Source organism: Pseudonocardia sp. HH130629-09 (assembly GCF_001294645.1).
GTDB lineage: Bacteria > Actinomycetota > Actinomycetes > Mycobacteriales > Pseudonocardiaceae > Pseudonocardia.
In genome coordinates this window covers 4,237,450-4,465,950 of the sequence record NZ_CP011868.1, presented here as the reverse complement: position 1 = coordinate 4,465,950, position 228,501 = coordinate 4,237,450, and the positions used below count along the sequence as shown (strand labels likewise).

Below are 228,501 nucleotides of genomic sequence, written 5' to 3'. Positions count from 1 at the left end.
GGGCGATCGCGGCGACCCGCCGGGCGGCCGGGTCACGGGCGACGGGCACACGGGCAGCCGGGACACCGTCGGACGGGACGGGCCGGGCGTCGGCCGACGGCGACGACTGCGCCGGGCGGGCGATGGCGGCCGGCAGGTTCGACCCGTCGTGCGCCGCCTACCAGGGGTACCTGGACCCGGGCACGTCCGCGGGCCGTGCGCCCACCAGCGGTGAGACGCAGATGCAGTACCTGTGCGAGCGGGGACTGGTTCCCCGTGGCGACTGCTGACCGGGTCCCCAGGCCGCCCCGGGGCGCCGTCGTCGCCACCCGGTCGCGGCTACCCTGGCGGAGCGTGAACCTCCTCCAGAAGGCGGCCCGGGCCGTCAACACCGTCGTCACGCCCCTCGCGCGCTCGGGCAGGTTCGGTCCGATGACCGAGATCAGCTACCGCGGACGCCGCTCCGGCACCGAGTTCCGGCTCCCCGTGGCCTTCCGGCCCGCGGGCGACGGCGGTGTCATCCGGGTCGAGCTGCCGGACCGGAAGAACTGGTGGCGCAACTTCACCGGCGAGGGCGCGCCACTGCGGGTCCGGGTGGACGGTGCGGAGCGGACCGGGCACGGGGTGGCGGTGCGGGACGGGCGGCAGGTCCGGGTGGACGTCCGGTTCGACACGGCCCGGCCCTGACCGCCGGTCTCCCGACAGGTTGTCTCATATCGCGACGCCGGAGTGTGTCCCACGCCACTACCGTCGGATCGGCCGTGACGATCACCCGGGCCCCGGGGCGTGACGGTTTCCGCGCCCGTCTCCGGTGACGCGGCCCGACCGACACGGGGGAAGCACATGGCCGAGCAGGTCCACCGGTTGATCTACCGCAGCCACAGCACCGTGCCCGGTGACCGTCGCGACGAGGTCCTGGCCGAGATCTTCGACGTGGCCCGGTCGAAGAACAAGAAGGCCGGTGTCACCGGGGCGCTGCTGATCTCCGACCACTGGTTCGTCCAGGCGCTGGAGGGCGACGAGGCGGTGGTGACCGGGCTGTTCGAGACGATCAGGGAGGACGACCGGCACACCGAGGTGTCGGTGGTGGAGTCGACGCCGGTGGCGGGCCGGGTGTTCTCCCGCTGGTCGATGGCCCGTATCTCGGCGAGCGGGCGGTCGGACATCCCGCTGCACGACGTCGACGGTCGCATCCGGCCCGCGGCGCCGGATCAGCCGGACCGCGAGCAGCAGGAGCTCCTCACCCGGATGCGGAACACGATCGGCGCGGACTCGGTCTGACCCGGCTCACCGCAGCGGGATGTCGACGCCCCGCTCGGACTCGGGGCGCGGGCCGTGGATCCGCCGCTCCTCCTCGGTGATCGCGACGTCGTTGATGCTGGCCTCGCGGCGCCGCATGAGCCCCTGCTCGTCGAACTCCCACAGCTCGTTGCCGTAGCTGCGCCACCACTGACCGTCGGCGTCGCGGGACTCGTACTGGAACCGGACGGCGATGCGGTTGTCGTCGAAGGCCCACAGGCTCTTGCGCAGCGCGTAGTCCTGCTCGCGCTCCCATTTCGCCCTCAGCAGCTCGACGATCTCCTCCCGGCCGGTGGCGAAGGTGTCCCGGTTGCGCCACACCGAGTCCGGTGTGTAGGCGCCCGCGACGCGCTCCGGGTCGCGGGTGTTCCAGGCGTCCTCGGCGGCCTGGACCTTCTGCCGTGCGGTCTCCGGGGTGAACGGCGGGTACGGCGGACGACCCTCGGTCATGGCTGCCTCCTCGGGGAATCGAGAACGTGCGTTCTCGACCGGTGCCGGTAAGGTAGGGAACGATCGTTCTCGATGTCAAGGAGGTCATCGGTGCCTGCGCCCGTCTCCGAGGAACAGGCCCGTCTCGACCGGGACGGTCTGCTGGACGCGGCCGAGCTCCTGTTCTACGAGCACGGCATCCGGGCCGTTGGGATGGACCGGGTCCGGTCGGCGTCGGGGCTGCCGCTCAAGCGGATCTACCGCGACTTCGCCACCAAGGAGGACCTCGTCGTGGCGGTGCTGCGGCGCCGTGACGAGCGCTGGCGTGGTGACCTGGCGGCGTACGTGACCCGGGTCGCGGAACCCCGTGCGCGGCTGCTGGCCGTCTTCGACTGGCTGGGGGAGTGGTTCGCCGGCCCCGGGTTCCGCGGCTGTGCGTGGATCAACGCCTACGGCGAGCTCGGCAGCGCCTCGGAGCCGGTCCTGCACGAGGTGCGTCGGCACAAGCAGCTGTTCCACCGGCAGCTCGGACAGTGGACGTCGGCGGCGGGGGTGGACCCCGTCGAGCCGGTCAGCCTGCTCGCGGAGGGGGCGATGGTGACCGCCGCGATCGGGGGGAGCCCGGAGCCGGCGCGACAGGCGCGGGCGGCGGTGGAGGCGATGCTGCCCTGATCGGCGTCACGGCGTCCACGCCGCCGCCATCACCACGGACAGCGGCTCCAGTGCCGCGACCAGCTCGTCGAGCTCGGCGGTGGACAGGGCCGCGTACGGCGGCGCGGCGAGCTCGTCGGTCACGGCCTCGACGCGCGCCTTGACCTCCCGGCCCGCGTCGGTGAGCCACCCGGCGTCGTCGACCAGGCCACGGTGCCGCAGTCCGGCCATGACCTCGGCCAGCCGGGCCCTCGGCAGGTGGTGCACACGCCCGAAGGTCTCCGGCGGGTGGATGCCCATGTCCAGCGCGGACAGGATGTGGGCCTCGGTGCCGCCGATCCGCTCGGCGAGCAGCGCGGTGACGTGCCCGTCGCCGCGGTGCTCGCGCAGGGTCGCGGCGGACTGCCACAGCCGGGTCAGCGGGTCGGTGGGCACAGGCAGGGTGCGCATCCCGGCGTACATCACCCGGCCCTCGGTGGGGGCGCCCGCCGCGGCCTCGGTGAGCAGGTCGGCGGCGCGGGTCGTCGCCGGGGAGCCGACCCGCTCCGCCCCGAGCAGCCGGTGCAGGGCCGACACGCTGCCCCGCCGCCACGCGGCGAAGGAGTCCTCCGGCGGGATCGTCGCCCAGGCGCTGGGGATGTGCCGCGCGGCCTCGCCCTCGGCGAAGCTGTAGAAGGCCGCGTGCACGACCTGGGCCGGGACCCGGCCGAGCGGGGCGGCCCGGCTCGCGAAGTAGCCGTCCCAGTAGGTGCGGTGGCCCAGCGCGGCCAGCTCCTCGTTCGGCTCGTCGGCGAAGTAGGTGACCAGGCAGATCGGTTCGAGCAGGTCGTGCATGCGGCGTGCGGTGTGTGCGGTCGACATGTCGGGTAGGACCCGCCGTACGCCCGGAACTGATCGCGGGCCGGTCACCCGGGGCGCGGGGGTGCCCGCCGATACCTCGCCCGGGTCACGTCCGTGGTCGTCGGCCCGCCCGGTCCACCCGCGCGTGCACGGCCCCGCCGTCGACGGTCACACCCGCCCCGAGCCCGTGCAGCGCCGCCACCGCCGCGGTGTTGTCCGCGGTCGTCTCCGCGACGACCGGGCCGTCGGCCCGGTCCACGAGCATCCGCAGCACCGCACCGCCGACTCCACGGCCCCGCCACGACCGGGCCAGCCAGATCCCGGCCTCCTCGCCGCCCCCGACCGGTTCCAGCCGCGCCGCCCCGGCCACGGCCCCGTCGACGACGACGGCCCAGGTCCGCTCCACCGGTTCCGCCGCCGCGACCGACCGCTCCCGGTGGAACGCGAGGAACGCCGCCCGCCGCCGGGGCGTCCAGCCGGGCGGGCCGGGCACCGGCGGCATCACCTCGAGTGGATCCGCCCCGTCCGCGGCCGCGTCGCACAGGGCCGCGAGCAGGGGTTCGTCGAGACGCCGCAGGTCCAGGTGCACCGGCCCAGGATCGCGGTCACCGACGCGGTGCGACACCGGTTTCCGGCAGCGCCGGGCCGGGGTCACCGCGACACCGATCGGCGGCGCCCGTGGGCTCCGTAACCCGGCTGCGGAGTGACACGCATCCTCGGCGTTACTCCGGACGGACCACGTCGTTGAGTCCCATGAGGGGTGCTCCCGGACGGCGACAGGCTGGTGCCAACGACTGTCCAGGCCTCGGACGTGCCGCCGTTCGGCGATCGATACACACCCGGCGGCCTCGCCCCGCGCGACGAACGGTCCAGTGCGGCCGCGCCGTACGGCCCATCGCCGCAGGTGGGCGGGGCATTTCCCGGGCGCCGGCCCGGTCGCCTCGGTGACCCCGGGGGCTAGAGACGCCCGTTCGCGCCCATCGTTGCGTCGCTGTGATCCATCCCACTTCCGTGGCGTCATCTGTAACGATCGGCGAGCTGTCGATCTTCCACGGAGAGTAGTTAAACGACACCTGACGGATAGCACTCTGTGTAGTTGATCAACGGCGAACGGTCGGTCGTCCGCACGAGAAACGGACATATGACGCCTCGAACGAGGGGGTGCTCTCGGTTCCGTGATCGGCGTCCGTACGTTCTGCGGCACCGGCCAGTGACGGAGTGTCAGTGTGACGGCCGGATCACCTCGCCACAGAAGGAGTGCCATGAACGCCCCCGAGACGACTCCCGCCCGTCGTAACGCCCGGCGGATCGCCACCGCCGGCGTCCTGTCCGTCCCGCTGGTCCTGGGTTCGGCCGGGATGGCCTTCGCCGGGGACTACGGCGACGGCGGCAAGCACCACGACAAGGGCCGCGACTGCGCGCCGTCCTCCGCCAGCCAGAAGGGCGGCCTGCTCGGCCTCGACGCCGCGGTCGACCCGCAGCTCAACGTCGGCGGCATCCTGAACCAGGGTGCGGTCTCCCAGCAGAACACCACGCTCGACCGGTCCAACTCCGGCATCGTGCAGAACGGCTGCGGTGCGGGCGACGCCGTGCAGGTCGACGACCTCGTCGGCCTGGGCCTGGACGTCAGCCCGTCGGCCAACATCGGCGGCATCCTCAACTCCGGCCCGGTGCAGCAGTCGACCACCACCGTCGACGACTCCAACAGCGGGATCCTGCAGTCCGGTGGCAAGCACGGCGGTGGCGGGCACGCCTCGCAGCGCGGCGGCCTGATCGACGTCGCGGCCACCGTCAACCCGTCGATCAACATCGGCGGCCTGCTGTCCGGCGGCCCGGTCTCCCAGTCCACCACCACGGTCGACCAGGGCAACTCGGGCATCGTCCAGGGCTGAGCTCCGCGGGACCCCCGCGAGGCGCGTACCGCCCGGGCCGCTTGACCCGGCCCGGGCGGTACGGCCGACCGGTCCCTCCGAGCGGAGCTCAGAAGTCCCGGCGGACCAGCATCCGCCACGCCCACCCGGCCGCGACCTCGGGTGGGGGCAGCGGCTCGCGTTCCAGCCAGCTGGCCGCGACGCCGAGCAGCGTCCAGGTCAGGCCGGCGGCGAACACGTCCAAAGGCATGCCGAACTCGTCCTCGGCGACGCCGAGCCGCAGCGTCGTGTCCGCGACGACCGCCTGCATCCGCCGCCGCATCCCGGCCGCGGCGTCCGGCGCCGCGGCCCCGGACAGCGCCTGCCGGTACAGCGGGGCGTGCTCGGCCAGATGGAGGAACCAGCGCAGCAGCGCGGCGGGCGGCTCGGGACCGATGTCGTCCATCGCGAGGTCCGACAGGCCCGCCCCGGCGTCGGAGGCCCGGGTGGCGAGCGCGTCGGCCAGCAGCATCTCCTTGTCGGTGTAGTGCTGGTAGAAGCTGCTGCGGTTCGCCGACGCGTGCTCCGCCACGTCGGCGATCGTGATCGACTCGAGTGAGCGCTCCCTGGCCAGCGCGAGCAGCGCGTCCTGAAGACGTCGTCGCGTGCGCACGGCCCGGGGATCCACGCTCACCATTCTGCCGAACGGGTGACACCCGGTTGCGAGGACCCGTCGTGTCGCCTCCCGGTCAGGGTGCCCGGTCGCACGGCGCCCCCCACATCCCGGCCCGTTGGTCCTGGGCGATCCGCTGCCCGGCCTCGAAGCCCTGCCGGTAGCGGCCCTGCCCCGGGTCCACCCAGCCCGCGACGAGCGCCGCATCGGTGTAGGACTGCTGCGTGCCGACCACCAGGTACGCCGGCCAGGCCGGGGCGTCGGGCGCCGGGGCGGGCAGTGTCGGGTCGGGCACCAGCGTGACCTCCTGGCCGTCGAGGAAGCCCTCGGCGAACCGCTGCGCGTCGGCCCGGGCGCACGCCGGCGTCGAGGTGGTGTCCACGCCGATCACTGTCACCGTCACCGGCCGCCCCGCGACGTCCACCACGACCGTCCCCGGGTCCACGACCCGCTGCACCCGCCCGAACAACGTCGGAGGGCCGGTGAGCGGGCCGAGCGCGGTGGGCCCGGGGTCGGCGGCCGCAACCGGTTCGTCGGCCATCCGGCCGATCGTCAGACCCCCGACGACGCCGAGGACGACCAGCACGAGCACGGCCAGCAGCGCGATCGTGCGGCGTGGTCCGGTGGACAGGGCGGACAGGTGCGTCCGGGCGCGGTGGCGTGGTTCGGGCAACATGTCTGGAGTTCGTACCGAATCGGGCGTCCGGTTGCCTGTCGGGCGGGATCACCGGCATCCGGCGGTGGTCCAGGCCGCGGAGCAGCCGGTACCGGCGGCGGCCGGACCGGCCACCCCCGGCCCGGCCAGGGTGAGGACGAGAACGGCCCCGGCCAGCAGCAGGCGGGGCCCGGCGGGGCGGGTGCGGCGGCGCGGCACGGTCATGCCGGTCCTCTCGCCGGAGGGCGGGCCGGTGTTGCGCCGTCCGGACCACCGTCATCAGGATTGTCGATCGCCGGGCACGCCGCGGCGCCGCTGCGGCGCGCTGCTACCTTCGGCGCCTCCGTCCGTCCGGGAGGCCATCCGTGATCACCGTCCGGGAGCTGGGACCCGACGCCTGGGAGACCTGGCGCGACCTGCGCCTCGCCGCGCTGGCCGAGGCCCCCGAGGCGTTCCACAGCAGGCTCGCCGACTGGCTGGGCGCGGGGGAGCGGGAGTGGCGCGACCGGCTCGCCGCGCCCGGCCGCTACCTGGTGGTCGACGTCGACGGCCGCCCCGCGGGGCAGGTCGTGGCCGTCCCGCCGGACGGCGAGGGTGTCGCCGACCTCATCGCCCTGTGGGTCGCCCCGCACGCGCGCGGCGGCGGAGCCGCGACCGCCCTCGTCGACGCCGTGCTCGACCGCGCAGCCGGGTGGGGCGCGCGGACGCTGGCCCTGCACGTGGTGATCGGCAACGACCGCGCCGCGGCCTTCTACCGGCGGCTCGGCTTCGTCGACCGGGGCGTCGTGGACCGACCCGACGGCATCAGCGAGACGCGGATGGACCGGCCCGTCGGGCGCCCGGCGTCCCGGTGCTGACGGTCCGTCCGGCGACGCCCTCCGACGACCCCGCCCTCACCCGGATCGACGCCCTGACCTGGACCGCGCAGGTCAGCCCCGCCCCGCCGCGGCCCGAGCCGTTCCTGGAACGGACCCCGGTCGGGGAGGTGCTCGTCGCCGACGACGACGGCGTCGTGGCCGGGTACGTGATCGTCGGGACCGCACCGCCCGCCGTCCCGGCGCACGACCACGTCCGCCACGTCGACGGCCTCGCGGTGCATCCCGGGCACGCCGGCCGCGGTGTAGGCCGTGCCCTGGTCGACGCCGCGGTGGCCCGGGCCCGTGACACCGGAGGGCGCAAGCTCACGCTGCGGGTGCTGGGCCCGAACACCCGGGCGCGGGCGCTGTACCGGCGCTGCGGTTTCGTCGAGGAGGGCGTGCTGCGCGGCGAGTTCGTCGTCGACGGGACGCCCGTCGACGACGTCCTGATGGCACGGCACCTCGACCCGGCGCCGCCCTGACCGGCGACGGCCCGGAACTGTCGGGGGCCGGTCGTAGCGTCGTCGCCATGACCACCGCGCCGTCGTCGCCCCCGGCCTCGCCCCCCGTCCCGGCCCGGGTGGCCGCCGCGCTGCGTGCCTCCTGGGGGCGTGACACCTGTGACGTCGCGGACGTGGCGACCTGGTCGCCGGGCCGCCCGTCGCGGGGCCAGTGCGGGGCGACGGCGCTCGTCCTGCACGACCTGTTCGGCGGTGACCTGCTGCTGGCCGAGGTGTGGCACGCCGACGGCCGGCTGCAGGGCTACCACTGGTGGAACCGGCTGCCCGGCGGCGCCGAGGTGGACCTCACCCGGGACCAGTTCGGTCCGGGCGAGACGGTCCACCCACCCCGGGTGGTCGTCCGGCCGGACGACCCGCCGCGACGGTGCCGCGCGCAGTACGAGCTGCTCCGCCGCCGGGTGCTCGACCTGCTGGGCGGCCCGGGGTGAGCCGGCCGGCCTCAGCGGCGGCCGCGGCGCACGGCGTCGGCGAGGGTGCCCAGCAGGTCGTCGGTGGTGTCCCAGGACATGCAGGCGTCGGTCACCGAGCGGCCCCGGACCATGTCCGGCCCCAGCTCCTGGCGGCCCGCCTCCAGGAAGCTCTCCATCATCAGGCCGGTGACGGCGCGCTCCCCGCCCGCGATGCGCTCGGCCAGGTCCGCGACGACGGTGGCCTGCCGCACGTGGTCCTTGCCGCTGTTGCCGTGGCTGGCGTCGACCACGACGCGCTCCGGCAGCCCCGCCGCGCGCAGCCCGTCGGCGGTGGCGGTCACGTCGGCGGCGGAGTAGTTCGGCACCGCCCCACCGCGCAGGATGACATGGGTGTCCGGGTTGCCCGTGGTGGTGACCAGGCCGGCGAGCCCGTCCGCGTTGACCCCCATGAACACGTGCGACGCCGCGGCCGCGCGCATCCCGTCGATCGCCGCGCGGATGTCCCCGTCGGTGGCGTTCTTGATCCCGACCGGCATCGACAGGCCGCTGACCAGCTGGCGGTGGACCTGGCTCTCCGCGGTGCGGGCGCCGATCGAGCCCCAGGTGACCACGTCGGCGATGTACTGCGGGGTGATCGGGTCGAGGAACTCGCAGCCGACCGGCATCCCGAGCGCCGAGATGTCGAGCAGCAGCTTGCGGGCGGTGCGCAGGCCGCGGTTCACGTCGAAGGTGCCGTCCAGGCCCGGGTCGTTGATCAGGCCCTTCCAGCCGACGGTCGTGCGTGGCTTCTCGAAGTAGGTGCGCATCACGATGCACAGCTCGCCGGACAGCTCCTCGGCGCGGGTGGCGAGGCGGCGGGCGTAGTCCAGGGCGGCGTCCGGGTCGTGCACCGAGCACGGCCCGACGACGACGAGCAACCGGTCGTCGTGGCCGTCGAGGACGTCGGTGACCGCGGCGCGACCGCGGGTGACGGTGTCGGCGACCCGGGGATCGCAGGGCAGGTCGTGACGCAGCAGCGCCGGCGAGATCAGCGGGCTGATCCGCTCGATGCGCCGGTCGTCGGTCGGGGCGACCTGCAGAGGGGTGGTGCTCGCACTCATCGGAGATGATGGTCCTTACCCGGCGGACCGCCCCGGATCACCTCGACCGAGCCGGTCCGACATGCCGGCTCGAGGGGATGGAGGTCAGCGCGCTACGGCACCTGCCAGCCCATCCCGGGCCGGCCGGCGAAACCAGTAGTACGCGTTCAGCACGCCACGACCGTACCCCACGTCTGCGGCAGGCGTGGTACCACCGGCACATGCGGATCGCCCTCGCCCAGATCGTGTCCACCCCGGATCCGGAGGAGAACCTCGCCGAGGTGGAACGCCGCACCCGTGCCGCCGCCGACGCCGGCGCGCAGCTCGTGCTGTTCCCCGAGGCCACGATGTGCTGCTTCGGGGTCCCGCTCGGCCCGGTGGCGCAGCCGCTGGACGGGCCCTGGGCCACCCGGGTCCGCGAGGTCGCCCGTACGGCCGGGACCACCGTCGTCGCGGGGATGTTCACGCCGTCCGGGGACGGCCGGGTACGCAACACGCTGCTCGCGACCGGCGGCGGCGTCGACACCCACTACGACAAGATCCACATGTTCGACGCGTTCGGGTTCGCCGAGTCCGACACCGTCGAGCCCGGGAACGATGTGGTCGTGGTCGGGGTGGGCGGGGACGATCCGGTCACGGTCGGCCTGTCCACCTGCTACGACGTGCGCTTCCCCGGGCTGTACCAGCGCCTCGCCGACGACGGCGCCACCGTGCTGCTGGTCCCCGCCTCCTGGGGCACGGGCCCGGGCAAGCGTGAGCAGTGGGAGCTGCTCGTGCGGGCCCGTGCGGTGGACACCGGCTCGTTCGTCGTGGCGTGCGACCAGGCCGACCCGACCACGGTCGGCCGCGAGCACGGCAAGGCCCCGACCGGGATCGGGTACAGCCTGGTCGCCGGCCCGCGCGGCGAGGTCGTCGACGCGCTCGGTGCCGAGCCCGGGCTGCTCGTGGTCGACGTGGACCCGGCGGAGGCCGCGACCGTCCGCGAGCAGATCCGGGTGTTGGCCAACCGGCGGTTCTGAGCCGCGCCCGTCCGCGTCCGGTGGCTCGGCGGTCGGGCGCCGCGTCGGGGTGCTGCGCCGGGGGGCGTCGCGGTGGGGGAGCGGTACGTGGCCCGGCCCGGCCGTGGGTTCAGCCGCCGGCGGTGCTGAGACGGTCGGAGATCTGTGCGGCGAGGTCGACGTCCTTCGCGGTCAGTCCGCCCTCGGAGTGCGTCGACAGCCGGAAGGTCAGCGTGGCGTAGCGGATGTCGATGTCGGGGTGGTGGTCGGCGGCCTCGGCGTCCTCGGCGACCCGGTCCACCACCGCGATCGCGGACTCGAAGTCGGGCAGGGTGGCGGTGCGGACGATCGAGTCGCCGTCGCGGTCCCAACCGGGCAGCTTCTGCAGGGCGTCGGCGATCTCGGCGTCGGTCAGCGTCGGGGTGGGCATCGGCCCATCGTGGCGCAGACGGTGCACTCCGTCGCGATGGAGGGGTTTCCGGATCGTCCCGGAGCGCTCAGCCGTCGCGGCGGGTCAGGGCGAACACCACGACCCCCGCCCCGGCGACGGCGAAGCCGGCCGCCCGCACCGTGGTCGCCCACAGCGCCGACGGGTCGGCGGGCACCGCGAGGATCCCGGCCAGGACCTCGTGCCAGAGTCCGGACGGCAGGACCGGCGCGACCGGCTCCCACAGCACCGTCGCCAGCGGAGCGACGGTCAGCGCGGCCAGACCGGTCGCGACGACCCCGGCGGGCCGCCGGACCAGCGCCGACATCGCCAGCAGGAGCATCCCGAGCCCGCACAGCTGCGCGGCGGCCCAGCCGGTGAGCACCACCGCGCGGAGCAGGGTGTCCCCCACCCCGAACGGGCCCGCGCCCAGGGCGAGCCCGCCGCCGACCAGGGCGGAGACGACCGTCGTCGTCGCGGCGAGCAGCGAGGTCACCGCGACCGCGGCGGCCTTGAGCCCGAGCAGCCGTCCCGGGCCGACGGGGGAGAGCCGCAAAGCGTCGAGGGTGCCGCGGGCCCGCTCCGCGGCGAACGCGTCGGCCGCCACGAACACGACGGGCATCCCGAGCGCGAACGCCGCAGGCTCGGACAGCGCGACCGTCAGGGTCCCGAGCGCGAAGGACAGCCGGCCGTTGTCGGTGGCCAGCGCGATCGTCGCCAGCAGTGGGACGAGCGCCGCCGACGCGAGGACGACCGCGGTGCGCGGACGGAGCAGTGCGAGTTCCAGCTCCGAGCGGAGCAGCCGGCCGAAGGGGGCCGCGGTGGGGCGGCTCGCCGGGCGACCGGTCCTCGGCCCGGAGCGTGGGCGGGGGGAGCCGGCGGACCGCGGCCGTGCCGGTGCCTGCGAGTAGGCCGCCCCGTGGGGGACGACCGCCCGGGCCCCGGTCGTCGCCGGGGAGCCGCCGACCCGGTCGCGCGGCGCGGGAGCGACCGCCGGGTCGCCCGGGACGGCGCCGGGGGAGCCGTGGGGTGCGGCGGCCCAGTCGTCGCCGGGGCGGGCGTCCGGGGCGCCCCAGGTGTGCTCGGGACGCACGATCGCGCTCACCGCCCCGCCCCGAACCCGGCACCCGTCGGGGCCGGTTCCTCGGTGAGCCGGGCGAAGAACTCCTCCAGCCGGGCCGCGGGCCGCGTCACCCCGTGCACGGCGACACCCGCGTGCACCAGCGTCGCGACGACGTCCGGCGTGGCGGGCCCGGCCGGCACGAACACCCGGTCCCGGGTTCCCTGCTCGGCGTCGATGCCCCGGGCCAGCAGGGCCGCGACGGCGCGCTCGCCGTCCGGCGTCGTCACCACCAGCGCCGACGGGCCCGAGTCGACCAGCTCGTCGAGCGGGCCCGCGCACAGCAGCCGCCCGGCCCGGAGCACCGCGACGTGGCTGCAGGTCGCCTCGATCTCCCCGAGCAGGTGCGAGCTGACGATCACCGTCGCGCCCGCGGCGTTCATCTCCGCGATCAGCCGGCGCACCTCCCGGGTGCCCGCCGGGTCGAGCCCGTCGGTCGGCTCGTCGAGGACGACGAGGCGCCGCCGGGTCAGCAGCGGCACCGCCAGCCCGAGGCGGCGGCGCATCCCGGAGGAGTACTCGCCGGCGCGGCGGTCGGCCGCCTCGGCGAGCCCGACCCGGCGCAGCACGGCGTCGACGGCGGCCGGGATCCGCGCCGAGTCCAGCAGCGGCTCGGCGGCCGCGGCCCGCAGCAGGTTCTGCCGACCGGTGCGGTGCGGGTGCAGCGCGGGCGCGTCGACCAGGGCGCCGACGTGCGGCAACACCTCCGACGCGCGGTGCGGCAGCCGCCGTCCGAGCAGCTCGACCTCGCCGTCGCTGGGGGCGAGGAGCCCGAGCAGCATCCGCATCAGCGTCGTCTTGCCCGCCCCGTTGGGGCCGAGCAGCCCGAGGACCGCGCCCATCGGCACATCCAGGTCCACCCCGTCGACCGCGCGCACCGCGCCGAAACCGCGGGACAGGCCGATCGCGCGCACCGCCGGTGGGCGCGGCGCCGAGGGCGGCTCGGGAGGGTCGAGGGGAGCGGACGTCGGGTACACGGCACCCAGCGTGACCGTGCGGCGGCGCGAGCGGGCCGTTTTCGCCGAGTTCGGCCACTCCGGCCGGGTGCGGGGCCGGCGATCGGCCGCCCCGGGCGGCTGCGGGACCGGCTGCGAGGATCGACGGCGTGCCGGTGCTGAGCCTGGACCATCACGCGGACGGACCGCCCCGACTCGTCGCGGGGGTGCTGCGCGAATCGGCCCCGTCGGCCCGCGCGGTCGCGCGGGTGGGAGCCCGGTTCACCGCGCCGTCGGCGCTGCTCGTGGCCGGGGACGAGGTCCGGGTCGCGCTGCCCGGCGGGTTCCTCGCCTGCCGGACACGGATCACCCGCGCCGGCGCCGGTGGGGTGTGGTCGGAGCTGGCGGGGGGTCCCGCGGCGGTGCTGCGGCACTCGACCCTGGTCGTGGCCGCCGCCGGGGGTGGCAGCCATGTCCGCGACGAGCTCACCTGGCAGCCGCCCCTCGGTGTGCTCGGCCGGATCTCCGACCCGGTGCTGCGCCGGTTCGGTGCGCGCCTGCTCCGGGCCCGCCGCGAGGTGCTCGCCGAGCGGGTCGCGGAGCTGGGCCGGGCCGGGGTGGTCGTCGGGGCGGCGATCGTCCGGGACGGCAGGCTGCTCGTCGCCCAGCGTTCCTACCCGGCCGAACTGGCCGGCCGCTGGGAGCTGCCCGGCGGCGGCGTCGAGGACGGCGAGAGTGGGCCCCGGGCCCTGGTCAGGGAGTGCGCCGAGGAGCTGGGTGCGCGGGTGGTGGTCGGGGAGCGGCTGGGCACCGACCTGCCGCTCGGGCGACGTGTGCTGCAGATCCACACCGCCCGGCTGGAGCCCGGCTCCCCGGAGCCGGAGGCCCGCGAGCACCGGGCGCTGCGCTGGGTGGGGCGCCGCGAGGTGGCGACCCTGGGCTGGCTCGACGCCGACCGGGCCGTCGTCGCCGAGCTGGTGGAGCTGCTGCGGACCTGATGCGCGGTCCCCGGTGCCGGAACGACGATCACCGCCGGATCCGGTGGAACCGATCCGGGTCGGGCGTCGTCCAAGCCACATGAACCGGAACGCCGCCGCGCCCCTCCCGTCCGCCCTCCCGACCGCTGCGCACGGGGCGGTCCGCCGCTCCCGGACCGCGCGTGGCGCCGACCCGCTCGCCCGACTGTTCGCCGCGCAGGACGGCCTGGTCACCCGGGCCCAGGCGCTCGCCCACGGCCTGTCCACCGACCAGGTCGACCGCAGGCTGGCCGCCCGGCGCTGGATCCCCGTGCACCCCCGTGTCTACCGGCACGCCGCCCACCGGCCGAGCGAGCGGTCCCGGGTCCGAGCCGCCGTGCTCTGGGCGGGGGAGGACGCCGTGCTGACCGGGGCAGCCGCGGCCTGGTGGTGGGGGCTGCTGCCCGGTGCTCCGGCGGTCGTCACGGTCACCGTGCCGCGCCGGCGGGCGCCGCGCTCGCGTGCGGGGGTCCTCGTCCGGCGCCGCGACCTGGACCCGCTCGACGTCACCACCCACGACGGGGTCGTCGTCGCCCGGCCGGCGGCCGCGGTGCTGGACGGTGCGGCCGACCCGGCGGTGCCCGGGGACGCGCTGCTCGACCACGTCCTCGGCACGGGCTCGGTCGGTGTGGCCGAGCTGGTCGAGGCGCACTCGCGCAACCTCGGGGCGCACGGCTCGGGCGTGGTCGGCCGGATGCTGGCCGGGGCGTCGCGCCGGATCGCCGTCCGTGCCCGGCACGGGCTGCGGGCGTTGCTCGCCGCCCGGGGGGTGCAGGCCTGGCGCACCGACGTCACCGTGGCCGGGGTACTGCTCGACCTCGCGTTCCCCGCGGCCCGGCTGGCCGTCGAGGTGCACGACCCGGTCGACGCCGGAACGGGCGCCGACGGCTGCGGATCCGCGTGGCGCCGGGCCGTGCTGCGCCGGCACGGGTGGCGGACACTCGTCGTCGAACCGGCTGAGCTCCGGTGCCCCGAGGAGCTCCTGGCGCGCCTCCACGAGGCCGTCACCGGGCACCCGGCCGGCCCCGGCGGTGCCGCGGGGCGGGCCGCGGGGTGAACGACCGGCGAACCCCATCACACACAGGGTCGTCGGGCCGCCCGGACGACTGTGATTCCGGCCATGTCGGGTCCGGGTGCCGGACACGTCGTCACGGCCCACGGGGTGGTCACGAAGGCCGGCCCGGGGCCCGGGCGCACGAAGGCCCGGACCTGCCGGACCACGTCGACCGACCTTCCGACGCATTACCTGACCGGCGGTGCGCACGCAACCCGGACCGCGACGTCGTCGCAGGTCAGCGGGTCATACGTCCGTTCAGTAGATACGCGCGATCTTGATCGCGCGCGTGAGTGCCTTGCCGCTCAGATCGTCGGCACCCGCCTTGCGCAACCGCAGCGCGACGACCGGACAGCTCTTGCACCGCTTCGGCTTGGACCGGCAGCACTTCTTCTTGACCTTGCCCATGATGAGGTCAGGCTAACCTGCGCCCGGGGCGTGGTGAAGGACTTGCAGCGGATACCGTTGAGGTGTGACCATCCCTCGTTCCGCCTCGGCCCTCGATGCCCGTTCCTCGATCGAGAGCGACGCCGTCCCCGATCGGGCCGGCCGACCCGAGCTGCGCAACGTCGCGATCGTCGCGCACGTCGACCACGGCAAGACCACGCTCGTGGACGCGATGCTCCGCCAGTCCGGCGCCTTCGCCGAGCGCGCCGAGCTCGTCGACCGGGTCATGGACTCCAACGACCTTGAGCGCGAGAAGGGCATCACCATTCTCGCCAAGCACACGGCGGTGAACTGGCACGGCACGACGATCAACGTCGTCGACACCCCCGGCCACGCCGACTTCGGCGGTGAGGTCGAGCGCGGCCTGTCCATGGTCGACGGCGTGGTGCTGCTCGTCGACGCCTCCGAGGGGCCGCTGCCGCAGACCCGGTTCGTGCTCCGCAAGACCCTGACCGCCGGCCTGCCCGTCATGCTCGTGGTCAACAAGACCGACCGCGGCGACGCCCGGATCGCCGAGGTCGTCGACGAGTCCCTCGAGCTGCTGCTGGAGCTGGCCGACGAGCTCGAGCTCGACGAGTCGGTCACCTCGCACCTGCTCGACCTCCCGGTCGTCTACGCCTCCGGCCGCGCGGGCAAGGCCTCCCGGATCCGGCCCGCCGACGGCGAGCTCCCGGACTCCGACGACCTCGAGCCGCTCATCGAGACCCTGCTCGACGTCGTCCCGCCGCCCGCCGACGACGTCGACGCCCCGCTGCAGGCCCACGTCACCAACCTCGACGCCTCCAGCTTCCTCGGCCGTATCGCGCTCTGCCGCGTCCGCGCCGGTGTGCTGCGCCGCGGCCAGCAGGTCGCGTGGTGCCGCGAGGACGGCACCACCCCCCGCGTCAAGATCACCGAGCTGCTGCGCACCGAGGCACTGACCCGCGTCCCCGCCGACGAGGCACGCGCCGGTGACCTGGTCGCCGTCGCGGGCATCGCCGACGTCACCATCGGTGACACACTCGCCGACCCGGAGAACCCGGTCGCGCTGCCGCGCATCCACGTCGACGAGCCCGCCATCTCGATGACGATCGGCACCAACACCTCGCCGCTGGCCGGCCGCGACCCGCACCCGGGCAAGAAGCTGACCGCCCGCCTGGTCAAGGGTCGGCTCGACGCCGAGCTGGTCGGCAACGTGTCCATCCGCGTTCTGCCGACCGAGCGCCCCGACGCCTGGGAGGTCCAGGGCCGTGGCGAACTTGCGCTGGCGATCCTGGTCGAGACCATGCGTCGCGAGGGCTTCGAGTTGACCGTCGGACGCCCGCAGGTGGTCACCAAGACCATCGACGGCAAGCTGCACGAGCCGTTCGAGCAGCTGTCGGTCGACGTGCCCGACGACAGCCTCGGCGCCGTCACCCAGCTGCTCGCCGCCCGCAAGGGCGAGATGGGCGACATGGTGCACGGCGACGGCCGGGTCCGGATGGAGTTCCGCGTCCCGTCCCGCGGCCTGATCGGCTTCCGCACCGAGTTCCTGACGATCACCCGCGGCGCTGGCATCGCCAGCCACGTCTTCGACGGCTACGGCCCCTGGGTCGGCGAGATCCGCACCCGGAACAAGGGCTCGCTGATCTCGGACCGTTCCGGGCCCGTCACCCCCTACGCGATCGACCAGCTCGCCGACCGCGGCACGCTGTTCGTCGGGCCGACCACGCTGGTCTACGGCGGGATGGTCGTCGGGGAGTACACCCGCAACGAGGACCTCGAGGTCAACATCACCCGTGAGAAGAAGCTGACCAACATCCGCTCGTCGACCTCCGACGTGCTGGTCAAGCTCATCCCGCCGACGATCCTGAGCCTCGAGCAGTCGCTGGAGTTCTGCGCGACCGACGAGTGCGTCGAGATCACCCCGGAGAACGTCCGGATCCGCAAGATCGAGCTGGACCCGAACCTGCGGGCCCGTGCCCGGTCCCGCGCGAAGGCCGCGGCCAACGCCACGAAGTGAGCCGTACGGCCCGTGCGCTGCGGTGTCGCGTATCGGTGAGCAGAGCAAAGCCTCACCGACGCACAGTCCCGCCGCGTATCGGTGAGCAGAGCGGAGACGCCCGCCGGACCCCGTCCGGCGGGCGTGCCCGCCCCGGTGGGGATACTGCGGACGTGAGAGCACGTCGACGCTTCCCGGCGCTCCCGGCGCTCCTGCTGGTCGCCCTGCTGGCGCTGACGGGCTGCGCGGCGGACCCGCAGCCGGCACCCCCGCCGGAGACGAACCGCCCGACCGAGCCGGTCACCGCCCCCACCCGGCTGGTGGTCGGCGTCGACGATCTCGGACCCGGGTTCAACCCGCACCTGCGGTCGGACCAGTCGGCGGTCACCACGGCGATCGCGTCGATGACGCTGCCGTCGGTGTTCCGGCCCGACGACCGCGGCGTCCCGCAGCTCGACACGACCGTCGCCACGTCCGCGACGGTCACCTCGCAGAGCCCGTTCACCGTCAGCTACGAGCTCAACCGCGACGCCGGATGGTCCACCGGCGCCCCGATCGCCGCCGAGGACTTCGTCTACCTCTGGCAGCAGATGCGCAGCCGGCCCAACACGATCGGCGCCGCGGGCTACCGCGAGATCACCGACGTGCGCTCGCGTGCCGCGGGCAAGGCCGTCGACGTCGTGTTCCGCGAGCCCTACCCGCACTGGCGGGAGCTGTTCACCAACCTGCTCCCCGCGCACCTGCTCAAGGACGCGCCGGGCGGCTGGACGGCCCCGTTCGCGGGCGGCGTGCCCGCCTCGGGGGGCCCGTTCCGGCTGATGCAGGTCGACCGTCTCCGCGGCGAGGTCCTGCTCGCCCGCAGCGATCCGTACTGGGCGACCGCCGCGGTCGTCGACGAGATCATCCTGCGCCGCATCCCGGCGAACTCCCTGCCGACGGCGCTGGAGAGCCAGGGCGTCGACCTCGCCCTGCCCGACGCCCGGCCGGAGATCACCCAGGCCCTCGACGTCCTGACCCGGGGGCCCAAGCCGCCGACGGTGCAGCGCGGGCCGCGCCCGGCCGTCGAACAGCTGGAGTTCCGCACCACCGACGGCCCGCTGGCCGACCCCCGGGTCCGCGAGGGCATCGCGGCGCTGCTGGACCGCGACGCGATCCGCGAGCGCGTCAACCCCGACGCCGTGGCCGTGAACGCCTTCGGCGCCGCGCCGTCGGACCCCGGCTACGCGCCGACCGCCCCCGCCGGTGCCCCCGGCCGGCCCGATGCGGCCGCGGCCGCGGCCGCGTTCACCGAGGCGGGCTACGTCCGTGGTCAGGACGGCCGGTGGACCCTCGGCGGGCGCCCGCTCGGCGTGGTCATCGGCGCCGGGGCCGAGCGGACAGAGGACGTGGACGTCGCCCGCGTCGTGGCCGAGCAGCTCAAGGCCGGTGGCATCGGCGCCACGATCGTCGCCCCGTCGGCACCGGACCTGCTGACCGACCCGAGCGTCGCCCCGACGACACCGACCCCGACCACCACTCCCGCCCCGGGCGCGGGCCCGGTCCCCGGCGGCAGCGCCGCACCGGTCACCACGCCCCCGGCGGCCCCGACCACGACGACCGCCTCCCCGACGACGTCCGGTTCCCCCGACTCCGGGACCCCGGTTGCCGTCGACGTGCTCGTCGCCCCCCGTGCCGCCTACGGGGCGATCGGGCCGCGACTGGACTCCGACTACGGCTGCCCCGCGGACGCGGTGCCCGGCGAGCTGCCGGGGGTGGCCTGCTTCCCCGCGCTGCAGCCGCTGCTCGACGAGCTGCTGGTCGCCGACAGTCCGGACCCGGCCGTTGTCGCCGAGGCCGAGCGGGTGCTGTGGCGCCAGCTGCCCGCGCTGCCGCTGTACCAGGCGCAGGGTCTGGTCATCAGCAACCAGCAGACCGACGCGGCCACCCGGGTCACCCCCGGGCCGATCGCGACCGGCCCGATGTCGGGCGCCCGGACCTGGGCCGAGCCGGAGGGCTCGGGCGAGCGCCCGACCGGCGACGACGATCCGAACTGACACCGACGGACGCGTCCGTTCGGACGCACTCCGCTGCTGCACGGTGACGGCGAGTGGTACGTAAGTACCAACTGTGTTTCGGCATGCATCGAGGGCTGTGCGACGCAACGGTCCCGTTGTTACTGTCCGGGTCGGCTGCGAGCCCGTTACGTCGTTCAATGGTCACCGTTCCGCCACGATCGGCGTCGGAATCGCTGCTGGAGGGCCGCGATTCCTAGCGTGCCTCCCGACGGGCCCGGCACACATCCGGTGGTCCGTCGCGTCCCGGACGGGTGCGACAACGGCGTGCACCCACGACATCTCGAGAGGCACGGCAGATGAGGGGAAGAAGGGCGGCCGCCTCGGCCATCGCCCTGACCGCGGTCGTGGGGCTCGTCCTCACCGGCTGCAGCCAGCAGAGCAACACGGGGGGCAGCGGCAACACCGCCGCCGGGTTCGAGGAGACCCCTGACCAGCCGGAGGTGCCCGGCAAGCCGGGCGGCACGTTCCGGCTGGCGATCACCGAGCCGACCGCGATCGACCCGTACAACACCCAGGAGTCCGAGGGCACCCTCGTGAACCGGGCGCTGTTCACGGGCCTGATCCGGGTCAAGCCCAACGGTGACGTCTACGACGGCGTGGCCTCCAAGTGGACACCCAACCAGAACTGCACGCAGTGGGTGTTCGACCTCAAGCCGGACCAGAAGTTCTCCAACGGCGAGGCGCTGAACTCCACCTCGTTCAAGCGGGGCTGGGAGCGCACCGCGGCCAAGGCCTCGGCGTCGGAGGTCTCGTACCACCTGGACGAGGTCCAGGGTTACGACCAGATCCAGGCCGGGACCGCCAACGCGCTGTCCGGCGTGGACGCGACGAACCCGAACCAGCTCAAGGTCACGCTGTCCAAGCCCGACTGCGAGTTCGAGCTGCGGACCTACCACCCGGCGCTGAGCCCGGTCCTCTCGACCGCGGGCGCGGCGGACAACAAGAGCTACAACGACCTGCCGGTCGGCAACGGCCCGTTCAAGATGGACGGCCCCTGGCAGCACGACCGCGGCATCCGGCTGGTCCGCAACGACGCCTACACCGCGGGGACCAAGGCGAACCTCGACGCCGTCGAGATCACCATCGTCCCGTCCGGTGAGGGCGGCGGCGTGACCGCCGAGTACAACGGCTTCCAGAACGGCCAGTTCGACTGGGCGCGCATGCCCACCCCGGTCCTGAACCAGGCCAAGTCGACCTACGAGCCCCAGGGCAAGTGGCTGAACAAGAAGACCAACGGCAACAACTACCTGCTGGTCTCGGTCACCACCAAGCCGCTGAACAGCGCGGACGCCCGCAAGGCCGTCTCGATGGCGATCGACCGCAACGCGATCGTGCAGGGCGTGCTGCAGAACTCGACCTCGCCGGCAGACGCGCTCATCCCGCCGAACTTCCCGGACGCCTACACCCCGGGCGTCTGCACCGCGTGCACCTACAACCCGGACGAGGCGAAGCGGCTCGCGCAGCAGGCCGGTCTCACCCCCGGCACCGAGGTGAAACTGCAGTACAACACCGGTGCCGGTCACGAGGAGTGGACCGCGGCGGTCAAGCAGCAGCTCGAGCAGAACCTCGGGCTGAAGGTCACCTACACCGGTGTGCCGTTCCGTGACCTGCTCGACAACGAGCAGCAGCCCGAGGCCTCCGGCCTCTGGCGCGCGGCGTGGAGCGCGGACTACCCGACCCCGGGCAACTACCTGTTCCCGCTGCTGGCCACCCAGTCGATCGGTGCCACCTCGCCGAGCGAGCCGGCCCAGGGCGACAACCGCGGCCGCTACTCCAAGCCGGAGTTCGACACGCTGCTCGCGCAGGCCGCGCAGACCCAGGACGAGGCGGCCCGCAACGACCTCTACAAGCGGGCCGAGAAGATCGCCATCGGCGACGACCTCGCGCTGATCCCGCTCTGGTTCCGCCAGCAGTCCCGCCTGGTCAACACCGAGAAGTTCGGCAACGTGAACATGGACTTCTCCGAGGACCCGACGTTCGACACGATCACCCTCAAGTGACGTCCCGCTGACGCGGCCCGCGTCCCGGTGACCCCGGGACGCGGGCCGTCGTGCGGCGTTCCCACCACACGAAAGTCCGTGCTTCCATGGGCAGATTCATCCTTCGACGGCTGCTCCAGGGGATCCTGGTCGTCGTCGTCACCGCGTTCCTGATCTTCATCGCGACGTTCTCGCTCGGCGACCCCTTCGCCTCCACCGGGGAGAAGGTCGTCCCGCCCGAGGTCGCCGCGATCAACCGCGCCAAGTTCGGTCTCGACCAGCCGCTGCCGGTCCAGTTCGTGAACTACCTCGGCAACATGGTCACCGGCGACTTCGGCCTCGACTTCGACCAGCGGCGCCCGGTCTCCCAGCTGCTCGCCGAGACCGTCCCGAACACGATCCTGCTCGCCGTCGTCGCGCTACTGTTCCTCGTCCTGTTCGGGGTGACGGCCGGGGTGATCGCCGCGGTGCGCCGCTACTCGTTCTGGGACGTGTTCGTCACCGTCGTCTCCACCATCGGCATCGGTGTCCCGGTGTTCGTCGTCGCGATCTTCCTGGTCGCGAATGTCTCCGGGGTCGGGCCGTTCCCGCCGGTACCGCGCAGCTTCCTCGAGGAGGTGCCCTGGTACTGGGACGTGATCCTGCCCGCGTTCACCCTCGCGATCATCGAGTCGGCGTTCGTCGCCCGGCTGATGCGGGGGTCGATGCTGGAGGTCCTGCAGGCCGACTACGTCCGCACCGCACGCGCCAAGGGGCTGTCCGAGCGGACGGTCATCGGCAGGCACGCCATGCGGACGTCGCTGCTGCCCGTCGTCACGTTCGTCGGGCTCACCCTGGGCACCTACATCGGCGGCGCGATCGTCACCGAGACGGTGTTCCAGTACAACGGCGCCGGATTCCTGCTGGCCCGCGCGATCACGAACAACAACGCGCCGGTCATCATGGCGGTGGTCGTCTACAGCGTGGTGGCCTACGTGCTGCTCTCCATGCTCGTCGACATCCTCTACGCCTACCTCGACCCGCGCATCCGCCTGAGCTGACTGAGTGAGGCGATCCCTCGCATGAACCCACCACCCACCCCCGGCGCGCCGGCCACCGATCCGGCCGCCGCGCTCGGACTGCCGGGCGGCGACCCCGCCGAGGCCGTCACACCGGCGCCCGACGGTTCCCGTCGCGCGCGGTCCAACGGCCAGTTCGCCGAGATCTGGCGGCGCTACCGCCGGAACAAGCTCGCGATGGCCGGGCTGATCATCGTCGCGTTCGAGATCGTCATGGCGATCATCTCGCCGTTCTCGACGCCCTACGACCCGTTCGAGCAGAACCTGCTCAACACGCTGCAGCCGCCGTCGTCGGCGCACTTCTTCGGCACCGACGTCCTCGGCCGCGACCTGTACTCCGGGATCATCTACGGCGTCCGGCTGGCGATGATCGTCGGTCTGTCCGTGGTCTTCTTCTCCCTCGTCCTCGGCCTGACGCTCGGTGCGCTCGCCGGGTTCAAGGGCGGCGCCTGGGACGCGGTGATCGCCCGGATCATCGACATCTTCCTCGCGTTCCCGCCGCTGGTGGGCGCACTGGTGATCGTCCGTGCGGTCGGCGGCGGGACGCTGCCGGTCGTCATCGCACTCGTCGCACTGGGCTGGATGACGACCGCCCGGCTGATGCGCGGCCAGGTGCTGGCCCTGCGGGAGGCCGAGTACGTCGAGGCGGCCCGCTCGATCGGGGCGGGCACCCGGCGGATCCTGACCCGGCACATCCTGCCCAACGCCGTGGCGCCGGTGCTCGTGTACTCGTTCACCTCGATCGGCGTGGTCGTCGTCGCGATGGCGACCCTGTCCTACCTCGGTGTCGGCGTCCCGCCGGACGTCCCCGAGTGGGGCCGGTTGATCTCGCAGGCGTCCCAGTACCTGTCGGTGCCGGGCAAGAGCTTCCTGTGGATCTTCCCGTCCGCCGCCATCGCGATCACCACGCTGGGCTTCGCGTTCGTGGCCGACGGCCTGCGCGACGCCCTCGACCCCAAGCTGCGCGGGAGGAACTGACCCGTGACCGAGAACCGAAGCGAGCACATGCTCGAGGTCCGCGACCTGCGGGTGCACTTCTCCACCGACGCCGGTGTGGTCAAGGCCGTCGACGGCGTCAGCTGGCACGTCGACCGGGGCGAGACCCTGGCGATCGTCGGCGAGTCCGGCTCCGGCAAGTCGGTGTCGGCGATGAGTCTGATGGGCCTCGTCCCGACCCCGCCGGCGACGTTCCCCAGCGGTGAGGTGCTGCTGGAGGGCCGCTCCCTGCTGACGATGTCGGAGTCCGAGCAGCGCAAGCTGCGCGGCAAGGACATCGCGATGATCTTCCAGGACCCGCTGACCGCGCTGAACCCGGTCTACAAGGTGGGCGACCAGATCGCCGAGATGATCCGGGCACACGACCGGCAGGCCGGCAAGGTCACCGCCCGCCGCCGCGCCGTCGACCTGCTCGGCGAGGTCGGCATCCCCAACCCGGCCGCGCGGGCGTCGCAGTACCCGCACGAGTTCTCCGGCGGGATGCGCCAGCGCGCGATGATCGCGATGGCGCTCGCGAACGACCCGAAGGTCCTGCTGGCCGACGAGCCGACCACCGCGCTCGACGTCACCGTGCAGGCCCAGATCATGAACCTGCTCGAGAAGCTCCAGGAGCAGCGCGAGACGGCGATCGTCCTGATCACCCACGACCTGGGCCTGGTCGCGGCGCACGCCGACCGGATCATGGTCATGTACGCGGGCAGGGTCGTCGAGACCGGGACCAACGACGAGATCTTCGCCGAGCCGCGGCACGCCTACACATACGGGCTGCTGTCGTCGCTGGCGCGGATGGACCAGGCCCGGCCGGAGAAGCTGGAGCCGATCCCCGGGCAGCCGCCGAACCTCGCGCACGTCCCGTCGGGCTGCGCGTTCCACCCGCGCTGCCGGTTCGCCACGTCGTCCTGCGCGGAGAAGACCCCGGAGCTGGTCCAGCTCACCGACCGGCCCGGTCACCTGCACGCCTGCCTGCACCCCGACGAGGTCGGCGAGGCCGCCGCCACGCCGCGCGAGCCGGTCGTGCCGGGGTCCGAGGCGCACGTCGCGGAGACGGCGACCGGCGAGCCGATGCTGCGCACCGCGGGGCTGACCAAGTCGTTCCCGATCCGCTCCGGCGTGCTGTTCCAACGCACCGTCGGTGTGGTGCAGGCTGTCGACGGCATCGACCTGGAGATCCCCGAGGGGCAGACGCTGTCGCTGGTCGGCGAGTCCGGCTGCGGCAAGTCGACCGCGGCCCGGGCGATCCTGCGGCTGCACGAGCCCACCGCCGGCAGCGTGCACATCAACGGCCGCGACGTGACCGCGCTCGGGCAGTCCGAGCTGCGCTCGGCCCGGGAGGACATGCAGATCGTCTTCCAGGACCCGTACGCGTCGCTGAACCCGCGCATGACGGTTCGGTCGATCCTGTCGGAGAAGTACGAGCTGCTCGGAGGCGAGCTCACCGACTCCACGATCCCGGAGCTGCTCGAGACCGTAGGGCTCTCGGCCGAGTACGCCGAGCGCTACCCGCACGAGTTCTCCGGCGGGCAGCGCCAGCGCGTCGGCATCGCACGGGCGATCGCGCTCAACCCGAAGTTCGTGGTGCTCGACGAGCCCGTCTCGGCCCTGGACGTGTCCATCCAGGCCCAGGTGCTCAACCTGCTCGAGCAGCTGCAGCGCGACTTCGGGCTGACCTATCTGTTCATCGCTCACGACCTGTCGGTGGTGCGCCACATCTCCGACCGCGTCGCGGTGATGTACCTGGGCAACGTCGTCGAGGTCGCCGACCGCGACGACCTGTTCGACCGGCCGCAGCACCCCTACACCCAGGCGCTGATCTCGGCGGTGCCCGTCCCGGACCCGGAGGTCGAGCGGTCCCGCGAGCGGATCGTGCTGACCGGGGACGTGCCCAACCCGGCCGACCCGCCGTCGGGCTGCCGGTTCCGCACCCGGTGCTGGAAGCACCTGGAGCTGTCCGACGCCGACAAGGCGCGCTGCATCGACGAGAAGCCGGTCCTGGAGATCGCGTCCGGCCCGGGGCACCGGGTGGCCTGCCACTTCGCCGAGGAGCGCGCGCTCCTGCGGACCTGACCGAGCACGACCCGTCCGAGCAGGACCCCACTGCCACGACACGCCACCCGGTGCGAAACTGGGTGGCGTGTCGCTGGTTCTGGGGATCGAGACGTCGTGCGACGAGACCGGTGCCGGTCTCGTCCGGGACGGGGTGCTGCTCGGCGAGGGGCTGGCGTCGTCGGCGGACGAGCACGCCCGCTTCGGCGGTGTGGTCCCGGAGGTCGCGGCCCGCGCCCACGTGAGCGCGGTTACCCCGATGGTGCGCGCAGCCGTCGAGGCGGCCGGGGTGTCGCTGTCCGACGTCGATGCCGTCGCGGTCACCGCGGGGCCGGGGCTCTCGCCCGCGCTGCACGTCGGCGTCGCGGCGGCCAAGGCGTACGCGACGGCGCTGGACGTGCCGCTCTACGGGGTGCACCATCTGGCCGGGCACGCCGCCGTCGACGTCCTGGAGCACGGGCCGCTGCCCGACCGCTGCGTCTGCCTGATCGTCTCCGGCGGGCACACCTCGCTGCTGGCGCTGGGCGACCTGGCCCGCGAACCCGTCGAGCATCTCGGCGACACCGTCGACGACGCGGCGGGGGAGGCCTTCGACAAGGTCGCCCGGCTGCTGGGCCTGCCCTATCCCGGCGGTCCGTCCGTCTCGAAGGCCGCACTCGACGGCGACCCGGCCGCGATCGCGTTCCCGCGCCCGATGACCGGCCCGCGCGACGCCGCGTTCGGATTCTCCTTCTCCGGGCTCAAGACCGCCGTGGCCCGGCACGTCGAGGCGGCCCAGGACGCGGGCCGCGCCGTCCCGGTCCCGGACGTGGCCGCGTCGTTCCAGATGGCCGTCGTCGACGTCCTGGTCCGCAAGGCGCTGCGGGCGTGCGCCGAGCGCGGCGCGGACACCCTGCTCATGGTCGGCGGGGTCGCGGCGAACCGGGTGCTGCGCACCGAGATGGAGCGTGCCTGTGCCGCCGCCGGGATCACCCTGCGGGTACCCGCGCCCCGGCTGTGCACCGACAACGGCGCGATGATCGCGGCCCTGGGCGATCTGCTGGTCCGCGACGGCGTCGCACCCGCGGGGCTGGCCGGGACCGCCGTCCCGACCGTCCCGCTGACCCGCGCGACGATCATGTTCCCCCCGGCGACGGGGGAGGCGGCGGAGTACCCGCTGCCCGTCGTGCCCCACGCCGCGGCGGGGCCGATCATCGACCCGTAGGCTCCCCGGGTGCCTGCTCGTCGCCTCCTGCTCGTCCACGCCCACCCGGACGACGAGACCCTGACCACCGGCGGGACCATCGCCCGCTACACCGCCGACCCCGACTGCGAGGTCACCGTGGTGACCTGCACCCTCGGTGAGGAGGGCGAGGTGATCGGACCGGAGCTGGCCGAGCTCGCCCCGGAACGCGGTGACCAGCTCGGCGGTTACCGCATCCGCGAGCTCGACGCGGCGCTGGCCGCCCTCGGCGGGCCCCGGCACCGCTGGCTCGGTGGCCCCGGGCGCTGGCGCGACTCCGGCATGGTGCTGGCCGGGCACGGGACCCGCGCAGCGCTGCCGCCGCAGCTGCACGCGCGGGCGTTCGCCGCCCCGGAGCCGTTCGGCACCCAGCTCGCGCAGCTGCTGGAGATCATCGACGAGGTCCGCCCGCAGGTGCTGGTCTCCTACGCCTCCGACGGCAGCTACGGCCACCCCGACCACGTCCGCGCGCACGAGCTGGCCGTCGCCGCCGCCGGGGCGCGCCCGGACGTCGTCGCCAAGCTGTACTTCGCGGTCCGGTCGAGCGCGCTGCTCGACGCCGGGCTCGCCGAGCTGCACTCCGCCCTCGGCGGGGACCCGGACCGCACCGGGCTGCGCTGGCCGGAGCCCGACGAGCACCCTGGCCACGACGTCGGCGCCGTCACGACCCGGGTCGACGTCGACGCCCACGACGATGCACGCGTCGCCGCGATGCGGGCCCACGCCACCCAGATCGACGTCCGCAGCGGCGACAGCTGGGTCGCGTTCGCGATGAGCAACGGCATCGTGCAGCCGCTGCTGGGGGTCGAGGAGTACGTGCTCGCCGGTGCGCCGCCCGGCACGACGGAGTCGGACCTGTTCGAGGGGGTCGACGGATGAGCGACGTGACGAGGCTCCCGCTCGCGCTGGTACTGCTGGTCATCTCGGTGCTGCTGGTGGCCTTCGAGCTGATGTTCCAGATGCTCTACATCGGGCCGGTCCCGGTGCCGCTGGGCACGCTGATCGTGGTCGTCTCGCTGCCGTGGCTGATCCACACCACGGCCACCGAGATCCTCCCCACCCCGGCCGGTGCCGCCGCCCCGCTGGTCGTGTGGTTCGCGGCGGTGCTCGTGCTCGGCTTCTTCGGACCTGGCGGGGACCTCCTGCTCCCGGTGAACTGGGAGTCGCTGCTGCTGCTCGTCGCCGGCGCCGTGACCGGTGTCGTGTCGTTCCGCAGGGCGCTCGACCGGCTGGCGGACGGCCGCGACCGTAGGGTCAGCTGATGACGATCTCCGACGACGACCTGGTGCGGGTCCTGCGCCCGTTCGTGCGGGCGACCCGGCCGGTGCTCGACGGGCTGCGCGAGTCCGACCCGTTCGGCCTGCGCGCCCGGGTGACGCCCGGCTCGGACCGTGCGGCGGACACGAGCGACGAGGAACGCTCGTTGGCCGACAAGATCCTCGACGCGCTGGCGTCGGTGAAGGTCCCCGGCACCTCGGCCTGGGTGGCGATGGACGTCCCCGCCCGCAGCGACTGGTGGGTCTACCGGGTTGGCCGGTTCACGACGCTGATCGCCGCGATCCCGGGCCTCGGCGGGGCGCTGGCGCGCACCCTGCCGGTGTCCGACGCCGTCGGCGCGGCCGGGGAGGGGCTGCTGCTCGTCGCGATCGCGGGCGAGCACGGCGTGCGCTCGGAGGACCGGCTCGTCGAGCTGCTGGCGTCGGTGCTGTTCCAGCGTGAGCTCGACCTCGCCGCCCGGGAGCTCACCGCGGCCGAGGACGCCGCGGCCGACGCCCGCGCCGAGGAACTCACCGGTGACCTCGCCGGCGACGGCGGCAAGCGGGCCACGCTCAAGCGCGTGGGCAGCGCCGTCTGGCGCCTCGGACGGGCCCTGTGGGGTGTGGAGGACGAGCTCGACAAACGTCCGCACGGCCGCTTCTACCACCAGTGGCTCGGGCTGCTGCCGGTCGTCGGCGTCGTCGGAAAGTACCTGGGGGAGTGGTCGGGGCTCAAGCGTGCCGCCAAGCAGGCCCGCGCCTGGCTGCTCGACCGCGGGTTCGCCTGACCTCGTGATCCTCCGGTCAGGCAGGTTCCGGGGGAACCAGGTAGTGGTAGCGGTGGTGGTCGGTCCAGCCGGTGCCGCGGTAGAGGGCGAGCGCGGCCGTGTTGTCGTCGGCGACGTCGAGCATCCCGTGCCGCGCACCGTGCGCCGCGCCCCAGGCCAGAGCCTGTCCGGTGAGCCGGGACGCGAGCCCGCCCCGCCGCGCGGCCGGGACGACCCACAGGCGTGACACGTAGACGTGGTCGTCGACGACAGCGGCCCGCACCGACGCGACCGGCGTCCCGTCGGCGTCGGCGAGCGTGCCGAATCCGACCTCGGCGGGGTCCGTGCTCGACGCTCTGCTCTGCTCACCGGGACGCAACACCCCGGCGGACGCTCCGGTCAGCACCGCCCACGCGGGCGCGTCGGGCGCGGGTTCCGGCTCGCCCTGCGCGGCCCACCAGTCGGGTCCGGGCGTCGCGGGCCACCGCGGTGCCGGGGCGTCGGACGCGGCGCGCGTGACCAGCACGCTGCAGGTCCCGGGGTCCTCGTCCCGTATCCAGCCCGCCTCGGTCACCCGGTTCGACCAGGGCGCGTCCACCGGGGCCTGCACCACCGGGACGATGCCGTGCCGCCCGGCGAACTCCCGCACCCGTTCCAGGGCGCGTTCCACCGGCATCCACGGGTCCCCGAGCGCGAGCGCGGAGTTCGCCCGCCGGGTCCAGCCGCCCGCCGCGCGCAGCAGCCAGCCGCCCAGCTCCTCGACGACCGGCGCCGGCCAGGCCGCCGCCCGCACGCGTTCCAGCCGGTTCACCGCCGCACGCGACGCCCGCCGGGCCGGGGCGGGTGGCACCTCCCGGACGGCGACGACGGCGTCGCGCCGCACGTGGACCTGCCCCGACCGGGTGTGGACGACGACGGCGTCGGGCCCGTCGGGCTCCAGCTCACCGACCGCGTCGGTCAGTCCGGGGCCCGTTGCGTCCTCCGGCGCGATGCGGTGGCGCAGGGCCACTCGCCGTCCTGCCAGCTCGTCGAGCATGAAGCCGACCACCTCACTCCTGCCCCGCCGGGGGCCGCGGGTTAACCTGCGAGCGTCCCAGTTTGACCGGACACCCCACCACCACATGATCGCCGGGTGTCCGCTGCTCCGAGTGGAGGACCACCGAAGTGACCTACGTGATCGCCGAACCCTGCGTCGACCTGCTCGACAAGGCGTGTATCGAGGAATGCCCGGTGGACTGCATCTACGAGGGTGGACGGATGCTCTACATCCACCCCGACGAGTGCGTCGACTGCGGTGCGTGCGAGCCGGTCTGCCCGGTCGAGGCCATCTACTACGAGGACGACGTCCCCGACCAGTGGGCCGCCTACACCAAGGCCAATGTGGACTTCTTCGACGAACTGGGCTCGCCCGGCGGCGCGTCGAAGCTCGGCAAGGTCGACCGTGACGTGGAGCCGGCCAAGAGCCTGCCCCCGCAGGAACACGACGAGTGAGCAGGCTCGACCTCCCCGACTTCCCGTGGGACTCGCTGACCGGCGCGCGCGAGCGCGCGGCGGCGCACCCCGACGGCATCGTCGACCTGTCGGTCGGCACCCCGGTGGACCCGGTCCCCGGGGTGCTGCGGGAGGCGTTGGCCGGGCCGGCCGCCGCCGAGCCCGGCTACCCGACGACGCACGGCCCGGCGTCGCTGCGTGAGGCGGTCGTCGCCTCGTTGCAGCGGCGCTTCGGCGTGCCCGGGGTCGACCCGGCCGCGGTGGTACCCACGATCGGCTCGAAGGAGCTGGTCGCCTGGTTGCCGACGCTGCTGGGACTCGGCGCTGGCGACACCGTCGTCATCCCGGAGCTCGCGTACCCGACCTACGAGGTCGGGGCCCGGTTGGCGGGCGCCGAGCACGTCCGTTCCGACGGCCTCACCGCCGCCGGTCCGGCACGGATCCGGCTGGTCTGGCTGAACTCGCCGTCGAACCCGACCGGCCGGGTCCTGCCGGTCGAGCACCTGCGCAAGGTCGTGACCTGGGCGCGGGAGCGGGGCGCGGTCGTCGCCTCCGACGAGTGCTACCTCGGTCTGCCCGGCGACGCCGAGCCGGCGCCGCGCTCGGTGCTGCACCCCGACGTCTGCGACGGCGACACCACCGGCCTGCTGGCGGTCCACTCGCTGTCGAAGGTGTCGAACCTGGCCGGGTACCGCGCCGGGTTCGTCGCCGGGGACCCGGCGCTGGTGTCGGGGCTGCTGGAGGTCCGCAAGCACGCGGGCATGATCGTGCCGCGTCCGGTGCAGGCTGCGCTGGAGGCGGCCGTCTCCGACGACGCGCACGTCGCCGAGCAGGCCGCCCGCTACGACGCCCGTCGCACCCGCCTGCGGGCCGGGCTGGAGAAGGCCGGGCTCACGATCGAGCACTCGCAGGCCGGGCTCTACCTGTGGGCGAGCGCGGACGAGCCGTGCCGCGACACCGTGGACCGGCTCGCCGGTCTGGGGATCCTCGTCGCTCCCGGCGAGTTCTACGGGCCCGCGGGCTCCCGGCACGTCCGGGTGGGGCTGACCGCGCCGGACGAGCGCATCGACGCCGCCGTGGATCGGCTCGGGACCGCCTGAACCCCCGACTGTCGTTGCGATAGGCAAGGACTCGGGAGAGGATCGGCGGATCAGTCACGACGCCGGTGCAGCGATCCGGCAGGCGAAGGAGCCGTCGAATGCAGGCACCGCGTCCCGGCAACCCCGGTGGCGCCGACCCGTCCGCGTCGTCCGGTCCCGGCACGCCCTCCGGGCCGGCCGCGCATCGCGACCCGGGTCCGGGGTCGGGGCGACCGGCCGGGAGGCATCCGGCCGTGCGACCGGCACTGGTCCTGTTCGGGGTGCTCGCGCTCGCGGTGAACCTGCGGGCCGGGCTCGCCGGGTACCCGCCGCTGCTGGAGACCGCGCGCGCCGACCTCGGGATCGGGGCGGGTGCGGCGGGTCTGGTCCAGGCCGGTGCGGTGCTGATGATGTCGGCGGGTTCGTTCGGCGCGGCCGCCGTCGCCACCCGGGTCGGCCGTGAACGGCTGCTCGGGGTCGCCGTGGCGACGATCGGGGTGGGCAGCCTGCTGCGGTCGGTGGCGGCACTGCCCGCCCTGGTCGGCGGGTCGGTGCTGGTCGGGCTCGGCATCGGGGTGTCCGGGGTGCTGCTCACCGGGGTCGTGAAGGAGCACCTGGCCGAGCGGGCCGGCGCGGTGACCGGCGCCTACGTCGTCTCGATGATGATCGGCGCGACGGTCGCCTCCGCCGTCGCGGTGCCGCTGGCCGTCGCGCTGGGCGGTTGGTCCTTCTCGCTCGCGGTGTGGGCGGTGCCCGCGGTGCTCGCCGTCGCGGTGTGGGCACCGGTGGCGAGCCGGATCGGTCGTGCCCGTCCGGACACCCCGGACGCGCGGGGCAGGACCGACGACGGCCCGTCGGTCGCCGAGGAGGTCCGGGTCCGCCACGACCCGTTCGCCCGCCGCATCGCCTGCTACCTGGCGGGCTCGTCGACGATCTTCTACGGCTGGCTGACCTGGCTGTCACCGTTCTACGAGTCCCAGGGCTGGTCACCGCAGGCGGCAGGGCTCCTCCTCGCGGTGTGGAGCATCGCGCAGATCCCGGCGGCCCTGCTGTTCCCGGCCGCGGCCGAGCGACGACGCCGGTGGCGGTTCTGGGCGGCCCTGACCGTGCTCAGCTCCGCCGCGGGGACGCTTGGGGTGCTGCTCGCCCCCGCGCCGGGTTCACCGCTGCCGTGGCTGTGGGCGGTCCTGATCGGCATCGGGGTCGGCGCGGGGTTCCCGCTGGGGCTGACGGTGATCGCCTGGCGGACGCCGACCCCGGCCCGCAGCGCCGCCGTCAGCGGGTTCGGCCTCGGGATCGGCTACTTCTCCGCCGGGATCGGGCCGCTGGTGATGGGGGTGGTCATCGACGCCGCCGGGTTCCCGCCCGCGATCGGGCTGCTCCTGATCGGTGCCGTGCTGCAGGGCGCCGCGGTGGTCCGGATCGGGGACCGCCCGCGCTGAGCGGTCGGCTCAGAGGACCTCGGCCTGCTCGGCCAGGTGCTCCCACGCGGCCCACCACTGCTCGCGCAGTGCCTCGGCGCGGGCCCGTTCGCGCTCGACCAGCCGGCCGCCGACGAAGACCTCGTGGGCGTCGGGTCCGGGGCCCAGCTCGTCGAGCAGGGCGCGGATGCGGTGCTCGGCGACGCAGGCGTCCTGGTGGTCACCCAGGACCTCCTGCAACCCGGCCGCGGCCTTGAGCATCCGCCGGACCTGACGGGCGTCCTCGGTGCGGGACCCGTCCTCGTCGCGCATCGCCGGCTCGACGAGCTCACCGGTGTAGCGCAACCGCTTGGTGCGGATCCGCAGGTCGTGCAAGGTCATGTCCGGCGGGTTCGGCCCGGCGCGACGCACCGCCTTGACGAGCTTGCGGGTCTCGGCCCGGACCAGCTCGATCAGCTCGGGTCGGGCGACCTCCGCCGGCGGCTCCGGCAGCGGCGCCGAGACGGCCTCGACCAGCGAGCGACGCAGTGCGGCGTTCCGGTCGGAGTCGAGCTCGTCCAGCATCTCGGCGCGGGCACCGACCCGCTCGGCCTCCAGCACCGCGACCAGCCGCTCACCGGCGGCCAGCTCGGCCGGGGGCAGCGTGGACACCTCGCCGCGCAGGTGGTCGATCATCACGTCGAGGTCGCGCACCGGGCCGAGCGCTCGGCCGAGCCGGCCGAGCTCGGCCCGCAGCAGGTCCGCCCAGATGTGGTCGAGCAGGGGGCGGGCGGCCTTGAGCGCCGCCCGCATCCGCCGCACTGAGACCCGCATCTGGTGCAGGTCCTCGATGTCGGAGCCGTCGCGCACACCGGGCTCGTGTCGCAGCATCGCGCGCAGCCGCTTGTCCAGCAGCGCACGGACGTGTGCCACCGCCGGGTCCTGCGGCCCCGCGGTCAGCGGCTCGCCGAGGTCCGCGGCGCCGTAGAGGTCGTTACCCGGAGGCTGCGCAGCCCCGTCCGTACCCACCATGTCCCTGCCGTCCTGCTCCTGTGGGTGTTCCGCCGTGAACCGCTGCAGGGCCGTCAGTTGGCGTGCAGCGCGGCGTTGAGGGCGATGCCGTCGCCGGTGCGGGCCAGCACCTCGACCGCGCCGGACACCGAGTTGCGACGCAGCAGCAGCCCGTTCCGGCCGGACAGCTCGCGTGCCGCGGTGGTGCTGCCGTCGGGCAGCGTGACCTTGGTGCCCGCGGTGAGGTAGAGGCCGGCCTCGACCACGCAGTCGTCGCCGAGGGAGATGCCCAGGCCGGCGTTCGCGCCGAGCAGGCAGCGGCGGCCGATCGAGATGACCTCCTTGCCACCCCCGGACAGCGTCCCCATGATCGAGGCACCGCCGCCGACGTCCGAGCCGTCCCCGACGACGACCCCGGCCGAGATCCGGCCCTCGACCATCGACGCGCCGAGGGTGCCGGCGTTGAAGTTGACGAAGCCCTCGTGCATGACGGTCGTGCCCTCGGCCAGGTGCGCGCCGAGGCGGACGCGGTCGGCGTCACCGATCCGAACGCCGGCGGGGATCACGTAGTCGATCATCCGCGGGAACTTGTCGACGTGGGTGACGGTCACCGGTCCGCGGCCGCGCAGCTTCGCCCGGGTGAGCTCGAACCCGGGGAGCGGGCACGGGCCGTGGTTGGTCCAGACGACGTTGGCGAGCAGCCCGAACTGGCCGTCGAGGTTCACCTGGTGGGGCTGGACGAGGCGGTGGCTGAGCAGGTGCAGCCGCAGGTAGACGTCGGCGGCGTCGGCCGGTGCGTCGGCGAGCGAGCCGATCTCGTTGCGCACGATCTCGGTGCGGACCCCACGCAGCTCGTCCGTCCCGACGAGGGGATGCAGCTCGGCACCGTCGTCGGACGCGTGCCCGCCCAGCACCGGAGCCGGGTACCAGACGTCGAGGACGGTGCCGTCGGTCGTGACCGTGGCCAGGCCGGTTCCGGAAGCGCCTTCGCGGCGGTACTCGGTGCTCACGGGCCCCGAACCTACCGTCCCGCCGTCGCCCACGGCACGCCGCGGTGGGTGCGCCGGGACACGTCGGCATGATCGGCCGCCCGCACCGCGAGCAGCACCGCGGCGGCCTGCAGGTAGCGGAGCACCGCGGCCGGCGCGAACGGCGGCGGTGGTGGGTCCGGGAGCCGCCCGCACGCCCGGCACCGGGCCTGCAGCACCATCCAGTGCTCGACCGTCGGCGGTGGCGGCGCGGTGCGGAACTGCGCGACCCGCACCTCCCACACACTGCGCCGCCGCATCGCGTCGCGCAGTGGCCGATCCCGGTGGAACGTCTCCGGCGGGCGCGCGCAGCCGTACCGGTCGCCCCACCACTCACCGGGCAGCGGATCGAGGATCACGTCCAGATGCGACGGGAACCGGCGGTCCGCCCCGTCACGCAGGTCACCCGGCGGGTCCTCCATCGGCGGCACCCGCCGGTTCTCCGCGTCCACGACGACCATCCGCAGCCCCGCGACCGCCAGGATCGCCGCCAGCGTGTCCAGCGCCGGCGCGAGCGACCGGCTCTCGATCCGGGCGATGGCGCGACGGCGCCAGCCCCGTCCGCTCCGCGAGCTCCCGCTGTGACAGGTCCGCGCTGCGCCGCACCCGCCGGACGAGTCCGGACAGATCCGGCACGACGACGTCGACCGGCGCCGGCGGCGGCTCCTCGGGCAACCGGTCGCCCTCGATGATGTCCATGCCCCGACCCTGCGCCCACGCGCCCGGGATGCACCGATGACCTGCGAACCTGTGGACAACTCGCCAGCTTGTGGACAATCGGCCCGTCAGCGGTGCCGGCAACGGTCGACGCGACGCCCGCGGCCCGAGCGGCCGTGCCGACGGTGGTCGTCCGTGCGTCGCTTTGCTCTGCTCACCGATACGCAGCGGGGCGCCCCGGGGACGCCCCTGGAGGCGGCCGGAGACCATTCGGAACCCCGGTCGTGCCCGGCGACGGCAGGGGCGTGCGAAGCGCTCGTAGGCCCGTGCTGCGTATCGGTGAGCAGAGCAAAGCGACGACCGAGGAGCCCTCCCCGGCGGTGCGGCGGCGGGCCAAGGCACCGACCCGGCGACGCGCGGGACCGGTCCGGGGCTCCTGGGTGCGGGCGGGTCGCGGGTGAGAGCTGTCCTGGCGGAGGGCTGTCCTGGTGGGTCGGTAGCGTCGGGCCGGTGACGACGACGCTGCCCGCGCTGGACCTCACGTCCGACCCGGTGACCCTGACCGCTGCGATGGTCGACATCGCCAGTGTGTCCGGGGACGAGCGGCGGCTCGCCGACGCGCTCGAGGCCGCGCTGCGGTCCCAGACGCCGCAGCTGGAGGTGCTGCGGTCCGGTGACGCGGTGCTCGCGCGCACGAACCTGGGGCGCCCGCACCGCGTGCTGCTGGCCGGGCACATCGACACGGTGCCGATCGCGGACAACGTGCCGTCGCGCCGCGCCGACGGGATCGTGCACGGCTGCGGCACCTCGGACATGAAGTCCGGTGACGCGGTGTTCGCGCACCTCGCGGCCACGCTGGCCGCGCCGCGGCACGACCTCACCCTGATCTTCTACGACTGTGAGGAGATCGAGGCGGAGCGCAACGGGCTCGGCCGCATCGAGCGCGAGCACCGGGACTGGCTCGACGCCGACCTCGCGATCCTCGGCGAGCCCACCGACGGTGCGCTCGAGGCCGGCTGCCAGGGCACCCTGCGCATCGAGCTGCGGACCGCGGGGCGGCGCTCGCACTCGGCGCGCTCGTGGCTGGGGGACAACGCGATCCACCGGGCCGCGGAGATCCTGTCGCGGCTGGCGGCCTACCGGCCGCGGTGGGTGAACATCGACGGCTGCGAGTACCGCGAGGGCCTGCAGGCGGTGCGGATCGGCGGCGGGGTCGCGGGCAACGTCGTCCCCGACGAGTGCGTCGTCACGGTGAACTTCCGGTTCGCCCCGGACCGGTCCGCCGAGCAGGCCGTCGCGCACGTCCGGGAGGTGTTCGACGGGTTCCCGCTCGTCGTGACCGACCTCTCGCCGGGGGCGCTGCCGGGTCTGTCCGCACCGGCGGCCGCGGAGTTCGTCGCCGCGACCGGGGCGGTGCCGCGGGCGAAGTACGGCTGGACAGACGTCTCGCGCTTCGCCGCGCTGGGCATCCCGGCGGTCAACTATGGGCCCGGCGACCCGAACCTCGCCCACACCCGCGAGGAGCACGTCGCCGAGGACGCGATTACCGCCTGCACCGCGGTGCTGCGCCGCTACCTCGCGGGCGACTCCGCCTGATCGGAGCTTGCCTGATCGGAGCCCGCCTGGCCGGAGCCCGCCTGGCCGGACACTGTCTGACCGAAGGCGCCGGACGGCCTGCACCGGACGGGCCCGCACTGGGCGACACCGCGCCGACACTGCCGCCGACACCCCGTCGGGCCGGCCGACACCGCCCACGACCCCACCGGCGCGGCCCGGTCGTCGCGGCCCGAATACCGTGATCACCATGGCCGACGAGAACGCCGATCCCCGGACGCTGCACGAGAAGCAGCCCGAGAAGCAGCGAGGCCCGGTGGTGCTGCGCGGCGAACGCAGCATCGAGCCGACCACCACCGACCAGCGGCTGCTCGACTCGCGCGGCCCGGCGGACTGGGTGCACACCGACCCATGGCGGGTGCTGCGCATTCAGGCCGAGTTCGTCGAGGGGTTCGGGATGCTCGCCGAGCTCCCGCGCGCGGCGACCGTGTTCGGCTCGGCCCGCACGAAGGTCGGCTCCCCGGAGTACGAGCTGGGTCGCGAGCTCGGGGCGCGGCTCGCCGGAGCCGGGTTCGCCGTGATCACCGGCGGCGGTCCGGGCGCGATGGAGGCCGCGAACCGAGGCGCCTCCGAGGCGGGCGGGCTCTCGGTCGGGCTCGGCATCGAGCTGCCGTTCGAGCAGGGCCTGAACCCGTGGGTCGACCTCGGGATCAACTTCCGCTACTTCTTCGCCCGCAAGACGATGTTCGTGAAGTACTCGCAGGCGTTCGTCTGTCTGCCCGGCGGGTTCGGCACGCTCGACGAGCTGTTCGAGGCGCTCGTCCTCATCCAGACCAAGAAGGTCACCAAGTTCCCGGTCGTCCTGCTCGGCAGCGACTACTGGGGCGGTCTCTACGACTGGATCGCCAGGACCGTCCTGGTCGACGGCAAGATCAGCGAGAAGGACCTGGACCTGCTGCACGTCACCGACGACATCGACGACGCCGTCGACGTGGTCAACGAGGCCTACCACGCCTGGGAGGAGACGCACTGATGGCCGGTCCGGAGCCCGGGTTCGCCGTCTGCGTCTACTGCGCCAGCTCCGACGGCGTCGCCCCGCACTACCTCGACCTCGCTCGCGAGGTCGGCCGCGCCGTCGCCGCCCGCGGCTGGACGCTCGTCTCCGGTGGGGGCCGCAAGTCGATGATGGGCGCGGTCGCGGCCGGCGCGCGGAACGGCGGCGGTCGCACCGTCGGGGTCATCCCGCGGTCCATGGTCGAGCGCGAGTGGGCCGACCACGACAGCGACGAGCTGCTCGTCGTCGAGAGCATGCGTGAGCGCAAGCAGCAGATGGAGGACCGCGCCGACGCGTTCCTCGCACTCCCCGGAGGCATCGGGACCTGCGAGGAGCTGTTCGAGGTCTGGACGGCCGGGACGCTCGGCCTGCACGGCAAACCGGTCGTGCTGCTCGACCCCGACGGCCACTGGGACGGCCTCGTCGAGTGGGTCGCCGGGCTCGTCGACCGCGGGTTCGCCTCGCGGGCCCCGATCGAGCGGCTGCGGCAGGTCCGCGGTGACGACGCCGCCCCGGCCGACCCCGCGGGGCTGACCGGCGTGGCGCTCGACGAGTGCGCCCGTCCGCTCGTCTGAGCCCGTGACCCTCGCCGCCCGGCTCGCCGCCCGCAAGGACGGCCGTCGCGTCGCCGTCGTCCTGCCCGCCCTGGACGAGGAGGCGACGGTCGGTCCGCTCGTCGCGGGGCTGACCCGGCTGTGCGAGGGCGACCCCCCGCTGGTCGACGACCTCGTCGTCCTCGACTCCGGCAGCACCGACCGCACCGCGGAACGCGCCGCCGCGGCCGGGGCTCGGGTGCTCGGCCGGGAACGGGCGGTGCCCGGTGTCCCGGTGCTGCCGGGCAAGGGCGAGGCGATGTGGCGAGCCGTGGTCGCGCTGGGGAACGGGCCACGCCCCGCCGACCTGGTCTGTTTCGTCGACGCCGACCTCGTCGACCCGCACCCCGAGCTCGTCGAACGGCTCCTCGCCCCGCTGCTCACCCGGCCCGGGACCGCGCTGGTCAAGGGCTACCACCGGCGGCCGCTGACCGGCCCCGGCGGCTCCGTGGGCCCCGGCGGCAGCGACGACGCGGGCGGGCACGAGGGCGGCCGTGTCACCGAGCTGCTCGCCCGCCCCCTGCTCGCCGCGCTCCGGCCCGGGCTGCGGCACGTCCGCCAGCCCATCGGCGGTGAGTACGCCGCGACCCGGGAGCTGCTCGACCGGCTCCCGTTCGCGACCGGCTACGGCGTCGACATCGGCCTGCTGCTCGACACCGACGCCGACACCGTCGTCGGCGGGACCGCGGCCATCGCACAGGCCGACCTGGGCGTGCGCCGGCACCGCAACCGTCCGCTGCACGAGCTCGGCCGCACCTCCCGCGAGGTCCTCGCCACGGCCCTGTCCCGGTGCGGGGTCGACGACTCCGGTGCCGGCCTGACCGCGTTCCTCCCCGACGACGTCTGCTCCGACGACGCCCGTCCCGGCCACGGCGTGGAGACGGGATGGCGCGCCGAGACCCGTCCGCTGCGTCAGGTGGACCGGCCCCCACCAGGGCGGGTGCGCGACGGAGGGTCCGCCGAGCCGGTGGTCGCGCCCGCCGCCCGCGTGGGGTGGGACCCGTCGTCGGACCGGCGTGATGTGATGGCGGCATGGGGATCGCCCTCGCGTACGTGATCGTCCTGGCCGGCGTCGCCGCGCTGGTCTTCGTGTTGGCGGCCGCGGTCTTCGGCCGTGGGGAGGAACTCGCCCCGCTCGCCCCGGACGCGACGCCCACCCGGCTGCCCGCCCGCGAGGTGCGCGGCGCCGACGTCCGTGACCTGCGTTTCCAGCAGGTGCTGCGCGGATATCGGATGGCCGAGGTGGACTGGGTACTCGACCGGCTGGCCGGCGAGCTGGACCGGGTCCGGTCCGACCGGCACGAGCTCGCCGACCGGGTGGCCCGGTTGGAGGCGACGATCGCGCGGATGCGCGCCGAGGAGGACCCCGGTGACGGGCAACGACAGCAGTGGTGACCGCGGGACCGCAGGCGGGGTCGGCGACCGGACCCCGGGGGTGCGGCCGGCCGGCGGCGGCCGGGTGGAGCTGACCGTCCCGGTCGACGTCAACGTCCCCGCCGACGTCCTGTGGCAGGTCGTGTCCGACCTCGAGGGCCAGTCGGACTGGATGCTCGGCACCACCGTCGAGATCACCGCGGGCGACGGCCGCTCGGTCGGCACCGAGCTGCGCGCGGTCACCGGGGTCGGGCCGCTCGGCGTCGCCGACACGATGCGGGTCACCGAGTGGACCGAACTGCCCGCGGGGACGACGGGGGAGCGGCGGATCGTCGTGACCCACACCGGCACCGTGATCCGCGGCGACGGCGTGTTCGTCGTCGTCGAGCTCGGCCCGGCCCGGTCGCGGTTCCTGTGGACCGAGCTGCTCGACCTGCCGCTGGGGGCACTCGGCCGGTTCGGCTGGCCGCTGGTGCGTCCCGCGTTCCGGGCCGGGGTCGTGCACTCGCTGCGGCGGATGGCCGAGGCGACCGAGGACCGCTACCGGGCGGGCCGGTGACCCGATGACGACGCCGGCGACCACGCCCCCCGACGACCGCGGCCGATGCGACTGGGCGCTCTCGGCCCCCGACTACGTCGCCTACCACGACGACGAGTGGGGCCGGCCCGTCCACGACACCGCGGCGTGGTTCGAGCGCCTCACCCTGGAGGGCTTCCAGTCCGGCCTGTCCTGGATCGTCGTGCTGCGCAAGCGCCTCGCGTTCCGGGAGGTCTTCGCCGGCTTCGACCCGGAGACCGTCGCCCGCTTCGGCGACGACGACGTGGCCCGCCTGCTCGGCGACGCCCGGATCGTGCGCAACCGGCAGAAGATCGAGGCCACCGTGGCCAACGCGCGCGCCGTGCTCGACATGGCCGACGCGGGCGACGACCTCGGCGCGTTCCTCGCGTCCTACGCACCGGACCCGGCCGCGCACCCGCGTCCGGCGACGCTGTCCGAGGTCCCCGGCTCCACCCGGGAGTCCACGGCGCTGTCGAAGGCACTCAAGAAGCGCGGCTTCCGGTTCGTCGGCCCCACCACCTGTTACGCACTCATGCAGGCGACCGGTCTGGTCGACGACCACGTCGCGTACTGCTGGCGGGCCGGGGCCGTCCCGGAGGGCCCGCGGGGTACCGGACCGGGGTCGTCGTAGGGTCGCCGGGCCGTTGCGCTGCGTGAACGCCGCGGGTATCGCTCCCGAGCCGTGATCGCCTCGGTTGCACCTCGACGCCGGTGATGAGGGACAATGTGGTCTCACGGGTCGGCGCGCGCCCCGAGCGCGCACCCGGGGAAACGACAGTTGTGGATGTTGACGGAGGACGGACGAATGGCCGCGATGAAGCCCCGCACCGGCGACGGGCCCATGGAAGTCACCAAGGAGGGCCGGGGCATCGTCATGCGCGTCCCGCTCGAGGGTGGCGGGCGTCTCGTCGTCGAGATGACCCCGGACGAGGCCACCGACCTCAGTGAGGCGCTGAAGTCGACCGTCGGCTGACGGTGGACGGCACGGACACGACGCGGCGGGACCGGGGGACCGGCCCCGCCGTCGTCGTCTCCGGGGTCCCGGTGACGGGCCTCAGGCCACCGACTCGTAGATCTCCAGCGTCCGCCGGGCCATCTCGGCCCAGGCGAACTCGGCGACCGCGCGCTCCCGGCCCCGCTCGCCCATCGTCGCGGCCCGGTGCGGGTCCGCGACCAGCGCGTTGACCCCGTCGGCCAGCGCCGCCTCGAACGCGGCGGTGTCGGCCGGGTCGTAGTGCGCGAGCAGGCCGGTCACACCGTCGTCGACGACCTCCGGGATCCCGCCGACGTCGGAGGCGACCACGGCCGTGCCGCAGGCCATCGCCTCCAGGTTCACGATGCCCAGCGGCTCGTAGACCGAGGGACACACGAACACCGTCGCCGCCGACAACAGCTGGCGGACCTCGGCGGTGGCGAGCATCCGCTGGATCCACACGACGCCGTCGCGCGAGGCGGACAGCTTCGCCACCGCCCGCTCGGTCTCGGCCGCGATCTCCTGGGTGTCCGGGGCGCCCGCGCACAGCACGACCTGCGCCGACGGGTCGAACCGGTGCGCCGCCGCGACCAGGTGCCCGAGGCCCTTCTGCCGGGTGATCCGCCCGACGAACACCACCAGCGGCCGGTCCGGGTCGACGCCGTGCGCGAGCAGCGCGTCGCGCGCCGGGTCGGGTGCGTAGAACTGCGTGTCGATGCCGTTGTGCACCACGTGCACCAGCTCCGGGTCGATCGCCGGGTAGGCGTTCAGCACGTCGCGGCGCATGCCGTGCGAGACCGCGATGACGGCGTCCGCCGCCTCGTAGGCGGTCCGCTCCACCCACGACGACAGCCGGTATCCGCCGCCGAGCTGTTCGGCCTTCCACGGCCGCAGCGGCTCCAGCGAGTGCGCCGTGACCACGTGCGGGCGACCGTGCAGCAGGCCGCCGATGTGGCCGGCCATGTTGGCGTACCAGGTGTGGGAGTGCAGCATGTCGCAGCGCTCCAGCTCGGCGGCCATCGACAGGTCCACACCGAGCGTGGTCAGCGCGGCGTTCGCTCCGTCCGGCAGCGGCGGCGCGGAGTGTGCGCGGGCGTCGGCCGGGGCGTAGCTGCCCGGCTCGGCGAAGCAGTGCACGTCGACGTCGACGAGCTCCCGCAGGGCGGGGACGAGATGTCCCACGTGGACTCCGGCACCGCCGTAGACGGCGGGCGGGTATTCACGGGTGAGAAGGCCGACGCGCACGGGCCGGGACGCTACCGGGGCGCCCGGACGCCGCGCGAGGAGTTCGTGCGCCCGATCCGGTCCGGTCGTGCCCGGGGTCGCGTACGGCGCACGGCGCGGCCGGACGTATGGCCCCACCACCGAGCGGCCACTAGTGTCCACGCCATGCGACCGACCGCGCCCGGACGTCTTCCCGGCAGGGTTCTCGGCATCGTGCTCGCGGGCGGTGAGGGGAAGCGGCTCTGGCCGCTCACCGCGGACCGCGCCAAACCGGCGGTGCCGTTCGGTGGCAACTACCGGCTCATCGACTTCGTGCTGTCCAACCTCGTGAACTGCGGGATGGACCGACTGTGCGTGCTGACCCAGTACAAGTCGCACTCGCTGGACCGGCACATCTCGACGACGTGGCGGTTGTCGTCGGTGCTCGACCAGTACATCACCACCGTCCCGGCCCAGCAGCGGCTCGGCCGGCGGTGGTACACCGGCTCGGCGGACGCGATCTTCCAGAGCCTCAACCTGGTCTACGACGACCAGCCCGAGTACATCGCCGTGTTCGGCGCCGACCACGTCTACCGGATGGATCCGGCGCAGATGATCGCCCAGCACGCCGAGTCCGGCGCTGGCGTCACCGTCGCGGGGATCCGGGTGCCGCGTGCCGAGGCGAAGGCCTTCGGCTGCATTGCCTCCGACGAGTCCGGTCGCATCACCGAGTTCCTCGAGAAGCCGTCCGACCCGCCGCACGTGCCCGACGACCCGGACGTCACGTTTGCCTCGATGGGCAACTACGTGTTCACCACCGAGGCCCTGCTCGACGCGCTGAAGGCCGACGCGGCGAACGCCGACTCCGACCACGACATGGGCGGGGACATCATCCCGGCGCTGGTCGCCAAGGGTGACGCGCACGTCTACGACTTCGCCGACAACGTCGTGCCCGGTGCCACCGAACGGGACGCCGGCTACTGGCGTGACGTCGGGACCATCGACGCCTACTACGACGCGCACACCGACCTCGTCTCGGTGCACCCGATCTTCAACCTCTACAACCAGCGCTGGCCGATCCGCACCGCGGTGCCCGCACTGCCGCCGGCGAAGTTCGTCGAGGGCGGCATCGCGCAGGACTCGATCGTCGGCGCGGGCACGATCATCTCCGGGGCGATCGTGCGCCGGTCGGTGATCAGCCCGAACGTGTCGGTGTCGGGCGGCGCGGAGGTCTCGGACTCGGTCGTGCTGCCAGGCGCCCGCATCGGCCGAGGCGCGGTGGTGCGGCGGGCGATCCTCGACAAGAACGTCGTCGTCCCCGACGGTGCCCTGATCGGGGTCGACCTGAACCTGGACCGCAGCCGCTACACGGTCTCCAACGGCGGCGTCGTGGTCCTGGGCAAGGGCGTCTCCGCCCACTGAGGCGGCTCCCAGCGGTGTTGATGCCGCGTTCGCTCCGCTCACCTACGGACCGCGCAGAGCATCCCGTCCGCGACCGGCAGCAGCGCCGACAGCAGGCGCTCGTCGTCGCGGACCAGGGCGGCGGTCTCGCGCAGCGCGGCCGTGCCCGGACCGTGCTCGGCGACCCGGCCGCCGTCGAGCACCCCCTCCAGCACGAGCACCCCGCCGGGGCGCAGCAGCCGGATCGCCTCGGCCAGGTAGCCGGGGTACTCGGCCGGGACGGCGTCGGCGACGACGAGGTCGTAGCCGCCGTCGGTCAGCCGCGGCAGCACCTCCAGCGCCATCCCGTTGATCAGCCTGGCCGGCCCCGGCCCGTACCCGGCGGCGAGGAAGGTCCGCCGGGCCGAGCGCTGCAGCTCCGGGTCGACGTCGATGGTGGTCAGCGTCCCGTCACCGGCCATGCCGCGCAGCAGGTACAGCCCGCTCACCCCGGCCCCGGTCCCGATCTCCACCACGGCCCGCGCGGAGATCGTCGCGGCCAGCACCGACAGTGCCGCCCCGCCCGCCGCGGAGATGGGGTGCGCGCCCGCCGCCGTGCCCAGTGCGCGGGCCTCGCCGCACGCGTCGTCCTCGGCGAGGTAGCCATCGGCGTACGCGGCCGCCCCCGCGGGTGTGCTCATGGAACAAGATTATCGCCGGACGATTTCACAGACTTCTCTCAGACGGGTTTCACATCCTCCTCATGGGTGGCAGGCAGGCTGTGCTGCAACGAACGAAGCTTCGCGGCCGATCGACTCCACGACACGGTCGCGACTCACGGAGGTGCCCCGCCCCGATGTCCGCCCCTCGCGCAACCGACGACGCCCCGTTCCGGGACGCCGCCGCCGGTACCCGCCCCGGTGAGGGTGCCGACTGGACCCCGCCCACCTGGGACGAGGTCGTCCGGGAGCACGCCGACCGCGTCTACCGCCTCGCCTACCGCCTGTCCGGCAACCAGCACGACGCCGAGGACCTCACCCAGGAGACGTTCATCCGGGTGTTCCGGTCCCTGGCGTCCTACAAGCCGGGGACCTTCGAGGGCTGGCTGCACCGCATCACCACGAACCTGTTCCTCGACATGGTCCGCCGCCGCGCCCGGCTGCGGATGGAGGGCCTGCCCGAGGACACCGACCGCCTGCCGGGCGGTGGCCCCGAGCCCGAGACCGTCTTCGCGATCAACCACCTCGACCCGCACCTGCAGGCCGCGCTGGACGAGCTCCCCCCGGACTTCCGGGTCGCCGTCGTCCTGTGCGACGTCGAAGGCCTGTCCTACGAGGAGATCGGCGCGACCCTCGGGGTGAAGCTCGGCACCGTCCGCAGCCGTATCCACCGGGGCCGGACCGCGCTGCGGGCGTCGCTGGAGCGGCACCGTGCGGCGGCTGCGGAGGAGCAGCCGGTGGCATCCGACCGTGGTCCGGTGGCAGAGTTGGTGCCGTGACCGAGCGACGGCGTTTCCAGGTCATCCCCCCGGACTGGGGGGAGACGCATCTGACGCTCGAGGCGGTCGTCGCCTTCGTGGACGACGAGTTGGCCGCCGGTCCGCACGACCGTGCCGCCCGCCACCTCGAGCGCTGCCCCGACTGCGCGGTGGAGGTCGCCGAGCAGCGGCGGGCCCGCACCGCGCTGCGAGCGGCCGACGCCCCCACGCTCCCGCCGTCGCTGATGTCGGCGCTGCGCGCCATCCCGCAGGACACCGAGCTGCCCCCGCCGCCGGCGGGCCTGTCGCTCACCCCGGACGGCCAGCTCGTGTCCGTGCTGCGCCCGGCAGCGGTCGAGGGCGACCACGGCCGTCGCGCCAGCCGGTCGCGACGCGTACGCCTGGGCACCGGCGCCGCAGTGTCCGGGCTGGCGCTCGGCGCACTCGCGCTCGGTCTGCCCCCCACCACGACCGGCACACCGACCGCGCCGACCGTGCCCGGCCCGGGTGCCGCGGCCGTCGCCCGGTTCGCGGCCACCCCGGTGCCCGCCTCGTCGCGGCGGACGGCCGTCCCGGCGGTCAGCACCACGGCGGGCTCGACCGGCGCGTCGCCGTCGCCGACGACCTCGGCCACCCCGACCGGCGACGCCGGCATCTCCCCGACGCCCTGACCCGTCACCGATACACCGACTTCACCGCCCGCGGGGCAGGCTGTACGGGTGTACTGGGTGGACGCCGTGCCGGCTGATCGATCGTCGGGAGCAGTCTCCCCGGGCCCCGGGGTGACCCGGTGAGCGACGACCGCGGCGCACGCCCGGACGGCGCGGCCGACCCGGAGGTGCCCGGCTCCGCCCCGCCGCGACTGCGCCCCCGCCCGCTGGACCGTCCCGCGACCGACCCCGGCGAACGGGCGGCGTTCGGCCGCCCGGACGGCGTCGACAGCTCGTTCGCGCCGCCGTCGTCGCACCTCGGGTCGAACGGGTCGCTGCCGAGCGCGCCCCCGCCGACCGCTGCCGTCGCCCGCGCGTTCGGTCGGCCGGACCGCACACCCGACGGCGAGCCCGCCGGCGGCCTGCAACGCCCGCCCGGTGCGTCGGGCGACGCGCTGCGCGGGGGTGAGCAGAGCGCCGAGCAGGACCCGTTCTGGCCCGGCGGCTCGTCCGGCGACCCGTGGCGCGACCCGGGCACGCCGGTCGTCGCCGCCCCGCCCCCCGGTGACGGCGACGCCCCCGCGGAGGGTCCTCGCCCCGACGGTCCCCGCCTCAGCGTCCGTGAGGTCCTGTTCGGCAGGCGGGTGCAGCCGCGCGCGCTGGCGCTGCTCGGCGTCCTCGCCCTGCTCGTCGGCGCGGCGGGCGGACTGGTCGGGTACTGGACCGCGACCGCGGCGGGTGCCCTGACCAGCCCCGGAGCGGTGCTGAGCGCGACCGAGCCGGCCCGTGAACGACCGCCCGGCTCGGTGTCGGAGGTCGCCTCGCGGGTGCTGCCCGCGGTCGTCTCGTTGGAGGTGACCGTCGGCAACCAGGCGGGCAACGGCTCCGGCGTCGTGATCGACCCCGCGGGCTACGTACTCACCAACGACCACGTCGTCGCGCCCGCCACCGGGCCGGGCCAGGGCACCATCGAGGCCCTGTTCTCCGACGGGTCCCGGGTCCCGGCCACCGTGGTCGGGGCGGACCCGATGACCGACCTCGCGGTGGTCAAGGTGCCCGTCGCGAACCCGACGGTCGCCGCGATCGGCCGCTCCGGCGAGCTCGCCGTCGGCGACGCGGTGATCGCGATCGGGTCGCCGTTCGGCCTGGCCGGCACGGTGACGACCGGGATCGTGTCGGCCGTCGACCGCCCGGTGCGGCTCGACCCGGAGGGCAGCGCGGGCGACGCGGTGATCGACGCGGTGCAGACCGACGCCGCGATCAACCCCGGCAACTCCGGCGGCCCGCTGGTGGACGCGACCGGCGCCGTCGTCGGCATCAACACGGCGATCCGCAGCGCGGACAGCGCCCAGTCCGGCGGGCAGGGCGGCTCGATCGGCCTCGGCTTCGCCATCCCGATCGACGACGCCCGCGCCATCGCCGAGGAGCTCATCCGCACCGGCCGCGTCGCGCACGCCGACCTCGGTGTCAACTCCCGCTCGGTCACCGACGGCGCCACCGACGGCGCCCAGGTGCAGAACGTCGTCGCCGGGGGACCGGCGGCCGCGGCCGGGATCGCCGACGGCGACGTCGTCGTCGACGTCGCCGGGCGCCCCATCGCCAGTGCCGACGAGCTCGTCGTCGCCGTCCGCGAACACTCACCCGGCGAGCAGGTCCCGGTCCGCCTCGTCCGTCAGGGACGACCGCTCACCGTGACCGTGACGCTCGGGCAGCGCTAGGGTGTGTCTCCCAAATAGGCGGACCGGGGTGCGCGATGCTTGATCGGTGCCGCGCACCGCTGTCCTGACTGATGCCCAGTGGGCCCGTCTGGCGCCGCTGTTGCCCTCCTCCGAGGGTCGTCGCGGGCGCCCGTTCCGCGATGACCGCCGGGTGCTCGAGGGGATCATCTACCGGTATCGGTGCGGGCTTCCCTGGCGCGACGTCCCAGCCGAGTTCGGGCCGTGGCAGACGTTGTGGAAGCGGCACCGCCGCTACAGCGGCGACGGCACCTGGGACCACATCCTGGCTGCTCTTCTGGTCGAGGCCGACGCCGCCGAGGTGCTCGGGTGGGCGGTCAGCGTGGACTCCACGATCATCCGTGCCCACCAGCACGCCGCGACCCTCAAGCGCGACACAGGGGGCCGGATCGAACTACACGAATCTGCTCGCCGAACCAGCAGATCACGCGCTGGGACGGTCCCGCGGAGGGCTGTCGACGAAGATCCACCAGCTCGTTGACGGGCACGGCCGCCCGCTGGTGGTCCTCCTCGGCCCCGGCCAGGGCGGCGACTCGCCAATGTTTCCGCACCTGATGGCGCACCTGAGCATCGCCCGACCGGGCCCGGGACGACCCCGGACCCGGCCCGAACGCGTGCGCGCGGACAAGGCCTACTCCTCACGCGCGATCCGCCGGCACCTGCGCGAGCGCCGGATCATCGCTGTCATTCCGGAGCCCTCTGACCAGCAGGGACACCGCAAACGACGCGGCTCACGCGGCGGCCGACCGCCCGCATTCGATCCGGTCGACTACCGAAACCGCAACGTCGTCGAGCGCGGATTCTGCCACGTCAAGCAGTGGCGCGGGCTGGCCACCCGTTACGACAAGCTCGCCCTGACCTTCCGCGGCGGCGCCGTCCTGAAGGCAATCGTCACCTGGCTCCGGGACTGTTTCAAGATCGGTGTTTTCGGCCCGACACGCCGGGCTGAGGTCCGGCGAGATGGGCACGGACAGTGATGACATCGGACCTTGTGGATCCAAGCGAGGGTGACCCGAAGCCTGCTCGGCAGGCGTCGGCGGAGCGGGCCGCTGCGGCGGCGATGGTGGCCGAGGCGAAGGCGCGCGGGCTGGCGTTGACCGGCCCGGACGGCCTGTTGAAGCTCTTTACCAAGAATGTTCTGGAAACGGCGCTGAACGAGGAGATGACCGAGCACCTCGGGCACGACAAGAACCGGGCCGACCCCGGCCGGGAATCCACCAACGTGCGGAACGGGTCCCGCTCGAAGACGGTTCTCTCGGATGCCGCGGGTGACGTGGAGATCGACGTTCCGAGAGACAGGGCCAGCACTTTCGAGCCGCAGATCGTGAAGAAGCGTCAGCGGCGCCTCACAGATGTCGACGAGGTCGTACTGTCGCTGTATGCGAAAGGGATGACGACCGGGGAGGTTTCCGCACATTTCGCTGACATCTATGGGGCGTCAGTATCGAAGGAGACGGTCTCGCGGATCACCGACAAGGTCGTCGCCGAGATGAATGACTGGGTTGGTCGGCCGTTGGATTCGGTGTACGCCGCGGTGTTCATCGACGCTGTCCACGTCAAGGTCCGGGACGGGCAGGTCGCCAACCGGCCGGTCTACGCAGCCATCGGCGTCACCGTGGACGGCTGCAAGGACGTGCTGGGGCTGTGGATGGGCGTCGGCAGTGAGGGCGCGAAGTTCTGGATGAGCGTGCTGGTCGACCTGAAGAACCGCGGCGTGCGTGACGTGCTGTTCCTGGTCTGCGACGGCCTCAAAGGACTCCCGGAGGTCGTGGCCAACGTGTGGCCGCAAACCATTGTCCAAACCTGCGTCGTGCACCTGATCCGAAACACTTTCCGGCTGGTGGGTCGACAGGACTGGGACGCGGTGAAGCGCGACATCAAACCAATCTATGCCGCGCCCAACCCGAATGCAGCACTTATCGCTATGGATGAGCTCGACGAGAAATGGGGCCGTAAGTACGCGGCGATGATCCGGCTATGGCGCAACGCGTGGGAAGAGTTCGTGCCGTTCTTGGACTACGACGTCGAGATTCGAAGGGTGATCTGCTCTACGAATGCGATCGAATCGCTTAACGCCCGCTACCGGCGCGCGGTGCGGGCGCGTGGTCATTTCCCCACTGAGCAGGCTGCGATGAAATGCTTGTATCTTGTGACTCGCAGCCTGGACCCGACCGGGACGGGCCGCACGAGGTGGACGATGCGTTGGAAGCCCGTGATCAACGCGTTCGCCATCACGTTCGGTGACCGCTGGCCGGGAGCCGAGACCTACTGAGCAACGACGCCGAAACACCGATCACGAGACAGGCCCCTGGCTGGGCATTGGGAGACACACCCTAGTACCCGTACGCTGGCGTCGTGTTCGAGAACATCGGCATGCCGGAGATCCTCGTCCTGGTCGTGGCGGGGCTCTTCATCCTGGGCCCGGAACGGCTGCCCGAGGCGGCGGCCTGGGTCGGTCGCGCGGTCCGGCAGGTCAAGGAGTTCGCGAGCGGCGCCCAGAACCACCTGAAGAAGGAGCTGGGCCCGGAGTTCGACCAGATCCAGCAGCCGCTCAACGACCTGCGCAGCCTGCGCTCGCTCAACCCGCGGACCGCGATCACCCGGAGCCTGTTCTCCGACGACGTCGCCACCCCGCCGGTCAAGCCCAACGGGTTCGCCCCGGGAGCGGGTGCCGGCGCCGCCGGGGCCGCCGCCCTGGGCGGGGCAGCGGCGAGCACCCCGGCCCCGGTCCGTCCGCCGCAGCCGCCGCTGGCCGCCGACGAGCGCCCCCCGGTGGACCCGGACGCGACCTGACCCCGGCCCCTCCGTACGACGGCGGCGCCGCACCCCGGCCGGGTGCGGCGCCGCCGTCGTGGAGGGGGCCGGTTCAGCCCAGCAGCGGCGGCCGGCGCAGGTGGTGCGTGGTCGCGCGCTGGTAGGCGTGCGCGGCGGCGAGCACCGTGGCGTCGGCCTGCCGCGGTCCGACGACCTGCAGACCCACCGGCAGACCGGCGGAGGTGAAGCCGCACGGCACCGAGGTCGCGGGCTGCTGGGTCATGTTGAACGGGTAGGTGAACGGCGTCCACGACGTCCAGCGCGGGTCGTGCCAGCCCTCGGGGACCTCCCGGCCGCCCTCGAACGCGGTGATCGGCAGGGTCGGGGTGAGCAGCAGGTCGTACTCGGAGTGGAAGGCGCCCATCAGCGTCCCCAGCTCGTTGCGCACGGCCATCGCGCCCAGGTAGTCCAGCGCCGAGACCCGGGCCCCCTGCTCGGCGATCTCCACCAGCGCCGGGTCCATGGCCTTCCTGGCCTCGGCGCCGATGGGCTCCAGGGACTTCGCGGCGGCGGCGAACCAGAGCGTGTGGAACGGCTCGATCGGGTCGGCGAAACCGGGGTCGGCGTTCTCGACGGTCGCACCGAGCTCACGGGCGAACACCGCGACCGCCTCGGCGACGAGCGCCGCCACCTCCGGGTCGACGTCGACGAACCCGAGAGTGGGGGAGAACGCGATCCGCAGACCCGCCGCGCCGCCGGCGAGCCGCTCGACGGCCGACTCACGGGGCACGTCGAACACCCACGGGTCCCGGGTGTCGGGCTGGGCGACGACGTCGTACAGCAGCGCGGCGTCCTCGACGGTGCGGGTCATCGGGCCGACGTGGGCCAGGGTCCCGAACGCCGAGCCCGGGTAGTGCGCGATGCGGCCGTAGGTGGGCTTGTGCGCGACGGTCCCGGTGAACGCGGCCGGGATGCGGACCGAGCCACCTGCGTCGGTGCCCAGCGACAGCGGTCCCATCCCCAGCCCGACGGCCGACGCCGAGCCGCCGGACGAGCCGCCGGCCGTCCTCGTCGGGTCCCACGGGTTGGTGGTGACGCCGGTCAGCGGCGAGTCGGTCACGCCCTTCCACGCCAGCTCCGGCGTGGTGTTCTTCCCGATCAGCACCGCACCCGCGGCGCGGACCCTGGCCACCGGCGGGCCGTCGACCTCGAACGGCCCGTCCGGCGACGTCGTCGTCGAGCCGCGGCGGGTGGGCCAGCCGATCGTCAGGAGCATGTCCTTGATCGAGGTGGGGACGCCGTCGAGTGGCCCGACCGGCTCCCCGGCCTGCCAGCGCGCCTCCGAGTCCTTCGCCTGCGACAGCGCCGACTCGGGGTCGACCAGGCAGAACGCGTTCACCGCGCCGTCGTGCGCCTCGATCCGCTCCAGCGCGTCTCGGGTGGCCTGCACGGGCGAGATCTCGCCGCTGCGGTAGCCCGCCAGCAGCTCGGTCGCGCTGAGGTCTGCAGTCGTCACAGCAGTCACACCTTTCCTGCGGATGAGCTCACGTACCCGCGCTCGGGGTCCACCACGTTGCGCAGCTCCCGGCCGTCCCGGAAGCGCGCGAGGTTGTCGGCGAACAGCTCGACGAGCATGTCCTCCCAGCCGACGACGTCGCCGGACATGTGCGGGGAGAGCAGCACGTGCTCCATCGCCCACAGCGGCGAGGTCGCGGGCAGCGGCTCGACCTCGAACACGTCCAGCGCCGCGCCGGCGAGCCGCCCGGTCGCGAGCGCGTCGGTCAGGTCGTCCTGCACGACGAGCGCGCCCCGGCCCACGTTGACGACCCGGGCCCGCTCGGGCAGCAGGGCGATCGTCCCGGAGTGCAGCATCCCGCGGGTCGCGTCGGTCAGCGGGGCGGCGAGCACCAGGTGGTCGGTGTCGGGCAGCAGGCCGGGCAGCTCCTCGAAGGCGTGCACACCGTCCGCGGCGCGCCGGCCGACCAGCCGCAGCCGCATCCCGACCGCACCCAGCAGGTCGGCGACGGCGCGTCCGATCGGCCCGCTCCCGACGACCGTCGCGACCTTCCCGGCGACGGTCTCGGTCTCGCGGTGGCGCCAGGTCCGCTCCCGCTGCAGCGCGAGCGAGCGGGCGGTGTCCTTGGCGAACGCGATCACCGCGCCGAGCACGAACTCGGCGATCGGCCGGTCGAACACCCCGCGGGAGTTCGTCAGCGTCGCACCCGAGGCGAGCAGGGCGGGGAACGCGACCCGGTCGACGCCGGCGCTGGCGGTGTGGACCCAGCGCAGCGCGGAGGTGTCGGTGGCGTCCCAGACGTCCTTGACGGCGTCGGACGTGAAGTCCCACGTGAGCAGCACGTCGCTGCCGGGCAGTGCGGCGGCGAGCCCGTCGGCGTCGGCGGCGAAGCGGAGACGTGCGTCACCGGCGTGGCGCTCGAGACCGGGCGGGGTCTCCCCGCCGTGCAGCACGGCGACGGTGATCGGGTCCTGACCAGCGGAAACCGGCAACGGGAGATCCTGTCGGTAGGGAGGTCGGGCGGCGTTGACACGCTAGGAAGCGCACCTACGATTGTCAACAATCCGCGTATCGGACAGGGGGATCGGATGACGAAGCTGATCAGGATCGAGCTCGCGAAGCGGGGCGTCGCCTGCACCGCGGCGCTGCTGGAGACCGAGGCGCCCCGCACCGCCGCGGCGGTCTGGGAGGCGCTGGCCGACGGCCCGCAGGGCGGCGACGCACAGCACGCCAAGTACGCCCGCAACGAGGTCTACACGATCGTCCCGCGATTCGGCCCGCGGATCGGGCAGGAGAACCCGACGGTGACCCCCATCCCGGGCGACGTCTGCTACTTTGACTTCCACGGCGGGATGCTCGACAGCGCGTTCAAGGACGACCAGGGCATCGACGCCGCCGAGGGCGGGATCGACCTCGCGATCTTCTACGGGCGCAACAACCTGCTGCTCAACGGCGACGTCGGCTGGGTGCCGGGCAACGTGTTCGCCACCATCGTCGACGGGCTCAACGCGATGGCGACCGCCTGTCACGACGTGTGGCGCGCGGGCAGCGTGGGGGAGCGGCTCGTCTACTCACGGGCGTCGTGACCCTTGCGGCGACCCTGGTCTCTGTAGGATTGTCGACAACATGAGCACGGTCGGATTCCTCTACCCGGGCTTCTCCGCCGAGGACGACTACCCGCGCGCCGAGAAGCTGCTGGCCGACGGCAGCCGGCTCGCCCTCGTCCACACCGAGATGGCCACCGACGCCCACCGCGAGGACGCGCTGCTCGCCATCGGCGGCGACGAGGTCCTCGCCGAGGGGGCACGCCGGGTCGCCGCGGAGGCGGGCCCGCTGGACGCGGTCGTCTGGGCCTGCACCTCGGGGTCGTTCATCTTCGGCCCCGACGGTGCCGCCCGGCAGGTCGCGGCGCTGGAACAGGTGTCGGGTGTGCCGACGTCGAGCACGTCGTTCGCCTTCGTCGACGCCTGTCGACGGCTCGGAATCGGCTCGGTGGCGGTCGGGGCGACCTACCCGCCCGACGTCGCCGGCGCCTTCGTGCACTTCCTGACCCATCACGACATCTCCGTGCACACGCTGTCCGCCCGCGACATCATCACCGCCGCCGAGGTCGGGACGCTGCCGCCGGAGTCGGTGCTGGAGTTCGCCGCCGCGGTGGCCTCGGACGCGCCCGGCGCCGACGCGGTGCTGCTGCCCGACACCGCGCTGCACACCGTGGACGTGCTCGACGCGCTGGAGGCGCGGGTGGGCAGGCCGGTGCTGACCGCGAACCAGGTGAGCATCTGGCAGGGCCTGCGCCTGGCCGGGGCCGACATCGACCGTCCCGGCCTGGGGACACTGTTCCGGAGGGGGTGGAGTCGTGGGCCTGGACGTCTCTGAGCTCGAGCCGGTGAGCCGGCGCTCCACCGCGGAGATCGTCGCCGACCGGATCCGTGCCGCGATCATGCGCGGCACGTTCGCGCCGGGCACCCAGCTCGGCGAGGTGGACCTCGCGAACCGGCTCGGGGTGAGCCGCGGCCCGCTGCGGGAGGCGATGCAGCGGCTGGTCGCCGAGGGGCTGCTGCGCAGTGAACGCCATCGCGGCCTGTTCGTGCGCGAGCTCGGTCCCGACGACGTCCGCGACGTCTACCTGGCGCGCACCGCCGTCGAGCGGGCCGCGGCGCTGAAGGTGCTGGAGGGTGACCGGGCCGCCGCCGTCGTCGCGCTGGAGATCCCGCTCGGGGTGATGGCCGCCGCGGCCGAGGCGGGCGACGCCGTCGCGCTCGCCGACGCCGACCACGACTTCCACGCCGCGCTCGTCGCCGCCTCGGGGAGCCCGCGGCTGCGCCGGATGACCGAGGGGCTCCTCGTCGAGACGCGGATGTGTCTCGCCGCGTTCCAGCAGACCGCCCCGCCCGCCCGCGCGCTGCTCGCCGAGCACGAACTGCTGCGCGACGCCCTGCGCGACGGCCGCACCGAGCTGCTGCTCGACCGGCTGGCCGCGCACATGGACGACGCCGTCAGCCGGATCCTCGCCGCGATGCCCGGCGCGGCCTGAGCGCACCTGTGAACCGCACCGCCGGACACCCCGGGGACTAGTTCGCATACGTAACATGTCGGCACGTGGTGGGCGTCCTCGAGGGTTTCCTGGTCATCGGCGTCGTCGTGGCCGTCGGATACGTCCTCGGCCGCGGACGCCTGCTCGGTGACCAGGGCTCGAAGGTCCTCGCCCGCACCGCCTTCTTCGTCGCGACGCCCGCGCTGCTGTTCACCACCCTCAGCCACTCCGACGTCGGTGCCGTGCTGTCCTCGGGGCTGGTCGTCACCGCGGTCACCAGCACCGTGGCCTGCCTGCTCTTCGTGCCGCTCGCGCTGCTCCGTCGGCGCCCGGCCGGCGAGGTCGTCGTCGGGTCGATGGCGTCCGGCTACGTCAACGCGGGCAACCTCGGCATCCCGATCGCGACCTACGTGCTCGGCGACTCCGCCGCCGTCGCCCCCGTGCTGCTGTTCCAGCTCGCGATCCTGACCCCGCTGTTCACGACCCTGATGGACGTCCTGCCCGGCGACGGCCGCGGCGAGCGGCCCGGGTGGGTCCGGGTCGCGTTCGCCCCGCTGCGCAACCCGATCGCGATCGCCACCGCCGCCGGGCTGACCGTCTCCGCGACGGGCGTCGTCCTGCCGGAGCCGGTGACCGCCCCGATCGAGCTGCTCGCCGACCTCGCGGTGCCCGCCATGCTGCTCGCGTTCGGCATATCCCTGCACGGCGCCCGCCGCCCCGGGACGGGGGAGACCGCGGTCTCGGTGTGGACCGCCGTCGCGATCAAGAATGTGGCGCACCCGGTGATCGCCTGGGCCTTCGCCGCGGTGGTGCTCGGCCTGACCGGCCCGGCGCTGCTCGCCGCGGTGGTGCTGGCCGCGCTGCCCACCGCGCAGAACGTCTTCGGCTACGCCGTGCGGTACGACCGCGCCGTCCCGCTGGCCCGCGACGTGGCGCTGGCCTCGACGGTCGTCGCCGTCCCGGTGCTGCTGGTGATCGCCGCCCTGCTGGCCTGACCAGGGCTTTCCTCGTCGCCACGTCCGGGATGAGGGGGTTCTTCGCTCGTCCCTTTGCTCTGCTCACCGATACGCAGCACCGGCCCCGCGCCGGTGCCGGGCGGCCTCACAGCCGGCCGGCCACCCGCGTCGCGCCGCCGACGACGGCTGTCCGCCCGCGACGCGGGCCCGTCCGGGATCGCAGCGCCGGGTCGCCCCGGGTGCCTGATGCGTATCGGTGAGCAGAGCAAAGGCGGGCCCGGGCGACCCTTGCCCGGACCCACCCACCCGTGTTTCCCTAGGATTGTCGACAACTCGACAACCTGAGACGCACCACCCTCGACGCACCAGGAGCTGCGAACCCATGGCACAGCTGTCCCCGCTGCTCAAGCAGGCCACCCCGGTCCAGGCCGCCCGCGGTGAGGGCGTCTACCTGTACGACACCGATGGGCGCCGCCACCTCGACTTCACCGCCGGCATCGGCGTCACCTCCACCGGGCACTGCCACCCGAGGGTCGTCGCGGCGGCGCAGGAGCAGGTGGCCACGCTGATCCACGGTCAGTACACGACCGTGATGCACCAGCCACTGCTGGCGCTGGTCGAGCGGATGGGCGAGGTGCTCCCCGAGGGCATCGACTCGGTGTTCTTCACCAACTCCGGTTCCGAGGCCGTCGAGGCGTCGGTGCGGCTGGCCCGCCAGGCCACCGGCCGGCAGCTGATCGTCGCGTTCGACGGCGGCTTCCACGGCCGCACCATGGGTGCCGCGGCGCTCACCACCTCCGGGGCGAAGATCCGGGCCGGGATCGGCCCGATGATGGGTGGGGTCGCGTTCGCACCCTTCCCCTACGCCTACCGCTACGGCTGGTCCGAGGAGCAGGCCGTCGCGTTCGCCCTGTCCGAGCTCGACCGCCAGCTGGCGAGCACCGCGCCGGCGTCCGACGTCGCCGCGTTCATCGTCGAACCGGTGCTCGGCGAGGGCGGCTACGTCCCGACCCCGCCCGCGTTCCTCCAGGGCCTGCGCGAGCGCGCCGACCGGCACGGCATCCTGCTGATCGCCGACGAGGTCCAGACCGGCTACGGCCGCACCGGGAAGTTCTGGGGCCACCAGCACGCCGAGGGTCTCGTCCCGGACATCATCGTCACCGCCAAGGGGCTCGCGTCCGGCTTCCCGCTCTCGGCCATCGCCGCGCCCAAGGCGCTCATGGCTCAGGCCTTGCCCGGCTCGCAGGGCGGCACCTACGGCGGCAACGCCGTCGCCTGCGCCGCCGCACTCGCGACCCTCGAGGTCGTGCAGGGCGAGGGGCTGGTCGAGAACTCCCGGGTGCAGGGCGAGAAGCTCCTCGCCGGGGTCCGGGACGCCGCGCAGGGGATCGCCGCCATCGGCGACGTCCGCGGCCGCGGACTCATGATCGGCATCGAGTTCGTCGACGCGGACGGCAAGCCCGACGGCGCCACCGCCGCGAAGGTGCACGCCGCGGCCGCCGCGCAGGGGCTGCTGCTGCTGACCTGCGGTGTGTACGGCAACGTCGTCCGGATGATCCCGGCGCTGGTCGTGACCTCAGAGCAGGTCGACGAGGGCCTGGCGCTCTGGACCAAGGCGCTGAACGACGCGCTGTCCTGAGACCCGCCCCGGGGGACGGACGAGGGCCCGCACACCGGTCGGGTGTGCGGGGCCTCGTGGTGTCGGAGGGTGTGCGGGTCAGCGCCCGACGGGGGAGATGTTCAGGCTCATCCCGGCCAGGCCGCGGGCCTTCACGGTCAGCTTCTCCGCGATCGCGTCGAGGGCCTGCGCCGCCGCCGACTCCGGCTTCCCGAGCACGATCGGGGTGCCGGCGTCGCCGCCCTCGCGCAGCGCGACGTCGAGCGGGATCTGACCCAGCAGCGGCACCGTGGTGCCGACCGTGCGGCTCAGCGAGTCCGCGACGGTCTGCCCGCCGCCCGAACCGAAGATCTCGTTGCGCGAGCCGTCGGGCATCTCCATCCAGGACATGTTCTCCACGACCCCGGCCAGGCGCTGGCGGGTCTGGGTGGAGATCGACCCGGCCCGCTCGGCGACCTCGGCAGCGGCCTGCTGCGGGGTGGTGACGACCAGCAGCTCGGCGTTCGGCACGAGCTGGGCGGTCGAGATGGCGACGTCGCCGGTGCCCGGGGGCAGGTCGAGCAGTAGCACGTCCAGGTCGCCCCAGAACACGTCGGCCAGGAACTGCTGCAGCGCGCGGTGCAGCATCGGGCCGCGCCAGACGACGGGGGTGTTGCCGTCGGTGAACATGCCGATCGAGATGACCTTCACGCCGTGCGACTGCGGCGGCATGATCATGTTCTCGATCTTGGTGGGCCGGTCCGCGGCGCCGATCATGCGCGGGACCGAGTGGCCGTAGATGTCGGCGTCGACCACACCGACCTTCAGCCCGCGCCGTGCCATGGCCGCGGCCAGGTTGACGGTGACCGAGGACTTGCCGACGCCGCCCTTGCCGGACGCCACGCAGAACACGCGGGTCAGCGAGCCGGGCTGGGCGAAGGGGATCACGGGTTCGTCGGCGTCGCCGCGCAGCGAACGACGCAGCTGGGTGCGCTGCTCGTCGCTCATGACGTCGAGCTCGACCTCGACCCGCTCGACGCCGGGGACCTTCGACACGGCCTCGGTGACCCGGGAGGTGATCGTCTCCCGCATCGGGCAGCCCGCGACGGTCAGGTAGACCCCGACGTGGGCGAGGCCGTCGGCGGAGACGTCGACGCTCTTGACCATCCCCAGCTCGGTGATCGGCTTGTGGATCTCCGGGTCCTCGACGGTGCCGAGGGCGGCGCGCACGGCCTCGACGACGGTGCTGGTGCTGCTGGTGACGGACATGAGCTCCTACGACCTCTTTCCTCTCGCGTCACCCCATGCTACGTGGGCTGTTCCGGGGTCTCCGGGTCACCGGCGGTGTCACGCGGCACCTCCGCGCTGACGGGGCGGTCCGGGTGTCTCTAGCATTCTTGCGATGGACGACACGACCGGCACCCCGACGCGCGAGCACCCGGTGCGCCGGCGCGTGGTCCCGACTCCGGCCGAGCTCGCGTCGTGGCGCAGCTTCCTGCGTGCGCACGCCGGCATCACGCGACGGCTCGAGGCCGAGCTGGAGAGCGAGCAGCAGCTCTCCCTGGCCGCCTACGACGTGCTCGTCCAGCTGTCCGAGGCCCCCGACCACCGGCTGCGGATGACCGAGCTGGCCGACGCCGTGCTGCTCTCGCGTTCCGGGGTGACCCGGCTCGTCGACCGCCTGGAGCGGGTCGGGCTCGTCGCCAGGGCCAAGGTCGCCGACGACGGCCGCGGGGTCACCGCCCGGCTCACCGACACCGGCTACGAGCGCCTGCGCACCGCCGCGGTCACCCACCTGCGCGGAGTCCGCGCGCACTTCGTGGAGCGGCTCGACGCCGAGGACCTCGCCGCGCTCGAGCGCATCATGGGCCGCCTGATCCCCTGAGCGCTCAGCGTTTCTTCTTGCGGGCACCCGGCTCGACCGGGGGCTCCTCGCCGCGGCTGCGTGCCAGGGCGTCGTCGAGCCGGTCACCCAGCTTCTCCAGCTCACCGCGCAGGTAGTCCCGGCTCGCGGTCTCCCCGACGGCCAGCCGCAGCGCTGCCAGCTCCCGGGCGAGGAACTCGGTGTCGGCCTTCGTCCGCTCGGCACGCCTGCGGTCCTCGTCCAGCGCGATCCGGTCCCGGTCGTCCTGCCGGTTCTGGGCCAGCAGGATCAGCGGTGCGGCGTACGCGGCCTGGGTGGAGAACGCCAGGTTGAGCAGGATGAACGGGTACGGGTCCCACCGGCCCGCCCAGGCGAACCCGTTGAGCGCGATCCACACGGTGACGATCACCGTCTGGATGGCGAGGAAGCGGCCCGTCCCGAGGAACCGGGCGATCCGCTCGGAGAACCGGGCGAATCCGTCCGGATCCACCTCGAACCGCCGGCGCCCGACGTGCGGCTGGTCCAGCCGCCGACCGATCCCCGGCTCAGCCACCGTGCACCTCCCCGTCGCGCGAGCGGCCGTTGCCGCCGTTCGCGGTAGCGGCCAGCGGGCCGCCGTGCACCTCACCCGGGGCGAGGTCGCGGTCGCGCCAGCCCTGCGGCAGCAGGTGGTCCAGCACGTCGTCGACGGTGACCGCGCCCAGCAGGTGGTCCTCGGCGTCGACGACCGGGCCCGCCACCAGGTTGTAGCTGGCGAAGTAGCGGGTCACCTCGCCGAGCCCCGCCTCGGGGCCCAGCTGCGGCAGGTCGGCGTCGACCATGCCCGCGACCAGCTCGAACGGCGCCGCCCGCAGCAGCTGCTGGGCGTGCACGCAGCCGAGGTAGCGCCCGGTCGGGGTCGCCGTCGGCGGACGGACGACGAACACCATCGAGGCCAGGGCCGGTGGCACCTCCGGGTTGCGCACCCGGGCGAGTGCCTCCGCGACGGTCACGTCCGGCGCCAGGGTGATCGGCTCCGGGGTCATCAGGCCGCCCGCGGTGTCCCACTCGTAGCGCATCAGGCGGCGCACGGGTTCGGACTCGTCGGGCTCCATGAGCTCCAGCAGCCGACCGGCCTCGTCGTCGTCGAGCTCGCCGAGCAGGTCCGCCGCGTCGTCCGGGCTCATCGCCTCCAGGACGTCGGCGGCGCGGTCGTCGTCGAGGTAGCCGAGCAGCCCGCGCTGGTCGGACTCGGACAGCTCCTCGAACACGTCGGCGAGCCGCTCGTCGTCCAGGGCGTCGACGACGTGCCGCTGCCGGTCGTCGGGCAGCCGCGACAGCGCCGCGGCGACGTCGGCCGGGCGCATCGAGTCGAACACCGCGAGCAGCCGGTCCGCACCCTGCGCGGCGGCGACGTCCAGCCCGGACACGGCCTCCCAGCCGTACACCTCGACCCGTGGCCTGCGCGCCAGCCGGGTCCGCCGGAACCGCAGCGCCACCTTGGTGATCACCCAGTCCCGGGTCCGGCTCGGCTCGATCGCGACGTCGACCACCGAGCCCTCGGTCCCGTTCTCGCGCACCGTCGCGGGGGAGTTCAGCAGCTGGCCGAGCACCCGGGTCTCGTTGGGGCGCTGGTCGAACGAGCGCAGGCTCACCGAGCCGCTGGCCAGCGTCACCGCGGTCGGGGCGATGTCGGCGACCCGCAGCATCGGCACGAAGATGCTGCGGCGCGCGGACAGGTCCACGACCAGGCCCAGCACCCGCGGCGGATGGCTGTCCACGCGCAGCGACACCACGACGTCGCGGACCTTGCCGATCCGCTCGCCGTCCGGGCCGTAGACGGCCAGGCCGGCCATCCGCGCGACGAACACCCGTACCGAGGCCATGGCGCCGAGACTAGGACCCCCGGCGGTCCCGCGGCCGCCCCGGCCGTGTGACTAGGCTCGCCCGCCGTGAACGACCCGCAGCACGATCCCGGCCGGGACCCCGAACCCCTCCGCTACGACATCGTCGACGTGTTCACCGACCGTCCGTACGCCGGCAACCCGCTGGCCGTCGTCCACGGCGCCGAGGCGCTGTCCACGGCCCGGATGCAGGCCATCGCGCGGGAGTTCAACCTGTCGGAGACGACGTTCCCGCTGGCCCCGACCGGCGACGCCGAGGGCGGCGCGGACTACCGGGTGCGGATCTTCACCCCGCTCGCCGAGCTCCCCTTCGCCGGGCACCCCAGTGTCGGCACCGCCTGGGTGCTGGCCCGCGACGGCGTCATCGGCGAGGGCGACCGTGTGCAGGAGTGCGGCGCCGGGCTGCTGCCGGTGCGGGTCGACGGGACCGGCGCCCGGGTGTGGGGCGGCACGCCGTCGGTCGGCGCCGAGCTGGACGCCGTCCGCCTCGCCGCCGTGCTCGGCCTCGGCCCCGACGACGTCGACGGCGCCGCCGTGCCGGGTGTGGCCGGTGCCGGGACCGACTTCGCGATCCTGCTCGTCGTCGCCGGTGCGGTCGCCCGCGCGGTGCCCGACCCCGCGGCGCTGGCCGCCGCGGTCGCCGGCAGCGGCGCGACCGGGGTGCTCGTCGCCGCCGTCGACGCCACCGCCGAGCGGGTCCACGCCCGCATGTTCGGCATCGGGATCGGGGTGCCCGAGGACCCGGCGACGGGCTCGGCCGCCGTCGCGCTCGGGATCTTCCTCGCCGACCGCGGTCTGGTCACCGACGACGGCGAGCACTCCTTCGTCGTGACCCAGGGGGTGGAGATGGACCGCCCGTCCACCCTCTACGCCGGCGTCCGCACCGAGGGCGGGCGGGCCGTCGGCAGCTGGGTCGGCGGGACCGTCGTCGCGGTGGCCAGGGGCTCCCTGACCCCACCTCCCGAACAGGGGTGACCGACGGGTAACCACCGCCACCGGCGGGTGAGAAACCAATCACCTGCACGGGGCGCCGCGGCCGTCGTCGTGCCAGCATCAGTCCCCAGCCCGAGCGCCCGGGTCGTGACGACGTCGTCGCCGCGATCCGGGCGAGGACGAACTCGACGAGGAGCCCGCCTGTGAGCACCACCCTCCGCGCCCGCCGGTCCTGCCTGGCCGTGCCCGGATCGAGCCAGAAGTTCATCGACAAGGCGCGCACGCTGAACTCCGACCAGGTCTTCCTCGACCTGGAGGACGCCTGTGCCCCGCTGGCCAAGCCCGGTGCGCGGAAGACGATCGTGGAGGCCCTCAACGAGGGCGGCTGGGGCGAGAAGATCCGCGTCGTCCGGGTCAACGACTGGACCACCGAGTGGACCTACCGCGACGTGATCGAGGTCGTCGAGGGCGCGGGCGCGAACCTCGACGCGATCATGCTGCCGAAGGTGCAGACCCCCCAGCAGGTCGTCGCGCTGGACCTGCTGCTCACCCAGATCGAGAAGACGAACGGTCTCGAGGTCGGGAAGATCGGCATCGAGGCGCAGATCGAGAACGCGCTGGGCCTGACGAACGTCAACGCGATCGCCACCGCGTCCCCGCGCGTCGAGACGATCATCTTCGGTCCGGCCGACTTCATGGCCTCCATCAACATGAAGTCGCTGGTCGTCGGGGAGCAGCCCCCCGGCTACGACGTGGGCGACGCCTACCACCACATCCTCATGTCGATCCTGATGGCGGCCCGCGCGCACGACAAGCAGGCCATCGACGGGCCGTACCTGCAGATCAAGGACGTGGACGGGTTCCGTCGGGTCGCCGGCCGCTCGGCCGCGCTGGGCTTCGACGGCAAGTGGGTGCTGCACCCCGGCCAGATCGACGCCGCCAACGAGACCTTCTCCCCGGCGCAGAGCGACTACGACCACGCCGAGAACATCCTCGACGCCTACGAGTACTTCACCTCCGAGGCCGGCGGCAAGCGCGGTGCGGCGATGATCGGCGACGAGATGATCGACGAGGCCAGCCGCAAGATGGCACTGGTCATCTCGGGCAAGGGGCGCGCGGCGGGCATGACCCGCACCGACAAGTGGACGCCGCCGGAGTCCTGAGGGCCCGGCCCCGCCGACCGACGACGCTCACCGAGGAGTAACCAGCATGGCCCGGCTCGCCCAGACCGCCGGTCTGACCGACATCCAGACCGAGATCCTGTCCACCGTCCGCTCCTTCGTGGACAAGGAGATCATCCCGCACGCGACCGCCCTGGAGCACGCGGACACCTACCCGCAGGACATCGTCGACGGGATGAAGGAGATGGGGCTGTTCGGCCTCATGATCCCGGAGGAGTACGGCGGTCTCGGTGAGTCGCTGCTCACCTACGCCCTGGTGGTCGAGGAGATCGCCCGCGGCTGGATGAGCGTCTCCGGCGTGATCAACACCCACTTCATCGTGGCGTACATGCTCCGCCAGCACGGCACGCAGGCGCAGAAGGAGAAGTACCTGCCGAAGATGGCCACGGGGGAGACCCGCGGCTCGTTCTCCATGTCCGAGCCCGACCTGGGCTCCGACGTGGCGGCGATCAAGACCAAGGCCGTGCAGGACGGCGACGAGTACGTCATCGACGGCGCCAAGATGTGGCTGACCAACGGTGGCACGTCGAACCTGACCGCGGTGCTGGTGAGGACCGACGAGGGCGCCGAGCGCCCGCACCAGAACCTCACCACCTTCCTCGTCGAGAAGCCCACCGGCTACGGCGAGGTCGCCCCCGGCCTGGTCGTCCCCGGCAAGATCGACAAGATGGGCTACAAGGGGGTCGACACCACCGAGCTGGTGTTCAAGGGCCACCGGATCTCCGGTGACCAGATCCTCGGCGGGGAGCGCGGCAAGGGCTTCGCGCACATGATGGACGGCGTCGAGGTCGGCCGGGTGAACGTCGCCGCCCGCGCCTGCGGCATCGCGATCCGGGCCTTCGAGCTCGGTGTCGAGTACGCCCAGCAGCGCTCCACCTTCGGCAAGCCGATCGTGCAGCACCAGGCCATCGCGTTCAAGATCGCCGAGATGGCGACCAAGGTCGAGGCCGCGCACCTGATGATGGTCAACGCCGCACGTCTGAAGGACCGCGGCGAGCGCAACGACGTCGAGGCCGGCATGGCCAAGATGCTCGCCTCGGAGTACTGCAAGGAGGTCACCGAGGAGGCGTTCCGCATCCACGGCGGCTACGGCTACTCCAAGGAGTACGAGATCGAGCGCCTCATGCGCGAGGCGCCGTTCCTGCTCATCGGCGAGGGCACCTCGGAGATCCAGAAGACGATCATCTCCCGGGGGCTGCTGCGCGACTACAAGCTGCGCTGACCGCACCCGCGTCCACGGCCCCGTACCCCGTCCCGGGGGTGCGGTGCCGTGTCGTCCGGTCGGTGGGGTGTGACCTGCGGCTCCGGGACTAGTCTTCGGGGCACGTCGCGGTCCGGTCGAACGTTGCACCGACGACGAGACAGGACATCTTCCACGAGGAGCACGCCATGACCAATCCCTTCGGCGGCCAGACTCGTCCGGCTCCGGGCCTGCCGCAGCTGCCCACTCCGCCGACCGGGTGGCCGGTGGGTTCCTACGCCACCTACGAGGAGGCGCAGCGGGCAGTCGACCACCTCGCCGACTCCGACTTCCCGGTCGCCGACGTGACGATCGTCGGCGTCGACCTGATGCTCGTCGAGCGGGTCATCGCCCGCCTGACCTGGGGCCGGGTACTCGCCTCCGGCGCGGCGCAGGGTGCCTGGCTGGGTCTGTTCGTCGGGCTCCTGCTGTTCATGTTCTCCCCGGACGGCAACTTCCTGCCCATCGTCGTCGGCCTGGTGTCCGGCGCGGTGTTCTTCATGGCCTTCGCCGCGGTCAGCTACAGCGCGAGCAAGGGCCGCCGGGACTTCCAGTCCGCCAGCCAGATGGTGGCGGGCCGCTACGACGTCCTGTGCGAGCCGCGCAACGCCGAGCGGGCCCGCGAGATGCTGGCCAAGCTGGCGATGGGCAGCCCCGGCGGGGGTTTCTGACCGGCTCCTGCGCCCGTACGACCCCACGGCCGTCATCACCCGACCGGGTGGCGACGGCCGTCGTGCGTCGGCGGTCGGACATCTGTTCCCACACGCCGCATCGCCTCCTATAGTTCGCGCGTCGGACATATCGGAGGGGCGCGATGACACAGGTGTCAGGCGGACCGGCGGAGCGCGAGCTCCCGCCGGCGGCGGTGGACGACGAGGTGCTCCTCGCCGAACAGCGGGCGTGGACCCCGTGGAAGATCGCGGTGTGGGTGGGGATCGCCCTGCTGGGCGGTCTGGCGTGGGTGATGCTCGCGCTGGTCCGCGGGGAGACGGTCAACGCGATCTGGTTCGTGTTCGCCGCGGTGAGCACCTATGCGATCGCGTACCGGTTCTACTCCCGCTACATCGAGAACAGGCTGCTGCGTCCGGACGACCGGCGCGCAACCCCGGCCGAGTACAAGGAGAACGGACAGGACTTCCTGCCGACCGACCGGCGGGTCCTCTACGGCCACCACTTCGCCGCGATCGCCGGTGCCGGTCCGCTGGTCGGCCCGGTCCTCGCCGCGCAGATGGGGTACCTGCCCGGCACGATCTGGATCATCGTCGGGGTCATCGTCGCCGGTGCGGTCCAGGACTACCTGGTGCTGTTCTTCTCGATGCGCCGCGGCGGGCGCTCGCTGGGCCAGATGGCCCGCGAGGAGCTCGGCCGGGTCGGCGGCATCGCCGCGTTGATCGCGACCCTCGCCATCATGATCATCCTGATCGCGGTGCTCACCCTGGTCGTCGTCAACGCCCTCGGTGAGAGCCCCTGGGGCGTATTCTCGGTCGCGCTGACCATCCCGATCGCCCTGTTCATGGGCGTCTACCTGCGCTTCCTGCGACCGGGGAAGGTCTCCGAGGTCTCCTGGATCGGCTTCGCGCTGCTGATCGGCGCGATCGTCGCCGGCGGCTGGGTCGCCGAGACCGGCTGGGGCCAGGCACTGTTCACCCTGGACCGCACCACCATCGCCTGGGGCGTGATCATCTACGGCTTCGTGGCCGCGGTGCTCCCGGTCTGGCTGCTGCTCGCCCCGCGCGACTACCTGTCGACGTTCATGAAGATCGGCACGATCGTGCTGCTCGCCGTGGCGATCATCGTCGTCCGCCCGGAGCTGGCCGCGCCGGCGTTCAGCGAGTTCGCCGGCCGCGACGACGGGCCGGTCGTCGCCGGGTCGCTGTTCCCGTTCCTGTTCGTGACGATCGCCTGCGGCGCGCTGTCGGGCTTCCACGCCCTGATCTCCTCGGGGACCAGCCCGAAGCTGGTCGAGAAGGAGCGCCAGACCCGCCTGATCGGCTACGGCGGCATGCTCATGGAGTCCTTCGTGGCGATCATGGCGCTGGTCGCGGCGCTGTCGATCGACCGCGGGCTCTACTTCGCGATGAACTCGCCCGCGTCGCTGACGCTCGGGACGGTCGAGGGCGCTGCCGCGTTCGTGAACCAGCTCGGGCTGATGGGCGTCAACGTGACCCCCGACCAGCTCGCGACGACCGCGGCCCTGGTCGGCGAGGAGTCCGTCGTCTCGCGCACGGGTGGCGCCCCGACCCTCGCGGTCGGCCTGGCGAACATCATGGCGCAGTTCATCGGCGGGCCGGCGATGATGAGCTTCTGGTACCACTTCGCGATCATGTTCGAGGCGCTGTTCATCCTCACCGCCGTCGACGCGGGCACCCGGGTGGCGCGCTTCATGCTGCAGGACGCCATCGGCACCGTGGTCCCGCGGTTCGCCGACACCTCGTGGAAGCCGGCCGCCTGGATCTGCACCGCGCTGATGGTCGGCGGCTGGGGCGCGATCCTGGTGATGGGTGTGACCGACCCGCTCGGCGGGATCAACACGCTCTTCCCGCTGTTCGGCATCGCGAACCAGCTGCTGGCGGCGATCGCGCTCGCGGTCTGTCTGGCCATCGCGGCCCGGCGGGGGCGCGTGCGCTACCTGTGGATCATCGTCGTCCCACTGGCGTTCGCCGCCGTCGTGACGGTCACGGCGTCGATGTACAAGATCTTCTCCCCGGACCCCAAGATCGGGTACTGGGCGCAGCACTTCGCGTTCCGGGGGGCCATCGCGTCCGGGGAGACGAGCTTCGGCACCGCGGGCACCCCGCAGGCGATGGCGGCGGTCGTCCGCAACACCTTCGTGCAGGGCACGCTGTCGATCCTCTTCGTGACGCTCGCGCTCGTCGTGATCGTCGCCGCGGCCCTGGCCGCCTGGAGGTCGATCGCGATGGGCGGCCGCCCGGACAACGAGGACGAGCCGGTGCCCTCGCGGCTCTACGCCCCGGCAGGGATCATCGCGACCCCGGCGGAGAAGGAGCTGGAGAAGGAGTGGACCGAGGCGGTCGGGACCCCGGCCCGGTCGGGGCACTGACCGTGACGGCCAGGACGCTCACCCGGCTGCGGGCGCTGCACGACTGGTGGCGTGGGGTGATCGGGGCGGACCTGTACGACCGCTACCTCGACCACCACCGTCGCAGCGGGCACCACCACCCGCCGATGAGCGAGCGGGAGTACTGGCGGGCCCGCACTGCGTACCAGGAGAGCAACCCGCAGGGGCGTTGCTGCTGAGGTGGCGCCATTCCGGCCGGTCCCGTTGCGCCGCACGGGTGGCCGGGCATCCACGTTCGGCCCAGCGCGCCCTCCCGGCTGGGTGTCACACCCCACCGGGGAGGGCGCGTCGGGTTCCGGACTCGGGTCGGTGCGGGCAGGATCAGGCCCCGTGAGCGGCGAGGCGTGGCAGGAGAGCGACCAGATCCGCCCGGCCACGGTGCACCGTGCCTACGGGCGGGGCGCCGCGGGCTACGACGCCTTCGTCGCGACCCTGCCCGGCTACCGTACCCACCTGCGGGTGTCGGCGTCGCGGATGGGGCTGGGCGACGGCCACGGTTTGCGGCTGCTCGACGTCGGCTGCGGTACCGGGGTGTCCACCGAGGCGCTGTTGACCAGCGTCGGGGGTGCCGAGGTGGTCGCGGTCGACGCGTCCGCGGAGATGCTCGCCGTCGCCCGGCGGAAGAACTGGTCGCCCCGGGTGACGTTCGTGCACTCCCGGCTGGAGACCCTCGCCGAGGCCGGTGTCGAGGGCCCGTTCGACGGGATCCTCGCGTCCTTCCTGGTGTCCAACCTGCCCGACGCCGAACACGGCCTACGCCGACTGCTGAGCCTGCTCGCCCCCGGCGCCCCGATGGCGGTGCACGACTACGCCGTCAGCGGCCGGAGCCGGATGCGGTGGACCGCGGCGAACTGGACCTGGATGCTCCCGATGGCCTCGCTGCGCTGGGGGGCCGCGGATCTCGCGCGCTACCGGGCCCGGCGGGTCGCGACGGCCGGTGGGCCCGAGCAGATGGTGCACCGGATGGAGCGCGCCGGGTTCGGCGACGTGCGCGTCCAGACCGTCGGCGGGGTCCAGCAGCACCTCGTGCACACGTTCCTGGGGCGGCGCCTCGACGAGCCCGACGTGGTGGGGGAGCGGCAGGAACGCCGCGCCCGCGGTTCGGCCATCGCCGCGGCCGGGTGGCGGCCGCGGCGGGACGAGCCCGTCCCCGCCCACCGGGACACGACCGGGCCCGTCGACGAGGGTGGCCCCGAGGACCCCGGCTACGCCGAGACGCTCCCGGACCAGGTGCTCGACGGCGGCGACGCCGACCGGGACGACACCGGCGACGGGCCGGACGACCAGGACCGGGGTGGGTCGGGCGCCCACGACGACCCCACCTCCGACGAGGACCCGGACACCCGTCCGCGTGGGCACGGCGTCGCCCGGGCGCTGCGGTACGGGCTGCCGGGCTCCCGGCCCGACTCCTCCGGCCCCGGCGCGGGACCCGGCCCCGCTGCCGCAGGACCCGACTCCGCAGGACCCGACTCCGCAGGACCCGACTCCGCAGGGCCCGGCTCCGCGGACCCCGGCGCGGCCGGATCCGACCCCGCTGCCGCGGGACCCGGCCCTGGAGAGCCCGACCCCGGTGCCACGGGCCCCCGGCGTCCGACACCCGGCCCTCGTCCGCACCGCCCGGTCGGACTCCGCCGCCCCGGCCCCCCGCGGCCGCGCCCCGGCGAGGCGCCCCCGCCCGCCGAGGACGACGAGCCGCCGACCCCGCCGACGGGTACCCGCCAGGTCTGACCGGCGGGCTCCCCGGCCCAGGGCCGGCCCGGTCTACAGCCAGCCGTTGCGGCGGAAGTTGCGGTACAGCAGCCCGCACAGCGTCGCGATGACGAGCAGGACCATCGGGTAACCGAAGTCCCAGTGCAGCTCGGGCATCGAGTCGAAGTTCATGCCGTAGACACCGGCGATCATCGTCGGCACCGAGATCAGGCCCGCGTAGGCGGTGATCTTCCGCATGTCGTTGTTCTGCCGCATGCTGATCTTCGCGAGGACCGCGTCGACCAGGGTGGTCAGCAGCTCGTTGAAGCCCGCCACCTGCTCGGCGACGCCCCCGAGGTGGTCGTCGACGTCGCGGAAGTAGGACCGCACGTCGTGCGGGACCAGGGCGCTGTAGCCCTCGGCGAGCTTGCGCATCGGCCCGACCAGCGGCATCACGGCGCGGCGCAGGTCGAGGATCTCGCGCTTCATGACGTAGATCTGCTCGGGGTTCATCGTCGAGCGCGGGGAGAACACCTCGGCCTCGACGGCGTCGATGTCGTCCTCGATCTGCCGGCAGACCTCGATGTAGGAGTCCACGACGTGGTCGGCGATCGCGTGCAGCACCGCGGCCGGGCCGAGGGACAGCTGCTCGGGGTCGTCCTCCAGGCGTCGGCGCACCTCGCGCAGGCCGGTGTGGCGGCCGTGCCGGACGGTCACGACGAAGTCGCGCCCGAGGAACGCCATGACCTCGCCGGTCTCGACGATCTCGTTCGACGTCGTCGGGTCGGCGTGCCCGACGTAGCGGACGGTCTTGAGCACCATGAACAGTGTGTCGTCGTAGCGCTCGAGCTTGGGGCGGTTGTGCGCGTGCACCGCGTCCTCGACGGCGAGCTCGTGCAGCCCGTAGGTCTCGGCGATGCCGGAGATCTGCTCCTCGTCGGGCTCGTGCAGCCCGATCCAGACGAAGCCCTCGCCGCGCTCGCGCACCTCGGCGATGGCCTCGTCGTGGGTCCAGCGGCCGGGGAGCCGGTGGCCGTCGAGGTAGACGCCGCAGTCGACGACGTAGGCGGACAGGGGGACACGCAGCCGGACGGGCGGGCTCGCGGCGGCCCGCGCCGCGGCGCGCTCGGCACGCCGGGACGGGCGGATGGTGGGGCGCAGCTGGGAGAGCGAGGGCATCACGAGGTCCACCTCCGGGCGTGCCGGCGCGGCTCAGGGGACGAGCGGCACCGGGTGACGGTGCGACCGCGCAGGGCGGCCGCCGGGCCGGAACTCGCCTCCCGCCGGGATCAGCGCCGGACGTACCTCGGGGCCGTGCGCAGCGGGAGGCGGCACCTACTGCTCGCCGGTGTCTGGGACGCGGACACCGCACTCACCTCCCTGCTGTTCGGCGGACCGTCCTGTGTCTCGTCCGTGCGCCGGCCGACGTCACCGTGATGTGACATCCCCGACCGCGCACGTGTGAGCCGGACCGCCCTTCCTCGCGCGGGCCACCGGATAGATTACTCCCGCAACGAATCGACGGCGTGATGGGAGCGTGAACGGTGCAGTTCGGGCGCTACTACGAGGAGTTCGAGGTCGGTGCCGTCTACAAGCACTGGCCCGGCAAGACGGTCACCGAGTACGACGACCACCTGTTCTGCCTCCTCACCATGAACCACCACCCGCTGCACATGGATGCGCACTACGCGGAGGAGACGACCGACTTCGGCAAGAACGTCGTGGTCGGCAACTACATCTACTCGCTGCTGCTGGGCATGTCGGTGCCGGACGTGTCGGGCAAGGCGATCGCGAACCTCGAGGTCGAGTCGCTCAAGCACACGAAGCCGACCTTCCACGGCGACACGATCTACGGCGAGACCGAGGTCCTCGACAAGACCCCGTCGAAGTCCAAGGACGACCGCGGCGTGGTGTACGTCGAGACCCGCGGCTACAAGCAGGACGGCACCGTCGTCTGCACCTTCCGCCGCAAGGTCATGGTGCCGAAGCGGTCCTACGGCGACAGCCGCGGCGGCGAGCAGCCCGGCCGTCCCACGCCGCAGGTCTGACCCGACGGCCGCACCTCGGCGGACCGGCCCCCGACTCCCACCGGAGCGGGGGCCGTCGTGTGTCACCCACACGCATACCGTTGGGGCGGTCGGGCACCCGCCGTGGTGGTCAGGCCCGGGGCAGACAGTCCCAGCCGCCGAGGGTCTCGGTGAGGCCCTCGACGACGGCCAGCGCCGCGTAGCCCGCCCGGTCGACGAACCGGGCGTCGGTGGCGTCGTCGCCGGCCCGCGGCGCACCCGCGTCCGCCGCGAGGGCGCAGACGTAGTCGGCGATCCGGTACGGGCCTCGGAACACCACCCCGGCGAGCCGGCCGGGGACCACCGTCAGACCGGTCTCCTCGGCGAGCTCGCGGACCACCGCGTCGTGCTCGCTCTCGCCGGCCTCGACCCGCCCACCGGGGACCGACCACAGCCCCCGACCAGGCTGGTTGGCCCGGCGGACGAGCAGCAATCGTCCGTCCGGGTCGAACACGATTCCACCCACGCAGGCGACGTGTCGGCTACTGTCGGTCATCCGAAACGACGGTACGCTGCTCGGGTGCCGGTACCGGGGCCAGCCGGCCCTCCGGTACCAATGACATGTCTGTGTGTCCGACACACCGAGAAACGGGTGGGCAGGGAACGTGAAGAAGATCCTGATCCTGGTTGCGGTGGCGCTGGGGATCTTCCTGGTGATCACCAATCCCAATGGTGCAGCCGGTTCGGTCACCAACGTCGGCAACATCCTCTACGACGCCGCGCAGTCCGTCTCGGTGTTCGTCACCAACCTGATCTGAGCCCGTGCTCGCGCCCCGGGAGATCGACGAGTACCTGCTCCCCACGGAGCGGCGCGTCATCCGTGTGCGCCAGCACTGGGCGGTGATGGTCAAGCACATCTGGCAGACCGCGCTGTTCATCATCGTGGTCGTCGGGATCGAGCAGCTGCTCGACCGCCCCGGGACCGACCCGGTCCTGGACGTCGTCGTCGACAACCTGACGTTCTACCTGGTCGTCGTCGCGGTCCTGCGCTACACGGCGCTGTCGATCCTCTGGTGGATCGAGCGGATCGTGATCACCGACAAGCGGGTGATGATCGCCCAGGGGATCATCGTGCACAACGTCGGCATGATGCCCCTGGGCAAGGTCACCGACCTCACGTTCCAGCGTTCGCTGTCCGGGCGCATGCTCGGCTACGGGACGATGGTCGTCGAGTCCGCGGGGCAGATCCAGGCGCTCAACCGCATCGACTACATGCCGCGGCCCGAGGAGATCTACGAGGCGCTCTCCGAGCTGGTCTTCGGGGAGAAGGGCAAGACCCGCGCGACGGGCATGCTCGCCAAACCACGCTGGCGGCGTTGACCCGCGTGTCCGTCGCGGGATCCGCGCGGCGCTAGTGTCGGTCACGTGTCCGTCATCGACCTGCACGCCCACTCCACAGCGTCCGACGGCACCGACTCCCCGGCCGGGCTGGTCCGGGCGGCCGGCGCCGCGGGGCTCGACGTCGTCGCGATCACCGACCACGACACCACCGGTGGGTGGGCCGACGCGGCAGCGGCGCTCACACCGGGGCTCGCGCTGGTGCGCGGCGCGGAGTTCTCCTGCCTGAGCCCGACCGGCCGCACGGGCGAGCCGCGCTGCTCGGTGCACCTGCTGGGCTACCTGTTCGACCCCGAGCACGCCGCGATCGTCGCGGAGCAGGAGCGGCTGCGGGCCGAGCGCGTGCAGCGCCTGGAGACGATGATCGGGCGGATGGCCGCCGACGGGTACCCGGTCGACGTCGACACCGTGTTCGCGCACCTGCCCGAGGGTGGCAGCGCGGGCCGGCCGCACCTGGCCCGCGCGCTCGTCGCGGCCGGCGTCGTCGGGTCGGTCGACGAGGCCTTCGCCGAGCTGCTGCACAACGACGGCCCCTACTACGTGCCGCGTGCCGACACCCGGGTCGAGACGGCCGTCGAGATGATCGTCGCGGCCGGCGGGGTCGCGGTGTTCGCGCACGCGCTGGCCCGCACGCGTGGTGTGGTCGTGGAGCCGTCGGTGCTCGTCGACCTGATCGGCTGGGGGCTGGGCGGGATCGAGGTCGACCACCCGAACCACGCCCCGGTCGACCGCGAGCTGCTGCGCGGGATCGTCGCCGAGCACGGCCTGCTCGCGACCGGCTCCAGCGACTACCACGGCACCAACAAGACGACCCCGCTCGCGCAGGAGACGACCGACCCGGAGGTCTACGCGGCCCTGACCGAACGGGCCACCGGCGTCCCCGTGCTGCACGGCTGATCCGGCGCCACCGCGTGACGGTGGGGCGCCGGGAGTGAGCGACGGTCGGTGACCGTCCGGGAGTACCGTGGCGCCCATGGCCCGGACCACCGCTCCCGCCACCGGGGCCCCGGACGGTCAGCTCGGTCTGGACCTGCTCGACCCCGGCTTCGGTGCGACCGCACTGCACCGGGTCACCCCGGCCCGGCTCGACACCTGGGACGCCTGCCCGCGCCGCTACCGGATGCTGCACGTCGACCGCCCGGCCCCGTCGCGGGGCGGCGGGTTCGCCCACACCACGCTCGGTGCGGTGGTGCACCTGGCGCTGCGCTCGCTGGCGGCCCTGCCCGTCGAGCGGCGCACCCCGGAGCAGGCCGCGGCACTGGTGGACCGGCACTGGACCGGTGAGGGGTTCGCCGACGACGCCCAGGCCGCCCGGTACCGCGAGCGTGCCCGGGACTGGCTGGCCGCCGTCGTCGACGGCCCGGTCGGGAGGGACGAGCCGCTCGCGGTCGAACGGTGGGTACAGGCCCCCGCCGGGCCGCTGCTGGTCGAGGGCCGGGTCGACCGGATCGACGGTCGTGACGGCGAGGCCGTCGTCGTCGACTTCAAGACCGGGCGCCGGGTGCCGACCGCGGCCGACGCCGCCGCGTCCCGCCAGCTCGCGCTCTACGCCGTCGCCGCCGCCTCGGTGTTCCGCCGCCCCTGCCGCACCGTCGAGCTGCACCACGTGCCGACCGGAACCGTGGCCGTACACACCCACGACGAAGCCTCCCTCGAACGGCACGTGGCCGCGGCCGCCGGATCCGCCGACGCCACCGCCGGGGCGACGACCGCGCTGGCCGACGGCGGCGACGCCGACACGCTCTTCCCGGTCCGCACCGGCGCGCACTGCGGGACCTGCGCGGTCCGTCGCCACTGCGCCCCCGGTCGCGCCGCCGTGCCGGAGCCGCGACCGTGGGCCCTGCTCGCCCCGTGACCGCTGACCCGCAGTTCCCCGGCCCCCCGCGGCACGGCCGACCCCCGATCCCGCCACGCCCGCCGGGCGCGCCCGCCCCGTACCGGGCCGGGCCGTCGCACGGGCGCCCGCACCCCGGCCCCGACGGCTACGGCCCCCGCCCGCCGGTCCCGCCGTCCGGCCCGCCCCGCAGGCGCGGTGACGTCGGATCCCCGGCCGGTCCACGCCCCACCGGGGCCCTGCCCGCGTCCCGTCGTGTGCCGCGCCGCGGTCTGCCCTCCGGTGCGGCCGAGCCGCCCCGCGACGACGAGCGCCCCGCCGCCCGCCCGCCCGGCCGGCGGGCCGACCGCCGCCGCGCCGAGGAGAACGCACGTGGGGCACGCCGCCGTGCCCCCGGACCCGACGTCGACGGGGCAGGCGCCCGGCTGCTGCGCGGCCTGGCCGGGGTGCTCGCCGGCGGGCTCGTGGTGCTCGCGGTCGGGCTGGTCGTCGTGGAGTGGGCGGCCGGGAGCAGCGGGGTACCCGGCCCCGGGACCGGCGCGATCGTCGCGCACGCGGGGGCGGCGGCCGTCGCCGTCGTGGGCCAGGTCGTCGCGGACCGGCGGCGCAATAGCACCGGGCTGCTCGCCGCGCTCGGGGTGATCGTGACGGCGTCGCTGGTGCTCGGGCTCGGCTGGTTCCTGTAGGGGAGCGCGGTCGCCCAGACTCAGCCGGCGGGCCCCAGCACGACGAGCTCGCTGCCGCGCAGCTCGACCAGCAGCGCGCCCTGGGCGGCGAGCAGCACCGGTCCGGCCACCGGGCCGCGGTCCACCGGCAGGGTCCGGGCGACGACGCCGGTGGCCGGGTCGACATCGGCGATCCCGCCGGGGACGGGCACGAGCAGCCGGTCGCCGTAGCGGGTGCCGGGGCCGAGGGTGCCGGGCAGGCTCCAGCGCGGCTGGAGGCTGCGGGTGTCCAGCGCGACGGTCGCCCCGCCGGTCCACCAGTAGCGGTTCCGGTCGTCGGCGGTGGTGCGGGCGACGCCGTCGGCGGGGGCGGCGACCGTCGCACCCGCGTCGACCGGGAACTCCCCGATGCCGCGTCCGCCCCCGTCGTAGAGGGCCAGGCGGGGGACGCCCGGCAGCAGGACGGCGACGCGCTCGGACGACGCGGCGATCACCTGCGCGCCGTCGGTCCCGATGACCGACGACGAGTCGAACGCGGGCCGGTCGCCCTCGGTGCGGCTGGGACGCAGCACCGTCAACCGCTCGGAGGGCTCACCGGGACAGCGCTCCAGGATCACGGCGCGGTCCTCGGCGGCGGCGAAGGAGCGGAACGAGCACCCCGACCGCGGCTGCGAGCCGGGCTCCTCCAGCGCGCGCACCGTGCCGTACTCGGCGGTGCGGACCAGGTCGGAGCGGAAGGTCTCGACGTAGTCCTGGCCGGTCGCGAGCACCGGGTCCTGGCCGATCAACCGGGTGCCGGGCCGGGCGTCGAGGGTTCTGGCCGGTCCCCGCGCGCCGGAGTCGGGCTGGACCGTGGAGAGCTCCGAGCAGTACTCGTCGTTGCGGTAGAGCGCGAGCACGCGACCGTCGGCGAACCCGGTGGTGCACAGCGGGAGGTCGCGTTCGTAGCTCCAGCGCTCGGCGCCGGTGCGCGCGTCGCGTCCGGAGACCCGCGATCCCTCGGCGACGACGACGCCGTCCCCGACCGCCAGCGGCACCGGGGTGTCCGGGCTGGCCGCCCGCCACAGCTCGGTGAACCCGGCCGGGACCGGGCCGACCGGTGGTGGCGGGGTGGGTGCGGTCGCGGCCGTCACCGACTCGGTGTGCGCGGCCGGGCTCTGCACCGCGTAGAGCACCGCGACCCCGGCCAGCAGCAGCACCAGCACCGCGGCGACCAGTCGGTCGCCGCGGTGTCGTCGTTCGGCGGGGATGCCCGGGAGCGGGAGCCGGTCCCGCAGGGGGCGGCCGCGCAGCACGCGTGGTGTCAGCTGGCGGCCGCGTCGGCCCCGTCGGCGGACTCGCCGCCACCGGGTCCGCGCCGCGACCCGCCGCGGCGGCGGCGACGGCGCGGTGTGGCCGCCCCGCCCTCGGTCGACGCGCCGGCGTCCGGCCCGTTCTGCGGGGCGCCCTCGGTGGAGCCCGCGGCGGCGGCACCCTCGGCGGTGGCCGAGGCACCCGCCTCGACCGCGACGCCGCCCCGGGTCCGGGAACGGGAGCGGTTGCGCCGCGGGCGGCGACCGCCCTCGTCGCCGTCGCCGTTGCGGCCGGCCTCGCGGCTGCCACCGTCACGGCCACCACCGTCACGACCGCCACCGTCGCGACGGCTGCCGCGCGGCTTGCGGGCGCCCTGGTGGTCGCCGTCGGAGTCGATGTACTCGGCGTCGAGCCCGGCGCGGGTGCGCGCCGACAGCGGGAGCCGCCCGGACGCCGTCGTCGGGATGTCGAGGTCGGTGAACAGGTGGTCCGAGGTCGAGTAGGTCTCGACCGGCTCGTCGATGCCCAGCGACAGGTCGTCGGAGATCATCTTCCAGCGCGGGGTCTCGTCCCAGTCCACCAGCGTGACCGCGACGCCCTCGCGTCCGGCGCGGCCGGTGCGGCCGATCCGGTGCACGTAGGTCTTGGCGTCCTCGGGGCACTGGTAGTTGATGACGTGCGTGACGCCGCTGACGTCGATGCCGCGGGCCGCGACGTCGGTCGCGACCAGCACGTCGACCTTCTCCGCGCGGAACGCGCGCAGTGCCTGCTCGCGAGCGCCCTGGCCGAGGTCACCGTGCACCGCCGCGGCGGCGAAGCCGCGCTCGGCGAGGTCGTCGGCGACGCGCTGGGCGGTCCGCTTGGTCCGGGTGAAGATCATGGTCAGGCCGCGGTCCTTGGCCTGTAGGGCCCGGGTGACCAGCTCGACCTTGTCCATCGCGTGCGCGCGGTAGACCAGCTGCTTGGTCCGCTCGTGGATGGAGCCCTGGTCGGCCTCCTCCGCGCGGATGTGCGTCGGGCGGGTCAGGAACGCCCGCGAGAGCTGCACGATCGGGCCCGGCATGGTCGCCGAGAACAGCATCGTGTGCCGCTCCTCGGGGAGCATGCGCAGGATCCGCTCGACGTCGGGCAGGAAGCCCAGGTCCAGCATCTCGTCGGCCTCGTCCAGGACGAGTGCCTTGACCCGGCCGAGGACCAGGTGGCGCTGCTCGGCGAGGTCGAGCAGCCGGCCCGGGGTGCCGACGATGACGTCGACGCCCTTGCGCAGGGCCTCCAGCTGCGGCTCGTAGGCCCTGCCGCCGTAGATGGCGACGACGCGCACGCCCAGGTTCTTGCCCGCGGCGGCGATGTCCCGGGCGACCTGCACGCACAGCTCGCGGGTCGGGACGACGACGAGCGCCTGCGGGACGTCCTTGGTGCGGTCGGCGGCCTCGCCCTCGGCGGTGGCGGCGGGGCGCTCACCGGGCGGGGTGATCCGCTGCAGCAGCGGGACGCCGAAGCCCAGCGTCTTGCCGGTGCCGGTGCGTGCCTGGCCGATGACGTCCTCGCCGGCGAGCGCCAGCGGGAGGGTGAGCTCCTGGATCGCGAACGTGCGTACGATGTCGTTCTCCGCGAGCGCGGAGACGATCTCGGGCCGGACGCCGAGCTCGGCGAAGGTCGGGGGGAGCTTCTCGCCGCCGGGGTTGGTCACGCCGAGCGGGGTCTCGCTGGGGGTGATGCCGGTGGGCAGGAAGCCCGGGTCGGCCTCGGGGGTGTCGGTGCTGTCGCTTCGGGACAGTGTGATCGCCTCTCTCCGCGCACAGGAGCCGTGGCGTGGCTCGTCGACCGGCCCCGGGCCGTCGGGACGGTCCGGGCGGGAGAGCAGCCGAGGCGCTGCGCGCACCAGTACGGGTGCGGGTCCCGGTGAGACGTGCTCGGCCGGGTCGGCCGCTCGTCCCGTTACCCGGTCCCCGCGCGGTGGGCGCGTCCCCGTGGAGTCCCATGAGCCCGAAATCCGGTGACGCGCTGACCGCATGGTACCCGCCACGGCGCCCGAACACGACGGCGCGGCCGTCGCCGGTGGGGTGAGTTGCCTCGCGCCGTGGTCGCGACGGCCGTCGCTGGCCGCCCGGCCGGCCGGTACGGCCCGGTTAGGGTGGCGTCCATGACCACTGGAGGCGACGCGCCGACGGCCGCGACCGTGGAGCTGCTCGGCGTGCTGGCCTACGGCGAGCTGTCGGCGTTCGACCGGCTCGCCGAGGACGCCCGGGCCGCGTCGACGCTGGCCGGCCGCGCGCAGCTGTCGATGATGGCGGCCGCCGAGATCGGCCACTTCCGCCTGATCGAGGACCACCTGGGCCGCAGCGGGATCACCGTCGCGGACGCGATGGCGCCGTTCGTCGCGCTGATCGACAGCTACCACGCCTCGACCGCCCCGCGCAGCTGGCTGGAGTCGCTGGTCAAGGCCTACCTCGGCGACGGGCTGGGCGCCGACTTCTACCGTGAGGTCGCGGGCTGGGTGGACCCCGGCACCGGCGACCTGGTGCAGAGGGTGCTCGCCGACACCGGGCACTCCGCCTTCGCCGAGCGCGAGGTGCAGGCCGCCTGCGCGGTCAACCCGGCCCAGCGCGACCGGCTGGCGCTCTGGGGGCGGCGGCTGCTCGGCGAGGCGGTCACCCACGCCCAGCGGGTCGTCGCCGAACGCGACGAGCTGGCCGAGTTCATCGTGCTGGGGTCGGGGGAGAAGGGCGGTGTCGCCGGGCTCATCCGCACGGTGCAGACCGCGCACGGCCGCCGGATGGGCAGGCTCGGGCTGTCCTGAGCCGCGGCCGGCGATGCCCGGGCCGATCTCGACTAGCCTGGCGCCGGCAAGAGTCGGAAGTGACGGATCGGGAGGACCACCGGTGAAGGTCAAGATCGGCATCGCGGAGACTCCGCGGGAGCTCGTGGTGTCCAGCGACCGCACGCCGGACGAGGTGGCCCAGCTCGTGAGCGGGGCGATGAAGTCCGACGACGGGCTGCTGGACCTCACCGACGACGAGGGCCGTCGCTACGTCGTGCCGGTCGCGCGCATCTCCTACGTGGAGATCAGCCCGGCCGAGGAGCGCCGGGTGGGGTTCGGCCTCAGCGGCTGAGCGCCACGGAGCCGTCCGGGCCCGGTCCCGTCCGCGGGGCCGGGCCCGACGCGTGTCCGGGGGAGGGGTGCCGGTCAGTCGGTCTCCGGCGGGGGCGGCCCGTCCAGCGCGAACGGCGGCCTGCCGGTGCCGGTGATCCGGAACCGGTCCCACACGTCCGGCTCGGACAGCGTGCCGACGGCCGTGTGCCCGGGCGTCCGGACCTCGGCGGTGCCGCCGCGGCTGCCCAGCAGCGCGGTGAGACGGGGGTGCGCGGCGACCCGGCCCGCCCAGTGCAGCCTGCCGTCGAAGGGCTCGTGCCGGGCGTCGAGGAGCACCTCGACCTCGACCGTCTCCTCGCCCAGCACCAGGGTGGCGGGGCCGCGGTAGCCCTCGTCGTGATCGTGATCGTGATCGTGGTCGGCGCTCACCGGTCCTGCACCGAGCCCTCGTGCACCTGTGGCTCGGGGACCAGTCGCAGGATGTCGGCGGTCGCGGTGGGGGAGTCGAGCCCGGCGACGCTGGCGATCCCGCCCCAGATCAGCGCGGACAGGTAGTTGGTGAGCGCGTCACGGCTCATCGTCCGGCGCTCCAGCCACCACTCGCCCGCGGTCTGGACCATCCCGATGATCCCGTGCGCCCACGCCTCGGCGCCGCCGGAGTCGCGGCCCTGGGCGCGCAGCCGCTCCCCGAACAGCGTGGTCAGCAGGGCGCCGATCTGGCCGCGCACGTCCTGCGCGATCTCGGCGCCCGGCACCGGCTCGGCCGGGTTCGCGACGACGAACCGGTACAGCTGGGGCTCCTCCTCGATCATCCCGAGGTAGGCGTCGATGACGGCGGCGACGTGCTCGATCGGCTCGGCGTCGATCGCCAGCACCGGGTAGATCCGCTGCATCAGCATGTCCGCGGCGTGCTCGCTGACGGCGCGCTGCAGGTCGGCGCGGTCGGCGAAGTGCCGGTAGAGCACCGGCTTGGTGATGCCGGCCGCGCCGGCGATCTGGGCGACCGAGACCCCGGCACCGTGTTCGCGGATCGCGTCGACGGCGGCGGTGACCATCTCGGTCCGCCGTTCCTCCCGTCGGCGGCTGCGCGCATCGGGCTTGACATCCCTCGGCTCCTGGGGCACGTTACCAGTGGTAACTGTTACTGGCGGTAACAGCAAGGGTTCCGGGTGTGGAACCCGCCACCGCAGGCCCCTCGTCAGGAAGGCGCGACCGATGAGCGCTCCCGCTCGGACCGGCAGCAAGGCCCACCTCGCGGACCGCGAGGACACCGCTCGGCGGCTGCTGAAGAGCTCGGTGACGACCTCTTACGACCCCTCGATCGACATCGACTGGGACGCCCCGCTGGTCGAGGGCAGGTACGGCATCGTCCCCGAGCGCGTGTCGCTCTACGGCACGCCGCTGTGGGACGGCCTCACCGAGGAGCAGCGGATCACGCTGTCGGTGCACGAGTTCTGCAGCGTCGCCCGGATCGGGCTGTGGTTCGAGATGATCCTCATGCAGATGCTGCTGCGTTACGCCTACGATCGCGACCCCCGTCGCGCGCACATCCAGTACGCGCTGGTCGAGATCGCCGACGAGTGCCGGCACTCGATGATGTTCGCCAAGGCCACCGAGCGCTACGGCGTGCCGGACTACGCCCCCCGCCGGCTCACCCACGAGCAGGGCCGGCTGATGAAGACCATCGGCACCGGCCCGGCGATGTTCGCCGGCACCCTGTTCGTCGAGGAGATCCTCGACCAGCTCCAGCGCGAGGGGATGCGGGACGAGCGTGTCCAGCCGCTGTCCCGGATGATCAACAAGATCCACGTGACCGAGGAGGCCCGGCACGTCCGCTACGCCCGGGAGGAGCTCCAGCGGATCATGCCGAGGACCAATCGCGCGGAACGTGTCTGGGCCCGCTACCTCACCGCGCGGATCGCGTTCGTCGTGGCCCGCAACCTCATCCATCCCGAGGTCTACCGCAGCGTCGGGATCGCCCCGGCGGTCGGGCGGAAGGCGGCGCTGGCCAACCCGCACCACCGCGAGATGCTGCGCTGGTCCTCGCGCAAGCTCGTGCCGTTCCTGCGCGAGCAGGGGATCGTCGGCGGCCCGACGGAGACCCTGTGGAAGCGCGCCCACCTGATCTGAGGAGGCATCCCGCGATGAGCACACGGATCGTCACCCGCGACGGGACCGGCCTGTTCGCCAGGGTCTCGGGTCCGGAGTCGGCACCGGTCACGGTGCTGCTCGCCCACGGCTGGACGCTCGACGAGCGCTGCTGGGCCCCGGTCGCCGACGCCCTCGCCGTCGGCGCGCCCGGTGCCGGCCCCGCCCCGCGGGTGATCCGCTACGACCACCGCGCGCACGGCCGCTCGGACGACACCCCCGACGAGCTCAAGACCCTCGACGTCCTCGCCGACGACATGGCCGAGGTGATCACCCGGCTCGCCCCGAGCGGCCCGCTGGTCATCGCGGGGCACTCGATGGGCGGGATGACGGCGATGGCGCTGGCCCAGCGCCATCCCGACCTCGTCGCCTCCCGGGTCCCCGGCGTCGCCCTCGTCGCGACCGCGAGTGGCGGCCTCGGTGCGGCGGCGACGCTGGGGATGACCGGGCTGCCGGCGAAGCTCTTCCTGGCCGGCAAGGACAAGGTGACCGTCAGTCCGCTGTGGACGGAGCGCCGGTCGCTGTCGACCCACCCGACCCTGCTGCGGGCCGGTCTGCAGCCGCTGCTGCTCGGCACCCGGCCGGACCGGCTCGCCGTCCGCGCGACCTGCGAGGCGATCGCCGACTGCCGTCCGACGACGATCTCCGGCTTCACCCCGACCCTCACCACCCACGAGCGCGACGAGGCGCTGGCGGCGTTCTCCTCGCTGCAGGTGGAGATCCTGGTGGGGACCCGGGACCGGCTCACGCCGCCGCGGTTCGCCCGACGGATCCACCGCAGCCTGCCTCGCGCCGAGCTGACCGTGTTCCCCGGCGCCGGGCACATGCTCCCGGTCGAGCGGGTCGGCGGCGTCACCGGCCGGATCGCCGCGCTGGTGCGCCGGGCCGCGGCGGAGCAGGTGGCCTGAGCCGCCCGCCCGCCCGCCCTGCCGTCGGTGGCGGGGCGTCAGATCTGGTCGAGGCCCTGCTTCGGGAACCCGGCGATGCCGCGCCACGCCAGCGACGCCATGAGCGCCACCGCCTCGTCGCGCGGGACCCGCTGGTCGGAGTCCAGCCAGAACTGGGCGCCGACCTGGCTCAGCCCGACGAGCCCGACGGCGAGCAGCCGCGCGCGGTCCTGGTCCAGCCCGGCGTCGGCGGTGACCGCGCCGGCGACCGCGTCGATGCAGCGGTCCAGCGCGCTCTCCACCAGCGCCGCGGCCTCCGGGTCCCCCCGCAGGTCGGACTCGAACACCAGGCGGTAGGCCTTGCCCTCGCCGGCGACGAAGTCGAAGTATGCCGCGACGGCGGCCTGCACCCGCTCCTTGTTGTGCTCGGTCCGCTCGATCGCGTTGGAGACCCGCTCGACGAGCTCCTCGGCGTAGGTCGTGAGCAGCGCCTGGTACAGCTCCAGCTTCCCGGGGAAGTGCTGGTACAGCACGGGCTTGGAGACGCCCGCCCGCTCGGCGATGTCGTCCATCGCGGCGGCGTGGTAGCCCTGGTCGGCGAACACGTCGCGGGCGGCCAGCAGCAGCTGGGCGCGACGCGCGCCGCGGGACAGTCGTGCGCCCCGTGGCGTGGCGGTTCCGGTCATGGGCCCCCTACCTCTCACCGTCGTGGGATAACCCTACTAGCAGGTAACCGCGTTGACGAACGATCCGTGAACGGGTGTCGCCGCAGAAGGGTGACAACCTCTCACGATCGGCGGTGCGGTCCCCGTACGGCGAGCCCGAGCGCACCCAGGACCGGCACGGCGGCCACCACGACCGCGGGTGTCCCCAGCACGGCGAGGACCACGCCGGCGACGGCGAGCACCACGGCCGCACGGACGTACGAGCGGGCCCGGGCCCGCGCTCGGCGGGCGATCAGCAGGGCGGCGGCCACCTCGGTGGGACCGCCACGGGCGCAGATCCTCTCCGACCCGTGCGCGGGCGCGACGACCGGGTCCGGACGCGCGTCCGGAGCGTCGTCCGGGTGCTCGGTGGCCCCGGCCCCTGTGCCGGTCCCGGTGCCCTCGGCGGTGGGCCAGGGGACCAGCTCCACCGCCAGGTCGGCGGCGGCCAGCGCGGCCTCGTCGGTGGTCGGGTCGCCCGCCACCGCGACCGTGCGGCCCCGCACCCGCAGCCCGGCGACGGCCGCGGCCCGTGCCGTCGGGTCCAGCCCCGGGCGGACGGCGTCGGGGTCGGCCGGGTCGAGACCGGCCGCCGCGGCGAGGGCGCGGGCGGCGCCGTCGTCGTCGGGGGTGAGCAGGACCGGTGTGACCCCGGACGCCACCAGCTCCGACACCCCCGGCCGGGCCTCGGGGTGCGGCGCCCGGGGCAGCGCGAGCACGGCGTGGGCGCACCCGTCCCAGGCGACGACCAGGACCGCCCGGCCCTCGGCGACCGCCCGCTCCCGCTCCACCGACAACGGCGGTGGCACCCGGATCCCGTGCTCGGCCAGCCAGTCCGGGCTGCCGAGCAGCACCGCGTGCGCGACGACCGTCGCGGTCGTGCCGCCGTCCTCCGGGCCGGGGTCCCGCAGCTCGGCCACCAGGCCGGACACCCCGAGGCCGGGCTGCTCGTCGGCCTCGGCGACGTCGGGCACCGGGCCGTCGACGGCCGCGGCCAGCGCCCGCGCCGCCGCGCGCAGGTCCGAGCCGGGCCGCGCACTCGCGGCGACCGCCGCGGCCAGTCGCAGCACCAGCACCGGATCCTCGCCTCGCCCCGCGTGCACGGTGACCGTCCCGGGGGCGGTGCCGGTCAGCACGTCCGGCCCGGCCAGCGCGACGGTGTCCACCCGGCCCGCGAGCCCCGGGCCGCCGGCGGACCCGGTCCAGCCCACCGGATCACGACGGGCGGGCCACGGCGCCGGCAGCCGCACCGCGTCGCCGCCCGCCCGGTCCGCGGCCCGCAGCGCCGCCGGCAGCGCGGCCAGCAGCGGCAGCGGGCAGGCCCCGACCAGGACCGCGATACCGGCCGGGACCGCGGCCGGCCACGGGGTGCCGGTGCCCGCCGCGAACGCGGTCACCGCGACCGCGATCAGCGCGGCGGGCGGGGTGAGCAGGGCACTCCACCGGTCCGCGACGGTGCGCAGGCCCGCGCGGACCTCGTCGGCGTCCGCCCGGGTGTCCCCGCCGTGCGGGCCGGGTGGGCGCCCGGTGCGCTGCACCGCCGCCGCGACGACGGTCAGCACCGCGGCGACCCCGGGAAGCAGGACGGGCCCTGCGAGCAGGTCGGTCGGGACCGGGACCGGGACCGGGCCCGCGGGCGAGACCGCCGCGACGGCCTGCACCGCCGCCGACCACCCCAGCGCGGCGAGCACGGCCGCCGCGACGCCGGTCTCGGCGGTCACCGTGCCCTCCTGCAGGCCGCGGGCGGCGACGCGCAGGCCGGGGCCCCCCGTCGTCGCGACGACGGCGAGGGCGACCAGCAGGGCCACCGCCGCGCAGTGCGGGGCCCACGCCGCGCCGGCCAGTGCCGGGCCGGCGAGCGGCAGCAGCAGGGCGAGCAGGGCCGCCACCGCCCGCGCGGCGTCCCGCAGGACCGGACGCAACCGCCGTCAGCTCCCCGGCGCGGTCGGGAGCGTGAACTCGCACGACCGCAGCACACCGCCGGAGCGGTAGTCGAGGAACAGTCGGTAGCTGCCCGGAGCGGGGACCGACACCGCGAACGCCACCCCGGGCCCGGAGCGGTCGGTGGCGGCCGCGCCGGTGATCTCGGGGCGGACGGGGAACCGGGCCAGGTCGCCCTGGCGGACCGCGGTCATCCTGCCGAACGCGCCGCCGTCGACGGGCTCGAGGTCGGTGACCGGGGTGCCGTCGCGCCCGACGGTCGCGAACAGCCGGGACTCCCCGCCGGGGACCAGGGCGCCGTCGAGGCGGACCTGCTGGTCGCTGCCCCCGCAGAGCCCCGCCCGGTTCTCGGCCGGGAAGGTGAAGGCGCCGTAGGTACCGGGGACGTGCAGGTCGGCCCCGAGGTCGAGGTGCGGGCCGCCGGTCGGGGTGAACCCGGCGTAGAGCCGCCAGACGCCCTGGCCGGGGAACCGCACGGGTGCCCGCCACACGCCGTCGGGACCCTGGGTGGCGCGCAGCCGTTGGTAGCCGGCGACGTCGCGGCGCAGCACGGCGACGTCCATGACCCCCGAGCCGTCGGAGGGGGTGTCGAACCGGGTCACCGGGGCGCCGTCGGAGCCGGTCACGGTGAAGGCGACCTCGGTCGGCTCGCGCCACGGGTAGACGATCCCGACCGGGGTCAGGGTGTAGCCGGCCGCGGTGGTGAGCACACCTCCCACGCCGGTCGTCGCGTCCCCGGTGGCCAGACCGGCGGCGAGGACACCGCCGTCGCCGCGCACGTCACCGGGGTCGGCGTCGCCCGGTGCACCGGCGGTCGGGGTCTCCGGGGCGCCGCCCACCCCGCTGCCCACCGCGCCGCCCGCCGTCCAGGCCGCGGTGAACACCAGCACCGACGCGGCGCCGAACCCGGCGAGCCGGGCCGCGGCCGATCCGCCGATCCGCCCCATGCCCACCTCCTCCGTCGCGTCGTCCACGGGGTACAACGTCCGGGGGGTCGTCACGTTGCGCTCCGTGGAGCGCCGGACGCGGACGGTGATCACAGCGAGACGGGCGTCACCCGGCACGGCGAGTGACGTGCGCGACACGTCATGCTGGTCGAATGGTCGCCGCCCCGTCGATGTCCGTTCACTCGCCCGTCACCGTGCCCGCCCCGGTGCCGGCGCCGGGTGTCGGGACGTCCCCGGGTGCCTCGGCGGAACGCCCGCCGTGGCCGGGCCGCGCGGTCACCTCCGGCGGGGTCACCCTGCACGTGCGCGAGACCCCCGGCTCCGCCGACGCCGATGCCGTCTACGTCCACGGTCTCACCGGGTCGGCCACGAACTGGACCGACCTCGCCGGGCTCCTCGCGCCGCGGGCCGCCGGCCTGTCGGTCGACCTGCCCGGGTTCGGGCTGTCCGAGCCGACCGCCGTCGCCGACTTCGGGCCGGACGGCATGGCGGACGCGCTCCTGTGCTGGCTGGCCGGGCGCGACCGTCCGGTGCACCTGGTCGGCAACTCCCTCGGCGGCGTGATCGCGACGACGGTGGCGGCCCGCCGTCCCGAGCTCGTCCGCAGCCTCACCCTGGTCTCGCCCGCGGTACCGGACCGGCGCCCCGACCCGCGACGGCTGTCGGACCCGCGGATGGCGCTGGCCATGGTGCCGCTGCTCGGGCGCGGCGCGCGCCGCGCGCTGGCGCAGGAGCCGCTGCGTGCCCGGGCCGAGCGGATCGTGAAGGTCTGCTTCGCCGACCCGCAGCGCGGCTCCACCCGCCGGCTCGAGGAGCTGATCTCCGAGCACGAGCACCGCGCGACGCTGCCCTGGGCCGGCGCGGCGACCGACGGCGCCACCCGCGGTCTCCTCGGGCTGTGGGCCGGGCGCGAGATCTGGCGCCGGATGGCCCGGGTGCGGGTGCCGTCGCTGGTGGTGTGGGGGGAGCAGGACCGCATCGTGTCCCCGCGGCTGGCCGCGCGGACGGCCGCCACGCTGCCCGGGGCGCGGCTGCTGGTGCTGCCCCGCGCCGGGCACGTCGCGCAGATCGAGCGACCCGCGGCGGTGGCCGACGCCGTCGCCGCGCTGTGGGACGCGGTGCCGGTCGGAGCCGGTGCGGGAAGATGACGCGCACGTGGCGCGTTGAGACGCCCTGAGACCCGCACGCAACCCGCGAGGAGTGGACGAGATGGCGCTACCGCCACTGGTGGAGCCGGCAGCCGAGCTCACCAAGGAGGAGGTGGAGCGGTACAGCCGCCACCTCATCATTCCCGACGTCGGGATGGACGGGCAGAAGCGCCTGAAGAACGCGAAGGTGCTGGTCGTCGGCGCGGGCGGCCTCGGCTCGCCCGCTCTGCTGTACCTGGCCGCCGCCGGTGTCGGGACCCTCGGCATCGTCGAGTTCGACGTCGTCGACGAGTCGAACCTGCAGCGTCAGGTCATCCACGGGCAGTCCGACGTGGGCCGCCCGAAGGCCGAGTCGGCCCGCGACTCGATCCGCGAGGTCAACCCCTTCGTCGACGTCCGCCTGCACAACGAGCGCCTCACCAGCGAGAACGTGCTGGACGTCTTCCGGGACTACGACCTGATCCTGGACGGCACCGACAACTTCGCCACCCGGTACCTGGTGAACGACGCCGCGGTGCTGCTCGGCAAGCCCTACGTCTGGGGCTCGATCTTCCGATTCGAGGGCCAGGCCTCGGTCTTCTGGGAGGACGCCCCGAACGGGCAGGGCCTCAACTACCGCGACCTCTACCCCGAGCCGCCGCCGCCCGGGATGGTCCCGTCCTGCGCCGAGGGCGGCGTGCTGGGCGTGCTCTGCGCCTCGATCGGCTCGATCATGGTCAACGAGGCGATCAAGCTGCTCACCGGCATCGGTGAGCCGCTGCTCGGCCGCCTGGTGATCTACGACGCGCTGGAGACCACCTGGCGTCAGGTGAAGATCCGCAAGGACCCGGAGACGCCGAAGATCACCGAGCTGATCGACTACGACGCGTTCTGCGGCACCGTGACGCAGGAGGCCCAGGACGCGGCCGCCGGCAGCACGATCACCGTCGGCGAGCTCAAGCAGATGATCGACGCGGGCAAGGACTTCCAGCTCATCGACGTCCGCGAGCCGCACGAGTACGAGATCGTGCGGATCCCGGGCTCGGTCCTGATCCCGAAGGACCGGATCCTGTCCGGTGCCGCGCTCTCGGAGATCGCCCAGGACAAGCCGGTCGTGCTGCACTGCAAGTCCGGTGGCCGGTCCGCCGAGGCCCTCGCCGCGCTGCAGAAGGCCGGGTTCCGCGACGCCGTCCACGTCGGCGGCGGGGTGCTGTCCTGGGTCAAGCAGATCGACCCGTCGCAGCCCACCTACTGACCACGGTCCGACCCGCTCCGCACTACACCGACGGCCGCCGTCACCGGTACACCCGGGACGGCGGCCGTCGTGGTTCCCGATGTGGCACAGGGTGACCGCTCATCGATCGCGCGCGACCGTCCGAGTGAACATGACCCGTTCGACCCTGCTGTTCGCCCGTTGGGCGAAACATTCCCACCGATCGCCGCGACATGGGGATGCACGCGATCGCCAGGATCGGGAGGACGCTCGGTGGACCACTCGTTGCGCACATGCGCCCTACAGGGGTGCGACGCACCGTTGGAGCCCACCGGAGACGTGTCCGGAGACCGCCCACAGCGGCGCTACTGCTCGGCCGCTCACCGGCTGGCGGCCCGCCAGGCCCGCCGGGCCGCGGCGCAGGCGGCGGGGGACCAGCAGCTCGCCGAGACGCTGCCGTGGCTGCGCGAGCCCGAGGCCGTCGAGGTCGACGAGCCCGCAGTGCCCGCCCAGCGGACGGCGACCCGGCTCGTCGCGGCGCGCCCGGCCGCGTCGTCGGGCCCGGACCGCCCCGGACCGTTGCGGGTCCCGCGCAGCCCGCTGCGGCACCGGCGCACGCTGGCCCTGATCGGCGCGACGGCCGTGCTCCTCGGCGGATACGCGCTGGCGACCTCGCCGTCGGTGACCGGGACCCCGGCGCCGCAGGACCGCACGGCCGACCAGTGGGCCGGGCAGGCCCGGATCGCGCTGGCGGCCCTCGACGACAAGCTCGGGACGCTCAACGCGAGCGAACGGACCTGGCAGGCGTCCGTGCACGAGACGGAGCGCACCCCGGTCGCGGTCGCCAAGCTGCAGCAGCAGCGCGACACCCTGCTCCAGCAGCGTGCCGCCCTGCAGTCCCAGCTGCAGGTCTACAGCTCCCGGCAGGACGCCGTGGACGCGCTGGCCGCCGCCGAGCAGCAGCTCGCCGAGATGGACCGGATCGTCGCCGCCCTGCCGCCCGCCACCCGTCGGACCCCCGATCAGATGGCCGCGGCCACGTCGCTCGAGGAGCAGCGTGACCTGCGTGCCCGCAACCGCGACGCCTGTGCGGAGCGGCTGGCCGCCATCGACGACGGCATCGACCGGGCCCGCACCGCCCCCCTGCCCGGCGACGGCGACGAGACCGAGAAGGTCTCCGACGACGTGCTGGCCCTCGCCCGCGGTGATGACCCCGCGCCCCCGGAGCCGTCCGGCGTGCGCCGTAACCCCGAGGTCCTGGCCGGTGGCCGGGAGACCGGCGGGGACCGCGAGCGCGCCGACGTCGGTACCGCCGGGCCGCCCGACCCGCGGGGCCCGTTGGACGAGACCCGGCCGCGCGCCGAGGGGCCGGAGGGTGCTTCGGCCCGTGGCCCGGGCAGCGCAGCCGGCCGGGACGCGGGGCCGGGGGAGAAGCTGGGCGGTGCCGTGTCCCGTGCCGCCGACGGCGTCGCCAACCTGGCCGGCGGCGCGCCGAGCCCCGGGGACGGCGCTGGTTCGGGCGCTGGTTCCGGTGCCGGTTCCGACGCGGGGAAGAAGGCGAACCGGGCCGAGGTCGCACCGGCGTCGTCCGACGGGCCGGTGAAGAAGCTCGGCGACGGCGTCGGCGCCGCCGCACGGGGTGTCGGGGACGCCGCCGAGTCGGTGGGCAAGGGCGTCGACGACGTCGCGAGCGGGCTGACCGGGAAGGGGTCCGGCGGCCCCGGGGCAGGCGCTCGCTCCGGCGGCGACTCCGCTTCCAGCTCCTCCGACGACGCCCCCCCGCCCGTCCACCCCCGCTCCGCGGGAGGAACCCGCCGCGCCCGCGGCCGCCTCGCCGGAGACCACCCTGCGCGCGCCCGTGCTCAGCGCTCCCTCGTCGGTCGCGCCGTCGGAGGGGGCCGGCACGGAGCGGTCCGGCTCGGGGGCGCAGGGGTCCGGCGGCTCCGGCGGCTCCGGCGGCATCGTCACCGCCGTGGCCGGGTCCTACGTCGAGTCCGCCCTGGGACCGGAGGCGGCCGCGCCGGTGCTGGCGGAGGCCGACCGGCAGGCGGCCGAGCAGATGGCCGAGCGCACCGGGTCCTCCGGTTCGCGCTCCGGGGGCGGGTCGGAGGGGGCCGGCTCCAGCCAGTCCTCGCGCAGCTCCTCGGGCAGCTCGTCTGACAGTTCCTCGGACGGTTCCGGCTCGCGGTCGTCCCGGTCGTCGGACTCGGGCTCGTCGGGGTCCCGGTCGTCGGACTCCGGGTCCTCGGGGTCGCGGTCGTCCGGCTCGTCCTCGTCGGACTCGGGGTCGTGGGACTTGTCGTCGGATTCGGGTTCGTCGGATTCGGGTTCGTCGCGTGGGGAGTCCTCGCGGAGCAGCGGCTCGGACGACTCCCGCTCCTCCTCGTCGTCCTCGTCGTCCTCGTCGTCCTCGTCGTCCTCGGGCTCGGGATCCAGCTCGGACTCGGACTCCGGCTCGGACTCCGGCTCGGACTCCGGGTCGGGTTCCGGCGGCGGCAGCTCCTGGTAGTGGGGTGTCTCCAGTGGCCGGCTCCGCACGGAGCCGGCCACGCTGGTCGTGGGTGCGGGAGCCCCGATCGGCCCGCCGTTCACCCGATCGGTCGTGGCGCGACGCGCGGTTCGGGCGTGGCGTGACGAACGTGAGCCGGTGGCGCGGGTACCGTCCCCGCTGTGACCGCTGCCCGCACGCTCGCCACCGCGCCGGCCGCGAGCATCCTGCCCGAGCACGTCCGCACCGCCTTCGGGGTGCGTGAGACGTCCCCCCGTCCCGTCGTGTGGGCGGGCCAGCGGGCCTGGCAGTGCGGGGAGGTGCTGCTGCGGCCGGTGTCCGACCACGTCGTCGCCGCCTGGTCGGCGACGGTCCTGGAGAACCTCGAGGTCGACGGTGTCCGCCTCGCCCGCCCCGTCCGCAGCTCGGACGGCCGGTGGGTCGTGGGCGGCTGGGCCGCGTCCCGGCACGTGCCCGGCGTCCCCGAGCCCCGGCACGACGAGGTCGTCGCCGCCTCGCTGCGCCTGCACGCCGCCACCGCGACCGTGCTGCGCCCGCGCCTGCTCGACGACCGCGACGACCTGTTGTCCCGGTCTGCCGCCGCCGCGTTCGGCGAGCGCCGGCTGGATCTGCACCCCGAGACCGGCGGCCGGCTGTTCGCCGAGCTCGCCGCGCACCGCCGCACGATCCGGCTGACGCCGCAGGTCGTGCACGGCGAGCTGTTCGGCGCCATGTTGTTCGACCCGACGGGGCGGCCCGCGGTACTCGACCTCGTGCCGTTCTGGCGGCCCGCGGAGTGGGCGGCGGCGGTCGTCGTCGTCGACGCGGTGGCCTGGGGCGGCGCCGACGAGGAGCTGGTCGAGCGCTGGTCGGAGCTGCCCGAGTGGCCGCAGTCGCTGCTGCGCGCGGTGCTCTACCGGCTGGCCCTGCACGCCCAGCACCCGGACGCGACGGCCGAGTCGCTGGCCGGGATCGAGCGGGTCGCGAGCCTGGTCAGCCGCCGGCTCTGAGGTGTCCGCTCCCGGCACGCTGCTGCTCACCGGAGCCGCGGGGAACATGGGGACGCTGCTGCGTGCCCGGCTGGCCCGCGACGGCCGGACCCTGCGCCTGTTCGACACCGCGGAGCTGCAGGCCGGACCCGGCGAGCAGGTCCGCACCGGCTCGGTGACCGACCGGGACGCGGTCGCGGCCGCGACCGACGGGGCCGACGCCGTCGTCCATCTCGCCGGGATCAGCGGTGAGGCGGGCTGGGACGACATCCTCGCCGTCAACGTCGAGGGGACCCGCACCGTGCTCGACGCGGCGGTCGCCGCGGGGGTGCGAACCGTCGTGCTCGCCTCCAGCAACCACGCCGTGGGCTTCCGCACCCGCGACGACGGCGTCCCGCTGCCGGCGACCGTCGGGCACGCCCCGGACACCTACTACGGCTGGTCCAAGCACGCGATGGAGGGGCTGGGCAGGCTCTACCACGAGCGGTTCGGCCTGACCGTGGTCTCCGCGCGGATCGGCAGCTGCTTCCCGCGGCCGTCGAACGCCCGGATGCTCGCGACCTGGCTGTCCCCGGACGACGCCGCCCGCCTGGTCGAGGCGGCGGTCGACCCGGGCACCCGAGGGCACCACGTCGTGTGGGGCGTGTCGGCCAACACCCGTCGCTGGTGGTCGCTCGAGGAGGGCGCCGCGATCGGTTACCACCCGCGCGACGACGCCGAGGTCCACGCCGCGGACCTGCTCGACGGCCCCTCGCCGGACCCGGCCGACCCGGTGCACCACCGGGTGGGCGGCGCGTTCTGCGATGCCCCGCTCCGCGTCCCGATGCGCTGAGGCGGCTCACAGCCGTCGCGGCTCCCGTGTGAGATAAGCGTTGCGGGGGTGTCACGTGGGGCCACCCGTCGGAAACTGGGGCTCCCTAGCGTCGTCGACGACGTGACCGCCGGCGATCAGGAGACCGATCCGTGACCACCACCTCCACCCCGGGGCGCCGCATCGGCGGCCGTTGGATCGACCACTGGGACCCCGAGGACGAGGGGTTCTGGCAGCGGACCGGCTCGGCCATCGCCCGTCGCAACCTCTGGCAGTCGATCTTCTCCGAGCACATCGGCTTCTCGATCTGGACGATCTGGTCGGTCCTCGTGCTGTTCATGGGGCCGGAGTACGGGTTCAGCGCGGCGCAGAAGTTCTTCCTGGTCGCGGTGCCGACGCTGGTCGGGTCGATCCTGCGGCTGCCCTACACCTTCGCCGTCGCCCGCTTCGGCGGCCGCAACTGGACGATCTTCGCGGCGTCGCTGCTGATCGTGCCCACGATCCTGGCGATGGTGGTGCTGGAGCCGGGCGTGTCGTACACGACGCTGCTGGTCGTCGCCGCGGTCGCCGGTGTCGGCGGCGGGAACTTCGCGTCCTCGATGGCGAACATCAACGCGTTCTTCCCGGAGAAGGAGAAGGGCTGGGCGCTGGGCCTCAACGCGGGCGGCGGAAACCTCGGCGTGCCGGTCGCGCAGCTGCTCGGCCTGCTCGTCATCGCCACCCTCGGTGCGGGCTACCCGCGGGTGCTGCTGGCGATCTACCTGCCGTTCATCGTCATCTCGGCGTTCCTCGCCTGGAAGCGGATGGACAACATCGCCGCGATGTCCAACGACACCGGCGCCTTCACCGAGGCCTGCCGCGACCGCCAGACCTGGATCATGTCGTTCCTCTACATCGGGACGTTCGGGTCGTTCATCGGCTACTCGTTCGCCTTCGGCCTGGTCCTGCAGAACCAGTTCGACCGGACCCCGCTGCAGGCCGCCGCGGTCACCTTCATCGGCCCGCTCATCGGGTCGCTGATCCGGCCCTACGGCGGCAAGCTCGCCGACCGGTTCGGCGGCGCCATGGTCACCCTGTGGAACTTCGTCGGCATGGCCGTCGCCACCCTGGTGATCATCTTCGCCTCGGGGATCGAGTCGCTGACGCTGTTCACGATCGGCTTCATCGCCCTGTTCACGCTTTCCGGTGTCGGCAACGGGTCGACCTACAAGATGATCCCGGCGATCTTCACCGGCCGGGCCCGCGTCGCGATCGCCGGGGGCGCGGACCGTGAGACCTCCTTCAACACCGCGCGACGGCTGTCCGGCGCCGTCATCGGCATCGCCGGCGCGGTCGGCGCGCTGAGCGGGCTGTTCATCAACCTCGCCTTCCGCCAGTCGTTCATGACGGTCCAGTCCGGCACGCCCGCGTTCTGGAGCTTCCTGGTCTTCTACGTCCTGTGCATCGGCGTCACCTGGGCCGTCTACCTGCGGTCGCGCCCGGCCCTGGTCGGGAGCACCGACGCCGCCGCGATGGCCCGGGTCTGAACCGTGGGTCCGGACGACCGGACCGCCACCCACTGTCCGTACTGCGCCTTGCAGTGCGGACAGTGGGTCGGCCCGTCCGGCGAGGTCGACGCCCGTGAGTTCCCGACCAACGCCGGGGGCATGTGCCAGAAGGGCTGGACCTCCGGCGCTCTGCTCACCCATCCGCAACGCCTGACGTCGCCGCTGGTCAGAGCCTCGCGCGACACCGGGTTCGTCGAGACCGGCTGGGACGACGCCCTGGCCGGCGTCGCCGCGAGGCTCGCCGCGCTGCGTGCCGAGCACGGGCCGGACTCGGTCGCGGTGTTCGGTGCGGGCGGGCTGACCAACGAGAAGGCCTACCTGCTCGGCGAGTTCGCCCGGGTCGCGCTGGGCACCAGCCAGATCGACTACAACGGCCGGTTCTGCATGTCCTCGGCCGCCGCCGCGGGCAACCGGGCCTTCGGCGTCGACCGTGGGCTGCCGTTCCCGGTCACCGACCTCGACGACGCCGAGCTGGTCGTCCTCGCCGGGGCGAACGTCGCCGAGACCATGCCGCCGCTGATGTCGCACCTGACCGCGGCGCGACTGGTCGTCGTCGACCCGCGGCGCACCCCGACCGCGGAGCGCGCGCTCGCCTCCGGCGGGCTGCACCTGGCGCCGCGCCCGGGAACCGACCTGGTCCTGGCACTGGGGATGCTGCACGCCGCCGTCGTCGACGGACACCTCGATCTGTCCTACGTGGATGAACGCACGACCGGCTTCGACGACGTCTGGGCGATCGCCTCGCAGTGGTGGCCCGAGCGCGCGGAGCGGGTCTGCGGGGTCGCCGCCACCGACATGCGCACCGTCGTGCGGTGGCTCGCGGAGTCCACCCGGCGCTACGTGCTCACCGCGCGTGGTGCCGAGCAGCATGCGCACGGCGTCGACACCGTCGCGGCGTGGATCAACCTGTCGCTGGCGCTCGGCCTGCCCGGCCGCCCCGGCTCCGGGTTCGGGACGATCACCGGGCAGGGCAACGGCCAGGGCGGGCGCGAGCACGGCCAGAAGTCCGACCAGCTGCCCGGCTACCGGCACATCACCGACCCGGCCGCCCGCGCGCACGTCGCGCAGGTGTGGGGGGTGCCGGAGACCGCGATCCCCGGGCCCGGCCGCAGCGCCGTCGAGCTCCTCGACGCCCTCGGCCGACCCGGCGGTCCGCGTGCGCTGCTGGTGTTCGGCTCGAACGTGCTCGTCTCCGCGCCCGACGCCCGCGCCGTCGCCGAGCGGCTCGACGCGCTGGACCTGCTCGTCGTCGCCGACGTGCTGCCCGGTGAGACCGCGATGCGCGCCGACGTCCTGCTCCCGGTCGCCCAGTGGGCCGAGGAGGAGGGGACCATGACCAACCTGGAGGGACGGGTGCTGCGCCGCCGTCGCGCGCTCGCCCCGCCGCCCGGGGTGCGCACCGACCTGGAGGTGATCGCCGGGCTGGCCGCGGCCCTCGACGCGCCGGGGGAGTTCCCCGCCGACCCGCGGACCGTGTTCGACGAGCTGCGGCGCGCCTCGGCCGGTGGGATCGCCGACTACGCGGGCGTGTCCTACGACCGGCTCGACGCGGGCGAGGCGCTGCACTGGCCGGTCCCCGCCGACGACCATCCCGGCACCCCGCGTCTGTTCACAGAGCGTTTCGGCCACCCCGACGGACGTGCCCGGATGCCGCCGGTCGACCACGTCGAACCGGACGAGGGCGTCGACGACGGTTTCCCGCTGACCGTGACGACCGGCCGGGTGCTGGTGCACTACCAGTCCGGCGCGCAGACCCGCCGGGTCGCCGAGCTCGCGGAGGTGTCGCCGGAGGTGTTCGTCGAGGTGCACCCGGACACCGCCGCCCGGCACGGTCTCGGCGACGGCGACCTGGCCGACGTCGTGTCCCGCCGCGGTACGACGACGGCGCGCGTCCGCTGCGTCGCCACGCTGCGCCCGGACACGGTGTTCCTGCCCTTCCACTTCGGCGGCGTGGGGGCGGCGAACAACGTCACCAACCCGGCCCTGGACCCGGTGAGCCGGATGCCGGAGTTCAAGGTGGCCGCGGTGCGGCTGGAACCCGCCGGGACCAGGCGGGACACCACCGCCGGAGCCGCCGACACCGCCGGAGTCGCTGACACCGCCGGAGTCGCGACCGACGGCCTGGCCTCGGCGCTCACGGGCGCTGGGGCCGCCGCCCGACCGAGCCGGTCCGCGCGCTGATCCGTCGTTCGCGCGCGTCCGGACGCGCGCGAACCGGGGATCACCGCGCGAGCCGTGGATCACCCACGGCGGGTGATCCCCGGGGTGGCCGGACCCCTGGCGGCCGCGGCACCCGGCACGGGCTCCGCCGCACCTCGCACGCCCTCGGCCCGCCTCGTCGGTCCCGGCACGGGCGCCGAGGTGGGCGGGACCCGTGCGGGTCCCGGCTCACGGTCTGCGCCCGCCGAGAATGAGGACCTCGTAACGCCCGTGCAATGGCGGGCGTTCCCCTCGTAACCCCCCGTTCCTACCGTCGATGACATGAGCAGGCGCGTGGTGGTGATCGGGCACGGCATGGTGGGTGCCCGTTTCGTGGAGGAGGTCCGCCGGCGCGACCCCGCCGGCGAGCGGGTGTCGCTCACCGTCCTCGGCGCGGAGTCCCGCCCTGCGTACAACCGGGTGCTGCTGTCCACCGTGCTCGCCGGCGGGCTGCGACCCGCCATGGTCGCGCTCCCGGTCGTCGACGGCGTCGACCTGCACACCGGTGTCGCGGCGACCGGGATCGACCGGGCCGCGCGCGTCGTCCACGCCGCCGACGGCACCACCCACCCCTACGACGAACTGGTCCTCGCCACCGGCTGCCGGGCCTGGCTCCCGCCGGTCGACGGCCTCGCCGACGCGGTCGACCGTGACGTGCCCACTCGCGGTGTGAGTCTGTTCCGCGATCTCGACGACTGCGAGCGCATCCTCGACGCGGCGGTGCCGGGCGCGCGGATCGCCGTCGTCGGTGGCGGGCTGCTCGGGGTCGAGGCCGCCCGCGGGCTCGCGGGCCGCGGCGTCGCCGTCACCCTGGTGCACCCGCGCACCCACCTGATGGAGCGCCAGCTCGACCCGGGCGCCGGCGACGTGCTCGCGACCGCGTTGCGCGGGCTCGGCGTCGACGTCCGCTGCGGGGTCGGGGCCAAGGCCTGGGATTCCGACACCGGCCTGGACTGCGACGACGGCTCCCGGGTCGCCGCGGACCACGTCGTCGTCGCCGCCGGGGTGCGCGCGAACACCGGGCTGGCCGCCGACGCCGGGCTCGCGGTCGACCGCGGGATCCTCGTCGACGACCGCCTCGCCACCGACGACGGCCGGGTGCACGCCGTCGGCGACTGTGCCCAGCACGCCGGCGCCCCGGGCGGGCTCGTGCAGTCCGGCTGGGAGCAGGCCGCCGTCCTCGCCGACCTGCTCACCGGCACCGACCCCGCCGCGCGCTACCGCGGCACCCGCCCGGTCACCCGGCTCAAGGCCCGCGGCATCGACCTCGCCGCCCTCGGCGACCCCACTGCGGGCGACGAGGAGCTGCGCGTCTCCGACCCACGCCGCGGCCGCTACGGCGTCCTCGCGCTGCGCGACGACCGCGTCGTCGGGGCCGTCCTCATGGGACTCCCCGACGCCGCGGCAATGATCACCGAGCTGTACGACTCCGGCGCCCCGGCCCCCGAGGACCGGCTCGCGCTGCTGCTCGGCCGGGCCCTGCCGGGGGAGGCGTCCTCCGCCACCGACCCCGTCCGGATGCCGGGCACCGCCGTGGTCTGCCGCTGCAACAGCGTCACCAAGAACACCCTGGTCAGCGCCTGGCGCGCGGGCGCCCACGACGTCGATGCGCTCTCGCGGCGCACCCGGGCCGCCACCGGCTGCGGGAGCTGCCGCGACGTCGTCTGCGGGATCCGGGACTGGCTGGCCGACATCGACCCGCCGCAGGAGAGTGCGGCATGAAGGAGCAGAGCATGAGTCGTCTGGTCGTCGTCGGGAACGGCATGGTCGGCCACCGTCTGGTCGCCGCCGTACGGGACCGTGACACGGCGGGGGACTGGGAGATCACCGTCCTCGGCGAGGAGACCCGCCGCGCCTACGACCGGGTCGCCCTGTCCTCCTACGTGGACGGCAAGTCGGAGGAGGAGCTGCGCCTCGACGACGACGACCTGCGCAGCGATCCGCTCGTCACCTACCACCTCGGCGACGCCGTGGCCTCGATCGACCGTGACGCCCGCCGCGTCACCACCGCGTCCGGCCGCACCCTGACCTACGACGCGCTGGTGCTCGCCACCGGCTCGTACCCGTTCGTCCCGCCGGTGCCCGGCAAGGATCTGCCCGGCTGCTTCGTCTACCGCACCCTCGACGACCTCGACGCGATCAAGGCGGCCGCCGCGGCGGCAGCCGACGACCCGGCTCGCAAGGGGCGGCCGTCGGCGATCGTCGTCGGCGGCGGGCTGCTCGGCCTGGAGGCGGCCCGCGCGATGCGGCTGCTCGGGCTGTCGCCGCAGGTCGTCGAGATCGCGCCGCGGCTGATGCCGGTCCAGGTCGACGAGGGCGGCGGCGCGCTGCTCGAGCGGCTGGTCACCGCCCAGGGCATCGCCGTGCGGACCGGGGTGTCGCTGTCCGCGGTGTCCGCCGACCGCGGCCGGCTCGTCGGAGCGCTGTCCGACGGCGTCGAGCTCGACGCCGACCTCGTCGTCTTCTCCGCGGGCATCCGCGCCTCCGACCAGCTCGCCCGCGACTGCCGCCTGCCGGTCGGCGAACGCGGCGGGGTCTGGGTCGACGACCGCTGCCGCACCTCCGACGACGCCGTGTGGGCGATCGGCGAGTGCGCCGCCCTGGAGGGCCGCACCTACGGCCTGGTCGCGCCCGGCTACGCGATGGCCGAGGTCGTCGCGGACCGGCTGCTCGGCGGGCAGGCCCGGATGACGCCCGAGGAGCTGGACATGTCCACCCAGCTCAAGCTGCTCGGCGTCGACGTCGCGAGCTTCGGCGACGCGCACGCCACGACCGAGGACGCGCTGGAGATCGTCGTCAACGACCCGGTCGAGGGCACCTACTCCAAGCTGGTCGTGTCCGACGACGCGTCCACACTGCTCGGCGGGGTCCTGGTCGGCGACGCCTCGCGCTACGGCTCGCTCCGTCCGCTGGTCGGATCCCGGCTGCCCGACGACCCGGTCACCCTCATCTCGAAGGGCGGGGCCGAGCCCGACGCGTCGGCGCTGCCGGACTCCGCACAGATCTGCTCGTGCAACGCCGTCACCAAGGGCACGCTGTGTGCGGCGATCGCCGACGGCGCGCACACCGTGCCGGAGCTGAAGGCGTGCACCCGCGCGGGCACCACCTGCGGCTCGTGCGTCCCGGCGCTGGCCCGGATCCTGGAGCAGCAGGGCGTCGAGGTCTCGAAGGCCCTGTGCGAGCACTTCGACCACTCCCGCGCGGAGCTGTTCGAGATCGTCGCCGGGGCCGGCATCCGGTCGTTCTCCGACCTGGTAGCCCGCTTCGGCCGCGGCTCGGGCTGCGACATCTGCAAGCCGGTGGTCGGGTCCATCCTCGCGTCGCTCTACAACGAGCACGTCCTCGACGGTGAGCGCGCGACGCTGCAGGACACCAACGACCACTTCCTCGCCAACATGCAGCGCAACGGCACCTACTCGGTGGTCCCGCGGATCGCCGGTGGCGAGGTGACCCCGAGGGCCTGATCGTGATCGGCGAGGTCGCCCGCGACTTCGGGCTCTACACCAAGATCACCGGCGGGCAGCGGATCGACATGTTCGGCGCCCGCGTCGAGGACCTCCCCGCGATCTGGCGACGCCTGGTCGACGCCGGGTTCGAGTCCGGACACGCCTACGGTAAGTCGCTGCGCACCGTGAAGTCCTGCGTCGGCACGACGTGGTGCCGCTACGGCGTGCAGGACTCGGTGGGCCTCGCCGTCGAGCTGGAGCTGCGCTACCGCGGGCTGCGCAGCCCGCACAAGCTCAAGTCCGGCGTCTCCGGCTGTGCGCGCGAGTGCGCCGAGGCCCGCTCCAAGGACTTCGGCGTGATCGCCACCGAGCACGGCTGGAACCTCTACGTCGGCGGCAACGGCGGCTTCACCCCGCGTCACGCCGAGCTGCTCGTCTCCGACGTCGACACCGAGACGCTCGTGCGCACCATCGACCGGTTCCTGATGTTCTACGTCCGCACCGCCGAGCGGCTGCAGCGCACCGCGCCGTGGATCGAGGCGATGGAGGGTGGGCTGGACCACCTGCGCGCGGTGATCGTCGACGACTCGCTCGGCATCTGTGCCGAGCTCGACGCCGCGATGGCCCGCCACGTCGACTCCTACGCCGACGAGTGGGCCGGCGTCCTGGCCGACCCGCAGAAGCTGGAGCGGTTCGTGTCCTTCGTCAACGCGCCCGACACCCCCGACCCCACCGTCCGCTTCGTCGAGGAGCGGGGACAGAACGTCCCCGCCCCCGGCCGTCCCGACGAGCCCGTCCTGATCGGCCTCCCGGAGGTGTCCTCCCGATGAGCACCCAGCTCGACGCGTCCACCACCACCAGCACCGGCACCGGCGCGACCACGACCGCCGCGCCCGCCCCGGCCGGGACCGAGCCCACCGGCTGGCTCACGGTCTGCCCGGTCGAGCGACTGCAGCCCGGCCGGGGGGTCGCCGCACTCGTCGGCGACACCCAGGTCGCGTTGTTCCGTCTCGCCGACGGCTCGGTGTACGCACTGGGCAACATCGACCCGTTCACCGGGGCCGCGGTCGTCTCCCGCGGCATCGTCGGCGACCGCGGCGGCGAGCCGACCGTCGCCTCGCCGCTGTACAAGCAGGTCTTCGCCCTGCGCGACGGCCGCTGCCTCGCGGGTGCCGACGAGGGCGACGCTGTGAGCCTGCCCGCGTTCGTGGTCCGGGTGATGGGCGACGCGCTGCAGGTCGGGCTACGGTGAACGCGCCTTCCCGTACCGTCGTGCCCACCACCACCCGCGACGCTCCCGGCGACCTCCGCGCGTCCTCCGCGCCGGCCGGCCGGGATATCGGAGGAACGGAGAACCGGTGACCCGATCCGCCGCACGAGACGTCGCCGCCGCGCCCGACGCGGCGGCGGTGCCACCGCTGGCCGGGTTCACCGTCGGGATCACCGCGGCCCGGCGCGCCGAGGAGCTGGCCACGATGCTGGAGCGCCGCGGCGCCACCATCCAGCACGGGCCCGCGCTGCGCATCGTGGCCCTCGCCGACGACGCCGACCTGGAGAACCGCACCCGCGAGCTCGTCGCGGCACCACCGGACATCACCGTCGCGACCACCGGGATCGGCTACCGCGGCTGGATCGAGGCCGCCGACGGCTGGGGGCTGGGCGAGGAGCTGCTCGCCGCGCTCGGCCGGTCGGAGATGCTGGCCCGCGGGCCCAAGGCGCGCGGCGCGATCCGCGCCTCGGGCCTGGTCGACGCCTGGTCCCCGGAGTCGGAGTCCACCGCCGAGGTGCTGGAGCACCTGCTCGACCGCGGCGTCGAGGGGACCCGGATCGCGGTGCAGCTGCACGGCGAGCCGCTGCCCGACGTCGTCGACGCGCTGGAGATGGCGGGCGCCGAGGTCGTGACGGTGCCGGTCTACCGGTGGGCACCGCCGCTGGACCTCGCCCCGCTGGACCGGCTGATCGACACCACCCTGGCCGGCGGGATCGACGTCCTGGCGTTCACCAGCGCCCCCGCCGCGGCCGGGATCCTCGCCCGTGCCGGGGAGCGGGGTCTGCGCGAGGACCTCCTCACCGCGCTGCGCGGCCCCGTGCTGGCGCTGTGCGTCGGCCCGGTCACCGCGGCACCGCTGGAGGCGCTCGACGTGCCGACCGTGCAGCCGCAGCGCTCCCGGCTCGGCGCGATGGTGCGGACCTGTGAGTCCGTCGCCCCGGCCCGTGCCCGCAGGCTCCCGGTCGGAGGCCACCAGCTGGAGCTGCGCGGACACGCGGTGCTCGTCGACGGCAGGTTCCGCCCGCTCCCGCCGACGCCCATGGCGCTGCTGCGGCTGCTCGCCAGGCGGCCCGGCCGGGTCGTGTCCCGCGCCGAGCTGCTCGCCGCGCAGCCCGGTGGGGCGGGCGACGAGCACGCCGTCGAGAACGCCATCGCCCGGCTCCGCGCCGCACTCGGTGTCCCCGGCCTGGTGCAGACCGTGGTGCGCCGCGGCTACCGGCTCGCACTGGAACCCGAGCACGGCGCGCACTGCGCCGAGGACCCGGAGGTGACCCGGTGACCGGGCTCCCGCTGCTGCTCGTCGCGCACGGGTCGCGCTCCGACGCCGCCGACGCGGTGATCCGGTCGCTCGCCGAGGCCGTCGCCGCACGCGGCCCGCAGGTCGAGATCTGCTACGTCGACGTCCGCGGTCCGAAGGTCGTCGACGCCGTGATCGGGCTGCAGGACCGCGGCCACGACGGCGCCGTCGTCGTCCCCGCGTTCCTCGCCGCCGGCTACCACGTGCGTACCGACCTGCCCGCCCAGCTCGCCGAGGCCGGCGCCGACCCGGCCCGGTTCGCGGTGACCCGCTCCATGGGGCCCGACCCGCTGCTCGCCGCCGCGGCCCTGGGCAGGCTGCGCACGGCCGGCTACCGCGACGGCGACGCCGTCGTCCTCGCCGCGGCCGGCTCGTCGGACCCGTCCGCGGTCGCCCAGGTGCACGCGAGTGCCGGGATGCTCGCCCGCCGGGTCGGCCGTCCCGTCCCGGTCGGGTTCGCCGCCACCGGCAGCCCGTCGGTGGCGGAGCTGGTCACCCGGCTGCACGAAGCAGGGGAGCGGCGGGTCGCGGTCGCGTCCTGGCTGCTGGCACCCGGGGTCTTCCAGACACGGCTGCTCGGATCGGGCGCCGACGTCGTCGCCGACCCGCTCGGCGTGCACGACGACGTGGTCGCCGCCGTCCTCAAGCGCTACGCCGCCGGGGCCGCCGCGGTGCTCGCCGCCTGACCGTGCCCCGGCCCGACCCGAACCTGGTCGCCCGGCTGCGGGCGGCGGGCTGCGTGTTCGCCGAGGACGAGGCGGCGCTGCTCGGCGCCGCGGCCGACGGCCCGGAGCGGGAGGCACTCGTACGGCGTCGCATCGCCGGTGGACCGCTGGAACACGTCCTGGGCCGGGTGGACTTCGACGGGCTGAGGGTGCGGATCACCCCCGGGGTGTTCGTGCCGCGCCGTCGCAGCGAGGCACTGGTGCACGCGGCCGTCGCCGCGCTGCCGGACCTCGCTCCCGGGCACCGCCCGCTGGTGGTCGACCTCTGCTGCGGCTGCGGTGCGCTGGGCCTCGCCGTCGCCCGCCGGGCCGCAGCCGACCGTCATGTCGCCGACAGTCGCGCCGTCGACCCCCGCGCCGTCGATCTCCACGCGGCCGACGCCGACCCGGTCGCCACCGCGTGTGCCGCGGCGAACCTGGCCGGGATCGGGACGGTGCACACGGGCGACCTGTTCGCCGCGCTCCCCGGCCGGCTGCGGGGCCGGGTCGACGTACTCGTCGCGAACACCCCCTACGTGCCCAGCGGCGTGATCGCGTCGATGCCCCCGGAGGCCCGCGACCACGAGCCCCGCGCCGCGCTCGACGGCGGCGCCGACGGCCTCGGCCCGGCCCGCCGCGTCGCCGCCGGGGCGGCGGAGTGGCTCGCTCAGGGCGGAACGCTGCTCATCGAGACCGGCACCGCACAGGCGCCGGTGCTGGCGGAGGTGTTCACCGCGCACGGGCTCACCGCCCGGATCGGCACCGACGACGACCGCGGCGCGACCTGGGTGCAGGGCCGTGCTCCCCGCTGACCGGGGCGTCCCGGTCGGCGACGACGGGTCACCCGGTGGTGATCACCAGGCGCCCGGGCCCGTCGGCGGTCCAGGCCCGCTCGACGTCGGCCAGCTCCGCCGTCCGCACCGGCACGTCGAGACCCTCGGTGACGACGGCGTCCAGCAGCCGCGGCAGCTCGGCGAGCAGCAGCGCCGGGTCGATGCTCCCGCCGCCGCTGCCGGTGACCTCGATCCGGCGGGCGCGCAGGATCGCCGCGTCCAGCTCGACGGTCCGTCCGGCGAGCGAGCCGATCTGCACGTTGCGCACCGCCCGCCCGCCGTGCTGCAGGCTGCCCGAGCGCAGTGCGTCGAACGCCGCGACGGCGACCGGGCCCCACAGGTAGTCGAGGACGACGTCGGGCCCGCCGTCGAGCGCGGCCACGAGTGCGGCCGTCGTCGCGGCGGGGTCCTCGCCGATCCGGACGCCGACGACGCGGTCGTCGGCGCAGACCCGCTCCAGCGCGGCGGGGTCGCGCCCGGCCGCGACCACCCGGCCGGCGCCGTGGTGCAGCGCGATCCGCACCGCCGGCGAGCCGGAGTTGCCGGTCGCACCCAGGACCAGCGTGCGTTCGGCGATCGTCCCGTACGGGTCGGGGCAGCCACCGGTGTAGACGCGGCGGCCGTCGAGCTCGGCGATCCCGTCGACGCCGGCGACGAACGGCAGCCGATCCTCCGCGGAGTAGTGGCTGCCCGCGGCGACCGAGCGCACCAGCTGGTGCACCCCGGCGGCGAGCATGCGCACCTCGACCGTCCCGGCGACCGGATCGGCATCCGGGAAGTCGGCGTACGCGGGCGGGGTGGTGAACGACGTGACGACAGCAGCCTTCATGGGACACCTCTGTTGAACATTGTTCAAATCCAGGTGAGCTAGACTCCTCTGAACACTGTTCAACGTCAAGGGGGGCCGTTGGCGCTACACCGCGAGGCCATAGTCGACGCGGGGTTCGAGCTGCTCGCCGACGGAGGGCTCGACGCGATCACCGCCCGCGCGCTGGCGGCTAGGCTCGGGGTGCGTGCGGGCGCGCTCTACTACCACCTGCCGGACATGGCGGCGCTGCGCGACGAGATGGCGACGCGTGTCGTGCGGCGGGTGCTGCAGCGCGTCGGGGAGGCGGCCGGGTCGGACTGGGCGACAGTGTTGCGGACCGCGGCGGCCGGCACCCGGGACACGCTGCTGGGCTACCGGGACGGGGCGATGCTCGTCGCCGGCACCCGCCTGCTCGACGACGAGGCGCTGCGCTCCCTGGAGGTGCCGCTGGCCGCGCTCGTCGCCGCGGGGTTCACCCCGCTCGACGCCCAGCGCGCGCTGGCCACGGTGAACGCCTACGTCGTCGGGTTCGTGATCGAGGAGGAGGAGCGCCGGGACCCGGTCCGCGGCGCCGCGTACACCGCCGAGCACCGCCGGGCCCGGCTCGACCCGGACGCGCAGCCGCTCAGCCACGCCCTGAGCGACGAGGTCGTCGCACTGCCGGAGGAGGCCTTCACCTGGGGGGTGGAGGCGATCGTCGCCGGGATCGGCGCGCGCCGTGGCGGCTGAGGCCGGTCAGCGCCTGCGGTGCTCACGGGGCAGCCGGCCGTCGACCATCACGATCCCCTCGGCCCGCAGCCGGGCCGCCTGCTCGGCGGCGAGGTGCGGGGCCGAGCGCCCGTCGGAGCGCAGCACCCGGTGCCACGGCAGGTCGTGGCCGTCCTCGGCGAGGATCCGGCCGACCAGACGCGCCGAGCGGATCCCGGCGAGCTCGGCCACCTCGCCGTAGCCGAGGGTCTGCCCGGGCGGGATCGACCGGACGACCTCGCGCACCCGCTCCAGGATCTCCTCGTCCACGCCTGCAGTCTGACGCTGTCGGTGCCCCGTGGTCTCATCGCCCCATGAGCCGAACAGCCACCGAGCAGGCGTCGCCGCGCCTGGTGCGTGCGGACCCCCGGCCCGCTCCCGCGCGGGAGTGGACCGGCGCCGCCGCGCGGGTGCTCGCGCACGAGCGTGGCGCGCTGCGGGTGCTGGGCGGGCCGGGCACGGGCAAGACGAGCCTGCTGCTCGACGCGGTGGTCCGGCGCATCCGGGCCGGTGAGCCGCCCGGGTCGGTGCTCCTGCTGGTCGGCAGCCGCCGCGCCGCGGAGGAGCTGCGGGGCCGGCTGACGTCGCTGCTCACCGCGGGCGGCGAGCTCGCCGGGGACTTCGGGGTGCGCACCACCCGCGAGCTGCTGGTGCGGACCGTGCACTCCTACGCGTTCGGGGTGCTGCGGCTGCACGCCGCGCGCCACGAGGACCCGCCGCCGCGGCTGCTGGCCTCGGCGGAACAGGACGTGGTGGTCCGCGAGCTGCTCGCCGGGGAGATCGACGGCTGGAACGACACCGTCCCCGGCTCGGGCTGGCCGGAGCGGCTCGACCCGGCCCTCGGACTGCCCGGGTTCGCCGCGGAGCTGCGGGAGCTGCTGCTGCGGGCGGCCGAGCGAGGGCTGGGTCCGCGGGAGCTGGCCGAGCTGGGGCGCGAGCACGGGCGCGAGGAGTGGGTCGCCGCGGCCCGGTTCTTCCGCACCTACGAGGAGGTCACGTTGCTGCGCGGGGCGGCCGGGCGGGGCGCCCCGCGGGCCACGGCGCCGGCGTTGGACTCGGCCGAGCTCGTCGCCGCGGCGCTGGACACCCTGGCCGCGGACCCGGACCTGCGTGAGCAGGAGCGGCGCCGGGTGCGCCACCTCCTGGTGGACGACGCGCAGGACCTCGACCCGCAGCAGATGGAGCTCGTCGCTGCGCTGGCCGAGCACGCCGGTTCCACACTGCTCGCGGGCGACCCCGACCAGGCGGTCCTGACCTTCCGCGGCGCCGACCCACAGGGCCTGACCGTGCTCGACGCGCCCACCGAGGTCCTCACCGTCGACCGCCGCCAGCGGCCCGGGGTGCGGGCGGCGGGCCTGCGGGTGGCGGAGAAGCTGCCGGGCGCCGGGGTGACCCGGACCCGGCGCGGCCCGGAGCAGGACGACGGGGCCCCCGAGGCTCCGGACGGCCCGGACGCGGCCGGGGTGGGTGAGGCCCTGCAGGTCCGGGTGTTCGGGTCGCCGTCCGCGGAGGCCGGCTGGATCGCCGACCGGCTGCGGCGCGCGCACCTCGTCGACGGGGTGCCGTGGGCGGACATGGCGGTGCTGTCGCGGTCCGCGCGGCGCACCTTGCCCGCGCTGCGCCGGGCGCTGGCCGCGGCCGGGGTCCCGCTGGCCGCACCACCGGACGAGGTGCCGCTGCCGCGCCAGCCCGCCGTCGTGCCGCTGCTGCTGGTGCTGCGCGCGGCCTGGCGGCCGTCCGCGATCGACGCCGACCTCGCGACCGCCCTGCCCACCTCACCGCTGGGCGGCGGTGACCCCATGCGGATGCGACGGCTGCGCCGCGGCCTGCTGCGGATGCACGCCGCCGCGGGGCACGACGTCCGGACCTTCGCCGACGACGATCGCGTCGAGGCGGGTGAGGTCGACCCGGCCGCGGCGAGCAGCGATCCGCTGCTGGTCGAGATGCTGCGCGACGCGGTCGCGGGCCGGCCCGACCCGCTGCCGATGCTCTCGCCCGCCGAGGCGGCACCGATGCGCGACGTGGGCCGCCTGCTCGACACCGCCGCCCGCTCGATCGGTGCGGGTGACCAGGTCGAGGAGACGCTGTGGAAGGTGTGGCGGCGAACCGGTCTGGCGAAGCGCTGGAGCGAGGCGAGCGCCCGTGGGGGCCCGGGCGGCGCGGCCGCCGACCGGGACCTCGACGCGGTGCTGGCCCTGTTCGACGCGGCCGCCCGCTACACCGACCGGCTGCCCGGTGCCGACGTCGGCGGGTTCCTGGAGTACCTGCTCGACCAGCAGCTGCCGGGGGAGACCCTGGCCCCGCAGGCCCCCCGGGGCGGCGCGGTCGAGCTGCTCACCACGCACGGCGCCCGGGGCCGGGAGTGGACGGTCGTCGCGGTGCCCGGGGTGCAGGAGGGTCTGTGGCCCGACGTACGGCTGCGCGGCAGCCTGCTCGGCCACGAACGGCTCGTCGACCTCGTCGGCGGGGTCGCCGCCCCCGACGACGCGGTCTCCCGCACGGCGCCGCTGCTCGCCGAGGAGCGCCGGCTGTTCTACGTCGCCTGCACCCGTGCCCGGACGACGCTGCTGGTCAGCGCCGTGCAGGGGGAGGACGAGCAGCCCTCCCGGTTCCTCGACGAGCTCGACCCCCGCCCCGCCGACGCCGCCGAGGCCCGCCCGGTGCACCGGCCCGAGCGGTCCCTGGTGCTGGCCGAGCTGGTCGGGGAGCTGCGTCGCGCCGTCACCGAGCCCGACCACGGCGACCCGGGGCGCGCCGCGCGTCGTCGCCGGGCGGCGACCCAGCTGGCCCGGCTCGCCGCGGACGGTGTCCCCGGGGCCCATCCCGACGACTGGTACGGCGTCGCCGAGTTGTCCGACGGCGCCCCGCTGCGTGCCGAGGGCGAGCTCGTCCCGATCTCCCCCTCCGACGTCGAGACGATCGCCGGCTGTCCCCTGCGGTGGGTGCTGTCCCGGCACGGCGGCGACGAGACCGGCGCGCTGTCGGCGGTCACCGGGTCCCTGGTGCACGCACTGGTCCAGGCCCGTGCCGCCGGGGCCGACCCGGCGGAGCTGGAGGACGCATTGCGGTCGGCGTGGCGGCGACTCGACACCGGGGCCCCGTGGTTCGGGCGTCGCGAGCTGGTCCGGGTGCGCGAGATGCTCGCCGCTTTCGACGACTGGGTGCGCCGCAGCCGTGCCGAGGGGCTGGAGCTGGTGGCCGTCGAGCAACCGGTGCAGCTGGACCTGGACGCCGGGGACGACAGCGAGGGCGACGACCCGGGAGCGCCGGTCGGCGGCACCGACTTCGGTGGCGAGACGCCGGACGGCCCCGCACTGCTGCCGGTCGACACCGACGGCGGTCCGGGGCGCGGCGGCGGTGCCGCGCGGGCGGCGCGCCGGGTCCGGCTGCGCGGTCGGGTCGACCGGCTCGAACGCGACGACCAGGGGCGTCCGGTCGTCGTCGACGTCAAGACGGGGAAGACGGCCACCTCGGCGAAGGCCACCGCCGAGCACCACCAGCTGGCCGTCTACCAGCTCGCGGCCTCGCTCGGCGCGTTCGACGAGCTCGTCGGGGCAGGGGTGGAGCCGGGCGGGGCGCGGCTGCTGTTCCTGGCCGACCGCAAGGCGAACGGCGAGGCCAAGGAGCCGCAGCAGGCGGCGCTGCGCCCGGAGGAGATGGGGCACTGGCGGGACGTGCTGATGACCTGTGCCGAGGACTCGGCAGGGGCGGTGTTCGTCGCCCGCGCCGGGCCGGACTGCGACCGCTGCCCGGTCCGTACGAGCTGCCCCGCGGTCGAGACGGGCCGCACGGTGGTGGACGGGTGAGCGGGCCCGGCCCCACCGAGCGGACGCCCCGTCCGTCAGGGCCGGTGGTCAGGTCACGCGCGCCGGTCGGGCCCGGCGATCGGCGACGCGGTCGATGACCAGCGCCGCACCCAGCCCGAGCGCGACCGCTGCGCAGAACCCGCCGACGGTGTCGGTGGCGTAGTGCGCCCCGAGTCGCACCATGCCCGCGCCGACGGTGCCTCCGGCCAGCAGCGCCGCCGCGGCCAGGGTGGCGACGGCAGGTCCGGTGCGGGCCACCGGCAGCAGCCCCACCAGCAGCAGGGCGACGACGAGCCCGATCGAGACCGCACCGCCGGTGTGACCGGAGGGGAATGCGTAGCCGTCCGCGGTGGCGGTGCCCGATGGTGCGCCCGATCGGTGGTTTGAGCACCGTCGTCGCGATGCCGGTCAGGCCGGGGCCGACGACGGCCAGCACGGCCAGCCGCGGTCGTCGCAGTTAAAGGACCAGCCCGGCGAGCAGCAGCGCGAACAGCACGACCGTCGGCGGGGAGCCGAAGGTGACCGCGTCCGCGAGCAGCGAGCCCGAGCGGTGTCCCAGCCGTCCACCACGGCGTCGGCGTCCCGGTCGATCCGCCCGGCGGTCGCGTCGCCGCGGTAGGCCAGGACCGCGAAGACGGCGACGGCCGCCGCCACGATCAGTGGCGCCGGCCGTCGCAACGGTCCCAGCAGGGACGGGTCGTCGGGAGTGGGGCACCTGGCCCAGGTTAGCCCGCGCTGGCGAGCCCCAGGGCGCTCGCCAGCCGTCGCAGGTCGCCCTCCGGCTCCGCCATCCCGGGGGTGATCACCTGGGCGCAGACGTGGTCGGCGCCGGCGTCGAGGTGCTCGTTCAGGCGGGCCGCGACCTGCTCCGGCGTGCCGTGCGCGACGAGTGCGTCGATCAGGGCGTCGCTGCCGCCCTCGTCCAGGTCGGACTCGGCCCAGCCGAGCCGCCTGAGGTTGTTGCGGTAGTTGACCAGCCTGAGGTAGGGCTCCTCGACGGCCGGACGCCCCAGGGCCCGTGCGGCCTCCGGGTCGTCGTCGAGCACCACGTTGTGCTGCGGCGCGATCAGCCCCTCGGCGCCGTAGCGCTCGCGCGTGGCGCGGGTGTGCTCGGGAGTGGTCAGGTACGGGTGCGTCCCGGCGGACCGGTCGCGGGCCAGGTCCAGCATCTTCGGTCCCAGCGCCGCGAGTGCGCGACCCTCCACCGGGACGCCGAGCTCGTCGAGCCGGTCCACGTAGGCGACCAGCGCAGCGTAGGGGCGGGTGTAGTCGCCGACTGCCTCCGGGTGCCCGACGCCGATCCCGAGCAGGAAGCGGCCCGGGTGCCTCTTCTCGATGCGGTGGTAGGACTCCGCGGCCTCGTCGGCGGGGGTTGCCCAGATGTTCACGATGCCGGTGGCCACCGCGAGCGCCGTCGTCGCGTCCAGCAGTGACTCGGCCAGGGCGAGGTCCCCGGGAGGGGAGCCGCCGATCCAGACCGCGGTGAACCCGAGCGTCTCGATCTCGGCGGCGAGCCCGGGGGACAACCCGGTCTCGTGCCGCGCGACGCCGTACCGGCCGAGGGAGACAGTCATGTCTGCTACTACCGCCGCGCAGGCCGGATCATTCCCGGTCCTACGATGACGACCCGCGCACCGCGCGCAGTGCGCACCGTGCTTGCGAACGTGATCGAGAGGCTGGAACAGCAGTGATCGACCTCAAGGCGGCCCGGCAGGACCCGGACTCCTTCCGCACGGCGCTGTCCCGTCGCGGCGCGTCCGCGGACTTCGACGCCCTGCTGGAGGTCGACGCCCGCTGGCGCGGGGCCACCGACCGCGTCGGCAGCCTGCGCGCCGCGGCCAAGCAGCGCCCCAAGGGCAGGCCGACCCCGGAGCAGGTCGAGCGGTTCAAGCTGGAGAAGGAGGAGCTGCGCGCCGCCGAGGACGAGCTTGCCGCCGCCGACGTCGAGCGCTCCGAGCTCCTCGCCCGCATCCCGAACCTGCCCGACCCGACCGCCGCCGACGGCATGGCGGAGGAGGACGCGGTCACCGTCCGCACCTGGGGCGAGCCGCCGGTCTTCGACTTCACCCCGCGCGACCACCTGGACCTGGCCTCGTCGACCGGCCGGGTCGACATGGCACGCGGTGCGCGGCTGTCGGGCTCACGGTTCGCCTACCGGTTCGGGGACGTCGCGCGGCTCGAGATGGCCCTGTTCCGCTACGTCATGGACAAGCTCGCCGGCGAGGGATTCGTCCCGGTGCTCGGCCCGGTCCTGGCGAACGAGCGGGCGATGTACGGCACCGGCTTCCTGCCGACCGAGGCGTCGAACCTCTACGAGCTGGAGAAGGACGGCCTCTACCTCACCGGAACCTCCGAGGTCGCGCTCGCCGGGATCCACATGGACGAGATCGTCGACCTCGACATGCTCCCCGCCCGCTACGTCGCGTTCTCGACGAACTTCCGCCGTGAGGCGGGCGCCGCGGGCAAGGACACCAAGGGCATGTTCCGGGTGCACCAGTTCGACAAGGTCGAGATGTACGTCTACTGCCTGCCGGAGAACTCCCGGGACGTGCACGAGGAGCTGCTCGCCCACGAGGAGTCGATCGTGCAGGAGCTGGGGCTGCCGTACCGGGTGCAGAACATCGCCGTCGGCGACCTCGGCAACCCGGCCGCGAAGAAGTACGACATCGAGGCCTGGTTCCCGGTCCAGGAGCGCTACCGCGAGATCACCTCGTGCTCGAACACCACCGACTACCAGGCGCGACGCCTGAACGTCCGGTTCCGCCGCGGGGCCGGTGCGCCGACCGAGAACGTGCACACGCTCAACGGGACCGGCGCCACCGCCCGCGCCATGCTCGCGATCATGGAGAACTTCCAGGACGCGAACGGGACGGTCACCGTGCCGGAGGTGCTGCGGGCCCACGGCGCCCCCGCCACGGTCGGCACCCCGCCGGTCTGATCGCCGTACCGCAGACGGGGTGACGCGCGCGACCTCCTGACGGAGCAACCGAACGGGGTCCCGTGCGTCCTGCTTGCGTGGAGAAACCGGGGAGTGGTGTGTCGCGGGGCGGGGAACGCCCGGACACGTCGCAGCACACCGCCGTCGGTGGTGGGCGCCCCCTCGGGCCCGACGTCCGTCGGTCGTCCGCTGTGCCGTTCCCCGATCCGTCTCCCGAGCCGTGGCCGACCGGACGACGGGCCCGGGCGCGCCGCGCGGTCGTGACCTCCGGCGCCGAGATTGTCGAGGCGACCCGCGGGCCGTCCGCCGCCGCCCGGGACGCCGTACCGCGGCCCGTGTCCCCGGTGCCGCGGGCCCGCGGGCCCGTCCGCGCCGACGGCACCGTCGCGGCCGCGAGCGTCGGGGACGGAGCGGAGCGCACCGTGGAGACCCGCGCCGTCGCCGCGCGCCGGTCGACGGGCAGGCACCTCGCCCCGGACGCCGTGCCCGGTCCGCGCCGCGGGCCCCGGCCGCCCACCGCAGCCACGTCTGAGATCGGTGGCACCGCAGCCAGGCCGATCCCGGCGCGGACCTCTGCCGAGCCGACTCCCGCCGCGCAGATCCCCGCCGCGCAGATCCCTACAGCGCAGATCCCCACAGCGTCGGCGCCGACTCCACCGGCGTCGCCCCCCGTGCTGCGGACCTCGATGGCACGGGTTCCCGCAGCCCCGGAGCCGATCACCACCACGTCCCGCCTCCGCCCCACCGAACGCGGAGCCCGAGCCACCGCGGCCCGGGCCGGACGCCCGGACCGAGCCGGGCCCCCCGACAGAGCCGGACGCCCGGACCGCGCCGTCACCGGCCTGCGCCGCCGGATCGCGCACGGCGCCGGGGCGATGGCGCTGGTGCTCGTCACCGCCGCCGGGCTGACCTGGACCGTGCTCGTCCCGCCGGACGGCACGGCCGGTGCCGACCCGGCGACGTCCGCGCTGGACAACCAGCTGCCGCCCCCGCCGCCCCCACCTCCGCCGCAGCAGTGGCGTCAGGTCGGCGGCGACGAGTTCGACGGCTCCCGCGTCGACCGCTCCACCTGGACCGTCTACAACTCGCCCGGCGGGTTCGGCAACGGCCTGCGCCGCCCGTCCGCGGTCGGCGTCGGCGACGGCCTGCTCACCGTCACCGCTCGCCCCCGGGCCGCGGGCGGCGGTGTCTCCGGCGGCGTCGCGATGCACGACGGACAGCTCTACGGCCGCTGGGAGTTCCGCGCGCGCACCGACGTCGGCACCGGGTACAGCCCCGCGATCCTGCTCTGGCCGGACTCCGAGCGGTTCCCCGACGACGGGGAGCTCGACATGATGGAGATCCCGTTCGGCGACCGGCACGCGGCCACCGCCTTCGTCCACTACGGCGCGCAGAACCACATCCTGTCGACCGCCAGCCCCGGCGACTTCACCCAGTGGCACACCTTCGCGCTGGACTGGCTGCCCGACCGGATCACCTGGTACGTCGACGGGGTGAAGAAGTGGGAGGTCACCGACCGCCGCGCGATCCCCACCACTCCGATGCACCTGGCCGTCCAGCTCGACCAGGGCCCGGCCTCCGGGTGGATCCCCGCTCCGGACGCGTCCACCCCCGACGAGGTGCGGCTGCAGGTCGACTGGGCCCGCGTGTTCGCACCCGTCGACGACGCCGGGTAGCGCCCGAGACCGAACCGGGACGACGGCGGGGGCCGGGCACCGCTGTCGGTGGGGCCGGGTAGAACGGTCCCCGTGGACCCCACCCCCGCCGAGCTGGCACGCGCGCTCGGTCTGCACCCACCGACCGAGGAGCAGGCCGCGGTCATCGCCGCGCCCGCCGGGCCCGCGCTCGTCGTCGCCGGGGCGGGGGCCGGCAAGACCGAGACGATGGCGGCCCGCGTCGTCTGGCTCGTCGCGACCGGCCGGGTGCTGCCCGAGCAGGTCCTCGGGCTGACCTTCACGCGCAAGGCCGCGCAGCAGCTGGGCACCCGCGTCCGGTCCCGGCTGCGCCGCCTCGCCGGGGCCCGACTGCTCGACGACCTGGACCCGTCGGGCGCCCGGCGCGCCGCGCTGCTGGCGGGCGAGCCGACCGTCGCCACCTACCACGCCTACGCCGGGCGCCTGGTCGGCGAGCACGCGCTGCGGCTGCCCGCCGAGCCCGCCGCCCGGCTGCTCGGCCCGACCGCGGCCTGGCAGCTGGCCCACCGCGTCGTCTCCACCTGGGCCGCGGACCTGGAGATCGACCGGGTACCTGCGACCGTCACCGGCTACCTGCTCTCCCTTGCCGGGGAGCTGGGGGAGCACCTCGTCGAGCCGGACCAGGTGCGGCGCCTCGCCGAGCGGATGCTGCCGGTGCTGCAGCACGCCCAGCCCGGTAAGCGGCAGCGCGCCGAACCCTCGGCCGGGTACAAGGCCCGCATCGCCGCGCAGCGGATGCGTTGCGAGCTGCTGCCGCTGGTCGAGGAGTTCGCCCGGCGCAAGCAGGCCGAACAGGCCATGGACTTCGCCGACCAGATGGCCCTCGCGGCCCGCATCGCCGAGGCCGACCCGGAGGTCGGTCGGATCGAGCGTGCCCAGTATCGGGCCGTGCTGCTCGACGAGTACCAGGACACCGGGCACGCCCAGCGGGTGCTGCTCCGCGCGCTGTTCGGCGTGCCACCGGGGCTCGCCCCGGAGCCCGGCGACGACCCGGAGTACCGCTCGGTCACCGCGGTCGGCGACCCCTGCCAGTCGATCTACGGCTGGCGCGGCGCGAGTGCCGGGAACCTGGCGCGCTTCCGCACCGACTTCCCCGCCGCGGGCGGCGACCCCGCCCCCGTGCACGGCCTGCTCACCAGCTTCCGGAACCCGGCCGAGGTGCTCGTGCTGGCCAACCGGGTCTCCGAGCCGCTGCGGACCGCGCCCGGCACCGTCCGGGTGGGGGAGCTGCGCCCGCTCGACGGTGCGGGCCCCGGCGACGTGCGGGCCGCCCTGCTGCCCGCCGTCGCGGAAGAGGTCGCCTGGACCGCCGACGGCATCGCCGAGCTCTGGCACGCCGGCCACGCCGACGGCACCCCGCCCACCGCCGCGGTGCTGGTCCGGCGCCGCTCCGACATGGACGCGCTGGCCGCCGCGCTGCGCGACCGGCGGGTCCCGGTGGAGGTCGTCGGGCTCGGGGGGCTGCTGTCCACCCCCGAGGTCCGCGACCTCGTCTCCGCGCTGCGTGTGGTGTCCGACCCGCTCGCCGGACCGGCCGCCGTACGGCTGCTGACCGGGCCCCGGTGGCGGCTCGGGATCGCCGACCTGGCCGCGCTGTGGCAGCGCGCCCGCGAGCTCGTCCCGCACCGCCCGGCGCGCCCCGGGCCGGCCTCGGCCGCCGACCTGGCGCTGGGGGCGCTGCCCGGTGAGCAGGCCGAGCAGGCCGGTCTCGTCGACGCACTCGACGACCCGGGCGGCCCGGAGCGCTACTCCCCGGCCGGGTTCGACCGGATCCGGCGCATCGGCCGCGAGCTCGCCCAGCTGCGCGCCCGCACCGCTGCCCCGCTGACCGACCTGGTCGCCGATGTGGAGCGGACCCTGCTCCTCGACGTCGAGACGGCGGCCCGTCCCGGCCCCACCGGCCGCGCACACCTCGACGCGTTCGCCGACGTCGTCGCCGACTTCGCCGCCGGCGCGGACGTGCCGTCGCTCCCGGGCCTGCTCGACTACCTGGAGACCGCCGAGCAGGCGGAGGAGGGCCTGACCCCCGGCGAGGTGGAGGTCGCCCCGGACCGGGTGCAGATCCTGACCGTGCACGCGGCCAAGGGGCTGGAGTGGGAGGTCGTCGCCGTCCCGCACCTGGTCTCCCAGGTCTTCCCCGGTCGCAAGATGTCCGGGTCCTGGCTGAAGGACCCGGCCGCGCTGCCGGTGCCGCTGCGCGGCGACGCCGACGACCTGCCCGGTCTGCACCTGCCGCCCCCGGGCGCCGACCGCAAGCAGGTCGAGACCGCGCTCGACGACCACGACGACGCCCTCGACGAGCGCCGCCTCGCCGAGGAGCGCCGGCTGTTCTACGTCGCGCTCACCCGGTCCGAACGGGTGCTGCTGGTGTCCGGGCACCGCTGGCCCGCGACGGGGGAGCGGCCGAAGGAGCCGTCGGTGTTCCTGACCGAGCTCGCCGAGATCCTGGAGGGCCCCGGCGGCTCCGAGGTCGGCGTGCTGGAACAGTGGGCACCCCCGCCCGAGGTCGACGCCGGCAACCCGGCGCTCGGCGTCGAACGGACCGCGCAGTGGCCGCCGGACCCGTTCGGCGACCGCGCCGACGACGTGCGCTCCGGGGCCGAGCTGATCCGCGCCGCGCTGCGCGCCCGGCGCCCGAAGCGGCCGCGCCGCGCCGCGCAGACCGACCAGCTCGCACTCGAGCTGCCCCCGGCACCCGACCCGGAGTCCGGGGCCGGCGTGGTCGACGCGGAGGTGGACCCCGAGGGCTGGGCCGCCGACGTCGACGTCCTGCTCGCGGAGCGGGCCGCGGCCGCCCAGCGGCCCACGGTGTCGCTACCCGGGCGGCTGTCGGTGAGCCGGCTCGTCGAGCTCGCCGACGACCCGGACGCGCTCGCCGTCCGCCTGCGCCGTCCGGTGCCGATGCCGCCCAACCCGCACGCCCGCCGCGGCACCGCCTTCCACGCCTTGCTGGAGCAGCGCTTCGGTGCGGAACGCCTGCTGGACATCGACGAGCTGCCCGGCGCCGCCGACGAGTCGGTGTCCTCGGAGGCCGACGCGACCGAGCTCGCCGAGCTGCAGGCGGCGTTCGAGGCGTCGGAGTGGGCGGACCGCCGGCCGGTCGAGGTCGAGGTGTCGTTCGAGACCGTGCTGGCCGGGGTCGCCGTGCGGGGCCGGATGGACGCGGTGTTCGCCGACCCCGACGGGGGCTGGACGGTCGTGGACTGGAAGACCGGCGGCCTGCCCGCCGAGGACCGCAGGCAGGCGGTCGGGGTGCAGCTGGCCGCGTACCGGCTGGCGTGGGCGGCGCTGCAGGACGTCGAGCCCGACCGGGTGCGGGCGGCGTTCCACTACGTCCGCGAGGGCGTCACCCTGCGCCCGGCGGACCTGCTCGACGCCCGCGCGCTGCACGACCTCGTCGCGGGAGTGCCGACGGCGGCCGTCGAGGCATAGATTCCGTCGATCGCAGACCGTCGGAGCATCGACGGCGCGACGGGATGGCTCCGCTGTCGGGGCGCGCTGTACCGGACGGGCACGGAGACACCGGTCCCGGAAGGAGTACAGGCGATGCAGGCGCGCAGGACGATCGGGACCGTGGTGGCCGCGGGGACGGCGATGGCCGTCCTCGCCGGCTGCGGTGCGGCGGGGACCGGACCCGGGACCCCGGCCGGCCCGGCGGCGGCCGGTGCCGGGTCGGCGGTGGCGGTGGCGGTGGGCACGGCACCGCGCCCGGCCGACGACGCCGACCTGGTCGACCGCAGTCACGGCCTGGTCGAGCCGGGCACGGTGCACGTGGACCGGTCGTTCGTCGACCGGACGCTGCCCGCCGGACGGCCCCAGGGGCCGGACGGGCCGGTGGCCGCCTCGAGCGGGTTCCGGGCGGCGGCGCCCGACCTCCGCTGCGAGCTCGTCGACCTGTACGTCACCGGCGACACGGTCACCGCGCGACTGGTGTTCCGCGGCCGCTTCACCGGCGAGTACCGGGGTGCGCGCGGTCGCGGGCAGGCGATCGACTTCGGTGCGATCGACATCCAGCACATCGGCCCGTCGGGTCGGATCGTCGAGGACTGGCACCTGGAGGACAACCTGACGTTCCTGCAGCAGGCCGGGATCGTGCGCGGCTGAGACCCGGCCGTGGCGCCCGGGCCCCGGACAGCGGAGAGCCCGCGCCCCCGGTGACGGGGACGCGGGCTCGGCGCGTGGGGGTGGTTCGGGTCGGTGTGGCTGTCAGTGTGCCTCGGCCTTGGCTATGCCGGCACCGGTCAGGGACCGGACCTCCATCTCGGCGTACTTGCTGCCGTCGTGGCGCTTCTGCCCGATGTAGGTACCGACCACACCGAGCAGGAACGACAGCGGGATCGAGACCAGACCCGGGTTCGCCAGCGGGAACCAGGCGAAGTTCACGTCCGGGAAGATCGAGGTCTCGGACCCCGAGACGACCGGCGAGAACACGATCAGCACCAGGGTGCTGATCAGTCCGCCGTAGATCGAGTACAGGCCGCCGGTCGTGTTGAACCGCTTCCAGAACAGCGAGTACAGGATCGTCGGCAGGTTCGCCGACGCCGCGACGGCGAAGGCCAGCGCGACGAGGAACGCCACGTTCTGGTCCTTGGCCAGGATGCCGCCGACGATCGCCACGATGCCGATCACGATCGCGGTGCGGCGGGCGACCCGGACCTGGGTGGCCTCGGTGTCCTCGACGTTCCCGCGCTTGATCACGTTGATGTAGACGTCGTGCGCGAACGACGCCGCCGCGGTGATCGTCAGACCGGCGACGACCGCCAGGATCGTCGCGAACGCGATCGCGGCGATGATCCCCAGCAGCACCGGGCCGCCCAGCGCGGCGGCCAGCAGCGGCGCCGCCGAGTTCACCTTGCCCGGCGCGTTGTTGATCGCCTCCGGCCCGACCAGTGCACCGGCGGCGAAGCCGATGACCAGCGTGAACAGGTAGAACAGGCCGATCAGCCAGATCGCGACCTCGACCGATCGGCGGGCCTCCTTGGCCGTGGGCACGGTGTAGAAGCGCATCAGCACGTGCGGCAGGCCCGCGGTGCCGAGCACCAGCGCGATGCCGAGCGAGATGAAGTCGATCTTCGAGGTCAGCGAGTTGCCGTACTGCTGGCCGGGGGCGAACAGGCCCTCGCCCTTGGGCGAGCCGTCCGCGGCGGCCTGCATGATCGCCGAGAAGTTGAAGCCGAACAGCGACAGCGCCCAGATCGTCATGACCAGCGCGCCCGTGATCAGCAGCACCGCTTTGATCATCTGCACCCAGGTGGTGCCGCGCATGCCTCCGATGAGCACGTAGGCGATCATCACGACGCCGACGACGGCGATCACGACACCCTGGGCGAAGGCGCCGGAGATGCCGAGCAGCAGCGAGACCAGCGCACCGGCGCCGGCCATCTGCGCGAGCAGGTAGAAGAACGACACCGCGAGCGTCGAGGTGGCCGCCGCGGCGCGGATCGGGCGCTGCCTCATCCGGAACGCCAGGACGTCGCCCATGGTGAAGCGGCCGGTGTTGCGCATCAGCTCCGCCACCAGCAGCAGCGCGACCAGCCACGCGACCAGGAACCCGATCGAGTAGAGGAAGCCGTCGTAGCCGTTGATCGCGATGGCACCCGCGATCCCCAGGAACGACGCCGCCGACAGGTAGTCACCGGCGATCGCGAACCCGTTCTGGGTGCCGGAGAAGCCGCCGCCCGCGGTGTAGAAGTCGGCCGCGGTCTTCTTCGCGTGCCGATTGTTGACGTAGAACACGATCCCCAGCGTCACGACGACGAACGCCAGGAAGATCGAGATGTTGAGGGCGGGGTTGCTGTCCGCCGTCGCCGCCAGGACTGTCGTGCTCATCGGGTCCCCTCGATCTCGCCGCGGAGCTTCGACGACAGTGGGTCGAGCACGCGGTCGGCGTAGCGGATGTAGACCACGGTGATCGCGAAGGTCGACACGAACTGCAGCAGCCCGAGGATCAGCCCCAGGTTGATGTTGCCGAGCACCGGGGTGGCCATGAAGTCCGTCGCGAAGCTCGCGAGCAGCACGTACAGCAGGTACCAGGCCAGGAACCCTGCGGTCACCGGGAACACGAACCCGCGCAGCCGCCTGCGCAGCTCCTGGAAGTCGGGGCTCGCCTGTGCGGCGGCCCAGTCGGGAGCGCCCGGCGTCGGATCGCCGGGCTGCTCGTCGGACTCGGTCGTACTCACGTATGCCTCCTTGCACAAGCCACGCACGGCCACGGGACCGGACCCAGGAAAGGGCCTTCGGGCCGTGTGCGGAACCCCACACGCACACTCCGGGCGACCCAAGATGCAAGCGGCCGACGACCGGACGATCGAGCGCGGCACCGGACGACGAGCGGTCTTGACGACGATGTCGCCGCTACGCTAAAGCGCTCACTCTCGATCGGCCAGATGGAGCCGTAGCATCGTAGCTTCCGCGTCCGACGGAGCGTGATCGCCCAGTGACACTGCGATCATGACGAGGAACGCGCAGGGCACCGACCACAGCGCCGGCTGGGCGAGCAGCATCCCCGCCGTCCCGCCGAGCCCGAGCGCGGCGCCCAGTGCCATCGAGCCGAGCGTCGCGAGGAGTCCGGCGACCATCCCGGCGTAGGCGCCCCGCGCGGTGAGCCCCTTCCACCACAGGCCCAGCACGAGCAGCGGGCAGAACGTCGACGCCGCGACGGTGAACGCCGAGGTCACCGCCGCGCTGACGTCGACGCGCACCATCAGCAGGGCCGCCGGGACCACGGCCGCCGACGCGGCCAGCGCGGTCAGCCGCAGCCGGCGCAGCCCCGAGGGCATGAGGTCGTGCGCGAGCGCGCCGGACAGTGCGAGGAGCAGCCCGAGCGAGGTGGCGAGGAACGCGGCGAAGGCGCCCGCGGTGAGCATCGCGGTCAGTGCCGCCGCGGTGCCGCCGCCGGTGACCCGCCCGGGCAGCGTGACGATCGCGGTGTCGGTGCCCTGCGAGAGGTACAGCTCGGGGGTGAGCACCGTGCCGAGGAGCCCGTAGACGATCGGGAACAGGTAGAACGCTCCGAGCATCGCGACGGTGATCGCCGCGGTCCGCCGGGCCCCGCGCCCGTCCGGGCTGGTGTGGAACCGCACGATGATGTGCGGCAGCCCCATCGTCCCCAGCGCCGTCGCGACCAGCACCGACCAGGTCGTCAGCAGCGGGGAGGTGTCGGCGGTGCCGAGCAGCGGCAGCGCCCACTCGGCGCCGCCGGGCACGGGCAGCGCCGCGTGGTCGCCGCCCAGTTCGGGCACCGCGGCGCCGTTGGGGAAGACCCAGACGGAGTCGGCGGCGGCGTGGTGCGGGCCGGGGGCGAGCGGGACCGGTGCCCCGTCGACGACCACGACGGTCGGCTCGGTCAGCACCAGCTCGGTGTCGAGCCGGAAGTCGACCGGGGTCGCGGCGGTGAACCGGGTGAACTCCGGCGGTGCGGCCATGTCGGCCCGCAGCGCCGGGCCCGCCAGCAGCAGCAGCCAGATCGCGGGTCCGGCGAACAGCAGCAGCTTGAGCGCGAACTGGAACGCCTGCACGTAGGTGGCCGCGCGCATCCCGCCCAGCGCCAGGGTCAGCCCGACGGCGAGCCCGGACACCACGACCCCGACCCAGTAGTCGACGCCGGAGACCAGCGTCAGCAGCTGTCCGGCCGCGACGATCTGCGGCACCAGGTAGAGGACCGCGATCACCACGACGACCACCGCGCAGAACCGGCGCAGCGACCGCGACCCGAGGCGGGCCTCGGCGAACCCGGGCACGGTCAGTGCGCCGGAGCGGCGCATCGGCGCGGCGACCAGCGCGAGCATCAGCAGATAGCCCGCGGCGAACCCGACCGGGTACCAGAGCGCCCCGGTGCCCTCCTTGATCACCAGCCCGGCGACGCCGAGGAACGAGGCCGCCGACAGGTACTCCCCGGAGACCGCGGCCGCGTTGAGCATCGGCGAGGTCCGCCGGGACGCGACGAGGAAGTCCGAGGTGGTCCGCATCGCCGCGACGCCCCGTGCCCCGATCAGCACCGTGACCAGCAGCAGGACGACGACCGCGGCGGCCGTCACGGGCGTTCCGCGCGTTCGGCCCGGCGCAGGTGCCACCACGCCAGCAGACCGAGCAGCGGGTACGGCAGCCAGGCGACCGCGATCCAGCCCAGTGGGAGCCCGCCGACCCGCCACCGGGCCAGGTCCGGCGCGAGCCGCAGCAGCACCGGCAGACCGAACAGCAGCACCGCGGCGCAGGCCAGGGTGACCACGGCCCGGCGCAGCTGGGCCCGGCGCAGGCCGCGGGCCCGCTCGGCCAGCCCCGGGTCGAGCGCCGCGGCCGGCTGCGGGCGGGGTACGGCCGTGGCCCGCTCGGGCGGTGCGCTGACCGCGACCCGGCGCGGGCGGGAGCTCACGGCCGCCCCCGGCCGCTTCCCTGGCCGCCGCCGTCGCCGTCGGGGCCGCGGTGGCCGTCGAGCGCCCCGGCGGTGGCCGCGGCGAGCAGCTGGTCGCGCAGGTCCCGGGCGTGGCGACGGCTGACCGGCACGTCACCGGCGTCGGTGTGGGCGAGGAGACCGCCGCCGGCGTCACTGCGCAGCTCGCGGACCGCGGGCAGGTGCAGCAGGAAGCTGCGGTGCACCCGTACGAAGCTGTGCGGGTCCCAGTGCTCCTCCAGCCGCGACAGCGGGATCCGCACCAGGTGCGAGCCCTCGGGCAGGTGCAGCCGCACGTAGTCGCCGTGGGCCTCGACGAAGCGGACGTCCTCGCGGCGGACGTAGCGGCTGCGCCCGGCGGCCTCCACCGGCAGCACCGCGAGCTCGTCGACACGGGGCAGCGCGGGCCCCGGCGGCTCCGGAGAGCGCGCACCGGGGGCGCCCGGCCGGGCGGCCGAGCGGCCCGCCCGGGCCCGGTGCACCCGGCCGAGGGCGTCCGCGAGCCGGTCCGCACCGACCGGCTTGAGCAGGTAGTCGACGGCGCCGAGGCCGTACGCGGCGACGGCGTGCTCCTCGAACGCCGTCACGAAGACGATCTCCGGCGGGGTGGCCATCGCGGCCAGCACACCGCCGAGCTCCAGGCCGTCCATCCCGGGCATGGTGATGTCGAGGAAGACGGCGTCGAACCGGCCGGTAGGGATCGCGCGCAGCGCCTCGACCGCGCCACCGGCCCGGGCGACCTCGCCGACGTCGGGCGCGTCGGCCAGCAGCGCGCAGATCTCGTCGAGGGCGGGGGCGACGTCGTCGACGGCGAGCACCCGCAGCGGTGCGGCGGAGGGGACCATCTCAGATCACCACCCCGGGCTGGAACCGCGGGATCCGCAGCACGATCCGGGTGCCCGCGCCGGGTGCGGTCTCGATGACCAGGCCGTGGCCGGGGCCGTAGACCGCGCGCAGCCTGCGGTCGACGTTCACCAGCGCCAGCCCGGCCCCCTCGGCGGTCCCGGCGAGCACGTCGCGGGCGTGCTCGGGGCTCATCCCCGGACCGTCGTCGTCGACGGTGATGACGCAGACGTCCCCCTCGGCCTCGCCGCTGACCTGCACCAGCCCGCCGTCGGCGGAGCGCTCGACGCCGTGCTGCACCGCGTTCTCCACCAGCGGCTGGAGCGCCAGCACCGGGACCGGCACCGGCAACACTTCCGGCGCCACCCGTACCTGCACTCGCAGCCGCTCGCCCAGCACTGCGCGGGCGAGGGTCAGGTAGGCCTCGACCGACCGGAACTCCCCGGCCAGCGGCACGTAGTCGCCGCGTGCGGCCAGCGAGTGCCGGATGAACTCGGCGAAGGTCTCCAGCAGGTCGCGGGCGCGCGCCGGGTCCGAGCGGACGAACGAGGCGATCGTGGTGAGCGCGTTGTAGACGAAGTGCGGCGAGATCTGGGCCCGCAGCGCGCGCAGCCGGGCGGCCTCGGCCTCGGCCTCGCCGTCGGCGAGGCGGGCGCGTTCGAGGACGTCGGCGACGAAGGCGGCGGCCCGGCGGGCCGCCGCGGACCCGACCTCACCGGCCAGGACGAGCACCGGCCCGTCGCCGACGGGCAGTGCGGTGCGGCCGGCCTCGGTGAGCCGCCGCCCGCGGGTCCGTCCGGCGAGCGCGAGGCCGTCCGCGCGGCCGGGGCCCCACCAGGAGTCGGGCAGGCCGGGCCGGACCAGGCCCGCGGCGTCGGCACCGCAGAGCCCGGCGAGCCGGCGCAACGCCTCGGTCGCGGCGGTGGACCCGGCCGGTTCGCGCAGGCCTGCGGCCACGGCGACGCCCGTCTCGAGCGTCTCGGTCGGGTCCGGACCCGGTGCGACGGCACCGCGGAACCGGCGTGCGCTCAGCCGCGGCCGCAGCGACGTGCGCGCGGTCGGCGTCGCACGTTCGTGGTCCCCGTCGGCCGACACCTGAGTGAGGATAGGGCCCGCGCGGTCGGTGCGGCGCGACCTGGGCGCTAGCCTGCGCAGGTGATCGGCTCCACCCGGCTCAGCGCACTCGACCCGCATGTCGAGGGTGCGCTGCGGATGCCGGACACGCGGTCGGGTCCGGTGCGCTCGCTGATGACCCGCCTGGTGATCGCGGTGTTCGCGCTCGGCGCGACGACGTTGATCGTCTTCTTCGGGCGCGACGGCTACCTCGACAACAACGGTGCGGGCGAGATCTCGCTGCTCGACGCCCTCTACTACGCGACGGTGTCGCTGTCGACGACCGGCTACGGCGACATCGTCCCGGTCAGCCCGATGGCCCGCGGCATCAACATCGCGGTGATCACCCCGTTGCGGGTGCTGTTCCTGATCGTCCTCGTCGGCACGACCGTCGAGCTGCTCACCGAGCGGTCGCGGCAGTCGTTCCGGATCCAGCGCTGGAGGTCGCGCGTGCGCGAGCACATCGTCGTCGTCGGCTACGGCACCAAGGGTCGTGCGGCGGTGGAGACGCTGCTGGGCGACGACGTGGACCCCGGGAAGATCGTCGTCGTCGACACCGACCGGGCGCGGCTGGACGTGGCGTCGGGGCTGGGGCTGGTCACCGTGTCCGGCAACGCGACCCGGTCCGCGGTACTGCGCATCGCCGGGGTGCAGCTGGCGACGACGCTGGTCGTCGCCCTGGACCGCGACGACACCGCGGTGCTGGTCACCCTGACCGCCCGCGAGCTGTCCAAGTCCATCTCGATCGTCGCCGCGGTGCGCGAGGCGGAGAACGTGCACCTGCTCCGCCAGTCCGGTGCCAGCTCGGTCATCGTGTCCGACGAGACGGCCGGTCGGTTGCTGGGCGTCGCGACCCGCTCGCCCGCGGTCGTCGAGGTGGTGGAGGACCTGCTCACCCCGGACGCCGGCTTCGCGATCTCCCAGCGCCAGGTCGAGCCGACCGAGGTCGGCGGCTCGCCGCGGCACCTGCCCGACATCGTGCTCGGCGTGGTGCGCGGCGAGCAGCTCCACCGGGTGGACTCCGCCGCCGTCGACGCGCTCGAGCGCGGCGACCAGCTGCTCTACGTCCGCAAGGCCACCCCGCCGGACGAGGAGTAGACCCCTCGGCCTGAATCGGCCCCTTGACCTGAATCGGACTTCAGGTCGCACGGTGGTGACCATGCGATCACCGACCGGCTACACCGACCTCCCCGGGCTGATGACCCGGTTGACCGGCGACGAGAAGCACGAGGCCGCCGCGACCTCCACCCTCGACGTCCTCTGGGTCCTCTACGACCGCATCCTGCGCGTCGACCCGCAGCACCCGGACGACCCCGACCGCGACCGGCTCCTGATCTCCAAGGGGCACGGCCCGATGGCGCTCTACGCCGTCCTCGCCGCCCGCGGCTTCCTCGACCCCGCGACCTTCGAGCGGTTCGCCGCGTTCGACTCCAACCTCGGCCACCACCCCGACCGGACCCTCGTGTCCGGCGTCGAGATCTCCTCCGGCTCGCTCGGGCACGGGCTCGGCCTGGCCGTCGGCACCGCGCTCGGGCTGCGGCTGGCCGGGCGCGACGCACGCACCGTCGTACTGCTCGGCGACGCCGAGTTCGACGAGGGGGCCAACGCCGAGGCCGTCCAGTACGCCGGCCGGGCCGGCCTCGCCGGGCTGACCGCGGTCGTCGTCGACAACAGCTCGGCCTCGCACGGCTGGCCCGGCGGGATCGCCGCACGCTTCGCGGTCGAGGGGTGGGCGACCGTCGACGCCGATGGCCGCGACCACAGCGCGCTGGAGCGGGCGTTCCGCACCGACCACGCCGACCGGCCGCTCGCGGTCGTCGCCCACGTCGAGCCGAAGGGGAGTGTCCGATGACGGGCTTTGCTCTGCTCACCGATACGCAGCACGCCACCACCTCCGAGTCCGCGACCCTGCCCGACCTGCGGGAACGCTTCTACGGCCTGCTGCCCGAGCTGCTCGCGTCCGACCCGCGGGCCGTCGCGCTGCTGGCCGACATCGGCGCCGGCTACATCTACGCACCGGCCGCCGTCGCCGACCGGGTGATCAACCTCGGCATCCGCGAGCAGCTGCTCGTCTCCGCCGCCGGCGGGCTCGCGCTGGCCGGGATGCGCCCGGTCGTCCACACCTTCGCGCCGTTCCTCGTCGAACGGCCCTACGAGCAGCTCAAGCTCGACCTCGGCCATCAGGGCGTCGGTGCGGTGCTGGTGTCGGCCGGCGGGTCCTACGACATGGCGGGCGCGGGCGAGACCCACTTCGGCCCGCGCGACGTGCCGCTGCTCGACACCCTCGAGGGCTGGACCGTGCATGTGCCCGGGCACGCCGACGAGGCCGAGGCGCAGCTGCGCGCCGCCCTGCCCGGCGACGACCGGGTCTACCTCCGGCTGTCGGGCGCGTCCAACGCGCGGCCGTACGGCACCGGGCCGTCGATGACGGTGCTGCGCCGCGGGAGCCGGGGGACGGTCGTCGCGGTCGGGCCGCTGGCGGACCGGACGCTCGCCGCCGTGGAGGGGCTCGACGTCACCGTGCTCTACCCGCCCACGGTGCGCCCGTTCGACACGGTCACGCTGCGCGCCACCCTGTCCGAGCCGGACGTCGTGCTCGTCGAGCCCTACCTGGCCGGGACCTCGCTGCGGCCGGTGGCCGAGACGCTGCGCGACGTGCGGCACCGGGTGCTCGGGCTCGGGGTCGGCGCGGCCGAGCTGCGCCGCTACGGCCGCCCGGACGACCACGCAGCCGCCCACGGCCTGGACGTCGCGGGCATCCGGCGATCGGTGACGCGCTTCCTCTCGTAGGGTCGGGGCCGTGCGTCTGGCCACCTGGAACGTGAACTCCGCGAAGTCCCGGCTGCCCCGGCTGCTGCCGTGGCTCGACGAACGGGAACCCGACGTCGTCTGCCTGCAGGAGACCAAGCTCTCCGACGACGACTTCGCCGCGAGCTTCGACGAGGCACTGGCCGAGCGCGGCTATGCGTGGGCGCACCACGGCCAGGGCCGGTGGAACGGTGTCGCCCTGCTGTCGCGGGTGGGGCTCGACGACGTCGTCCGCGGCCTGCCCGACGAGCCCGCCTTCACCGAGGGCGGGCTCGCCGAGCCGGACGCGCGCGCCGTCACAGCCACCTGCGGCGGACTGCGGGTCACCTCGGTGTACGTGCCGAACGGCCGCAGCCCGGAGGACCCGCACTACGCCTACAAGCTGCGCTGGCTCGCCGCGCTGCGCGACCAGGTCGCGGCGGGCGACCCGGACTCGACGGTCGTCGCCGGGGACGTCAACATCGCCCCCACCGACGACGACGTCTGGGACCGGTCCCTGTTCGACGGCGCCACCCACGTCACCCCCGCCGAGCGGGCCGCGCTCGCCGCGCTGCTCGGGACCGGGCTGCGCGACGTCCTGCGCGAGCGCTGGCCCGACGAGCGGGTCTTCAGCTACTGGGACTACCGGGCCGGCCGCTTTCACCAGGACCAAGGGATGCGGATCGACCTCGTGCTGGCCGGATCGGGCCCTGCCGACCGGCGTGCCGCCGTGTGGGTGGACCGCAAGGCACGCAAGGGGAAGCTGCCCAGCGACCATGCCCCGGTCGTCCTGGACCTGGACGAGACCCCCGACGGCGACGTCGGGCCGGTCGTCCCGCCGCCGTCGGCCCCGGCGCCGCTCAGCCGCCGGCGATAGCCACTCGCCGCTGCCAGGTCCGCCGCGCGATTGGAGCTGCGCCACATGGGGTAGGGCGATAGCCCATAAGGTCTAGCAGTGACTCCCGGGGGATGACTCGCATGACGCGTAGGACCATGACCAGCCCGCGCCGGATCAGCCGCACCGTCGGTGCCGCCGTCGCCGCGGCCGCGCTCGTCGGACTGACCGCCTGTGGTGGCGAGACTCCGCAGGTGCCGAACCTGCCGGACAACCTGCCGCAGGTCCCGGGCGTCGGTGACCCGCGCCAGGCGTTCGGCGACGCCCACCAGAAGGCCCTCGGGCTCGCCGCGCTCGGCGGCATCGGCCTGGAGCAGGGCGTCGGGAACACGGTCAAGGAGCTCGCGCCGCAGGTGCAGGGCGAGGGCCAGCAGCTCAACGACAAGCTGCGGGGGCTGGCGTCGGCGATCGGGGTCTCGCTGCCCGACCAGGTCTCCCCGGAGATCCAGGCCCAGGTCGACGACCTGAAGGCCCGCACCGGTGAGCAGTTCGACCAGGGCTGGCTACAGGCTGCGCAGGCCCAGGTCGGAGCGCTCAGCGACCAGGCCCAGCAGCTGCTGAACGTGCCCGGCCTGCCGCCGGAGCAGCTCGACCAGGCCCGGGCGCAGCTGACGAACCTGGGTGAGCTGAAGACCAAGCTGGACCAGGCCGCGGCCGCGGCCGGCGCCACGACCCCGGGCTCGGGCAATGCCGACGGGAACGGCTCCGGCGCCGACGGGAACGCCGCCGGAGACGGGACCGCGCCCGGCAACGGCTCCGGCAACGGGGCCGGCAACGGGGCCGGCAACGGGGCCGGCAACGGGGCCGGCAACGGGGCCGGCAACGGGGCCGGCAACGGCTCTGCCTCCGGTTCCGGCTCGCCCGCCGTCGACGCCGGCACCGGCGGCCAGGCGGCGTCGGCGTCCGACGTCGCGCTGCCGGTCGCGCTCGGCGGTGCCGGGCTGCTGCTGCTCGTCGCCGGCGCCGTCCGGCTGCGTCGCGCCCGCGCGTGACCCGTCGGCGCTGGCGCCCGGCCGGGGGCGCCCGGGGAGCGGTCGCGCTGCTGCTCTTCGGCGTCGTCCTGCTGGGCTCCGGCGCCGGTCTCGCGCTCGGCGGTGACACCCGCCTGGAGGCGAGCGACCTCGGGGCGGTCCCCGCGGAACCCACCGCCGCGACGCGTGCGGTGCCGGCGGCCCGGGTACTGCCGGTCCTGGCGCCGCCCGACCCGGTCGCGGTACCCGGGGCCCCGATCGCGCCGCGCGAGCCGTGGACCGTCTCGGCGGTCTTCCCGCGCCCCGCGGCCGGGCCCGGCGCCGCGTCGCCGCCGGTCGTCCCGGCCGTCCTGGAGCTCCCCGCGCGCGGCCTGGCCGCACCCGTCGACGCGGTCGGCACCGCCCCGGACGGCGGGATGGTCGTCCCCGAGCAGGTGCGCACGGTCGGCTGGTGGGCACCCGGCGTCCTGCCGGGCGGCACGACCGGGAGCGCCGTGATCGCCGGCCACGTCGACTCGCGCACCCAGGGCATCGGGTTCCTGTCGGTGCTGCCGCAGCTCGTCGTGGGCGAGCCGGTCGTCGTGCGTGGTGCCGACGGCCGCACCGCCGGCTACCGGGTCGTCGCGCGTCGCGAGTACGGCAAGCACGACCTGCCCCGCGAGGTGTTCCGCCGCGACGGCGACCCGCAGCTCGTCCTGATCACCTGCGGCGGGGTGTTCGATCCGGCCGCACGGAGCTACGAGTCGAACATCGTTGTCTACGCCGTCCCGGAGCCCTGACCCGCCGCCGGCCCTGCTGCGTCACGGTGAGCAGAGCGGTCTCACCGGATACCGGGTCGGCCCCTCGCCGGCGACCGCCTACCCTGACCTGCGTGAGCAGCACCGTGACCGCCCCGCAGGAGACGACCGAGGCCCCGGAGTACGCCGCGGTCCGTGAGGCCGCGCAGCGCGCCCGGGCCGCCGCCCCGGCCGTCCGCGCGGCGGGCGAGGGCCGGATCGACGACGCCCTGCGCGCCGCCGCGTCGCTGATCCGGGACCGTGCGCACGAGCTGCTTGAGGTCAACGCCGCCGACGTCGCGACGGCCGAGCGGAACGGCATGGCCGCGGGTCTGCTCGACCGGCTGCGGCTGGACCCCGAGCGGCTCGCGGGCATCGCCACCCAGCTCGAGGTGCTCGCCGCGACCCCCGAGCCGCCCACCGAGTGGCCGGTCCGCACGCTGGAGACCGGCGAGCGGGTGTTCGAGCGACGCATCCCGGTCGGCGTCATCGGCGCGGTGTTCGAGGCCCGACCGAACGTGACGGTGGACGTCGCCTCGCAGGTCCTCAAGGCCCGCAGCGCCGCCGTCCTGCGCACCGGGTCGGCCGCGCTCGGCAGCGCCACCGCACTCGTCGAGCAGGTGCTGCGCCCCGCACTGGCCGACGCCGGGCTCCCCGAGGCCGCCGTCCAGCTCGTCCCGCTGCCCGGCCATGCCGGCGCCGAGGCACTGGTCGGGCTGCCCGACCTGGTGCCGCTGGTCGTCGTCCGCGGGTCCGGGGACGTCACCCGCAAGCTGTCGGTGCTCGGCGCGACCGCGGGTACCCGGGTGCTCGCCCACGCCGACGGCGGCGGGGTGCTCTACCTCGACGCCAGCGCCACCGAGGCCGACGTCACCCGCCTGGTCACCGACTCGACCGACCGGCTCGGCGTCTGCAACCGGCTGAACCTGCTGCTCATCGACCGGCCCGTCTACGACACCCTGCTGCCGGTCGCGAAGGCCGCCCTCGACGCCCGCGGCGTCGCGCTGTCGCTGCCCCCGCACGACCACCCGCTCAGCCACGAGTGGGCCCTGGACTCCGGGGCGGAGGCGCACGTGACCGTCGCCGTCGTCGACGGGCCGGACGACGCCGCCGACACCGCAGTCCGGGAGACCTCCGGCCTGGCCGCGACGATCTGCGCCGCCGACGAGCAGGTCGCCCGGCGCTTCATCGACCGCTACACCGGCACCGGGGTGTTCTGGAACGCGCCGTCGCGGCTCCTCGACGGCTACAAGCTGCTCGGGCTGCCCGAGACCGGCATCAACGTCGACCACACCCCCGGCCCGCGCGGCCCGGTCACCTACCGCGACCTCGGACTGCGCCAGTTCGTGATCCTGCCGCCCGAGCACGCCTGACCGGGCAGGTTGTCGGGGGTGGGGGATAGCCTCGCTCCCGTGTCCGTGATCGCCGACAAAACCGCTCTCGAGCTGCACCGGGCCACGCTGGCCAACGGGCTGCGCGTGCTCGTCGTCCCGGACCCGGCCACCCCGGTGGTCGGGGTCTCGGTGCACGTCGACGTGGGCTTCCGTTCCGAGCCGGAGGGCCGCACCGGCTTCGCGCACCTGTTCGAGCACCTGATGTTCCAGGGCAGCGAGAGCCTGGAGAAGCTGGAGCACTTCCGGCAGGTCCAGTCCGCGGGCGGGATCTTCAACGGCTCGACCCACCAGGACTACACCGACTACTTCCAGGTGCTGCCCGGCGCGGCGCTGGAACGGGCGCTGTTCCTGGAGGCCGACCGGCTGCGGGCCCCGAAGCTCACCGTCGAGAACCTGCGCAACCAGGTCGACGTCGTGAAGGAGGAGATCCGGCTCAACGTCCACAACCGCCCCTACGGGGGTTCCCGTGGATCCTGCTGCCCCCGGTCCTCTACGACGCCTTCCCGAACGCGCACAACGGCTACGGCGACTTCTCCGAGCTGGAGCAGGCGAGCCTGGACGACGCGGCCGCGTTCTTCGACACCTTCTACGCGCCGGGCAACGCCCTGGTCACGGTGCACGGCGACCTGTCCGAGCACGGTGTCGACGGCACCCTGGCCCTGGTCGAGCGGCACTTCGGGGACATCCCTGCCCGGCCCGTCCCGCAGCGGCCGTCGTTCGCCGAGCCCGCTCCCGGTGCCGAGCGCCGGCAGGCGGTGGCCGACGCGCACGCCCCACTGCCCGCGCTCGCGCTCGGCTACCGCGTCCCCGACCCGGCGGCCGAGCCCGACGCCTACCTCGCCCACGCCATGCTCGCCACCGTCCTGGCCGACGGCGAAGCCTCGCGGCTGCAGCGCCGCCTGGTCCACGGCGGCGCCGACGGGGCGGCCCTGGTCACCGACGTCTCGGCGTCCAACGGCCTGATGGGCGGCCCGTTCGACGCCCGCGACCCCGACACCTTCACCATCACCGCGGTGCACCCGGCCGAGGTGTCCGCGGACCGGGTCACCGCCGCGGTCGACGAGGAGCTGGACCGCCTCGCCGAGCAGGGCCCCGACACCGAGGAGCTGGCGCGCCAGACCGCCCGCTGGGTCGCCGCCCTGCACCGCGAGGACGACCGCGTCATGTACCGGATGCTCGGGCTCGGCGCCCGCGAGCTGCTCTACGGCCGCGCCGAGCTCGCCGTCGAGCTCCCCGGCAGGCTGGCCGCGCTGACCGGTGCCGACGTCGCCGCCGCGGCCGCCCGGCTGCGGTCCTCCGGGCGGGCCGTCCTGCTGGTCGAGCCGGCCGCCGAACCGCCCGGGGACGGCGGCGCGTGAGCGCCCCGACCCGTCCCGGCACCGTGAACCACACCGAAGGGGGCCCTGCGTGAGCGCCGCCCGCACCCACCGCAGCGCGGAGGAGATCGGCCGCACCGAGCGCGGCCCCCGCCCGCTGCCCGCGCTCGGCCGGACCAAGGAGGTGCCGCTGCCGGACGTGCTCACCGAGACCCTTCCGAACGGGCTGACCGTCCTGGCCGCCCACCGTCCGGGGGTCCCGCTGGTCGAGACCGTCCTGCGGATCCCGGCCGCCTCTCCGGAGCCGGTCGCCGACGCCGCCCGCACCGCGGGCACCGAGGTGCTCGCCGAGACCGTCCTGACCGGCACCGCGGGCCGCGACCGGATCGGCATCGACGACGCACTGGCCTCGGTCGGCGGGGAGCTCGGCGTCGCCGTCGACCCGGAGTACCTGCAGGCGGGCGGCTCCGCGCTGGCCACCGGACTGCCGACGGTCCTCGACGTCCTCGCCGACGTCCTCACCGGCGCCACCCATCCCGACGCCGAGGTCGCCCGTGAGCGATCCCGGCTGGCCGAGCGGATCGCGGTCGCCCGCGCGCAGCCGCGCACCGTCGCCCGCGAGGCGCTGATGCGCCGCCGCTTCGGCGACCACCCGATCGTCTCGGAGATGCCGACCGCCGAGGCGGTCGCCGCGGTGACCCCGGAGCGCGTGCGGGAGCTGCACGCCGACGTCGTCGTCCCGGACGGCGCGAGCCTGGTCCTCGTCGGCGACATCGACCCCGAGGCCGCGATCGCCGAGGTCGCCCGCCGGCTCGGGGGATGGACCGGTGACCACCCCGCCCGCTCGCTGTCCGCCCCGTCGATGCCGCGGGCGGGCGACCTGGAACTGGTCCACCGGCCCGGCTCCGTGCAGTCCCAGCTTCGCCTCACCGCGCCCGGCCTGGACCGCACCGACGAGCGCTACACCGCCTTCCAGCTCGCGAACCTCGTGTTCGGCGGCTACTTCTCCTCGCGCTGGATGGAGAACATCCGGGAGGACAAGGGCTACACCTACGGCGCGCACTCCGGCCAGGAGTTCGTGCCCGGCGGTGCGGTGCTCGGCCTCGACGCCGACGTCGCCTCCGACGTCACCGCCGCCGCCCTGCTGGAGACCCGCTACGAGCTCGGCCGCATGGTGGCGGTCCCGCCGGCCGAGCAGGAGGTCACCTCGGCCCGTCGCTACGGGATCGGCTCGCTGCTGATCTCGCTGGACAGCCAGTCCGCGCTGGCCGGCACCCTGTCCGCGCTGCACGCCGCGGGGCTCGACGTCGACTGGCTCCGGGACCGGCCGCGCCGGCTGGAGGAGGTGACCGTCGACGAGGTCGCCGAGGCCGCCACCGCGCTGTTCGCGCCGACCCGGTTCACCGGGGTGATCGTCGGGGACGCCGACGTGATCGGGCCACCGCTCGCCGCGCTCGGCGGCGTGGTCCGCGGAGGCGGGCGATGAGCCGCGGGGACTTCTCCCTGACCGAGGAGCCGGTGCTGTCGCGCAACGCGCTGTCCCGCGACGAGAACCGGCGCCTCGACCCCGGTTACGTGCGCGACACCTGGGCGACGGCACGCGTCGTCGTCGTCGACGAGTCGGGCCGCACCCCGGTCGACTGGGAGGTCGAGCCGGGCCGCGAGTTCCGCGATGTCGACGCCGCCGCCTGGGACGACGCGGCGGGCCGCGGCGGGCACGTCCGGACCCGCGCGGGCACCGACGTCGCCGCGGAGCCGCCGGCCGAGGCCGTGCTGCTCGGCGAACGCGACGGCGTCCCGTACTGGGCGGTGCGTGTCGGGACCGAACGCACCGCCGACAGCGACATCTTCACCGGCGAGGGGGAGTGGGCCGACCTGCGCGCCGCCGGCGCGTTCCTCGACCCGCTCGGATCCGGGCTGCTCACCGGTGCGGTCGCCACGCTGAGCTGGCACGACCGCGCCCGGTTCTGTGCGATCGACGGCACCCGCACCCGCCCGCACAACGCGGGGTGGGCCCGGATCTGCGACAACGGCCACGAGGAGTACCCGCGCACCGACCCGGCGATCATCTGCCTGGTGCACGACGGCGCGGACCGCGTCCTGCTCGCCCGTCAGCCGGTGTGGCCGGCCGGGCGCTACTCGGTGCTCGCCGGGTTCGTCGAGTCCGGCGAGTCGCTGGAGGCGTGCGTGCACCGCGAGATCTCCGAGGAGGTCGGCATCGCGGTGTCCGACGTGCGCTACCTCGGCAGCCAGGCGTGGCCGTTCCCGCGGTCGCTGATGGTCGGTTTCCACGCGATCGGGGATCCGGACGTGCCGCTGACCCCGCAGGACGGCGAGATCGCCGACGCCCTGTGGATCACCCGGGACACGCTGCGGGCGGCGCTGGCCCGCGGCGACTGGGGCTCCCGGGACGAGCCCGACCCCGGCGACGGCCCGGTCGTTATACTGCCGGGCAAGGTCTCGATCGCGCGCACCATGCTCGAGTCCTGGGCAGTGGCCGGGGGCTGACCCCACGGACGAAGCGACAGCTCGCCCCCGGTGAGGTACCGGTGGCGGGCCGTCGCGCTCCGTGGTGGGAGATCAGGGAAGGTGTCAGACCCCGAGTCGGGTCTTCACCTCGGAGAAGCTGGGGTTCGTCGCGACCGACTCGTCCGGGAACACGACGGTCGGCACCGTGCGGTTGCCGCCGTTGGCCTTCTCGACGAACGGCGCGGCGTCCGGCTCGCGCTCGATGTCGATCTCGCGGTAGCCGATGCCGGCCTGGTCGAGCTGCAGCTTGAGTCTACGGCAGAAGCCGCACCAGCTGGTCGTGTACATCGTCAGGTCCGCCATGTCGGGTACAACCGGTCAGCTCCGCGGATTCTTCCCCGTCGGCTGTGACCTGCCTGGCACCCGGACAGGCGGGGCGGGCGGCCCGTGACCGTCGGGGGTGGGTGTCAGGATGGGTGGGTGCCGTCCCGATCCGCCGCCCGCCCCGCCCGTGCGACCCGCGCCGTGCCGGACCCGGTCGGCGCGGACGGTCTGGACCCCGAGCAGCGGGCCGCGGTGTACGCACCGCGCGGCCCGGTGTGCGTCCTCGCGGGGGCGGGCACCGGCAAGACCCGCACGATCACCCGGCGGATCGCGCACCTGGTGACCTCGGGCCATGTCGCCGCCGGCCAGGTACTGGCCGTCACCTTCACCGCCCGGGCCGCGGGGGAGCTGCGCACCCGGCTGCGTGCCCTGGACGCGTCCGGGGTGCAGGCCCGGACGTTCCACGCCGCCGCGCTGCGTCAGCTGCGCTACTTCTGGCCGCAGATGGTCGGTGGCAGCCCGTGGCCACTGCTCGACGGCAAGCTGCGGCTCGTCGGCCAGGCCGCCGCCCGCGCCCGGGCCGGCACCGACTCCGACGCGCTGCGCGACCTCGCCTCCGAGATCGAGTGGGCGAAGTCCACGCTGGTCGCCCCGTCGGACTACGCGGCCGAGGCTGCCCGCCGCCGTCGAGACACACCCGGCCCGGCCGAGCAGGTGGCCGCCGTCTACGCCGCGTACGAGGAGCTGAAGAACGCGAGCGAGCAGCTCGACTTCGACGACCTGCTCCTGCACACCGCGATCGCGCTGGAGGAGCACGGTGGCGTCGCCGAGGAGTTCCGGTCGCGCTACCGGTGCTTCGTCGTCGACGAGTACCAGGACGTGACCCCGCTGCAGCAGCGCCTGCTCGACGCCTGGCTCGGCGACCGCGACGACCTGACCGTCGTCGGCGACGCCAACCAGACGATCTACACCTTCGCCGGCGCCTCACCCCGCTACCTGCTGGAGTTCCCGCGCCGCTTCCCCGACGCCGCCGTCGTGCGCCTGCAGCGTGACTACCGCTCCACCCCACAGATCGTCGGCTGCGCGAACCAGCTGATCGGGGCGGCCCGCAACCGGCCCGCCGGGTCCCGGCTGCAGCTCGTCGGGCAGCTCCCGCCGGGGCCCGACCCGGACTTCTCCGAGCACGAGGACGAGGCGGGGGAGGCCGCCGCCGTCGCGGGCCGGATCCTGACCCTGATCAACGACGGCACCGAGCCGTCGGAGATCGCGGTGCTCTTCCGGATCAACGCCCAGTCCGAGGCGTTCGAGCAGGCCCTGTCCGACGCCGGGGTGCCCTACCAGATCCGCGGCGGCGAGCGGTTCTTCAACCGGCCCGAGATCCGCCGGGCGATGCTCGCGTTGCGCACCGCGGCGCCGGACCAGCGGCCGGGCACCGACCTCGTCGACGTCACCCGCGCGGTGCTGACCGCGCGCGCCGGGCTGACCGACGAGCCGCCGAAGGGTGCCACCCTGCGCGCGCAGTGGGAGTCGCTGCTGGCGCTGGTCGGCGTCGCCGAGGAGCTTGCCGCGGTCGAGCCGCAGGCCGACCTGCAGCGGCTGTGCGTGGAGCTGGAGACCCGCGCCGACCACGCGCAGGCGCCCGTCGTCAACGGCGTCACGCTGGCGTCGCTGCACGCCGCGAAGGGCCTGGAGTGGGACGCGGTGTTCCTCGTCGGGCTCGCCGACGGCACCCTCCCCATCGGCCACGCGGGTGACGACGAGGCCGCCGTCGAGGAGGAACGCCGGCTGTTCTACGTCGGCGTCACCCGCGCCCGGCGGGTGCTGTCGACGTCGTGGTCGCTGTCCCGGGCCTCCGGGCGCGGCCCGAAGCGACGCCGCTCGCGGTTCCTCTACGGACTGATCCCGGACTCGCACCCCGCGTCCCGTGTGGCCGGCGAGCGCCGCCCCGGGGGCGCCCGGCCCAAGTGCCGCGTCTGCGGGACCCCGCTGTTCGGCACCACCGCCACCAAGCTCCTCCGCTGCGACGACTGCCCGTCCGATGTGGACCTGGAGCTGCTGGACCGGCTGAAGCAGTGGCGGGCGGCGGAGGCGAAGGCGCAGGACGTGCCCGGTTTCGTCGTGCTCACCGACGCCACGCTCACCGCGATCGCGGAGCAGCGGCCGACCGGCCCGTCGGCCCTGGTCGGCATCCCGGGGATCGGCGCGGCCAAGCTGGACCGCTACGGCGACGAGGTGCTCCGGGTGCTCGCCGAGCACGAGTCGGAGGGGGCGCGTCCCCCTCTTCGGTAGGGATCTGCGTGAACTTCCGGCGAGACTTCGAATAATCGGTTGCCGTGCCGTGTGCAGCACTTCTAGTGTCGTCGGCACCAGGTGGAGCGCCACGCTCCCGACACAGACGCGTCGCGCGGGAGACCGCGGGCGGAACCGCAGGAGGTGACGAGATGGGCACGATCAACACGACCGACCTGATCGGCGCCACCCTGTCCGCCCCGGCCCCGGCCCCGGTGTGCGTCCCGGAGCAGACCGTCGTCGCGCACGACGTCGCTCACGCGGGCATCGCGGTCACCGCGGAGTCCGGCGTCCGTCGTCGTCAGCAGGGGGTGGCGCTGCTCGCGCCGTCGACGCCCCGTTCCACGGGTGAGGTGTACCCGCAGGGCGGCATGTCGGTCGCGGTCGCCGGCCCGATCTTCGATGACAAGTGCACAGCTGCGTTCGTTCCCGGGCGCCGAGGGGGTACCTGACCTCCTCAGCACCCAGCGAGTCCCATCGGGGCCGCGGAACCCACGCACACGGGTTCCGCGGCCCCGATTTTTTGTCCCAGGTTCCGTCCCGAGAGATGACACACCCTGACCAGACCGGTCCTGACCCGTAGCAGAGAAGTTCGATCGAGGAGGTCGATCGTGTACGTGCGATCCGTTCCGTGTGACGGCGGAATGATCACCGAGCAGTCCGGCGCCGGCGTCGGACCCGACCAGGTGCGGCTCCGGTCGGTGCCGAGCGGGCCGTCCGGCCGCGGCTCGGCCCTGCCCTGCCGCAACGGCGACGCCGACCTGTGGTTCGCCGAGGCCCCGGCCGAGCTGGAGGAGGCCAAGTCCCGCTGCGGCGGCTGCCCGCTCCGGCAGGCCTGCCTGGACGGCGCGCTGGAGCGCGCCGAGCCGTGGGGCGTGTGGGGAGGCGAGATCTTCGACCACGGTCGGGTGGTCCCGCGCAAGCGCCCGAGGGGGCGTCCCCGCAAGGCCGACCTGGAGCGCGACCGGGCACTGGCCCTGGCCGCGAGCCGCTGACCACAGCACCACCGGCGCGACCCGCACCGCGGCACCGCCGACCCACCAGACCCGAGGAGACCGACATGAACGACCTGAAGCCGGCACCGGCCGTGCGACCGATGTCCCACACCGACCGTTCGTCCCACCTCGTGAACCAGGAGAACGTGATGACGCTCATCCAGGAAGCGTTGGCGAGATCCCATCAGCAGGAAGCGCAACGGGTGGCGGCCGAGCACCGGCTCGCGCGCCGGATCACCGCGGGCCGCGGCTGGTCCTGGATCGCGGCCTGGGCCGCCTCCCGAGCCGAGCGGGCGCGGCTGCGCGCCGGCTGATCCCACGGTCGATCCGTCGGTGCCCCGTCCGGACCCGCGTCCGGGCGGGGCACCGTCGTGTCCGGGACCTGCCGTGCCGCGGGTGGGAGGGTGCCTGCTCGTCGCTGTGCTCTGCTCACCGATACGCAGCACCGCAGCTCAGGGAGCCTGCGAGCCGGCGAAGGCGTCGGCGAACTCCGGCGACGGGGCGATCTCGGTGATCACGTCGACCAGCACCCCGTCCGGCCCGGCGACGATGAAGTGCCGCTGTCCGAAGGCCTCGTCCCGCACCGGGAGCAGGGCCTCCAGGCCGCCGCGGACGACGAGGCGGTCCCATTCGGCGTCGACGTCGTCGACCTCCATGTTCACCAGCATCCCGCCGGCCGACCGGCCGCGGTACGCCGCCGGGATCGTCGGATGGTCCCGGTCGAGCAGGGCGAGCTCGAAGCGCCCGCGCCGGAGACTGACGTACCAGTCGGCGTCGAAGACGCTCTCGAATCCCATCGGCCCGGTCCAGAACGCGCGGGCGGCCGGGAGGTCGGCCGTCGCGAGGACCGGGTAGCAGCTGTGGAGCACGGCGCACCCTCTTTGCATACCGGCGGTATGTGAACGAACTCAGCATACCACCGGTATGTCAATTGGGTGATGGTGCGGCCGTCCGGTTCGAGTGAACCGGATGCCGAGTCGTCGGGGTGGCACCTGGTCGACGCGCCGGGAGAACCCCGTCGAGCGCGCAGTGGTGGCGGCCCGGCCGGGCCGCGCCCGACCGGACGTCCCTGGCTACGCAACGAACCCGGAGACCGCGCTCACCTGCAGTGCTGCGTATCCGTGAGCAGAGCACAGCGACGACAGCACACCCCTGCCCGGAGGACCGTTGGAGCGAGGGGGGTCAGCCCGTGGGGGCGTCCGGCTCGAACATCTCCGGCTGCCACTCGGAGACGATCTCCCGCAGCCGTACGTGGGAGTCGAGCTGGCACAGGATGCCGACGGTCCCCATCGTCACCCGGTGCACCAGCAGGAACCGCGGGGGCAGGTTCAGCGACCGGCCGATGGCCGCCTCCGGGCTGCGGAGGTCACCGACCCGCTCGGCCTGCTGCTGGATCCACCGGCGGCTGAAGTGGAACTCCTCGGTCCCCAGCGGTTCGGTGAAGGGTGCGAGGTAGCCGAGGATCTGCCCGGACTCGATCCGGGCGCCTTCGCGGACGAACCCGGCCGAGCGCATCAGGGCCATCAGGTCGCCGCTGCGCCTCTCGAGCGCGTACTTGGTCATCGTGACCAGCTCGGGAGGCATGCCGTCGGGCATCCGGGCGACGGCCCCGAAGTCGAGGACGAGCAGGCGGCCGTCGTCGAGGATCCCGAAGTTGCCGGGGTGCGGGTCGGCGTGCAGCAGGTGTGCGCGGTCCGGCGCGGAGTAGTGGAAACGGGCCAGCTGGTTGCCCGCGTGGTCGCGCTCCTCGCGGGTGCCGTCGCGGATGATCGAGGCCAGCGGACGGCCCTGCACCCACTCGGTGATGACGGCCTTGGGTGCGGACCCGACCACGCGGGGGATCTTCACGTCCGGGTCGTCCTCGTAGAACGCGGCGAACTCGCGCTGGTAGGCGGCCTCGTCGCGGTAGTCGAGCTCCTCCTCCATGCGGTCCTTGAGCTCCGCGACCAGCGGCTTGATCTCCATCCCGGGGACCAGCGGCTGCAGGATGCGGCTCATCCGCCCGAGCTGGCGCAGGTCCGAGCGCAGAGCCTCCTCGGCGCCGGGGTACTGCACCTTGACGGCGACCTCGCGACCGTCGCGCTTCCAGACCGCGCGGTGCACCTGGCCGATGCTGGCCGAGGCGGCAGGGGTCTCGTCGAAGTCGGCGAACCGGGACCGCCACGACCGCCCGAACTGCTGGGTGAGCATGTAGTCGACGTCGGCCATGGGCATCGGCGGCGCCGCGGCCTGCAGCTTGGTGAGTGCCTCGCGGTAGGGCTCGGCGTACTCGTCGGGCACGGCCGCCTCGAACACGCTCAGCGCCTGACCGAACTTCATCGCTCCGCCCTTGAGCTCGCCGAGCACCTCGAACAGTTGCTCGGCGCTCTTGGCCGCGAGCTGGGCGGCGATCTCGTCGCGGTCACCACCGGTGAGACGGCGCCCGAATCCTGCCGCGGCACGTCCGGCGACGCCGAGCGGGAGGCCGGCGAGCTTGGCGGTGCGCGAGACGGTCCGTCGGGGAATGTCGCTCACACCATGATTGTCCACCCGGCCGGGGTGGTCCCGCACGGCGCGGTGGGCCCCGGCGCACCGGCCGGTAGCGGCCCGGCCGTTGTGCCGCAGGGGCAGCCGGGGCGTCGGAAGCCCGGTCGGGTGACGACCGTCGCCGCCTCCGCGTCGACCTCCAGTACCGCTCCCCACGACGCGGGCGGCGCCCCGCCGCGCACCGGCCCGTCGACGGCGGCGAGCACCTGACCGACCGCCACCGCCGCCGTCGCGACCAGCACGTGCGGTGCCGCCGACGACGGCACCCCGGCCGTGCCGGGCGCCCCGGCGCAGTCGGGACACGGCCCCCGGCCGGGCAGGACGAGCGGCCCGACCGCGCCGCAGCCGTCGCGCAGGGCCACGAACAGATGCTCCATCGGCGACTCCGGCGGCAGCGGCCCGTCGCCGACGAGCACCACCAGGTCCGCGGGGACCCGCCGGGGCGGATCGGTGCCGACGCCCGCGTCGCGCAGGAAGGCACGCAGCTCGACCTCGCGGTCCCGGCCCGGCCCCACCGGCAGCCCGGCCAGGACGTCGTCGGCGCCCGTCACGCCGTGGACCTGCGGGTACATCTGTCCGATCCCGGCCCGGGCCAGCCCGGCGACGACCGCCACGGCGAGTGCGTCCGCGCCGCGGACCTCGACGAGCGTGCCCTCCCGGCGCCGCCGGACCCGGTCCTCGACGTCCGGGTCGGCGAGCAGCCCCGCCCGCCACAGGACGGCGAGCAGCACCGCGACCTCGTCGTCGCCCCGGGTGAGCGCACCGGTCACGCACGGCCCGTCGACGAGCCGGTCCAGCGCGGCGACGGCGGCGGGGGACAGCTCCTCCAGCAGCCGGGCGCGCGGTGGGCCGGACCCGATCCGGCGGGCCCGCGGCCCGGCGGGGAGGACGGCGAGGTGGGCGGCGAGTGCGAGCCGTGGGGGCAGTCCGGTCACCCGGGCCACGGTGCCCGGTCCGCGTGGCGACGGGGCCGGAACGCGTCCGCGCCGTTAGCACCCGCGAACCGCGGCGGCCTACCCTGGAGCCATGGCGAGTCCCCCGGTAGAGGTCCGACGCAGCGCCCGCCGGAAGCGCATGGTCAGTGCCCGACGGGAGGGGGAGCGGCTCGTCGTGTTCATCCCGGGCTGGATGTCCCCCGAGCAGGAACGCGACTGGGTCGCGGAGATGGTGAAGCGGGTCGAGGCGAGCGAGGCACGTCGCCGCTCACCGGGCCGCGACAACGACGAGGCCCTGATGCGCCGCGGCCAGGAGCTGTCGAAGCGCTGGCTGGAGGGGCGGGCGCGGCCGTCGTCGATCCGGTGGGTGCCGGTGATGCGCACGCGCTGGGCGTCCTGCACCCCCGACGACGCCACCATCCGGATCAGCGAACGTCTGCGGGACGCGCCGGGCTGGGTCGTCGACTACGTGCTGGTGCACGAGCTGGCCCACCTGCTGTCCGCCGCGCACGACGACGTGTTCTGGTCCTGGGTGCGCCGCTACCCGCGCACCGAGCGGGCCATCGGCTACCTGGAGGGCCTCAACGCCGCCGCCGAACTCGGCATCAGCGGTGTCGACGGCGACCAGGCCACCGCCGACGAGACCGACGGGTCCGCCGACGCGGACGGAGAGGTCGGCGGGTTCGGCGGGACCGGCCCCGGGGTGGAGCCGGTCCGCGCGACCGGGACCTGAGCCGGGCTCAGGAGCCCGACCGGCCCGACCCGTCCTCGCCGTCGGTGCCGTCGGTGTCCTCCGTGGAGGGCTTCTCCGACGGCCCGGCCGACTCGGCCCTCTTGTCTGCGTCGTTCGCCGCGTCCTTCTCCGCGTCGGCCGCCATCTGGCGCTCCAGCTCGGCGATCGGGTCGTCCGGGACGGCCCCGCCTGCCGTGCCGCCGCGCACGAAGGCGGCCGGGTCGTCCAGGTCGTCGGCCGACGGGATCAGGTCGGGGTGGGCCCAGACCGCGTCGCGACCCTCGACGCCGCGCTCGGCGCCCAGGAGCTTCCACAGGTCCGCCGCGGCCCGCAGCTTCCGCGGCCGCAGCTCCAGCCCGACGATCGTCGCGAACGCCTGCTCCGCGGGTCCGCCCGAGGCGCGGCGGCGACGCATCGTCTCGCGCATCGCCTCGGCCCCGGGCAGGCGCTCGGCCAGGGCCTCGGCGACGACGGTGTCCACCCAGCCCTCGATCAGGGCGAGCAGGGCCTCGAGCCGGGCCAGCGCCGCCTTCTGCGCCGGGGTGTCCTCCGGCTCGAACATGCCGGACTGCATGGCCTCCTGGATCGACTCCGGGTTCGACGGGTCGATCCCGCGGGCGAGCTCCTCGATCCGTGAGGTGTCCACGGTGATGCCGCGGGCGTACTCTTCGACGGCGCCGAGCAGCCGCTCGCGCAGCCAGTGCACGTGGGTGAACAGCCGCTGGTGGGCGGCCTCGCGCGCGGCGAGGAAGAGCGTGACCTCGCCGGCCGGGCGGTCCAGGCCCTCGGTGAACCGGGCGACGGCCTCGGGCAGCAGGGCCGACGTGCGCTCCGGGCCGACCGGGATGCCGAGGTCGGTGGAGGTCAGCACCTCCTTGCCGAGCTGGGCCAGGCCCTGGCCCAGCTGGCTGCCGAACGCCATCCCGCCCATTTTGCCGAGCATCCCCAGCATCGGGCCGGCCGCGCCGCGGACCTCCTCGGGCAGACCCTCGACCCAGGCCGAGGACAGCCGCGTCGCCACCGGGTCGCAGAGCCGCTTCCAGGTCGGCATCCCGGCCCGCACCCAGTCCGAGGGCGTCCAGGCCTTCACCTCGCCGCCGGAAGAGGGGAACGACGTCGCCGGATCGAGCCACAGCTCCGCGAGCTTCACGGCCTCGGCGACCCCGCTGCGCTGAGCGTCGGTGAGCGACGACGTCGACTGCGCGAGCTGCTGGGTGGCGATCTGGGCGGCGAGGTCGTAGTCGACGGGCCCGCCGTCGCCGGAGCCGCTGCTGGAGAGCATCTGGCCGAGCTGGGACAGCATCTGGCCGAGCTGGCTCATGTCGAACTGGCCGCCGCCGGGCATACCCGGCATGCCGGGGAGCCCGCCCGTGCCGAACGCCGCGAACGGGTTCTGGCCCGCGCCGCCGGACGGCCCCGAGGGGTCGTCGGACTGCGGGTGCGACCCGAAGCCGAACGGGTCCTTCGGGCCCTCGGGCTCACCCTTCCCACCCGTGCCCGACGCACCCCCGTCCTTGCCGGAGGCGTCGCCGGAACCCGAGTCGGGCTGGTCGCCGGGCTCGCGGTCGGGGTCACGGTCGGCGGGGCCGAAGCCGAAGGGGACGTCGCTCATGGCGTCCACCGTACGCGGGGCCGGGGGGGTGGTCGCCGCCCCACGGCCGGTGGATCGGGCCTGGTGGGGCCGTGTTCGCTGCGGGCGGACCGGGGAACTAGGAACATCCGGCGGGCGTACCGCCGGTGTCGAGGGTGGTCAGCGCCCCGACCGCCTCGTCGAGGGTCCCGACCCGCACCAGCTGCAGCCCGTCGGGTGCGTCCTCGGCGGCCTCGGCGCAGTTCGCGGCCGGCACCAGGAACGTCTGCGCACCGACCTCGCGGGCCTTCAGCATCTTGAACCGGATGCCGCTGATCGGGCCGACCCGGCCCTCGGCGTCGATGGTGCCGGTGCCGGCGACGAACCGGCCGCCGGTCAGCGGGCCCGGGGTCAGCTTGTCGACCAGCGCCAGACTGAACATGAGGCCGGCCGAGGGACCACCGACGTCGCCCAGGGAGATGGTCAGCTTCTGCCCCTCGGCGGGGGAGGTGGCCGGGGTGATGCCCAGGAAGGCCCGCGCCGGGTCGTCCGGGTGGGCGGCCGGGGTGACGGTGACCCGGCGCGGCGCGGCGTCCCCGCGCCGGATCGTGAGGGTGACCGGCTCCCCGGGGCGCGCGGCGCCCATCGCGTCGAGCAGCCCCTGGACCGAGGTCACCGGGGTCGCGCCGACGGCGCGGATCTCGTCGCCCGGCTCCAGCACCCCCGCCGACGGCGAGCCGGGGGTCAGCGCGCCGACCGTGACCCGGGTCGGCAGGTGGAGGTGGTTCAGCGCCGCGGCCTCGGCGTTCGCGATCGAGCCGTCGAACTCCTGCTGGTTGGCCTGCGTGACCTGCTCGGTGGACTCGCCGGGCGGGTACAGCGACCAGCGCGGCGCGAGCCGGTAGGTGCCCGATGCCCACATGCCCAGGGCCCGCAGCGTCGAGATCCCGTCGGTGACGCCGACGGTGGTCATGTTCAGGTGCCCGGTCGTCGGGTAGGTCGGCAGCCCCTCCGTCGACACCACGGGCGTGCCGTCGACCTCGCCGAGGGTGTCGAACGTGGGCCCGGGCCCGAGGGCGACGACCGGCGCGGGGACCACCGTCCCGACCGCGGTGAGGGCCAGCAGTACGAGGACCGCGGTCACCCACGTCGAAGATCGAACGCCCACGGGACGGAACCCTACGATCGTGCGACGGCGGGGGTGCGCCCGACCCCGGTCCGTCCTGCGACGATGCGGGTCGGGGTGCCGGTGCCGAGCTGCCCGATGTGTCGTTTTCGTCCCGACACGCCGGGACCCGACGGCGACTTCACCGAACCTCCGTACAGTTGCCCTCGGAGAACCGTGCCGTCACCCCAGCCGGCCGCGCTCTCCACGTGTCGTACCCGAACTGTGGAGTGTGCCCGTGTCGTCCATGCGGCCCCCTGTGGGAGCGCCGTCGCTGACCCGCCGAACCCGGATCCTGCTGGTCGCCGCGGGCGTCCTCGTAGTTCTTCTGCTCGGTGGCTCGCGGCTGCTGAACTTCTACGTCGACTACCTGTGGTTCGGCGAGGTCGGTTTCCGGAGCGTCCAGCTCACCCGGCTGTTCACCCAGATCGTGCTCTTCGGGGTCGTGGCCCTGGTGGTGGGCGGGCTGGTCGCGCTGACGCTGTGGCTGGCCTACCGGTACCGCCCGGTCTTCGTGCCGGTGTCCGGCCCCGAGGACCCGGTCGCGCGCTACCGGACCACGATCATCCAGCGCCTGCGCGTGTTCGCCGTCGGCGTGCCGGTCGTGATCGGGCTGATCGCCGGTCTCGCGGCACCGACCCAGTGGGAGACCGTGCAGATGTTCCTGCACGGCACCCCGTTCGGCCGGGCCGATCCCGAGTTCGGCAACGACATCGGGTTCTACGCCTTCACCCTGCCGTTCCTGCGGATGAGCCTGAACTGGCTGTTCGTCGCCGTCGCGATCTGCTTCGTGCTCGCGCTGGTGACCCACTACATCTTCGGCGGCATCCGGCTGTCGGGCCGCTCCGGCTTCGTCTCCACCGCCGCGCGTGCCCAGCTCGCCGTGCTCGCCGGGGTGTTCGTGCTGCTCAAGGCCGTCGCCTACTGGTTCGACCGCTACGACCTGCTGTGGTCCAACCGGAACGCGCAGACGTTCTACGGCGCCACCTACACCGACCTCAACGCGGTCCTGCCCGCCAAGCTGATCCTGCTGGTCATCGCGGTGATCTGTGCCCTGGCGTTCTTCGTCGCGGCGTTCCGCCAGAACCTGCAGATCCCGGCCGTCGCCGTGGTCATGCTCGTCGTGTCCTCGATCCTGGTCGGAACGGCGTTCCCGCTGGTGCTGCAGCAGTTCGTCGTCGCGCCCAACGCGAACGTCAACGAGGCCCCGTCGATCGAACGCAACATCGCGGCGACCCGGGACGCGTTCGGCATCGGGCCGGACAAGGTCGACATCACGCCCTACGCGGGCACGTCGGAGGCCACACCGGCCCAGGTCCGGGCCGACACCGACACCATCCCCAACATCCGGCTGCTCGACCCGGGCAAGCTCAACCGCACGTTCACCCAGCTCCAGCAGCGACGGAACTTCTACGGGTTCTCGCCCAGCCTGGACATCGACCGCTACACCGTCGGCGGCCAGACCCGCGACTACATCGTCGCGGCGCGCGAGATGAACGCCAACGGCCTGGTCAACAACCAGCAGGACTGGATCAACCGGCACCTGGTCTACACCCACGGCAACGGGATCGTGGCCGCGCCGGCGAACCAGGTGAACGAGGCGTTGGAGGACGCGGGCGGCTCCGGCGGCCTGCCGAACTTCCAGGTCTCCGACACCCAGCAGCAGGGCTTCGTGCCCGTCCAGCAGCCCCGCATCTACTACGGCGAGCTGCTCGACAACCAGTACTCGATCGTCGGCGCCGAGCCGGGCACCCCGCCGCGGGAGTACGACTCCGACGAGGCGCAGTACACCTACACCGGGGCCGGCGGCGTCCCGATCGGCGGGCTGTTCAACCGCACGGTGTTCGCGCTGGCCTACGGCGAGCGGAACATCCTGTTCAACAACTCGATCAACGCCGACTCGAAGATCATGTACGTCCGGAACCCGCGGGACCGCGTGCAGGCGGTGGCCCCGTGGCTGACGCTGGACAACGACCCGTATCCGGCCGTCGTCGACGGGCGGGTGCAGTGGATCATCGACGGCTACACCACGCTGCAGAACTTCCCCTACGCCGAGCGCGTGCAGCTGGGTGACGCCACGTCGGACTCGCGGCTCGGGCCGAACGGCCAGCAGCTGCCGAACGACACGATCAGCTACCTGCGCAACTCGGTCAAGGCCACGGTCGACGCCTACGACGGCACCGTGAAGCTCTACGCCTTCGACGAGACCGACCCGGTGCTGCAGACCTGGGAGAAGGCGTTCCCGGGCACGGTCGAGCCGCGCTCGGCGATCACCCCGGACCTGCAGGCCCACCTGCGCTACCCGGAGGACCAGTTCAAGGTCCAGCGTGAGCTGCTGACCCGCTACCACGTCGACGACCCGAACGAGTTCTTCTCCACCGTGTCGTTCTGGGACGTCCCGTCCGACCCGACCGTGCAGGGCGGCAACGGCGGCAGCCAGGACGCGCAGCCGCCGTACTACATCTACGCGGGGCTGCCGGGGCAGGAAGGCGCGTCGTTCCAGCTGACCAGTGCGCTGGTCAGCCTGCGGCGGCAGTTCCTCGCCTCCTACGTCTCGGCCAGCTCGGACCCCGACACCTACGGGAAGCTGACCGTGCTGCAGCTGCCGAACGAGACCCAGACGCTCGGCCCGCAGCAGGTCCAGGCCCGGTTCCTCGGTTCGCCCGAGGTGTCGTCGGAGCTGAACCTGCTACGGCAGAACCAGACCACGATCGACTACGGCAACCTGCTGACGCTGCCGGTGGCCGGTGGTCTGCTCTACGTCGAGCCGGTCTACATCGAGCGTGCGGGCGGGCAGGACAACTCGACCTACCCGCAGCTGGCCCGCGTCCTGGTGTTCTACGGCGACCGGCTCGGCTACGACGCGAGCCTGTCCCGGGCTCTCGACGAGGTGTTCGGCGCCGGCGCCGGTGCCGCCGCGGGCGGAGCCGCCCCGACGACCGGGCAGCCCGGCCGACCGACGACGCCCACGACCCCGACCACGCCGAACGGTCAGGGCGCCCAGACCCCGGCGGCGCCCAACGCGGCGCAGGCGACCGCGGCGCAGCAGATCCGCACGGCGTTGAACGACCTCAAGGCGGCCCAGCAGTCCGGTGACTTCGCCAGGCAGGGCGAGGCGCTGGCGGCGCTGGACCGTGCTGTCGCGGCGTTCCAGAGCGCCGGCGGCTGATCGCAGTTGGTCCTCGTCGGGCCGGACCCCCCCTGCGGGTGGGGTCCGGCCCGGTGTGTAGGGTTGTGCCTACAACACAGACGGAATGCACGCGGTTCCGTTCGGCGCGGGGTGGAGCAGCTCGGTAGCTCGCTGGGCTCATAACCCAGAGGTCGCAGGTTCGAATCCTGCCCCCGCTACCACTCACGAAGGCCCCCGGGTACCCCCTGGGGGCCTTCGTCCTGTCAGGGGGGTCCGCGCGTACTCGGCGACGACCACGCCCGAGCAGTACGGCGTCGACCGCACCAGCTCCCAGGACCGCGGGTGGTACCCGCCGGCGTCGTCGAACAGGGACTTTCCCGCTCCGAGGACGACCGGGTTCACCTTGAGCACCAGCCGGTCGATCTCGCCCGCCAACGCGGTCGCGAGCCGCCCGCCCCCGCAGAGCCAGATGTCGGCGCCGTCGCGCTGCTTCAGCTCGCGGACGAGCTCCACCGGGTCGCGCCCGGTCAGGGTGATCCCGGCGGGCACCGCGTCGGCGGGGCGGCTGCGGGACAGGACGTACTGCTCCAGGTGCGGATACGGGTCGGCGGTGACCGACAGGCCTGCGGCGTAGGTGTTCCAGCCCATCAGTACGGTGTCGAAGCGGGTGTTGTCCGCGGTCAGCCCGAGCATCTCCAGCCCGACGGCCGGGATCGTGTCGGTCCAGTCGCGCAGGATCATGTCGATGTGGTCGCCGGTCTGCGGGAAGGCGTCGAAGGTGTCGTCGGGGGCCGCGATGCGGCCGTCGAGCGAGACCGCGACGTAGTAGATGAGCTCACGCACGGGCAGACCTCCGGGGTCGATCAACCACGACTGCTGTTGTGGTCGATCGAAAGTACAACAGGCGTCGTGGTTCGTCTACGGTCCCCGTATGGCACGCAACGACGACCGCAGGCAGCGGCTGGCCGACGCCGGGCTGGCCGTGCTGGCCCGCGAGGGCGCCCGGGGGCTGACCCACCGTGCGCTGGACCGGGAGGCCGGTGTCCCGACCGGCACGGCGTCGAACTACTTCCGGACCCGCGCCGAGCTCGTCCGTGCGCTGGCCGACCGGATCGGGCAGCGGCTGGCGCCGGACCCGGAGACCGTCGCCGGGATGCGGGCGGGGGAGGCGGGGCCTGCGATGTTCGCCGACCACATCCGCGACGTCGTGCGCCGGCTCGGCGCCGAACCCGAGGTGACGCTGGCGCTCTTCGAGCTGCGCCTGGAGGCCGCCCGGCGGCCGGAGGTCGCCGAGGTCATGGGGGAGTGGCTGCGCGCGGGGTTCGCCGGTGACGTCGCCTACAACCGGGCCGCGGGGCTGCCCGGCGGGCCCGCGGAGATCGCGCTGTTCCACTACGCGGTCGACGGCCTGCTCCTGGACCGGCTGACCCTGTCCATCGACCCGGACACCCCGACCGACGCCGTCGTCGACGCGCTCGTCGACGGTCTGCTCCCGCCCGCTCAGGGCGCCGGTGCGACCTCCAGCACCCGGTAGCCGCGCTCGGAGGCGAGGCGGGTCGTCGGGAAGCCCTGCTCGTCGCTCAGCCACCGTTGCAGCGAGTCCGAGCCCAGGTTCTTCGCCACCACCAGGTAGGCCCGCCCGCCGGGGAGGAGCCGCGGGAGCCAGCGCAGCAGCAGCTCGTGCAGCGCGGCCTTGCCCGAGCGGATCGGGGGGTTGGAGTAGATCCCGGCGAAGGTCACGTCGTCGGGGACCTCCCCGGGCCGGCAGGCGGTCACGTTGCCCAGCCCGGCCGCCTCGGCGTTCTCCCGGGTGAGGCCCAGCGCGCGCTCGTTGAGGTCCACCGCCCACACGGGCAGCCGACGGCGCCGGCTGGCCAGCGTGAGCGCGATGGGGCCGTAGCCGCAGCCGACGTCGAGCAGCGGCCCGCGGACCGGCGGCATCGGTGCGGTGTCGAGCAGCACCTTCGTCCCGCGGTCGAGGCGGCTGTGCGAGAACACCCCGGTGTCGGTCACCAGTGACAGGTCCACGCCGGACGTGTGCAGGCGGACCGAGCCGCGGTGGCTGGCGACGGACGGCGTGGCGCTGAAGTAGTGGTCACCCACACCGGGTGATGCTACGGCGGGGACACTGGGTGCATGCCGACACCACAGCCGATCCCCGAGGACGTCCCCATCCGTGAGGAGCCGATCCGGATCGGCCAGTTCCTCAAGCTCGCCGGACTGGCCGAGGACGGCGCGGATGCCCGCGAGATCCTCGAGGCCGGCGAGGTCACGGTGAACGGGATGCCCGAGCACCGCCGGGGCGCGCAGCTCCGACGTGGTGACGTCGTCGCCGTGGCCGGGCGGAGCGTCCGCCCGGCCTGAGGCTCACCAGTCGAGCTCGTCGAAGGCGGTCGCCAGGGTCGGTGCGAGGGTCGCGGCGTAGGTGGCGGTGAGGTGGTTGTCGTCCTTGTAGACGAGTACGTTGCCCACCTCGCTGCGGCAGAGCGCCGGGTCGCAGATGCCGTCGGACAGGTCGGCGAACACCACGTTCGGCGGGACACCCGGGACCACCGACCACGGCGGGTACGGCTGGTACAGCGTGTGCCGGTCGACGTCGCAGTCCGGTGCGCCCCGGCCCTGGGTGGCGACGCAGTCGACCACGTTGAAGTCGAACCGCGGGTTGTCGCGGACCGCGACGACCGGGATCCCGGCCGTGTCGAGCCGCTGCCAGGCCTGCACGAACCCCTCGGGGGTCTGCTCGTGCAGCCCTGGACGCACGTCGCGGCTGGCGAGGGTCAGTACCGCGTCGGGTGGCGCCGTGACCAGCTGGTCGTGCACCGCGGCGTTCCAGTCGGTGCAGCCCTGGTCCTCGGGCACGGCCTCCGAGCGCACCGACATCGGGCAGGCCCCGCGGAACATGCCCACCATCGACCAGTTGCGCTGCTCGGCGATCACCGCGAGCGCGGCGGCGTACTGCTGGGCGTGCGAGTCGCCGACCACGGCGACCGTCCGCTCCGAGGTCTCCGGGTCCGGCGCGGGCACCGTGCAGACCTCCAGCTCCGCGCCGTGCTCGGACGGCCCGCAGTCCCAGCTGGTGCCGTGGTAGCTCCAGTCGTCGGGCGCCTGCACCAGCGACGGGGTCAGCTCGGCGTCGGCCGGGTCGAGCGAGGCGAGGTCGAACTGCGGGGACAGCGCCCCCGCGCCCGGGTGCGACGGCGAGCCCGCCAGCACCGGCGTCGACGCCCGCGCGGCGGCCAGCCCGTACCAGGACCCCGCGGCGACGAGCACCGTCAGCGCCAGCACCCCGCCGGTGCGCAGCGCGCGGCCCACGTCGAGCGCGGCGACCCGCTGCTCGACGAACCGGTGGGTCAGCCAGGCCAGCACGAACGACACCGCGATCACGGCGGCGCCCTGCTCCAGGTCCAGCCGGTCCTGCCCGGTGCGCACCAGCGTGAGCGTCAGGATCGGCCAGTGCCACAGGTACAGCGGGAAGGAGAGGTCGCCGATCGTGCGCAGCACCCGTCCCGACAGCAGGTGGTCGACGCCGAACCGGTGCCCGGACCGCCCGGCGACCAGCACCATCGCCGCGGCCAGCGTCGGCCAGAGCGCGGCCCAGCCGGGGAACGCGCGGTCCACCTGCAGCAGGATCCCGCAGGAGACCAGCGCGACCACGCCGCCCCAGCCGAGCACGGCGCGGGTGCCGGGGGTCAGCTCCGGCCGGTCCTCGATCCGGGAGATCCACAGCGCCAGCAGCCCGCCGAGCGCGAACTCCCAGATCCGCGTCGCGGAGTGGAAGTAGGCCAGCGGCTGGTTCACCAGCGGCAGGTACACCGAGTACGCGAACGAGGCCCCGCCGACGGCGAGCAGCGTGCCGGTGAGCCGCCGGTGCAGGTCGGCCCCGTCCCGCCGGGTCGCGATCGCGACGCCGGCCACGACCAGCGGCGCGAGCAGGTAGAACTGGCCCTGGATGGACAGCGACCAGAAGTGCTGGACGATGCTCGCCGCGTTGTCGCGGGCCGCGTAGTCGACCGAGTTGTGCGCCAGCTCCCAGTTCTGCAGGAACAGCAGCGACGCGACCGTCTCCCGGACGGTCGGCATCCACCGGTTCTCCGGCAGCAGCCAGAACCCGGCCACCACACCCGCGGTCAGGACCACCGTCATCGCCGGCAGGAGCCGGGAGAACTGACGTCGCCAGGTGGCGAGCACGTCGATCCCGCCCCGCGCCGCGGCCCGGTACAGGCCACCTGTGATGAGGAAGCCGGTGATCAGGAAGAACACGTCGACGCCGCCGGAGACCCGGCCGACCCAGACGTGGTAGACGACCACCAGCAGCACCGCCAGGGCGCGCAGGCCCTGCAGCTCCGGACGGAACCGGGAACGCGTGGCACCGCCGGCGGTCGTTCCGGTGCGGGCGGCGGGTGCTCCACCGGGAGACGTCACGAGTGGCAGCTCCTCGTTCGGCACGGTCGGGTGAAGGAAAGTTTACGTTCCGGCCGCTCAACGACGACGGCGGTCACCGGGTTCCCCCGGTGACCGCCGTCATGGGTCAGGGTGTCGCTCAGTATCCGATGTATCCGCCGTGGCTGCCGACCCGGCCACCCGCGTCGAGGGTGTCGATGCCGTAGCGGTCGATCATGTAGCGGACGCCGGCGGTGATGTTCGCGATCGGGTCGGTGATCGACCGGTCCGCGAAGTCCGGGTGCACGTAGGCCGCGAACGTCGAGGGGATGACCTGCATGAGGCCCTCGGACGGGTTGCCGGCCGCGGCGTTGGAGTCCCAGTTGTTGATGGCGTTGGGGTTGCCGTTGGACTCCTTGAGGATGATCCGCTTGAGCCCGGCCGTGTAGGACTGGGACAGCCCCATGTGGTCCAGGGCCTCGGCGATCCAGCCGTCCAGCCCGCCCTTGGCGACGATCGCGTCGATCCGGGCCTTCTCGGCTGCGCGCGCCTGCTCGGCCGCGGCGGCCTTGGCGTGCTCGGCGGCGATCTTCGTCGCGATCTCGTGCGCCTTGCCCAGCGACGCGAGGTCGGCGTCGCCGGCGGGGGCCGCGGACTGCAGCGCGCCCGACGCGGCGGACGGCTGGGCGAAGGAGACCGGGCTGAAGAAGCCGGAGGTCGAGCCGTCGGTGGCCTTCGTGGCGGACGGGATGTTCGCGGAGTACGCGGCCAGCGTCGTCGCGGCGGTGGTGCCGCCCTCCTCGGCGTCGGCCTGCGCGGAGGTCCCGTCCAGAGTGGTCGGGACGATCGCGGCGAACGCACCGGAGGCGAGCACGCCGAACGCGGCGCCGGTGGCGGCCGTGCGGGTGCCCGCACGGCGCGCGGCGTGCGCCGTGCCGCCGTGCCGCGGCGCGCGGAGGGACGGCGCAGCGGCCGTTGCTGCGGGTGTGGTCGCCACGGATCGGGGGAACCCGTGGTGGCCACCGGGGGAGCGGTGTCCGGTCAAGGAAACGCCTTTCGGATCACGGACGGCACCGCGCACGAACGGCCGGGTCGGGGGTCCCGGGTGAGCCGGTCGGGGAGTCCGGCTCCAGCCCGCTCGTGATCGGGCCGTGATGACTGGGGACAACCGTAGAGGCCCCCGCCCCGGGGGTCCAGCACCGGGGTTGTCGGTCGCCGCGCGGCAGACACCGTTCACCGGTTTCGTGATCTTGAGCGAGTGCGTGAGGCAACCCGATGGACGGTGCAACCCGGCCGACGGACGGTGGTCTCCGCAGGTGGCGGGGGGCGACGGACGGCGCAATACTAGAGTTGTCTCAAGGTTTTTCACGGGCCGTCCTCGTGCGCGGAGCGGCGCGCGGGGACGGCCGCGGCAGGGTGGCGGACGGGGGACGGGGATGGACACGGGCGACCTGTTGACCATCGGGGAGATCGTCGAGCGCAGCGGGTTCCCGCACTCGGCGCTGCGCTACTACGAGCGCGAGGGGCTGATCTCCGCGACCCGGACGTCGGGCAACCAGCGCCGCTACCGGCGCAGTGTGCTGCGCAGGCTCGCGTTCGTCCGGGCGGCCCGGTCCATCGGGATCGGGCTGGAGGAGGTCCGTACCGCCCTCGACGCGCTCCCCGCCGACCGCACGCCGACCCGGTCGGACTGGGCGCGGCTGTCGCGGTCCTGGCGCGGCAGGCTCGACGAGCAGATCGAGGCGCTGACCGCCCTGCGCGACGGCCTCGACGGCTGCATCGGCTGCGGCTGCCTGTCGATGACGACCTGCCGTCTGGTCAACCGCGACGACGCCGCCGCCGCGTACGGCGACGGCGCCCGGACGCTGCCCGCCGCGCTGCGTCGCCCGCCGGTGCACGGCCGGTGAACCCTGGGTCGCGACCGCTGCCGTGGCGGGCCGGGCTGCCTAACCTGGGGTCGTGACCGATCTCGTACCGGACCGCTGGTTGACCGTCGACGGCCTCGCCAACGCCCGTGACGTCGGCGGCCTCCCGCTCGACGGCGGGGGCCGCGTCCGCACCGGCGTCCTGCTGCGCACCGAGTCCCTGGAGGGGCTGGGCCCGGCCGCCGTCGCGTACCTCACCGACGAGCTGGGCGTGGTCCAGGTGCTGGACCTGCGCACCGACCGCGAGCGCACGACCTACGGCCTCGGTGCGCTCGCCGACGCCGGGGTGCCGGTGCACCGGCTCAGCTTCATCCCCGAGACCGGCATCGCGCTGCCGGAGACCGGGGACGCCCACGCGGCGCTCGACCCTATGCTCGGCCACTACCTCGCCTACCTGGAGGGCCGGGGGGAGTACGTCGTCGACGGGGTCCGCCGGATCGCGGCCCTGGACTCCGGCACGACCGTCGTCCACTGTGCCGCGGGCAAGGACCGCACCGGGGTGCTCGTCGCGCTGGTGTGCGCCGCCGTCGGGGTGCCGCGGGAGGAGATCACCGCCGACTACGCGCTGTCCGCGACCCGGATCGACGCCCTGTTCGAGAAGTGGACGACCGCCTCCGGCGAGCCCATGCCGCCCGCCGACGAGCTCGACCGGCACCGCCCGCGGGCGGAGGTCATGGCCGAGTTCCTGCGGCTGCTCGACGAGCGCCACGGCGGCCCGGTCGGCTGGCTGCAGGAGAACGGCCTCACCGACGACGAGCTGGCGCGCCTGCGGGCCCGGCTGCGGGAGGAGAGTGCCTGAGCACCCTCAGGGCAGCTCCTCGATCGGCACCATCGGGTCGAGCTTGCGCAGCGACCCCGGGTCCCCGGTCACCGCGGGCCAGCCCCGGCGCCGGGCGGCGGTGACGACCTGGCCGGTCACGATGTCGTCGAGCCCCTGGGAGGCGAGCAGCAGCCCGGCCTCCTGGGCGCTCTCCGGGGAGAGCTCGTGGATCACGGTGTTCGGCAGGCCCAGCAGGACCTGCAACGCGGCGTGGTGCTCGGCGTCGACCATCGACCAGGCGCGGCCGAGGGCGGCGCTGGGCACCGCGAGCACGATGTTCTCCTCCACCGCGGCCCACACCAGGGCGCGCATGTAGACGGGGCGACCGGTCGCGAAGGCCGCCAGAGCCGAGGCATCGAGGACGCGTCCGCCGATCATCGCGGGCTCAGCCGACGGCCACGGGCGGAACCGGGCGCAGCGAACGGCGCGCGGCATCCAGCTCGTCGGCCGGCGGGGGACCGCCGTAGAGGTCCGCGAGGGTGGCCAGGGAACGGTCGCGGTCCTGCCGTGCCTGCACGGCTTCCGCCACGTAGGCGGACAGGCTCGCCGCCGATCCGCGGGACACCGCGTCCCTCGCCTCTGCCACCAGCTCGGCCGGCAGCGTGACCGTCACCCGCTCGCTGCGCATACCGGAATGGTACTCCGCGCATACCGCCACCGGCCACGGGCACGCCGTGGGAAGCAGGTTACCGGCGGGTATGGAAGGCTCCGGGGTGGGACAGAGCCGACCTCACACGCAGAACGGGTGCATCCATGGACCTGACCTTCACCCCCGCCGAGGAGGAGTTCCGCGAGGAACTGCGCTCCTGGCTCCGCGCCCACATCCCCGACGAGTGGACCCGCCCCGGGTTCTGGGAGTCACTGGAGGACTCCGAGAGCTTCCGGCTGCGGCGCGACTGGGAGCGGGACAAGGCCGACGCCGGGTTCGCCGGCATCCAGTGGCCCGTCGAGTACGGCGGTCGCGGCGGCACCCCCGGCATGAAGGCCATCTACGACGAGGAGACCGTCCGCGCCCGGGCGCCGCGCACGGTCAACCCGCTCGGCCTGACCTTCCTCGCGCCGACGGTGATGGCGATCGGCACCGACGCGCAGAAGAAGGAGATCATCGGCCCGCTGCTGCGCAACGAGGTCGTGTGGTGCCAGGGCTTCTCCGAGCCCGGCGCCGGCTCCGACCTCGCGGCGCTGTCCACCAAGGGCGTCCGCGACGGCGACGACTTCGTCGTCAACGGCCAGAAGGTCTGGACCACCAACGCCGTGCACGGCGACAAGATCTTCACCCTGGTCCGCACCGAGGCCGGGTCGGAGAAGCACCGCGGCATCTCGATGCTGCTCATCGACATGAACCAGCCCGGCGTCACCGCGCGGCCGCTGCGCCAGATGAGCGGGGCCAGCGAGTTCGGCGAGGTGTTCTTCGACGACGCCCGCGTCCCGGTCACCGACTGCCTCGGCGAGATCGGCGACGGCTGGCGCACCGCGATGCTGCTGCTGTCCTTCGAACGCGGAGCGTCCGGCATCTCCCAGTACACCGAGTTCCGTCGTCAGTACGACGAGATTGCCGCCGTCGCGCGGAAGCTGGGCCGTGCCGACGACCCGGTGATCCGCGACGACCTGGCCCGCGTCCTGACCGAGCTGGAGTGCCTGAGGCTGCACTCGATGCACGTGCTCACCCAGGTCGAGCAGGGCCGCGACCTGGGCTTCGAGGCGTCGATGACCAAGCTGCAGTGGTCCGAGGCGTTCCAGGACCTCTGGGAGGTCTACGACCGGATCCTCGGCGAGGACGCCACGCTGGACGCCCTGACCGACGGCACCGACCTGCGGCCGCTGCACGCCCAGGCCATGTGGTCGCGCTCGGTCACGATCTGGGGCGGCTCGTCCCAGGTGCAGCGCAACGTCACCGCCGAGCGCGTGCTCGGCCTGCCCCGCTGATCCGCAGGAGGAGCCACCGATGTTCTTCGCACTCACCTCCGACCAGCAGGAGTTCGGCGCCGCGGTGCGCGACTACCTGGCGCAGCGGTTCGACCTCGCCGCCGTGCGGACGGTCGTCGAGAACCCGTCCGACGACGGCAACCCGGCGTCGCTGTGGCGCGCGGCCGGCGAGCAGGGGTGGACCGCGGTCACCGTCGACGAGGACCACGACGGCCTCGGTCTCGGCCTGGTCGAGGCCCAGGTGATCGCCCGCGCGCTCGGGGCGGGCGTCGCCCCCGGCCCGTGGCGCGGCACCGTGCTGGCCGCCGACGCGATCCGGCTCGCCGGCTCCGACGAGCAGAAGGCGGCCTGGCTGCCGAAGCTCGCCGCGGGCGAGGCGGTCGGCGCGTTCACCACCCGGGGCAGCGCCGCGTCCGGTCTGCCGGTGGTGGAGTACGGCGCCCTGGCCGACGTCGTCGTCGCGCCGGCCGAGGACGGCCTGCCCGGGCTGGCGCTGGTCACCGGCGCCACGGCGTCGCCGGTCGGCAGCTACGACGGCACCACCCGGCTCGCGTCGTGCAGCGGCGGGACCGTCGAGACGCTGCCCGGCACCACCGTCGAGCTGCAGCGGCTGCTCACCGACCGGGCGACCGTGCTGGTCGCCGCGGACCTGGTGGGCATCGCCCGCGAGGCGCTGACCCGCACCGTCGCCTACGACCGCGAGCGCACCCAGTTCGGTGTGCCCGTCGGGTCGTTCCAGGCGCTCAAGCACGCGCTGGCCGACCTGCACGTCGGGGTCACGATGGCCGAGCACGCGGCGCTCTACGCCGCGCACGCGGTGGACACCGGGCTCGCCGACGCCGAGCTCGCCGTCGCCGTCGCCAAGGCCAAGAGCAGCGACGTGGCGCTCCAGGCGACCGCGGCGATGATCCAGTTCCACGGGGGCATCGGCTACACCTGGGAGCACGAGGCGCACTTCTTCTACAAGCGCGCCAAGCGGCTCGCCGGCCAGTACGGCGACGTCGCCGTCTCCCGCGAGCGGATCGCCTCCCTGACCGTCGGCGCCTGACCCGTCCACGGGCCGCGCGTCGTCCGGCCCGGCCCGCTCACGGCGGCCGGGCCGGAGGCCGGCGCGAGGCCGGCGCGAGACCGGCGCGAGGCCGGCGCGAGACCACAGTGCACGCCGTCTGCTCAGGGCGGATGTGCGCTGTGGACTCGCGCGCCCGGCGCGGACGTGGGACCGTCGGACGATGGCACCCGTCACACCGGTCAACGCCACCGCCGCCGCTCTCCTCGGCCTGCTCCACGGAGGGCCGATGACCGGCGGGCAGCTGGTGGCAGCGGCCGGTGAGCGGTTCGGGCTGTTCTTCTCCGTCACCCGCAGCCAGGTCTACCGCGAGCTGCCCGCGTTGACCGAGGAGGCGCTGCTGCGTCTGGGCAAGCAGGGCCCGCGGGCCAGCCAGCAGTACGTGATCACCGCGGCGGGCAAGCGGTCGTTCAAGCACTGGCTCGCCACCGGCGGCGACGCCGACGCGGTCCGCAGCCCGCTGGTGCTGCGGCTGCTGCACGCGGGGACGCTGACGGTCAAGCAGCGCACCGAGCTGGTCGCGGCCGCCCGTGAGGCCTACGCCGAGCGGCTCGCGGTGGCGCGTGCCGCCGCCCGCGCGACCGACGACCCCTACGGCCGCCCGGTCGCGGACTTCGCCGTCGCCCACACCCGGGCGATGATCAAGCTGATCGACGCGATCCCCCAGGACTGAACCGGGGCGCACCCCGCGTACCCTCGACCGTTGTGAACTCCGACGTCCAGGCCGACCTGAAGGACCTCGACACCACGCTGTCCAGCATCGAGGCCGTCGCCGACGTGCCCCGGCTGCGCCAGGAGATCGAGGAACTGTCCGAGCAGGCGGGCCGGCCGGACCTCTGGGACGACGTCGACGCCGCCCAGCAGATCACCAGCCGGCTGGCCTACGCCCAGGGCGACCTGCGCCGGCTGGACGACCTGCGCCGCCGGCTCGACGACCTGCCCGTGCTCTACGAGCTCGCCGAGGACGAGGGCGACGAGTCCGCCGTCGCCGACGCCGACGCCGAGCGCGCGAAGCTCCGCAGCGAGATCTCCTCGCTGGAGGTCCGCACGCTGCTCTCGGGCGAGTACGACGAGCGCGAGGCCCTGGTGACCATCCGCTCGGAGGCGGGCGGGGTCGACGCAGCCGACTTCGCCGAGATGCTGCTGCGCATGTACCTGCGCTGGGCCGAGCGGCACGGCTACGGCACCGACGTCTACGAGACGTCCTACGCCGAGGAGGCCGGCATCAAGTCGGCCACCTTCGCCGTCCACGCGCCGTACGCGTTCGGGACGCTGTCGGTCGAGGCCGGCACCCACCGCCTCGTGCGGATCTCGCCGTTCGACAATCAGGGCCGGCGCCAGACGTCGTTCGCCGGTGTCGAGGTGGCCCCGGTCGTCGAGACCTCCGACCACATCGAGATCGACGAGAAGGACCTGCGGGTCGACGTGTTCCGCGCGTCCGGGCCCGGCGGTCAGGGCGTCAACACCACCGACTCCGCGGTCCGGCTGACCCACATCCCGTCCGGGATCGTCGTCGCCTGCCAGAACGAGCGCTCCCAGCTGCAGAACAAGGCCTCGGCGATGGCCGTGCTGCAGGCGAAGCTGCTGGAGAAGCGGCGTCAGGAGGAGCGCGAGCTGCGCGACTCGTTCAAGGAGGCCGGGTCCTCCTGGGGCAACCAGATGCGCAACTACGTGCTGCACCCGTACCAGCTGGTGAAGGACCTGCGCACCGAGCACGAGGAGGGCAACCCCTCGCAGGTGCTCGACGGCCAGATCGACGAGTTCATCGAGGCCGGCATCCGCTGGCGCAAGCAGACCGAATCCGCCTCGTGAGCCGGGGTCGTCGCGCGGCCGCCGCCTGCGGCGCGCTCGTCCTGCTCGCGCTCGCCGGGTGCACCGGCGGTGCCCAGGAGCCTGCCGCGGACGGTGCCCCGCCCGCGGCCGTCGCCGCACCCTCGGCCCAGGACGCCGTGGCCGCGGCGGGCACCGCGCTCGTCGACGCCGGGTCGGCGCGGGTCGACGTCGAGCTGGACTCGGTCACCGGCCCGGTGCGTGCCTCCGGCCCTGCTCGCTTCACCCCGTTCGCCGCGGACCTCACCGTGGCCCTGGGCACCCGTGGCGCCCAGGTCAGGGTGCTCGACGACCGTGCCTGGGTCCGCTTCGGTGGGAGCGACCGCTGGCAGCCGCTGTCCACGGGGCTCGTCCCGGTCGGCGCCGTCGGCGGGATGCTGCACGCCGCCCCCGGCCTGCGCGACGTCGTCGCCGCGCCGGGGACCACCGACGTCGACGGCGTCGCCGCGACGACCTACACCGGGTCCGTGGACCTCGCCGCCGCACGGGCCGGTGCCCCGGACCCGGCGGTCGGGACCCGTCTCGACGAGCTCGCCGGTCTGGTCTCGCCGACCCCGCGGTTCACCGCCTGGCTCGGCGCCCCCGACGCCGCCCCCGCCGACCGCGGACGGCTGCTCCGGCTGCGTCTGGAGCCGCAGGCCCTGGCCACCGGGACGCGGACCGCCGGCGCCGCCGTCCCGGGCGCGGTCACGGTCTCGTTCGCCGACCCCGGGCTGCCGGTGGAGATCACCGCCCCCTGACGACGCTCCCCGCGTCCCGTCGCCCGCCTCGCGTCTCGCGAGGTGCGTGTCGCGGTCTGCGCCGCGCCCCGGGGCGGTCGCGGTGCACCGAGATGCACCTCAGCGGGCCGCAGAGATCGACAACTTCCGCTGAGCTGCATCTCGGCGCGCGTCCGACGCGCGGCGGGTCGGTCGGCGGTGCGGCGGGTCGGCGGTGCGGCGGGGCGGCGCGGCGGGGCGGTGCCGCGGGCGAGCCCGGGCGGGGCTCAGTCGGCCGCGGTCCCCCCGCGGGTCAGGGCGGCGAGCGACACGGCGGAGAGCGCGGCCGCGGTCAGCATGGTCACGGCCATCGCCGTCGCGCTCGACCCGACCAGCGGCGAGACCAGGGCCCCGAGGCCGAACTGGGTGGCCCCCAGCAGGGCCGAGCCGGCCCCGGCGCGGTCGCGGACCTCACCGGTGGCCAGCGCCGCGCTGTTGCCCATCACGAAGCCCAGCGTCGTCAGCGTCGCGAACAGCAGTACCAGCACCGGCCAGCGCGCCGCTCCCAGCAGCACGACGACCAGCAGGGCCGCGCACAGCACCACCAGTCCGCCGACGGCCGTCACGAGCTGGCGCCGTGGGGCGATCCGCGCGGCGAGCCGGCTACTGACGACGTTGCCCAGCACCAGGCCGGCCGCGTTCGCCCCGAAGGCGAGGGCGTACTGCGTCGTCGAGAGGCCGAGGGTCTGCTGCAGCACGAACGGCGACCCGGAGATGTAGGCGAACATCATCGAGAACGCCGTGGCGAAGGCCAGCACGTAGCCGACGTAGCGACGGCGGCGCAGGAGCGCGCCGACGTCGGCGAAGGTCCGTCGCACACCGCCGGTGCTGCGGGCCGTGACCGGCAACGTCTCGTGCACCGCGACCAGCGACGACACCAGCATCAGCAGCGCCAGCCCGGCCAGCACCACGAAGATGCCCCGCCAGCCGACCACCCCACCGAGCGAGCTGCCGATCACCGGGGCCACCACCGGCGCGATCCCGTTGATCGCCATCATCAGCGAGAACAGCTGCGCGGTCCGCGCACCGGTGGTGCGGTCGGAGATCATCGCGCGGCTCAGCACCAGGCCGGCCGCCCCGCCGAAGCCCTGCAGGACCCGGGCGACGACGAGCACCGCGACCGACGGCGCGACCGCGCTCGCCAGGCACGCGACGAACAGCAGCACGGTGCCGGCGACGACCAGGCGTCGCCGCCCCCAGCTGTCGGAGAGCGGGCCGATCACCAGCTGCCCGACGGCCAGCCCCACCAGGAACGCGGTCAGGGTCAGCTGCGACGCCGACGCCGACGCCCCCAGCTCGGCCGCCACGGTCGGCAGCACCGGCAGGTACATGTCGGTGGCCAGCGGCGCCACGGCCGTCAGCAGCGCGAGGACGCTGATCCACACACCGTCCGGAACGGTGCGGCCCCGCACCGTCCTCGGCGCGGCCTGCTCGGTACCCACGGTCATGACCGTCCTCTCCGGCGACGATTACCTATGAGGATATATATGAACTGTCGCGTAGTATCGCCTCTGTGGCCGAGGTCAAGGAGCGTGACGACGACTGGGCGGCGCTGGTGGACGCCGTGCACGATCTGTCACGCGCGCTGCGGGCGGCGGGGGAGCGCGCGGTCGGGCTGGACGCGATCACCGGGTCCGAGCACGAGGTCCTGCGGTGGGTCTCCGCGCGTCCCGGGCATCCCGTCTCGACGGTGGCGCGCGGGCTCGGCCTGCAGGCCAGCAACGTCAGCACCACCGTCCGGTCGCTGGTCGAACGTGACCTCGTGGAGCGCCGGACCGACCCGGCCGACGGTCGTCGTGCCCTGCTCCACCCCACGGCGCGGGCCGCCCGGCACCGGGAGCTGCTGGACGCGGCGTGGTCGCGGCAGATCCGGGTTGCCCTCGACGACCTCGACGACGCCGACGCCGTCACGCTGCGGGCGGCGGCCCCGGTCCTGGACCGGCTCGCCGGTGCGCTCGACCCGTCGCGGGCCCCGGTCGTCGCCGGACCGGACTGACGGGCGTGTCGTCACCGCCCGTGCACTCCGGGCGGCGGTACCGTCCCGCTCCGTGATCGAGCTGCGGGACGTCACCAAGCGGTACCCGACGTCCGGGCGTCCGGCGCTGGACCGGGTCTCCGCGACGGTCGGGGCGGGCGAGTTCGTGTTCCTGATCGGACCGTCCGGGTCGGGCAAGTCGACGCTGCTGCGGCTGCTGCTGCGCGAGGACGTCCCCACCTCGGGATCCATCCTCGTCGACGGCCTCGACGTCGCCGGGTCGCCCCGGCGCAAGGTGCCGCGGCTGCGCCAGCGGATCGGCTGCGTGTTCCAGGACTTCCGGCTGCTGCCCAAGCGCACCGTCGCCGGCAACGTGGCGTTCGCGCTCGAGGTGCTGGGGCGCAAGCCGTCGGAGATCCGGATCGCGGTCCCGGAGCTGCTGGAGATGGTGGGGCTGCAGGGCAAGGCCGAGCGGCTGCCGCACGAGCTGTCCGGCGGCGAGCAGCAGCGCGTCGCGATCGCCAGGGCGTCGGTCAACCGGCCCCCGCTGCTGCTGGCCGACGAACCCACCGGCAACCTCGACCCCGAGACCGGGCGGGAGATCATGCAGGTCCTGGAGCGCATCAACCGCGGGGGCACCACGGTGCTGATGGCCACCCACGACTCGTCCATCGTGGACGCGATGCGCCGCAGGGTGATCGAGCTGGCCGACGGCGCCGTGCTGCGCGACGAGGCCCGCGCGGTGTACGGGGCGGGCCGGTAGATGCGCCCCGCCCTGCTCACCCGTGAGGTCTCCTCCGGCCTGCGCCGCAACGTCACGATGACCGTCGCGATGGTGCTGACCACCGCGGTCACCCTGATGTCGGTCGGTGCGGGCCTGCTCGTGCTGCGCACCATCGACGACATCTCCGCGCTCTACACGAACCGGCTCGAGATCCAGGTGGCGCTCACCCCGGACGTCTCGGAGACCGATCCCGACTGCAGCGGGCCGACGTGCGCGTCGCTGCGCAGCGCGCTGGAGGCCGCCCCGGGCGTCGGCGGGGTCACGTTCGAGTCCCAGCAGCAGGCCTACACCCGCTTCCGCGAGCTGTTCGCCGGGCAGTCGGTCGCCGACGTCGCCCGGCCGCAGTCGCTGCCCGCCACCCTGCGGGTCACCCTCACCGACCAGCAGGCGGGCGCCGCGGCCGCCCGGGCCGCCGTCGAGGGCAGGCCCGGGGTGCGCGGGGTGATCGACCAGCGCGACGTCGTCGGGACCCTGTTCGACTTCCTGAACGGGGTGCGCAACGTGGCGTTCGCACTCGCCGTCGTGCAGGCGCTCGCGGCGATCCTGCTGATCTCCAACACGGTCCAGGTGTCGGCGTTCATGCGGCGCACGGAGGTCGGCGTGATGCGCCTGGTCGGGGCGACGCGCTGGACCACACAGCTGCCGTTCCTGGTCGAGGCCGCCATCGCCGGTGCCGTCGGCGGGGCGCTCGCCGGGATCGGTCTGGTCGCGGCCAAGTACGCCGTCGTCGACGACCTGTTCGCCGCGATGGGGCAGGCCGGGGTGATCCCGCCGGTCCGGATCACCGACGTGCTGGTGGTCTCGGCGCTGCTCGTGCCCACCGGTGCGCTCGTCGCGGGGATCACCGGGTACGTGACGCTGCGGGCCTACGTGAAGGTCTGAGCGCTCAGCCACGCGGGGGCGAACGCCGCGGCGTGGTCGCGGGCGAACTCCTCCAGGGTGCGGCCCGGGTGGCCGGTGAGGACGGCGACGGCGTCGTCCACCCGGGCCGCCTCGCCGCGCGCGTAGTGGGCGTAGTCCTCGACCAGTCCCGCGGCCTGCCAGGGTGGCAGCACCCCGTCCAGGGCGGTGGCGAACGCCTCCGGGGTGAGGTCGTCGAACGACACCGGGTGCCCGGTCGCCTCGGCCAGGGCCGCCGCGATCTCGGCGTGGGTGACGGCACGCGGTCCGGTCAGGTCGTGCACCGCGCCGTCGGGTCCGGCGCCGGTGAGCACCGCCGCGGCGGCGTCGGTGACGTCGCGCACGTCGATCGCGCTCACCGCGGCGTCGCCGATCGGGGCGCCGAACCGGCCGGTCGCCGCGACCAGGGGGGGCGAAGGCCAGCAGGCCCTGCAGGAACAGGTTCGGCCGCAGCACCACGTGGCCGATGCCCAGGTCGCGGACGTGCTGTTCCACCGCGGCGTGCCAGCGTAGGAACCGCACCGGGGAGTCCACCCGCGCCGCGAACTGGGACAGCAGCACCAGCCGGTTCACCCCGGCGGTCGCGGCGGCGTCGGCCACCGCGATCTGGGTCGTCGCAGCGTCCGGAGCCGAGGGGGAGTTGAGGAACGCCGCGTCGACCCCGTGCAGCGCCGCGGCGACGGCGCCCGGGTCGCGCAGGTCGCCCCGCACGACCTCGACCCCGACGCCGACGCCGGCACCGGCACCGGCACCGGCGAGGCGGTCGGGATCGCGGACCAGCGCCCGCACGGTCACATCCCGGCCGGCCAGCGCGGTCAGCAGGTGCCCGCCGATCCCACCGGTCGCCCCGGTCACCAGCACCGTCGTCGTCATGCCCGCCTCCTGCGATCATTGGTCCGATACGAGAGCACTGCTCTCGCGAAGAGTCTGCACGCGGCGTCGCCGATGTGCAAGAGCACTGCTCTGGCGACGCTGCGGTCGGATGCCGGTGGCGCACCGCGGGTAGGCTGGTGGGGTGAAGGAACAGGGCCGGAAGGTGATCGCGCAGAACCGTCGGGCCCGGCACGACTACGCGATCCTGGAGGAGTTCGAGGCCGGGGTCGCGCTCAAGGGGACCGAGGTGAAGAGCCTCCGTCTGGGCCGGGCGTCGCTGGTCGACGCCTTCGCCACGATCGACGACGGCGAGATCTTCCTGCGCAACCTGCACATCCCGGAGTACGTGCGCGGCAGCTGGACCAACCACGAGCCGCGCCGCACCCGCAAGCTGCTGCTCCACCGCGGCGAGATCGACCGGCTGATGGGCAAGACCCGCGAGGGCGGGCTCACCCTGGTGCCGCTGTCGCTGTACTTCAACGACGGCAAGGTCAAGTGCGAGATCGCACTGGCCAAGGGCAAGAAGGACTACGACAAGCGCCGCGACCTGGCCAAGAAGGACGCGCAGAAGGAGATCGCGCGCGCCGTCGGCCGCGCGGCCAAGGGGCGGGCCCGGGACCTGCGCGGCTGAGCCACGGCCCGCCTAGGGTGGGGCCGTGGATCTTCCCGTCCCGCCGGTCGACGACGCCGACGTGCCTCGCTGGACCGCCGAGCTGGGCCTGCCCGGCCTGGTCGACGTGCACGTGCACTTCCTGCCCCAGCGGATGCTCGACAAGGTCTGGGCCTACTTCGACGCCGCCGAGACCCACTACGGCACCCCGTGGCCGGTGCACTACCGCCTGCCCGAGGACGAGCGCTATGCCGTCCTGGAGCGGCTCGGCGTGCTCGCATTCGCCCCGCTGACCTACCCGCACAAGCCGGGCATGGGGGAGTGGCTCACCGGCTGGGCGGGCGAGTTCGCCGACGGCCACCCGCGTGCGGTGCGTACCGCGACCCTCTACCCGGAGCCCTCGGTCGTGGACTACCTCGGCCGTGCCGTCTCCGACGGGTCGCGGCTGGTCAAGGTGCACGTCCAGGTCGGCGGGTTCGACCCGCGCGACCCCCTGCTGCGCGACGCCTGGGGGCTGCTCGCCGACGCGGGTGTCCCCGCGGTCGTGCACTGCGGCGACGGGCCGATCCCCGGCGAGTACACCGGGCTGCAGATCTTCGCCGAGGTGCTCGAGGCCCACCCGGACCTGCGGATCGTGCTCGCCCACGCGGGCATGCCGGACTTCCGGGGTGCGCTGGAGCTGCTCGACCGGTTCCCGAACCTGGTGCTCGACACGACGATGGTCGGCACCGCGTTCTCCCAGCGGCTCTCCCCGCTGCCGTCGGACTGGCCGGCGCGCCTGGCCGAGTACCCGGGCCGGATCGTGCTCGGCACCGACTTCCCCAACATCCCCTACGCCTACGCCGAGCAGCTCGCCGCCATCGCCGACTGGGCCGCCGCCGAACCCCGCCTCGGCACGGCGTTCCTGCGCTCGGTCCTGCACGACGCCCCGGCCGCGCTGCTGGGCGTCGACGACACGAGGAGTTCCTAGATGGTCAGCCCGCAGCACGACCCGACCGGAGGGGCCGCCCCGGGTGACCCGGTCGACATCGCCCTCTACGGCGCGACCGGTTTCGTCGGCGGCCTCATCGCCCGCCACGTCGCCGAGCACGCCCCGCCCGGGGTGCGCATCGCGCTGGCCGGGCGTTCGGAGGCCAAGCTCGCCGCGACCCGGGCCGCGCTGCCGGGGTCGGCCCGGGACTGGCCGCTGATCGTCGCCGACGCCGCCGACCCGGCCGCGACCGACCGGCTCGCCGCGGGCGCGCGCGTGGTGCTGAGCACGGTCGGCCCGTACGCGAAGTACGGCCTGGGGCTGGTCGGGTCGTGCGCGAAGGCCGGTACCCACTACGCCGACCTCACCGGTGAGGTGCTGTTCGTCCGCGAGGCGATCGACCGCTTCCACGAGACCGCCCGCGCGAGCGGTGCGCGGATCGTGCACTCCTGCGGCTACGACTCCGTCCCCTCCGATCTGGGGGTGTGGCTCGCGCACCGGGCCGCGCAGGCCGACGGCGCCGGCGGGCTCACCGAGGTCCGCACGGTCGCGACGATGCGCGGCGGGGTCTCCGGCGGCACGGTGGACTCGCTGCGCGGGCAGCTGGACACCGTCCGCACCGACCGCGACGCCCGGCGTCTGGCCGCCCGTCCGCACTCGCTGAGCCCCGACCCCGCGGCCGAGCCGACACCGTCGCAGCCCGCGGACGCGGGGCCGCCGGCCCGGCTCCCGGACGGCACCTGGACCGCCCCGTTCGTGATGGCGTCGTACAACACCCGGATCGTGCGCCGCTCCAACGCGCTGCTCGACCACGCCTACGGCCGCGGCCTGCGCTACGGCGAGCTGCAGGGCTGCGGGCGCGGGGTGTCCGGGGCGGTCGCCGCGGCGGTGGTCACCGCAGGACTCGGCGCGCTGGTCGGCGCGTTCATGGTCGGGCCGATCCGCCCGCTGCTCGACCGGGTGCTGCCCGCGCCGGGCGCCGGGCCGTCGGAGCGGACCCGCGAGCGCGGCTGGTTCCGGATGGACGTCCGCGCCGAGACCGAGTCCGGGCGTCGCTACCGGGTGCGGGTGTCCGGCCCCGGGGACCCCGGCTACGCGGCCACCGCGGTGATGTTCGCCGAGGCGGGCCTCGCCCTGGCCCTGGGCGGGTCCGCGCTGCCCGACCGCGCGGGCTGCCTCACCCCGGCCACCGCGCTGGGGGACGTGCTGGTCGACCGGCTGCGCGCCGCGGGGCACACCTACGAGGTCGCGGCCGGGTGACACGCCACCCACCGGCAACCGGAATGTCCGGGCGTGCGCGAGGCGTTATGCTGTGCGTCCGCCCGGGTACGTCTGGGCGGAATGCAGATGGACCGCGGGTCCCACGGGACCCGACCAGGGGGTGAACGGTTTCGACTCCGATCGTTGATCGAGGTGAAGCGTGCCGAGGAAGGCGACGATGATCTCGTTAACCATGCGTCGCAAAAAAACAAGTGCCGACAACAGTCGCACTGCCCAGAGCGCTTACGCGCTCGCTGCCTGATCACCAGGTAGGGGCTGTCGGGCCGGAGGCGTCCCCGCTCCGGGTCCCGACATCATTCAGGGGACTCACCCTGCGGTTCGGCCGCGGAACCGCAGGGGACATCCAACAGCGGCTGGGATCGTCACACCGGCTTGTTCGCGTGACCGGTGGATCCGAGTAGAGACACAGCGGACTGCGCACGGAGAAGCCCTCGTGAACCGACGGAGGACCCGGGTTCGATTCCCGGCACCTCCACCGCCCAGCGGCCCCGTCCCGATCCCGGGACGGGGCCGTTCGCGTCTCCCGGGAGGGTCGCTCCCCGGGAAAGATCGTTGCGCAAACGAAACTGTGCATTGCTAACATCCCTGATGGGAGTGATGCCGATGACCGCCGTGACCCAACCCGTGCCCACCTACCCGATGGCGCGTGAGTGCCCCTTCGACCCGCCCGCCGAACTCGCCCGCATCCGTGAGGACGAGTGCCCCGCCGGGGGGGTCGGGCGTCGCCCGCGTCCGGATCTGGGACGGCAGCACGCCCTGGCTCGTCACCCGCTACGACGACGTCCGCACCGCGCTAGCCGACGAGCGGCTGTCCGCCGACGCCGACCGCGAGGGCTACCCGGCCACCTCGCGGTCGCGACACGTGCGGTCCCAGGGGCGCCGCCGCAGCTTCATCATGATGGACGGTCCCGAGCACGCAAGGCACCGGCGGATGCTCATCGGCGAGTTCACCGTGCGCCGCATCGAGCGCCTCCGGCCGCTGATCGAGCAGACCGTCACCGAGCTGCTGGACGGCATGGAGGCCGGGGAGAACCCGACCGACCTGGTGCAGGCGTTCGCGCTGCCGCTGCCGTCGCTGGTGATCTGCCACCTGCTCGGGGTGCCCTACGCCGACCACGCGTTCTTCGAGGCCCAGAGCCGGATCATGGTCGACCTCACCTCCGGCGCGGAGGCCTCGGCCGCGGCGTCGGACGCGCTGCAGGACTATCTGGCCGGACTCGTCCGGGCCCGGCTGGCCGAGCCGCGCGACGACATGCTCGGCGGCATGGCCGCCCGGGTCGCGGCCGGGGACCTCACCGTCGACGAGGCGAGCGCCTCGGCGCTGCTGCTGCTCGTCGCCGGGCACGAGACGACGGCGAACATGATCGCCCTCGGCACGCTGACCCTGCTGCACCACCCCGACCAGCTCGCCGCCGTCCGCGACGGCGACGCCACGCAGGTCCGCGGCGCGGTCGAGGAGCTGCTGCGGGTCCTCACCGTCACCCATATCGGCCGTCGCCGGGTCGCGACCGAGGACCTGGAGATCGGCGGCGTCACGATCCGGGCGGGGGAGGGCGTGGTGCTCGCCGCCGAGGCGGCCAACCGCGACCCGCGGCAGTGGCCCCACCCCGACGAGGTCGACGTGTCCCGCGGGACGAACCGGCACGTCGCGTTCGGGTTCGGGGTGCACCAGTGCCTCGGGCAGCCGCTGGCCCGCCTCGAGCTGCAGATCGCCTATCCGGCGCTGCTGCGGCGCTTCCCGGGACTGCGGGTCGCCGTGCCGGACTCGGAGATCGCGTTCCGCGACGACATGGCCGTCTACGGTGTGCACGCGCTGCCGGTGGCATTCTGATGTCCATGCGCGTGATCGTGGACAAGGAACTGTGCATCGGGGCCGGCCAGTGCGTGGTGACCGCGCCCGACGTCTTCGACCAGGACGACGACGGAATCGTCGATCTGCTGACCGACTCGCCCGCCGAGGGCGACCGGGACGCGGTGAAGGAGGCCGAGCACGTGTGCCCGGCCCGCGTGATCAGCGTCGAGGACTGAGCCCGCTCAGGCGGCGCTGACCCCGATGAGCATCCCGACCAGGTAGGTCGCACCGGCCGCGATCGCGCCGAACGCCAGCTGGCGCAGCGCCGCCGCCCACCACGACCGGGAGGTGAACCGCGAGGTCAGCGCCCCCGCGACGAGCAGGCCGACCCCGCCGACGGCGAGGCCGAGCGCCAGCGAGCCGTAGCCGAGCAGGAACGTCAGCAGCGGGATCAGGCCGCCGACCGCGAACGCGGCGAACGACGACGTCGCCGCCACCCACGGCGAGGGCTTGTCGTCCAGGCTGACGCCCAGCTCCTGGCTGACGTGCATCCGCAGCGCCAGCTCAGGGTCGCGGTGCGCCTCGCGCGCGACGGCGTCCGCCGTCTGCCCGGTCAGTCCCATCTCGCGGAACCGGGCGGCCAGCTCGTGCTCCTCGGCGCGCGGGTGCAGCACGAGCTCGCGGCGTTCGACGGCGGCCTCGGCGTCGAGCGCGTCGTTCTGGGTGCCGACCGAGGCGAACTCGCCCAGGGCCATCGAGAACGCCCCCGCGACGACGCCCGCCAGCCCGGTCAGCACGATCAGGTCGCGGTCCGCCCCGCCCCCGCCGACGCCCGCGACCAGCGCGATCGTGGTGACCAGGCCGTCCATCGCGCCGAACGTGGCGGCGCGCAGCCAGCCGCCCGAGACGTCCCGATGGGAGTGGTCGTGGCTGTGGTCGGCGAGTTCCGCCTCCAGCTCCGGATCGTTCACACCCGCAACGATAGGACGGATGCGTTCGCCGCGCGGCGGTGCGCGACCAGCCCGACACTGGGTCGATGTCGTCCGATGACACGGCTCCGCTGTGGCTGTTCGCCGACCAGCTCGGCCCGCACGTGTGGGACACCGAGGAGTTCGCCGACCGCGAGATCGTGATCGTCGAGTCCGCGCGGGCGCTGGGCAGGCGTCGCCACCACCGCCAGAAGCTGCATCTGCTCCTGTCCGGGATGCGCCACCTCGCCGAGCAGCTCGGCGACCGGGTCACCCACCTGCGCACCGACACCTACCGTGAGGCGCTGGAACGGGTCGGCCGCCCGGTGGTGGTGCACCAGCCGACGTCGTTCCCCGCCTCGGACATGGTCCGTAGGTTCGTGCGGGAGGGGCTGGTCACCGAGGTCCGGCCCACCCCGACCTTCGCGCTGGGCAAGGACGAGTTCGACGCCTGGGCCGGTGACCGCGAGACCTTCCGGATGGAGGACTTCTACCGCGCCCAGCGCGAGCGGTTCTCCGTGCTGATGGACGGGGAGAGGCCCGTCGGCGGGACGTGGAACTACGACCACGACAACCGCGAGTCCCCGCCGAAGGGCGCCCGGACACTCGACGTCGAGCCGCCCTGGCAGCCCCGCGAGGACGACGTCGACGCGCGCGTGCGGGCCGACCTCGACGCGGCCGGGTACCCCACCGTCGGCCGGGACGGACCGCGCCGCTTCGCCGTCACCCACGAGGAGGCGACCGCGGCCCTGCGGCACTTCGTCCGGCACCGCCTGGACACCTTCGGCCCGTACGAGGACGCGGTGCTGGAGCAGGACTGGGCGATGGCGCACTCGTTGCTGTCGGTGCCGATGAACCTGGGTGCGCTGCACCCGCTGGAGGCGGTGCACGCCGCCGAGCAGGCCTACCGCGACGGGGACGCCCGGCTGTCCAGCGTCGAGGGGTTCGTCCGCCAGATCCTCGGCTGGCGGGAGTACGTCTGGCAGCTGTACTGGCGTTTCGGGCGCGGCTACACGCGTCGCAACCACCTGCGGGCGCGCACGCCGCTGCCGGACTGGTGGACCGACGCCGACGCCGACGCCGTCACCGCGAACTGCCTGTCGCACGCACTGGGCGGGGTCCGCGACCGCGGCTGGACCCATCACATCCCGCGCCTGATGATCCTCGGCAACCACGCCCTGCAGCGCGGCTACCGGCCCGCGGAGCTCAACGACTGGTTCGCGACGGCGTTCGTCGACGGGTTCGCCTGGGTGATGCCCGCCAACGTGATCGGAATGAGCCAGCACGCCGACGGCGGACGGATGGCCACCAAGCCCTACGCCTCCGGCGGCGCCTACATCAACCGGATGACCGACCTGTGCTCCGGCTGCGCCTTCGACCCGACGGTGTGGGTGGGGGAGAAGGCCTGCCCGTTCACCGCGGGCTACTGGCAGTTCGTGCACCGCCACGAGGAGACGATGGCGGGCAACAACCGCACCGCCCGCGCCGTCGCCACGATGAAGCGGCTGACCGACCTCGACGCGCTGCTGGAGCAGGAGTCCGCCCGCGAGGAGTTCTGACCCGGCGGGGATCGCTAGGCTCCTCCGTCGTGACCGCAGCCCGCCCGCTCGACGTGCTCGGCACCGTGCTGCGACTGGGACTCGCCGCGGTCTGGCTGGTGTCGGGAGCGGTGAAGCTGAGCGAGCCGTTCACCACGGCCGTCGCCGTCGCCGCCTACCGGGTGCTGCCGGACGCCCTCGTCGTGCCGGTGGCGACCCTGCTGCCGCCGCTGGAGATCGCGCTCGGCCTGCTGCTGCTCGCGGGCCTCGCCACCCGGCTCGCCGCGGTGGTGGGCACCGTGCTGCTGCTCGCGTTCGTCGCGGGGCTGGTGCAGGCGTGGGCGCGCGGGCTGTCGATCGACTGCGGCTGCTTCGGCGGCGGCGGGCCGGTCGACCCCGAGGACACCCGCTACGGGCTGTCCCTGCTGCGCGACCTCGCCTTCCTCGGCACCGCGGTGTTCCTCACGGTGCGCCCGCGGACGCTGTTCGCCCTCGACGGGCGCGGGGACCGGGCCGCGGCACACCACCACGACCGGCGGGCGCCGGTGAACGCGACGGAGGGACGCTGATGGGACAGAACGAGCGCGAGCGCCGGGCGGCCGCCCAGGCACGGCTGCAGGCGGCGGGGATCACCTCGGCCAAGACGTCCGGCGGGCTCGGCCGCAACCTCGCCATCGGGGCGCTGGTGCTGATCGTCGCGCTGGCCGCCGGTGGCTACGTCCTCTGGCAGAACTACGGCGCGGCGACCGGGCCGACCTACCCGGTGGCTCGTGACGGCGTGGTGGTGAGGGCGGGGAACCAGGCCGCGCCGGTCACCGTCGACGTCTACGAGGACTACCTCTGCCCCAGCTGCAAGCAGTTCGAGTCCTTCTACGCCGACGACCTCACCGCGGCGATGAACGAGAACAGGGCGAAGGTCAACTACCACCACATCGTCATCCTCGACGAGCGCTCCTCCCCGCCCGGCTACTCGACCCGGGCCGGCAACGCCGCGCTGTGCGCCGCGGACGCCGGGATCTTCCCCGCCTACCACTCCCGGCTCTACGCCGACCAGCCCGCCGAGGGGAGTGCCGGGACGTCGGTCCAGGAGCTGACCGCGCTCGGCGCCGAGCTCGGCGCGACCGGCGACTTCAGCGGCTGCGTCGCCCGGCAGGCGAACAGCCAGGCCATCGCGGACGCGACCGGTGCCGCCGCCGCCGACCCGGCGGCGGCACCGGGCGGGCGGTTCGGCACCCCGACCGTGCTGGTCGACGGCGTCAAGATGGATCTGAGCAACGGGGACTGGCTGTCCCGCGTGACGGGCTGACCGCGCCGACGGCCAGTCGCGGCAGGAACCACTGCACGAGCGGCCCGACGGCGAGCGCGTAGGCCACCGTCACCAGGCCGAACGTGCCGCCCAGCGCCCACCCGGCCAGCACGACCGTCACCTCGATCGCGGTCCGCACCAGCCGCACCGACAGCCCGGTGCGGGCCGCGAGTCCGGTCATCAGCCCGTCCCGCGGGCCCGGTCCCAGCCCGACCCCGATGTAGGCGGCCGTCGCCACCGCGTTCAGCACGATCCCGGCGGCGGCGAACCCCACCCGCAGCCACAGTGCCTCCGGGGCGGGCAGCACCGCGAGCGCCAGGTCCACCGTGACCCCGATGACGACGACGTTGGTCACCGTGCCAATCCCCGGCCGTTCCCGCAGCGGGATCCACAGCAGCAGCACCCCGACCGCGACGACGACGGTCACCGCCCCCACCGACAGCGCCGTGCGCCCCGCGACGCCCTGGTGGAACACGTCCCACGGCATCGAGCCGAGGGCCGCGCGCATCATCAGCGCCATCGAGACCGCGTAGCCGACCAGGCCGACCACGAGCTGGGAGAGCCGCCGGGTGCGCCGCGGCATCCGCAGCGACCAGCGGGAACTGTCGATCGTCACGAGATGGCATGCTGCTTCCATCGGTGGCCTGTCGTCACCGTGCCACTCGAGCGAAACTGGATCGGGAATGACGCAGGGGATCGGGGCGGAGCGCCTCGCCGCGCTGTGCGGCGACGTCCACGGCGGGCGCGGCCCGGCCTACCGGGTGCTGGCCGACGCGGTGCGGGTGCTGACCGGCGACGGCCGGCTGCCCTCGGGCACCCGGCTGTCGGCGGAGCGGCCGCTGGCCGAGGCACTGGGCGTCAGCCGGGTGACGGTCGCCCGTGCCTACCGCGAGCTGCGCGACGACGGCTGGGCCGACGCCCGGCACGGGTCGGGCACCTGGGTGCGGCTCCCGGACCGGACCGGTGGTGTCGACGGGGTGTGGGCGCCCGGGCCGGTGGACCACGGCGCGATCGACCTCGCCCACGCCGCCCCGGCCGCGCCCGCGGTACTGCCCGACCTGGTCGCCCGCGCCGTCGAGCGGGGTGCCGCGGAGCTGGCCGGACACGGCTACGGGCCGGACGGCCTGCCTGCGCTGCGGTCCGCGATCGCCGACCGGTTCACGACCCGGGGGCTCCCGACCGGGCCGGAGCAGGTCGTCGTGACGGGCGGGGCGCTGCAGGCGATCGGGATCGTCCTCGCCGAGCTGGCCGGGCCGGGGGACCGGGTGCTCGTCGAGCATCCCACCTACCCGTCGGCGTTCGACGTCGTCGCCGACGTGGGAGCGGTCGCCGTCCCGGTGGCGGTGGACGGCGCCGGCGCGACGCCCCAGACGGTGCTGCCGCGGGCCGCCCGGCAGACCGCGGCGCGGGCCGCGTACCTGATGGCGGACTTCCAGAACCCCACCGGCCGTCTGCTCGACGACGACGCCCGCGCCCGGCTGGTGCAGCGCCTCGCCCGTCAGGGCACGGTTGCCCTGGTCGACGAGACCTTCGCCGAGCTGGACCTGCGCGGGGGCGCCACGGGGCCGCTGCCGTGTGCCGCGCACGCCGCCGGACCCGACGACGTCGTCACCGTCGGCGGACTCAGCAAGATCGCCTGGGGCGGGCTGCGGATCGGCTGGGTCCGGGCCGGCCGCGAGCGTGCGGCCCGGTTGCGACGACGGCTGGCCAGGGCCCAGCTGGCGCTGCCGGTGCTGGAGCAGCTGGTCGCCGTCGAGGTGCTGGAACGGCTCGACGTGCTGCGGGCCGAACGGGTCGGGGTGCTGCGCACCGGGCGCGACCTGCTGGCCGCCGAGCTCGCGGCGACCCTGCCGGACTGGCGCTTCACCGTGCCCCACGGTGGGCTCGCGCTGTGGTGCGACCTCGGTGCCCACGTCTCGACGGCGCTGACCGCGGCGGCCCCGCGGCACGGTCTGGTGCTGGCGCCCGGCCCGCGGTTCGGGGCCGGGCACGCGTTCACCGACCGGCTGCGGGTGCCGTTCACCCACCCCGGACCGGTGCTGACCGAGGCGGTGCGCCGGCTCGCCCGCACCGTCGCCGACGTCGACGGACCCGGGTCCCGGGCGACGGTCGCCGACCCGGCGACCCGGGCCGGCGTCGTCGTCTGAGCGGGGTCAGAGCACCAGGTCGATCAGCAGCACCAGGACCAGGCCGGAGACCGAGATGACGGTCTCCATGATCGACCAGGTCTTGATGTTCTGGCCGACGGTGAGCCCGAAGTACTCCTTGACCAGCCAGAACCCGGCGTCGTTGACGTGGGAGAAGAACAGCGAGCCCGCGCCGATCGCCAGCACCAGCAGTGAGGTCTGGGTCGGGTCGAGCGTCGGCAGCAGCGGCACGAGGATCCCCGCGGCGGTCACCGTCGCGACGGTCGCCGACCCGGTCGCGAGCCGGATCGCCACCGCGACCAGCCAGCCCAGCAGCAGTGCGGAGATGCCGGCGCCGGTGGCCCAGCCCGCGATCATCGCGCCGATCCCGGTGTCGACCAGGGTCTGCTTGAACCCGCCGCCCGCGGCGACGATCAGCACGATCCCGGCGATCGCGGGGAGCGACCTCTCCAGCGAGCCCATGATCCCGGCGCGGTTCATCCCCGAGCCGGTGCCGAGGGTGACCATCGCGACCAGCACCGACAGCAGGAGCGCGACCAGCGGGGTGCCGACGAAGTCCAGTGCGGCGCGCACCGGGTTGCCCTCGGGTGCGGCGATGTCGCCGACGGCCTTGCCCATCATGAGCACGACCGGCAGCAGCACCGTGACCAGGGTGGCGGCGAACCCGGGGCGCCGAGTGGGACCGCCGTCCGGCAGGTCGCGGCCGGCACCGGAATCGGCACCGGCGTCGGAATCGGCACCGGACCCGGGACCGGCGTCGGCACCCGCGCCGGTCCCGGCCGATCCGGCCGATCCGGCCGATCCGGCGGATGCGGCGGATGCGGCGGACGCGGTGGTGCTCCCGGCCGCGACCGGGGACTCGAACAACGCGGGCGGGGAGACGTCGACCCAGCGGGCCGCCAGCGTCGCGAACAGCGGCCCGGCCAGCACGACGACCGGGATCGACACGAGCACGCCGAGGAGCAGGGTGATGCCCAGGTCGGCGTCGAGGATGCCGATCGCGGCGAGCGGGCCGGGGTGGGGCGGGACGAGACCGTGCATCGCGGACAGCCCGGCCAGTGCCGGGATGCCGACGGCGATCAGCGAGACCTGGGCCCGGCGCGCGACCAGGAAGATCACCGGCATCAGGATGACCAGACCGATCTCGAAGAACATCGGCAGGCCGATCAGTGCCCCGACGGCGGCCATCGACCACGGCAGGGTCCGCGGGCCGGAGCGGGAGACGATCGTGTCGACCAGCCGGTCGGCGCCGCCGGAGTCGGCGAGCAGCTTGCCGAACATCGCGCCCAAGGCGATCAGCGTGCCGACGCTCGCGGCGGTCGAGCCGAAGCCGTCGGAGAAGGCCGTCACGGCGTCGCCCATCGACATGCCCGCCACCGCCGCGACCAGCAGCGAGCCGATGGTCAGGGCCAGGAACGGGTGCAGCGAGAACTGCGTGATCAGCAGGACCAGCGCGACGATCCCCACCAGCGCGGCGGTCACCAGGCGGCCGGCGGAGGCGACCGGCTGGGCCTGCTCCGCGGCCAGGACGAGTGCGGGGTGCAGCGTCATCGCGGGGCCACCTCCGACCCGGTGGCGGCGACGGCGCCCGCCACGATCTCCTCGACCGGCCTCCGGATGTCCAGGGTCGTCCCGGCCTCGTCGGCGGCCAGCGGCTCCAGGGTGGCCAGCTGGGAGTCGAGCAGCGCGGTCGGCATGAAGTGCCCGGAACGTCCGCCCATGCGCTCGGCGAGCACCGCCGCGTCGCCGGAGAGGTGCACGAACACCGTCGACGGCGCGTGGGCGCGGAGCCGGTCGCGGTAGGTGCGGCGCAGCGCCGAGCAGGCGACGACGAGCCCGGTGCCGGTGTGCTCGGCCAACCGGGCGCCGACGGCGTCGAGCCAGGGCTCGCGGTCGGTGTCGGTGAGTGGGGTCCCCCGGGTCATCTTCGCGATGTTGGCGGCCGGGTGCAGACCGTCGGCGTCGGTGAACGGGACACCGAGTGCGTCGGCGAGGGCGGCGCCGACGGTGGACTTCCCGGAGCCGGACACCCCCATCACGACGACGAGGGGGCGGGGTGGTGGCTGGTGTGTCGCCGGCTGTTGCGTCACTGCATCGGCTCCTCACGGTGTGGCGGCATCGGCACGCGGACCGGGAGTACCCGGGTCGTTGTGGGACCAGAGTCGGTCATAAGTATTACGTGTTCAACACCGGATCGGTTCAGATATGTCTTTTCCGGTGCTCGGCATCGTGAGGTGGCACGATTCGACCGTGAGCGGCGCGACGGAGGGCACGGGACTGCACGCGGACGTCCTGGACCGGCTCGGGACCGCGATCGCCGCAGGCACGATCGGCCCCGGTGAGGTCCTGCGGGCCGAGGAACTGGGCGACCGCTACGGGGTGTCGCGGACCGTGGTCCGGGAGGCCGTGCGGGTGCTGGAGTCGATGGGCCTGGTGCGCAGCAGGCGCCGGGTCGGCACCACCGTCTCCCCGCGCGGGCAGTGGAACGTGCACGACCCCAGGGTGATCCGCTGGCGGCTCGACGGCCCGGGCCGAGACGAGCAGCTGCGGTCGCTGTCCGAGCTGCGCTGCGGCGTCGAACCGCTGGCTGCCGAGCTGGCGGCCGACCGGGCGACCCCGGAGCAGTGCGGGGTGCTGGTCGGTGCGGTGATGGACATGACCGCGCACGGCCGCGCCGGAGACCTGTTCGCCTACCTGGAGGCCGACCAGCTCTTCCACCGGACCCTGCTCGCGGCCTCGGGCAACGAGATGGTCGCGGCGCTGGGCGACGTCGTCGCCGAGGTGCTCGCCGGGCGGACCCGGCACCACCTGATGCCCCGTCGTCCGGAACCGGAGGCGATCCGGTTGCACCGCGACGTCGCCGACGCCGTCCGGGCGGGTGACGCCCCTGCCGCCGGAGCGGCCATGCGGGAGATCCTCCGTGAGGCGGATGCGGCGATGCGGGCCGGCGTGACGCGCGCGCCCGATCAACGATTGTGATGATGGTGCGGATTCGGGTGTATCGATCGGTCGCCCGCGATCGACCTGGGGAGTGGACGCGGCGAGATGTCGCGGGACGGTGACGAACGATTGAGATGATCTTGTAATGGCCGTACGTCGGGTGACGGAAGAGCTCCAGCGACTGGGCTTGTCGGGCTACGAGGCCAAGGCCTACGTGGCGCTGGTCAGCGCGGGCGAGGCGGTCAACGGTTACGAGGTGGCGAAGCGGTCCGGGGTGCCGCGCAGCACCGTCTACGAGACGCTGGGCAAGCTCGTCGGCCGCGGCGCGGCCTTCGAGGTCCGTGCCCCCGACGGCACCGGCTACGTGCCGTTGCCGCCCGCGACGCTGCTGGAGCGCATGCGCCGCGACTTCGACCGCACGCTGGGCATACTGCAGAACGAGATCCCGCGGCTGACCGCGCCGCCGCAGGTGCGGCTGGTGCACTCGCTGACCGAGCGCCGGATGCTGCTCGAACGGGCCGAGGACGTCGCCGCCGCGGCCCGCTCCGAGCTGTACGTGCTCGGCTGGCCGGAGGACGTCGAGACGCTGAAGCCCACGATCCGCCGGGCCGAGGAGCACGGCGTCGACGTGGCCACGGTCGTCTTCGGCGTCGACGACGACCCGGTCGGCTGGCACATCGAGCACCGCTACTCGGCCCCGTCGGCGGTCGAGGACAACCTCGGCCGGCGGATGCTCGTCGTCGTCGCGGACCGGGACCAGGCCGTGATCGGGGGCCTCACCGCCGACCGCACCTGGGGCCTCTACACCGACGACCCGGCCGCGGTGCTGCTCGCACACCTCTACGTGCGTCACGACATCGCGATGCACCGCGTCGCCGACCGGTTCGCCGAGCACGGGTTCGACGAGTTCTGGGCCGACGACCCCGCCCTGCGACGGCTGCGCGAGCCCGTCGGCGAGCCGGTCCGGGCCGCCGACGGCGCACCGCGCTCGGTCGGCCCGGAGACCGACACCGTCGGCGGCCTCTCCGACCCCGACGATCTCGGCGACGCCGCCGACCCCGACGGGGACGACGGCCGGAGCCGGGCCGGCTGAGCACGGCCCCGCGCCCTCGGCCCGCGCCCTCAGCCCGCGGGCACCTGCGCCGGCCTGCGCCCGCCGAGGTGCCGGCCGAAGAAGTCGAGGATGATCTGCACCCGCTGGACGCGGTGGCGTGGCGACCCGTCCCGCGACATCCCGTGGCTCTCCTCCGGGAACCGCCAGTACTCCACCGGCCGCCCGAGCAGCCGCAGCGCGACGAACAACGCGTCGGCCTGCTCGACCGGACACCGCAGGTCGTCCTCGGAGTGCAGGATCAGCATCGGCACGTCGATGCCGCGGACGTGGTGCAGCGGGGACATCCGCCGGTACTCCTCCGGCGCGTCCAGCCACGAGCGGCCCAGCTCGTGGCCGAACCACCCGGCCGCGTCGGAGCTCCAGTCCAGCGACTCCAGGTTGTTCACCGCCCGCTCGCTGCAGGCGGCGGCGAACCGGTCGGAGTGGTGCGCGGCCAGCCACGAGGTGAGGTATCCGCCGTAGGACCCGCCGAGCACGCCCACCCGCTCCCGGTCGAGCTGGTCGAACTCCGCGAGGGCGCCGTCGAGCGCGGCGAGCACGTCGTCGGCGTCGATCCCGCCCCAGCCGGTCCCGGGCGCGGTCTCCGCCAGTGGGCTGCGGATCGCCCTTACCCGGTCCTGGGTGTAGCCGGTCGATCCGTGCGGGTTGCACCACACGACGGCGTAGCCGGCGCCCGCCCACAGCCGGAACTCGTCGAACCAGGCGTCGGCGTACTGGCTCATCGGGCCGCCGTGGATCGACAGCAGCACCGGGAGCCGGCCGCCGGCGCCGGTGGCGGGCTCGTCGGGCAGCAGCACCCAGGCGTCGATGTCGCCGTCCCCGGCCGGGGACGGCACGGCCAGCCGGTAGGGGGTGCGTCCGCGCGGCACGGCGTCGTGGAAGGGCTCGGTGAGCGCGGTGAGCCGGCGCAGCGACCCGCCGTCGGTGACGTGCAGCTCCCCGAGGTGGTCGTGGTCGGTGACCAGCACGACGGTGCTCCCGCCGGCGCGGTCGTAGGCGGCGACGGTCCGCGCGCCGGTCAGCAGCGCCTCCGCGGTGCCCGCACCCGGTCCGTCGGCCGCGACCCGGTACAGGTGCACCCCGCCGCGGTCCTCGCAGGACACCAGCAGGTGCCCGTAGTCCCAGATCGGGGCGCGGGCGCCGGGGTAGGGCCGCCAGGTGCGGTCGATGCCGGTCGCCAGGACGTCCTCGCGCCCGGTCGCGATGTCGACCAGCGCCGGCGACGCGTGCGCCGGAGCCGCCAGGTGGTCGTCGGAGGCCAGGGTGGCCAGCCGGGTGCCGTCCGGCGCCCAGGACGGGTGCGTGTGGTGCCGCCCGCTGCGGGTGAGCAGCCGCGGCTCGCGGCCGCCCGCCGCATCGACGAGGTAGATCCGCGCCGTCTCGTCCAGGTCCCAGTCCTGCTCGCGGTCCGCGACGACGGCGAGGGTCCGCCCGTCGGGCGACCAGGCGGGCGACGAGTGCTCGTACGGCCCGCCCGCGACGGCCACCGTGTCGCCGCCCCCGGCGTCGACGACGAACACCGTCGACGGGCGGTCGATGATCCAGCCCTCCCCGTCCAGCCGGCTGAACAGCCGGTCGATCCGGCGGGGTTCGCGGGCCCGGTCGTCGTCGCCGGTGGCCCACCGGGCCGCCCGCTCCCGGGACACGAACGCGATCCGGGTGCCGTCCGGCGACCACACCGGCTCGGAGATCCCCTCCGGACGCTCGCAGACCACCACCGGCTCGCCCGGGACGCCGATCGGCAGTACCCGCAGCCGTGCGCCGCCGCCGTCGCGCCCGGTGACGACGGCGAGCCGCGTCCCGTCCGGCGACCAGGCGGGGGAGGAGTCGCCGTGCTCGGAGCCGGTCAGCCGCCGCGGTGGACCGCTCCCGTCGGTCGGTGTGAGCCAGATCGTTGTCCGGTACCGGTTGGCGCCGAGGTCGACGCGGCGGACCGCGACGGCGACGTGCGCGCCGTCCGGGGACACCGCAGGGGCGCCGAGGGTGGTCAGTCGTCCGATGTCAGAGGGCTGCACGGGGTCGACGGTAGGTCGCGGCGCCGGGAGGGGCACCCCCCTTTCCGGGCCGGAAACCGGCCGGTGTAGTGTTCTTCATGTCGCAAGGGGCTGTGGCGCAGCTGGTAGCGCACTTGACTGGCAGTCAAGGGGTCAGGGGTTCGAATCCCCTCAGCTCCACCCATGAGAGCAGGCGGTACCACTTATTGGTGGTGCCGCCTGTTTCGCGTCTGACCTGCGGTTCTGCTGGACTTCTCGATCATGTGATGATCGTTTTATTTGATCATGGTTGTGTCCACTGTGGCGTCATCGTGGAGCAATCGTGGAGCACGCTGCTCCATGGTGCGAAGTGGGGTCAGGGTTCTGCTCCACGATTGTTGTGTCGTTCGGGTGAATCTGGTGTGCGTCGTTGCGGCTGGGTGCGGTACTGCGCTGGGGTATGGCCGTGGGCGTCGCATGATCATTTCGGCGTCGTCGGCCGGTAATGGGGTCAGGGGCTAGTGACGCCGGTGGCGGCGTGGCCGCCACGGCAGCCCGTTAGAAGGATCGGAACGGGCATCCTGCCAGCGGCGAAGCTGCAGCACGCCCGCACGTTGCGCGACGGCGGCGTGCACACCACGGCCCAGATCGCCGAGCTGGTCGGGTGCTCCCGGGCGACGCTCGACCGTGCGCTCGATGACACGGCAGCGACCGCGGTGGGCTGATCGGCGGCGACCGTGTCGAGCGCCAGGGCTGCGCCTCGAGCTGGTTGCGGGACGCCGGCGCCGACACCATCTCTGAGGCCGGGTCTGCGATCTCGGCGACCACCGCCCGGGTCCGGCGGGCCGCTTCGGCGGCTGCCGTCCGTACGCCGTCGCTGTGGTGGTCGTTCATATACACAGGATGCGCTCGCCTGCGATGCGGAAGCCGACGCCGGGCCGACCGATTGCCCCAGGGCGTGGTGGCGGTCCGCAGACGTGTCCGGGTGTCCGGTCACGTCCGCCTCACACTGCGCGCAGGTGGGAGCCGGATGGCCGAAACGGGTGGTCTTCAACCGTCTCCGGGAACCCGGCGAGCTTGGCGATCTCCGCGGGGGTGAGGCCCTTCGCCGCCATCGTGTCGCCGATGGCACGGGCGAGTTGTGGCCGCTCTCGCGGCAACTCGTCGCTGATCGGCTCAGTGGTTCGCCATCCCATTGCGCTGAACCGCTTGTAGAACGCCGTCCGCTGTGTGGGGGTCATGACCTTGAGGTGGTAGGCGCGCTCGATGATCGCTTGCATCGAGACTCCCCACTCGCGCTTGAGGTCGTAGAGCCGGCCCACCGTCAGGTTGCGCAGGTGCGGTCGGATCGACTCTGCGGGCATGAGGAGCTCCGCCGCGAACCCGTTCGCGTCGCCCTCGGGACTGTTTCAAGATCGGTGTTTTCGGCCCGACACGCCGGGCTGAGGTCCGGCGAGATGGGCACGGACAGTGAGCCTTTTTCAACCTGCCGTTCCGGCAGCTCAGGGGCCTGGTTGTGTGGGTGCAGACGCCGAGCTAGCGAGCCGGTGACCTGTGCAGCTGTGGTCAGAGCAGTTGCGCTGCAACCTTCGCGATCTCCTGACGCAGAAGCTCGCTGGTCAGGTTGAAAAAGGCTCAGTGATGACATCGGACCTTGTGGATCCAAGCGAGGGTGACCCGAAGCCTGCTCGGCAGGCGTCGGCGGAGCGGGCCGCTGCGGCGGCGATGGTGGCCGAGGCGAAGGCGCGCGGGCTGGCGTTGACCGGCCCGGACGGCCTGTTGAAGCTCTTTACCAAGAATGTTCTGGAAACGGCGCTGAACGAGGAGATGACCGAGCACCTCGGGCACGACAAGAACCGGGCCGACCCCGGCCGGGAATCCACCAACGTGCGGAACGGGTCCCGCTCGAAGACGGTTCTCTCGGATGCCGCGGGTGACGTGGAGATCGACGTTCCGAGAGACAGGGCCAGCACTTTCGAGCCGCAGATCGTGAAGAAGCGTCAGCGGCGCCTCACAGATGTCGACGAGGTCGTACTGTCGCTGTATGCGAAAGGGATGACGACCGGGGAGGTTTCCGCACATTTCGCTGACATCTATGGGGCGTCAGTATCGAAGGAGACGGTCTCGCGGATCACCGACAAGGTCGTCGCCGAGATGAATGACTGGGTTGGTCGGCCGTTGGATTCGGTGTACGCCGCGGTGTTCATCGACGCTGTCCACGTCAAGGTCCGGGACGGGCAGGTCGCCAACCGGCCGGTCTACGCAGCCATCGGCGTCACCGTGGACGGCTGCAAGGACGTGCTGGGGCTGTGGATGGGCGTCGGCAGTGAGGGCGCGAAGTTCTGGATGAGCGTGCTGGTCGACCTGAAGAACCGCGGCGTGCGTGACGTGCTGTTCCTGGTCTGCGACGGCCTCAAAGGACTCCCGGAGGTCGTGGCCAACGTGTGGCCGCAAACCATTGTCCAAACCTGCGTCGTGCACCTGATCCGAAACACTTTCCGGCTGGTGGGTCGACAGGACTGGGACGCGGTGAAGCGCGACATCAAACCAATCTATGCCGCGCCCAACCCGAATGCAGCACTTATCGCTATGGATGAGCTCGACGAGAAATGGGGCCGTAAGTACGCGGCGATGATCCGGCTATGGCGCAACGCGTGGGAAGAGTTCGTGCCGTTCTTGGACTACGACGTCGAGATTCGAAGGGTGATCTGCTCTACGAATGCGATCGAATCGCTTAACGCCCGCTACCGGCGCGCGGTGCGGGCGCGTGGTCATTTCCCCACTGAGCAGGCTGCGATGAAATGCTTGTATCTTGTGACTCGCAGCCTGGACCCGACCGGGACGGGCCGCACGAGGTGGACGATGCGTTGGAAGCCCGTGATCAACGCGTTCGCCATCACGTTCGGTGACCGCTGGCCGGGAGCCGAGACCTACTGAGCAACGACGCCGAAACACCGATCACGAGACAGGCCCGCCCCGCACCGCTGCTGGGCGACCTGCGCGACGCCCTCCTCCAACCCTCGTATCCGTCGGCACCTGGTGCGATCGCCCGCGCCCTCGACCCCGACGCCCGCCCCGAGGCCGGCTCCGGTGACGGGACAGCTGCCGAGGAACCGGCCGCCCCCCCGGACGGGAGACGGTGCCGGGCAAGTCGCCACCGACCTCGCGCGGCGGCTGCGGCCGTTCGTCGACGGCAGCCACTCCACCCTGTTCAACGGCCCCACCACCCACCCCGCCGGCGGGCACCTGACCGTGTGGTCGCTCAAGGAGCTCCCCGAGGCGCTGCGCCCGGTGGGGACCACGGTGGTGCTCGACGCGGTGTGGCGGACGGTGACCCACCCGCACGAGCGGCGCCGGCGGCTGGTCGTGGTCGACGAGGCCTGGATGCTGCTGACCAATCCCGCCGGCGCCCGGTTCCTGCTCCGCGCCGCCAAGGCCGCCCGCAAGCACTGGTGCGGTCTGGTCGTCGCGACCCAGGACACCGCCGACGTCCTGGCCTCCGATCTCGGGCGGGCGGTGATCACCAACTCCGCCACCCAGATCCTGCTCCGCCAAGCCCCCCAAGCCATCGACCAGGTCGCCACCGTGTTCGGGCTCTCGGCGGGCGAACGCAGCTTCCTGCTCACCGCCGAACGCGGCGACGGCCTGCTCACCGGAGGCGACCACCGGGTCGCGTTCGCCGCCCTCGCCTCCACCGAGGAAGACAAGCTGATCACGACGTCACCGCAGTTCTTGGCATGTCATCCAGAACTGCGGACTGACTCCGGCTACGTCGTCGTCAAACCCGGTTCAGGTGGACCGCGGCCGACCGAGCATGGAGGTCGACGGTGGTAGGTCTACCCGGCACGGCACCCCGGCTCCGCGCACCTTTCCCACGAGCGCGTACTGCGCTTCGGCGAATGAGCCGCCCCGACGGCTTCGAGATCATCGTTGTCGACTGCGTCGCGCATCATGCGGTAGGCGTTGTCGGAGTACCGACGTTGCTGCACTGCGCCGAGCTCGAACAGATGGCTGCAGCGGTCGTCCTCGTCGATGCGCAGATGGCGGCGCAGTGCCGTGCTTCTCGGCATGGAGATGGCGAGCGCTTCGGCGAGGTCGGCCGGCGAGCGGTGGTACTTCTTAAGCAGGTCGACCTCGCGGATCCCGGCTGCAGGGATGGAGTCGTCCGCAACGTAGCGCACGGGCGCGCCGCCGGTCTTGGTGAGGTGATCGGTGAAGTGTACACCTTCGCCGTCGATCGCGGTGGCGATCTCGTCGAGTCTGGGGAACACCTGGTCGCGCGGGTGGTTGTCTCGGACGGCGCGCTCGACTCGGGTGACGTCCCGGTCCGACACTATGGCATCGGGGTCCACATGAGCCTCCATCGCCAGCAGAGTTCGCAGACGTGCCCGTGCCTCGTGCCCGGCCCTTCGACCGGGTTGCAGCAGCGCCGCGATCTGCGAGTACTCCTCGTCGAGGATGAAGGCGAGATCATGCGGCGGGTCGACGGAGAGCGGAAGGACCCGGCCGAGGAGGTGCTCGGCCAGACTCTCACCGAACACCCGCTGCAGCAGCTCGTCGAACAACGTCACTCCGGCGCGCGCGTGCAGGTAGAGCAGTTGCTCGGGCACGAGATTGAACCAGTGCTGTTCGTCGTCGCGCATGGCGTCGATGGCGCGCAGGGTGCCTGCGTCGGCGTCGGCGAGCTTGATGATGGGGTTCTCCGCGGACAGGCGCAGGCAGCGCTCGAACCCGATGGAGCGTCCGGTCTCGCTGTCGAACACCCGCTTCTCGCGGGTCTGGACGAGGGCGGCCTTGAGCAGCATCTCGAAGGCATGCTGCAGATGCAGCAGGACCCGGGTTGCTCGTCCGGCCGCGTGCGGGGAGTTGAAGGCCTCGATCGTGAAGATCAACGAGTCGAGCGCCTTCTGCTTGAGCACCCGGCTCTCCTGCTTGAGCCTCATCTGTCTCCCCACCCCCGGTCCTCACATCGTTGTCAGACACCTGGTGTTAACACGAGCCGCGGTCCGACGGGACGGCTGCGTCGTCTACCGGAGCACTCGACCGAGCGCCACGGCGAGCGGTCCCTGGCCCGCCCCGCGATCCAGTCCACGGCGGGTAGTCGCCTGGCGGAGGTTGATGTTGATGTTGACCGACCCTGTTCTGTCCGTTCCTGGAGGACAGGACAGCCGACGTGGTGAGACCTGTGTTGATGCCATTGAACTTGAGCTCAACGACTGGGTTCGCGACGGTTTCCTCGGCTTTGTGGGGCGGAGATCTCCTGCGAGGTGTATCGGGGTGGGTCGCTGCGTACCTGCGCCCGCTGTTACTCGCAGTAGCTGTTGTCTCCTTGGTGGCGGTCGGGCTGTGGGTGGTCGGGCGGATGTGGGATCGCCGGGCGTGGGCGGAGGCGTCGCGGGTGGAGGTCTTGGCGCCGCCGCGGGTGGACCCAACCGGAGCGGTGGTGTTCTGGCAGCACCTGCTCGGCCTGCTCCGTCCCCGATGGACACTGCGCCCCGCCCCGCACGTGGTGTTCGAGTACCGGTTCAGCGCCGACGGCATGCAGATCGCAGTGTGGGTTCCCGCTACCGTCCCCGCAGCTCAGATCGCCGCCGCCGCGCGCAGCGCCTGGCCCGGCACCCGCACCACGATCACCCTCACCCCGCCACCGCAACCTCGGCAGGTGGGGGTGGCGGGTGGCCGGTTGCGGCTGGCGCGCCCGGCCGCGCTGCCGCTGCGGTCCGAGCATCGCCTGGACCCGCTGCGCGCGCTGATCGGCGCGGCAACACCGCTGACCCCGACCGAGGGAGTGCGGGTGCAGGTGCTGGCCCGCCCGATCTCCGCTGCCCGCCTCGCCACCCTGGTCCGGAACCCGCGGACGGCCGACCTCGGAGCCAGGATCCTGGGTGGGGCCGCCGCCGTGATGGCCGCCCTGGCGCAGGAGATGGTCTCGACCGCGGTCCACGGCCCCACCCACACCAGCCGATCCCACCGGCGGGCGAGCGTGGGGGAGCGGGGCCCGGCGCGGCTGGTCGCCTCCGCCCAGGACCGGGCCGCCGCGAGCAAGGCCCACGGCGCCGGCGGCGGACACACCGTCGCCGTCCGCTACCTCTGCACCGTCACCCCCACCGGCCCGGGCCGGGATGCGGCGCGCACAGCGCGGGCGCGGGCGGCCCGGCGGGCGCGGGCGGTCGGCGCGGCGTTCGCCCAACACTCCGGACACAACCACCTCAGACGCCGACCCCTCCACCGCCCGCAACACGCCATCGAGCGGCGTCGCCTGCGTCGTGGGGACCCGATGTCGGTGCCCGAGGTCGCCGCGCTGGCGCACCTGCCCACCGACGACCACGTCTCCGGCCTGCAGCGTGCCGGGGCCGCCGCTGTCGCGCCGCCTCCGCAGGTGCCGGTGGGTGGGGTGGGTGTGCGGCTGCTCGGGGACTCCGACGCCGTCCCCGAGCGCCCGGTCGGGTTGTCGGTCGCCGACGCCCGACATCACCTGTGGGTTCTCGGGGCGACCGGGGCGGGGAAGTCGACGCTGCTGGTCCACCAGGTCCTGGCCGACGCCGCCGCCGGGCGGGCGGCGATCGTGATCGACCCTAAGGGCGACCTCGTCGACGACATCACCGCCCGCCTCCCCGACCACACCCGAGACCGGCTGGTCCTCCTCGACCCCGACCAACCCGGGCAGGACGGTCGGTGGCCGTGTCTCAACCCCCTCGACCCACTCGGACTGCGGTTCCCCCGAGATCGTGGAGGGTTCTTATGCCGCGTCTCGGGTGAGGGCGGCGTTCTCGTAGTTGATCGGTGAGAGCCCGGCGGCGGCACTGTGTCGCCGCCGGTGGTTGTAGAAGCCGTAACACCAGTCGATGACCGCCGCCCGCGCCCTACTGATGGTGTCGAAGTCGTTGCGGGACAGCACTTCCCACTCCAGGCTGGAGAAGAACGCCTCCGCCGCGGCATTGTCGAAACACGACCCGACCCGGCCCATCGACTGACGGATGTCGAGCCGCCGACACAGAGCGGTGAACGCGCCCGCGGTGTAGGTCGACCCGCGGTCGGTGTGGAAGATCACCCCGGCGATTCGGTCCGCCCCGCCGCGGGCCGCCACCGCCATCCGGATCGCCGCACACGCCAGCTCGGCGTTCGGGTGCAGCCCCGTGGCCGCGCCGAGCAGCCGCCGCGAGTACAGGTCGATCACCGTGGCCAGATACAACTTCCCGGCCGCGGTGGGGATCTCGGTCATGTCCCCGACCCATCTGCGGTTCGGCTCGGCTGAAGCGCCCCGGGTTCAGTGAGCCTTTCCCAGTGGTGGGGAGCGGCTGGCGGCGACACGCCGGGGGCGTGGAGGTGCTCAACGAGGGTGCGGGACCCCAGTAGAAGAGATCGGTCCGCTCAAAGATCGACTCACCACCGAGGTCCCGCGTGCCCGATCCTGTCACCTACACCGCCGTGCTCCCGATCGGGGAGCCCACCGCGTCCATGTTGTCGCGGCTGTTGGCCGAGGAACGCCTCCGGCGCGGGACCCGCAGCGGGCGTCGGGCGCTGGACTGTGACCGCCACGCGGTGCTGGTGCTGCGCTGGTTCCTCGACGCGACCCGGGTCGCCCAGCTCGCCGCCGACAACCAGCTGAGCCTGTCGAGTACCTACCGCTACCTGCACGAAGGCATCGACGTTCTGGCCGCCGCCGCGCCTGGACTGCCCGGCGCGCTGCTCGCGGCCCGCACCGCCGGGCACACCCACGTTCACCTCGACGGCACCGTGATCCACACTGACCGCTCCCGCACTCCCGGACCGACCCCGGGAGTGGATCTGTGGTGGTCGGGTAAGCACCACGTCCACGGCGGGAACGTTCAGGTCCTCACCGCGCCTGACGGGTGGCCGTTGTGGACCTCCCCGGTGCGCCCGGGCCGCGAGCACGACACCACCTGCGCCCGCGGTCACCCCGGCCTGCTCGACGCGATCGAGGGCTGGACCGACGACACCCACGTCGTGCTCGCCGACCTCGGCTACGAGGGTGAGAACACCCGCCTGACCTGCCCGTTCAAGACCCCCACCGGCGGCGGACTGTCGGTGGACAAACGCACCGTCAACACGCTGCACTCCGCCGTCAGGGCTGTGGCCGAACGCGGGAACTCCCTGCTCAAGACCACCTTCAAGGCGCTACGCCGGGTCAGCTTCTGCCCCTGGCGGATCGGCGCGATCACCGCCGCCGCGCTCGTCCTGCTCCACGTCGAGCACGACCGAACCACATGATCAACCAGCACCTACTGGGAAAGGCTCAGTGGAGGCTGAGTTCTCCCGAGATCGGAGTGTCTCGGGCTGGTTGGTGAGCGTAGTAGTTCTGTTCGTACTCGATCGGCGGCATGTTGCTGTCGACGACGGGCTCAGACTGACCCCCTAGCGTCGGCTTGGGATTGACCCCCTCTGCACGACGCTGAGGGGGTGTTGTCGGTGGAGGACTGGGCCGAGATCCGTCGTCTGCATCGGGCCGAGGGTGTCCCGATCAAGGAGATCGCCCGCCGGCTGGGGGTGGCCCGCAACACGGTGCGCTCCGCGTTGCGGGCGCCGGGCCCGCCGAAGCGGGAACGGGGCCCGCGGGGATCGCTGGCGGATGCGGTCGAGCCGCAGGTGCGGGCATTGCTGGCGCAGTTCCCACGCATGCCGGCCACGGTGATCGCAGAGCGGATCGGGTGGGAGCACTCGCTGACCGTGCTCAAGGACCGGATCCGCCAGATCCGCCCCGAGTATGTCGGGATCGACCCGGTCGACCGGGTCGCCTACGCACCGGGCGAGATCACCCAGTGCGACCTGTGGTTCCCCGAGACCACGATCCCCGTCGGCCCAGGCTAGGAACGGGTCCTACCGGTGCTGGTGATGACGCTGGGCTACTCGCGGTTCTTGTCCGCGACGATGATCCCCTCGCGCCAGGCCGGGGACATCCTGTCCGGGATGTGGCAGCTGATCAGCGACGTCGGGCGGGTGACCCGCACGCTGGTCTGGGACCGGGAGTCTGCGATCGGCGGGACCGGGCGGGTCTCGGCACCGGCCGCTGCGTTCGCCGGCACTCTGGCCACCCGGATCCGGCTTGCCCCACCGCGGGATCCGGAGTTCAAGGGGCTGGTCGAACGCAACAACGGCTACTTCGAGACCTCGTTCCTGCCCGGACGTCGCTTCGCCTCCCCAGCCGACTTCAACCACCAGATCGACGACTGGCTGGCCCGGGCCAACACCCGCACCGTCCGAGCGATCGGCGGCCGCCCGGTGGACGTGCTCGCCCACGACTACGCGGCGATGACTCCGCTGCCGCCGCTGGACCCGCCGATCGGGCTGGCCCAGCGGATCCGGCTGGCACGGGACTACTACGTCCGCGTCGATGCCAACGACTACTCCGTGGATCCGCAGATGATCGGCCGGTTCGTCGATGTCGCCGCCTCACCGCGCGAGGTCGTCGTCTACTGCGCCGGCCAGGTCGTCGCCCGTCACGACCGCAGCTGGGCCCGCCACGCGGTGATCACCGACCCGGCGCACCAGCACACCGCCGCGGCGATGCGCCGCGCCCTGGCCCACGACCGCAACACCCGACAGGCCGCAGCACGCCGTCACCTCGACGGCCACCCGGTGACCCTGCGCGCACTGCCCGACTACGACGCCCTGTTCGGTGTCGACTTCGTCTCCACTGCCGAGGAAGCGAGCAGCTCATGACAACCACACCACCGAAGATCACCACCGACCCCGCTGGGAGCTCGGGGCCGGCCGGTCCGGTGCTGGCCGCGGTCCCCGACGGACTGCCGGCGATGATCGCCTACCTGACCCGGGTCCTGAAGACCCCGACCATCGCGGCCAGCTGGGAACAGCTTGCCGCCCAGGCCCGTGAGGAGAACTGGTCGCACGAGGAGTATCTGGGCGCGCTGCTGCAGCGCCAGGTCGCCGACCGCGAGTCCAAGGGCACGGTCATGCGGATCCGCACCGCGCACTTCCCCCAGGTCAAGACCTTGGAGGACTTCAACCTCGACCATCTGCCCTCGCTGCGCCGCGACATCCTGGCCCACCTGGCCACGAGCACGTTCGTCGCCAAGTGCGAGAACGTGATCCTGCTCGGCCCGCCCGGGATCGGGAAGACCCACCTCGCGATCGGGCTCGGCGTCAAAGCCGCCCACGCCGGCTACTCGGTCCTGTTCGACACCGCCAGCAACTGGATCACCAGACTCGCCGCCGCGCACCAGAGCGGCCGGCTCGAGGCCGAGCTGAAGAAGATCCGCCGCTACAAACTGATCATCATCGACGAGGTCGGCTACATCCCGTTCGACCAGGACGCAGCGAACCTGTTCTTCCAGCTCATCGCTTCCCGCTATGAACAAGGCAGCGTCATGGTCACCAGCAATCTGCCCTTCGGCCGCTGGGGCGAGACCTTCTCCGACGACGTCGTCGCCGCAGCCATGATCGACCGCCTCGTCCACCACGCCGAAGTCCTGACCCTGTCCGGGGACTCCTACCGCACCCGCGCCCGACGCGAGCTCCTGGCCAAACACAACCGCGCCAGCAACGACTGACCATCACCACACCACGCCGGGGGTCAGTTCCAATCCGTCGCTACGGGGTCACTCCCAACCCGCCGTTGACAGTTGCCGATCATGGAGTGCAGCCGCTGGGTGTTGAACCAATGCACCCAGCTCGCGGTGGCCAGCTCGAGATCCTCGACCGCACGGATCGGTCCGTCACGGCGGATGCACTCGGTCTTGTAGAGCCCGATCACCGACTCGGCCAGGGCGTTGTCGTAGCTGTCACCGACCGAGCCGATCGAGGCGATCGCGCCGGCCTCGGCGAGGCGGTTGCCGTATCGGATAGCGCAGTACTGGCTGCCTGCATCGCTGTGATGGATCAACCCGTCCAGGCGCCCGTCGGTCGTCTGACCTGCGCTGTCACGGGTCCACAACGCCATTTCCAGAGCGTCGAGCGGGAGCTCGGTTGGCATCGAGGAAGCGCAACGCCATCCGACGATGCGTCGGGAGAACACGTCGGAGACGAACGCGGTGAACACCATCCCCGACCAGGTCGGCACGTAGGTCAGATCCACTACCCAGAGCCGGTTGGGTGCGGCGGCGGTGAAGTCCCGATCGACCAGATCCGGCGCCCGGGTGGCCTGTCGGTCGGGTCGGGTGGTCAGCACTGGCGCTCCGCGGCGGGCGCCGCGTAGGCCCAGGTGGCGCATCAGCCGCTCGACGGTGCAGCGGGCGACCGGAGCGCCGTCGGCGCCCGGGACGCCGTCTCGGCGCAGCTGGTGCCACATCTTGCGGGCTCCGTAGACCCCGCGGCCCTTGGCTCGGTCCCAGAACGTGGCCTCGATCGTCTCGGCCAGCCCGGTGTCGGAGCGCGCTCGCCGCGACGGCGGGCGGGTCTTGGCTGCGTAGTAGCCGCTCGGGGCGATCGTGGCGCCGTGCTGGGTCAGCACAGCACAGATCGGCTCGACCCCGAACCGGCCCTTGTGGGCGTCGATGTAGTCGACGATCACCGCAGTCGGCGGTCGAGCTCCGCCGAGGCGAAAAACGCCGACTTGGACTCAACCGGTCAGCGCAACAGTGCTCCGAATCTATCAGCCGGGGTGTCGAAATCAAGCGTTTTGCGCGGTCGGGTGTTGAGGCGTTCCGCGACGCGGTCGAGTTGGGCCTGGGTGATGTGGTCGAGCCGGGTGCCCTTCGGGAAGTACTGGCGTAGTAGCCGGTTGGTGTTCTCGTTCGTGCCACGCTGCCAGGGGCTGGCCGGGTCGGCGAAGTAGACGTCCAACCCGGTCCGGGCGGTGACGATGGTGTGGCGGGCCAGTTCCATCCCGCGGTCCCAGGTCAGCGACTTGCGGACGTGTTCGGGCAGTCGGGCCATCTGCCGGGACAGTTGGTGGGCGACGGTGTGCATGTCGCGCCCTCCGAGCGCGACCAGCACGGTGAACCGGGTCGCGCGCTCGACCACGGTCGCGATCTGGGTGGTGCCACGCCCGAGCAGCAGATCACCTTCCCAGTGCCCGGGCACCGCCCGATCAGTCACCTCGGCGGGCCGGTCGTGGATGGAGACCGCGCCGGGGATCTGCGAGCGCCACTGCCCACCGGTGGTGTTGTGCACGTTACGCCGGATCGGACGGCCCGACCGCAGGTGTTTCTGCAGGTCTTTGGCCAGCACACCGCGGGTCTGCACGAACAGCGACTTGTAGATCGTCTCGTGTGACACCCGCATCCCCGATCCCGGAGCGTAGTGCTTGGCCAGGTGCCCGGCGATCTGCTCGGGCGACCAGTCCTCACCCAGTCTGGCAGCGACGAACCCACACAGCAGCGGACGACGGGCGAGCAGACACGTCTTGGGGCGCTGGGCCCGGCGCCAGGCGCGGTCCTCGGCGTCCACAGCACGGTAGGCACGCCGACCCTTGTTGCGGGCGACCTCCCGGCTCACCGTCGAGGCCGGACGACCGAGCCCAGCCGCGATGGCCCGGATCGAACGATACTGGGCCAGACCACGAGAGATCTCCTCCCGCTCGGCCGCGGTCAGCGTCCCCGGTCGGCGACGACGTGATGGCGGCACGTAGCCACCGGTGGACTTGAGCACCGTGAACACCGACCCCGGCGGGCGTCCGATCGCCCGAGCGATGTCACTGATCGACTCCCCACGCCCCCACCGGACCCACAGATCCGCGCGGTCGGCATCGGACATCCCAGGTCGTCCCAGTCGCGCCATCCCACACCCCTATCATGATCAACTACCCGGGTGTTGCGCTGACCGGTTGAGTCCAAGGAGGCAGTCTTGAGGATCTCATTCGCCCGCCGCAGCTCGGCGTTCTCCCGCCGCAGCCGGGTCAACTCGTCGCGGTCCTCGGTCGTGACCCCGGGTGTCAGACCGTCGTCGATATCGGCCTGCTTGCACCAGCCCCGCAGCGTGTCGGGAAGGATCCCCAGCTGCGGTCCGATCCGCTTACACGCGGCGTTGACCGACAAGCCGGGCTCCTGCTGGCGTGCTTCCCGGACCATGCGCTTGGCCCGCTCACGCATCTCGTCGCTGAACTTCCTCGGTGCTGTCAACGGCGGGCCTGTCTCGTGATCGGTGTTTCGGCGTCGTTGCTCAGTAGGTCTCGGCTCCCGGCCAGCGGTCACCGAACGTGATGGCGAACGCGTTGATCACGGGCTTCCAACGCATCGTCCACCTCGTGCGGCCCGTCCCGGTCGGGTCCAGGCTGCGAGTCACAAGATACAAGCATTTCATCGCAGCCTGCTCAGTGGGGAAATGACCACGCGCCCGCACCGCGCGCCGGTAGCGGGCGTTAAGCGATTCGATCGCATTCGTAGAGCAGATCACCCTTCGAATCTCGACGTCGTAGTCCAAGAACGGCACGAACTCTTCCCACGCGTTGCGCCATAGCCGGATCATCGCCGCGTACTTACGGCCCCATTTCTCGTCGAGCTCATCCATAGCGATAAGTGCTGCATTCGGGTTGGGCGCGGCATAGATTGGTTTGATGTCGCGCTTCACCGCGTCCCAGTCCTGTCGACCCACCAGCCGGAAAGTGTTTCGGATCAGGTGCACGACGCAGGTTTGGACAATGGTTTGCGGCCACACGTTGGCCACGACCTCCGGGAGTCCTTTGAGGCCGTCGCAGACCAGGAACAGCACGTCACGCACGCCGCGGTTCTTCAGGTCGACCAGCACGCTCATCCAGAACTTCGCGCCCTCACTGCCGACGCCCATCCACAGCCCCAGCACGTCCTTGCAGCCGTCCACGGTGACGCCGATGGCTGCGTAGACCGGCCGGTTGGCGACCTGCCCGTCCCGGACCTTGACGTGGACAGCGTCGATGAACACCGCGGCGTACACCGAATCCAACGGCCGACCAACCCAGTCATTCATCTCGGCGACGACCTTGTCGGTGATCCGCGAGACCGTCTCCTTCGATACTGACGCCCCATAGATGTCAGCGAAATGTGCGGAAACCTCCCCGGTCGTCATCCCTTTCGCATACAGCGACAGTACGACCTCGTCGACATCTGTGAGGCGCCGCTGACGCTTCTTCACGATCTGCGGCTCGAAAGTGCTGGCCCTGTCTCTCGGAACGTCGATCTCCACGTCACCCGCGGCATCCGAGAGAACCGTCTTCGAGCGGGACCCGTTCCGCACGTTGGTGGATTCCCGGCCGGGGTCGGCCCGGTTCTTGTCGTGCCCGAGGTGCTCGGTCATCTCCTCGTTCAGCGCCGTTTCCAGAACATTCTTGGTAAAGAGCTTCAACAGGCCGTCCGGGCCGGTCAACGCCAGCCCGCGCGCCTTCGCCTCGGCCACCATCGCCGCCGCAGCGGCCCGCTCCGCCGACGCCTGCCGAGCAGGCTTCGGGTCACCCTCGCTTGGATCCACAAGGTCCGATGTCATCACTGTCCGTGCCCATCTCGCCGGACCTCAGCCCGGCGTGTCGGGCCGAAAACACCGATCTTGAAACAGTCCCGATCAGGTCACCGGCAAATGCGCAGAAAGAATGGATCAGGTCGATAGCGGTCCCGGATCCGGCACCGGTCGGCGTTATCATCGACATGCGAATGGGCGCCATCGGCGACATTCCACGGACTATTCTTCTCCGCAGTCAGGGGAGTCGGGAAAGAATGGTGTTTCGGGGCGATTGTTCGTCGACGGGGAGATCGTCACTCCGGCGTCGGAGTCCGAGTGTGTGGTGGTACGTGCAGAGCAGGCACGCGTTCTGTGGGAGATCAACGAGTGGATGCGGACGCACCGCCGGCCCCGGTGACGGGCGGCGGACAGCGGTGGTCGCGCAGGTCGGAGAGGACGGTCGAGATGGACACCCAGCGCGGTACAGCGCCGGAGGTGCTGCGGCAGTGGATGCAGCACGGCCCCGGCGCCGCGACCCACGCCACCCCAGCCTCAGATCCCGGTTCCGGGGGACCGGCGGTGCGAGTGGCCTTCCTCGGTCGCACCTCGGGTGAGGAACAGCAGGACCCGGTCGGATCGATGCTGCGCCAGCTCTCCACCTGCCGGGCCGCGTTGCCCGAAGGCTGCGTGGTGGTCGGGCACTTCTACGACGTCGAGTCCGGACGCATCGATCTGGCCGAACGCGGCCGCGGACTCGCGAGCGTCGAGGTCCCCATCCCCCGTGACGGCGGGGTGCAGGATCTGCTGGCACGGGCGGAGTCACCAGACCCGGGGTTCGAGGCGGTGATCTGTGAACAGATCGACCGGATCGCCCGGCGCGTCTACTACGGCACCATGATCGAACACCGTCTCCAGGCGGCCGGGATCGCGTTGTGGGCGGCGGATGAGACCATTCACGTCGGCGCCCGAAGCGACGCGATCGTCCCGGCATCAGTGCTGACCCGGCGTGTGAAACAGAGTGTCGCCGAATGGTACGCGCTCGACATGCTGGCCCGCGCCCGCGGCGGATTCGAGACCCACACCGAACAGGGCTACTCGGTCGGGAAACCCCCGTACGGGTACCGCGGAGAGACCGTCACCGTCGCCGGGAAGGCGATCACCGACACCGGGGGCGGGCACCGGGGGAAAGGCCGCGACGGCGCGCGGACCAAGACACGGCTGCTGCCCGACCCCGTCGAGGGTCAGGTCGTGCAACGGATCTTCGGCTGGCGGGTCGGGGAACGACTCGGCTACCAGGCGATCGCCGACCGGCTCAACACCGACCTCGTCTCGAACCCGCCGCCGACCCCTCCCGACCCGACCCGCGCCGTCGGCGCCTGGACGGCGTCCAGCGTGCGGGAGGTCCTGACCCAGCCCAAGCACACCGGGTACATGGTGTGGAACAAGCAGGCGACCAAGACCCGACGTGGGGCGCTGAACCCGCTCTCGGAGTGGGTGTGGTCCTCAAAACACACCCACGAGGCGCTCGTCGAGCTGCAGACCTGGATCGCCGCCCAGGAGATCGCCGCCCGCCGGTTCGGATCCCGCACCGCGCCCGGGAAGAGCCCACACCCGCAGACCAAACGCTCCTACCTACTGCGCTCGCACCTGTTCTGCCGCTGGTGCGGACGCCGGCTGTTCGGGAAGACCCGCCGCGGTCGCGCCTACTACGCATGCGCCCCTAAACCCGGCCAGCCGGTCCCCGACGGTCACTCCGGCAGCTACTGGATCCAAGAAGACGCGGTAGTGGCGGCGGTGAACGGATTCCTCGCCGACCACGTGTTCGGCCGATACCGAGCGCAACTCCTCGGGGCCGCAGCCCACCAGATCGCCGCCGGAGCGGCCGCTGACCACGAGCGCCGCGTCTGCGCCACGACGAAGGCCATCTCCGACATCGAGAAGCGACGCACCGCCCTGATCCGCACCCTGGAACTGGCCGACGAGCTCGACCCCGACCTCGTCGCCGACATCAGCCGACGCCGCCAAGAACTCGGAACCGAACGCGCACACCTACGCGAACACCTCGACCGACTCCACACCCAACAGGTCGACCAGCCCAACCCCGAGCTGCTCGACCTGCTCCCCGTCGGGTCCTGCGACCTCACCACCGTGCCCGAACCCCTATTGCGACGGCTGTTCGAAGCCCTACGCCTCGAAGCCCACTACGACAAACCCACCAACAAACTGCAGGTCCGCATAACCCTGACCGGCGACACCATGCCCGCCGCCCACACCGCCAGCACCGACGCCCTGACCGCGTCCACCGAACCCGGCCGGTCACAGCCTGATCAACAGAAAAAGGACGGAAACGGCGAACCGTTCCCATCCGTGAAGTGCCCCCGGCAGGATTCGAACCTGCGCTCCCGCCTCCGGAGGGCGGTGCTCTATCCCCTGAGCTACGGGGGCCGTGCGATGGGAGAACAGTAGCGCACGGTGCCCGCGCCCCCGGCACGGGGGCCCGGGCGTGATCAGCCCAGCGGCAGCGGCGCTGCTCCCCGCTCGGCGAGCAGCCCGCGCATCAGCTCGGCCTCGGAGTTCTGCGACGCGAGCATCTGGGCCGCGAGGTTGCGGACCTCGCCGGTGTCGGCGTGGTCGCGGGCGTACTCCAGCATCGACACCCCGCCCTGGTGGTGGCGGAGCATGAGCTGGAGGAACTCGACGTCCAGCGCCGTGCCGGGCGGGGTGGCGCGCAGCCGCGCGAGGTCCGCGGTGCTCGCCATTCCCGGCATCGTCGCGGTACCGCCGGACATGCCGGACATGCCCGCCATCCCGACGTGCGCGGAGGAGCCCATCCAGGCCATGTGGCCACCGCTGGGCAGGCTCGGGGCGTCCCACAGGCCGAGCCAGCCCTGCATCCGGCCGACCTGCTGGTTCTGGGTGGTCTCGATGTCGAACGCGAGCTGGCGCACCCGCGGGTCGGCGGCGCGGTCGCGTTCCCAGGACGCCATCTCGACGGCCTGGCGGTGGTGCACCGTCATGTCCTGGGCGAACCCGACGTCGACCGAACCCGGCTCGGGCACGAACGGGCCGAACGCGCCGCGCACCGCGAACCCGGCGACGAGCACGGCCACGAGCGCGACCAGGCCGAACGCGATGGCCGGGGGGTTGTTCCAGGGGGAGCGCTCCTGCCGCGGAGCGCTCACTGCCCGGGAGCCGGTGCCGGCGCGGGGGCGGGCGCTCCGGGGACGGTCGGGTCGGGGGCGGGGGCACCGCCCGGGGTCGCACCCTGGTTCTCGGGCAGGACCGTCTGCCCGTCGACGGCGGACTGCGGCGGGATCGGCTGGAAGGCCGGCGGGTTGTCCTGGTCGAAGCCCTGTGCGCCGAGTGCGTCGCAGGAGGCGCCGACCTCGGGGTGGGTGAACCGGTTGAGCCGCAGCGCGCGGATGAACTGGTCGATGCGCTCGTCGTCGGCGTTCTGGACCTTCAGCTGGTTGCCCCAGGACTGCAGCGAGATCGGGGCGTCCAGGCCCGGGTAGGGCGACATGACCGTGTACGGCTGGCCCTCGACCCGCTGGGCGAGCGCGGCCTTCCCGGCCTCGTCGAGGGTGTCGGGGTTGTAGGCGACCCACACGGCGCCGTGCTCGAGGGAGTGCACGAGGTTCTCCGAGCGGACCGGGTTCGGGTAGACGACGCCGTTGCAGGCGGCCCAGAATCCGTCGTGCGCGCCGCCGAAGGGCGGGCTGTGGGTGTAGGCGACCCGCTGGAAGCCGAGCACGTGCTGCAGGCCCGGGTACTCCTGGCTGACGATACCGGGGATCGCGAGCGCAGGGTTCCGGTTGTCCTCCGAGGGCTCCCATGCCCGGTTCTGGTTGCGCTGCACCAGCGGGTAGACGATGAACGCCCCCGCCAGCAGCACCAGCACGGTGATCGCCGCGACCATGCCCCAGGGGAACTGGCGCTGGCCGACCGCGCTGGGCATCGACGGTCGCTTCTTGCCTGACTTGCCGCTGGCCATGGGGAGTCCTGTTCGTGGTCGGCGGGCGGTTTCGACCGAGTCTAGGAAGGCCCCGTCACCGGCTCGCCCACCACCCGTAGGAGCGGTAGTCGGGGTAGGGCGCGAGCAGCGGGGCGACCGGGCGGGTGGTCACGGTGATGCGGTCACCGGTCACGAGCTCGCCGGGCACCGTGAACGACGCCTGCGCCCACGGCTGCGCGTCCGGCAGCGTCCACTCCCCGGCGGGGCGGCCGTCCACGTCGACGGCGACCACCCGGGTCCGCTCGCCTGGCAGCGCGGGCCCGGCGCCGATCCGTCCGGTCAGGGTGACCGGCCGGCCGGGGACGGTCCCGCCGAGGGTGAAGGTCTCCCCGCCGACGACGTGTCGGCCGCTGTCGGCGACGAGCCGTCCGGGTGCGACGCCGGCGCGGTCCAGCACCGAGTCCGGCTGCACGCCGAGCACCGGCGGGTCGGTCGTCCAGCCGTGCGCGGCCTCGTCGGCCATGTCCCCGACGTTCAGGTGGTCGACGATCCGGCCGGGCACCGGCAGGCCCGGTGCCTGCGCGGAGTCCGCGGCGGACCAGTCCGCCCGCCAGATGCTGACCCGGTCGCAGCTGCGGTCGAGCTGGCAGGTCTGCGGCGCGGACGCCGAGATCGGCCGGGCCGGCCCGGCGAGCCCGAAGGTGATGACCGGCTCGGCGCCGAGCAGCCCGGCGCGGCCGAGGTCGGCGACCGGGACCCCGCCCCACCGGTCGAACACCGCGAACCACTGCGGCCGCTCGGGCCCGGGCAGTGCCCGCAGGGCCTCGTACAGCGTCCCCGGCCCGTTCAGCGACGGTGCGGCCATCCCGTTCGTGGTCAGCCCGACCATGTCGACGGTGCGGTGCCCGCCGAACCAGGCCGCGGCGCCGACGTCGTTGACGGCGACGGAGTCTCCCGGCGGCACGTTGCCGGCGATCCACTGCGCGACGCTCACCGGGCCCTCCCGCATGGCCGACGCCTGCTGGCCCAGCCGCAGCGCCCAGGCCGGCGTCGCGGCGAGGGTGAACAGCAGCACCACCGCGAGCAGCCCGGTGCGCGCCGCCCGGTTCCCGACGAGCCCGGCACCGAGCACCACGAGCAGGAGCAGCAACGGCAGGAACGGCTGCAGGTAGCGCAGGTCCTGCCACATCGCCGTGGTCAGGGTGGCGACGGCGAGCACCACCGACGCCAGGCCGCCACCGAGCACCACCGCGAGGACGCGCTCCCGGCGCGCGGCCAGCACGGCGACGCCGAGCACGGCGAGCACCAGCGCGAGCGGCGCCAGCACGTCCTGCCCGGACAGCCCGGACAGCGACGCGAGGATCGCGGCGACGTTGCGCTGCACGTGGTCGGCGATCTCCAGCGGCTGGCGCAGGAACCCGGTGTGCAGCCACGACTTGGCGAGCACGCCGTTGGCCTGCGACGTCCCGGTGAGCACCCGGTACAGCAGCAGCTGCCCGGCGAACACCACCACCGGCACGGCGACGAGCGCGAGCCGTCCCCACGGACGCCCCGCCCGCGCGGCCGGGCCCGGGGCCGGGCGCAGCAGCGTCCACGCCATCGCGGCGGTGAACGCGGCGGCGAGCAGGAAGCCCTCGGGCCGGGTGAGGGCCAACAGCGCCGCGACCACCGGCGTCGCGCGGAACCGGGGACGTTCGCGCAGGTAGGACAGCAGCGTCCCGGTGGCCAGCGCCGCGAGCAGCCCCACCTCCATGCCGCTGGCCCCGCCCCACAGCAGCGTCCCGCACAGCGCGGTGAGCAGCCCCGCCCACCACCCGGCCGCGCGCCCGCCGAGCCGGGTCGCGGCGGCCGAGGTGAACCCCGCCGCACAGGTGACCCCGACGACCCCGCCCACCACGGCGACGGCGAGCAGCCACCGGCCGTCGAGCCCGACCGCGTGCGCGGCGCCGAGCAGCACCATCCAGAGCAGGCTCGACGCGCCCGTCGTGATCTCGGCGCCGGGCTGGTAGCGCAACGGCTCGCCGTCGCCGAACTGCCGGGCGTACTGCAGGTGGATGTAGACGTCGTCCAGCGGCGGCACGAGGCTGCCCCGGTTGTAGCCGACCGATACTGCGACGAGGACCGCCCCGAGCAGCAGGGCGAGCGCCCCGGAGACGACGGGGGCGCGGGTACTCCGGTCGGTGGAAGGGGACGTCACGCCCCGCATCGTCGCCGGTCGGGGTGCGGATACCTGCATGAGGGTGCCGGGGGTCCCTCCGTAGAATCCCGCTGGTGAATCCCGACGTGCTCGCCGACCTGGTCCGTGACGTCGCGCGGGACGTGCTGCTCCGACGCGACCTGGACGTCTCCGCGCTGCCGGCCGATGCCGGTGTCGAGCGTCCCCGCAACCCCGACCACGGCGACTACGCCACCAACATCGCGCTGCGCACCGCCAAGAAGGCGGGTGTCGACCCGCGCGAGCTCGCGACCTGGCTGGCCGAGGAGCTGGCCACCCGCGACGGCGTCGCGAGCGCCGAGATCGCCGGGCCCGGGTTCATCAACCTGCGCCTGGCCGCCGACGCGCAGGGCGCGATCGTCGGGGAGGTCCTCGCCGCGGGCGCGGGCTACGGCACCGGCGACGAGCTGGCCGGGCGCAACGTGAACCTGGAGTTCGTCTCCGCCAACCCGACCGGACCGCTGCACCTGGGCGGGACCCGGTGGGCCGCGGTCGGCGACGCGCTGGGCCGGGTCCTGACCGCGCGCGGCGCGAAGGTCACCCGCGAGTACTACTTCAACGACGCCGGCGCCCAGATCGACCGGTTCGTCGCCTCCCTGGTCGCGGCCGCGAAGGGTGAGCCCGCCCCGGAGAACGGCTACGGCGGGGCCTACATCGCCGAGATCGCCCAGCGGGTCGTCGCGGCCGAGCCCGGCGCGCTGGAGCTGCCCGACAGCGAGCGGGACGAGGTGTTCCGCCGGGTCGGCGTCGGCTTCATGTTCACCGAGATCAAGCAGAAGCTGGGGGAGTTCCGCGTCGAGTTCGACGTGTGGTTCCACGAGCAGTCGCTGCACGACTCGGGCGCGGTGGAGACCGCCGTCGCCGCGCTGAAGGAGAAGGGCTCGCTCTACGAGTCCGACGGCGCCTGGTGGCTGCGCTCGACCGACCACGGCGACGACAAGGACCGCGTCGTCATCAAGTCCGACGGCCGCCCCGCCTACATCGCCGGCGACATCGCCTACCTGCGCGACAAGCGGGCCCGCGGGTTCGACCTGTGCATCTACATGCTCGGCGCGGACCACCACGGCTACGTCGCCCGGCTCAAGGCCGCCGCGGCCGCGTTCGGGGACGACCCGGCCGTCGTCGAGGTCCTGATCGGACAGCTGGTCAACCTGGTCAAGGACGGCGTCCCGGTCCGGATGAGCAAGCGTGCCGGCACCGTCGTGACGATGGACGACCTGGTGGAGGCCGTCGGCGTCGACGCCGCGCGGTACTCGCTGGTGCGCTCGTCGGTGGACTCGGGCCTGGACATCGACCTGGACCTGCTGGCCAGCCGGACCAGTGAGAACCCGGTGTTCTACGTCCAGTACGCGCACGCCCGGCTGTCCTCGCTGGCCCGCAACGCCGCCGACCTCGGGATCACCCCGGGCGAGGACTACGGCCTGCTGTCCCATGCCCGCGAGGGCGACCTGATCCGCACCCTCGGCGAGTTCGGTGACGTCGTGCGGACCGCCGCCGAGCTGCGCGAGCCGCACCGGGTCGCCCGCTACCTGGAGTCGCTCGCCGGCGCCTACCACAAGTTCTACGACTCCTGCCGCGTCCTGCCCCAGGGCGACGAGGAGGTCTCCGACCTGCACCGGGCCCGGCTCGCGCTCTGCGTCGCGGCCCGCACGGTGCTCGCCAACGGCCTCGCGCTGCTCGGTGTCGACGCCCCGGAACGGATGTGACATGAGGGCACACCCCGCAGGCCCGATGCACGCGGGCCTCACCCCTGCACCGGAGTCGGCCGGGCCCCGCCCGGAGAGCGCCGCGGCGCTCGACGAGCTGGCCCCGGCGGTCTGGCCGCGGCACGCCGCCCGCGGTGAGGACGGCGCGCTGCGCCTGGCCGGGGTCGACGTGCGCGATCTCGCCGCTACCCACGGCACCCCGCTGTTCGTGCTCGACGAGGACGACCTCCGCGGCCGCTGCGCCGAGTTCGCCGCGGCGTTCGGGGCGCAGGCCGTGCACTACGCGGCGAAGGCGTTCCTGTGCACCGAGATCGCCCGCTGGGTCGCGCAGGAGGGCCTGTCGCTGGACGTGTGCTCCGGCGGTGAGCTGGCCGTCGCACTGCGTGCGGAGTTCCCGCCCGAGCGGATCGCGCTGCACGGCAACAACAAGTCGCTCGCCGAGCTCGACGCCGCGGTCGAGGCGGGGGTCGGCGGGATCGTCGTCGACTCCTTCGACGAGATCGCCCGGCTCGCCGACGTCGCCGCCGCGCGGGACACCGTCGCGCCGGTGCTGATCCGGCTCACCGTCGGCGTCGAGGCGCACACCCACGAGTACATCGCCACCGCGCACGAGGACCAGAAGTTCGGGTTCTCCATCGCGAGCCAGGACCAGAAGGACTCGCCCGCGCTGGAGGCCGCCCGCCGCGTCCTCGCCGCGAGCCACCTGAACCTGGTCGGGCTGCACAGCCACATCGGCTCGCAGATCTTCGAGACCGAGGGGTTCGAGGCCGCCGCCCGCCGCGTGGTGAAGGTGCTCGCCGACCTGCACGCCGAGCACGGCGGCGAGAACCTGACCGCGCTGCGGACGCTGGACCTGGGCGGCGGCATCGGCATCGCCTACCGGCCGGGCGACACCCCGCTGTCGATGCCGGCGCTGGCCGAGGAGCTGCGCGCGATCGTCAAGCGCGAGTGCGCCGCCTCCGGGCTGGACGTGCCGGCGATCGCGGTCGAGCCGGGCCGGGCCATCGCCGGGCCGGGCACCGTGACCGTCTACGAGGTCGGCACCGTCAAGGACGTCCCGCTCGGCGGGTACTCGCGGCGCTACGTCAGCGTCGACGGCGGGATGAGCGACAACATCCGCACCTCCCTCTACGACGCGGAGTACGACGTGCGGCTGGTGTCCCGCGCCAGCGGGCGCGACTCGGTGCCCGGCGGGGACACCCCCGTGCTGTCCCGGGTGGTCGGCAAGCACTGCGAGTCGGGTGACATCGTGGTGCGCGACTGCTGGCTGCCGGCCGACCTCGCGCCGGGCGACCTGCTGGCCGTCGCGGCGACGGGGGCCTACTGCTACGCGATGGCGTCGGGGTACAACCGGCTGCCGCGCCCCGCTGTCGTCGCGGTGCGTGACGGGGTCGACCGGACCCTGTTGCGACGCGAGACACTGGAGGACCAGTTCCGTTTCGAGGTGTGAGCGCAGCCGGGTGAGAACCACCACCCGGACCCGTCCGCACCCGTCCGACCAGGAATGATCGGAGCGCGCCCGAGGGGTGCGTGCACGCGAGGAGGACACGTGGCGAGCGAGACCGGCGCCGTCCGGGTGGCACTGCTGGGCTGCGGCACCGTCGGCACCGAGGTGGTCCGGCTCATCACCGAGCAGGCCGACGAGCTGGCCGCGCGGGTGGGGGCCCGCATCGAGCTGGCCGGGGTCGCCGTGCGACGACCGCACCGGCACCCCTGGCTGACCGAGAACTTCCCGGACCTGGTGACCACCGACGCCGGCGAGCTCGTGACGCGCGACGACGTCGACGCCGTCGTCGAGGTCATCGGTGGGATCGAGCCGGTCCGCGGCTGGCTGCTCGAGGCGCTCAAGTCCGGCCGCTCGGTCGTGACGGCGAACAAGGCGCTGCTCGCCGAGGACGGCCCGACGCTGGCCGAGGCCGCCGACGCCTCCGGCGCCGACCTCTACTACGAGGCCGCGGTCGCCGGGGCGATCCCGCTGCTCCGCCCGCTGCGCGAGTCCCTCGCCGGGGACCGCATCACCCGGGTCGCCGGTATCGTCAACGGCACCTCGAACTTCATCCTCTCGGCGATGTCCGCGGGCGGCACCTCCTACGTCGATGCGCTGGAGGAGGCGACCCGGCTGGGCTACGCCGAGGCCGACCCCAGCGCCGACGTCGACGGCTACGACGCCGCCTCGAAGGCCGCGATCCTGGCGTCGCTGGCGTTCCACACCCGCATCACCGCCTCCGACGTGCACCGCGAGGGCATGCGCGAGGTGAGCGCGTCCGACGTCGCGGCCGCCCGCAGGCTCGGCTGCACGATCAAGCTGCTCGCCATCTGCGAGCGCGTCGTCGCGGCCGACGGGGCCGAGTCGGTCTCCGCCAGGGTCTACCCGGCGATGGTCCCCGACTCGCACCCGCTGGCGGGCGTCGACGGCGCCTTCAACGCTGTGTTCGTCGAGGCCGAGGCCGCCGGCCAGCTGATGTTCTACGGCCAGGGCGCCGGCGGCGCGCCGACCGCCTCCGCGGTGCTCGGCGACCTCGTGGCGGTGGCCCGCAACCGGGTCGGCGGCGGCCGCGGGCCGCGCGAGTCGGCCTACGCCAGCCTGCCGGTGCGCCCGATCGGCGAGGTGCCGACGCGCTACCACGTCGACCTCGAGGTGGCCGACCGCGAGGGCGTGCTCGCCGCGATCGCCGGCGAGTTCGCGCAGCAGGGCGTGTCGATCGCGGCGGTGCGTCAGACCGGCGGCGTGAACGGCTCGGTGGACCGGGCCGACGGCTCGGACCGTAGCCAGGCCCGGCTGACGGTCGTCACGCACTCGGCGCCGGAGGCCGCGCTGTCGGCGACGGTGTCGGCGCTGCTGGACCTCGACCACGTCCTCGGCGTCGCCGGGGTGCTGCGCGTCGAGGGCCTGGGCCGCGCGGTGAGCGCACTGGGTATGGGCGAATGACCACCGACGAGGGATCAGGGAGTGGGCCGGTCGTGACGGGCAGCGTGCGAGGAGTCCGGGGGCCCGCTTCCGGTCCCTTCGGTCCGGTGACCCAGGTGACCGGCGCGGTCGCGCCGCCACCGCCCGGCCAGTGGCCGGGTGTCATCGAGGCCTACCGCGACCGGATGCCGGTGCAGCCGGACTGGACCGTGGTGACCCTGGGGGAGGGCGGCACGCCGCTGCTCCCGGCCCCGCGGCTGTCCGAGCGGACCGGCTGCCAGGTCTACCTCAAGGTCGACGGCGCCAACCCGACCGGCTCGTTCAAGGACCGCGGCATGACGATGGCGGTCACCGCCGCGCTCGCCGACGGCAAGTCCAGCGTGCTGTGCGCCTCCACCGGCAACACCTCGGCGTCGGCGGCCGCCTACGCGACCCGTGCCGGGATGACCTGCGCGGTGCTCGTACCGACCGGGAAGATCGCGCTGGGCAAGCTCGCCCAGGCCGTCGCACACGGCGCCCGGATCCTGCAGATCGACGGCAACTTCGACGACTGCCTGGAGCTGGCCCGCAAGACCACCGCCGACTACCCGGCGATCGCGTTGGTCAACTCGGTGAACCCGACCCGGATCGCCGGGCAGGCCTCGGCCGCCTACGAGATCTGCGACCAGCTGGGCCGCGCCCCGGACGTGCACTGCCTGCCGGTCGGCAACGCCGGCAACATCACCGCCTACTGGCACGGCTACCGCGGCTACCACGCCGACGGCATCGTCGACGCGCTGCCGCGGATGTTCGGGTTCCAGGCCGCCGGTGCCGCCCCGCTGGTGCACGGCGCCCCGGTGAGCGAGCCCGAGACGATCGCGACCGCCATCCGGATCGGCGCCCCCGCCTCGTGGAAGGGCGCGACCACCGCCCGCGACGAGTCGAACGGGCGCTTCGCCGCCGTCACCGACGACGAGATCCTCGCCGCCTACCGGATGCTGTCCGCGCAGGAGGGCGTGTTCGTCGAGCCGGCGTCGGCCTCCAGCGTCGCCGGGCTGCTGCAGAGCCGGGAGAACGGCACCCTGCCGGCGGACTCGCTGGTGGTGTGCACGGTGACCGGGCACGGCCTCAAGGACCCCGACACCGCCCTGCTCACCGCGCCGGACCCGGAAATCGTGCCGATCGACCCCGGCGCGGTCGCGGCGGCGCTCGAGCTGGCCTGATGGGCCGCCCGACGCGGGTACTGGTGCGGGTGCCGGGGTCGACGGCCAACCTGGGCCCCGGCTTCGACTCCCTCGGCATGGCCCTGGCGCTGTACGACGAGATCGAGGTCGAGACCTTCGAGACGCCGGGGCTGTTCGTCGACGTCGCGGGGCAGGGCTGCCGACACGTCCCCCGTGACGAGCGTCACCTGGTCCTGCGGGCGATGCGCCTGGCCTTCGAGACGTTCGGCGGGGCGCCCGCGGGGCTGCGGCTGCGCTGCCTCAACGCGGTGCCGCACTCGCGCGGTCTCGGCAGCTCCGCGGCGGCCGCCGTCGCCGGGGTGACGGCCGCGGCCGTCCTGGCGGGGCGGGACCCGGAGCTGGAGCGCGACGCGCTGCTGCAGCTCTCGGCCGGGATGGAGGGCCACGCCGACAACGCCGCGGCCAGCCTGCTCGGCGGGTTCGTGGTGGCCTGGGAGGCAGCGGGGTCGGCCCGGCGCTTCCACGCCGAGAAGCTGGAGGTTCACCCCGACGTGCACCCGGTCGCCTGTGTGCCCGACGTCGAGTCCTCGACCAAGACCACCCGCGGGCTGCTGCCCGAGCAGGTCCCACTGGCCGACGCCGCGTTCACCGGCAGCCGTTGCGCGCTGGCGGTGCTGGCGATGACCCGGCGGCCCGACCTGCTCATGGCGGCCACCGAGGACCGGCTGCACCAGCCCTACCGGCGCCCGGCGTACCCGTCGTCGCTGCGGTTGGTCGAGGCGCTGCGCGAGCACGGCGTGCCGGCCGCGATCTCCGGCGCCGGGCCGACGGTGCTGGCCCTGACCGGCGACGGCGCGCTGCCCGACGGCGTCGACACCGACGGTTTCGCGGTGCAGCGGCTGCCGGTCGACACCACCGGTGTGCACGTCGAGGTCCGCTGATCCCGGTTCCGTGCCGGGAACGTGAGGTACGCGACCCCGTGGGTCGGCGCGTCGTCCGAGGGGGGTTGTTGCCGCCCCGGGGTGTACGGACTAGTCTCGACCGCGCATGGCGATCCACGCGACATCGGCGTAGTCTTGCGGCCGGGCCCGCTCGCCCGATCTCCTTTCTGAATTGGACTCGGAATCCCGAACGGCGGCCTGACTCCCGCGACGTCGTCGTGGGACTCCATCTGTGAATGCTGCCGATACGGGGTCTCCGTATCGGCCGAGCGTGTGACATCCCCTGACCTGGACAGGTAACCGGGTCGGTCAGGAAGGAACTCTGTGAGCGAGACCGATCTCGCCGGTACCGGGACCGCGTCTGCCGAGGCGGCGCCCCGCCGACGCGGCGGCCTGTCCGGCATGGTGCTGGCCGAGCTGCGCCAGCTGGCCACCGAGCTGAACGTCCCCGACATCTCCGGCATGCGCAAGGGCGACCTGATCGCGGCCATCAAGGAGCGTCAGGGCGGAGCGGCGGCGGCCCCCGCGAAGAAGCCGAAGGCGAAGGCGGACCCCGCCGCCGCCACCGGCTCCGACGGCGCGGACGCGTCGCAGCTCGCCCTCGGCGACACCGCCGCGGCTCCCGCCGGCAACGGCGCCGCTGCGCCGGCCGCCCCCTCGGCACCCGCCGAGCAGGCCGGTGACCAGGGCGGACAGTCTGCGGAGAAGGCCGAGGCACCCGCGCCGCGCACCCGTCGTCGCCGTGCGGCGACACGGCCGGCAGGCGCCCCCGACGCCACCGCGACCGACGCCGCCTCCGGCACGTCGTCCGGCAACGGTGCGGCCCCGGCCGTCGCCGAGAGCGCCCCGGCCGCCGCGCCCGAGCAGGCCGCTCCGGCCGCGAGTGCGCCGGCGCAGGCCGAGAGCACCCCGGCCCCGGCCGAGGAGCGTCGCGAGGACGCCGACGGCGCCGGCCGTCGTGGCCGGACCCGCCGCCGCGGCCAGGGCGACGACAACGGCCAGAAGGACGCCGGCCCCAAGGACGCTCCGAAGGACATCGCGAAGGACACCGCGTCCGACGCGGGTCAGCGGGACGCCGGCCAGCGCGACGCCCGTCGCGACGCCGACGGCGACGACACCGGCTCCGACGGCGACCGCCGTCGCGGCCGCGGTGCCGACCGCAACACCGACCGCAACACCGACCGCAACACCGACCGCAACACCGAGCGCGGTGGCGACCGCAACGGCGAGGGCCGCGAGGACAACGGCCGCGGCAACGGCGCGAACGGCGACAACGGCCGTGGCGGACGCAACCGCGACGGCGACGACTCCGGACGCGGCAACCGCGGGAACCGCAACAACGACCGGACCGGCGACCGCGGCGACAACCGTGGCGACCGGAACAACGACCGCAACGGCGACCGCGTCAACGACCGGAACAACGACCGGGGTGCCGACCGGAACGACTTCCGCGACGACGACGGCGACGACGGTGACGGCCGCGGCCGCCGCGGTCGCCGGTTCCGCGACCGCCGTCGCGGCCGGGACCGCGAGCGCACCGGTGGTGGCGCCGGCGGCGGCGTGGACACCGAGATCCGCGACGACGACGTCCTGCTGCCGGTCGCCGGCATCGTGGACATCCTCGACAACTACGCGTTCGTCCGGACCACCGGTTACCTCTCCGGCCCGACCGACGTCTATGTGTCGATGTCGATGGTCCGCAAGAACGGCCTGCGGCGTGGCGACGCCATCACCGGCGCCGTCCGCCAGCCCCGCGAGGGCGAGCAGCAGCGGCAGAAGTTCAACCCGCTGGTGCGCGTCGACTCGATCAACGGGCGGGACCCGGAGGCCGCGCGCAACCGGCCCGAGTTCACCAAGCTGACGCCGCTCTACCCCAACGAGCGGCTCCGCCTGGAGACCGACCCGTCGCAGCTGACCACCCGCGTGATCGACCTGATCATGCCGGTCGGCAAGGGGCAGCGTGCGCTGATCGTCTCCCCGCCCAAGGCGGGCAAGACGACGATCATGCAGAACATCGCGAACGCGATCACCACGAACAACCCCGAGTGCCACCTCATGGTCGTCCTCGTCGACGAGCGGCCCGAGGAGGTCACCGACATGCAGCGGTCGGTGAAGGGCGAGGTCATCGCCTCGACCTTCGACCGCCCGCCGGCAGACCACACCGCCGTCGCCGAGCTGTCCATCGAGCGGGCCAAGCGCCTGGTCGAGATGGGGCACGACGTCGTCGTTCTGCTGGACAACATCACCCGGCTCGGCCGCGCCTACAACCTGGCCGCGCCCGCCTCGGGCCGGATCCTGTCCGGCGGTGTCGACTCCACGGCGCTCTACCCGCCGAAGCGCTTCCTCGGCGCGGCGCGCAACATCGAGGACGGTGGCTCGCTCACCATCTTCGCGACCGCGCTGGTCGAGACCGGGTCCACGATGGACACGGTGATCTTCGAGGAGTTCAAGGGCACCGGCAACGCCGAGCTCAAGCTGGACCGGAAGATCGCCGACAAGCGGATCTTCCCGGCCATCGACGTCGGCGACTCGAGCACCCGCAAGGAGGAGCTCCTGATGTCGCCCGACGAGCACGCGGTGATGGTGAAGCTCCGCCGCGTCCTCGCCGCGCTCGACGACCAGCAGGCCCTCGACCTGGTGCTCAGCCGGCTCAAGAAGACCAAGACCAACATCGAGTTCCTGATGCAGGTCGCCAAGAACACCCCCGGCAAGGACGAGGACTAGTCCGAGCCGCGCCGTCCGGGCCCCGGTGGGAATTCCACCGGGGCCCGGATGGTTGAATGGACCGTCAGCTTCCCGGCACCGGTTCACCCTGGTCCTACCAGGGACCCGGCGGCCAACGATGAGGAGAGAGCCATGCGCGAGGGAATCCACCCTCAGTACGTCGACACCCAGGTCACCTGCGGTTGCGGCAACCAGTTCACCACCCGCAGCACCAAGAACAACGGCGCCATCAGCGTCGAGGTCTGCTCCGCCTGCCACCCGTTCTACACCGGCAAGCAGAAGATCCTGGACTCCGGTGGCCGCGTGGCCCGCTTCGAGGCCCGCTACGGGAAGCGCGAGCGCGCCGCCAAGTAGCTCCCGACACGGCGCCCGTCGCCTCGCCGCATGCGAGGAGGCGGGCGCCGTTTCGCGTTCCCGCCCCAGCGCCTCGAAGGAGCCACCGATGAGCACGCAGTCGGTCGACGCCCTGCTCGACGAGCACGCCGAGCTGGAGCAGCGCCTCGCCGACGCGAGCGTCCTCTCCGACCAGGCGCAGGCCCGCAAGCTCGGCCGTCGCTACGCCGAGCTCGGGCCGGTCGTGCGCTGCGCCCGCGAGCTCGCTCAGGTCCGTGAGGACCGCGACGCCGCCCGCGAGCTGGCCGCCGAGGACCGCACCTTCGCCGCCGAGGCCGACGCCCTGGACACCCGCATCGTCGAGCTCGAGACCGAGCTGACCGAGCTGCTGCGCCCGCGCGACCCGCACGACGGCGACGACGTCCTGATGGAGGTCAAGTCCGGTGAGGGCGGCGAGGAGTCCGCGTTGTTCGCCGGGGACCTCGTGCGGATGTACACCCGCTACGCCGAGAGCCGCGGCTGGAAGGTCGAGGTGCTCGGTTCCACCCCGTCCGACCTGGGTGGGTACAAGGACATCACCCTGTCGCTGCGCAGCAAGGACCCGGTCGACGGGGCGTGGGCCGCGCTGAAGTTCGAGGGCGGCGTGCACCGCGTGCAGCGTGTCCCGGTGACCGAGTCGCAGGGCCGCATCCACACCTCCGCGGCGGGCGTCCTGGTCTTCCCCGACACCGACGACGCCGGAGACGTCGAGATCAACGACGCGGACATCCGGGTCGACGTCTACCGGGCGTCGGGCCACGGCGGGCAGAGCGTCAACACCACCGACTCCGCGGTGCGGATCACGCACCTGCCGACCGGCATCGTCGTGACCTGCCAGAACGAGCGCTCCCAGCTGCAGAACAAGGCCCGTGCGATGGACGTGCTGCGGGTCCGGCTGCAGGCGAAGGCCGAGGCCGAGGCGGCCGAGGCGGCCTCGGAGCAGCGCCGTTCGCAGGTCCGCACGGTGGACCGCTCCGAGCGGATCCGCACCTACAACTACCCGGAGAACCGGATCTCCGACCACCGGGTCGGGTTCAAGGCCTACAACCTGTCCGCGGTCCTCGACGGCCACCTGGCCGACGTCCTCGCCGCGCTGACCGCGGCCGAGCGTGCCGAGGCCATGGCGGGGGAGCAGGAGCAGGAGTGATGATCCCCCGCTCAGGTGATGCACCGGTCACCTGCGGTGTCCCCGCGCCCCGCAGCCGCGACACTGGACGCGTGACCGAGACGACGAGCCCGGCGGCCGGCAGCCGGCTGCCGCTCCGGGTGGCGATCGCGGAGGCCGAGCGCACCCTGGCGGCCGCCGGAGTCGCGTCCCCGCGCGTCGACGCGGAGCTGCTCGCCGCGCACGTGCTCGGCTCGTCACGGTCCACGCTGCTGATGACCCCGCTGGTGGACCCGCCGGTCGTCGAACGGCTGCAGGCCCTCGTCGCCCGCCGCGCCACCCGCGAACCGTTGCAGCACATCCTCGGCACCGCGGTGCTCGGCCCGGTCGAGGTCGCCGTCGGGCCGGGGGTGTTCACCCCGCGCCCGGAGACCGAGCTGCTGCTGGAGTGGGGCCTCGCCGCGATCCGCGACGTGCACCGCCCCCGGGTGCTCGATCTGTGCACCGGGTCCGGCGCGCTCGCGCTGGCCTTCGCGGTGTCGCGGCCCGACGCCGAGGTGCACGCACTGGAGGCCGACCCGTCGGCGCTGTCATGGACCCGGCGCAACCTCGACGCGCACGTCGCCGCGGGCGGGCGCCCGGTGACCCTGCACGTCGCCGACGTCCGGTGGACCGACCTGCTCATCGAGCTGGAGGGTGCGGTCGACCTGGTCGTCTGCAACCCGCCCTACGTCCCGGACGGGACGCCGGTGCCGCCGGAGGTGGAGCGCTGGGACCCGCCCGGCGCGGTGTTCGGCGGTCCCGACGGCACCGAGATCATCCAGGCCGTCGTCCGCGGCGCCAGCGGATGGCTGCGGCACGGCGGACACCTCGCGATCGAGCACGACGACACCCACGGCGAGACGGTCCCGGCGTTGCTGCGCCGCCGTCGCACGCTGGGGGAGGTCACCGAGCACGACGACCTCACCGGTCGCCCGCGCTTCGTCACCGCCCGCCGCGTCCCCTGCCCCTGACCCGCGCGGATGCGAGCCGCCCCGCGGCTGCCCGCGGCGCGGTCGTATCCTCGCGAACCGTGAGTGCACCGCAGACCCAGCCGCTGTTCGACTGCAGCGTCCCCGCCGAGCGCACGCGTGGTCTGACCGCCGCCGCGCGCGCCGTCCGGGCGGGTGAGCTGGTCGTCCTGCCCACCGACACCGTCTACGGCATCGGCTGCGACGCGTTCAACGGCACCGCCGTGCGCGCGCTGCTCGCCGCCAAGCGGCGCGGTCCGGACATGCCGGTCGGCGTGCTGGTCGGTTCCTGGACCACCATCGACGGTCTCGTGTCGACGGTCCCGCAGTCCGCGCGGGCCCTGATCGAGGCGTTCTGGCCGGGCGAGGTGTCGCTCGTCCTGGAGCACGCGCCGTCGCTGGCCTGGGACCTGGGTAGCACCCGCGGCACGGTGATGCTGCGCATGCCGCTGCACCCGGTCGCGCTGGAGCTGCTGCGCGAGGCCGGGCCGATGGCGGTGTCGAGCGCGAACACCTCGGGCAACCCGCCGGCGTCCAACGTGACCGAGGCGATCACCCAGCTGGCCTCGACCGTGCAGGTCTACCTCGACGGCGGCCCGTCCGGCGACCCGGTCGCCTCGACCATCGTCGACCTCACCGGCGCACGTCCGCGCCTGCTGCGGGAGGGCGGGGTGACCGCCGAGCAGGTCGAGGAGGTCGTCGGCCAGGAGATCGACCGGGTCTGATCCGGGTCGCACGCGGGTGTGATCACGCCTGCACGGCCGCAGCCTGCGGGGATGGCAGCGGGTAGCGTGTCCCGGCGTGAGCGAGCAGACCTTCTGGGGACCGGACTTCCACGCACTGCAGCAGCAGGACCCCGAGATCGCCGGCGTCGTGCTGGACGAGCTCGAGCGCCTGCGCGGCGGACTGCAGCTCATCGCGAGCGAAAACCTGACCAGCCCGGCGGTGCTGGCCGCCCTCGGGTCGACGCTGTCGAACAAGTACGCCGAGGGCTACCCCGGCCGCCGCTACTACGGCGGCTGCGGCGTCGTCGACGTCGCCGAGAACATCGGCAACGCCCGGACCAAGGAGCTCTTCGGCGCCGAGCACGCCAACCTCCAGCCGCACTCCGGCGCGAGCGCGAACCTCGCCGCCTACGCCGCGTTCGCCAAGCCCGGCGACACCGTGCTGGCCATGGACCTCAAGCAGGGCGGCCACCTCACGCACGGCAGCAAGGTCAACTTCTCCGGCCTGTGGTTCAACGCGGTGTCCTACACCGTCCGGGAGGACACCGAGGTCATCGACTACGACCAGGTCCGCGACCTGGCCAAGCAGCACCAGCCGAAGATCATCATCGCCGGGGCGACCGCGTACCCGCGCCTGATCGACTTCGCGGTGTTCCGCGAGATCGCCGACGAGGTCGGTGCCAAGCTCATGGTCGACGCCGCGCACTTCATCGGACTGGTCGCCGGCAAGGCCATCCCGTCGCCGGTGCCCTACGCCGACGTCGTCACCGCCACCACGCACAAGGTCCTGCGCGGCCCACGCGGCGGCATGGTGCTGTGCCGTGAGGAGCACGCGAAGGCCATCGACAAGGCCGTCTTCCCGTTCTCCCAGGGCGGCCCGCTGATGCACGCGGTCGCGGCGAAGGCCGTCGCGATGAAGGAGGCGGCGCAGCCGGAGTACCAGGCCTACACCCGCCAGGTCATCGCGAACGCCCGGGCCCTGACGAAGAGCCTGGAGTCCGAGGGCATGCGCGCCGTCTCCGGCGGCACCGACAACCATCTCGCCCTGCTGGACCTGCGGCCCATCGGCGTCACCGGCTCCGAGGCGGAGACCCGCTGCGACCGTGCCGGCATCACGCTGAACAAGAACGCGATCCCCTACGACCCGGCGCCGCCGATGAAGCCGTCCGGCATCCGGGTCGGCTCGCCGAGCGTCACCACGCAGGGGATGAACGAGGCCGACATGGCCGAGGTCGGCGCCCTGCTGGCCCGCGCGGTCAAGGCCGAGCACGACACCGCGACCGGCGACGCCGAGCTCGCCGACGTCGCGAAGGCGGTCACCGCACTCGTCGCGAAGGCACCGGCCTACCCTCGGGGGTGACCTGAGACCCACGGCGGAGGCGGAGAGGCGCTCGCGACGTGCCGACTGACCAGTTCACGTACGGACTCCCCATCCGGGAGCTCCTGCTCGTCGGGCTGGTCGCCGCCGGCGCCACGCTGCTGCTGACCGGGCCGGTCCGGATGCTGGCGCTGAAGGTCGGTGCGGTCGCCTGGCCGCGGGGACGGGACGTGCACGTCACCCCGACCCCGCGGTGGGGCGGCCTCGCGATGTTCGGCGGGGTGCTGGCCGGATTGCTGCTGTCGTTGCAGCTCCCGGCCCTGCGGCTGGCCTACTTCGAGCAGAGCACCGAGGTGGTCGGGGTCGTCGTCGCGACCGCGCTGCTGGTCGGCGTCGGGATGCTCGACGACCGCTACGACCTCGACGCCCTCACCAAGTTCGCCGCCCAGGTCACAGCGGCCGGGCTGCTGGTGCTCTACGGCGTGCAGTGGGTGACCGTGTGGATCCCCATCGGCGGCGAGTCCTTCCTCAGCGGCTCGCTGTTGCTGCTGGGGCAGGGGCAGTCGGTGCTCATGACGGTGCTGGTCACCGTGGTGCTGGTCAACGCGATGAACTTCGTCGACGGACTCGACGGGCTCGCCGCCGGCATCGGGCTGATCACCACGCTGGCGACCGCGGTGTTCTGCGTCGGTCTCATCAGCAAGAACGGCAACGACCCGGCCGCGTTCGTGCCCTCGCTGATCGCGGTGGTTCTCGCCGGGTCCTGCCTGGGGTTCCTGCCGCACAACTTCCACCCGGCCCGGATCTTCATGGGCGACACCGGCTCGATGATGGTCGGGGTCATGCTCTCCGCGGCGATCACGACCGCCTCGGGCCGGATCCCGCCCGACGACACGGCGGCCGGGAACATCCTGGCCCTGGTCTCCCCGGTCATCGTGCTGGTCGGGATCGTATTCATCCCGTCGCTCGACCTGCTCATGGCGGTCGTACGCCGCACCCGGGCCGGGACCAGCCCGTTCAGCCCGGACAAGATGCACCTGCACCACCGGCTGCTGCAGGTCGGGCACAGCCACCGGCGCGCGGTGCTGCTGGTCTACCTGTGGGTCGCGGTGATCGCCTTCGGTGCGGTCGCACTCGCCCTGGTCCCGCGCACCGGGCTGGTGCTCGCCGCGACCGGGATCGCGCTGGCGGTGGCGTTCGTGGCCTCGGCCGTGCCGCACCGGTCGCGGATGCGCAGCGCCTCCGCGGCGGCGTCCCCCGCCGGCCAGACGGCGATCGCCTCGACCGACGACCTGCCCACCTCCGACGTCGACGACCACCGGTCCGGCGGGAGCCCGACCACGGACGGTCCCGGCTCCGGCGGCAGCCCGGCCGCGACGGGCGCCACCGGCCATCGGAGCGGCGCGAACGCAGCCACGGACGGCCCCGCCGACCGTCGTTCGGCCGGGAGGCCGGCGGCGAACGGGGCCGGCGATCGTCGTTCCGCCGGGAACCCTGCCGCGAACGGAGCCGCCGACCGTCGCCCGGGCGCGAACACGGCGGCGGACGCTGCCGCTGCCGACCGCACCGGGTCGCAGGGGCGTACCACGCGGCCCGTGCCCGGACGGGTCGTGCCGGGCGGGAACGTCGCCGCCGGGCCCGAGCCGTGGCCCCGTGGCGTGCACCGCCCCGCGGGCGCCCGTGGTGCGGCCCGGGTCGGACCCGGCACACGGGCCCCCGCGACGCCCGTCGCGCCGGCGCCGCACGCCGCCGGCCCGCCCACCCCACCGCCCCCGTCGCGGCCGGTCCCGGTCCGTCCGACGATGCCGCGCACGTCCGGCGGCCCGCCCGCACCGGACCCGGGGGTCCCCGGAGCTGCGGGCCAGCGTCCCGACGGCGCCCGCGGCCCGCAGCACCCCCGGGGCGACGGGAACTCCGACGGCCACCGCGCCCGCCCCGCCGCGGCACCGGGGGACCAGCCGACCGTCCCCACCCCGGCGCACCACCCCGGTCACGACGGCGACGCCTGACCACCCGTCCCGTCCGCCCTGGCCAGGGGCTCAGGTGTCCTCGGTCACGAACGCTGTCCGTCCCGCGGCGGTCCGGCCGCCGGACGGACGGCCGAGACCGCGACGGTGCCGGCTGCGACCGGTGCCGGTGGGGACCGCGACGGTGCCGACCGCGACGGCGCCGGTCGAGGTGTCGGACCCGCCGGTTACCGTGTGCGCGGAGCCGTACCCGCTGGTGGGGCGGCCGGTGAGCCGGGAGGCGGACGCACCGTGTGGCGATGGGACCGCTGGGGAACCGTGGAGTACGACGGTCCCGCGCTCGGCCAGGCGCAGGTCGTACGGCGGCTGTCGGGGTCGATGGCCCGCGGTGCCGCCCTGGTCGGCGTGGCCACCACGGTGGTCTGCGCCGTCGGCGGGGTCATCGCGGCCGGGGTCCCCGGCCTGTCCGCGGCGGCCCTCGGCGGTCTGCTGGCGACCGGCTCGGCCCTGCTGACGCCGATGCTGATGCTGCGGACGACTCATCTCGAGCCCGGCGCTGTGATGCTGGCCGCATTCGGCGGCCTCGCGTTGAAGGCCATCATCCTCCTGCTCGCCCTGTTCACCCTCGGGGGTGGGCCGGGGCTGCACCGCATGTCACTGGCCGTCACGATGCTCGTCGTCTTCATCACGACCACGGCGGCGGAGGCCTGGACGGGGCAGAAGCTCCAGATCCTGATCGGCACCGATCCGGGGTCCACAGATGCCTGACCTGGGGTTCGACGACCGATTCGTCCGTTCCTGTGGTGCCCGCGGAGGCGTCCACGGGGTCGGGCGGGCGCGTCCGGCGGATGACCGGGCGGCGACCCGCGGGCGAGTTAACGGTGAATCACCGGAGGCGGCCCGCCGGGCCCGATCAAGATCGTTTCGTCGGGCGAACGCGCTGGTGAGGTGGGTGCGAGCCCCCGACGTCGTGTAGAAGTACGGCTGATAGCATCCGCCACGTAGGCGATGTGGGTGACTTCCGGTGTTTCGACCCGGTCGCCCGGAAACACATCGCATCACGAGGCACCTTGCAGGCGATCCCCCGTTCCGCGTGGATGCGGAGCGGGAGCACCGGAAGGACCCCCATTGGGCACGTTGGTACTGGCGGCCGAGGAGTTCACTCCGCCCGGCGCAGGTCTGTTCGAGTACCCGCCGATCTTCGGCGCCGTCACCAAGCCGATGGTGCTGGCGGTCCTGTCGCTGATCATCGTTGCGGCCGTCTTCACGCTGGGCACGCGCAAGCTGTCCATCGTGCCGAGCCGATTCCAGTTCGGGCTGGAGTCCTTCTACAACATCCCGCGCAACACCATGGCGCGTGACCAGATCGGCTCGGAGGAGTTCAAGCGGTACATCCCGCTGATCCTCGGCCTGTTCAGCTTCATCCTGGTCAACAACATCTTCGCGATCGTCCCGTTCATCCAGTTCCCGACGCTGTCGCGGATCGGGTTCCCCATCGCGCTGGCGCTGTTCGTCTACGTCTTCTACCACTACGCCGGGTTCAAGAAGCACGGGTTCTTCGGCTACATCAAGCACGCCGCGCTCCCGCCGGGCGTCCCGGTCTTCATCGCGCCGCTGATCATCGTGATCGAGCTGCTGCAGAAGTTCCTGGTGCAGCCGCTCTCGCTGGCACTGCGTGTGTTCGCCGCGATGTTCGCCGGCCACCTCATCCTCGCCCTGACCGCCGTGGGTGCGGCGTTCCTGCTGTCGGCGGGCTCCGCGCTCGTCATCGCGTCCCCGGTGGTGTTCGCCGCCGGGATCGCGTTCACGTTCCTGGAGGCGCTGGTCCAGGTCATCCAGGCCTACGTCTTCGCCCTGCTCGCCGCCGTCTTCATCGGCGCGGCGATCTCCGAGGACCACTGACCGCACCACCGAGACCCCGGTGCCGCCGGCACCGCGCTCGCACCACCTGCTTCATCCGCCGGCCCGCCCGGGCCGATACACCGAACGACCCGCATTCCGCGGACCCGACGGAAGGAAACCCGAAGTGAACGTCACCCAGGTTCTGGCCCAGGAAGCCGCCAACATCAACCCGGGCCTCGCAGCCATCGGGTTCGGCGCCTCGGCCATCGGCGCCGGTATCGGCGTCGGCCTGATCTGGTCGGCCGTCATCAGCGGCACCGCCCGCCAGCCGGAGGCCCGCGGCCAGCTGATGGGCATCGGCTGGACCACCTTCGTTCTCGCCGAGCTGGTCATGCTGATCGGCCTGGTGCTCTTCTTCATCGCGCAGTAAGAGCCGGCAGATCACTCTCATGCCGGTCCCGGTACCGGCGGCCATGTCAGGGAAGGACACACGGTGGAACTGATTCTCGCCGCCGAACAGCCGCTTCCGATTCTCCCGCACCTCGACGAGCTCGTCCTCGGTGTGGTCGCGTTCGCGATCCTGCTCGTCGTGCTCTGGAAGTTCGCGGTCCCCCGCTTCGAGTCGCTCTACGAGGAGCGCACCGATGCGATCGAGGGCGGCCTCAAGCGTGCTCAGGAGACCCAGGAGCAGGCGGACCGGCTGAAGAAGGAGTACGAGGAGCAGCTGGCCGGCCTCCGGGCCGAGGCGGCGCGCATCCGCGACGACGCCCGGGCCGAGGGCCAGCAGATCAAGGCCGAGCTCCGCGAGGAGGCCGAGGCCGAGGCCGCGCGCATCAAGGCCCGTGGCGAGGAGCAGGTGGCCGCGTCGCGCGACGCCGCCCAGCGCGCCCTGCGCAACGAGGTCGGGGGCCTGTCGGTCCAGCTGGCCGAGCGCCTGCTGCGCGAGCAGCTGGCCGACGACTCGCGTCGCTCCGCGACGATCGACTCGTTCCTCGGTGAGCTCGACCAGCAGGGCGTGGCCCAGCGGAGCGGGGCGAACTGATGGCGGCTGTCCTGCAGCCCGCCAGCCGTGAGTCCCTCGCGGTGCTGACCGAGCGGCTGGACTCCTGGACCGACTCCGCGTCGGCCCGGGACCTGACCACGACCGCGGACGAGCTGTTCGCGGTGGCCCGGTTCCTGGACTCCGAGCGCTCCGTCCGGCGTCTGCTGGCCGACGCGTCGTCCCCCGAGGACTCCCGTGTGGACCTGGTCCGCCGGCTGTTCGGGTCCCAGCTCTCGCAGCCGACCGTGGACCTGGTCTCCGAGCTGGTGCGCAAGCGCTGGTCGACCGCCCGCGACATCGTCACCGGTGCGGAGGGCCTGGCCCGCCGCGCGGCCATCGCGATCGCGGACCGCAACGGCTCCCTCGACGAGGTCGAGGACCAGCTGTTCCGGTTCGGCCGGATCGTGGCCCGCGAGCCGGAGCTGGCGGGCCTGCTCGGCGACTCCGCGCGTCCGGTCGAGGGGCGCGTCCAGCTCCTCGACTCGGTGCTCGGCGAGAAGGTCTACCCGGTCACCGCGACCCTCCTCCGCGAGTCGGTCCGGCTGCCCCGCGGCCGGCACCTCGACGTCGTCGCCGAGGAGCTCGCCGAGCTCGCGGCGGCCCGCCGGGACCGCTCGGTCGCCAAGGTGCGCACACCCGTCGAGCTCTCCTCCGAGCAGGAGACCAGGCTCGCCGAGACATTGGGCCGTATGTACGGCCGCACGATCTCCCTGCAGGTCGAGCTCGACCGGAGCCTCCTCGGAGGCCTGGTCGTGCAGGTCGGCGGCGAGGTCATCGACGGCAGCGTGGCGGGTCGACTCGCCACGGCTCGCCGGTCCCTGCCCAGCTGACCTGCTTCGGAGTGACCGCCGGACCCCGGCGGAACGACCCGAAGACCCCGTTCGAGAGAAGGAACGACGCAGCCATGACAGAGCTGACGATCTCCTCCGAGGAGATCCGGAGTGCGATCTCCAGCTACGTCTCGTCGCTGGAGAGCGGAACGTCCCGCCGCGAGGTCGGGATCGTGTCCGACACCGGTGACGGCATCGCCCACGTCGAGGGACTGCCCTCGGCCATGACCAACGAGCTGCTCGAGTTCGAGGGCGGCGTCCGCGGCGTCGCCCTGAACCTCGAGCAGAACGAGATCGGTGCGGTCGTCCTGGGCGACTACACCGGCCTCGAGGAGGGCCAGCAGGTCACCCGCACCGGCGAGGTCCTCTCGGTGCCGGTCGGCGAGGGGTACCTCGGCCGGGTCGTCGACCCGCTGGGCAACCCGATCGACGGCCTCGGTGACGTCGAGAGCGACGCCCGCCGCGTGCTCGAGCTCCAGGCGGCCGGCGTGATGGACCGCCAGTCCGTCGGTGAGCCGCTGCAGACCGGGATCAAGGCGATCGACGCCATGACCCCGATCGGGCGCGGCCAGCGCCAGCTGGTGATCGGCGACCGCAAGACCGGCAAGACGGCGGTCTGCGTCGACACGATCATCAACCAGAAGGAGAACTGGGAGTCGGGCGACCCGACGAAGCAGGTCCGCTGCATCTACGTCGCCATCGGCCAGAAGGGCTCCACGATCGCCGGCGTCCGGCAGTCCCTCGAGGACGCCGGTGCGCTGGAGTACACGACGATCGTCGCCGCCCCCGCGTCCGACCCGGCCGGCTTCAAGTGGCTCGCCCCGTACACCGGCTCGGCCATCGGGCAGCACTGGATGTACCAGGGCAAGCACGTCCTGATCGTGTTCGACGACCTGTCCAAGCAGGCCGAGGCCTACCGCGCGATCTCGCTGCTGCTGCGCCGCCCGCCGGGCCGCGAGGCCTACCCGGGCGACGTCTTCTACCTGCACTCGCGTCTGCTCGAGCGCTGCGCGAAGCTCTCCGACGCCCTCGGCGCGGGGTCGATGACCGGTCTGCCGATCATCGAGACCAAGGCGAACGACGTGTCGGCCTACATCCCGACCAACGTCATCTCGATCACCGACGGCCAGGTCTTCCTCGAGTCCGACCTGTTCAACCAGGGTGTCCGCCCGGCGATCAACGTCGGCATCTCGGTCTCCCGGGTCGGTGGCTCGGCGCAGATCAAGGCCATGAAGACGGTCTCGGGCTCGCTGCGGCTGGACCTGTCGCAGTACCGCGAGCTGGAGGCGTTCGCCGCGTTCGGTTCCGACCTCGACGCCGCCTCGGCCGCCGCCCTGGGCCGTGGCGAGCGCCTGGTCGAGCTGCTCAAGCAGGCGCAGTACGCGCCGGTCTCGGTGCAGGACCAGGTCGTCTCGATCTGGCTGGGCACCTCCGGCAAGCTCGACTCGGTGCCCGTCGCGGACGTGCAGCGCTTCGAGGCGGAGTTCCGCGAGTACTCCCGCCGCCACGCCTCGGGTGCGCTGAACGAGATCACCGACACCGGCAAGCTCTCCGACGACGCCGTCGAGACGCTGACCAAGGCCGTCGACGAGTTCAAGCGCAACGAGTTCACCGCCTCCGACGGTTCCTCGGTCGTCCCCAAGGAGAGGGCCGCCGAGGCCCTCGACGAGGACGATGTCGAGCAGGAGACCGTCACGGTCAAGAAGAACTGAGGCTGATACCCGATGGCGGCACAGATCCGGGTGCTGCGCCGGCGTATCCGGTCGACGCAGTCCATCAAGAAGATCACCCGTTCCCAGGAGCTGATCGCGACCTCACGGATCGCGAAGGCCCGGGCGCGGGTGGACGAGGCACGTCCGTACGCCGAGCTGATGACGAGCACGTTGTCGGAGCTGGCGTCGAACTCCGCGCTGGACCACCCGCTGCTGGTCGAGCGGGCGCAGCCGAAGCGGGCCGCGGTCCTGGTCGTCACCAGCGACCGCGGTCAGTGCGGCGGCTACAACGCCAACGTGCTCAAGGAGGCAGAGCAGCTCCAGTCCCTGCTCCGCGAGCAGGGCAAGGAGCCGGTCCTCTACGTGATCGGCCGCAAGGGCGTCTCGTACTACCGGTTCCGCAACCGGGAGATCGAGCAGTCCTGGACCGGCTTCTCCGAGCAGCCGGGCTACGAGCACGCGGCCGAGGCGGCGCGGACCGTCGTCGCCGCGTTCATGGCCGGCGAGGACGACCACCACGGCGACGCGGCCGGCGTCGAGGGCGTCGACGAGCTGCACCTCGTCTACACCAGCTTCAAGAACATGATCACCCAGGTGCCGCAGGCCCGGCGGATGGCTCCGCTCGAGGTCGAGTACGCGGCCGACCCCGCCTCGGCGATGCCGGTGGACGCGACCGACGACGAGACGCAGCAGAACGCGCCGTCGGGGACCGGGACCTCGGGCCTGCAGTCGCTGTACGAGTTCGAGCCGGACCCGGACACGCTGTTCGACGCGCTGCTGCCGAAGTACATCGGGGCCCGGCTCTACGCGGCCCTGCTGGAGTCGGCGGCGTCGGAGTCGGCGAACCGGCAGCGGGCCATGAAGGCCGCGACCGACAACGCCAACGAACTGATCCGTAGCCTGACCCTGGAGGCCAACCAGGCTCGCCAGGCACAGATCACCCAGGAGATCAGCGAGATCGTCGGTGGGGTCGACGCTCTCGCCAGCGCAGGAAGTGAGAGCTGATGACCACGACCGCCGAAACTTCGGCCGGCCCGATCACCGGGCGCGTCGTCCAGGTGACCGGCCCGGTCGTCGACGTCGAGTTCCCGCGTGACCAGGTCCCGCACCTGCTCAACGCGCTCACGCTGGAGGTGGACCTCTCCGGCGACAAGCGCACGCTGACCCTGGAGATCGCCACGCACCTGGGTGACAACCTGGTGCGGGCCATCTCCATGCAGCCCACCGACGGTGTCGTGCGCGGCCAGGAGGTCACCGACCTCGGCCGCCCGATCTCCGTCCCGGTCGGCGACCAGGTCAAGGGGCACGTGTTCAACGCCCTCGGCGACTGCCTGGACGACCCGTCCATCCAGTTCACCGGTGACCTCCGGTCGATCCACCAGAAGGCCCCGCGCTTCGACGAGCTCGAGGGCAAGACCGAGATGCTGGAGACCGGCATCAAGGTGCTGGACCTGATGACGCCCTACGTCGTCGGCGGCAAGATCGGTCTGTTCGGTGGTGCCGGTGTCGGCAAGACCGTGCTGATCCAGGAGATGATCCAGCGTGTCGCGCTGAACTTCGGTGGCACCTCGGTGTTCGCCGGCGTCGGTGAGCGCACCCGTGAGGGCAACGACCTCATCACGGAGATGACCGAGTCGGGCGTCATGAAGAACACCGCCCTGGTGTTCGGTCAGATGGACGAGCCGCCGGGCACCCGTATGCGCGTCGCGCTCTCCGCGCTGACGATGGCGGAGTACTTCCGCGACGTGCAGGAGCAGGACGTCCTGCTGTTCATCGACAACATCTTCCGGTTCACCCAGGCCGGCCAGGAGGTCTCCACCCTCCTCGGCCGCATGCCGTCCGCGGTGGGCTACCAGCCCACCCTGGCCGACGAGATGGGCGAGCTGCAGGAGCGGATCACCTCGACCCGCGGTCGTTCGATCACCTCGATGCAGGCGATCTACGTCCCCGCGGACGACTACACCGACCCCGCTCCGGCGACGACGTTCGCGCACCTCGACGCCACCACCGAGCTCTCCCGGCCGATCTCCCAGAAGGGGATCTACCCGGCGGTGGACCCGCTGACCTCGACCTCGCGGATCCTGGACCCGCAGTACGTCGGTGACGAGCACTTCCGCGTCGCCAACGAGGTCAAGCGGATCCTGCAGAAGTACAACGACCTGCAGGACATCATCGCCATCCTCGGTATCGACGAGCTGTCCGAGGAGGACAAGCAGCTCGTCGGCCGGGCGCGTCGCATCGAGCGTTTCCTGTCGCAGAACCTCCTGGTCGCCGAGCAGTTCACCGGCCAGCCGGGCTCGACGGTCCCGCTCAAGGAGACCATCGAGGCGTTCGACAAGATCGCCAAGGGCGAGTTCGACGACGTCCCGGAGCAGGCGTTCTTCCTCTGCGGTGGTCTCGACGACCTGGAGAAGAACCGCAAGAAGCTGGAGAGCTGATCCTCCATGCCTGCTGAGATGACCGTGGAGCTGGTCTCGGTCGAGCGCCGGCTGTGGTCGGGTGACGCACGCTTCGTGCTCGCCCGGACCACGGTCGGCGAGGTCGGCATCCTGCCCGGCCACCAGCCGATGCTGGCCCAGCTGGAGGAGGCCGGGGTCGTCCGCATCGACTCCACCGACGGCTCGAAGCGCACCATCGCGGTGCACGGCGGGTTCCTGTCGGTGTCGGCGGAGCGGGTGTCCATCCTCGCCGAGTTCGCCGAGCAGGCGGACGAGATCGACGTCGAGCGGGCCCGGCGGGCTCGCGACGGCGCCGACTCGTCCACCGACGAGGGCAGATCGGCGATCGCCCGGGCCGAGGCCCGCCTTCGGGCGGCCGAGGCGAACTAGTACGGGGACCGGACACGGCAGTGGAGCTCATCGCGGCGATCGTCGGAGTTCTGCTGCTGTGTCTGGTGATCCCCCTGGTCTGGCTCGCCGTACGGCGGGTACGACTCATGCGAGGCGGCGGTGTGGACCTGTGTCTGCGCCGCCGTTTCGCTGTCACGGACTGGCACTTCGGCGTCGGGCGCTACGAGGGCGAGCGCTTCGCCTGGTACCGCCTGACCAGCTTCCGGATCGGGCCGACCGTCGTGATGGACCGTGCCGATCTGGAGATCGTCGACCGGCGGCCGCCGCACCGGTCGGAGGAGTTCGCGATCCCGATGGCGGTCGAGGTGCTGCGCTGCCGTGGCCGCGACGCCGCCGGGCGCGACGTCGACGTCGAGCTCGCGATGTCCGCGGGCGTCCGGACCGGCTTCATGGCCTGGCTGGAGTCCACGCCCCCGGGCCAGGGACACGGGTTCCGCGAGGCGTCCTGACCCCGCGAAACCCGTAGCGTTGCGGAGCCGCCCGCTCTGTCGTTCGGCCCTGCGCAGTAGGTCAGGCGTCGGCGGTCGGGGCGCCGTGCGGGCCACCCGGCTGCCACAGGACGTCGCCGTCGGGGTTCGCGACCCGGCCGAGGATGAACAGCAGGTCCGAGAGCCGGTTGAGGTACTGCGCCGTCAGCGGGTTGGTCCGCTCCCGGTCGGCCTCCAGCAGGGCCCACACGGACCGCTCGGCACGGCGGGTGACGGTCCGCGCGACGTGCAGGTAGGCGCCGCCGGGGGTGCCGCCGGGCAGGATGAACGACTTGAGCTTGGGCAGCTCGAGGTTGAACTCGTCGCACCAGCCCTCGAGCCGGGTGACGTAGCCCTCGGTGATCCGCAGCGGCGGGTACTCGGGATTCTCGACGATCGGCGCGCACAGGTCGGCCCCGACGTCGAACAGGTCGTTCTGGATCTGCCGCAGCGGGTCGGCGACCAGCTCGGC

The 228,501-nt window shown here is 73.7% G+C and carries 217 protein-coding genes, 3 tRNA genes, 1 other RNA gene, 7 pseudogenes and 1 other annotated feature (2 of these 229 cut by a window edge); of the genes and pseudogenes, 154 read left to right on the top strand and 74 right to left on the bottom strand.

Annotated elements, in window-relative coordinates; translation table 11 throughout:
• From XF36_RS20590 to XF36_RS20580, 3 genes are all read left to right on the top strand, one after another.
• A protein-coding gene (locus XF36_RS20590) for a hypothetical protein (RefSeq protein WP_060713222.1) crosses the window boundary here: on the top strand, positions 1 to 269 show its 3' portion. It extends 196 nt beyond the left edge of the window; only the last 269 of its 465 coding nucleotides appear in the window; its start codon lies off the left edge, out of view; it ends in the stop codon at positions 267 to 269.
• A 64-nt stretch (positions 270 to 333) separates the two neighbouring features.
• Positions 334 to 666 (top strand): hypothetical protein, encoded by a 333-nt coding sequence (locus tag XF36_RS20585; RefSeq protein ID WP_060713221.1) that lies wholly within the window; start codon positions 334 to 336, stop codon positions 664 to 666.
• 156 nt (positions 667 to 822) lie between these two features.
• Positions 823 to 1,260 (top strand): BLUF domain-containing protein, encoded by a 438-nt coding sequence (locus XF36_RS20580; protein WP_060713220.1) that lies wholly within the window; start codon positions 823 to 825, stop codon positions 1,258 to 1,260.
• Positions 1,261 to 1,266: 6 nt separating this feature from the next.
• Here the strand turns inward: XF36_RS20580 and XF36_RS20575 are convergent, their stop codons facing one another.
• Entirely contained in the window at positions 1,267 to 1,728 is a 462-nt protein-coding gene (locus XF36_RS20575; protein WP_060713219.1) for a nuclear transport factor 2 family protein, read from the bottom strand.
• A gap of 90 nt (positions 1,729 to 1,818) precedes the next feature.
• Between XF36_RS20575 and XF36_RS20570 the strand changes: the two genes are divergently transcribed.
• Positions 1,819 to 2,379 (top strand): TetR/AcrR family transcriptional regulator, encoded by a 561-nt coding sequence (locus XF36_RS20570; protein WP_060713218.1) that lies wholly within the window; start codon positions 1,819 to 1,821, stop codon positions 2,377 to 2,379.
• A gap of 6 nt (positions 2,380 to 2,385) precedes the next feature.
• Here XF36_RS20570 and XF36_RS20565 read toward each other — a convergent pair whose 3' ends face one another.
• Together XF36_RS20565 and XF36_RS20560 are read right to left on the bottom strand one after the other, a co-directional pair.
• The gene (locus tag XF36_RS20565) at positions 2,386 to 3,219 is read right to left on the bottom strand and encodes an SCO6745 family protein (RefSeq protein ID WP_238588972.1); all 834 of its coding nucleotides are present in this window, start codon (positions 3,217 to 3,219) and stop codon (positions 2,386 to 2,388) included.
• An 85-nt stretch (positions 3,220 to 3,304) separates the two neighbouring features.
• Entirely contained in the window at positions 3,305 to 3,787 is a 483-nt protein-coding gene (locus XF36_RS20560; RefSeq protein ID WP_060714862.1) for a GNAT family N-acetyltransferase, read from the bottom strand.
• 673 nt (positions 3,788 to 4,460) lie between these two features.
• Here XF36_RS20560 and XF36_RS20555 point away from each other — a divergent pair.
• Entirely contained in the window at positions 4,461 to 5,090 is a 630-nt protein-coding gene (locus tag XF36_RS20555; RefSeq protein WP_060713217.1) for a hypothetical protein, read from the top strand.
• A gap of 88 nt (positions 5,091 to 5,178) precedes the next feature.
• On the opposite strand, the gene XF36_RS20550 is transcribed toward XF36_RS20555, so the two are convergent.
• The 3 genes from XF36_RS20550 to XF36_RS32605 form a co-directional block, all read right to left on the bottom strand.
• Positions 5,179 to 5,736, bottom strand: a complete 558-nt coding sequence (locus tag XF36_RS20550; RefSeq protein ID WP_064485661.1) for a TetR/AcrR family transcriptional regulator — start codon at positions 5,734 to 5,736, stop codon at positions 5,179 to 5,181.
• Between the two features lie 61 nt (positions 5,737 to 5,797).
• The gene (locus XF36_RS32610) at positions 5,798 to 6,397 is read right to left on the bottom strand and encodes a thermonuclease family protein (RefSeq protein WP_060713215.1); all 600 of its coding nucleotides are present in this window, start codon (positions 6,395 to 6,397) and stop codon (positions 5,798 to 5,800) included.
• A 48-nt stretch (positions 6,398 to 6,445) separates the two neighbouring features.
• On the bottom strand, positions 6,446 to 6,601 hold the full coding sequence (locus tag XF36_RS32605) for a hypothetical protein (protein ID WP_168169543.1): 156 nt from the start codon (positions 6,599 to 6,601) through the stop codon (positions 6,446 to 6,448).
• A 140-nt stretch (positions 6,602 to 6,741) separates the two neighbouring features.
• On the opposite strand from XF36_RS32605, the gene XF36_RS20540 reads away from it, so the two are divergent.
• The 3 genes from XF36_RS20540 to XF36_RS20530 are packed head-to-tail and all read left to right on the top strand — an operon-like array spanning position 6,742 to position 8,182.
• A complete protein-coding gene (locus tag XF36_RS20540) occupies positions 6,742 to 7,233 on the top strand; it encodes a GNAT family N-acetyltransferase (RefSeq protein ID WP_060713214.1) in 492 nt (163 codons plus the stop codon).
• Positions 7,227 to 7,715, top strand: a complete 489-nt coding sequence (locus tag XF36_RS20535; protein ID WP_060713213.1) for a GNAT family N-acetyltransferase — start codon at positions 7,227 to 7,229, stop codon at positions 7,713 to 7,715. The genes XF36_RS20540 and XF36_RS20535 overlap by 7 nt, the downstream gene beginning before the upstream one ends.
• Before the next feature lie 47 nt (positions 7,716 to 7,762).
• The gene (locus XF36_RS20530; protein ID WP_060713212.1) at positions 7,763 to 8,182 is read left to right on the top strand and encodes a YunG family protein; all 420 of its coding nucleotides are present in this window, start codon (positions 7,763 to 7,765) and stop codon (positions 8,180 to 8,182) included.
• 11 nt (positions 8,183 to 8,193) lie between these two features.
• On the opposite strand, the gene XF36_RS20525 is transcribed toward XF36_RS20530, so the two are convergent.
• Positions 8,194 to 9,264: a 3-deoxy-7-phosphoheptulonate synthase gene (locus XF36_RS20525; protein ID WP_060713211.1), complete on the bottom strand. Its 1,071-nt coding sequence runs from the start codon at positions 9,262 to 9,264 to the stop codon at positions 8,194 to 8,196.
• A 200-nt stretch (positions 9,265 to 9,464) separates the two neighbouring features.
• Here XF36_RS20525 and XF36_RS20520 point away from each other — a divergent pair, with 200 nt between their 5' ends.
• Positions 9,465 to 10,262 carry a carbon-nitrogen hydrolase family protein gene (locus tag XF36_RS20520; protein ID WP_060713210.1) on the top strand — a complete coding sequence of 266 codons (798 nt, stop codon included), beginning with the start codon at positions 9,465 to 9,467 and terminating at the stop codon, positions 10,260 to 10,262.
• A gap of 109 nt (positions 10,263 to 10,371) precedes the next feature.
• Here XF36_RS20520 and XF36_RS20515 read toward each other — a convergent pair whose 3' ends face one another.
• From XF36_RS20515 to XF36_RS20505, 3 genes are all read right to left on the bottom strand, one after another.
• Complete coding sequence (locus XF36_RS20515) at positions 10,372 to 10,671, bottom strand: 4a-hydroxytetrahydrobiopterin dehydratase (RefSeq protein WP_060713209.1); 300 nt, start codon at positions 10,669 to 10,671, stop codon at positions 10,372 to 10,374.
• Between the two features lie 67 nt (positions 10,672 to 10,738).
• Entirely contained in the window at positions 10,739 to 11,773 is a 1,035-nt protein-coding gene (locus XF36_RS20510) for a hypothetical protein (RefSeq protein WP_060713208.1), read from the bottom strand.
• Positions 11,770 to 12,765 carry an ABC transporter ATP-binding protein gene (locus tag XF36_RS20505; RefSeq protein ID WP_060713207.1) on the bottom strand — a complete coding sequence of 332 codons (996 nt, stop codon included), beginning with the start codon at positions 12,763 to 12,765 and terminating at the stop codon, positions 11,770 to 11,772. Before XF36_RS20505 ends, XF36_RS20510 begins: the two co-directional genes overlap by 4 nt.
• Positions 12,766 to 12,893: 128 nt before the next feature.
• On the opposite strand from XF36_RS20505, the gene XF36_RS35280 reads away from it, so the two are divergent.
• Both XF36_RS35280 and XF36_RS20495 read left to right on the top strand, forming a co-directional pair.
• Positions 12,894 to 13,721 (top strand): NUDIX domain-containing protein, encoded by an 828-nt coding sequence (locus XF36_RS35280; RefSeq protein ID WP_349675510.1) that lies wholly within the window; start codon positions 12,894 to 12,896, stop codon positions 13,719 to 13,721.
• Positions 13,722 to 13,800: 79 nt separating this feature from the next.
• The gene (locus tag XF36_RS20495; protein ID WP_060713206.1) at positions 13,801 to 14,796 is read left to right on the top strand and encodes a type IV toxin-antitoxin system AbiEi family antitoxin domain-containing protein; all 996 of its coding nucleotides are present in this window, start codon (positions 13,801 to 13,803) and stop codon (positions 14,794 to 14,796) included.
• 255 nt (positions 14,797 to 15,051) lie between these two features.
• On the opposite strand, the gene XF36_RS32600 is transcribed toward XF36_RS20495, so the two are convergent.
• A complete protein-coding gene (locus XF36_RS32600) occupies positions 15,052 to 15,201 on the bottom strand; it encodes a hypothetical protein (protein WP_020626377.1) in 150 nt (49 codons plus the stop codon).
• A 109-nt stretch (positions 15,202 to 15,310) separates the two neighbouring features.
• On the opposite strand from XF36_RS32600, the gene typA reads away from it, so the two are divergent.
• The 10 genes from typA (at position 15,311) to XF36_RS20445 (ending at position 28,596) form a co-directional block, all read left to right on the top strand.
• Positions 15,311 to 17,221 carry a translational GTPase TypA gene (gene typA / locus XF36_RS20490; RefSeq protein WP_060714860.1) on the top strand — a complete coding sequence of 637 codons (1,911 nt, stop codon included), beginning with the start codon at positions 15,311 to 15,313 and terminating at the stop codon, positions 17,219 to 17,221.
• A gap of 152 nt (positions 17,222 to 17,373) precedes the next feature.
• Complete coding sequence (locus tag XF36_RS20485) at positions 17,374 to 19,233, top strand: ABC transporter substrate-binding protein (protein ID WP_060713205.1); 1,860 nt, start codon at positions 17,374 to 17,376, stop codon at positions 19,231 to 19,233.
• 317 nt (positions 19,234 to 19,550) lie between these two features.
• The gene (locus XF36_RS20480) at positions 19,551 to 21,254 is read left to right on the top strand and encodes a peptide ABC transporter substrate-binding protein (RefSeq protein WP_060713204.1); all 1,704 of its coding nucleotides are present in this window, start codon (positions 19,551 to 19,553) and stop codon (positions 21,252 to 21,254) included.
• A gap of 86 nt (positions 21,255 to 21,340) precedes the next feature.
• Positions 21,341 to 22,273 carry an ABC transporter permease gene (locus XF36_RS20475; RefSeq protein ID WP_060713203.1) on the top strand — a complete coding sequence of 311 codons (933 nt, stop codon included), beginning with the start codon at positions 21,341 to 21,343 and terminating at the stop codon, positions 22,271 to 22,273.
• A gap of 21 nt (positions 22,274 to 22,294) precedes the next feature.
• Positions 22,295 to 23,269: an ABC transporter permease gene (locus tag XF36_RS20470; RefSeq protein WP_060713202.1), complete on the top strand. Its 975-nt coding sequence runs from the start codon at positions 22,295 to 22,297 to the stop codon at positions 23,267 to 23,269.
• Between the two features lie 3 nt (positions 23,270 to 23,272).
• On the top strand, positions 23,273 to 25,351 hold the full coding sequence (locus XF36_RS34995) for a dipeptide ABC transporter ATP-binding protein (RefSeq protein ID WP_082375541.1): 2,079 nt from the start codon (positions 23,273 to 23,275) through the stop codon (positions 25,349 to 25,351).
• Positions 25,352 to 25,418: 67 nt separating this feature from the next.
• Positions 25,419 to 26,534 (top strand): tRNA (adenosine(37)-N6)-threonylcarbamoyltransferase complex transferase subunit TsaD, encoded by a 1,116-nt coding sequence (tsaD, locus tag XF36_RS20460; protein WP_060713201.1) that lies wholly within the window; start codon positions 25,419 to 25,421, stop codon positions 26,532 to 26,534.
• Positions 26,535 to 26,543: 9 nt separating this feature from the next.
• Entirely contained in the window at positions 26,544 to 27,431 is an 888-nt protein-coding gene (gene mshB / locus XF36_RS20455; RefSeq protein ID WP_060713200.1) for an N-acetyl-1-D-myo-inositol-2-amino-2-deoxy-alpha-D-glucopyranoside deacetylase, read from the top strand.
• Entirely contained in the window at positions 27,428 to 27,814 is a 387-nt protein-coding gene (locus tag XF36_RS20450; RefSeq protein ID WP_060713199.1) for a hypothetical protein, read from the top strand. Before mshB ends, XF36_RS20450 begins: the two co-directional genes overlap by 4 nt.
• On the top strand, positions 27,814 to 28,596 hold the full coding sequence (locus XF36_RS20445) for a hypothetical protein (RefSeq protein ID WP_060713198.1): 783 nt from the start codon (positions 27,814 to 27,816) through the stop codon (positions 28,594 to 28,596). The genes XF36_RS20450 and XF36_RS20445 overlap by 1 nt, the downstream gene beginning before the upstream one ends.
• A gap of 16 nt (positions 28,597 to 28,612) precedes the next feature.
• Here the strand turns inward: XF36_RS20445 and XF36_RS20440 are convergent, their stop codons facing one another.
• A complete protein-coding gene (locus XF36_RS20440) occupies positions 28,613 to 29,623 on the bottom strand; it encodes a GNAT family N-acetyltransferase (protein ID WP_082375540.1) in 1,011 nt (336 codons plus the stop codon).
• Between the two features lie 116 nt (positions 29,624 to 29,739).
• On the opposite strand from XF36_RS20440, the gene fdxA reads away from it, so the two are divergent.
• The 3 genes from fdxA (at position 29,740) to XF36_RS20425 (ending at position 32,587) form a co-directional block, all read left to right on the top strand.
• Positions 29,740 to 30,066: a ferredoxin gene (gene fdxA / locus XF36_RS20435; protein ID WP_020626080.1), complete on the top strand. Its 327-nt coding sequence runs from the start codon at positions 29,740 to 29,742 to the stop codon at positions 30,064 to 30,066.
• Positions 30,063 to 31,166, top strand: coding sequence for a succinyldiaminopimelate transaminase (gene dapC, locus XF36_RS20430; protein WP_060713197.1), 1,104 nt, complete (start codon positions 30,063 to 30,065; stop codon positions 31,164 to 31,166). Before fdxA ends, dapC begins: the two co-directional genes overlap by 4 nt.
• A 233-nt stretch (positions 31,167 to 31,399) precedes the next feature.
• Complete coding sequence (locus XF36_RS20425) at positions 31,400 to 32,587, top strand: CynX/NimT family MFS transporter (protein ID WP_060714857.1); 1,188 nt, start codon at positions 31,400 to 31,402, stop codon at positions 32,585 to 32,587.
• 9 nt (positions 32,588 to 32,596) lie between these two features.
• Here the strand turns inward: XF36_RS20425 and XF36_RS20420 are convergent, their stop codons facing one another.
• From XF36_RS20420 to XF36_RS33010, 3 genes are read right to left on the bottom strand one after another with little or no spacing between them, the layout of a single operon-like run.
• Entirely contained in the window at positions 32,597 to 33,577 is a 981-nt protein-coding gene (locus XF36_RS20420) for a CHAD domain-containing protein (RefSeq protein ID WP_060713196.1), read from the bottom strand.
• Between the two features lie 53 nt (positions 33,578 to 33,630).
• Positions 33,631 to 34,566, bottom strand: coding sequence for a 2,3,4,5-tetrahydropyridine-2,6-dicarboxylate N-succinyltransferase (gene dapD / locus XF36_RS20415; RefSeq protein WP_060714856.1), 936 nt, complete (start codon positions 34,564 to 34,566; stop codon positions 33,631 to 33,633).
• An 11-nt stretch (positions 34,567 to 34,577) separates the two neighbouring features.
• Positions 34,578 to 35,045, bottom strand: a complete 468-nt coding sequence (locus XF36_RS33010; RefSeq protein ID WP_060713195.1) for a hypothetical protein — start codon at positions 35,043 to 35,045, stop codon at positions 34,578 to 34,580.
• Between the two features lie 718 nt (positions 35,046 to 35,763).
• Between XF36_RS33010 and dapE the strand changes: the two genes are divergently transcribed.
• The 8 genes from dapE to XF36_RS29625 all read left to right on the top strand — a co-directional run bounded on the left by dapE (position 35,764) and on the right by XF36_RS29625 (position 41,348).
• A complete protein-coding gene (gene dapE / locus XF36_RS20405; protein WP_202968589.1) occupies positions 35,764 to 36,837 on the top strand; it encodes a succinyl-diaminopimelate desuccinylase in 1,074 nt (357 codons plus the stop codon).
• 208 nt (positions 36,838 to 37,045) lie between these two features.
• Positions 37,046 to 37,828, top strand: coding sequence for a TIGR00730 family Rossman fold protein (locus XF36_RS20400; RefSeq protein WP_060714854.1), 783 nt, complete (start codon positions 37,046 to 37,048; stop codon positions 37,826 to 37,828).
• Positions 37,828 to 38,424, top strand: a complete 597-nt coding sequence (locus XF36_RS20395) for a TIGR00730 family Rossman fold protein (protein WP_060713194.1) — start codon at positions 37,828 to 37,830, stop codon at positions 38,422 to 38,424. The genes XF36_RS20400 and XF36_RS20395 overlap by 1 nt, the downstream gene beginning before the upstream one ends.
• A gap of 4 nt (positions 38,425 to 38,428) precedes the next feature.
• A complete protein-coding gene (locus tag XF36_RS20390; protein ID WP_082375537.1) occupies positions 38,429 to 39,499 on the top strand; it encodes a glucosyl-3-phosphoglycerate synthase in 1,071 nt (356 codons plus the stop codon).
• Positions 39,475 to 39,837 carry a DivIVA domain-containing protein gene (locus XF36_RS20385; RefSeq protein WP_060713193.1) on the top strand — a complete coding sequence of 121 codons (363 nt, stop codon included), beginning with the start codon at positions 39,475 to 39,477 and terminating at the stop codon, positions 39,835 to 39,837. The genes XF36_RS20390 and XF36_RS20385 overlap by 25 nt, the downstream gene beginning before the upstream one ends.
• Positions 39,812 to 40,375: an SRPBCC family protein gene (locus XF36_RS20380; protein WP_349675509.1), complete on the top strand. Its 564-nt coding sequence runs from the start codon at positions 39,812 to 39,814 to the stop codon at positions 40,373 to 40,375. The genes XF36_RS20385 and XF36_RS20380 overlap by 26 nt, the downstream gene beginning before the upstream one ends.
• A gap of 4 nt (positions 40,376 to 40,379) precedes the next feature.
• Positions 40,380 to 41,006, top strand: coding sequence for a DNA-3-methyladenine glycosylase I (locus XF36_RS20375; RefSeq protein WP_060713192.1), 627 nt, complete (start codon positions 40,380 to 40,382; stop codon positions 41,004 to 41,006).
• Positions 41,007 to 41,180: 174 nt separating this feature from the next.
• Positions 41,181 to 41,348, top strand: a complete 168-nt coding sequence (locus XF36_RS29625; RefSeq protein WP_010241564.1) for a DUF3117 domain-containing protein — start codon at positions 41,181 to 41,183, stop codon at positions 41,346 to 41,348.
• An 81-nt stretch (positions 41,349 to 41,429) separates the two neighbouring features.
• Here XF36_RS29625 and glgA read toward each other — a convergent pair whose 3' ends face one another.
• Positions 41,430 to 42,593: a glycogen synthase gene (gene glgA / locus XF36_RS20370; protein ID WP_060713191.1), complete on the bottom strand. Its 1,164-nt coding sequence runs from the start codon at positions 42,591 to 42,593 to the stop codon at positions 41,430 to 41,432.
• 144 nt (positions 42,594 to 42,737) lie between these two features.
• Here glgA and glgC point away from each other — a divergent pair, with 144 nt between their 5' ends.
• On the top strand, positions 42,738 to 43,973 hold the full coding sequence (gene glgC, locus XF36_RS20365) for a glucose-1-phosphate adenylyltransferase (RefSeq protein ID WP_060713190.1): 1,236 nt from the start codon (positions 42,738 to 42,740) through the stop codon (positions 43,971 to 43,973).
• Positions 43,974 to 44,011: 38 nt separating this feature from the next.
• Here glgC and XF36_RS20360 read toward each other — a convergent pair whose 3' ends face one another.
• A complete protein-coding gene (locus tag XF36_RS20360; protein ID WP_060713189.1) occupies positions 44,012 to 44,632 on the bottom strand; it encodes an O-methyltransferase in 621 nt (206 codons plus the stop codon).
• Positions 44,633 to 44,787: 155 nt separating this feature from the next.
• Between XF36_RS20360 and sigE the strand changes: the two genes are divergently transcribed.
• From sigE to tatB, 7 genes are all read left to right on the top strand, one after another.
• Entirely contained in the window at positions 44,788 to 45,429 is a 642-nt protein-coding gene (gene sigE, locus XF36_RS20355; protein WP_020626064.1) for an RNA polymerase sigma factor SigE, read from the top strand.
• Positions 45,426 to 46,079, top strand: coding sequence for a zf-HC2 domain-containing protein (locus XF36_RS20350; RefSeq protein WP_060713188.1), 654 nt, complete (start codon positions 45,426 to 45,428; stop codon positions 46,077 to 46,079). The genes sigE and XF36_RS20350 overlap by 4 nt, the downstream gene beginning before the upstream one ends.
• Positions 46,080 to 46,198: 119 nt before the next feature.
• A complete protein-coding gene (locus XF36_RS20345; RefSeq protein ID WP_060713187.1) occupies positions 46,199 to 47,776 on the top strand; it encodes a trypsin-like peptidase domain-containing protein in 1,578 nt (525 codons plus the stop codon).
• Positions 47,777 to 47,822: 46 nt separating this feature from the next.
• Positions 47,823 to 48,275 (top strand): IS5 family transposase, encoded by a 453-nt coding sequence (locus tag XF36_RS35760; protein WP_060710991.1) that lies wholly within the window; start codon positions 47,823 to 47,825, stop codon positions 48,273 to 48,275.
• Positions 48,199 to 48,771 (top strand): IS5 family transposase, encoded by a 573-nt coding sequence (locus tag XF36_RS35755; RefSeq protein WP_414706255.1) that lies wholly within the window; start codon positions 48,199 to 48,201, stop codon positions 48,769 to 48,771. The genes XF36_RS35760 and XF36_RS35755 overlap by 77 nt, the downstream gene beginning before the upstream one ends.
• An 83-nt stretch (positions 48,772 to 48,854) precedes the next feature.
• Positions 48,855 to 50,066: an IS256 family transposase gene (locus XF36_RS20330; RefSeq protein ID WP_238589343.1), complete on the top strand. Its 1,212-nt coding sequence runs from the start codon at positions 48,855 to 48,857 to the stop codon at positions 50,064 to 50,066.
• An 83-nt stretch (positions 50,067 to 50,149) separates the two neighbouring features.
• Entirely contained in the window at positions 50,150 to 50,587 is a 438-nt protein-coding gene (gene tatB / locus XF36_RS20325) for a Sec-independent protein translocase protein TatB (RefSeq protein WP_060713186.1), read from the top strand.
• A gap of 73 nt (positions 50,588 to 50,660) precedes the next feature.
• Here the strand turns inward: tatB and XF36_RS20320 are convergent, their stop codons facing one another.
• Positions 50,661 to 52,073, bottom strand: coding sequence for an amidase (locus tag XF36_RS20320; RefSeq protein ID WP_060713185.1), 1,413 nt, complete (start codon positions 52,071 to 52,073; stop codon positions 50,661 to 50,663).
• On the bottom strand, positions 52,070 to 53,056 hold the full coding sequence (locus tag XF36_RS20315) for a D-2-hydroxyacid dehydrogenase (RefSeq protein WP_060713184.1): 987 nt from the start codon (positions 53,054 to 53,056) through the stop codon (positions 52,070 to 52,072). The genes XF36_RS20320 and XF36_RS20315 overlap by 4 nt, the downstream gene beginning before the upstream one ends.
• 96 nt (positions 53,057 to 53,152) lie before the next feature.
• Here XF36_RS20315 and XF36_RS20310 point away from each other — a divergent pair, with 96 nt between their 5' ends.
• The 5 genes from XF36_RS20310 (at position 53,153) to XF36_RS20290 (ending at position 57,696) form a co-directional block, all read left to right on the top strand.
• Positions 53,153 to 53,650 carry a DUF3830 family protein gene (locus tag XF36_RS20310; RefSeq protein WP_060713183.1) on the top strand — a complete coding sequence of 166 codons (498 nt, stop codon included), beginning with the start codon at positions 53,153 to 53,155 and terminating at the stop codon, positions 53,648 to 53,650.
• 40 nt (positions 53,651 to 53,690) lie between these two features.
• Positions 53,691 to 54,443, top strand: a complete 753-nt coding sequence (locus tag XF36_RS20305) for a maleate cis-trans isomerase family protein (protein WP_060713182.1) — start codon at positions 53,691 to 53,693, stop codon at positions 54,441 to 54,443.
• Entirely contained in the window at positions 54,430 to 55,101 is a 672-nt protein-coding gene (locus XF36_RS20300) for a GntR family transcriptional regulator (protein ID WP_369804865.1), read from the top strand. The genes XF36_RS20305 and XF36_RS20300 overlap by 14 nt, the downstream gene beginning before the upstream one ends.
• A 65-nt stretch (positions 55,102 to 55,166) precedes the next feature.
• Positions 55,167 to 56,096: an AEC family transporter gene (locus XF36_RS20295; protein WP_060713181.1), complete on the top strand. Its 930-nt coding sequence runs from the start codon at positions 55,167 to 55,169 to the stop codon at positions 56,094 to 56,096.
• A 343-nt stretch (positions 56,097 to 56,439) separates the two neighbouring features.
• The gene (locus XF36_RS20290) at positions 56,440 to 57,696 is read left to right on the top strand and encodes an aspartate aminotransferase family protein (protein WP_060713180.1); all 1,257 of its coding nucleotides are present in this window, start codon (positions 56,440 to 56,442) and stop codon (positions 57,694 to 57,696) included.
• A gap of 78 nt (positions 57,697 to 57,774) precedes the next feature.
• Here XF36_RS20290 and XF36_RS20285 read toward each other — a convergent pair whose 3' ends face one another.
• Positions 57,775 to 58,923 carry an Mrp/NBP35 family ATP-binding protein gene (locus XF36_RS20285; protein WP_020624329.1) on the bottom strand — a complete coding sequence of 383 codons (1,149 nt, stop codon included), beginning with the start codon at positions 58,921 to 58,923 and terminating at the stop codon, positions 57,775 to 57,777.
• Between the two features lie 133 nt (positions 58,924 to 59,056).
• On the opposite strand from XF36_RS20285, the gene XF36_RS20280 reads away from it, so the two are divergent.
• Complete coding sequence (locus tag XF36_RS20280; RefSeq protein ID WP_060713179.1) at positions 59,057 to 59,539, top strand: MarR family winged helix-turn-helix transcriptional regulator; 483 nt, start codon at positions 59,057 to 59,059, stop codon at positions 59,537 to 59,539.
• Positions 59,540 to 59,543: 4 nt separating this feature from the next.
• Here the strand turns inward: XF36_RS20280 and XF36_RS20275 are convergent, their stop codons facing one another.
• Together XF36_RS20275 and XF36_RS20270 are read right to left on the bottom strand one after the other, a co-directional pair.
• Positions 59,544 to 60,071 carry a DUF1003 domain-containing protein gene (locus XF36_RS20275; protein ID WP_060713178.1) on the bottom strand — a complete coding sequence of 176 codons (528 nt, stop codon included), beginning with the start codon at positions 60,069 to 60,071 and terminating at the stop codon, positions 59,544 to 59,546.
• Positions 60,064 to 61,383 carry a magnesium transporter MgtE N-terminal domain-containing protein gene (locus XF36_RS20270; protein WP_060713177.1) on the bottom strand — a complete coding sequence of 440 codons (1,320 nt, stop codon included), beginning with the start codon at positions 61,381 to 61,383 and terminating at the stop codon, positions 60,064 to 60,066. The genes XF36_RS20275 and XF36_RS20270 overlap by 8 nt, the downstream gene beginning before the upstream one ends.
• A gap of 66 nt (positions 61,384 to 61,449) precedes the next feature.
• Here XF36_RS20270 and XF36_RS20265 point away from each other — a divergent pair, with 66 nt between their 5' ends.
• The 7 genes from XF36_RS20265 (at position 61,450) to XF36_RS34990 (ending at position 69,562) form a co-directional block, all read left to right on the top strand.
• Entirely contained in the window at positions 61,450 to 62,376 is a 927-nt protein-coding gene (locus XF36_RS20265; RefSeq protein WP_060713176.1) for a PhzF family phenazine biosynthesis protein, read from the top strand.
• Positions 62,377 to 62,537: 161 nt separating this feature from the next.
• Positions 62,538 to 63,497 carry an HpcH/HpaI aldolase/citrate lyase family protein gene (locus tag XF36_RS20260; protein ID WP_060713175.1) on the top strand — a complete coding sequence of 320 codons (960 nt, stop codon included), beginning with the start codon at positions 62,538 to 62,540 and terminating at the stop codon, positions 63,495 to 63,497.
• 46 nt (positions 63,498 to 63,543) lie between these two features.
• Positions 63,544 to 64,737, top strand: coding sequence for an acyl-CoA dehydrogenase family protein (locus XF36_RS20255; RefSeq protein WP_060713174.1), 1,194 nt, complete (start codon positions 63,544 to 63,546; stop codon positions 64,735 to 64,737).
• Between the two features lie 167 nt (positions 64,738 to 64,904).
• The gene (locus XF36_RS20250) at positions 64,905 to 65,426 is read left to right on the top strand and encodes a general stress protein (RefSeq protein ID WP_060713173.1); all 522 of its coding nucleotides are present in this window, start codon (positions 64,905 to 64,907) and stop codon (positions 65,424 to 65,426) included.
• Between the two features lie 143 nt (positions 65,427 to 65,569).
• A complete protein-coding gene (locus XF36_RS20245; RefSeq protein ID WP_060713172.1) occupies positions 65,570 to 67,816 on the top strand; it encodes a carbon starvation CstA family protein in 2,247 nt (748 codons plus the stop codon).
• Positions 67,817 to 67,818: 2 nt separating this feature from the next.
• Positions 67,819 to 68,013: a YbdD/YjiX family protein gene (locus XF36_RS20240; protein ID WP_238588971.1), complete on the top strand. Its 195-nt coding sequence runs from the start codon at positions 67,819 to 67,821 to the stop codon at positions 68,011 to 68,013.
• Between the two features lie 151 nt (positions 68,014 to 68,164).
• Positions 68,165 to 69,562 (top strand): class I SAM-dependent methyltransferase, encoded by a 1,398-nt coding sequence (locus XF36_RS34990; RefSeq protein WP_064485468.1) that lies wholly within the window; start codon positions 68,165 to 68,167, stop codon positions 69,560 to 69,562.
• Between the two features lie 33 nt (positions 69,563 to 69,595).
• Here the strand turns inward: XF36_RS34990 and corA are convergent, their stop codons facing one another.
• Positions 69,596 to 70,702, bottom strand: coding sequence for a magnesium/cobalt transporter CorA (corA, locus tag XF36_RS20230; RefSeq protein WP_051050136.1), 1,107 nt, complete (start codon positions 70,700 to 70,702; stop codon positions 69,596 to 69,598).
• Positions 70,703 to 71,067: 365 nt separating this feature from the next.
• On the opposite strand from corA, the gene XF36_RS20220 reads away from it, so the two are divergent.
• A complete protein-coding gene (locus tag XF36_RS20220; RefSeq protein WP_020623563.1) occupies positions 71,068 to 71,571 on the top strand; it encodes a MaoC family dehydratase in 504 nt (167 codons plus the stop codon).
• Between the two features lie 109 nt (positions 71,572 to 71,680).
• Here XF36_RS20220 and XF36_RS20215 read toward each other — a convergent pair whose 3' ends face one another.
• Positions 71,681 to 72,085 (bottom strand): NUDIX hydrolase, encoded by a 405-nt coding sequence (locus XF36_RS20215; RefSeq protein WP_060713170.1) that lies wholly within the window; start codon positions 72,083 to 72,085, stop codon positions 71,681 to 71,683.
• Between the two features lie 109 nt (positions 72,086 to 72,194).
• Between XF36_RS20215 and XF36_RS29615 the strand changes: the two genes are divergently transcribed.
• From XF36_RS29615 to XF36_RS30670, 5 genes are all read left to right on the top strand, one after another.
• On the top strand, positions 72,195 to 72,347 hold the full coding sequence (locus XF36_RS29615; RefSeq protein WP_020623561.1) for a hypothetical protein: 153 nt from the start codon (positions 72,195 to 72,197) through the stop codon (positions 72,345 to 72,347).
• A gap of 4 nt (positions 72,348 to 72,351) precedes the next feature.
• A complete protein-coding gene (locus tag XF36_RS20210) occupies positions 72,352 to 72,909 on the top strand; it encodes a PH domain-containing protein (RefSeq protein WP_060713169.1) in 558 nt (185 codons plus the stop codon).
• A gap of 45 nt (positions 72,910 to 72,954) precedes the next feature.
• On the top strand, positions 72,955 to 73,824 hold the full coding sequence (locus XF36_RS20205) for a PHP domain-containing protein (protein ID WP_060713168.1): 870 nt from the start codon (positions 72,955 to 72,957) through the stop codon (positions 73,822 to 73,824).
• Between the two features lie 76 nt (positions 73,825 to 73,900).
• The gene (locus XF36_RS20200; protein WP_082375536.1) at positions 73,901 to 74,782 is read left to right on the top strand and encodes a RecB family exonuclease; all 882 of its coding nucleotides are present in this window, start codon (positions 73,901 to 73,903) and stop codon (positions 74,780 to 74,782) included.
• Positions 74,779 to 75,447 carry a hypothetical protein gene (locus XF36_RS30670; RefSeq protein WP_060713167.1) on the top strand — a complete coding sequence of 223 codons (669 nt, stop codon included), beginning with the start codon at positions 74,779 to 74,781 and terminating at the stop codon, positions 75,445 to 75,447. The genes XF36_RS20200 and XF36_RS30670 overlap by 4 nt, the downstream gene beginning before the upstream one ends.
• Positions 75,448 to 75,467: 20 nt before the next feature.
• On the opposite strand, the gene XF36_RS20190 is transcribed toward XF36_RS30670, so the two are convergent.
• Positions 75,468 to 76,721, bottom strand: coding sequence for a PQQ-binding-like beta-propeller repeat protein (locus XF36_RS20190; RefSeq protein ID WP_060713166.1), 1,254 nt, complete (start codon positions 76,719 to 76,721; stop codon positions 75,468 to 75,470).
• An 8-nt stretch (positions 76,722 to 76,729) separates the two neighbouring features.
• Positions 76,730 to 78,604, bottom strand: coding sequence for a DEAD/DEAH box helicase (locus XF36_RS20185; RefSeq protein ID WP_060714850.1), 1,875 nt, complete (start codon positions 78,602 to 78,604; stop codon positions 76,730 to 76,732).
• A gap of 258 nt (positions 78,605 to 78,862) precedes the next feature.
• Here XF36_RS20185 and XF36_RS20180 point away from each other — a divergent pair, with 258 nt between their 5' ends.
• Complete coding sequence (locus XF36_RS20180) at positions 78,863 to 79,519, top strand: ferritin-like fold-containing protein (protein WP_060713165.1); 657 nt, start codon at positions 78,863 to 78,865, stop codon at positions 79,517 to 79,519.
• Positions 79,520 to 79,601: 82 nt separating this feature from the next.
• Positions 79,602 to 79,832 (top strand): DUF3107 domain-containing protein, encoded by a 231-nt coding sequence (locus tag XF36_RS20175; protein ID WP_060713164.1) that lies wholly within the window; start codon positions 79,602 to 79,604, stop codon positions 79,830 to 79,832.
• Between the two features lie 74 nt (positions 79,833 to 79,906).
• Here XF36_RS20175 and XF36_RS20170 read toward each other — a convergent pair whose 3' ends face one another.
• On the bottom strand, positions 79,907 to 80,242 hold the full coding sequence (locus tag XF36_RS20170; protein ID WP_060713163.1) for a DUF4873 domain-containing protein: 336 nt from the start codon (positions 80,240 to 80,242) through the stop codon (positions 79,907 to 79,909).
• Entirely contained in the window at positions 80,239 to 80,868 is a 630-nt protein-coding gene (locus tag XF36_RS20165) for a TetR family transcriptional regulator (protein WP_060713162.1), read from the bottom strand. Before XF36_RS20165 ends, XF36_RS20170 begins: the two co-directional genes overlap by 4 nt.
• 160 nt (positions 80,869 to 81,028) lie before the next feature.
• On the opposite strand from XF36_RS20165, the gene XF36_RS20160 reads away from it, so the two are divergent.
• Both XF36_RS20160 and XF36_RS20155 read left to right on the top strand, forming a co-directional pair.
• A complete protein-coding gene (locus XF36_RS20160) occupies positions 81,029 to 81,943 on the top strand; it encodes an AurF N-oxygenase family protein (RefSeq protein ID WP_060713161.1) in 915 nt (304 codons plus the stop codon).
• 14 nt (positions 81,944 to 81,957) lie between these two features.
• On the top strand, positions 81,958 to 82,869 hold the full coding sequence (locus tag XF36_RS20155; protein ID WP_060713160.1) for an alpha/beta fold hydrolase: 912 nt from the start codon (positions 81,958 to 81,960) through the stop codon (positions 82,867 to 82,869).
• A gap of 38 nt (positions 82,870 to 82,907) precedes the next feature.
• Here the strand turns inward: XF36_RS20155 and XF36_RS20150 are convergent, their stop codons facing one another.
• From XF36_RS20150 to XF36_RS20140, 3 genes are all read right to left on the bottom strand, one after another.
• Positions 82,908 to 83,534: a TetR/AcrR family transcriptional regulator gene (locus XF36_RS20150; protein ID WP_020625908.1), complete on the bottom strand. Its 627-nt coding sequence runs from the start codon at positions 83,532 to 83,534 to the stop codon at positions 82,908 to 82,910.
• A gap of 101 nt (positions 83,535 to 83,635) precedes the next feature.
• Entirely contained in the window at positions 83,636 to 85,474 is a 1,839-nt protein-coding gene (locus tag XF36_RS20145) for an HAD family hydrolase (RefSeq protein ID WP_060713159.1), read from the bottom strand.
• Positions 85,475 to 85,480: 6 nt separating this feature from the next.
• Positions 85,481 to 86,467: a hypothetical protein gene (locus XF36_RS20140; RefSeq protein WP_145981431.1), complete on the bottom strand. Its 987-nt coding sequence runs from the start codon at positions 86,465 to 86,467 to the stop codon at positions 85,481 to 85,483.
• Positions 86,468 to 86,592: 125 nt separating this feature from the next.
• On the opposite strand from XF36_RS20140, the gene XF36_RS20135 reads away from it, so the two are divergent.
• The 13 genes and pseudogenes from XF36_RS20135 to XF36_RS20075 all read left to right on the top strand — a co-directional run bounded on the left by XF36_RS20135 (position 86,593) and on the right by XF36_RS20075 (position 104,343).
• The gene (locus tag XF36_RS20135; protein WP_082375534.1) at positions 86,593 to 87,588 is read left to right on the top strand and encodes an alpha/beta fold hydrolase; all 996 of its coding nucleotides are present in this window, start codon (positions 86,593 to 86,595) and stop codon (positions 87,586 to 87,588) included.
• Between the two features lie 61 nt (positions 87,589 to 87,649).
• A complete protein-coding gene (moeZ, locus tag XF36_RS20130; RefSeq protein WP_060714848.1) occupies positions 87,650 to 88,822 on the top strand; it encodes an adenylyltransferase/sulfurtransferase MoeZ in 1,173 nt (390 codons plus the stop codon).
• A 297-nt stretch (positions 88,823 to 89,119) separates the two neighbouring features.
• On the top strand, positions 89,120 to 90,940 hold the full coding sequence (locus XF36_RS20125; protein WP_060713157.1) for a hypothetical protein: 1,821 nt from the start codon (positions 89,120 to 89,122) through the stop codon (positions 90,938 to 90,940).
• A gap of 510 nt (positions 90,941 to 91,450) precedes the next feature.
• Positions 91,451 to 92,278 carry a TIGR02569 family protein gene (locus XF36_RS20120; protein ID WP_082375533.1) on the top strand — a complete coding sequence of 276 codons (828 nt, stop codon included), beginning with the start codon at positions 91,451 to 91,453 and terminating at the stop codon, positions 92,276 to 92,278.
• A 46-nt stretch (positions 92,279 to 92,324) separates the two neighbouring features.
• Positions 92,325 to 93,089: an NAD-dependent epimerase/dehydratase family protein gene (locus XF36_RS20115; protein ID WP_060714847.1), complete on the top strand. Its 765-nt coding sequence runs from the start codon at positions 92,325 to 92,327 to the stop codon at positions 93,087 to 93,089.
• Between the two features lie 131 nt (positions 93,090 to 93,220).
• On the top strand, positions 93,221 to 94,594 hold the full coding sequence (locus tag XF36_RS20110) for a nitrate/nitrite transporter (RefSeq protein WP_082375532.1): 1,374 nt from the start codon (positions 93,221 to 93,223) through the stop codon (positions 94,592 to 94,594).
• A 3-nt stretch (positions 94,595 to 94,597) separates the two neighbouring features.
• Positions 94,598 to 96,796 carry a molybdopterin oxidoreductase family protein gene (locus XF36_RS20105; RefSeq protein WP_060713156.1) on the top strand — a complete coding sequence of 733 codons (2,199 nt, stop codon included), beginning with the start codon at positions 94,598 to 94,600 and terminating at the stop codon, positions 96,794 to 96,796.
• Between the two features lie 300 nt (positions 96,797 to 97,096).
• Complete coding sequence (locus XF36_RS20100; protein ID WP_060713155.1) at positions 97,097 to 98,536, top strand: FAD-dependent oxidoreductase; 1,440 nt, start codon at positions 97,097 to 97,099, stop codon at positions 98,534 to 98,536.
• Between the two features lie 11 nt (positions 98,537 to 98,547).
• Positions 98,548 to 101,090, top strand: a pseudogene (gene nirB / locus XF36_RS20095) (nitrite reductase large subunit NirB).
• Complete coding sequence (nirD, locus tag XF36_RS20090) at positions 101,087 to 101,512, top strand: nitrite reductase small subunit NirD (RefSeq protein ID WP_082375531.1); 426 nt, start codon at positions 101,087 to 101,089, stop codon at positions 101,510 to 101,512. Before nirB ends, nirD begins: the two are co-directional and overlap by 4 nt.
• Positions 101,513 to 101,618: 106 nt before the next feature.
• Complete coding sequence (locus XF36_RS20085) at positions 101,619 to 102,809, top strand: uroporphyrinogen-III synthase (protein WP_064485466.1); 1,191 nt, start codon at positions 101,619 to 101,621, stop codon at positions 102,807 to 102,809.
• Complete coding sequence (locus tag XF36_RS20080) at positions 102,806 to 103,513, top strand: sirohydrochlorin chelatase (RefSeq protein WP_060713154.1); 708 nt, start codon at positions 102,806 to 102,808, stop codon at positions 103,511 to 103,513. Before XF36_RS20085 ends, XF36_RS20080 begins: the two co-directional genes overlap by 4 nt.
• A 2-nt stretch (positions 103,514 to 103,515) precedes the next feature.
• On the top strand, positions 103,516 to 104,343 hold the full coding sequence (locus XF36_RS20075) for a putative protein N(5)-glutamine methyltransferase (protein WP_060713153.1): 828 nt from the start codon (positions 103,516 to 103,518) through the stop codon (positions 104,341 to 104,343).
• Positions 104,344 to 104,371: 28 nt separating this feature from the next.
• On the opposite strand, the gene XF36_RS20070 is transcribed toward XF36_RS20075, so the two are convergent.
• Positions 104,372 to 105,193 (bottom strand): zinc-binding alcohol dehydrogenase family protein, encoded by an 822-nt coding sequence (locus XF36_RS20070; RefSeq protein ID WP_060713152.1) that lies wholly within the window; start codon positions 105,191 to 105,193, stop codon positions 104,372 to 104,374.
• A 78-nt stretch (positions 105,194 to 105,271) separates the two neighbouring features.
• On the opposite strand from XF36_RS20070, the gene XF36_RS20065 reads away from it, so the two are divergent.
• A complete protein-coding gene (locus tag XF36_RS20065; RefSeq protein ID WP_060713151.1) occupies positions 105,272 to 105,901 on the top strand; it encodes a TetR/AcrR family transcriptional regulator C-terminal domain-containing protein in 630 nt (209 codons plus the stop codon).
• A gap of 6 nt (positions 105,902 to 105,907) precedes the next feature.
• Here the strand turns inward: XF36_RS20065 and XF36_RS20060 are convergent, their stop codons facing one another.
• Positions 105,908 to 106,189, bottom strand: a complete 282-nt coding sequence (locus XF36_RS20060; protein ID WP_060713150.1) for an MGMT family protein — start codon at positions 106,187 to 106,189, stop codon at positions 105,908 to 105,910.
• A 44-nt stretch (positions 106,190 to 106,233) separates the two neighbouring features.
• On the opposite strand from XF36_RS20060, the gene XF36_RS20055 reads away from it, so the two are divergent.
• Positions 106,234 to 109,725: an ATP-dependent helicase gene (locus tag XF36_RS20055; RefSeq protein WP_060713149.1), complete on the top strand. Its 3,492-nt coding sequence runs from the start codon at positions 106,234 to 106,236 to the stop codon at positions 109,723 to 109,725.
• A gap of 48 nt (positions 109,726 to 109,773) precedes the next feature.
• Here the strand turns inward: XF36_RS20055 and XF36_RS20050 are convergent, their stop codons facing one another.
• Positions 109,774 to 110,025 carry a hypothetical protein gene (locus tag XF36_RS20050; RefSeq protein ID WP_082375529.1) on the bottom strand — a complete coding sequence of 84 codons (252 nt, stop codon included), beginning with the start codon at positions 110,023 to 110,025 and terminating at the stop codon, positions 109,774 to 109,776.
• Between the two features lie 425 nt (positions 110,026 to 110,450).
• Complete coding sequence (locus XF36_RS20045; RefSeq protein WP_060713147.1) at positions 110,451 to 111,299, bottom strand: LLM class F420-dependent oxidoreductase; 849 nt, start codon at positions 111,297 to 111,299, stop codon at positions 110,451 to 110,453.
• A 113-nt stretch (positions 111,300 to 111,412) separates the two neighbouring features.
• On the opposite strand from XF36_RS20045, the gene serS reads away from it, so the two are divergent.
• From serS to XF36_RS20025, 4 genes are all read left to right on the top strand, one after another.
• Entirely contained in the window at positions 111,413 to 112,663 is a 1,251-nt protein-coding gene (gene serS / locus XF36_RS20040; protein ID WP_060713146.1) for a serine--tRNA ligase, read from the top strand.
• A 260-nt stretch (positions 112,664 to 112,923) separates the two neighbouring features.
• Positions 112,924 to 114,339 (top strand): glycoside hydrolase family 16 protein, encoded by a 1,416-nt coding sequence (locus XF36_RS20035; RefSeq protein WP_060713145.1) that lies wholly within the window; start codon positions 112,924 to 112,926, stop codon positions 114,337 to 114,339.
• Between the two features lie 72 nt (positions 114,340 to 114,411).
• Entirely contained in the window at positions 114,412 to 117,789 is a 3,378-nt protein-coding gene (locus XF36_RS20030; RefSeq protein WP_060713144.1) for an ATP-dependent helicase, read from the top strand.
• A 114-nt stretch (positions 117,790 to 117,903) separates the two neighbouring features.
• Positions 117,904 to 118,461 carry an ester cyclase gene (locus XF36_RS20025; RefSeq protein WP_060713143.1) on the top strand — a complete coding sequence of 186 codons (558 nt, stop codon included), beginning with the start codon at positions 117,904 to 117,906 and terminating at the stop codon, positions 118,459 to 118,461.
• A gap of 102 nt (positions 118,462 to 118,563) precedes the next feature.
• On the opposite strand, the gene XF36_RS20020 is transcribed toward XF36_RS20025, so the two are convergent.
• The 6 genes from XF36_RS20020 to XF36_RS19995 form a co-directional block, all read right to left on the bottom strand.
• Positions 118,564 to 120,186: a solute symporter family protein gene (locus XF36_RS20020; protein WP_060713142.1), complete on the bottom strand. Its 1,623-nt coding sequence runs from the start codon at positions 120,184 to 120,186 to the stop codon at positions 118,564 to 118,566.
• Positions 120,183 to 120,536, bottom strand: a complete 354-nt coding sequence (locus XF36_RS20015) for a DUF485 domain-containing protein (RefSeq protein ID WP_060713141.1) — start codon at positions 120,534 to 120,536, stop codon at positions 120,183 to 120,185. The genes XF36_RS20020 and XF36_RS20015 overlap by 4 nt, the downstream gene beginning before the upstream one ends.
• Before the next feature lie 189 nt (positions 120,537 to 120,725).
• Positions 120,726 to 122,393 (bottom strand): cation acetate symporter, encoded by a 1,668-nt coding sequence (locus tag XF36_RS20010; protein WP_060713140.1) that lies wholly within the window; start codon positions 122,391 to 122,393, stop codon positions 120,726 to 120,728.
• A complete protein-coding gene (locus XF36_RS20005) occupies positions 122,390 to 122,728 on the bottom strand; it encodes a hypothetical protein (protein WP_060713139.1) in 339 nt (112 codons plus the stop codon). Before XF36_RS20005 ends, XF36_RS20010 begins: the two co-directional genes overlap by 4 nt.
• Positions 122,725 to 123,591, bottom strand: a complete 867-nt coding sequence (locus XF36_RS20000) for a LytR/AlgR family response regulator transcription factor (protein ID WP_060713138.1) — start codon at positions 123,589 to 123,591, stop codon at positions 122,725 to 122,727. The genes XF36_RS20005 and XF36_RS20000 overlap by 4 nt, the downstream gene beginning before the upstream one ends.
• Position 123,592: 1 nt before the next feature.
• A complete protein-coding gene (locus tag XF36_RS19995; RefSeq protein ID WP_060713137.1) occupies positions 123,593 to 124,684 on the bottom strand; it encodes a sensor histidine kinase in 1,092 nt (363 codons plus the stop codon).
• A 117-nt stretch (positions 124,685 to 124,801) separates the two neighbouring features.
• Between XF36_RS19995 and XF36_RS19990 the strand changes: the two genes are divergently transcribed.
• The 10 genes and pseudogenes from XF36_RS19990 to nudC all read left to right on the top strand — a co-directional run bounded on the left by XF36_RS19990 (position 124,802) and on the right by nudC (position 135,349).
• Positions 124,802 to 125,800: a potassium channel family protein gene (locus XF36_RS19990; RefSeq protein ID WP_226363087.1), complete on the top strand. Its 999-nt coding sequence runs from the start codon at positions 124,802 to 124,804 to the stop codon at positions 125,798 to 125,800.
• Positions 125,801 to 125,861: 61 nt separating this feature from the next.
• Positions 125,862 to 126,554 (top strand): hypothetical protein, encoded by a 693-nt coding sequence (locus XF36_RS19985; RefSeq protein WP_060714843.1) that lies wholly within the window; start codon positions 125,862 to 125,864, stop codon positions 126,552 to 126,554.
• The gene (locus XF36_RS19980; protein ID WP_082375527.1) at positions 126,551 to 127,492 is read left to right on the top strand and encodes a transketolase family protein; all 942 of its coding nucleotides are present in this window, start codon (positions 126,551 to 126,553) and stop codon (positions 127,490 to 127,492) included. The genes XF36_RS19985 and XF36_RS19980 overlap by 4 nt, the downstream gene beginning before the upstream one ends.
• Before the next feature lie 10 nt (positions 127,493 to 127,502).
• The gene (locus tag XF36_RS19975; protein WP_060713136.1) at positions 127,503 to 128,366 is read left to right on the top strand and encodes an exodeoxyribonuclease III; all 864 of its coding nucleotides are present in this window, start codon (positions 127,503 to 127,505) and stop codon (positions 128,364 to 128,366) included.
• Between the two features lie 101 nt (positions 128,367 to 128,467).
• Positions 128,468 to 129,376 carry a DUF4142 domain-containing protein gene (locus XF36_RS19970; protein WP_168169542.1) on the top strand — a complete coding sequence of 303 codons (909 nt, stop codon included), beginning with the start codon at positions 128,468 to 128,470 and terminating at the stop codon, positions 129,374 to 129,376.
• Positions 129,373 to 130,134: a class F sortase gene (locus XF36_RS19965; protein ID WP_060713134.1), complete on the top strand. Its 762-nt coding sequence runs from the start codon at positions 129,373 to 129,375 to the stop codon at positions 130,132 to 130,134. Before XF36_RS19970 ends, XF36_RS19965 begins: the two co-directional genes overlap by 4 nt.
• Positions 130,135 to 130,226: 92 nt before the next feature.
• Positions 130,227 to 131,504, top strand: a complete 1,278-nt coding sequence (locus XF36_RS19960; RefSeq protein ID WP_082375525.1) for an aldehyde dehydrogenase family protein — start codon at positions 130,227 to 130,229, stop codon at positions 131,502 to 131,504.
• Positions 131,505 to 131,543: 39 nt separating this feature from the next.
• Positions 131,544 to 132,883 (top strand): annotated as a pseudogene (locus XF36_RS19955) (M16 family metallopeptidase).
• 49 nt (positions 132,884 to 132,932) lie between these two features.
• On the top strand, positions 132,933 to 134,327 hold the full coding sequence (locus XF36_RS19950) for a M16 family metallopeptidase (protein WP_060713133.1): 1,395 nt from the start codon (positions 132,933 to 132,935) through the stop codon (positions 134,325 to 134,327).
• Positions 134,324 to 135,349, top strand: a complete 1,026-nt coding sequence (gene nudC / locus XF36_RS19945; RefSeq protein ID WP_060713132.1) for an NAD(+) diphosphatase — start codon at positions 134,324 to 134,326, stop codon at positions 135,347 to 135,349. Before XF36_RS19950 ends, nudC begins: the two co-directional genes overlap by 4 nt.
• 84 nt (positions 135,350 to 135,433) lie before the next feature.
• Here the strand turns inward: nudC and XF36_RS19940 are convergent, their stop codons facing one another.
• A complete protein-coding gene (locus XF36_RS19940) occupies positions 135,434 to 135,673 on the bottom strand; it encodes a mycoredoxin (RefSeq protein WP_060713131.1) in 240 nt (79 codons plus the stop codon).
• Between the two features lie 162 nt (positions 135,674 to 135,835).
• On the opposite strand from XF36_RS19940, the gene XF36_RS19935 reads away from it, so the two are divergent.
• From XF36_RS19935 to XF36_RS19920, 4 genes are all read left to right on the top strand, one after another.
• Positions 135,836 to 137,923: an ATP-dependent DNA helicase UvrD2 gene (locus XF36_RS19935; protein WP_060714840.1), complete on the top strand. Its 2,088-nt coding sequence runs from the start codon at positions 135,836 to 135,838 to the stop codon at positions 137,921 to 137,923.
• Positions 137,924 to 138,075: 152 nt separating this feature from the next.
• Positions 138,076 to 138,375, top strand: coding sequence for a hypothetical protein (locus tag XF36_RS19930; protein ID WP_060713130.1), 300 nt, complete (start codon positions 138,076 to 138,078; stop codon positions 138,373 to 138,375).
• A gap of 159 nt (positions 138,376 to 138,534) precedes the next feature.
• The gene (locus tag XF36_RS19925; RefSeq protein ID WP_304437843.1) at positions 138,535 to 138,918 is read left to right on the top strand and encodes a WhiB family transcriptional regulator; all 384 of its coding nucleotides are present in this window, start codon (positions 138,535 to 138,537) and stop codon (positions 138,916 to 138,918) included.
• Between the two features lie 65 nt (positions 138,919 to 138,983).
• A complete protein-coding gene (locus XF36_RS19920; RefSeq protein WP_060713129.1) occupies positions 138,984 to 139,232 on the top strand; it encodes a hypothetical protein in 249 nt (82 codons plus the stop codon).
• Between the two features lie 138 nt (positions 139,233 to 139,370).
• On the opposite strand, the gene XF36_RS19915 is transcribed toward XF36_RS19920, so the two are convergent.
• The 3 genes from XF36_RS19915 to XF36_RS19905 all read right to left on the bottom strand — a co-directional run bounded on the left by XF36_RS19915 (position 139,371) and on the right by XF36_RS19905 (position 142,379).
• Complete coding sequence (locus XF36_RS19915) at positions 139,371 to 139,787, bottom strand: VOC family protein (RefSeq protein WP_238588969.1); 417 nt, start codon at positions 139,785 to 139,787, stop codon at positions 139,371 to 139,373.
• 313 nt (positions 139,788 to 140,100) lie between these two features.
• Positions 140,101 to 141,432, bottom strand: coding sequence for an ABC1 kinase family protein (locus XF36_RS19910; RefSeq protein WP_060713127.1), 1,332 nt, complete (start codon positions 141,430 to 141,432; stop codon positions 140,101 to 140,103).
• A complete protein-coding gene (locus XF36_RS19905; protein ID WP_145981430.1) occupies positions 141,429 to 142,379 on the bottom strand; it encodes a hypothetical protein in 951 nt (316 codons plus the stop codon). The genes XF36_RS19910 and XF36_RS19905 overlap by 4 nt, the downstream gene beginning before the upstream one ends.
• 91 nt (positions 142,380 to 142,470) lie before the next feature.
• Between XF36_RS19905 and XF36_RS19900 the strand changes: the two genes are divergently transcribed.
• Positions 142,471 to 143,112 (top strand): M48 family metallopeptidase, encoded by a 642-nt coding sequence (locus XF36_RS19900; protein WP_082375523.1) that lies wholly within the window; start codon positions 142,471 to 142,473, stop codon positions 143,110 to 143,112.
• Between the two features lie 7 nt (positions 143,113 to 143,119).
• Here XF36_RS19900 and XF36_RS19895 read toward each other — a convergent pair whose 3' ends face one another.
• Together XF36_RS19895 and XF36_RS19890 are read right to left on the bottom strand one after the other, a co-directional pair.
• A complete protein-coding gene (locus XF36_RS19895; protein ID WP_060713125.1) occupies positions 143,120 to 144,724 on the bottom strand; it encodes a zinc-dependent metalloprotease in 1,605 nt (534 codons plus the stop codon).
• Between the two features lie 97 nt (positions 144,725 to 144,821).
• On the bottom strand, positions 144,822 to 145,826 hold the full coding sequence (locus XF36_RS19890) for a YlbL family protein (protein WP_082375522.1): 1,005 nt from the start codon (positions 145,824 to 145,826) through the stop codon (positions 144,822 to 144,824).
• Between the two features lie 268 nt (positions 145,827 to 146,094).
• On the opposite strand from XF36_RS19890, the gene XF36_RS19885 reads away from it, so the two are divergent.
• Together XF36_RS19885 and XF36_RS19880 are read left to right on the top strand one after the other, a co-directional pair.
• On the top strand, positions 146,095 to 149,016 hold the full coding sequence (locus tag XF36_RS19885; protein ID WP_060713123.1) for a UPF0182 family protein: 2,922 nt from the start codon (positions 146,095 to 146,097) through the stop codon (positions 149,014 to 149,016).
• Positions 149,017 to 149,121: 105 nt separating this feature from the next.
• A tRNA-Met gene (locus XF36_RS19880) sits at positions 149,122 to 149,198 on the top strand.
• Position 149,199: 1 nt separating this feature from the next.
• On the opposite strand, the gene XF36_RS19875 is transcribed toward XF36_RS19880, so the two are convergent.
• On the bottom strand, positions 149,200 to 149,820 hold the full coding sequence (locus tag XF36_RS19875; RefSeq protein ID WP_060713122.1) for a dihydrofolate reductase family protein: 621 nt from the start codon (positions 149,818 to 149,820) through the stop codon (positions 149,200 to 149,202).
• A gap of 88 nt (positions 149,821 to 149,908) precedes the next feature.
• On the opposite strand from XF36_RS19875, the gene XF36_RS19870 reads away from it, so the two are divergent.
• Positions 149,909 to 150,511, top strand: a complete 603-nt coding sequence (locus XF36_RS19870; protein WP_060713121.1) for a TetR/AcrR family transcriptional regulator — start codon at positions 149,909 to 149,911, stop codon at positions 150,509 to 150,511.
• On the opposite strand, the gene XF36_RS19865 is transcribed toward XF36_RS19870, so the two are convergent.
• The gene (locus XF36_RS19865) at positions 150,478 to 151,080 is read right to left on the bottom strand and encodes a class I SAM-dependent methyltransferase (protein ID WP_060713120.1); all 603 of its coding nucleotides are present in this window, start codon (positions 151,078 to 151,080) and stop codon (positions 150,478 to 150,480) included. The two genes, XF36_RS19870 and XF36_RS19865, sit on opposite strands and share 34 nt — an antisense overlap.
• 33 nt (positions 151,081 to 151,113) lie before the next feature.
• On the opposite strand from XF36_RS19865, the gene XF36_RS19860 reads away from it, so the two are divergent.
• On the top strand, positions 151,114 to 151,341 hold the full coding sequence (locus XF36_RS19860; RefSeq protein ID WP_060713119.1) for an RNA-binding S4 domain-containing protein: 228 nt from the start codon (positions 151,114 to 151,116) through the stop codon (positions 151,339 to 151,341).
• 3 nt (positions 151,342 to 151,344) lie between these two features.
• Here XF36_RS19860 and XF36_RS19855 read toward each other — a convergent pair whose 3' ends face one another.
• Positions 151,345 to 153,399: an acyltransferase family protein gene (locus XF36_RS19855; RefSeq protein ID WP_060714838.1), complete on the bottom strand. Its 2,055-nt coding sequence runs from the start codon at positions 153,397 to 153,399 to the stop codon at positions 151,345 to 151,347.
• Positions 153,400 to 153,517: 118 nt separating this feature from the next.
• Positions 153,518 to 154,354: a transglycosylase SLT domain-containing protein gene (locus XF36_RS34390; protein WP_060713118.1), complete on the bottom strand. Its 837-nt coding sequence runs from the start codon at positions 154,352 to 154,354 to the stop codon at positions 153,518 to 153,520.
• A 439-nt stretch (positions 154,355 to 154,793) separates the two neighbouring features.
• Between XF36_RS34390 and soxR the strand changes: the two genes are divergently transcribed.
• Both soxR and XF36_RS19840 read left to right on the top strand, forming a co-directional pair.
• Positions 154,794 to 155,264: a redox-sensitive transcriptional activator SoxR gene (gene soxR / locus XF36_RS19845; RefSeq protein ID WP_060713117.1), complete on the top strand. Its 471-nt coding sequence runs from the start codon at positions 154,794 to 154,796 to the stop codon at positions 155,262 to 155,264.
• Positions 155,265 to 155,316: 52 nt separating this feature from the next.
• The gene (locus XF36_RS19840; protein WP_060713116.1) at positions 155,317 to 156,081 is read left to right on the top strand and encodes a tyrosine-protein phosphatase; all 765 of its coding nucleotides are present in this window, start codon (positions 155,317 to 155,319) and stop codon (positions 156,079 to 156,081) included.
• A 6-nt stretch (positions 156,082 to 156,087) separates the two neighbouring features.
• On the opposite strand, the gene XF36_RS19835 is transcribed toward XF36_RS19840, so the two are convergent.
• Both XF36_RS19835 and XF36_RS19830 read right to left on the bottom strand, forming a co-directional pair.
• A complete protein-coding gene (locus tag XF36_RS19835) occupies positions 156,088 to 156,480 on the bottom strand; it encodes a hypothetical protein (protein WP_020621779.1) in 393 nt (130 codons plus the stop codon).
• Between the two features lie 7 nt (positions 156,481 to 156,487).
• A complete protein-coding gene (locus XF36_RS19830; RefSeq protein ID WP_020621780.1) occupies positions 156,488 to 156,730 on the bottom strand; it encodes a hypothetical protein in 243 nt (80 codons plus the stop codon).
• 125 nt (positions 156,731 to 156,855) lie between these two features.
• On the opposite strand from XF36_RS19830, the gene XF36_RS19825 reads away from it, so the two are divergent.
• The 5 genes from XF36_RS19825 to XF36_RS32590 all read left to right on the top strand — a co-directional run bounded on the left by XF36_RS19825 (position 156,856) and on the right by XF36_RS32590 (position 161,664).
• The gene (locus XF36_RS19825) at positions 156,856 to 158,028 is read left to right on the top strand and encodes an acyl-CoA dehydrogenase family protein (protein ID WP_060713115.1); all 1,173 of its coding nucleotides are present in this window, start codon (positions 156,856 to 156,858) and stop codon (positions 158,026 to 158,028) included.
• A 19-nt stretch (positions 158,029 to 158,047) separates the two neighbouring features.
• On the top strand, positions 158,048 to 159,076 hold the full coding sequence (locus tag XF36_RS19820) for an acyl-CoA dehydrogenase family protein (RefSeq protein ID WP_060713114.1): 1,029 nt from the start codon (positions 158,048 to 158,050) through the stop codon (positions 159,074 to 159,076).
• A gap of 181 nt (positions 159,077 to 159,257) precedes the next feature.
• A complete protein-coding gene (locus XF36_RS19815; RefSeq protein ID WP_020621783.1) occupies positions 159,258 to 159,767 on the top strand; it encodes a helix-turn-helix transcriptional regulator in 510 nt (169 codons plus the stop codon).
• 32 nt (positions 159,768 to 159,799) lie between these two features.
• Complete coding sequence (gene prfB, locus XF36_RS19810) at positions 159,800 to 160,906, top strand: peptide chain release factor 2 (protein WP_060713113.1); 1,107 nt, start codon at positions 159,800 to 159,802, stop codon at positions 160,904 to 160,906.
• Positions 160,903 to 161,664 carry a hypothetical protein gene (locus XF36_RS32590; protein ID WP_060713112.1) on the top strand — a complete coding sequence of 254 codons (762 nt, stop codon included), beginning with the start codon at positions 160,903 to 160,905 and terminating at the stop codon, positions 161,662 to 161,664. The genes prfB and XF36_RS32590 overlap by 4 nt, the downstream gene beginning before the upstream one ends.
• Before the next feature lie 245 nt (positions 161,665 to 161,909).
• On the opposite strand, the gene XF36_RS19800 is transcribed toward XF36_RS32590, so the two are convergent.
• Positions 161,910 to 163,130: a multidrug effflux MFS transporter gene (locus XF36_RS19800; RefSeq protein ID WP_060713111.1), complete on the bottom strand. Its 1,221-nt coding sequence runs from the start codon at positions 163,128 to 163,130 to the stop codon at positions 161,910 to 161,912.
• Positions 163,131 to 163,195: 65 nt separating this feature from the next.
• On the opposite strand from XF36_RS19800, the gene XF36_RS19795 reads away from it, so the two are divergent.
• From XF36_RS19795 to ftsX, 3 genes are read left to right on the top strand one after another with little or no spacing between them, the layout of a single operon-like run.
• A complete protein-coding gene (locus tag XF36_RS19795; protein WP_060713110.1) occupies positions 163,196 to 163,678 on the top strand; it encodes a MarR family winged helix-turn-helix transcriptional regulator in 483 nt (160 codons plus the stop codon).
• A gap of 52 nt (positions 163,679 to 163,730) precedes the next feature.
• Positions 163,731 to 164,420 (top strand): cell division ATP-binding protein FtsE, encoded by a 690-nt coding sequence (gene ftsE / locus XF36_RS19790; protein ID WP_060714837.1) that lies wholly within the window; start codon positions 163,731 to 163,733, stop codon positions 164,418 to 164,420.
• Positions 164,421 to 165,323: a permease-like cell division protein FtsX gene (gene ftsX / locus XF36_RS19785; RefSeq protein ID WP_060713109.1), complete on the top strand. Its 903-nt coding sequence runs from the start codon at positions 164,421 to 164,423 to the stop codon at positions 165,321 to 165,323.
• On the opposite strand, the gene XF36_RS34385 is transcribed toward ftsX, so the two are convergent.
• Complete coding sequence (locus XF36_RS34385) at positions 165,308 to 165,700, bottom strand: hypothetical protein (protein ID WP_238588968.1); 393 nt, start codon at positions 165,698 to 165,700, stop codon at positions 165,308 to 165,310. The genes ftsX and XF36_RS34385 overlap by 16 nt on opposite strands.
• 115 nt (positions 165,701 to 165,815) lie before the next feature.
• Positions 165,816 to 166,214: pseudogene (locus tag XF36_RS34380) on the bottom strand (SDR family oxidoreductase); the annotation flags it as partial.
• Positions 166,215 to 166,356: 142 nt separating this feature from the next.
• On the opposite strand from XF36_RS34380, the gene smpB reads away from it, so the two are divergent.
• The 6 genes from smpB (at position 166,357) to XF36_RS19750 (ending at position 171,103) form a co-directional block, all read left to right on the top strand.
• Positions 166,357 to 166,845 carry an SsrA-binding protein SmpB gene (gene smpB, locus XF36_RS19775; protein ID WP_060713108.1) on the top strand — a complete coding sequence of 163 codons (489 nt, stop codon included), beginning with the start codon at positions 166,357 to 166,359 and terminating at the stop codon, positions 166,843 to 166,845.
• A 25-nt stretch (positions 166,846 to 166,870) separates the two neighbouring features.
• Complete coding sequence (locus tag XF36_RS19770; RefSeq protein ID WP_060713107.1) at positions 166,871 to 167,794, top strand: amidohydrolase family protein; 924 nt, start codon at positions 166,871 to 166,873, stop codon at positions 167,792 to 167,794.
• A complete protein-coding gene (locus XF36_RS19765) occupies positions 167,795 to 169,054 on the top strand; it encodes a saccharopine dehydrogenase family protein (RefSeq protein ID WP_060713106.1) in 1,260 nt (419 codons plus the stop codon).
• A gap of 117 nt (positions 169,055 to 169,171) precedes the next feature.
• Positions 169,172 to 169,553, top strand: a transfer-messenger RNA (tmRNA) gene (ssrA, locus tag XF36_RS19760).
• A 210-nt stretch (positions 169,554 to 169,763) separates the two neighbouring features.
• A complete protein-coding gene (locus XF36_RS19755) occupies positions 169,764 to 170,906 on the top strand; it encodes a cytochrome P450 (RefSeq protein ID WP_414706202.1) in 1,143 nt (380 codons plus the stop codon).
• 5 nt (positions 170,907 to 170,911) lie between these two features.
• Entirely contained in the window at positions 170,912 to 171,103 is a 192-nt protein-coding gene (locus tag XF36_RS19750) for a ferredoxin (RefSeq protein ID WP_043280175.1), read from the top strand.
• A 6-nt stretch (positions 171,104 to 171,109) separates the two neighbouring features.
• Here the strand turns inward: XF36_RS19750 and XF36_RS19745 are convergent, their stop codons facing one another.
• Positions 171,110 to 171,838 carry a VIT1/CCC1 transporter family protein gene (locus tag XF36_RS19745; protein WP_060713105.1) on the bottom strand — a complete coding sequence of 243 codons (729 nt, stop codon included), beginning with the start codon at positions 171,836 to 171,838 and terminating at the stop codon, positions 171,110 to 171,112.
• A 65-nt stretch (positions 171,839 to 171,903) separates the two neighbouring features.
• Between XF36_RS19745 and XF36_RS19740 the strand changes: the two genes are divergently transcribed.
• From XF36_RS19740 to XF36_RS19730, 3 genes are read left to right on the top strand one after another with little or no spacing between them, the layout of a single operon-like run.
• A complete protein-coding gene (locus tag XF36_RS19740; protein ID WP_060714836.1) occupies positions 171,904 to 173,394 on the top strand; it encodes a cryptochrome/photolyase family protein in 1,491 nt (496 codons plus the stop codon).
• 29 nt (positions 173,395 to 173,423) lie between these two features.
• On the top strand, positions 173,424 to 173,942 hold the full coding sequence (locus XF36_RS19735; protein ID WP_060713104.1) for a MauE/DoxX family redox-associated membrane protein: 519 nt from the start codon (positions 173,424 to 173,426) through the stop codon (positions 173,940 to 173,942).
• Positions 173,942 to 174,679, top strand: coding sequence for a DsbA family protein (locus XF36_RS19730; RefSeq protein WP_060713103.1), 738 nt, complete (start codon positions 173,942 to 173,944; stop codon positions 174,677 to 174,679). Before XF36_RS19735 ends, XF36_RS19730 begins: the two co-directional genes overlap by 1 nt.
• On the opposite strand, the gene XF36_RS19725 is transcribed toward XF36_RS19730, so the two are convergent.
• Positions 174,630 to 175,262 carry a YczE/YyaS/YitT family protein gene (locus XF36_RS19725; RefSeq protein ID WP_193394046.1) on the bottom strand — a complete coding sequence of 211 codons (633 nt, stop codon included), beginning with the start codon at positions 175,260 to 175,262 and terminating at the stop codon, positions 174,630 to 174,632. The genes XF36_RS19730 and XF36_RS19725 overlap by 50 nt on opposite strands.
• A 100-nt stretch (positions 175,263 to 175,362) precedes the next feature.
• Between XF36_RS19725 and XF36_RS19720 the strand changes: the two genes are divergently transcribed.
• The gene (locus XF36_RS19720; protein ID WP_064485465.1) at positions 175,363 to 176,826 is read left to right on the top strand and encodes a PLP-dependent aminotransferase family protein; all 1,464 of its coding nucleotides are present in this window, start codon (positions 175,363 to 175,365) and stop codon (positions 176,824 to 176,826) included.
• A 6-nt stretch (positions 176,827 to 176,832) separates the two neighbouring features.
• On the opposite strand, the gene XF36_RS19715 is transcribed toward XF36_RS19720, so the two are convergent.
• Together XF36_RS19715 and XF36_RS19710 are read right to left on the bottom strand one after the other, a co-directional pair.
• On the bottom strand, positions 176,833 to 178,377 hold the full coding sequence (locus XF36_RS19715; protein ID WP_064485464.1) for an SLC13 family permease: 1,545 nt from the start codon (positions 178,375 to 178,377) through the stop codon (positions 176,833 to 176,835).
• On the bottom strand, positions 178,374 to 178,862 hold the full coding sequence (locus XF36_RS19710; protein ID WP_060713101.1) for a gluconokinase: 489 nt from the start codon (positions 178,860 to 178,862) through the stop codon (positions 178,374 to 178,376). The genes XF36_RS19715 and XF36_RS19710 overlap by 4 nt, the downstream gene beginning before the upstream one ends.
• 214 nt (positions 178,863 to 179,076) lie before the next feature.
• Here XF36_RS19710 and XF36_RS19705 point away from each other — a divergent pair, with 214 nt between their 5' ends.
• Positions 179,077 to 179,805 (top strand): FadR/GntR family transcriptional regulator, encoded by a 729-nt coding sequence (locus XF36_RS19705; protein ID WP_060713100.1) that lies wholly within the window; start codon positions 179,077 to 179,079, stop codon positions 179,803 to 179,805.
• A 121-nt stretch (positions 179,806 to 179,926) separates the two neighbouring features.
• A complete protein-coding gene (locus XF36_RS19700; RefSeq protein ID WP_238588967.1) occupies positions 179,927 to 180,859 on the top strand; it encodes a TrmB family transcriptional regulator in 933 nt (310 codons plus the stop codon).
• 29 nt (positions 180,860 to 180,888) lie between these two features.
• On the opposite strand, the gene XF36_RS19695 is transcribed toward XF36_RS19700, so the two are convergent.
• Positions 180,889 to 182,895 carry a S9 family peptidase gene (locus tag XF36_RS19695; RefSeq protein WP_060713099.1) on the bottom strand — a complete coding sequence of 669 codons (2,007 nt, stop codon included), beginning with the start codon at positions 182,893 to 182,895 and terminating at the stop codon, positions 180,889 to 180,891.
• Between the two features lie 86 nt (positions 182,896 to 182,981).
• Between XF36_RS19695 and XF36_RS19690 the strand changes: the two genes are divergently transcribed.
• Both XF36_RS19690 and XF36_RS35750 read left to right on the top strand, forming a co-directional pair.
• A tRNA-Ala gene (locus tag XF36_RS19690) sits at positions 182,982 to 183,054 on the top strand.
• A 320-nt stretch (positions 183,055 to 183,374) separates the two neighbouring features.
• Entirely contained in the window at positions 183,375 to 183,578 is a 204-nt protein-coding gene (locus XF36_RS35750; RefSeq protein WP_060713098.1) for a helix-turn-helix domain-containing protein, read from the top strand.
• Positions 183,579 to 183,857: 279 nt separating this feature from the next.
• Here XF36_RS35750 and XF36_RS19680 read toward each other — a convergent pair whose 3' ends face one another.
• Positions 183,858 to 184,217, bottom strand: coding sequence for an ImmA/IrrE family metallo-endopeptidase (locus XF36_RS19680; RefSeq protein WP_060713097.1), 360 nt, complete (start codon positions 184,215 to 184,217; stop codon positions 183,858 to 183,860).
• A gap of 361 nt (positions 184,218 to 184,578) precedes the next feature.
• Here XF36_RS19680 and XF36_RS19675 point away from each other — a divergent pair, with 361 nt between their 5' ends.
• Both XF36_RS19675 and XF36_RS19670 read left to right on the top strand, forming a co-directional pair.
• The gene (locus XF36_RS19675; RefSeq protein ID WP_238589343.1) at positions 184,579 to 185,790 is read left to right on the top strand and encodes an IS256 family transposase; all 1,212 of its coding nucleotides are present in this window, start codon (positions 184,579 to 184,581) and stop codon (positions 185,788 to 185,790) included.
• A 153-nt stretch (positions 185,791 to 185,943) separates the two neighbouring features.
• Positions 185,944 to 186,687, top strand: coding sequence for a VirB4 family type IV secretion system protein (locus tag XF36_RS19670; RefSeq protein WP_060713096.1), 744 nt, complete (start codon positions 185,944 to 185,946; stop codon positions 186,685 to 186,687).
• 2 nt (positions 186,688 to 186,689) lie between these two features.
• Here the strand turns inward: XF36_RS19670 and XF36_RS19665 are convergent, their stop codons facing one another.
• A complete protein-coding gene (locus tag XF36_RS19665) occupies positions 186,690 to 187,772 on the bottom strand; it encodes a DUF3644 domain-containing protein (RefSeq protein ID WP_064485652.1) in 1,083 nt (360 codons plus the stop codon).
• 524 nt (positions 187,773 to 188,296) lie between these two features.
• On the opposite strand from XF36_RS19665, the gene XF36_RS19660 reads away from it, so the two are divergent.
• A complete protein-coding gene (locus XF36_RS19660) occupies positions 188,297 to 189,640 on the top strand; it encodes a helicase HerA domain-containing protein (protein ID WP_145981428.1) in 1,344 nt (447 codons plus the stop codon).
• On the opposite strand, the gene XF36_RS19655 is transcribed toward XF36_RS19660, so the two are convergent.
• Positions 189,593 to 190,075, bottom strand: coding sequence for an IS3 family transposase (locus XF36_RS19655; RefSeq protein WP_060713093.1), 483 nt, complete (start codon positions 190,073 to 190,075; stop codon positions 189,593 to 189,595). The two genes, XF36_RS19660 and XF36_RS19655, sit on opposite strands and share 48 nt — an antisense overlap.
• 236 nt (positions 190,076 to 190,311) lie before the next feature.
• Here XF36_RS19655 and XF36_RS19650 point away from each other — a divergent pair, with 236 nt between their 5' ends.
• The 3 genes and pseudogenes from XF36_RS19650 (at position 190,312) to istB (ending at position 193,382) form a co-directional block, all read left to right on the top strand.
• The gene (locus XF36_RS19650; protein ID WP_060714460.1) at positions 190,312 to 191,085 is read left to right on the top strand and encodes an HARBI1 family protein; all 774 of its coding nucleotides are present in this window, start codon (positions 190,312 to 190,314) and stop codon (positions 191,083 to 191,085) included.
• Between the two features lie 189 nt (positions 191,086 to 191,274).
• A pseudogene (istA, locus tag XF36_RS19645) lies at positions 191,275 to 192,534 on the top strand (IS21 family transposase).
• Complete coding sequence (gene istB, locus XF36_RS19640) at positions 192,531 to 193,382, top strand: IS21-like element helper ATPase IstB (RefSeq protein WP_060713594.1); 852 nt, start codon at positions 192,531 to 192,533, stop codon at positions 193,380 to 193,382. The pseudogene istA and the gene istB overlap by 4 nt, the downstream one beginning before the upstream one ends.
• A 74-nt stretch (positions 193,383 to 193,456) precedes the next feature.
• On the opposite strand, the pseudogene XF36_RS19635 reads toward istB, so the two are convergent.
• From XF36_RS19635 to XF36_RS19625, 4 genes and pseudogenes are all read right to left on the bottom strand, one after another.
• Positions 193,457 to 194,317: pseudogene (locus XF36_RS19635) on the bottom strand (IS3 family transposase); the annotation flags it as partial.
• Positions 194,249 to 194,380: a sequence feature (AL1L pseudoknot), on the bottom strand. Its footprint overlaps the pseudogene before it by 69 nt.
• 17 nt (positions 194,381 to 194,397) lie before the next feature.
• Complete coding sequence (locus XF36_RS19630) at positions 194,398 to 195,549, bottom strand: IS30 family transposase (RefSeq protein WP_060710806.1); 1,152 nt, start codon at positions 195,547 to 195,549, stop codon at positions 194,398 to 194,400.
• A 137-nt stretch (positions 195,550 to 195,686) separates the two neighbouring features.
• Positions 195,687 to 195,839 (bottom strand): annotated as a pseudogene (locus XF36_RS35925) (IS3 family transposase); the annotation flags it as partial.
• Positions 195,840 to 195,930: 91 nt separating this feature from the next.
• Positions 195,931 to 197,142 carry an IS256 family transposase gene (locus XF36_RS19625; protein ID WP_238589343.1) on the bottom strand — a complete coding sequence of 404 codons (1,212 nt, stop codon included), beginning with the start codon at positions 197,140 to 197,142 and terminating at the stop codon, positions 195,931 to 195,933.
• 501 nt (positions 197,143 to 197,643) lie between these two features.
• Here XF36_RS19625 and XF36_RS35740 point away from each other — a divergent pair.
• Positions 197,644 to 198,693: pseudogene (locus XF36_RS35740) on the top strand (recombinase family protein); the annotation flags it as partial.
• A 117-nt stretch (positions 198,694 to 198,810) separates the two neighbouring features.
• Here the strand turns inward: XF36_RS35740 and XF36_RS19615 are convergent.
• The 5 genes from XF36_RS19615 to XF36_RS19595 form a co-directional block, all read right to left on the bottom strand.
• Positions 198,811 to 199,227, bottom strand: a complete 417-nt coding sequence (locus XF36_RS19615; protein WP_060713091.1) for a hypothetical protein — start codon at positions 199,225 to 199,227, stop codon at positions 198,811 to 198,813.
• Positions 199,228 to 199,551: 324 nt separating this feature from the next.
• A tRNA-Arg gene (locus XF36_RS19610) sits at positions 199,552 to 199,623 on the bottom strand.
• Positions 199,624 to 199,685: 62 nt separating this feature from the next.
• Positions 199,686 to 200,360, bottom strand: coding sequence for a DUF305 domain-containing protein (locus XF36_RS19605; protein WP_060713090.1), 675 nt, complete (start codon positions 200,358 to 200,360; stop codon positions 199,686 to 199,688).
• Positions 200,357 to 201,172, bottom strand: coding sequence for a DUF3105 domain-containing protein (locus tag XF36_RS19600; protein ID WP_060713089.1), 816 nt, complete (start codon positions 201,170 to 201,172; stop codon positions 200,357 to 200,359). The genes XF36_RS19605 and XF36_RS19600 overlap by 4 nt, the downstream gene beginning before the upstream one ends.
• A 55-nt stretch (positions 201,173 to 201,227) precedes the next feature.
• A complete protein-coding gene (locus XF36_RS19595) occupies positions 201,228 to 203,330 on the bottom strand; it encodes a hypothetical protein (RefSeq protein WP_060713088.1) in 2,103 nt (700 codons plus the stop codon).
• Positions 203,331 to 203,404: 74 nt separating this feature from the next.
• Here XF36_RS19595 and argS point away from each other — a divergent pair, with 74 nt between their 5' ends.
• From argS to XF36_RS19485, 22 genes are all read left to right on the top strand, one after another.
• The gene (argS, locus tag XF36_RS19590) at positions 203,405 to 205,054 is read left to right on the top strand and encodes an arginine--tRNA ligase (protein WP_060713087.1); all 1,650 of its coding nucleotides are present in this window, start codon (positions 203,405 to 203,407) and stop codon (positions 205,052 to 205,054) included.
• 1 nt (position 205,055) lies between these two features.
• Entirely contained in the window at positions 205,056 to 206,504 is a 1,449-nt protein-coding gene (lysA, locus tag XF36_RS19585) for a diaminopimelate decarboxylase (RefSeq protein ID WP_060713086.1), read from the top strand.
• Between the two features lie 99 nt (positions 206,505 to 206,603).
• On the top strand, positions 206,604 to 207,983 hold the full coding sequence (locus XF36_RS19580) for a homoserine dehydrogenase (protein WP_060713085.1): 1,380 nt from the start codon (positions 206,604 to 206,606) through the stop codon (positions 207,981 to 207,983).
• A gap of 164 nt (positions 207,984 to 208,147) precedes the next feature.
• On the top strand, positions 208,148 to 209,164 hold the full coding sequence (thrC, locus tag XF36_RS19575) for a threonine synthase (protein ID WP_238589352.1): 1,017 nt from the start codon (positions 208,148 to 208,150) through the stop codon (positions 209,162 to 209,164).
• Complete coding sequence (gene thrB, locus XF36_RS19570) at positions 209,164 to 210,066, top strand: homoserine kinase (protein WP_060713084.1); 903 nt, start codon at positions 209,164 to 209,166, stop codon at positions 210,064 to 210,066. Before thrC ends, thrB begins: the two co-directional genes overlap by 1 nt.
• 324 nt (positions 210,067 to 210,390) lie before the next feature.
• The gene (gene rho / locus XF36_RS19565) at positions 210,391 to 212,790 is read left to right on the top strand and encodes a transcription termination factor Rho (protein WP_414706201.1); all 2,400 of its coding nucleotides are present in this window, start codon (positions 210,391 to 210,393) and stop codon (positions 212,788 to 212,790) included.
• A gap of 132 nt (positions 212,791 to 212,922) precedes the next feature.
• A complete protein-coding gene (rpmE, locus tag XF36_RS19560) occupies positions 212,923 to 213,144 on the top strand; it encodes a 50S ribosomal protein L31 (RefSeq protein ID WP_020623493.1) in 222 nt (73 codons plus the stop codon).
• An 88-nt stretch (positions 213,145 to 213,232) separates the two neighbouring features.
• Positions 213,233 to 214,309 (top strand): peptide chain release factor 1, encoded by a 1,077-nt coding sequence (gene prfA, locus XF36_RS19555; protein ID WP_060713083.1) that lies wholly within the window; start codon positions 213,233 to 213,235, stop codon positions 214,307 to 214,309.
• A gap of 71 nt (positions 214,310 to 214,380) precedes the next feature.
• Positions 214,381 to 215,280, top strand: a complete 900-nt coding sequence (prmC, locus tag XF36_RS19550) for a peptide chain release factor N(5)-glutamine methyltransferase (protein WP_060713082.1) — start codon at positions 214,381 to 214,383, stop codon at positions 215,278 to 215,280.
• Between the two features lie 59 nt (positions 215,281 to 215,339).
• Positions 215,340 to 216,002, top strand: coding sequence for an L-threonylcarbamoyladenylate synthase (locus tag XF36_RS19545; RefSeq protein WP_193393979.1), 663 nt, complete (start codon positions 215,340 to 215,342; stop codon positions 216,000 to 216,002).
• A 76-nt stretch (positions 216,003 to 216,078) separates the two neighbouring features.
• Entirely contained in the window at positions 216,079 to 217,362 is a 1,284-nt protein-coding gene (gene glyA / locus XF36_RS19540; protein WP_060713081.1) for a serine hydroxymethyltransferase, read from the top strand.
• Positions 217,363 to 217,400: 38 nt separating this feature from the next.
• On the top strand, positions 217,401 to 219,329 hold the full coding sequence (locus XF36_RS35275) for an undecaprenyl/decaprenyl-phosphate alpha-N-acetylglucosaminyl 1-phosphate transferase (RefSeq protein WP_064485463.1): 1,929 nt from the start codon (positions 217,401 to 217,403) through the stop codon (positions 219,327 to 219,329).
• A 249-nt stretch (positions 219,330 to 219,578) separates the two neighbouring features.
• A complete protein-coding gene (locus XF36_RS19530) occupies positions 219,579 to 220,055 on the top strand; it encodes a hypothetical protein (protein ID WP_145981426.1) in 477 nt (158 codons plus the stop codon).
• Between the two features lie 360 nt (positions 220,056 to 220,415).
• Positions 220,416 to 221,189 carry a F0F1 ATP synthase subunit A gene (gene atpB, locus XF36_RS19525; RefSeq protein ID WP_020621510.1) on the top strand — a complete coding sequence of 258 codons (774 nt, stop codon included), beginning with the start codon at positions 220,416 to 220,418 and terminating at the stop codon, positions 221,187 to 221,189.
• A gap of 124 nt (positions 221,190 to 221,313) precedes the next feature.
• Positions 221,314 to 221,559 carry a F0F1 ATP synthase subunit C gene (locus tag XF36_RS19520; protein ID WP_020621511.1) on the top strand — a complete coding sequence of 82 codons (246 nt, stop codon included), beginning with the start codon at positions 221,314 to 221,316 and terminating at the stop codon, positions 221,557 to 221,559.
• A 63-nt stretch (positions 221,560 to 221,622) separates the two neighbouring features.
• A complete protein-coding gene (locus tag XF36_RS19515; protein WP_060713079.1) occupies positions 221,623 to 222,171 on the top strand; it encodes a F0F1 ATP synthase subunit B in 549 nt (182 codons plus the stop codon).
• A complete protein-coding gene (locus tag XF36_RS19510; RefSeq protein WP_060713078.1) occupies positions 222,171 to 223,001 on the top strand; it encodes a F0F1 ATP synthase subunit delta in 831 nt (276 codons plus the stop codon). Before XF36_RS19515 ends, XF36_RS19510 begins: the two co-directional genes overlap by 1 nt.
• A gap of 74 nt (positions 223,002 to 223,075) precedes the next feature.
• Positions 223,076 to 224,713, top strand: coding sequence for a F0F1 ATP synthase subunit alpha (gene atpA / locus XF36_RS19505; RefSeq protein ID WP_060713077.1), 1,638 nt, complete (start codon positions 223,076 to 223,078; stop codon positions 224,711 to 224,713).
• 12 nt (positions 224,714 to 224,725) lie between these two features.
• The gene (locus tag XF36_RS19500) at positions 224,726 to 225,718 is read left to right on the top strand and encodes a F0F1 ATP synthase subunit gamma (RefSeq protein ID WP_060713076.1); all 993 of its coding nucleotides are present in this window, start codon (positions 224,726 to 224,728) and stop codon (positions 225,716 to 225,718) included.
• Positions 225,718 to 227,151 (top strand): F0F1 ATP synthase subunit beta, encoded by a 1,434-nt coding sequence (atpD, locus tag XF36_RS19495; RefSeq protein WP_060713075.1) that lies wholly within the window; start codon positions 225,718 to 225,720, stop codon positions 227,149 to 227,151. Before XF36_RS19500 ends, atpD begins: the two co-directional genes overlap by 1 nt.
• Before the next feature lie 18 nt (positions 227,152 to 227,169).
• A complete protein-coding gene (locus XF36_RS19490) occupies positions 227,170 to 227,541 on the top strand; it encodes a F0F1 ATP synthase subunit epsilon (RefSeq protein WP_060713074.1) in 372 nt (123 codons plus the stop codon).
• A gap of 20 nt (positions 227,542 to 227,561) precedes the next feature.
• Positions 227,562 to 228,011, top strand: a complete 450-nt coding sequence (locus XF36_RS19485) for a DUF2550 domain-containing protein (RefSeq protein WP_060713073.1) — start codon at positions 227,562 to 227,564, stop codon at positions 228,009 to 228,011.
• A gap of 61 nt (positions 228,012 to 228,072) precedes the next feature.
• On the opposite strand, the gene XF36_RS19480 is transcribed toward XF36_RS19485, so the two are convergent.
• A protein-coding gene (locus XF36_RS19480) for a cob(I)yrinic acid a,c-diamide adenosyltransferase (RefSeq protein WP_060713072.1) crosses the window boundary here: on the bottom strand, positions 228,073 to 228,501 show its 3' portion. It continues 165 nt past the right edge of the window; only the last 429 of its 594 coding nucleotides appear in the window; the start codon falls outside the window, past its right edge; it ends in the stop codon at positions 228,073 to 228,075.

Bases quoted from the DNA above. Each gene is read 5' to 3' on its own strand.
- XF36_RS20565 (WP_238588972.1), bottom strand. From the start codon at position 3,219: ATGTCGACCGCACACACCGCACGCCGCATGCACGACCTGCTCGAACCG.
- XF36_RS32605 (WP_168169543.1), bottom strand. From the start codon at position 6,601: ATGACCGTGCCGCGCCGCCGCACCCGCCCCGCCGGGCCCCGCCTGCTG.
- lysA (WP_060713086.1), top strand. From the start codon at position 205,056: ATGAGGGCACACCCCGCAGGCCCGATGCACGCGGGCCTCACCCCTGCA.
- XF36_RS19830 (WP_020621780.1), bottom strand. From the start codon at position 156,730: ATGCGCAGCGAGCGGGTGACGGTCACGCTGCCGGCCGAGCTGGTGGCA.
- XF36_RS20450 (WP_060713199.1), top strand. From the start codon at position 27,428: ATGAGCGACGTGACGAGGCTCCCGCTCGCGCTGGTACTGCTGGTCATC.
- XF36_RS20395 (WP_060713194.1), top strand. From the start codon at position 37,828: ATGGCCGGTCCGGAGCCCGGGTTCGCCGTCTGCGTCTACTGCGCCAGC.
- XF36_RS20445 (WP_060713198.1), top strand. From the start codon at position 27,814: ATGACGATCTCCGACGACGACCTGGTGCGGGTCCTGCGCCCGTTCGTG.
- XF36_RS20160 (WP_060713161.1), top strand. From the start codon at position 81,029: ATGAGCGCTCCCGCTCGGACCGGCAGCAAGGCCCACCTCGCGGACCGC.
- XF36_RS29625 (WP_010241564.1), top strand. From the start codon at position 41,181: ATGGCCGCGATGAAGCCCCGCACCGGCGACGGGCCCATGGAAGTCACC.
- XF36_RS20020 (WP_060713142.1), bottom strand. From the start codon at position 120,186: ATGAGCACGACAGTCCTGGCGGCGACGGCGGACAGCAACCCCGCCCTC.
- XF36_RS20555 (WP_060713217.1), top strand. From the start codon at position 4,461: ATGAACGCCCCCGAGACGACTCCCGCCCGTCGTAACGCCCGGCGGATC.
- XF36_RS20000 (WP_060713138.1), bottom strand. From the start codon at position 123,591: ATGGTCCCCTCCGCCGCACCGCTGCGGGTGCTCGCCGTCGACGACGTC.
- XF36_RS20055 (WP_060713149.1), top strand. From the start codon at position 106,234: ATGAGCCGAACAGCCACCGAGCAGGCGTCGCCGCGCCTGGTGCGTGCG.
- thrC (WP_238589352.1), top strand. From the start codon at position 208,148: ATGCCGGTGCAGCCGGACTGGACCGTGGTGACCCTGGGGGAGGGCGGC.
- atpD (WP_060713075.1), top strand. From the start codon at position 225,718: ATGACCACGACCGCCGAAACTTCGGCCGGCCCGATCACCGGGCGCGTC.
- XF36_RS19860 (WP_060713119.1), top strand. From the start codon at position 151,114: ATGCCGACACCACAGCCGATCCCCGAGGACGTCCCCATCCGTGAGGAG.
- XF36_RS20400 (WP_060714854.1), top strand. From the start codon at position 37,046: ATGGCCGACGAGAACGCCGATCCCCGGACGCTGCACGAGAAGCAGCCC.
- XF36_RS19510 (WP_060713078.1), top strand. From the start codon at position 222,171: ATGGCGGCTGTCCTGCAGCCCGCCAGCCGTGAGTCCCTCGCGGTGCTG.
- XF36_RS20115 (WP_060714847.1), top strand. From the start codon at position 92,325: ATGGGGACGCTGCTGCGTGCCCGGCTGGCCCGCGACGGCCGGACCCTG.
- XF36_RS19990 (WP_226363087.1), top strand. From the start codon at position 124,802: ATGCCGGACACGCGGTCGGGTCCGGTGCGCTCGCTGATGACCCGCCTG.
- XF36_RS19740 (WP_060714836.1), top strand. From the start codon at position 171,904: ATGTCGTCCGATGACACGGCTCCGCTGTGGCTGTTCGCCGACCAGCTC.
- XF36_RS20290 (WP_060713180.1), top strand. From the start codon at position 56,440: ATGGCACAGCTGTCCCCGCTGCTCAAGCAGGCCACCCCGGTCCAGGCC.
- soxR (WP_060713117.1), top strand. From the start codon at position 154,794: ATGGACACGGGCGACCTGTTGACCATCGGGGAGATCGTCGAGCGCAGC.
- XF36_RS20255 (WP_060713174.1), top strand. From the start codon at position 63,544: ATGGCCCGGCTCGCCCAGACCGCCGGTCTGACCGACATCCAGACCGAG.
- XF36_RS19715 (WP_064485464.1), bottom strand. From the start codon at position 178,377: ATGACGCTGCACCCCGCACTCGTCCTGGCCGCGGAGCAGGCCCAGCCG.
- XF36_RS19835 (WP_020621779.1), bottom strand. From the start codon at position 156,480: ATGATCGGCGGACGCGTCCTCGATGCCTCGGCTCTGGCGGCCTTCGCG.
- atpA (WP_060713077.1), top strand. From the start codon at position 223,076: ATGACAGAGCTGACGATCTCCTCCGAGGAGATCCGGAGTGCGATCTCC.
- XF36_RS20135 (WP_082375534.1), top strand. From the start codon at position 86,593: ATGGTCGCCGCCCCGTCGATGTCCGTTCACTCGCCCGTCACCGTGCCC.
- XF36_RS20375 (WP_060713192.1), top strand. From the start codon at position 40,380: ATGACGACGCCGGCGACCACGCCCCCCGACGACCGCGGCCGATGCGAC.
- XF36_RS20420 (WP_060713196.1), bottom strand. From the start codon at position 33,577: ATGGTGGGTACGGACGGGGCTGCGCAGCCTCCGGGTAACGACCTCTAC.
- XF36_RS19930 (WP_060713130.1), top strand. From the start codon at position 138,076: ATGGGCACGATCAACACGACCGACCTGATCGGCGCCACCCTGTCCGCC.
- XF36_RS20070 (WP_060713152.1), bottom strand. From the start codon at position 105,193: ATGAAGGCTGCTGTCGTCACGTCGTTCACCACCCCGCCCGCGTACGCC.
- XF36_RS20360 (WP_060713189.1), bottom strand. From the start codon at position 44,632: ATGAGCACACCCGCGGGGGCGGCCGCGTACGCCGATGGCTACCTCGCC.
- XF36_RS20250 (WP_060713173.1), top strand. From the start codon at position 64,905: ATGACCAATCCCTTCGGCGGCCAGACTCGTCCGGCTCCGGGCCTGCCG.
- XF36_RS19800 (WP_060713111.1), bottom strand. From the start codon at position 163,130: ATGACCGTGGGTACCGAGCAGGCCGCGCCGAGGACGGTGCGGGGCCGC.
- XF36_RS19650 (WP_060714460.1), top strand. From the start codon at position 190,312: ATGTTGTCGCGGCTGTTGGCCGAGGAACGCCTCCGGCGCGGGACCCGC.
- prfA (WP_060713083.1), top strand. From the start codon at position 213,233: ATGAGCACGCAGTCGGTCGACGCCCTGCTCGACGAGCACGCCGAGCTG.
- XF36_RS20150 (WP_020625908.1), bottom strand. From the start codon at position 83,534: ATGACCGGAACCGCCACGCCACGGGGCGCACGACTGTCCCGCGGCGCG.
- XF36_RS19675 (WP_238589343.1), top strand. From the start codon at position 184,579: ATGGTGGCCGAGGCGAAGGCGCGCGGGCTGGCGTTGACCGGCCCGGAC.
- XF36_RS20180 (WP_060713165.1), top strand. From the start codon at position 78,863: ATGACCACTGGAGGCGACGCGCCGACGGCCGCGACCGTGGAGCTGCTC.
- XF36_RS19885 (WP_060713123.1), top strand. From the start codon at position 146,095: ATGCGGCCCCCTGTGGGAGCGCCGTCGCTGACCCGCCGAACCCGGATC.
- XF36_RS19895 (WP_060713125.1), bottom strand. From the start codon at position 144,724: ATGAGCGACGTCCCCTTCGGCTTCGGCCCCGCCGACCGTGACCCCGAC.
- XF36_RS20530 (WP_060713212.1), top strand. From the start codon at position 7,763: ATGACCACCGCGCCGTCGTCGCCCCCGGCCTCGCCCCCCGTCCCGGCC.
- XF36_RS20520 (WP_060713210.1), top strand. From the start codon at position 9,465: ATGCGGATCGCCCTCGCCCAGATCGTGTCCACCCCGGATCCGGAGGAG.
- XF36_RS19490 (WP_060713074.1), top strand. From the start codon at position 227,170: ATGACCGTGGAGCTGGTCTCGGTCGAGCGCCGGCTGTGGTCGGGTGAC.
- XF36_RS19730 (WP_060713103.1), top strand. From the start codon at position 173,942: ATGGGACAGAACGAGCGCGAGCGCCGGGCGGCCGCCCAGGCACGGCTG.
- XF36_RS19725 (WP_193394046.1), bottom strand. From the start codon at position 175,262: ATGCCGCGGCGCACCCGGCGGCTCTCCCAGCTCGTGGTCGGCCTGGTC.
- nudC (WP_060713132.1), top strand. From the start codon at position 134,324: ATGAGCCGCGGGGACTTCTCCCTGACCGAGGAGCCGGTGCTGTCGCGC.
- XF36_RS20270 (WP_060713177.1), bottom strand. From the start codon at position 61,383: ATGGCCTCGGTACGGGTGTTCGTCGCGCGGATGGCCGGCCTGGCCGTC.
- XF36_RS19750 (WP_043280175.1), top strand. From the start codon at position 170,912: ATGCGCGTGATCGTGGACAAGGAACTGTGCATCGGGGCCGGCCAGTGC.
- XF36_RS20470 (WP_060713202.1), top strand. From the start codon at position 22,295: ATGAACCCACCACCCACCCCCGGCGCGCCGGCCACCGATCCGGCCGCC.
- XF36_RS20165 (WP_060713162.1), bottom strand. From the start codon at position 80,868: ATGGTCACCGCCGCCGTCGACGCGATCCGCGAACACGGTGCCGGGGTC.
- XF36_RS19815 (WP_020621783.1), top strand. From the start codon at position 159,258: ATGGCACCCGTCACACCGGTCAACGCCACCGCCGCCGCTCTCCTCGGC.
- XF36_RS20330 (WP_238589343.1), top strand. From the start codon at position 48,855: ATGGTGGCCGAGGCGAAGGCGCGCGGGCTGGCGTTGACCGGCCCGGAC.
- XF36_RS19940 (WP_060713131.1), bottom strand. From the start codon at position 135,673: ATGGCGGACCTGACGATGTACACGACCAGCTGGTGCGGCTTCTGCCGT.
- XF36_RS20305 (WP_060713182.1), top strand. From the start codon at position 53,691: ATGAGCACGGTCGGATTCCTCTACCCGGGCTTCTCCGCCGAGGACGAC.
- XF36_RS20025 (WP_060713143.1), top strand. From the start codon at position 117,904: ATGCAGGCGCGCAGGACGATCGGGACCGTGGTGGCCGCGGGGACGGCG.
- ftsX (WP_060713109.1), top strand. From the start codon at position 164,421: ATGCGCCCCGCCCTGCTCACCCGTGAGGTCTCCTCCGGCCTGCGCCGC.
- XF36_RS19980 (WP_082375527.1), top strand. From the start codon at position 126,551: ATGACGGGCTTTGCTCTGCTCACCGATACGCAGCACGCCACCACCTCC.
- rpmE (WP_020623493.1), top strand. From the start codon at position 212,923: ATGCGCGAGGGAATCCACCCTCAGTACGTCGACACCCAGGTCACCTGC.
- thrB (WP_060713084.1), top strand. From the start codon at position 209,164: ATGGGCCGCCCGACGCGGGTACTGGTGCGGGTGCCGGGGTCGACGGCC.
- XF36_RS20100 (WP_060713155.1), top strand. From the start codon at position 97,097: ATGAGCAGGCGCGTGGTGGTGATCGGGCACGGCATGGTGGGTGCCCGT.
- XF36_RS19870 (WP_060713121.1), top strand. From the start codon at position 149,909: ATGGCACGCAACGACGACCGCAGGCAGCGGCTGGCCGACGCCGGGCTG.
- XF36_RS19765 (WP_060713106.1), top strand. From the start codon at position 167,795: ATGGTCAGCCCGCAGCACGACCCGACCGGAGGGGCCGCCCCGGGTGAC.
- XF36_RS19900 (WP_082375523.1), top strand. From the start codon at position 142,471: ATGGCGAGTCCCCCGGTAGAGGTCCGACGCAGCGCCCGCCGGAAGCGC.
- moeZ (WP_060714848.1), top strand. From the start codon at position 87,650: ATGGCGCTACCGCCACTGGTGGAGCCGGCAGCCGAGCTCACCAAGGAG.
- XF36_RS19970 (WP_168169542.1), top strand. From the start codon at position 128,468: ATGACGCGTAGGACCATGACCAGCCCGCGCCGGATCAGCCGCACCGTC.
- XF36_RS20475 (WP_060713203.1), top strand. From the start codon at position 21,341: ATGGGCAGATTCATCCTTCGACGGCTGCTCCAGGGGATCCTGGTCGTC.
- XF36_RS19600 (WP_060713089.1), bottom strand. From the start codon at position 201,172: ATGGCCAGCGGCAAGTCAGGCAAGAAGCGACCGTCGATGCCCAGCGCG.
- XF36_RS20245 (WP_060713172.1), top strand. From the start codon at position 65,570: ATGACACAGGTGTCAGGCGGACCGGCGGAGCGCGAGCTCCCGCCGGCG.
- XF36_RS19680 (WP_060713097.1), bottom strand. From the start codon at position 184,217: ATGCCCGCAGAGTCGATCCGACCGCACCTGCGCAACCTGACGGTGGGC.
- XF36_RS19985 (WP_060714843.1), top strand. From the start codon at position 125,862: ATGCGATCACCGACCGGCTACACCGACCTCCCCGGGCTGATGACCCGG.
- XF36_RS19720 (WP_064485465.1), top strand. From the start codon at position 175,363: ATGACGCAGGGGATCGGGGCGGAGCGCCTCGCCGCGCTGTGCGGCGAC.
- XF36_RS32600 (WP_020626377.1), bottom strand. From the start codon at position 15,201: ATGGGCAAGGTCAAGAAGAAGTGCTGCCGGTCCAAGCCGAAGCGGTGC.
- nirD (WP_082375531.1), top strand. From the start codon at position 101,087: ATGAGCACCCAGCTCGACGCGTCCACCACCACCAGCACCGGCACCGGC.
- XF36_RS20215 (WP_060713170.1), bottom strand. From the start codon at position 72,085: ATGACCGACAGTAGCCGACACGTCGCCTGCGTGGGTGGAATCGTGTTC.
- XF36_RS19655 (WP_060713093.1), bottom strand. From the start codon at position 190,075: ATGACCGAGATCCCCACCGCGGCCGGGAAGTTGTATCTGGCCACGGTG.
- XF36_RS20200 (WP_082375536.1), top strand. From the start codon at position 73,901: ATGGCCCGGACCACCGCTCCCGCCACCGGGGCCCCGGACGGTCAGCTC.
- corA (WP_051050136.1), bottom strand. From the start codon at position 70,702: ATGCCCTCGCTCTCCCAGCTGCGCCCCACCATCCGCCCGTCCCGGCGT.
- XF36_RS19825 (WP_060713115.1), top strand. From the start codon at position 156,856: ATGGACCTGACCTTCACCCCCGCCGAGGAGGAGTTCCGCGAGGAACTG.
- glgC (WP_060713190.1), top strand. From the start codon at position 42,738: ATGCGACCGACCGCGCCCGGACGTCTTCCCGGCAGGGTTCTCGGCATC.
- XF36_RS33010 (WP_060713195.1), bottom strand. From the start codon at position 35,045: ATGGTCGTCGTGGACGCGGAGAACCGGCGGGTGCCGCCGATGGAGGAC.
- XF36_RS19625 (WP_238589343.1), bottom strand. From the start codon at position 197,142: ATGGTGGCCGAGGCGAAGGCGCGCGGGCTGGCGTTGACCGGCCCGGAC.
- XF36_RS20310 (WP_060713183.1), top strand. From the start codon at position 53,153: ATGACGAAGCTGATCAGGATCGAGCTCGCGAAGCGGGGCGTCGCCTGC.
- XF36_RS19820 (WP_060713114.1), top strand. From the start codon at position 158,048: ATGTTCTTCGCACTCACCTCCGACCAGCAGGAGTTCGGCGCCGCGGTG.
- XF36_RS19500 (WP_060713076.1), top strand. From the start codon at position 224,726: ATGGCGGCACAGATCCGGGTGCTGCGCCGGCGTATCCGGTCGACGCAG.
- XF36_RS20575 (WP_060713219.1), bottom strand. From the start codon at position 1,728: ATGACCGAGGGTCGTCCGCCGTACCCGCCGTTCACCCCGGAGACCGCA.
- XF36_RS20515 (WP_060713209.1), bottom strand. From the start codon at position 10,671: ATGCCCACCCCGACGCTGACCGACGCCGAGATCGCCGACGCCCTGCAG.
- XF36_RS19920 (WP_060713129.1), top strand. From the start codon at position 138,984: ATGAACGACCTGAAGCCGGCACCGGCCGTGCGACCGATGTCCCACACC.
- XF36_RS20385 (WP_060713193.1), top strand. From the start codon at position 39,475: ATGGGGATCGCCCTCGCGTACGTGATCGTCCTGGCCGGCGTCGCCGCG.
- XF36_RS20155 (WP_060713160.1), top strand. From the start codon at position 81,958: ATGAGCACACGGATCGTCACCCGCGACGGGACCGGCCTGTTCGCCAGG.
- XF36_RS19710 (WP_060713101.1), bottom strand. From the start codon at position 178,862: ATGGGGGTGTCCGGCTCCGGGAAGTCCACCGTCGGCGCCGCCCTCGCC.
- XF36_RS20525 (WP_060713211.1), bottom strand. From the start codon at position 9,264: ATGAGTGCGAGCACCACCCCTCTGCAGGTCGCCCCGACCGACGACCGG.
- XF36_RS20285 (WP_020624329.1), bottom strand. From the start codon at position 58,923: ATGTCCGTCACCAGCAGCACCAGCACCGTCGTCGAGGCCGTGCGCGCC.
- XF36_RS32610 (WP_060713215.1), bottom strand. From the start codon at position 6,397: ATGTTGCCCGAACCACGCCACCGCGCCCGGACGCACCTGTCCGCCCTG.
- sigE (WP_020626064.1), top strand. From the start codon at position 44,788: ATGTCCGCCCCTCGCGCAACCGACGACGCCCCGTTCCGGGACGCCGCC.
- XF36_RS19630 (WP_060710806.1), bottom strand. From the start codon at position 195,549: ATGGCGCGACTGGGACGACCTGGGATGTCCGATGCCGACCGCGCGGAT.
- XF36_RS20045 (WP_060713147.1), bottom strand. From the start codon at position 111,299: ATGACTGTCTCCCTCGGCCGGTACGGCGTCGCGCGGCACGAGACCGGG.
- XF36_RS20480 (WP_060713204.1), top strand. From the start codon at position 19,551: ATGAGGGGAAGAAGGGCGGCCGCCTCGGCCATCGCCCTGACCGCGGTC.
- XF36_RS20280 (WP_060713179.1), top strand. From the start codon at position 59,057: ATGGACGACACGACCGGCACCCCGACGCGCGAGCACCCGGTGCGCCGG.
- XF36_RS20580 (WP_060713220.1), top strand. From the start codon at position 823: ATGGCCGAGCAGGTCCACCGGTTGATCTACCGCAGCCACAGCACCGTG.
- XF36_RS20495 (WP_060713206.1), top strand. From the start codon at position 13,801: ATGAACCGGAACGCCGCCGCGCCCCTCCCGTCCGCCCTCCCGACCGCT.
- istB (WP_060713594.1), top strand. From the start codon at position 192,531: ATGACAACCACACCACCGAAGATCACCACCGACCCCGCTGGGAGCTCG.